This window comes from Steroidobacter sp. (assembly GCF_036406195.1).
In the GTDB taxonomy this organism is placed as follows: Bacteria; Pseudomonadota; Gammaproteobacteria; order Steroidobacterales; family Steroidobacteraceae; genus Steroidobacter.
In genome coordinates, this window is sequence record NZ_DASWVW010000016.1 from 1 (window position 1) to 229,281 (window position 229,281).

At 62.3% G+C, this 229,281-nt stretch carries 207 protein-coding genes, 1 tRNA gene and 5 pseudogenes (1 of these 213 only partly in view); 121 read left to right on the forward strand and 92 right to left on the reverse strand.

From position 1 onward, the window contains the following. Both VGE08_RS05405 and VGE08_RS05410 read right to left on the reverse strand, forming a co-directional pair. Positions 1-819 (reverse strand): annotated as a pseudogene (locus tag VGE08_RS05405) (DNA mismatch repair protein MutS); the annotation flags it as partial. A gap of 740 nt (positions 820-1,559) precedes the next feature. After that, positions 1,560-4,241 carry a protein kinase domain-containing protein gene (locus tag VGE08_RS05410; RefSeq protein ID WP_027490118.1) on the reverse strand — a complete coding sequence of 894 codons (2,682 nt, stop codon included), beginning with the start codon at positions 4,239-4,241 and terminating at the stop codon, positions 1,560-1,562. Between the two features lie 164 nt (positions 4,242-4,405). Between VGE08_RS05410 and VGE08_RS05415 the strand changes: the two genes are divergently transcribed. The 6 genes from VGE08_RS05415 (at position 4,406) to VGE08_RS05440 (ending at position 8,846) form a co-directional block, all read left to right on the forward strand. Beyond that, positions 4,406-5,173 carry a hypothetical protein gene (locus VGE08_RS05415; protein WP_007507985.1) on the forward strand — a complete coding sequence of 256 codons (768 nt, stop codon included), beginning with the start codon at positions 4,406-4,408 and terminating at the stop codon, positions 5,171-5,173. A gap of 80 nt (positions 5,174-5,253) precedes the next feature. Further along, positions 5,254-6,015, forward strand: a complete 762-nt coding sequence (locus tag VGE08_RS05420; protein ID WP_007507987.1) for a DUF4852 domain-containing protein — start codon at positions 5,254-5,256, stop codon at positions 6,013-6,015. Positions 6,016-6,105: 90 nt separating this feature from the next. Further along, entirely contained in the window at positions 6,106-6,492 is a 387-nt protein-coding gene (locus VGE08_RS05425; protein ID WP_155950217.1) for a hypothetical protein, read from the forward strand. A gap of 88 nt (positions 6,493-6,580) precedes the next feature. Further along, the gene (locus VGE08_RS05430; RefSeq protein ID WP_043292049.1) at positions 6,581-7,618 is read left to right on the forward strand and encodes a hypothetical protein; all 1,038 of its coding nucleotides are present in this window, start codon (positions 6,581-6,583) and stop codon (positions 7,616-7,618) included. 151 nt (positions 7,619-7,769) lie between these two features. Next, positions 7,770-8,156: a hypothetical protein gene (locus VGE08_RS05435; RefSeq protein ID WP_007507990.1), complete on the forward strand. Its 387-nt coding sequence runs from the start codon at positions 7,770-7,772 to the stop codon at positions 8,154-8,156. Positions 8,157-8,363: 207 nt separating this feature from the next. Further along, positions 8,364-8,846 carry a hypothetical protein gene (locus VGE08_RS05440; protein ID WP_007507992.1) on the forward strand — a complete coding sequence of 161 codons (483 nt, stop codon included), beginning with the start codon at positions 8,364-8,366 and terminating at the stop codon, positions 8,844-8,846. A 658-nt stretch (positions 8,847-9,504) separates the two neighbouring features. Here the strand turns inward: VGE08_RS05440 and VGE08_RS05445 are convergent. Continuing rightward, a complete protein-coding gene (locus VGE08_RS05445) occupies positions 9,505-9,717 on the reverse strand; it encodes a hypothetical protein (RefSeq protein ID WP_331066837.1) in 213 nt (70 codons plus the stop codon). 158 nt (positions 9,718-9,875) lie between these two features. Here VGE08_RS05445 and VGE08_RS05450 point away from each other — a divergent pair, with 158 nt between their 5' ends. The 4 genes and pseudogenes from VGE08_RS05450 to VGE08_RS05465 form a co-directional block, all read left to right on the forward strand. After that, entirely contained in the window at positions 9,876-10,229 is a 354-nt protein-coding gene (locus VGE08_RS05450; protein ID WP_331066838.1) for a type II toxin-antitoxin system RelE/ParE family toxin, read from the forward strand. 4 nt (positions 10,230-10,233) lie between these two features. Further along, positions 10,234-10,575, forward strand: coding sequence for a helix-turn-helix transcriptional regulator (locus VGE08_RS05455; protein WP_331066839.1), 342 nt, complete (start codon positions 10,234-10,236; stop codon positions 10,573-10,575). Between the two features lie 386 nt (positions 10,576-10,961). Beyond that, entirely contained in the window at positions 10,962-15,503 is a 4,542-nt protein-coding gene (locus VGE08_RS05460) for an AAA domain-containing protein (RefSeq protein WP_331067227.1), read from the forward strand. Positions 15,504-15,629: 126 nt separating this feature from the next. Next, positions 15,630-15,758 (forward strand): annotated as a pseudogene (locus VGE08_RS05465) (GIY-YIG nuclease family protein); the annotation flags it as partial. A 14-nt stretch (positions 15,759-15,772) separates the two neighbouring features. Here the strand turns inward: VGE08_RS05465 and VGE08_RS05470 are convergent. From VGE08_RS05470 to VGE08_RS05490, 5 genes are all read right to left on the reverse strand, one after another. Next, complete coding sequence (locus VGE08_RS05470) at positions 15,773-16,663, reverse strand: hypothetical protein (protein ID WP_331066841.1); 891 nt, start codon at positions 16,661-16,663, stop codon at positions 15,773-15,775. 271 nt (positions 16,664-16,934) lie between these two features. Then, positions 16,935-18,091 (reverse strand): IS3 family transposase gene (locus tag VGE08_RS05475; protein ID WP_331066842.1). Its coding sequence is split into 2 segments (ribosomal slippage): positions 16,935-17,830 and positions 17,830-18,091, totalling 1,158 coding nucleotides; the frame shifts between segments, so codons are not numbered across the junction. Further along, a complete protein-coding gene (locus VGE08_RS05480; protein WP_331066843.1) occupies positions 18,037-19,362 on the reverse strand; it encodes a hypothetical protein in 1,326 nt (441 codons plus the stop codon). The genes VGE08_RS05475 and VGE08_RS05480 overlap by 55 nt, the downstream gene beginning before the upstream one ends. 137 nt (positions 19,363-19,499) lie before the next feature. Beyond that, a complete protein-coding gene (locus VGE08_RS05485; RefSeq protein WP_331066844.1) occupies positions 19,500-20,582 on the reverse strand; it encodes a helix-turn-helix domain-containing protein in 1,083 nt (360 codons plus the stop codon). Beyond that, the gene (locus VGE08_RS05490; protein ID WP_331066845.1) at positions 20,582-21,193 is read right to left on the reverse strand and encodes a hypothetical protein; all 612 of its coding nucleotides are present in this window, start codon (positions 21,191-21,193) and stop codon (positions 20,582-20,584) included. The genes VGE08_RS05485 and VGE08_RS05490 overlap by 1 nt, the downstream gene beginning before the upstream one ends. Positions 21,194-21,448: 255 nt before the next feature. On the opposite strand from VGE08_RS05490, the gene VGE08_RS05495 reads away from it, so the two are divergent. From VGE08_RS05495 to VGE08_RS05525, 7 genes are all read left to right on the forward strand, one after another. Continuing rightward, positions 21,449-21,931, forward strand: coding sequence for a hypothetical protein (locus VGE08_RS05495; protein WP_331066846.1), 483 nt, complete (start codon positions 21,449-21,451; stop codon positions 21,929-21,931). A 722-nt stretch (positions 21,932-22,653) separates the two neighbouring features. Continuing rightward, positions 22,654-23,163: a CinA family protein gene (locus VGE08_RS05500; RefSeq protein WP_015448235.1), complete on the forward strand. Its 510-nt coding sequence runs from the start codon at positions 22,654-22,656 to the stop codon at positions 23,161-23,163. 137 nt (positions 23,164-23,300) lie between these two features. Beyond that, positions 23,301-24,326, forward strand: coding sequence for a recombinase RecA (recA, locus tag VGE08_RS05505; protein ID WP_331066847.1), 1,026 nt, complete (start codon positions 23,301-23,303; stop codon positions 24,324-24,326). After that, on the forward strand, positions 24,313-24,885 hold the full coding sequence (locus VGE08_RS05510; RefSeq protein ID WP_331066848.1) for a regulatory protein RecX: 573 nt from the start codon (positions 24,313-24,315) through the stop codon (positions 24,883-24,885). The genes recA and VGE08_RS05510 overlap by 14 nt, the downstream gene beginning before the upstream one ends. A 62-nt stretch (positions 24,886-24,947) precedes the next feature. Next, on the forward strand, positions 24,948-27,599 hold the full coding sequence (gene alaS / locus VGE08_RS05515) for an alanine--tRNA ligase (protein ID WP_331066849.1): 2,652 nt from the start codon (positions 24,948-24,950) through the stop codon (positions 27,597-27,599). A 344-nt stretch (positions 27,600-27,943) separates the two neighbouring features. After that, the gene (gene csrA, locus VGE08_RS05520) at positions 27,944-28,162 is read left to right on the forward strand and encodes a carbon storage regulator CsrA (RefSeq protein ID WP_331066850.1); all 219 of its coding nucleotides are present in this window, start codon (positions 27,944-27,946) and stop codon (positions 28,160-28,162) included. Positions 28,163-28,353: 191 nt separating this feature from the next. Then, a tRNA-Ser gene (locus VGE08_RS05525) sits at positions 28,354-28,444 on the forward strand. Between the two features lie 260 nt (positions 28,445-28,704). Here VGE08_RS05525 and VGE08_RS05530 read toward each other — a convergent pair. The 6 genes from VGE08_RS05530 to VGE08_RS05550 form a co-directional block, all read right to left on the reverse strand. Further along, on the reverse strand, positions 28,705-29,961 hold the full coding sequence (locus tag VGE08_RS05530; protein WP_414717457.1) for a cytochrome b: 1,257 nt from the start codon (positions 29,959-29,961) through the stop codon (positions 28,705-28,707). Positions 29,962-29,969: 8 nt separating this feature from the next. Beyond that, on the reverse strand, positions 29,970-30,608 hold the full coding sequence (locus VGE08_RS05535; RefSeq protein WP_331066851.1) for a glutathione S-transferase family protein: 639 nt from the start codon (positions 30,606-30,608) through the stop codon (positions 29,970-29,972). 126 nt (positions 30,609-30,734) lie between these two features. Further along, a complete protein-coding gene (locus VGE08_RS05540; protein ID WP_331066852.1) occupies positions 30,735-31,508 on the reverse strand; it encodes an SDR family oxidoreductase in 774 nt (257 codons plus the stop codon). A gap of 140 nt (positions 31,509-31,648) precedes the next feature. Beyond that, entirely contained in the window at positions 31,649-31,936 is a 288-nt protein-coding gene (locus VGE08_RS26295) for a UBP-type zinc finger domain-containing protein (RefSeq protein WP_349258635.1), read from the reverse strand. After that, positions 31,933-32,637, reverse strand: coding sequence for a HAMP domain-containing sensor histidine kinase (locus VGE08_RS05545; RefSeq protein ID WP_331066853.1), 705 nt, complete (start codon positions 32,635-32,637; stop codon positions 31,933-31,935). Before VGE08_RS05545 ends, VGE08_RS26295 begins: the two co-directional genes overlap by 4 nt. Before the next feature lie 205 nt (positions 32,638-32,842). Further along, on the reverse strand, positions 32,843-33,715 hold the full coding sequence (locus VGE08_RS05550) for an SDR family oxidoreductase (protein ID WP_331066854.1): 873 nt from the start codon (positions 33,713-33,715) through the stop codon (positions 32,843-32,845). A gap of 365 nt (positions 33,716-34,080) precedes the next feature. Between VGE08_RS05550 and VGE08_RS05555 the strand changes: the two genes are divergently transcribed. After that, positions 34,081-35,688: an MFS transporter gene (locus tag VGE08_RS05555; RefSeq protein WP_331066855.1), complete on the forward strand. Its 1,608-nt coding sequence runs from the start codon at positions 34,081-34,083 to the stop codon at positions 35,686-35,688. After that, positions 35,685-36,857 (forward strand): HlyD family secretion protein, encoded by a 1,173-nt coding sequence (locus tag VGE08_RS05560; protein WP_331066856.1) that lies wholly within the window; start codon positions 35,685-35,687, stop codon positions 36,855-36,857. The genes VGE08_RS05555 and VGE08_RS05560 overlap by 4 nt, the downstream gene beginning before the upstream one ends. A gap of 153 nt (positions 36,858-37,010) precedes the next feature. On the opposite strand, the gene VGE08_RS05565 is transcribed toward VGE08_RS05560, so the two are convergent. From VGE08_RS05565 to VGE08_RS05580, 4 genes are all read right to left on the reverse strand, one after another. Further along, positions 37,011-37,970, reverse strand: coding sequence for an alpha/beta hydrolase (locus tag VGE08_RS05565; RefSeq protein WP_331066857.1), 960 nt, complete (start codon positions 37,968-37,970; stop codon positions 37,011-37,013). Between the two features lie 185 nt (positions 37,971-38,155). Further along, positions 38,156-38,926, reverse strand: a complete 771-nt coding sequence (locus VGE08_RS05570) for an alpha/beta hydrolase (protein ID WP_331066858.1) — start codon at positions 38,924-38,926, stop codon at positions 38,156-38,158. A 114-nt stretch (positions 38,927-39,040) separates the two neighbouring features. Continuing rightward, positions 39,041-41,947 (reverse strand): ATP-binding protein, encoded by a 2,907-nt coding sequence (locus VGE08_RS05575; protein WP_331066859.1) that lies wholly within the window; start codon positions 41,945-41,947, stop codon positions 39,041-39,043. Next, on the reverse strand, positions 41,944-44,901 hold the full coding sequence (locus VGE08_RS05580; RefSeq protein ID WP_331066860.1) for an ATP-binding protein: 2,958 nt from the start codon (positions 44,899-44,901) through the stop codon (positions 41,944-41,946). The genes VGE08_RS05575 and VGE08_RS05580 overlap by 4 nt, the downstream gene beginning before the upstream one ends. A 266-nt stretch (positions 44,902-45,167) precedes the next feature. On the opposite strand from VGE08_RS05580, the gene VGE08_RS05585 reads away from it, so the two are divergent. From VGE08_RS05585 to VGE08_RS05600, 4 genes are read left to right on the forward strand one after another with little or no spacing between them, the layout of a single operon-like run. Beyond that, positions 45,168-46,145, forward strand: coding sequence for an alpha/beta fold hydrolase (locus VGE08_RS05585; protein ID WP_414717462.1), 978 nt, complete (start codon positions 45,168-45,170; stop codon positions 46,143-46,145). A gap of 52 nt (positions 46,146-46,197) precedes the next feature. After that, positions 46,198-46,893 carry an AraC family transcriptional regulator gene (locus tag VGE08_RS05590; RefSeq protein WP_331066862.1) on the forward strand — a complete coding sequence of 232 codons (696 nt, stop codon included), beginning with the start codon at positions 46,198-46,200 and terminating at the stop codon, positions 46,891-46,893. Positions 46,894-46,915: 22 nt separating this feature from the next. Beyond that, positions 46,916-47,431, forward strand: a complete 516-nt coding sequence (locus tag VGE08_RS05595) for a lecithin retinol acyltransferase family protein (protein ID WP_331066863.1) — start codon at positions 46,916-46,918, stop codon at positions 47,429-47,431. Beyond that, positions 47,428-48,177 (forward strand): SDR family oxidoreductase, encoded by a 750-nt coding sequence (locus tag VGE08_RS05600; RefSeq protein WP_331066864.1) that lies wholly within the window; start codon positions 47,428-47,430, stop codon positions 48,175-48,177. The genes VGE08_RS05595 and VGE08_RS05600 overlap by 4 nt, the downstream gene beginning before the upstream one ends. Before the next feature lie 378 nt (positions 48,178-48,555). On the opposite strand, the gene VGE08_RS05605 is transcribed toward VGE08_RS05600, so the two are convergent. Further along, the gene (locus VGE08_RS05605; RefSeq protein ID WP_331066865.1) at positions 48,556-48,960 is read right to left on the reverse strand and encodes a cupin domain-containing protein; all 405 of its coding nucleotides are present in this window, start codon (positions 48,958-48,960) and stop codon (positions 48,556-48,558) included. Between the two features lie 24 nt (positions 48,961-48,984). Next, positions 48,985-49,335: a hypothetical protein gene (locus VGE08_RS05610; RefSeq protein WP_331066866.1), complete on the reverse strand. Its 351-nt coding sequence runs from the start codon at positions 49,333-49,335 to the stop codon at positions 48,985-48,987. Between the two features lie 192 nt (positions 49,336-49,527). Here VGE08_RS05610 and VGE08_RS05615 point away from each other — a divergent pair, with 192 nt between their 5' ends. Then, positions 49,528-50,100, forward strand: a complete 573-nt coding sequence (locus VGE08_RS05615; protein ID WP_331066867.1) for a TIGR00730 family Rossman fold protein — start codon at positions 49,528-49,530, stop codon at positions 50,098-50,100. A 12-nt stretch (positions 50,101-50,112) separates the two neighbouring features. Here the strand turns inward: VGE08_RS05615 and VGE08_RS05620 are convergent, their stop codons facing one another. Both VGE08_RS05620 and VGE08_RS05625 read right to left on the reverse strand, forming a co-directional pair. After that, entirely contained in the window at positions 50,113-50,985 is an 873-nt protein-coding gene (locus VGE08_RS05620) for a hypothetical protein (protein WP_331066868.1), read from the reverse strand. Further along, on the reverse strand, positions 50,982-51,173 hold the full coding sequence (locus VGE08_RS05625; RefSeq protein ID WP_331066869.1) for a hypothetical protein: 192 nt from the start codon (positions 51,171-51,173) through the stop codon (positions 50,982-50,984). Before VGE08_RS05625 ends, VGE08_RS05620 begins: the two co-directional genes overlap by 4 nt. Before the next feature lie 247 nt (positions 51,174-51,420). On the opposite strand from VGE08_RS05625, the gene VGE08_RS05630 reads away from it, so the two are divergent. Beyond that, positions 51,421-52,092, forward strand: coding sequence for an HD domain-containing protein (locus VGE08_RS05630; RefSeq protein WP_331066870.1), 672 nt, complete (start codon positions 51,421-51,423; stop codon positions 52,090-52,092). Positions 52,093-52,248: 156 nt separating this feature from the next. After that, a complete protein-coding gene (locus VGE08_RS05635) occupies positions 52,249-53,238 on the forward strand; it encodes an oxidoreductase (RefSeq protein ID WP_331066871.1) in 990 nt (329 codons plus the stop codon). A 224-nt stretch (positions 53,239-53,462) separates the two neighbouring features. Here the strand turns inward: VGE08_RS05635 and VGE08_RS05640 are convergent, their stop codons facing one another. Continuing rightward, positions 53,463-54,803, reverse strand: a complete 1,341-nt coding sequence (locus tag VGE08_RS05640; protein ID WP_331066872.1) for a tyrosine-type recombinase/integrase — start codon at positions 54,801-54,803, stop codon at positions 53,463-53,465. A 729-nt stretch (positions 54,804-55,532) separates the two neighbouring features. Next, positions 55,533-56,009, reverse strand: a complete 477-nt coding sequence (locus tag VGE08_RS05645) for a GAF domain-containing protein (protein WP_331066873.1) — start codon at positions 56,007-56,009, stop codon at positions 55,533-55,535. Between the two features lie 173 nt (positions 56,010-56,182). Between VGE08_RS05645 and VGE08_RS05650 the strand changes: the two genes are divergently transcribed. Continuing rightward, a complete protein-coding gene (locus VGE08_RS05650; RefSeq protein ID WP_331066874.1) occupies positions 56,183-58,777 on the forward strand; it encodes a serine/threonine-protein kinase in 2,595 nt (864 codons plus the stop codon). Between the two features lie 46 nt (positions 58,778-58,823). Here VGE08_RS05650 and epmA read toward each other — a convergent pair whose 3' ends face one another. Genes epmA through VGE08_RS05665 form a run of 3 tightly spaced genes read right to left on the reverse strand, consistent with a single transcriptional unit; the run spans position 58,824 to position 61,307 of the window. Further along, entirely contained in the window at positions 58,824-59,780 is a 957-nt protein-coding gene (gene epmA, locus VGE08_RS05655; RefSeq protein ID WP_331066875.1) for an EF-P lysine aminoacylase EpmA, read from the reverse strand. Then, the gene (gene asd, locus VGE08_RS05660; protein ID WP_331066876.1) at positions 59,777-60,658 is read right to left on the reverse strand and encodes an archaetidylserine decarboxylase; all 882 of its coding nucleotides are present in this window, start codon (positions 60,656-60,658) and stop codon (positions 59,777-59,779) included. Before asd ends, epmA begins: the two co-directional genes overlap by 4 nt. A 10-nt stretch (positions 60,659-60,668) precedes the next feature. Continuing rightward, positions 60,669-61,307, reverse strand: coding sequence for an SCO family protein (locus VGE08_RS05665; protein ID WP_331066877.1), 639 nt, complete (start codon positions 61,305-61,307; stop codon positions 60,669-60,671). Between the two features lie 27 nt (positions 61,308-61,334). Between VGE08_RS05665 and prmB the strand changes: the two genes are divergently transcribed. The 12 genes from prmB to VGE08_RS05725 all read left to right on the forward strand — a co-directional run bounded on the left by prmB (position 61,335) and on the right by VGE08_RS05725 (position 76,419). Then, positions 61,335-62,258: a 50S ribosomal protein L3 N(5)-glutamine methyltransferase gene (gene prmB, locus VGE08_RS05670; protein WP_331066878.1), complete on the forward strand. Its 924-nt coding sequence runs from the start codon at positions 61,335-61,337 to the stop codon at positions 62,256-62,258. Between the two features lie 97 nt (positions 62,259-62,355). After that, positions 62,356-63,429 (forward strand): chorismate synthase, encoded by a 1,074-nt coding sequence (aroC, locus tag VGE08_RS05675; protein WP_331066879.1) that lies wholly within the window; start codon positions 62,356-62,358, stop codon positions 63,427-63,429. A gap of 120 nt (positions 63,430-63,549) precedes the next feature. After that, the gene (locus VGE08_RS05680; protein ID WP_331066880.1) at positions 63,550-64,572 is read left to right on the forward strand and encodes an aspartate-semialdehyde dehydrogenase; all 1,023 of its coding nucleotides are present in this window, start codon (positions 63,550-63,552) and stop codon (positions 64,570-64,572) included. A 186-nt stretch (positions 64,573-64,758) separates the two neighbouring features. Beyond that, entirely contained in the window at positions 64,759-67,743 is a 2,985-nt protein-coding gene (locus VGE08_RS05685) for a FimV/HubP family polar landmark protein (protein ID WP_331066881.1), read from the forward strand. Between the two features lie 313 nt (positions 67,744-68,056). Next, positions 68,057-68,869, forward strand: a complete 813-nt coding sequence (truA, locus tag VGE08_RS05690) for a tRNA pseudouridine(38-40) synthase TruA (RefSeq protein ID WP_331066882.1) — start codon at positions 68,057-68,059, stop codon at positions 68,867-68,869. Between the two features lie 242 nt (positions 68,870-69,111). Next, positions 69,112-69,990: an acetyl-CoA carboxylase, carboxyltransferase subunit beta gene (accD, locus tag VGE08_RS05695; RefSeq protein ID WP_331066883.1), complete on the forward strand. Its 879-nt coding sequence runs from the start codon at positions 69,112-69,114 to the stop codon at positions 69,988-69,990. Between the two features lie 124 nt (positions 69,991-70,114). After that, complete coding sequence (gene folC, locus VGE08_RS05700) at positions 70,115-71,401, forward strand: bifunctional tetrahydrofolate synthase/dihydrofolate synthase (protein ID WP_331066884.1); 1,287 nt, start codon at positions 70,115-70,117, stop codon at positions 71,399-71,401. A 42-nt stretch (positions 71,402-71,443) separates the two neighbouring features. Beyond that, positions 71,444-72,205 (forward strand): SPOR domain-containing protein, encoded by a 762-nt coding sequence (locus VGE08_RS05705; protein WP_331066885.1) that lies wholly within the window; start codon positions 71,444-71,446, stop codon positions 72,203-72,205. Positions 72,206-72,311: 106 nt separating this feature from the next. Then, on the forward strand, positions 72,312-72,944 hold the full coding sequence (locus VGE08_RS05710; RefSeq protein ID WP_331066886.1) for a CvpA family protein: 633 nt from the start codon (positions 72,312-72,314) through the stop codon (positions 72,942-72,944). A 2-nt stretch (positions 72,945-72,946) separates the two neighbouring features. Continuing rightward, entirely contained in the window at positions 72,947-74,452 is a 1,506-nt protein-coding gene (gene purF / locus VGE08_RS05715) for an amidophosphoribosyltransferase (protein ID WP_331066887.1), read from the forward strand. A 33-nt stretch (positions 74,453-74,485) separates the two neighbouring features. Further along, positions 74,486-75,784 carry a serine/threonine-protein kinase gene (locus tag VGE08_RS05720; RefSeq protein ID WP_331066888.1) on the forward strand — a complete coding sequence of 433 codons (1,299 nt, stop codon included), beginning with the start codon at positions 74,486-74,488 and terminating at the stop codon, positions 75,782-75,784. Next, the gene (locus VGE08_RS05725; protein WP_331066889.1) at positions 75,781-76,419 is read left to right on the forward strand and encodes a tRNA-(ms[2]io[6]A)-hydroxylase; all 639 of its coding nucleotides are present in this window, start codon (positions 75,781-75,783) and stop codon (positions 76,417-76,419) included. The genes VGE08_RS05720 and VGE08_RS05725 overlap by 4 nt, the downstream gene beginning before the upstream one ends. On the opposite strand, the gene VGE08_RS05730 is transcribed toward VGE08_RS05725, so the two are convergent. Then, positions 76,416-77,207 carry a UDP-2,3-diacylglucosamine diphosphatase gene (locus VGE08_RS05730; protein ID WP_331066890.1) on the reverse strand — a complete coding sequence of 264 codons (792 nt, stop codon included), beginning with the start codon at positions 77,205-77,207 and terminating at the stop codon, positions 76,416-76,418. The two genes, VGE08_RS05725 and VGE08_RS05730, sit on opposite strands and share 4 nt — an antisense overlap. Then, positions 77,204-77,770, reverse strand: a complete 567-nt coding sequence (locus tag VGE08_RS05735; RefSeq protein ID WP_331066891.1) for a peptidylprolyl isomerase — start codon at positions 77,768-77,770, stop codon at positions 77,204-77,206. Before VGE08_RS05735 ends, VGE08_RS05730 begins: the two co-directional genes overlap by 4 nt. Before the next feature lie 167 nt (positions 77,771-77,937). Here VGE08_RS05735 and gltX point away from each other — a divergent pair, with 167 nt between their 5' ends. From gltX to VGE08_RS05755, 4 genes are all read left to right on the forward strand, one after another. Further along, positions 77,938-79,365: a glutamate--tRNA ligase gene (gltX, locus tag VGE08_RS05740; protein ID WP_331066892.1), complete on the forward strand. Its 1,428-nt coding sequence runs from the start codon at positions 77,938-77,940 to the stop codon at positions 79,363-79,365. A gap of 12 nt (positions 79,366-79,377) precedes the next feature. Beyond that, positions 79,378-80,772, forward strand: coding sequence for a cysteine--tRNA ligase (gene cysS, locus VGE08_RS05745; RefSeq protein ID WP_331066893.1), 1,395 nt, complete (start codon positions 79,378-79,380; stop codon positions 80,770-80,772). Positions 80,773-80,922: 150 nt separating this feature from the next. Continuing rightward, complete coding sequence (locus VGE08_RS05750) at positions 80,923-81,411, forward strand: Hsp20 family protein (RefSeq protein ID WP_349258636.1); 489 nt, start codon at positions 80,923-80,925, stop codon at positions 81,409-81,411. Positions 81,412-81,533: 122 nt separating this feature from the next. After that, positions 81,534-82,040: an Hsp20/alpha crystallin family protein gene (locus VGE08_RS05755; RefSeq protein WP_331066894.1), complete on the forward strand. Its 507-nt coding sequence runs from the start codon at positions 81,534-81,536 to the stop codon at positions 82,038-82,040. Positions 82,041-82,115: 75 nt separating this feature from the next. Here the strand turns inward: VGE08_RS05755 and VGE08_RS05760 are convergent, their stop codons facing one another. Further along, entirely contained in the window at positions 82,116-82,916 is an 801-nt protein-coding gene (locus VGE08_RS05760; protein WP_414717463.1) for a TenA family transcriptional regulator, read from the reverse strand. A 428-nt stretch (positions 82,917-83,344) separates the two neighbouring features. On the opposite strand from VGE08_RS05760, the gene VGE08_RS05765 reads away from it, so the two are divergent. Further along, positions 83,345-84,880: an FAD-dependent oxidoreductase gene (locus VGE08_RS05765; protein ID WP_331066896.1), complete on the forward strand. Its 1,536-nt coding sequence runs from the start codon at positions 83,345-83,347 to the stop codon at positions 84,878-84,880. A gap of 11 nt (positions 84,881-84,891) precedes the next feature. On the opposite strand, the gene VGE08_RS05770 is transcribed toward VGE08_RS05765, so the two are convergent. The 6 genes from VGE08_RS05770 to VGE08_RS05795 all read right to left on the reverse strand — a co-directional run bounded on the left by VGE08_RS05770 (position 84,892) and on the right by VGE08_RS05795 (position 90,354). Continuing rightward, positions 84,892-86,007 (reverse strand): hypothetical protein, encoded by a 1,116-nt coding sequence (locus VGE08_RS05770; protein ID WP_331066897.1) that lies wholly within the window; start codon positions 86,005-86,007, stop codon positions 84,892-84,894. 49 nt (positions 86,008-86,056) lie between these two features. Further along, the gene (locus VGE08_RS05775) at positions 86,057-86,512 is read right to left on the reverse strand and encodes a DUF421 domain-containing protein (protein WP_331066898.1); all 456 of its coding nucleotides are present in this window, start codon (positions 86,510-86,512) and stop codon (positions 86,057-86,059) included. Positions 86,513-86,590: 78 nt separating this feature from the next. Then, positions 86,591-87,100, reverse strand: a complete 510-nt coding sequence (locus VGE08_RS05780) for a hypothetical protein (RefSeq protein ID WP_331066899.1) — start codon at positions 87,098-87,100, stop codon at positions 86,591-86,593. Positions 87,101-87,164: 64 nt separating this feature from the next. Beyond that, complete coding sequence (locus VGE08_RS05785) at positions 87,165-88,298, reverse strand: CaiB/BaiF CoA-transferase family protein (RefSeq protein ID WP_331066900.1); 1,134 nt, start codon at positions 88,296-88,298, stop codon at positions 87,165-87,167. An 11-nt stretch (positions 88,299-88,309) separates the two neighbouring features. After that, positions 88,310-89,113 carry an enoyl-CoA hydratase/isomerase family protein gene (locus VGE08_RS05790; RefSeq protein ID WP_331066901.1) on the reverse strand — a complete coding sequence of 268 codons (804 nt, stop codon included), beginning with the start codon at positions 89,111-89,113 and terminating at the stop codon, positions 88,310-88,312. A 113-nt stretch (positions 89,114-89,226) separates the two neighbouring features. Continuing rightward, positions 89,227-90,354, reverse strand: a complete 1,128-nt coding sequence (locus VGE08_RS05795; RefSeq protein WP_331066902.1) for an acyl-CoA dehydrogenase family protein — start codon at positions 90,352-90,354, stop codon at positions 89,227-89,229. 371 nt (positions 90,355-90,725) lie between these two features. On the opposite strand from VGE08_RS05795, the gene VGE08_RS05800 reads away from it, so the two are divergent. Next, positions 90,726-92,954 (forward strand): sensor histidine kinase, encoded by a 2,229-nt coding sequence (locus VGE08_RS05800; RefSeq protein WP_331066903.1) that lies wholly within the window; start codon positions 90,726-90,728, stop codon positions 92,952-92,954. Between the two features lie 12 nt (positions 92,955-92,966). On the opposite strand, the gene VGE08_RS05805 is transcribed toward VGE08_RS05800, so the two are convergent. The 6 genes from VGE08_RS05805 to VGE08_RS05830 form a co-directional block, all read right to left on the reverse strand. Continuing rightward, positions 92,967-94,340: a putative oxidoreductase C-terminal domain-containing protein gene (locus tag VGE08_RS05805; RefSeq protein ID WP_331066904.1), complete on the reverse strand. Its 1,374-nt coding sequence runs from the start codon at positions 94,338-94,340 to the stop codon at positions 92,967-92,969. Positions 94,341-94,408: 68 nt separating this feature from the next. Beyond that, positions 94,409-95,782, reverse strand: a complete 1,374-nt coding sequence (locus tag VGE08_RS05810; RefSeq protein ID WP_331066905.1) for a Gfo/Idh/MocA family oxidoreductase — start codon at positions 95,780-95,782, stop codon at positions 94,409-94,411. Positions 95,783-95,801: 19 nt separating this feature from the next. Then, a complete protein-coding gene (locus VGE08_RS05815) occupies positions 95,802-98,642 on the reverse strand; it encodes a TonB-dependent receptor (protein ID WP_331066906.1) in 2,841 nt (946 codons plus the stop codon). A 228-nt stretch (positions 98,643-98,870) separates the two neighbouring features. Continuing rightward, on the reverse strand, positions 98,871-100,028 hold the full coding sequence (locus tag VGE08_RS05820) for a Gfo/Idh/MocA family oxidoreductase (protein ID WP_331066907.1): 1,158 nt from the start codon (positions 100,026-100,028) through the stop codon (positions 98,871-98,873). Positions 100,029-100,060: 32 nt separating this feature from the next. Continuing rightward, positions 100,061-101,401, reverse strand: coding sequence for a DUF1080 domain-containing protein (locus VGE08_RS05825; RefSeq protein ID WP_331066908.1), 1,341 nt, complete (start codon positions 101,399-101,401; stop codon positions 100,061-100,063). 92 nt (positions 101,402-101,493) lie between these two features. Next, positions 101,494-102,009, reverse strand: coding sequence for a DUF3280 domain-containing protein (locus VGE08_RS05830; RefSeq protein ID WP_331066909.1), 516 nt, complete (start codon positions 102,007-102,009; stop codon positions 101,494-101,496). A gap of 121 nt (positions 102,010-102,130) precedes the next feature. Between VGE08_RS05830 and VGE08_RS05835 the strand changes: the two genes are divergently transcribed. Then, positions 102,131-102,589: a hypothetical protein gene (locus tag VGE08_RS05835; protein WP_331066910.1), complete on the forward strand. Its 459-nt coding sequence runs from the start codon at positions 102,131-102,133 to the stop codon at positions 102,587-102,589. Between the two features lie 119 nt (positions 102,590-102,708). On the opposite strand, the gene VGE08_RS05840 is transcribed toward VGE08_RS05835, so the two are convergent. The 5 genes and pseudogenes from VGE08_RS05840 to VGE08_RS05855 all read right to left on the reverse strand — a co-directional run bounded on the left by VGE08_RS05840 (position 102,709) and on the right by VGE08_RS05855 (position 106,345). Beyond that, positions 102,709-103,065, reverse strand: a complete 357-nt coding sequence (locus tag VGE08_RS05840; RefSeq protein WP_331066911.1) for a phage holin family protein — start codon at positions 103,063-103,065, stop codon at positions 102,709-102,711. Between the two features lie 173 nt (positions 103,066-103,238). Beyond that, complete coding sequence (locus VGE08_RS05845; RefSeq protein WP_331066912.1) at positions 103,239-103,652, reverse strand: YciI family protein; 414 nt, start codon at positions 103,650-103,652, stop codon at positions 103,239-103,241. Between the two features lie 243 nt (positions 103,653-103,895). Further along, positions 103,896-104,954 carry a 3-deoxy-7-phosphoheptulonate synthase gene (locus tag VGE08_RS05850; RefSeq protein WP_331066913.1) on the reverse strand — a complete coding sequence of 353 codons (1,059 nt, stop codon included), beginning with the start codon at positions 104,952-104,954 and terminating at the stop codon, positions 103,896-103,898. Between the two features lie 310 nt (positions 104,955-105,264). Further along, positions 105,265-105,372: pseudogene (locus tag VGE08_RS26300) on the reverse strand (short-chain dehydrogenase/reductase); the annotation flags it as partial. A 13-nt stretch (positions 105,373-105,385) separates the two neighbouring features. Beyond that, on the reverse strand, positions 105,386-106,345 hold the full coding sequence (locus VGE08_RS05855) for a LysR family transcriptional regulator (RefSeq protein ID WP_331066914.1): 960 nt from the start codon (positions 106,343-106,345) through the stop codon (positions 105,386-105,388). A gap of 173 nt (positions 106,346-106,518) precedes the next feature. Here VGE08_RS05855 and VGE08_RS05860 point away from each other — a divergent pair, with 173 nt between their 5' ends. The 8 genes from VGE08_RS05860 (at position 106,519) to fba (ending at position 115,363) form a co-directional block, all read left to right on the forward strand. Next, positions 106,519-107,979 carry a form I ribulose bisphosphate carboxylase large subunit gene (locus tag VGE08_RS05860; protein ID WP_349258644.1) on the forward strand — a complete coding sequence of 487 codons (1,461 nt, stop codon included), beginning with the start codon at positions 106,519-106,521 and terminating at the stop codon, positions 107,977-107,979. 23 nt (positions 107,980-108,002) lie between these two features. After that, positions 108,003-108,419, forward strand: a complete 417-nt coding sequence (locus VGE08_RS05865; RefSeq protein ID WP_331066916.1) for a ribulose bisphosphate carboxylase small subunit — start codon at positions 108,003-108,005, stop codon at positions 108,417-108,419. A gap of 108 nt (positions 108,420-108,527) precedes the next feature. Then, entirely contained in the window at positions 108,528-109,481 is a 954-nt protein-coding gene (cbbX, locus tag VGE08_RS05870; RefSeq protein ID WP_331066917.1) for a CbbX protein, read from the forward strand. A 5-nt stretch (positions 109,482-109,486) separates the two neighbouring features. Further along, positions 109,487-110,557 carry a class 1 fructose-bisphosphatase gene (locus tag VGE08_RS05875; RefSeq protein ID WP_331066918.1) on the forward strand — a complete coding sequence of 357 codons (1,071 nt, stop codon included), beginning with the start codon at positions 109,487-109,489 and terminating at the stop codon, positions 110,555-110,557. 21 nt (positions 110,558-110,578) lie between these two features. Next, complete coding sequence (locus tag VGE08_RS05880; protein ID WP_331066919.1) at positions 110,579-111,496, forward strand: phosphoribulokinase; 918 nt, start codon at positions 110,579-110,581, stop codon at positions 111,494-111,496. A 1-nt stretch (position 111,497) separates the two neighbouring features. Beyond that, positions 111,498-112,202: a phosphoglycolate phosphatase gene (gene gph, locus VGE08_RS05885; RefSeq protein WP_331066920.1), complete on the forward strand. Its 705-nt coding sequence runs from the start codon at positions 111,498-111,500 to the stop codon at positions 112,200-112,202. Next, entirely contained in the window at positions 112,199-114,265 is a 2,067-nt protein-coding gene (tkt, locus tag VGE08_RS05890; RefSeq protein WP_331066921.1) for a transketolase, read from the forward strand. The genes gph and tkt overlap by 4 nt, the downstream gene beginning before the upstream one ends. Before the next feature lie 33 nt (positions 114,266-114,298). Next, complete coding sequence (fba, locus tag VGE08_RS05895; protein ID WP_331066922.1) at positions 114,299-115,363, forward strand: class II fructose-bisphosphate aldolase; 1,065 nt, start codon at positions 114,299-114,301, stop codon at positions 115,361-115,363. Positions 115,364-115,406: 43 nt separating this feature from the next. On the opposite strand, the gene VGE08_RS05900 is transcribed toward fba, so the two are convergent. Then, positions 115,407-115,604, reverse strand: a complete 198-nt coding sequence (locus VGE08_RS05900; RefSeq protein WP_331066923.1) for a hypothetical protein — start codon at positions 115,602-115,604, stop codon at positions 115,407-115,409. Positions 115,605-115,739: 135 nt separating this feature from the next. Between VGE08_RS05900 and VGE08_RS05905 the strand changes: the two genes are divergently transcribed. Together VGE08_RS05905 and VGE08_RS05910 are read left to right on the forward strand one after the other, a co-directional pair. After that, positions 115,740-116,744 carry an SDR family oxidoreductase gene (locus VGE08_RS05905; protein ID WP_331066924.1) on the forward strand — a complete coding sequence of 335 codons (1,005 nt, stop codon included), beginning with the start codon at positions 115,740-115,742 and terminating at the stop codon, positions 116,742-116,744. Between the two features lie 133 nt (positions 116,745-116,877). Next, positions 116,878-117,297: pseudogene (locus VGE08_RS05910) on the forward strand (SDR family oxidoreductase); the annotation flags it as partial. A 362-nt stretch (positions 117,298-117,659) separates the two neighbouring features. Here the strand turns inward: VGE08_RS05910 and VGE08_RS05915 are convergent. After that, on the reverse strand, positions 117,660-117,815 hold the full coding sequence (locus tag VGE08_RS05915; protein WP_331066926.1) for a hypothetical protein: 156 nt from the start codon (positions 117,813-117,815) through the stop codon (positions 117,660-117,662). A 239-nt stretch (positions 117,816-118,054) separates the two neighbouring features. Between VGE08_RS05915 and VGE08_RS05920 the strand changes: the two genes are divergently transcribed. Together VGE08_RS05920 and VGE08_RS05925 are read left to right on the forward strand one after the other, a co-directional pair. After that, complete coding sequence (locus tag VGE08_RS05920; protein WP_331066927.1) at positions 118,055-118,582, forward strand: N-acetyltransferase; 528 nt, start codon at positions 118,055-118,057, stop codon at positions 118,580-118,582. Positions 118,583-118,664: 82 nt separating this feature from the next. Further along, positions 118,665-120,362 carry a dipeptidyl-peptidase 3 family protein gene (locus VGE08_RS05925; protein ID WP_331066928.1) on the forward strand — a complete coding sequence of 566 codons (1,698 nt, stop codon included), beginning with the start codon at positions 118,665-118,667 and terminating at the stop codon, positions 120,360-120,362. Positions 120,363-120,392: 30 nt separating this feature from the next. Here VGE08_RS05925 and VGE08_RS05930 read toward each other — a convergent pair whose 3' ends face one another. Further along, on the reverse strand, positions 120,393-120,566 hold the full coding sequence (locus VGE08_RS05930; RefSeq protein ID WP_331066929.1) for a hypothetical protein: 174 nt from the start codon (positions 120,564-120,566) through the stop codon (positions 120,393-120,395). Positions 120,567-120,835: 269 nt separating this feature from the next. Between VGE08_RS05930 and VGE08_RS05935 the strand changes: the two genes are divergently transcribed. Then, the gene (locus VGE08_RS05935; protein WP_331066930.1) at positions 120,836-122,254 is read left to right on the forward strand and encodes a hypothetical protein; all 1,419 of its coding nucleotides are present in this window, start codon (positions 120,836-120,838) and stop codon (positions 122,252-122,254) included. 90 nt (positions 122,255-122,344) lie between these two features. Here VGE08_RS05935 and VGE08_RS05940 read toward each other — a convergent pair whose 3' ends face one another. Beyond that, on the reverse strand, positions 122,345-124,684 hold the full coding sequence (locus VGE08_RS05940) for a PQQ-dependent sugar dehydrogenase (RefSeq protein WP_331066931.1): 2,340 nt from the start codon (positions 124,682-124,684) through the stop codon (positions 122,345-122,347). Positions 124,685-124,972: 288 nt separating this feature from the next. Here VGE08_RS05940 and VGE08_RS05945 point away from each other — a divergent pair, with 288 nt between their 5' ends. Next, positions 124,973-125,155, forward strand: coding sequence for a hypothetical protein (locus VGE08_RS05945; RefSeq protein ID WP_331066932.1), 183 nt, complete (start codon positions 124,973-124,975; stop codon positions 125,153-125,155). A gap of 47 nt (positions 125,156-125,202) precedes the next feature. Here VGE08_RS05945 and sugE read toward each other — a convergent pair whose 3' ends face one another. The 4 genes from sugE to VGE08_RS05965 all read right to left on the reverse strand — a co-directional run bounded on the left by sugE (position 125,203) and on the right by VGE08_RS05965 (position 128,125). After that, the gene (sugE, locus tag VGE08_RS05950; protein WP_331066933.1) at positions 125,203-125,526 is read right to left on the reverse strand and encodes a quaternary ammonium compound efflux SMR transporter SugE; all 324 of its coding nucleotides are present in this window, start codon (positions 125,524-125,526) and stop codon (positions 125,203-125,205) included. Positions 125,527-125,543: 17 nt separating this feature from the next. Continuing rightward, positions 125,544-126,182, reverse strand: a complete 639-nt coding sequence (locus tag VGE08_RS05955) for a glutathione S-transferase family protein (protein ID WP_331066934.1) — start codon at positions 126,180-126,182, stop codon at positions 125,544-125,546. 117 nt (positions 126,183-126,299) lie between these two features. After that, positions 126,300-127,661, reverse strand: a complete 1,362-nt coding sequence (locus VGE08_RS05960) for a hypothetical protein (protein ID WP_331066935.1) — start codon at positions 127,659-127,661, stop codon at positions 126,300-126,302. Between the two features lie 209 nt (positions 127,662-127,870). After that, positions 127,871-128,125, reverse strand: coding sequence for a DUF4351 domain-containing protein (locus VGE08_RS05965; protein WP_331066936.1), 255 nt, complete (start codon positions 128,123-128,125; stop codon positions 127,871-127,873). On the opposite strand from VGE08_RS05965, the gene VGE08_RS05970 reads away from it, so the two are divergent. Together VGE08_RS05970 and VGE08_RS26515 are read left to right on the forward strand one after the other, a co-directional pair. Next, the gene (locus VGE08_RS05970; protein ID WP_331067232.1) at positions 128,109-128,357 is read left to right on the forward strand and encodes a hypothetical protein; all 249 of its coding nucleotides are present in this window, start codon (positions 128,109-128,111) and stop codon (positions 128,355-128,357) included. The genes VGE08_RS05965 and VGE08_RS05970 overlap by 17 nt on opposite strands. Then, the gene (locus VGE08_RS26515; RefSeq protein ID WP_414717459.1) at positions 128,267-128,530 is read left to right on the forward strand and encodes an HNH endonuclease signature motif containing protein; all 264 of its coding nucleotides are present in this window, start codon (positions 128,267-128,269) and stop codon (positions 128,528-128,530) included. Before VGE08_RS05970 ends, VGE08_RS26515 begins: the two co-directional genes overlap by 91 nt. Here the strand turns inward: VGE08_RS26515 and VGE08_RS05975 are convergent. Then, a complete protein-coding gene (locus VGE08_RS05975; RefSeq protein ID WP_331066937.1) occupies positions 128,525-129,400 on the reverse strand; it encodes a class I SAM-dependent methyltransferase in 876 nt (291 codons plus the stop codon). The two genes, VGE08_RS26515 and VGE08_RS05975, sit on opposite strands and share 6 nt — an antisense overlap. A 120-nt stretch (positions 129,401-129,520) precedes the next feature. On the opposite strand from VGE08_RS05975, the gene VGE08_RS05980 reads away from it, so the two are divergent. The 5 genes from VGE08_RS05980 (at position 129,521) to VGE08_RS06000 (ending at position 134,015) form a co-directional block, all read left to right on the forward strand. Further along, a complete protein-coding gene (locus VGE08_RS05980; protein WP_331066938.1) occupies positions 129,521-130,519 on the forward strand; it encodes an AraC family transcriptional regulator in 999 nt (332 codons plus the stop codon). Between the two features lie 50 nt (positions 130,520-130,569). Continuing rightward, positions 130,570-131,286 (forward strand): DUF1223 domain-containing protein, encoded by a 717-nt coding sequence (locus VGE08_RS05985; protein WP_331066939.1) that lies wholly within the window; start codon positions 130,570-130,572, stop codon positions 131,284-131,286. A 109-nt stretch (positions 131,287-131,395) separates the two neighbouring features. Continuing rightward, the gene (locus tag VGE08_RS05990; protein WP_331066940.1) at positions 131,396-132,469 is read left to right on the forward strand and encodes a DUF2157 domain-containing protein; all 1,074 of its coding nucleotides are present in this window, start codon (positions 131,396-131,398) and stop codon (positions 132,467-132,469) included. Continuing rightward, positions 132,466-133,320 carry a DUF4824 family protein gene (locus VGE08_RS05995; protein ID WP_331066941.1) on the forward strand — a complete coding sequence of 285 codons (855 nt, stop codon included), beginning with the start codon at positions 132,466-132,468 and terminating at the stop codon, positions 133,318-133,320. The genes VGE08_RS05990 and VGE08_RS05995 overlap by 4 nt, the downstream gene beginning before the upstream one ends. Before the next feature lie 182 nt (positions 133,321-133,502). After that, the gene (locus VGE08_RS06000) at positions 133,503-134,015 is read left to right on the forward strand and encodes a hypothetical protein (protein ID WP_331066942.1); all 513 of its coding nucleotides are present in this window, start codon (positions 133,503-133,505) and stop codon (positions 134,013-134,015) included. A gap of 18 nt (positions 134,016-134,033) precedes the next feature. Here the strand turns inward: VGE08_RS06000 and VGE08_RS06005 are convergent, their stop codons facing one another. After that, positions 134,034-134,852 (reverse strand): IclR family transcriptional regulator domain-containing protein, encoded by an 819-nt coding sequence (locus VGE08_RS06005; RefSeq protein WP_331066943.1) that lies wholly within the window; start codon positions 134,850-134,852, stop codon positions 134,034-134,036. A gap of 152 nt (positions 134,853-135,004) precedes the next feature. Here VGE08_RS06005 and VGE08_RS06010 point away from each other — a divergent pair, with 152 nt between their 5' ends. From VGE08_RS06010 to VGE08_RS06045, 8 genes are all read left to right on the forward strand, one after another. Continuing rightward, on the forward strand, positions 135,005-135,829 hold the full coding sequence (locus tag VGE08_RS06010) for a citryl-CoA lyase (RefSeq protein ID WP_331066944.1): 825 nt from the start codon (positions 135,005-135,007) through the stop codon (positions 135,827-135,829). 9 nt (positions 135,830-135,838) lie between these two features. Beyond that, positions 135,839-137,008: a CoA transferase gene (locus VGE08_RS06015; RefSeq protein ID WP_331066945.1), complete on the forward strand. Its 1,170-nt coding sequence runs from the start codon at positions 135,839-135,841 to the stop codon at positions 137,006-137,008. Positions 137,009-137,089: 81 nt separating this feature from the next. Further along, positions 137,090-139,315 (forward strand): TonB-dependent receptor, encoded by a 2,226-nt coding sequence (locus tag VGE08_RS06020; protein WP_331066946.1) that lies wholly within the window; start codon positions 137,090-137,092, stop codon positions 139,313-139,315. Between the two features lie 48 nt (positions 139,316-139,363). Next, positions 139,364-139,900 (forward strand): VOC family protein, encoded by a 537-nt coding sequence (locus VGE08_RS06025; protein WP_331066947.1) that lies wholly within the window; start codon positions 139,364-139,366, stop codon positions 139,898-139,900. Positions 139,901-139,915: 15 nt separating this feature from the next. Then, the gene (locus VGE08_RS06030; RefSeq protein WP_331066948.1) at positions 139,916-141,067 is read left to right on the forward strand and encodes a cobalamin-independent methionine synthase II family protein; all 1,152 of its coding nucleotides are present in this window, start codon (positions 139,916-139,918) and stop codon (positions 141,065-141,067) included. Continuing rightward, positions 141,052-141,882 (forward strand): alpha/beta hydrolase, encoded by an 831-nt coding sequence (locus tag VGE08_RS06035; protein ID WP_331066949.1) that lies wholly within the window; start codon positions 141,052-141,054, stop codon positions 141,880-141,882. The genes VGE08_RS06030 and VGE08_RS06035 overlap by 16 nt, the downstream gene beginning before the upstream one ends. Positions 141,883-141,894: 12 nt before the next feature. Next, a complete protein-coding gene (locus tag VGE08_RS06040; protein ID WP_331066950.1) occupies positions 141,895-142,461 on the forward strand; it encodes an NADPH-dependent FMN reductase in 567 nt (188 codons plus the stop codon). Positions 142,462-142,641: 180 nt separating this feature from the next. Further along, positions 142,642-142,971, forward strand: coding sequence for a hypothetical protein (locus VGE08_RS06045; RefSeq protein WP_331066951.1), 330 nt, complete (start codon positions 142,642-142,644; stop codon positions 142,969-142,971). Positions 142,972-142,990: 19 nt separating this feature from the next. On the opposite strand, the gene VGE08_RS06050 is transcribed toward VGE08_RS06045, so the two are convergent. Further along, positions 142,991-143,590, reverse strand: a complete 600-nt coding sequence (locus VGE08_RS06050; RefSeq protein ID WP_331066952.1) for a YfaZ family outer membrane protein — start codon at positions 143,588-143,590, stop codon at positions 142,991-142,993. Positions 143,591-143,827: 237 nt separating this feature from the next. Between VGE08_RS06050 and VGE08_RS06055 the strand changes: the two genes are divergently transcribed. Next, positions 143,828-145,345, forward strand: coding sequence for an FAD-binding oxidoreductase (locus VGE08_RS06055; RefSeq protein ID WP_331066953.1), 1,518 nt, complete (start codon positions 143,828-143,830; stop codon positions 145,343-145,345). Between the two features lie 108 nt (positions 145,346-145,453). On the opposite strand, the gene fadB is transcribed toward VGE08_RS06055, so the two are convergent. The 3 genes from fadB to VGE08_RS06070 form a co-directional block, all read right to left on the reverse strand. Then, a complete protein-coding gene (gene fadB / locus VGE08_RS06060) occupies positions 145,454-147,604 on the reverse strand; it encodes a fatty acid oxidation complex subunit alpha FadB (protein WP_331066954.1) in 2,151 nt (716 codons plus the stop codon). A gap of 155 nt (positions 147,605-147,759) precedes the next feature. Beyond that, the gene (locus VGE08_RS06065) at positions 147,760-148,713 is read right to left on the reverse strand and encodes a DUF5996 family protein (RefSeq protein ID WP_331066955.1); all 954 of its coding nucleotides are present in this window, start codon (positions 148,711-148,713) and stop codon (positions 147,760-147,762) included. A gap of 199 nt (positions 148,714-148,912) precedes the next feature. Beyond that, positions 148,913-150,490, reverse strand: coding sequence for an AAA family ATPase (locus VGE08_RS06070; protein WP_331066956.1), 1,578 nt, complete (start codon positions 150,488-150,490; stop codon positions 148,913-148,915). Between the two features lie 153 nt (positions 150,491-150,643). On the opposite strand from VGE08_RS06070, the gene VGE08_RS06075 reads away from it, so the two are divergent. Beyond that, entirely contained in the window at positions 150,644-151,051 is a 408-nt protein-coding gene (locus VGE08_RS06075) for a c-type cytochrome (protein WP_331066957.1), read from the forward strand. 11 nt (positions 151,052-151,062) lie between these two features. On the opposite strand, the gene VGE08_RS06080 is transcribed toward VGE08_RS06075, so the two are convergent. Together VGE08_RS06080 and VGE08_RS06085 are read right to left on the reverse strand one after the other, a co-directional pair. Continuing rightward, on the reverse strand, positions 151,063-152,628 hold the full coding sequence (locus tag VGE08_RS06080) for a CoA-acylating methylmalonate-semialdehyde dehydrogenase (protein WP_331066958.1): 1,566 nt from the start codon (positions 152,626-152,628) through the stop codon (positions 151,063-151,065). A 104-nt stretch (positions 152,629-152,732) separates the two neighbouring features. Then, positions 152,733-153,428: a FadR/GntR family transcriptional regulator gene (locus tag VGE08_RS06085; protein ID WP_331066959.1), complete on the reverse strand. Its 696-nt coding sequence runs from the start codon at positions 153,426-153,428 to the stop codon at positions 152,733-152,735. A 78-nt stretch (positions 153,429-153,506) separates the two neighbouring features. On the opposite strand from VGE08_RS06085, the gene VGE08_RS06090 reads away from it, so the two are divergent. The 5 genes from VGE08_RS06090 (at position 153,507) to VGE08_RS06110 (ending at position 159,007) form a co-directional block, all read left to right on the forward strand. Continuing rightward, positions 153,507-154,262 carry a (Fe-S)-binding protein gene (locus VGE08_RS06090; protein ID WP_331066960.1) on the forward strand — a complete coding sequence of 252 codons (756 nt, stop codon included), beginning with the start codon at positions 153,507-153,509 and terminating at the stop codon, positions 154,260-154,262. Between the two features lie 137 nt (positions 154,263-154,399). Continuing rightward, positions 154,400-154,933 carry a LutC/YkgG family protein gene (locus tag VGE08_RS06095; protein WP_331066961.1) on the forward strand — a complete coding sequence of 178 codons (534 nt, stop codon included), beginning with the start codon at positions 154,400-154,402 and terminating at the stop codon, positions 154,931-154,933. Further along, entirely contained in the window at positions 154,930-156,360 is a 1,431-nt protein-coding gene (locus VGE08_RS06100) for a LutB/LldF family L-lactate oxidation iron-sulfur protein (RefSeq protein ID WP_331066962.1), read from the forward strand. The genes VGE08_RS06095 and VGE08_RS06100 overlap by 4 nt, the downstream gene beginning before the upstream one ends. A gap of 236 nt (positions 156,361-156,596) precedes the next feature. Next, positions 156,597-157,907 carry a gluconate:H+ symporter gene (locus VGE08_RS06105; protein ID WP_331066963.1) on the forward strand — a complete coding sequence of 437 codons (1,311 nt, stop codon included), beginning with the start codon at positions 156,597-156,599 and terminating at the stop codon, positions 157,905-157,907. Between the two features lie 83 nt (positions 157,908-157,990). Next, positions 157,991-159,007 (forward strand): SMP-30/gluconolactonase/LRE family protein, encoded by a 1,017-nt coding sequence (locus tag VGE08_RS06110; RefSeq protein ID WP_331066964.1) that lies wholly within the window; start codon positions 157,991-157,993, stop codon positions 159,005-159,007. Between the two features lie 60 nt (positions 159,008-159,067). Here VGE08_RS06110 and VGE08_RS06115 read toward each other — a convergent pair whose 3' ends face one another. Together VGE08_RS06115 and VGE08_RS06120 are read right to left on the reverse strand one after the other, a co-directional pair. Continuing rightward, entirely contained in the window at positions 159,068-160,171 is a 1,104-nt protein-coding gene (locus VGE08_RS06115; RefSeq protein ID WP_331066965.1) for a cytochrome D1 domain-containing protein, read from the reverse strand. 18 nt (positions 160,172-160,189) lie between these two features. Continuing rightward, on the reverse strand, positions 160,190-162,571 hold the full coding sequence (locus VGE08_RS06120) for a TonB-dependent receptor (protein WP_331066966.1): 2,382 nt from the start codon (positions 162,569-162,571) through the stop codon (positions 160,190-160,192). 196 nt (positions 162,572-162,767) lie between these two features. Here VGE08_RS06120 and VGE08_RS06125 point away from each other — a divergent pair, with 196 nt between their 5' ends. From VGE08_RS06125 to VGE08_RS06160, 8 genes are all read left to right on the forward strand, one after another. Continuing rightward, positions 162,768-163,754, forward strand: a complete 987-nt coding sequence (locus tag VGE08_RS06125) for a sensor histidine kinase (protein ID WP_331066967.1) — start codon at positions 162,768-162,770, stop codon at positions 163,752-163,754. Continuing rightward, positions 163,751-164,395: a response regulator transcription factor gene (locus VGE08_RS06130; protein ID WP_331066968.1), complete on the forward strand. Its 645-nt coding sequence runs from the start codon at positions 163,751-163,753 to the stop codon at positions 164,393-164,395. Before VGE08_RS06125 ends, VGE08_RS06130 begins: the two co-directional genes overlap by 4 nt. A 713-nt stretch (positions 164,396-165,108) precedes the next feature. After that, positions 165,109-166,452 carry a sugar ABC transporter substrate-binding protein gene (locus VGE08_RS06135; protein WP_331066969.1) on the forward strand — a complete coding sequence of 448 codons (1,344 nt, stop codon included), beginning with the start codon at positions 165,109-165,111 and terminating at the stop codon, positions 166,450-166,452. A 41-nt stretch (positions 166,453-166,493) separates the two neighbouring features. Beyond that, positions 166,494-167,366 carry a sugar ABC transporter permease gene (locus VGE08_RS06140; RefSeq protein ID WP_331066970.1) on the forward strand — a complete coding sequence of 291 codons (873 nt, stop codon included), beginning with the start codon at positions 166,494-166,496 and terminating at the stop codon, positions 167,364-167,366. Positions 167,367-167,368: 2 nt separating this feature from the next. Further along, complete coding sequence (locus tag VGE08_RS06145) at positions 167,369-168,199, forward strand: carbohydrate ABC transporter permease (protein WP_331066971.1); 831 nt, start codon at positions 167,369-167,371, stop codon at positions 168,197-168,199. 10 nt (positions 168,200-168,209) lie between these two features. Beyond that, positions 168,210-169,223, forward strand: coding sequence for a sn-glycerol-3-phosphate ABC transporter ATP-binding protein UgpC (locus VGE08_RS06150; RefSeq protein WP_331066972.1), 1,014 nt, complete (start codon positions 168,210-168,212; stop codon positions 169,221-169,223). Between the two features lie 59 nt (positions 169,224-169,282). Continuing rightward, positions 169,283-171,493, forward strand: coding sequence for a bifunctional mannitol-1-phosphate dehydrogenase/phosphatase (mtlD, locus tag VGE08_RS06155; RefSeq protein ID WP_331066973.1), 2,211 nt, complete (start codon positions 169,283-169,285; stop codon positions 171,491-171,493). A gap of 103 nt (positions 171,494-171,596) precedes the next feature. After that, positions 171,597-172,067: a nuclear transport factor 2 family protein gene (locus VGE08_RS06160; RefSeq protein WP_331066974.1), complete on the forward strand. Its 471-nt coding sequence runs from the start codon at positions 171,597-171,599 to the stop codon at positions 172,065-172,067. On the opposite strand, the gene VGE08_RS06165 is transcribed toward VGE08_RS06160, so the two are convergent. Then, positions 172,068-173,750 carry a sulfatase-like hydrolase/transferase gene (locus VGE08_RS06165; RefSeq protein WP_331066975.1) on the reverse strand — a complete coding sequence of 561 codons (1,683 nt, stop codon included), beginning with the start codon at positions 173,748-173,750 and terminating at the stop codon, positions 172,068-172,070. It lies immediately after the preceding gene. Continuing rightward, positions 173,747-174,502: a CDP-alcohol phosphatidyltransferase family protein gene (locus VGE08_RS06170; protein WP_331066976.1), complete on the reverse strand. Its 756-nt coding sequence runs from the start codon at positions 174,500-174,502 to the stop codon at positions 173,747-173,749. Before VGE08_RS06170 ends, VGE08_RS06165 begins: the two co-directional genes overlap by 4 nt. Between VGE08_RS06170 and VGE08_RS06175 the strand changes: the two genes are divergently transcribed. From VGE08_RS06175 to VGE08_RS06190, 4 genes are read left to right on the forward strand one after another with little or no spacing between them, the layout of a single operon-like run. Beyond that, positions 174,501-175,475 (forward strand): zinc-binding alcohol dehydrogenase, encoded by a 975-nt coding sequence (locus VGE08_RS06175; RefSeq protein ID WP_331066977.1) that lies wholly within the window; start codon positions 174,501-174,503, stop codon positions 175,473-175,475. The two genes, VGE08_RS06170 and VGE08_RS06175, sit on opposite strands and share 2 nt — an antisense overlap. Beyond that, positions 175,475-175,882, forward strand: a complete 408-nt coding sequence (locus VGE08_RS06180; RefSeq protein WP_331066978.1) for a 6-carboxytetrahydropterin synthase — start codon at positions 175,475-175,477, stop codon at positions 175,880-175,882. Before VGE08_RS06175 ends, VGE08_RS06180 begins: the two co-directional genes overlap by 1 nt. Positions 175,883-175,884: 2 nt before the next feature. Next, positions 175,885-177,042 (forward strand): glycosyltransferase family 4 protein, encoded by a 1,158-nt coding sequence (locus tag VGE08_RS06185; RefSeq protein WP_331066979.1) that lies wholly within the window; start codon positions 175,885-175,887, stop codon positions 177,040-177,042. Then, positions 177,039-177,854 carry a hypothetical protein gene (locus VGE08_RS06190; protein WP_331066980.1) on the forward strand — a complete coding sequence of 272 codons (816 nt, stop codon included), beginning with the start codon at positions 177,039-177,041 and terminating at the stop codon, positions 177,852-177,854. The genes VGE08_RS06185 and VGE08_RS06190 overlap by 4 nt, the downstream gene beginning before the upstream one ends. Here VGE08_RS06190 and VGE08_RS06195 read toward each other — a convergent pair. Continuing rightward, the gene (locus VGE08_RS06195) at positions 177,835-178,761 is read right to left on the reverse strand and encodes a RibD family protein (RefSeq protein ID WP_331066981.1); all 927 of its coding nucleotides are present in this window, start codon (positions 178,759-178,761) and stop codon (positions 177,835-177,837) included. The two genes, VGE08_RS06190 and VGE08_RS06195, sit on opposite strands and share 20 nt — an antisense overlap. A gap of 83 nt (positions 178,762-178,844) precedes the next feature. Between VGE08_RS06195 and VGE08_RS06200 the strand changes: the two genes are divergently transcribed. Continuing rightward, positions 178,845-179,999 (forward strand): GTP cyclohydrolase II, encoded by a 1,155-nt coding sequence (locus VGE08_RS06200; protein WP_331066982.1) that lies wholly within the window; start codon positions 178,845-178,847, stop codon positions 179,997-179,999. 31 nt (positions 180,000-180,030) lie between these two features. Here VGE08_RS06200 and VGE08_RS06205 read toward each other — a convergent pair whose 3' ends face one another. The 4 genes from VGE08_RS06205 to VGE08_RS06220 all read right to left on the reverse strand — a co-directional run bounded on the left by VGE08_RS06205 (position 180,031) and on the right by VGE08_RS06220 (position 182,893). Continuing rightward, a complete protein-coding gene (locus VGE08_RS06205) occupies positions 180,031-180,840 on the reverse strand; it encodes a creatininase family protein (RefSeq protein WP_331066983.1) in 810 nt (269 codons plus the stop codon). A 153-nt stretch (positions 180,841-180,993) separates the two neighbouring features. Then, complete coding sequence (locus VGE08_RS06210; protein ID WP_331066984.1) at positions 180,994-182,067, reverse strand: AbrB family transcriptional regulator; 1,074 nt, start codon at positions 182,065-182,067, stop codon at positions 180,994-180,996. An 8-nt stretch (positions 182,068-182,075) separates the two neighbouring features. Next, the gene (locus tag VGE08_RS06215) at positions 182,076-182,357 is read right to left on the reverse strand and encodes a hypothetical protein (protein ID WP_331066985.1); all 282 of its coding nucleotides are present in this window, start codon (positions 182,355-182,357) and stop codon (positions 182,076-182,078) included. Continuing rightward, a complete protein-coding gene (locus VGE08_RS06220; RefSeq protein ID WP_331066986.1) occupies positions 182,336-182,893 on the reverse strand; it encodes a thioredoxin family protein in 558 nt (185 codons plus the stop codon). Before VGE08_RS06220 ends, VGE08_RS06215 begins: the two co-directional genes overlap by 22 nt. 158 nt (positions 182,894-183,051) lie before the next feature. Here VGE08_RS06220 and VGE08_RS06225 point away from each other — a divergent pair, with 158 nt between their 5' ends. Then, the gene (locus VGE08_RS06225) at positions 183,052-184,530 is read left to right on the forward strand and encodes a hypothetical protein (RefSeq protein WP_331066987.1); all 1,479 of its coding nucleotides are present in this window, start codon (positions 183,052-183,054) and stop codon (positions 184,528-184,530) included. A gap of 7 nt (positions 184,531-184,537) precedes the next feature. Here the strand turns inward: VGE08_RS06225 and VGE08_RS06230 are convergent, their stop codons facing one another. Together VGE08_RS06230 and VGE08_RS06235 are read right to left on the reverse strand one after the other, a co-directional pair. Then, the gene (locus tag VGE08_RS06230) at positions 184,538-185,194 is read right to left on the reverse strand and encodes a CoA transferase subunit B (protein ID WP_331066988.1); all 657 of its coding nucleotides are present in this window, start codon (positions 185,192-185,194) and stop codon (positions 184,538-184,540) included. Positions 185,195-185,206: 12 nt separating this feature from the next. Next, a complete protein-coding gene (locus VGE08_RS06235; RefSeq protein ID WP_331067229.1) occupies positions 185,207-185,908 on the reverse strand; it encodes a CoA transferase subunit A in 702 nt (233 codons plus the stop codon). Between the two features lie 188 nt (positions 185,909-186,096). Here VGE08_RS06235 and VGE08_RS06240 point away from each other — a divergent pair, with 188 nt between their 5' ends. Continuing rightward, positions 186,097-187,014: a LysR family transcriptional regulator gene (locus tag VGE08_RS06240; protein WP_331066989.1), complete on the forward strand. Its 918-nt coding sequence runs from the start codon at positions 186,097-186,099 to the stop codon at positions 187,012-187,014. Between the two features lie 10 nt (positions 187,015-187,024). On the opposite strand, the gene VGE08_RS06245 is transcribed toward VGE08_RS06240, so the two are convergent. Beyond that, complete coding sequence (locus tag VGE08_RS06245) at positions 187,025-188,848, reverse strand: acyl-CoA dehydrogenase (protein ID WP_331066990.1); 1,824 nt, start codon at positions 188,846-188,848, stop codon at positions 187,025-187,027. 128 nt (positions 188,849-188,976) lie between these two features. On the opposite strand from VGE08_RS06245, the gene VGE08_RS06250 reads away from it, so the two are divergent. From VGE08_RS06250 to VGE08_RS06270, 5 genes are all read left to right on the forward strand, one after another. Beyond that, entirely contained in the window at positions 188,977-191,253 is a 2,277-nt protein-coding gene (locus VGE08_RS06250; RefSeq protein WP_331066991.1) for a TonB-dependent receptor, read from the forward strand. 9 nt (positions 191,254-191,262) lie between these two features. Beyond that, a complete protein-coding gene (locus tag VGE08_RS06255) occupies positions 191,263-192,963 on the forward strand; it encodes a carboxylesterase/lipase family protein (RefSeq protein WP_331066992.1) in 1,701 nt (566 codons plus the stop codon). Next, positions 192,960-193,700 (forward strand): TetR/AcrR family transcriptional regulator, encoded by a 741-nt coding sequence (locus VGE08_RS06260; protein WP_331066993.1) that lies wholly within the window; start codon positions 192,960-192,962, stop codon positions 193,698-193,700. Before VGE08_RS06255 ends, VGE08_RS06260 begins: the two co-directional genes overlap by 4 nt. Before the next feature lie 40 nt (positions 193,701-193,740). Then, a complete protein-coding gene (locus tag VGE08_RS06265) occupies positions 193,741-195,354 on the forward strand; it encodes an AMP-binding protein (RefSeq protein ID WP_331066994.1) in 1,614 nt (537 codons plus the stop codon). Positions 195,355-195,580: 226 nt separating this feature from the next. Continuing rightward, a complete protein-coding gene (locus VGE08_RS06270) occupies positions 195,581-195,793 on the forward strand; it encodes a hypothetical protein (RefSeq protein WP_331066995.1) in 213 nt (70 codons plus the stop codon). A 201-nt stretch (positions 195,794-195,994) separates the two neighbouring features. Here VGE08_RS06270 and VGE08_RS06275 read toward each other — a convergent pair whose 3' ends face one another. Continuing rightward, a complete protein-coding gene (locus tag VGE08_RS06275; RefSeq protein ID WP_331066996.1) occupies positions 195,995-196,342 on the reverse strand; it encodes a zinc ribbon domain-containing protein YjdM in 348 nt (115 codons plus the stop codon). A 150-nt stretch (positions 196,343-196,492) separates the two neighbouring features. On the opposite strand from VGE08_RS06275, the gene VGE08_RS06280 reads away from it, so the two are divergent. Genes VGE08_RS06280 through VGE08_RS06310 form a run of 7 tightly spaced genes read left to right on the forward strand, consistent with a single transcriptional unit; the run spans position 196,493 to position 201,933 of the window. Continuing rightward, positions 196,493-197,515, forward strand: a complete 1,023-nt coding sequence (locus VGE08_RS06280; RefSeq protein WP_331066997.1) for a MoxR family ATPase — start codon at positions 196,493-196,495, stop codon at positions 197,513-197,515. After that, on the forward strand, positions 197,515-198,369 hold the full coding sequence (locus VGE08_RS06285; protein ID WP_414717464.1) for a DUF58 domain-containing protein: 855 nt from the start codon (positions 197,515-197,517) through the stop codon (positions 198,367-198,369). Before VGE08_RS06280 ends, VGE08_RS06285 begins: the two co-directional genes overlap by 1 nt. A gap of 52 nt (positions 198,370-198,421) precedes the next feature. Continuing rightward, the gene (locus VGE08_RS06290) at positions 198,422-199,279 is read left to right on the forward strand and encodes a hypothetical protein (RefSeq protein ID WP_331066999.1); all 858 of its coding nucleotides are present in this window, start codon (positions 198,422-198,424) and stop codon (positions 199,277-199,279) included. Further along, a complete protein-coding gene (locus VGE08_RS06295) occupies positions 199,276-200,289 on the forward strand; it encodes a vWA domain-containing protein (protein WP_331067000.1) in 1,014 nt (337 codons plus the stop codon). The genes VGE08_RS06290 and VGE08_RS06295 overlap by 4 nt, the downstream gene beginning before the upstream one ends. Continuing rightward, positions 200,286-200,813 (forward strand): hypothetical protein, encoded by a 528-nt coding sequence (locus VGE08_RS06300; RefSeq protein WP_331067001.1) that lies wholly within the window; start codon positions 200,286-200,288, stop codon positions 200,811-200,813. Before VGE08_RS06295 ends, VGE08_RS06300 begins: the two co-directional genes overlap by 4 nt. Further along, positions 200,810-201,724 (forward strand): vWA domain-containing protein, encoded by a 915-nt coding sequence (locus VGE08_RS06305; protein WP_331067002.1) that lies wholly within the window; start codon positions 200,810-200,812, stop codon positions 201,722-201,724. Before VGE08_RS06300 ends, VGE08_RS06305 begins: the two co-directional genes overlap by 4 nt. A gap of 35 nt (positions 201,725-201,759) precedes the next feature. Next, a complete protein-coding gene (locus tag VGE08_RS06310) occupies positions 201,760-201,933 on the forward strand; it encodes a hypothetical protein (protein ID WP_331067003.1) in 174 nt (57 codons plus the stop codon). Between the two features lie 96 nt (positions 201,934-202,029). Here VGE08_RS06310 and VGE08_RS06315 read toward each other — a convergent pair whose 3' ends face one another. Then, a complete protein-coding gene (locus VGE08_RS06315) occupies positions 202,030-203,004 on the reverse strand; it encodes a universal stress protein (RefSeq protein WP_331067004.1) in 975 nt (324 codons plus the stop codon). A 359-nt stretch (positions 203,005-203,363) separates the two neighbouring features. On the opposite strand from VGE08_RS06315, the gene VGE08_RS06320 reads away from it, so the two are divergent. After that, complete coding sequence (locus VGE08_RS06320; protein ID WP_331067005.1) at positions 203,364-203,885, forward strand: hypothetical protein; 522 nt, start codon at positions 203,364-203,366, stop codon at positions 203,883-203,885. 16 nt (positions 203,886-203,901) lie between these two features. On the opposite strand, the gene nhaR is transcribed toward VGE08_RS06320, so the two are convergent. Beyond that, a complete protein-coding gene (gene nhaR, locus VGE08_RS06325) occupies positions 203,902-204,813 on the reverse strand; it encodes a transcriptional activator NhaR (RefSeq protein WP_331067006.1) in 912 nt (303 codons plus the stop codon). 176 nt (positions 204,814-204,989) lie between these two features. On the opposite strand from nhaR, the gene VGE08_RS06330 reads away from it, so the two are divergent. Next, on the forward strand, positions 204,990-205,886 hold the full coding sequence (locus VGE08_RS06330; protein WP_331067007.1) for a universal stress protein: 897 nt from the start codon (positions 204,990-204,992) through the stop codon (positions 205,884-205,886). Between the two features lie 16 nt (positions 205,887-205,902). Here VGE08_RS06330 and VGE08_RS06335 read toward each other — a convergent pair whose 3' ends face one another. The 3 genes from VGE08_RS06335 to VGE08_RS06345 all read right to left on the reverse strand — a co-directional run bounded on the left by VGE08_RS06335 (position 205,903) and on the right by VGE08_RS06345 (position 207,706). Beyond that, the gene (locus tag VGE08_RS06335; RefSeq protein WP_331067008.1) at positions 205,903-206,757 is read right to left on the reverse strand and encodes a LysR family transcriptional regulator; all 855 of its coding nucleotides are present in this window, start codon (positions 206,755-206,757) and stop codon (positions 205,903-205,905) included. A gap of 101 nt (positions 206,758-206,858) precedes the next feature. Then, the gene (locus VGE08_RS06340) at positions 206,859-207,107 is read right to left on the reverse strand and encodes a hypothetical protein (protein WP_331067009.1); all 249 of its coding nucleotides are present in this window, start codon (positions 207,105-207,107) and stop codon (positions 206,859-206,861) included. Between the two features lie 158 nt (positions 207,108-207,265). Beyond that, positions 207,266-207,706, reverse strand: a complete 441-nt coding sequence (locus tag VGE08_RS06345) for a MarR family winged helix-turn-helix transcriptional regulator (RefSeq protein WP_331067010.1) — start codon at positions 207,704-207,706, stop codon at positions 207,266-207,268. A gap of 179 nt (positions 207,707-207,885) precedes the next feature. Here VGE08_RS06345 and VGE08_RS06350 point away from each other — a divergent pair, with 179 nt between their 5' ends. From VGE08_RS06350 to speE, 6 genes are all read left to right on the forward strand, one after another. Further along, entirely contained in the window at positions 207,886-208,518 is a 633-nt protein-coding gene (locus VGE08_RS06350) for a peroxiredoxin (protein ID WP_331067011.1), read from the forward strand. Positions 208,519-208,531: 13 nt separating this feature from the next. Next, positions 208,532-210,349, forward strand: a complete 1,818-nt coding sequence (locus tag VGE08_RS06355; RefSeq protein ID WP_331067012.1) for an assimilatory sulfite reductase (NADPH) flavoprotein subunit — start codon at positions 208,532-208,534, stop codon at positions 210,347-210,349. Then, the gene (locus VGE08_RS06360) at positions 210,349-212,061 is read left to right on the forward strand and encodes an NADPH-dependent assimilatory sulfite reductase hemoprotein subunit (RefSeq protein ID WP_331067013.1); all 1,713 of its coding nucleotides are present in this window, start codon (positions 210,349-210,351) and stop codon (positions 212,059-212,061) included. The genes VGE08_RS06355 and VGE08_RS06360 overlap by 1 nt, the downstream gene beginning before the upstream one ends. A 146-nt stretch (positions 212,062-212,207) precedes the next feature. After that, complete coding sequence (locus VGE08_RS06365) at positions 212,208-213,203, forward strand: universal stress protein (RefSeq protein ID WP_331067014.1); 996 nt, start codon at positions 212,208-212,210, stop codon at positions 213,201-213,203. 86 nt (positions 213,204-213,289) lie between these two features. After that, positions 213,290-213,766: an adenosylmethionine decarboxylase gene (speD, locus tag VGE08_RS06370; protein ID WP_331067015.1), complete on the forward strand. Its 477-nt coding sequence runs from the start codon at positions 213,290-213,292 to the stop codon at positions 213,764-213,766. Further along, entirely contained in the window at positions 213,750-214,649 is a 900-nt protein-coding gene (gene speE, locus VGE08_RS06375) for a polyamine aminopropyltransferase (RefSeq protein WP_331067016.1), read from the forward strand. Before speD ends, speE begins: the two co-directional genes overlap by 17 nt. On the opposite strand, the gene VGE08_RS06380 is transcribed toward speE, so the two are convergent. From VGE08_RS06380 to VGE08_RS06400, 5 genes are all read right to left on the reverse strand, one after another. Next, positions 214,622-215,899 carry an O-acetylhomoserine aminocarboxypropyltransferase/cysteine synthase family protein gene (locus tag VGE08_RS06380; protein WP_331067017.1) on the reverse strand — a complete coding sequence of 426 codons (1,278 nt, stop codon included), beginning with the start codon at positions 215,897-215,899 and terminating at the stop codon, positions 214,622-214,624. The two genes, speE and VGE08_RS06380, sit on opposite strands and share 28 nt — an antisense overlap. A 110-nt stretch (positions 215,900-216,009) precedes the next feature. Further along, positions 216,010-216,429, reverse strand: coding sequence for a nucleoside diphosphate kinase regulator (gene rnk / locus VGE08_RS06385; RefSeq protein ID WP_331067018.1), 420 nt, complete (start codon positions 216,427-216,429; stop codon positions 216,010-216,012). A 349-nt stretch (positions 216,430-216,778) separates the two neighbouring features. Continuing rightward, positions 216,779-217,987, reverse strand: coding sequence for a beta-ketoacyl-ACP synthase I (fabB, locus tag VGE08_RS06390; RefSeq protein ID WP_331067019.1), 1,209 nt, complete (start codon positions 217,985-217,987; stop codon positions 216,779-216,781). After that, entirely contained in the window at positions 217,987-218,577 is a 591-nt protein-coding gene (gene fabA / locus VGE08_RS06395; RefSeq protein ID WP_331067020.1) for a bifunctional 3-hydroxydecanoyl-ACP dehydratase/trans-2-decenoyl-ACP isomerase, read from the reverse strand. Before fabA ends, fabB begins: the two co-directional genes overlap by 1 nt. Before the next feature lie 56 nt (positions 218,578-218,633). Next, positions 218,634-220,121: a UbiD family decarboxylase gene (locus tag VGE08_RS06400; RefSeq protein WP_331067021.1), complete on the reverse strand. Its 1,488-nt coding sequence runs from the start codon at positions 220,119-220,121 to the stop codon at positions 218,634-218,636. Positions 220,122-220,201: 80 nt separating this feature from the next. Between VGE08_RS06400 and ubiT the strand changes: the two are divergent. Then, a pseudogene (gene ubiT / locus VGE08_RS06405) lies at positions 220,202-220,525 on the forward strand (ubiquinone anaerobic biosynthesis accessory factor UbiT); the annotation flags it as partial. 61 nt (positions 220,526-220,586) lie between these two features. On the opposite strand, the gene VGE08_RS06410 reads toward ubiT, so the two are convergent. From VGE08_RS06410 to VGE08_RS06420, 3 genes are read right to left on the reverse strand one after another with little or no spacing between them, the layout of a single operon-like run. Next, positions 220,587-221,531 (reverse strand): U32 family peptidase, encoded by a 945-nt coding sequence (locus VGE08_RS06410; protein ID WP_331067022.1) that lies wholly within the window; start codon positions 221,529-221,531, stop codon positions 220,587-220,589. 10 nt (positions 221,532-221,541) lie between these two features. After that, a complete protein-coding gene (gene ubiU / locus VGE08_RS06415) occupies positions 221,542-222,558 on the reverse strand; it encodes a ubiquinone anaerobic biosynthesis protein UbiU (RefSeq protein ID WP_331067023.1) in 1,017 nt (338 codons plus the stop codon). A 44-nt stretch (positions 222,559-222,602) separates the two neighbouring features. Beyond that, positions 222,603-223,328, reverse strand: a complete 726-nt coding sequence (locus VGE08_RS06420; RefSeq protein WP_331067024.1) for a Crp/Fnr family transcriptional regulator — start codon at positions 223,326-223,328, stop codon at positions 222,603-222,605. 154 nt (positions 223,329-223,482) lie between these two features. Here VGE08_RS06420 and nadA point away from each other — a divergent pair, with 154 nt between their 5' ends. From nadA to VGE08_RS06435, 3 genes are read left to right on the forward strand one after another with little or no spacing between them, the layout of a single operon-like run. Continuing rightward, positions 223,483-224,502, forward strand: coding sequence for a quinolinate synthase NadA (gene nadA, locus VGE08_RS06425; RefSeq protein ID WP_331067025.1), 1,020 nt, complete (start codon positions 223,483-223,485; stop codon positions 224,500-224,502). Further along, positions 224,499-226,019: an L-aspartate oxidase gene (locus VGE08_RS06430; RefSeq protein WP_331067026.1), complete on the forward strand. Its 1,521-nt coding sequence runs from the start codon at positions 224,499-224,501 to the stop codon at positions 226,017-226,019. The genes nadA and VGE08_RS06430 overlap by 4 nt, the downstream gene beginning before the upstream one ends. A gap of 9 nt (positions 226,020-226,028) precedes the next feature. Next, positions 226,029-226,478 (forward strand): hypothetical protein, encoded by a 450-nt coding sequence (locus VGE08_RS06435; RefSeq protein WP_331067027.1) that lies wholly within the window; start codon positions 226,029-226,031, stop codon positions 226,476-226,478. Here the strand turns inward: VGE08_RS06435 and VGE08_RS06440 are convergent. The 3 genes in view from VGE08_RS06440 to nirK are tightly spaced (at most 24 nt apart) and all read right to left on the reverse strand, a layout consistent with a single transcriptional unit that may run on beyond the window. Further along, positions 226,454-227,026 carry an SCO family protein gene (locus VGE08_RS06440; RefSeq protein ID WP_331067028.1) on the reverse strand — a complete coding sequence of 191 codons (573 nt, stop codon included), beginning with the start codon at positions 227,024-227,026 and terminating at the stop codon, positions 226,454-226,456. The genes VGE08_RS06435 and VGE08_RS06440 overlap by 25 nt on opposite strands. A gap of 12 nt (positions 227,027-227,038) precedes the next feature. Then, the gene (locus tag VGE08_RS06445) at positions 227,039-227,893 is read right to left on the reverse strand and encodes a formylglycine-generating enzyme family protein (RefSeq protein WP_331067029.1); all 855 of its coding nucleotides are present in this window, start codon (positions 227,891-227,893) and stop codon (positions 227,039-227,041) included. Between the two features lie 24 nt (positions 227,894-227,917). Further along, on the reverse strand, positions 227,918-229,281 hold the 3' portion of the coding sequence (gene nirK / locus VGE08_RS06450; protein ID WP_331067030.1) for a copper-containing nitrite reductase. The gene runs 139 nt beyond the window's last position; only the last 1,364 of its 1,503 coding nucleotides appear in the window; its start codon lies beyond the right edge, outside the window; it ends in the stop codon at positions 227,918-227,920.

Genomic DNA, 229,281 nt, shown 5'->3' on the forward strand with positions numbered 1-229,281 from the left:
GCCGCTGGGGTGGGTGTCCAGTTCCAGGTTGCGGCGCGTGGCCGCGTCCAGCGCGATCGTCTCGCTGGCGCTTTCCACCGCCATGCCGGTGAGGTGCGGCAGCGCGCTTTTCTGGGTTTCCTCGACGTAGCCGAGCAGGCAACCGGCGGCAGCGACCGCCAGCGGCAGCTTGTCCACGCCGAAGCCGCCGAGGTCGCGGGTGCCGAAGAAGCGGTTCAACCCGCGTTTTGCGGCATCGCCGTCGAAGTGCCACGGCGGGCGCTTGCGCAGGCCGGGCAGGGCACTGACCAGTTTCGGCCACGCCACGTCCTCGCCGACCAGGGTCTCGGCCGGCTGCAGCCGCGCCAGCTCGGCGGCCAGCGCCTCGGCGTTGGGCACTTCGCTGAGCAGGAAACGGCCGCTGGACAGGTCGACCCAGGCCAGCCCGTAGGCGCCGTGCGCACCGGTGGCGATCGCCAGCAGCAGGTTGTCGCGGCGTTCCTCCAGCAGCGCGGCGTCGGTCACCGTGCCGGGCGTGACCACGCGCACCACCTTGCGCTCGACGATGCCCTTGGCCAGTGCCGGATCGCCCATCTGTTCGCAGATCGCCACCGATTCGCCGAGCCGCACCAGCCGTGCCAGATAATTTTCCGCCGCGTGATACGGCACGCCGGCCATCGGGATCGGCGCGCCGCCCGACTGCCCGCGCTGGGTCAGCGTGATGTCGAGCAGCCGCGCTGCCTTGCGCGCGTCGTCGTAGAACAGCTCGTAGAAATCGCCCATGCGGAAGAACAGCAGCACGTCCGGGTGCGCGGCCTTGGCCGACAGGTACTGGCGCATGGCGGGAGAGTGGGTGGCTAACCGATCAGCGTGCGCCTCTTTGTCATTTTTGTCAATCATTTCAAGATTTTGGCTCTTGCTATTTATGTACTGTTTTGGCGGATTTACATGCTAATAGCATGCTGGGGGCCTGATGGGGTGCGAAATGACGTCCAAGTACCGTCCAAGTCCTCGATTCAAAACCTACTAGACGTCCAAGTTCTTTCCTACGAGAAATCAATGAGATACCTTGAATCATCCGAATTTTCGGAATCGCGCTCAATCTGGGGACATTGAACCATGGAAAAGTTGGGCAACATGGGATGATCAGAGTGGTTGGCTCCGTGCACATCGGATTTCGATCGACCTGGCGGGGCGCTCCATCCCACCTGCCCACCATACGGCGCCACCGACGCGCCCAACCACCGCCCAACCCCGGCGCAAACAGCCATTAGCCCCGTGCGATATCCAAGCAGGGGATAAATCGGCATAGATTGGCGGCGTGAAGAACCCACGTCCTCAGTGTCTCAACACGGCCTGCGCGGCCCACCACGACCCGCTGCCGAACTCCTATCGGAAGAAAGGCTACCGGCGCCCCAAGCACACCCCTCGCGTCGCAGGTCATGCTCAGGTCGTGGTGGCTTGACGGTCTCGATTGACACGCACTGCGAACTCCGGTGACGGCTGCCCCTTCGATTTGGACCGTCGTCCGCGGACTCTGATATAGCGCTTGGGCGAGCTGGCTTCAGCCCTGATGTGGTCTACTGCATTGCGACGGCGCACGTAGTGCGCTGAACGGCGTCCGATTGCGTCAGGCCGGAGAGGCGTTGCATCGCTGCATCATCGGTGTTGATGACTGAAGCGTCCATGGCTTTTGCGAGGGTCCGCGCTTGGCTGCCATGCCCTTGATCGACCAGCACGCAGCCGCGCACCAGGGCGACTTTATCTTGAAGCGGAGTGCGCGTTTCGGTAGGTAGCGGTTTGATCTTAGCGTCGAAGACGTCCAGCAGATGCACGGCTTGGTTCCTGTCGCCCGTGATGCGTGCGATGTCTGCGTACTGCATACCAATCATTATTGTTTCCGGATCGGTACTACGCTCATGCGAGCTCATGCTGGTATAGGCTTTGGCGTAGAACGGAAGCGCTTTGTTGTTGAGGTTCTGGTTCAAATAGATCCAGCCTTGGTAATAGTCGAGATGATTGCTCATGGGGTTGTCCGTTCCCAACACGCGAGCGGAGTCGCGGCGCAGGGAGTCGAGATCACTCTGAGCATCGGCATAATGGTTTGCGGCTATTTCGGCACCAATCAGTGAGTCGCGCACATTCAGGTTCGCCGGATACGCATCGCCGTACTGAGTAGCGACCTGTTTGCGCAGGTTGTTCAGCGCGGTCACGGCCTCGTTGTGTCGACCGGCCAGACTGAGAGCTTGCCCAAGTTCCGCATCAACCTGAATCTTCATGCCCAATTCGGCCTTGGGTTGTCCGGGCAAGTGAAGCTTTTGAACTGCATCATGGGCCTTATTCAGCAGATGAATTGAGTGGGTATATTCGCCCGCCATCATTGCTCGCTCTGCGGCATAGTAATAAGTGCGTGTCTGTAGACCGGGTTCGGATAATTGACCATCGTCTGCCTGCTTGAGCAGCGGCGTTATCACAGCGTCAAATTCCTTCAATCGGCCGAGATAGAGCAGGCCCTGCGATTTCATGATGAGTGCTCGTGTTTTCTCAAACGCAAGCGTGGTGTCGTGTGGATGAGCATCAACCAGTGCGATGATTTTGTCGTTCTGATCGAGGGCATGTTTCCAATTACCTCGTGCTCCATCCACATTGATCAAGGTATTGCGTACGTCGATTTCAAGATCCGGATGTTGAACAAAACTTGAGTGGATCTTCGGTTCGGCTTGGTCCAATGCCTGTTGCAGAGTCAGGGTTTGACTACCGCTTTGCATGGGGTTGCTGGCACCGAGAATGTTGTGCACCAGGAATGCGTTGATGGCTGTGGCTTTGGCGTCCGCTTTTTGAGCCTTGGCCGCCTCGATCTTGGCCTCGTTGGTCGCGGCCAAGGCATGTTTCGTTTCTTGACGCGACCGATGTGCATAGAACAGCGAAACCGCCGTACCAGCGACCAGTACCAGCATGGCGGCGGCGATCCACGGCCGCCGGGCACGCGCCAGTGCGGCGCGTCGCTCGGCCACGGCAATGCGATCCCGCACGCTGGCTTCGAGCGCCGCCTTCTGCCGGCGTTGCTCCAGATGGCGGATGCCTTCAGCCAGCATCGCCACCGACTCCGGACGCCGCGCGGGATCTCCATTGGCCGCCGCCGCGATGTCGGCGCGCAGCAAGGGGTCGGGGATGTCGCTCTCCCATCCGGCGGCGAGTGGTCGGCGGAAGTCGCCCACAATGAGTTGGTACAAGGTGACGCCGAGTGCGTAGATGTCGCTCCTGATGGTGGGCACCTGTCCCGCCATGACTTCCGGTGCCAGGTACAGCGGAGTACCGGTGTCCGACGACAATGCCTGGGTCTGCGTGAGCCCCAGTCGGGTAATGCCCAGATTATCCAGCAGTCCTGGATCGAATACTCGGCTGCTGCCGAAGTCCGCCACGCGCAGGTGCCAATCGCTCGGCTCACCGTAGACCAACAGGTTGGCCGGCTTCAGATCCTTGTGCAACACGCCGACGCCATGCGCGGCCGCCACGGTGTTGGCAGCCTCCACGAAGAGCGCCAGGCGCGTTTCCAGCGGCAGGGCTTCGATCCCACTCCCGCCTTCTTGCCAAGTATCCAGGCTGACGCCGCCATATTCGAATTCAATGAAGTACGGTGCCTGCTCGAAATCCCAGTCGATGACATGGACGAGATCCGGGCGTTTGCCCAACGCCTGCTCCAGCAGCCGCCCAACCGTGACCTCGCGTTTGAGACCGGTCAGGCGAAACCCGTCCAGACTGAACTTGAAGACGCGGGTTTGTCCGGTCTTGGTATGCCGGGCCAGCCACACCTCGCCGTCGCCGCGGCGGGCCAGCGCTTGCTCCAGACGCCAGTTGCCCCGACGGGGAACAAGATCGCCCACCGACAGCCGGCTCGCCTCCGGCACATGCTCGACCACGCGGCGGCTGACCTTGGCGTCCAGGCGATAACCAACCTTGGGCAAGGTGAGTATGAGTTCCTGTTCTTCGTCCCGCAGCGCCTTGCGCAGCTTGCCGATGGCGTTGGTCAACACGGCCTCGACCACGATCCGGCCTTCCCACACCGTGGCCAGCAGTTCCTCCTTGGTCACTGCCTCGCCGGCGTGGCGCAGCAAGTACTGGAGTACATCGAGCGGCTTGCGCTCCAGCTCGACAACCACCCCCTCCATGCTCAGCTGCCAGCGCCCCTCGTCAAATTCCGTCTTGCCGAACGACCACCGGTAAAGCGACGGTGCTTCCGGAACCGCGTGACTCAATGTCATTCCCAACCCCTGTTTCGACAGCACCAACAAAAAACAATTTACAAATCAGCTAGATAAATTTCATTTGAACTTCGTTTGAAAGGCGTGAGGACGTCCGGCGAACAGTCCACGGACTATCGGCGCCACCAGAGACTGCTGGTGCCAACCGACCAAGAGGATTCCCCATGCGAGGAAAGATCATCCACTACAACGGCAACGATGGCAAAGGCCTGATCCTGGCTGGCGAACGCCAGTTCGCCTTCGACATCAGTCAGTGGCGCAGCGACAGCGCCCCCACCGTGAACCAGACCGTGGAGCTTGGGATAGGGGGTGACCAACTTCAGTCCGTGACGCGCGTTACCGATGACGTACTGCTGAAAGAGAAGGCCAGCGTGCTGGCTGGCAAACTGGGCAGCGCGGGTGGCGCAGCCCTGCAGTCGTTGAAGGAAGGCACCCCTGCGGTAGGAGCCAGCGCTTGGCTGACCCGACTGGGCAAACCACTGTTGATCGCACAGGGTCTGTTCGCCATCGGTGCGCTGTTCCTGTCGTATCTGGAAATCAAACTCCCAGGCACAGGCATTAGCAGGGGCTTTTCGCTGACCAGTCTGGCCGGGGCAACTGAAAGCCTGGGTGGGTCAGCCGGCAGCAGCTTCTGGCCCTGGCTGGGCATCCTGTCGATCGGGTTGCCGCTGTTCTGGCGCAACCGCTGGGCCTGGCTGGCGCTGCTGCTGCCACTACTGGCCACGCTCAAGCCGTTGTTCGACATCCGTAGCGCGATAAGCCAGGCCGGCAGCGCGGGGGGCAGCTTGTTGGGCAGCGGCTATGCCCAACAGATGAGCGACCAGATCAGCAACATGCTCAGCCCCGGTGCCGGAGCGGTGCTGTGCCTGCTGGCCGCACTGTTTATCGCCGCCATCGGCCTCAAGCGCGCGCTGTTGTCACCGGCGGGCTAAAGCCCCTGGCGAATGAGAATGAGCGGATCAATTTTGGCCCGAATGGCCAGATCGTTTTTACCATGCTAATGAGGATGGCAATGAACAAGACAACGATCCAAAGCACAGCCCTCGTGGCCGCCATGTTTGTGCTGGCTGCATGTTCGGGCAAGCAGAATGACAGCGCAGCACCGGCCACCAAACCCGCCGTCAGCGATTTGCTGTCACCCGCGGTGCTCCAGAAGGCGGCGGCTCAGGCCAAGCAGAACAGCTTGCCCAAACCGGACTACATCACTCCGGACAGCGCCTACGTGGAAATCACCAAGGGCAACCAGCTGATGTTCCTGTATGCGGCGTTCTCCGGGTTGCCACCCGATTACGACAAAATGGCCAGTGCATTCTCGAGTGAATTCCGCAATACATCGGATGAATTCAAGAAACACGACCTGATGGCGGCCATCAAACCGAAGCTGGATGCCGAAATTGCCAACGCGAAAGCACATCCTTACGTTCTGCTGACCGACGACAACCCCGGCCTGTCCCATTACGACTTCGACAAGAAATCGTTCCAGATAGGCACGGCGGAGTTTCAAAGCGGAGGGTATTTCAGATATTACGACAACGGCAACTATGTCATCACACTGACCAACGGCGAAGCGTTCCAGCAATTGCCCGTTGCAGACGAAGCAAAAGCCAAGACCATTGAATCACTGGTCAGCAAATACCAGTCGATCCACATGAAGATCTTTGCTTTCGTCCAGTCGACGGACGACAGCGGTACGCCAACCGTCCAAGCCACGATCACCAAAATCCAACTTCTCGATTCGCACGGGCAAGTGCTGCTCGAAGTGGCGGGAAAGTAGGGCGAGAGAGTGGTGTGGATGCGCGCAGGCGCGTACACGTTCAGTGGGATCAAACGTATCGGCGATAGCCGATTCATCAAGGGGAATACCATGAAAACCAAGGGCATGATATTGGCCGTCGCCGTGGCGATGCTTGCGGGCTGCTCCAACGCGCCGCCGAGCAACATCGAGATAGGACAAGCGATCTATGAGCAGTATAGCTCTACGCTGACCAATCTCTCGTGCTCCGAGAATACTGATGGAACCAAAGTTTTGAGGAAGTTTTTGAGTATGCCAACAGAAGCGCAGTCACGTGAATACGGCATCAGTGGAATCAAAGCGTTTTTGGGTGGCGGCACTATAGATCAGATTTGGGTGATGACCTGTAGCGACGGTTACAACAAAGACGAATGGGGGTTTTTAGGTGTAGGCAGGGGATCCGACGGAAAGATACACGTATGGCAAGTGCCGCATGCCAAAGGGCGAGTTCAATTCTGAAGTGCACCACCCCAAGCGGTAGAGCGACACGGACGTGTGCACTTCGTAGTTGAATCCGCCAGGCCAAACCATCACAGGGAACAACACCATGAGCACCGCTTTTCAACTGCGGGTGGGGGTACTTGCCCTCGCTTTCACTCTCGCCGGAACCGCCACCGCACAAGATCAACCAGCTCACGCCGGCACCGCCGCCCAACCGTCCACTGGCAGCAAGATTGGCGGTTTCTTCAAGCAGTTCGGACACAGCGTAGGACGGGCAGCCACTCAGATCGGTGGGTCGACGATTCAGTCGATCACGCACACAAATGGCAGGATGCCCCTCTTTGGTAGCGGTGCCGCCAGCACTGCTGCCCGAGGTAATGATGGAATCCATGGAGATGAGCTGGACGGTGGCATGGGCTGGAATCACTTGGTCTTCGACCCGCCGGAGATCGACGGGTACACCCACATCCGCTGGGGCTCAAGCGCCCAGTCGCGCTACAACGTCCGGGGCACATCCGGGGAGGCTACCTGCGATCCCGAGTACATCGGGCTGGCCGTGACGGGCCGCACCATGCCCACCACGCCTAAATCGCTCACCTACTGCCTGGGGCAGGAGCAGATGCTGGATTCATCCGCGACCGAGGACACAGTGCGTAAGCGCATCGCCCAATTGGGAGCCACTCGCAAATATTATTATCGCGGACAAATAGTCGGAATGTTCTGGAACACGCCCGGTCAGCCTCGCCTGACGCCCACCGACCAGGACATCGTCATCCAGCTGCTGGGAGGGACGGTGACGGGAATGGTGCAGGGTGACTTTGGACTGAGCTTCAACATTTTTGGTCCCCACTGGTCTTCGGGCGACATGAGGTCGGGACTCTACCCCCATTTACCCGCCCCGACACCTCCAAACGTGATTCCTGAAGCAGCTACTTACAAGCTGGTGGTTGACATTGATCACACCAAGGTCGCCCCTTACCAACTGACCTCGCTGAGTTACATCTTCTTTTCCGTTGGAACCCCGCGGCTACGCTTCAAAGATCGAACGGAAACGATTTACGACCTGCCGGTGCGTATCGACAAGATCGTGTTTGTGGGTGATGGATTCAAGTCAGAGTACGACGAGAAGGAACCCATGCCATGACGTGGATACGCGAAAGCAGAAATAAGGTGTGAAGACAGTGGCGGAGTGAACTTTAATTTGGTGCGGGTCATAGAAAATCGACCCAGGTTTTGGACTTGGATTCGGCTGTCTGACTTTCATCACCTAAACATACATAAAGGAGTGACGAGCCGTGGGATTCTTCATTTTGTTGATCGTGGTCGTGGTGATCATCGTAGTCGTGAAAAAGGGCAAGGGCTGGAGGGACTCCATGCCTGCGCCGCCGGGGTTCAACCCGACTTTCCAATACAAAAACATCATTGCCATCGACGTGAACCAAGAAGTGCTCATGGCCAAGGACGCGTTATCAGGCCGGGTCACTTATACGAAGAAGGCCGACATCCTGCGCTGGAACTCCGTGACTGGGGGCGGGGGTACGGATCAAGCTGCCTTGCAAATCCACGTACGCGACTTGCACAACCCTATGATCCACGTCAGCTTCGGCAGCTTCAGCCCTAAGCAGGGCGAAATTCAGAGGCAGTGGGCTTCCCGCTTGTCCACGTGGGTCAACAACTCCTGACCACCCAGCGTTGGGCGCGTCTCGTCCAAACCAGCCCTGTTCCCGGTGTGGTTGGGGCGGCTTGCAAGTGGACTCGGCCCTGCCTACTCGCCTCCGCTCCTTTCGCCGATGGCCTAACCAGGTGAGGCCATCGTTTCACGGGGCATACTGACAACATCGCCGTCCGTCGTTACTTCCAATCACCGCCCAATGACACCGGGGCCCAGCATGGCCGATCTTCTCTTTCTCGACACCGAGTGGAACAACGATGCCGTGCGTGAGCTGGTCAGCTTGGCCCTGGTCAACGCGGATGCCACCCAATGCTTCTACGCCGAGCGGGCTCCACGCCCCGGAGCGCCGTCATCCTTCGTCAGCAAGGTGGTCTATCCGCTCCTGGACGGTGGCGATGCAGCGCTTTCGGATGAGAGCTTCGGTGAGCAACTGCGGGTGTTCGTGGCATCCTTCGACCATCCACGCATTCACTTCGACGGGGCGATCGACAAGAGGCAGTTGGCGAGGGCGCTGACGGGGTTTGGTGCGTGGAGCGGTGAGGTGCCGGCGTGGGAGCCGGTGCTCGTCACACGCCAAGACGTCCTGGGTGAACTGGAGATCTATTTCGGCTGCAGACCCGAGAGGGCGGCGCGCCGACATCACGCCGCCGTGGACGCTGAGGCATTGCGCGCCGCTTACATCACGATATTTGGTTTGTGAGGTCTTTCCTCTCACGACCAGCGTGAAACCCGGGCTTGGGCGACGCCCAGGTTCTGATTAGCCCGAACTTGGCCCAGCGATCCACCAGCCAACCAACCTTTTCTGGTCAATTCGCACCGCACCGTGGGCCTTGTTCCCGGTGTGGTGGTACGCCATCAGCGCTCCAGCTGTTCTGGATTGCTTGCCCGTCTCAGGTGCAGGCGGCCACGTCGACCCCTAACGCGCCCGTGGACCACTTCACTCCGTTCTCGTCGCGACCAGCGCTGGTCGTCATCTCGGTCCGTTTGTCCGGGACCTTTTGGCTGGTTAATTCCAAGCACCCAGACTTGCTTGAGGAGTCGGCCAAGTGGTGGGCGCTATCCACGCGTTGAGAAGGTTCTGTCGCTGAACTGTGGGTGCATTCGGGCGTTGGCATTTAGACGGCTAAACGGAGTCGAGGTTTGGACGGCGTCCAACCCCGTTTCGGGGGTTGTACCCGGGTCAAAACACCGGTTTTTGACGTCCAAGTTCCGTCCAAGTGGGCTATCCGATGGGTCTGTGTGCCCCGGAACCCGCGCCCCGCTTGGGGTTGTTCACCATACGGACATTCTGCTGCATGGAAGGGGAGTGGGAAGCCAACCAAGCAGCATGTGCCTCTTTATCATTTTTGTCAATCATTTCAAGGTTTTGGCTCTTGATATTTTTGTACTGTTTGGGTGGGTTTATATGCTAATAGCGTGCCAAGGGCCTGAAGGGGTACGAATTGACGTCCAAGTACCGTCCAAGTGCTCGATTTCAAACCTTCTAGACGTCCAAGTTTTTCTGCATGAAAAATCAATGGGATACCTTGAATCAGGCGAATTTTCGGGTTCGGCGCCCAAGCTTGAGTCATTGAACCATGGAAATGTTGGGCAGCAAGGGATGATCCTACGTGTGTCAGGGGATTCCCGTGTTGGTCTGCCACTCCCATAGCAACGCGCCAGCCCGTCGAGCTGGGCGCTTACGTCGGCGAGTAGGCGATATCATTCCCATTTGGGTATAATCGGTGTCATGCCATCACCCTTGAAAACACTGCATTGGGTTGGGTCGGCCAAGAAAGATCTCAGTGCGATGCCGGGCGATGTGCAGGACACTTTCGGCTACGCGCTGCACCTGGCCCAGGCCGGTGAGAAGCACCTGCAAGCCAAGCCGCTGAAAGGTTTCAACGGAGCGGGCGTGTTGGAGGTGGTGGAAGATGATCGAGGCGGCACATACCGAGCGGTCTACACAGTGCGGTATGCCGGCGCGGTCTATGTCCTGCACTGTTTCCAGAAGAAGTCCACCCACGGCATTGCGACGCCCAAGCCCGATATGGAACTGATCGAGGCTCGACTGAAGGTTGTAGCGGCACGGGAAAAAGAGTGAACGCATGAACACGAAAACAAGCATTGAGAACATCGCCATCGAGCAAAGCAGCGACAATCCGTATGCCGATCTCGGCGTTCCTGACGCCGATGACATGCTCGTCAAGGCAGGGCTGGCGCGTGAGATCGCGCAGATCATCAAGGCGCGGCGCCTCACTCAACAACGTGCGGCGGAACTGCTTGGCATGACTCAGCCCAAACTCTCCGAGATGCTGCGTGGCCGATTCCGCGGGATCAGCCAAACCAAGATGATTGAGTGCCTGAACCGCCTGGGTCGTGATGTGAGCATCGTAGTGAGTAAAGTCACCCGTCGCGCCGCTGGTCATACTCAGGTCGTAGTGGCTTGATGGTCTGCAGGATGACGAGACAGCCTTGACGGCCTGCGCCCGCCGAGTTTCAGATGCAAACGATCCGGCGACCTCTAATTTAGCGTGGTGCTGATTTATGGGGCGTCGACAGCACCAAGGAAACCACATGACCACCTTGCCACGCGGCATAGCCCAGCGGAGCTGGCCGTAGTCGAGGCTTGGCAGCAGGAGCGGTTGAGTCGGGAGATCCGCGATATGCAGGATGGCAAGCGCAGCGGTTGATGCGTCCTGGGATCCGTTGCGTGCATTACTCGTCGGAGCGAGTAACGATTGGTGCAGGCTTAGCCGCCAATTTCCTTGGCGACGCTTGGATCTTGCGATGCACGAAGCGTAAGCTGGCATAAGACATGCTTGGCTCATTGAACGTGCAAGTGAAGGGAAAGCCGATGCTGGATGCAAAAGATTTGCTGGTCGGACTTCTCGACTACATCCAGGAGCAAGCCAAAATCGTTAAGCCCGAAGGGTTCAGGCTCTCGGCGCACAAAGGTCTGCGGTATTTCCCGGCGGATCTGTCTTCATTGCCTGGGCTCTCCTTCAATGTTGAGGCCCAGGGTGATCACATCTGGCTTCGGGTTGAGCGACTAGAACCCCAGGATGCACCAGTCGTTCCAGCGGAAATCCATCCATTCGTTTCGGCGGCCGCCGATCCATATGGACGACCGCCCGAGCTCAACGTCACGGAGATAGAAGCGCACCTCGACCAGGATCCGAAAACCGATCCGGAAAACTTTCGGCAAAGTAGTGGCCGGGCGTTCGACGAATATTGCTCTGATTGGGCGCGGTGGGCCGAGCGCGAAAAACCCCGCCGACAGTCCATCGAGGTCTACGGCAACTTTTTCACGCTCAAGCACCAGATCGAAGCCGAAGAAACCGCCAAGCCACAAGAGCTGGTGTGGGGCGTGGGCGTCGCTTCGTGGCAAATTCCATCAGGTGGAAGCACGTCAGCCTTTGAATACCCGCTGCTGACGCAAGCGGTTGAAATCAGCATTGATGAGCTGACCATGGCCATCGAGCTTCGCCCGCGCGAAACTGATGTGCGGTTGGAACTCGATGCGTTTGTGCTTGCCCAGATCCCAGGGACCGCCGAAACCGAACTGGCCGCCAAGGCACAGCTCGCGCGACCGGGGGGCGGTGGGTTCTCGCCATTCGACGTTTCGTCATACAGCCCGGTGATGAGGCTGGTTGCGGGAAATCTCGATTCAAATGGCAGCTATCGAGAGGTGCTTTCCCAGGGCCAGGCGTGTCCCACACCCGGGGAGGATCTGGTCGTTACGGACGGCTGGGTGCTCCTGGCGCGTCCCAGGCAGAACAATTTTCTGCTGGAAGATTTGAAGCGGCTCAAAGCGAAGGTCGCCGCGGCGGAAACTATCCCGCTCGGGCCGCTAGCTTTGGTGACCCCGCCATCCAATGAGGTGATCGAACACATCTCGGGCGGTTTCCGTGGATTGTCCAGCGGTGGCCGAGGCAGCAGCGGGGGAGGTCCCATTCAGGAGCTCTACTTCCCGTTGCCGCACAACGACGAACAAGTCACTATCATCGAGCGGCTTGAACGTGCACCTGGTGTGACCGTCCAAGGTCCTCCCGGAACTGGAAAGACCCACACGATCGCCAACGTGATCTGCCATTACTTGGCAACCGGCCGGAGGGTGTTGGTGACCTCCCGTGGTGAACCCGCGTTGGAGGTGCTGCAGGCCAAACTTCCCGATGAAGTTCGTCCACTGACCGTCGCCCTCCTGGCTACGGATCGAGAGGGTGTGCGGCAGTTCCAAGCTTCGATCGAAGCGATCCAGCATCAAGTTTCCCAGCTCAACGTGCACGCCACGGAGCAGGCGATCGCAGCGCTGCATACCGCCATAGATCGTATCCATCACGAGCTTGCCCAGCTCGATGCCCGAGTTGACGTGATCGCCATGGCGCAGCTTGGCCAGATCAACCTGGATGGCGAAAATCTGCGCGCACAAAAGGCTGCCGAGCTTCTGCTGCAAGGTGCGGATGAGCATGGGTGGTTCGATGATGAAATCACCATCGGCCCAGAGCATCAGCCACCGCTGACGGAAGAAGAGGTGGCCAACCTTCGCCAATCCCGTCGGCAAGTCGGCGACGACCTCGCGTATCTCGGCACGAAACTTCCACAGGCCGATCAGCTGCCCGGCGCCGCGCATGTTGCCGAGCTGCACCGGACGATCACAAGCCTCAGACACCTCGATGAGGACATGGCGACTGCACCGAACCTTGCCCTGCTCGGAAACACGCAGGAGGTCCACGAGGCCGCGGCGACGCTTCTCAAAACCGTTCAGCTGGCCCAAACGGATGTGTCTGCGCTGGAAAGTGGCGCGCCCGCGTGGGGACAGGCTGCCCGTGAGAAATGTCGTTCTTCTTCCTTTGTTGCCGAGCGCCATGCCTTCGAGGCAATGTTTGGTGACATCGAGGATCTTGGCGCTGCGAGAGCAGATTTTCTCAAACGGCCCGTAGTCTTTCCGGTCGCTGGTTTCGCTTCGCCGAAAACACTGGAGGCGGTCAATCGAGCGGCTGATTCAGGGAAACCGTTCGGCGCCATTTCAATTGGTGCGGGTGAGGCGAAAAAGCACATCTCGGGCGTGCGCGTCTCAGGTCTCCCGCCGCAGGACGCCGATGCTTGGAGGCACGTCCAGCGGCACGTGCACATGCGCGCCCAGCTTTCGTCATTTGTCGCACGGTGGAACACATTCGCCGAGACACTTTCTTTTCCGACGATGGCTGAGGGTGAGAGCGACTTGCGGAAGGTGGAAAAGCAGGCGGTGCTTGCTCGAAGCGCTCACCGCATCGGCACCTTCCTCGACAAGCAGCTGATCAACCAATCAGCCAGCGTCTTCAGGACCGTGCCGACCGAGCAGTTGCATGGTGGCTCTGCGGGCCTGGCAGGGATTGAAAGCGCACTGCGCAAATTCCTGAGCCGCATAGCCATGGCGCGTGCGGCCGAAGGTCTCACTGCATTCCAAGAACAATTGGCAGGGACCGAAGGCGTTATTTCTAAACGTCTGGGCGATTTTGCGCTGCAGATGTTGGGCAAGCCGTTGTTCGAGGCGGAGCAAGTGACCGCGGAATATGTCCAGCTGATGGCTGAACTGCGGCGGGTGCACGCGCTGCAATCGCATTTACATGTCATCCAGGACAGCGCACATCGCTTGCGCGATGCCGGTGCTGTGCGGTGGGCGGACAGGATTGTGAGCGTGCCGACGAAAAACTCTGGCGACGACGAAACGGTTCCTGCGCGTTGGCGCAAAAGCTGGACGTGGGCCCGCGTTCGCGGTCATCTGGATGCCATCGAGGGCAGGGAAGAACTGAGGGCGCTTGCCGAAAAGCGAAGCAGCCTTGGCGTTGGGCTGCAAAAGCATTATTGCGAGCTGGTGGGTAAGGCGGCATGGCTCAGAGCCAAGCGAAATGCGACCCCCAAAATTCTTTCCGCGCTGAATGGCTACGCCACGGCGATCCGCCGGATCGGGCAGGGCACAGGTCCGAATGCCACGCGCTACCGTCGCGATGCGCGTGATGCCATGACGGATGCGGCCGGAGCCGTACCCTGCTGGATCATGAGCCACGCACGCATCTCTGAGTCGATGCCTGCGGAAATCGGTGAATTTGACTTGGTGATCGTTGACGAGGCGAGTCAGTCTGATTTGTGGGCACTTCCTGCGATCCTGCGCGGCAAAAAGATCCTGGTTGTCGGCGATGACAAGCAGGTGTCGCCAGATGGGGGCTTCATCAATTCCGAGCACATCACCTCGCTGCGCGCGCGATTCCTGGTGGATCAGCCCTACGGGGCCGACATGACGCCAGAAAAATCGCTCTATGATCTTGCCGCGCGCGTTTTCGCGGGGCATCAGGTGATGTTGCGCGAGCACTTCCGGTGCGTCGCACCGATCATCGCCTACTCGAACCACACCTTCTACAAAGACGCGATTCAACCGCTGCGCATCCCGCTGGCTTCGGAGAGACTCGATCCGCCCCTGATTGATGTGTATATCCCATCTGGCCTGCGGGACCGCAAGGATCAAAACCACCACGAGGCGTTAGCCATCGCTGATGAGATCGAAGCGATCCTTGCAGATCCCGCCATGGTGGGTCGGACATTGGGGGTCGTTTCACTGCTTGGCCTGGAACAAGCAAGGCACGTTGATGAAGTCGTGCGCGAACGGTGTCCGGCAGGCGAGCTGATACGGCGCAAGTTCGAGTGCGGTGACGCACGGACATTTCAGGGAAGCGAGCGAGACATCATGTTTTTGTCCGTAGTGGCCGATCGCGAACGGCACCACGCGCTGTCCGGCACGGGTTATGAGCAGCGCTTCAACGTCGCGGCAAGCCGTGCGCGCGATCGCATGTATCTGGTGCGCTCGGTTCAGCTGTCCGACTTGTCAGAAGTAGACCTCCGCAAGACCCTGCTCAACCACTTCGATAAGCCCATGCTTCAAGGGCAACGATCCAGCGAAGATCTCTTGGCCTTGTGCGAATCAGGATTTGAGAAGCAGGTGTATCTCAAACTGGTGGACAAGGGCTATCGGGTCATCCCTCAGGTCAAGGTCGGTGCCTATCGCATCGACATGGTGGTGGAAGGCGCTGAGGACCGACGGTTGGCCATCGAACTCGACGGTGACGAATTTCATGGTCCCGATCGCTGGGCGCATGACATGAACCGGCAGCGAATTTTGGAACGCGCTGGTTGGTCGTTCTGGCGCTGCTTCGCTTCGACGTGGTCGCTGCACACAGAAGAAGTGTTTGACGAACTCTTGTCGAAGTTGAGCTCCATGCACATTGAGCCAATCGGCGCGCTCGCTCAAATTCCGATGCTGGTTGAACATCGAGTGTGGCAGCCACCAGAAGAACCGGCGCAGGACGAGGCAGTTGAGGGCATTGAGTCAGCCGAAGGTTAATCTCATCTGCTTGTTGCAAATTTGAGCAGGGGTTCCACCCCGTGAATACTGACACTTCCAAGAAGACCGATGATCGGCAACACGTCGTGGCAAGTAAGTCTCCAACGTCTGCTATCGAGCAAATCGGTGCATCCCAGAGAGTGGTTCCTGGTGCCGTTCCCGGTGATCGACGAGGCGGTGGCGCGCATCCGGGACGGAAGCATCACTGGCATGGTATACGACCCAACGAAAGCGCGCCTCGTCGCGGTGCGTTGAGCGGCACCCGTAATTTAGGTACCCAGGTCGAGATCGGGCTGGTCGAGTGCGGTTTTATGGTCATGCACCTTCACAATCACGCGCTGAAGCTTGAGGGCGGTCCCTGACTTCGTCTGTGTCACACGCACATCGCAGGTGAGGATATCGCCCTTACGGAATGCTTCCCCGTTGTTCACGCGACCGATGAAATCATCGTCTTCCATCGCGTAGCCCAGTGTCTCGGAGCCATTCCACATTTTCCACTTGTGGCCGTCTTTGAAACTGAGACTCTCGATAACAAGCCCCATGCGGCTGGTGCTTTCGGTCAGGGTCTCCTCATTGCCGATGGGGTGGTAGAACAGGGCGTCATCCGTGGTGGCTTGCACGAGCTGTGCGCCATCGGAGGAAATCTCAATCTGATTCACACCGGGCTTGGATAGGGCCGCGCCGATGAATTGGGCGGCGGCCTCGCCGGCCTTTTTGTCCAGCGTCAAATGCAACGATGGTGTGTTCACAACGATGATGTTTCCCGAGTTGTTCGTCACATTGATCGAGTGATCGTTGATGTGCTGAACCTTCGCCGGTTCCTCCCCCTTGAGGAACCGATAGAGCTCGATGGATTCCTTGACCGTTGTGGCCACGCTGATCAGGTTGGGCAACATCGGCAAGGTGGCCGCCGTGGCCTGCACGACCTGGAACATGAGGTCTGTGCCGAACGACGCGTGCTTGAATGCTGTGATATCGGCGGTTACCTGCACATCCTCGCCGTACAACTTGTGGGCCGCCGTGACCACAAAATTGGAGAACGCCACCATGTTGGCGGCGGCGTCGTAGACGTTCATAGTGCCGTCGTCGACGGCGGGCCCTTGATAGCGCAGCAGGATGCTCACACCACGCTCCTCTTCGCGCTGAAGTTCGTCAGTCATCCTTCCCTGTCCCCGTCTCACTCGCCGCGACAAGCGCCCCTAGTGCCTATGTAGCACGTCGCAATGGATCCAACCAAACTTGGTCCCTGACTGAGTCATGCAGACATTGGTGCCCGATGTGTTTGGGTGCCACTCCCTAAATCGGGAGCATTGGGCTTCGCGAACAAACCACGATGCGGTGCGATGCACGTGTCATAGCCACATACAGGTTGCGAGCGTCCATCTCTTCAGGGTGGAGAATTGGACTGCTGCCGGTTCCGTGGACGCCATCCTAAGCTAACTGCATCTGTTGCTCGAACTGCACGGGGCTGAGGTAGCCCAGCGTCGAGTGCCGGCGTCGGGCGTTGTAGAAGCGCTCGATGTAATCGAACACGTCGGCCTTGGCCTCGGCACGGCTGCGGTAGACCTTCCGGTCGATGCGCTCGGTCTTGAGCGACTTGAAGAAGCTCTCCATCGCCGAGTTGTCCCAGCAGTTGCCCGATCGGCTCATGCTGCAGGTGATGCCCAGTTCGCCCAGCAAGCGCTGGAACCGATCACTGGTGTACTGGCTGCCCCGGTCGGAATGGTGCAACAGGGCGTCCGGTTGGCCACGACGCCAGATCGCCATCATCAAGGCATCGGTGACCAACTGGGTCGTCATCTGCGATTGCATCGACCATCCCACGGCACGCCGCGAATACAGGTCCAGCACCACGGCTACGTAGAGCCAGCCTTCGGCCGTCCACAGGTAAGTGAAGTCGGCCGCCCACTTCTGATTTGGCGCCGCCGCCTGAAACTGGCGATCGAGCAGGTTGGGCGCAACGGCGGCGCTGGAACGCTCGCCTCGGTCGACCGGCAAGCCGCGCCGCCGCGGCCGCGCCCGCAAGGCCTGAGTGCGCATCAGGCGCTCGATGCGGTGCAAGCCACACGGGTGGCCCGCTTCCAGCACGTCGCGCCAGATGCGGCGAGCGCCATAGGTACGATCACTGTCGAGGAAGCTCTGGCGAACCTGCTGGCCGATCGCCTCATCGCTCAAGCTGTGCCAGCTCCGCGGACGCACCAGCCATGCGTAGAACCCACTGCGGGAGACACCGAGCGCTCCGCACATCATCCCTACCGGCCAGGCCCCTCGGTGCTTCGCCACGAAGCCGAACTTCACGTCGACTCCTTGGCGAAATAGGCCGCGGCTTTTTTCAGGATGTCACGCTCCATCCTGAGCTTGGCCACTTCCTTCTTCAGGCGGGCAATCTCCGCCTGCTCGGGCTTCATCTGCCCTTGCCCCGGGAACGCGTGCTCCGGGTCACCCGACAGCTCACGCACCCATTTGCGCAGCACGTTCTCGTGCAGATCCAGATCGCGCGCTGCCTGTGCCACCGATACGCCGCGCTCCTTGATCAGCCGCACGGCCTCGCGCTTGAACTCACTGCTAAACGTCCGTCTCGTCGCCATGAACCACCTCCGGCTTCATCATCACACCTAAACTCGGTGTCCGTGAAACCGGCAGCAGTCCACTCGGTAACGGGCGCCCACCAAGTGGGTTCTACTTGGGTGTAGCTGTTCCCGGTGAACCAACTCGATAGCTGCACCTCCAATGAGAACAGGGCTTCATTGTCGGAGTGGACTGGATCCAACAGATCTGCCTGGTTCCGCGCCCAGGCAAGCCACTTGACTGTGCCAGCGCCTAATTCTTCGCAAGCATTGGTCTTGGTGATTTCCAGCCGATCACATAGTGAGCGGATTTGCTCCGCTCGCGATGCTCGTGTGATGAGGGTTTGAAGCCTTAGGCGCTGTTTGCGCTCAATTTCGACACGGCGCGCACTCTCCAAACGCAGACGTTCCGCTTCCTCTCGTTCCAGCCGCCAACGTTCTCGCTCGGCCTCCAGGAGCTTGACGCCATCGGCGACCGTGGGTAGCCCTTGGACGATGTCGGCAATTCGGCACTCAAGCTTGCTGTTGCGTGTGTCCGCCCAGCGTCGCTGGGGAGATCCATTTGCCGCAGTCGTAACTTCAAAAGTCAGCTCGTTCGTGCTGACCCATTCAAAGGAGGGAAACGACGGCGAGTAGTTGGGTTCCCAGCGAGACCGTTTACCACGCCTCTCGGGGAGTGACTCCAGCTTTACTTCCTGTTTGGTGAGGCGTTCGCGCAGGATGACGTTGAGCTCGACGCCAGCGGCCTGAATGAATGTGCCTTTGTCCGTGATGGACCACGGCATTCCCTGGGCGCGGCAGGTTTTGATCAGCGTATCGAGCAGGAGCAACGCTCGATCGAGGACGTTGGGCGAAATATGCACGGCCAGGGCGCCGGCGGTTTTTCGGATCCGTCCGTCGTCAACTTTCGCTGCGCGCAATGCTTTCAGTGAGATCCGAACCAATCGGTCCGGATCTTCCAATGTGGCGGGCACCAAGACAGCATCTGGACGAGCTGTCTTCTTGGGGCGGGGTAGAAGATTTTCGGGCTCCGCCAAAACCTGGAAGGAAATGGTCGCATGTGTCTTTGCCGTGGCTTTCGGAAGCTTCGGCGGAACAGAGCGGCGCTCACTGGATTTCGCCCAGTAGCCGCGTCCCGGAAGGGGAATGTCGGCGCGCCGGCAGGCCTTGGCCAAGCCGACATCGGAAACGCCGATGTCAGCGGCCAGTTTCAACACAGGTTCGGCCCACACCCGCTGGAACAGTTCCTCACGGGTGAACGTGACGGTGCGATAGTGCATGGACGGGTTCATGGTCTCCCCTGAAAGTCATCGTTACTGGTGCGCATCCAGAGCCTGCGTGTTTCTGTGGGCGCGCCGCAAGAACACGGCAAAAATCACTACCCACACGCTTTGGGTTCCCGGTGTGGTGGTGTTCACACCATAGGCAACTACACCGCTTTCAAATGGCGACCTGGTTTCTCGGCTTTCACCGCGTAGAGCGCGTTGAGCTCGCCCGGGTAGACATGAAGCATTTTGGCCAAGTCCGAAACGCTGTAGTCCAGATCACGGAGATGGAGGCCAACGATCTCCGAAAGAACACGTGCGGGCTCACGCGCCACAGCAATGTTTTCAGGCTCGGCACGACGCAGTCCCATAGCACTCATCTGCCGCCACAGATATTGAGCTTGAACATCCGTGACCGCGCCCATGGATTGGCAGCACATCAGCAGCGACGCCATAGAGACACGCCAGATGGGTTTAAGCGACGCCAATTTCTGGATGGTGATCTTGCCCAGAAGGTACGGACGAATATCCCGCCGCGGCATCAGCAGCGCGCTCGCAAAGAGATTGGCTTCGTCCTCCATAGTTGAGGATGGCACGCTGTGCATCACCAGATGCCCTAGTTCATGGGCCAGCGTGAAGCGCTGTCGATCGCCGGGTGCCGTTTGATCGATGAAGATACAGGGAGGGGCACCAAGGCTACGAATCGTCAGGCCATCTACACCGATGGTCGATAGATCGCACTCGACTACGATGATGCCGGCTCGCTCAATATACGAAGTGAGATCGTGGAGCGGTCCATTGGGGATGAACCAGGTCCGGCGGACCATTTCTGCGATCAGCTCAACATTGCCATCGTATTCGTCAACGTCGAGCGCGGGCAACGGAAGCTGCGCTTCCAGATCCGCAGCGGCCAGCAGCCGACGAATGTGCATGAGGCGGATGTTGAGATCCGCTTCCAACTTCTCCAGCGCACGATTGCCCGTGCTCGCCTTGCGGCGATACATGGCATTTCCGTGCAGGCTGATAGGCAGACCGAAAGAACGATCGGGTTCAAAAAAAATGCTGCGCGGAAAACCGACGGCTGCTGCCAGCTTGTCGACGACATCCTCGGCCGGTTCGCTGATCAGGCCGGCCTCAATTTTCGAGATGGCCCCCTGCGAGACACCCGCTTCCTGAGCAAGTTGTGATTGGCTCTTACCCCGGGCCTGCCGGACCGTACGAAGGATATCTTTGTTGAACGAGGACATTACTGCTCACCGGTATCACCGGCCTTATCTGAAGTGTTCTTTTTGCCTTTCGGGCGTACCAACCCCGTCGGGGTAGAGTGGTCGCTGATTGGCGGCGGAGTGTTCTTCGACCTGACCGGCAGGGAGGCTACAGAATCGGAGTCCAGTAGGGAATAAGTCCAGGCGATGAGTTCTCCCGCTCGGGCAACCACCGCGATGTCGTAAATGTCTGTTGCCGTCTTGTTCAACGTATAAGTAACTTCCACCCGATGTTCGGCCGGAATGCCGGTCAGCGGAAGCTGAGGGTCATGGAACGCCAAGGCTTCTTGAGTAGGGTAGTTCTGGGTGAACCCAGAACTGTCGGCCTTCTTTAGTCGGAAGGAAATCGTGTCGTTGACGAGGAAGTGATACGACTCGTTCTTCAGGATGACCGTTACGCCTGGAAGTTGCTCAACATCGATCGCCGTGTAGTGGGCGGCCTGCTCCCAAATGAAGTTGGCTCGACCGCGTGGGCGCCAATGCGTGAACCCTGCTGCCTGCCAATCTTGCCAGGCGCGCCGAAATGCGCGAGTTACGACCGGCCCAATCGGCATGAGGGCAGACTGCACAGTTTCGAGATCGGGCGTGGCCATGGGTGCGGACATCCTAAAGAAGACGGGCGATGGCTGAAGTGTAGCAACTACAAAAGTGCATGTAAAATATAACCAAAATTATAACTGACGTTGGGAAGATGGCTTTGTACCGCGATTCGGGAGGGTGTCTAACCACACCGGACCGCATCGAATCGGGGCGCCTGACCAGGTGGGAAAGTCGTTTCGCGGGGCATACTGACGACATCGCCGTCCGTCGTTACTCCCAATCACCGCCCAATGGCACCGGGGCCCTGCATGGCCGATCTTCTCTTTCTCGACACCGAGTGGAACAACGATGCCGTGCGCGAGCTGGTCAGCTTGGCCTTGGTCAACGTGGATGCCACCCAATGCTTCTACGCCGAGCGGTCTCCACGACCCGGAGCGCCGTCATCCTTCGTCAGCAAGGTGGTCTATCCGCTCCTGGATGGCGGTGATGCAGCGCTCTCGGATGAGAGTTTCGGTGAACAACTACGGGTGTTCGTGGCGTCCTTCGATCACCCCCGCATCCACTTCGACGGGGCGATCGACAAGAGACAGTTGGCGAGGGCGCTGACGGGGTTTGGAACGTGGAGCGGTGAGGTGCCGGCGTGGGAGCCGGTGCTCGTCACACGCCAAGACGTCCTGGGTGAACTGGAGATCTATTTCGGCTGCAGGCCTGAGAGGGCGGCGCGCCGACATCACGCCGCAGTGGACGCCGAGGCATTGCGCGCTGCTTACATCACGATATTGGGTTTGTGAGGTCTTCCTCACACGACCAGCGTGAAACCCGGGCCTGGACGACGCCCGGGTCCTGATTAGCCCGAACTTGGCCCAGCGATCCACCGGCCGGTCAACCTTTTCTGGTCAATTCGTGCCGCACCACGGGCCTTGTTCCCGGTGTGGTGGTGCGCCATCAGCGCTCCAGCTGTTCTGGATTGCTTACCCGTCTCTGGTGCAGGCGAGCACGTCGCCCCTTAACGCATCCGCGGGCCACTTCACTCCATTTTCGTCGCGGCCAGCACTGGTCGTCATCACGGTCCGCTTGTCCTGGACCTTTTGGCTGGGTAATTCCAAGCACCCCAGGCTCGCTTGAGGAGTCGGCCAAGTGGTGGGCGCTATCCACGCGTTGAGAAGGTCCTGTCGCCGGACTGTGGGTGCATTCGTGGCGGGCGTTTGGACGTCCAAACGGGGTCGAGCTTTGGGCGGCGTCCAACCCCTTTTTGGGGGTTGTACCCGGGTCAAAACCCCGGTTTTTGACGTCCAAGTTCCGTCCAAGTGGGCTATCCGATGGGTCGGTGTGCCCCGGAACCCGCGCCCCGCTTGGGGTTGTTCAGCATACGGATATTCTGGCGCATGAACGGGGTGTGCTTGGTGAGATCGTCTTGGCTCATGCAATGCAAGTCTTGGCGTGGTCGCGCGGAACGGGTAGAACGGTGCCTCTGCGCGTGGCGCACAGTTTCGTCCAAGTCCGGGAGTCTCGCATGGAGTCGTCGTCTGTTCCTACCGATGCCGAGTTGCTGGCACTGGCCGGCGAGGTGGCCAGCGAGGTGCAACGTTGTCGGCTGATGCTGGTGACGGCCGAATCCTGCAGCGGCGGCTGGATTGCCAAGACGCTGACCGACCTGCCGGGCAGCTCGGCCTGGTTCGACGCCGGCGTGGTGACCTACAGCTACGAGGCAAAGGAGGCGCTGCTCGGGGTCAACCCGCGTACGCTGGAGCACACCGGCGCGGTCAGCGAGGAAACCGTGCTGGAGATGGTATCCGGCGCGCTGGCGCGCTTCGGCGCCGGCGTGGCGGTGGCGGTCACCGGCATCGCCGGGCCATCGGGCGGTACCCCGGACAAGCCAGTCGGCACGGTGTGGATCGGCTGGAAACGCCGCGGCGGCTACGGCCACGCACAACTGTTCCACTTTCCCGGCGACCGCGAGGCGGTGCGGCGGCAGACCGTGGCGGCGGCGCTCATCGGCTTGCGCAAAACGCTGACGGAGTGACGCGCAATCGGCTGCCAGACCGGCTTGACCGATGTGGGATACTGGCCCGGCCGCCGGCGATCCGACCTGATCGCAGCCCGTGAGATCCGATCCGGGCATCATGCATCCCAACCACAGCCCAACCGGAACACAAGACGATGGATGACAACAAGCGCAAGGCGCTCACTTCCGCCCTCGGCCAGATCGAAAAGCAGTTCGGCAAGGGTGCCGTCATGCGCATGGGCGACCGCGTCAACGAGGCGATCGAGACGATCTCCACCGGCTCGCTGGGGCTGGACATCGCGCTCGGCGTCGGCGGCCTGCCGCGCGGCCGCGTGGTCGAGATCTACGGCCCGGAATCGTCCGGCAAGACCACCATGACGCTGCAGGCGATCGCCAGCTGCCAGCGCGCCGGCGGCACCGCCGCATTCATCGACGCCGAGCATGCGCTCGATCCCACTTACGCCGAAAAGCTCGGCGTCAAGGTCGACGACCTGCTGGTATCGCAGCCGGATACCGGCGAGCAGGCGCTGGAAATCGCCGACATGCTGGTGCGCTCGGGCGCGGTGGACATGGTGGTGGTCGACTCGGTGGCCGCGCTGACTCCGAAGGCCGAGATCGAGGGCGAGATGGGCGACTCCCACGTCGGCCTGCACGCCCGCCTGATGAGCCAGGCGCTGCGCAAGCTCACCGCCAACATCAAGAAATCCGGCTGCCTGGTGATCTTCATCAACCAGATCCGCATGAAGATCGGCGTGATGTTCGGCAATCCCGAGACCACCACCGGCGGCAACGCGCTCAAGTTCTATTCCTCGGTGCGCCTGGACATCCGCCGCATCGGCGCCATCAAGAGTGGCGAGGAAGTGGTCGGCAACCAGACGCGCGTCAAAGTGGTGAAGAACAAGGTGGCGCCGCCGTTCCGCGAAGCCGAGTTCGAGATCATGTACGGCCAGGGCATCTCGCGTAACGGCGAGATCATCGATATCGGCGTGGCGCAGGGCCTGGTGGAGAAATCCGGCTCCTGGTACAGCTACAACGGCGAGCGCATCGGCCAGGGCAAGGAGAATGCCCGCAGCTTCCTGGCGCAGAACCCGGAGATCGCCCGCGAGATCGAGACCAAGATCCGCGAGAAGCTGCTGCCGGCGACCAAGCAGGGCGAGGCGGAGAAGGGTGAGACGGCCTAAAGCCAGCCGCACGCGCGAATTGTTCGAGGCCTCCAGCCCGGCCATCGATCCGGCGGAGGCGGACGAAGCGCTCACTCCGGAGGAGCGGGCGCTTCGTACCAAACAGCGGGACCAGGTAGTCGAGGTTGCCGCGGTGCGCCTGCTGTCCCGGCGTGAGCATTCCACCGAGGAGCTGAGGCGCAAGCTGGCGGCAAAGGGTCATCCGGAGTCGAGCATCGCGGTGGTGCTCGACAAGCTCGGCAAGAAAAAGCTGCTCTCGGACGAGCGCTTCGCTGCCAATTATGTCCATCACCATGCCCGTCGCGGCCAGGGACCGGTGCGAATCCGCGCGGAACTGCGGCAGCAGGGCATCGCCGATCCCCAGATCCAACAAGAAGTTGGCTCCGCCGAGTGCGACTGGAATGCGCTCGCCGCCGAGGTCCGCCGGCGCAAGTTCGGGGCGGAGCTGCCGCAAACCGCGAGCGAACGTGCAAAGCAGGCGCGATTCCTTCAATATCGCGGTTTTAACAGCGATCAGATCCGCGCCGCCCTGAAGTTCGATCCTCATACGGACGACTAGCCGGAAAAAGGACAGCGATCCGGGCGGAGGATTCGATCCCGGATCATTCCTGACGGTTTCTCATGACTGCCAAGCGCTTGTCGAGCGCCGACCTTCGCGCGCTGTTCCTCGACTTTTTCCATGAGCGGGGCCACCAGATCGTACCCTCCAGCTCATTGGTGCCGGGCAATGACCCGACGCTGCTGTTCACCAATGCCGGCATGGTGCAGTTCAAGGACGTGTTCCTTGGCAAGGAGAAGCGCAGTTACAGCCGCGCGGCCACGTCGCAGCGCTGTGTGCGCGCCGGCGGCAAGCACAACGATCTCGAGAACGTCGGCTATACGGCGCGGCATCACACGTTCTTCGAGATGCTGGGCAACTTCAGCTTCGGCGATTACTTCAAGCGCGAGGCGATCCGCTATGCCTGGGACTTCGTGACCGGCAAGCAGTATCTCGGCATCGATCCGCAGCGCCTGATGGTTACCGTCTATCACACCGACGACGAGGCTTATGACATCTGGCACAAGGATGTCGGCGTGCCTGCGGATCGCATCGTGCGCATCGGCGACAAGCCGGGCGGCGGCTCGGACAACTTCTGGCAGATGGGTGAAACGGGACCGTGCGGACCGTGCTCGGAGATCTTCTACGATCACGGTGCGGACATTCCCGGCGGCCCGCCGGGCTCGCCGGATGCGGACGGCGATCGCTGGATCGAGATCTGGAACCTGGTGTTCATGCAGTTCGAGCGCTCGGCGGAAGGCACGCTCACGCCGTTGCCCAAGCCCTCGGTCGATACCGGCATGGGTCTCGAGCGAACCGCCGCCGTCATGCAGGGCGTGCACTCGAACTATGAGATCGACCTGTTCGTGAACCTGATCCGCGCCGCTGCGAGCGCGACCAATACCAAAGATCTCACTTCCAGCTCACTGCGTGTCATCGCCGACCATATCCGCGCATGTTCGTTCCTCGTGGCCGATGGCGTGTTTCCATCGAACGAGGGGCGCGGTTATGTGCTCCGTCGCATCATCCGGCGCGCGATTCGTCACGGCTACAAGCTCGGCCAGACGCAGCCGTTCTTTTATACGCTGGTCGGCGCGCTCGAACAGGAGATGGGCGCGGCTTATCCGGAATTGCGCACGCAGCGAGCGCAGATCGAGCGCGTCCTGAAGCAGGAAGAAGAGCGCTTCGCGGAAACGCTCTCGCAGGGCATGGCCTTGCTGGATCAGGCAATCGGCTCGCTCCAGGGAACCAAGCAGATCCCCGGCGAGACCGTGTTCCGCCTCTACGACACGTTCGGTTTCCCTGTCGATCTCACCGCGGATATCGCGCGTGAGCGGGGGCTCACTATCGACGAAGCCGGCTTCGAAGCGGCGATGGAAGCGCAACGCGAGCGCGGCCGTGCTGCCAGCAAGTTCGGTGTCGATCTGCGCGCGGGCGTTTCGCTCGACGACAAGACCCTCTTCAGCGGCTACGACAGCTTGAGTGGTAGCGGCACCATCGTCGCCTTACTCCGAGGCAAGGAGCGCGTCGATGCGCTTCGGGCCGGCGAGGAAGGGCAGGTCGTTCTCGACCACACTCCTTTCTATGCGGAGAGTGGCGGACAAGTGGGCGATGCGGGCGAGCTGGTCGGCTCGGGCGTCAGGTTCGAAGTCCTGGACACCCAGAAGATTGGTAGCGCATTCGCTCACATCGGTCGCGTGGCAGAAGGCGAACTGCGCGTAGGCTCTCGCATTGAGGCTCGCGTGGATGGAGAGCGCCGCCGCGCCATCATGGCCAATCACTCGGCCACCCATCTGCTGCACGCGGCTTTGCGCAAAGTGCTCGGCACTCACGTCACGCAGAAGGGCTCGTTGGTTGCGCCCGATCGGCTGCGTTTCGACTTCGCACACTTTTCCCCGGTCACTCCGGCGGAGTTGCGGGAAATCGAGCAGCTGGTGAACGCGGAAATTCGCGCAAACGCCCCTGCGGAAACCAAGCTCATGCCTTACGAAGCGGCTGTCGCTTCGGGGGCCATGGCCTTGTTCGGTGAGAAGTATGACGACGAGGTGCGCGTGCTCCGCTTCGGTGATTTCTCAACGGAGCTGTGCGGCGGCACCCATGTAAGCCGTGCAGGCGACATCGGGCTGTTCAAGATCATCAGCGAGGGCGGCGTGGCCGCGGGCATTCGCCGCATCGAAGCCGTCACCGGGCAGGGCGCCTATGAGTGGGTTTCGCAGACGGAGCGCCTGCTGCGCGATGTCGCGTCGATGGTCAAGGCGGGGCGCGATGACGTGGAGGATAAAGTCCGACAACTGCTCGACCGCAGCCGTAAGCTCGAAAAAGAAGTGGCCACCCTCAAGTCCAAGCTGGCCAGTGGACAAGGCAACGACCTGTCGAGCTCCGCGGTGGATGTGGGTGGGCTGAAAGTCGTCGCCACGCGAGTCGACGGTGCGGACGCGCCCGCATTGCGCGATGCCGTGGACCAGCTGAAAAACAAGCTGCGCTCGGCGGCTATCGTGCTCGCCTCCGTGCAGGAGGCCGACAAAGTCGTGTTGATCGCGGGCGTGACGCCAGATCAGACGGCGCGGGTAAAAGCGGGAGACCTGGTGAACTTCGTTGCCCAGCAAGTCGGGGGGCGAGGCGGCGGGCGGGCGGATCTGGCACAAGCCGGCGGCAACGATCCCGCCAAGCTGGATGCTGCGCTGGCGGGTGTGGCCTCGTGGATTGAGTCCAAAGTCACGGCAAAATCAGCCTGAAACTGGCATCAGTGATTGCGCGAACTGCAGAGCCGCATGGAAGCTGCTCTACTCCCCCGCCAATCTGCCGCATTATGTCGGCCCGATACCCATGAAGTAGATTTTTTCGATACTGGGGAAAATTCGGGTCGCAGTCAGAATTGATTGGTGCGAACATACCCAAAAATATATTGTCTTTCCTGTGAGGGTAATTTTCGATATTCAGGGAAATCCCGATCCCCATTACCCGAGCAGCTGACCTACTCTCGATTTCGAATGACAAAGTGCGTGCGCTGTGGGAGGGCGGTGATTTCCACCGCCGGCAATCGCAACTTGATCATTCGGCTGACAGCAAGGAGCGAACCATGTTGATTCTGACAAGGCGCGTCGGTGAGACCGTGATGATAGGTAACGACATCACAGTGACCGTTCTAGGCGTCAAGGGCAACCAGGTGCGTGTGGGTGTAAACGCGCCGAAAGAGGTTGCAGTACATCGCGAAGAGATCTACGAGCGAATCAAGCGTGAGGAACAAGCGGCGGGTAGCGGCGCGGCAAAGCGTCCGATCACCGGCGCTGGCTCCTGACTTCGAGCGCTCGCCTCACCTGCGCGGGGTGACGTGATCCGCCACTCCCGCGTACCGCTATGAGCGTAGGTGCAATTCCCGCTCCGACCCTTTACCTAACGGGCCCTGGCCAGTATTCTTGCCGGCCTTCACGGCTCCGGGGCAAGTCGTCCCCGCTGTGATTCCTGGGGCACTACGCCCTGGCAGGCGCCGGAGAGTTGGCCGAGTGGTCGAAGGCGCACCCCTGCTAAGGGTGTATGGGTCAAAAGCCCATCGAGGGTTCGAATCCCTCACTCTCCGCCACTCCCCGCCGAAGTCGCCGACCGACTCCAGGAGTCAGCTCGCGCAAAAATTCCTGCAGCGAGATGGGCTTAGGAAGTCGCGATACCTGACAGTCGGAGGGGTTCGACCGAATCTTGTTCCGCCATCCCGTCCACCATCTCTCAAATCCAAGTAAAAAAGCGCAGGGGCTGGTCACCGAGTTTTCAAGCACGAGTCGCGCTTGGGCGTTGCCACGTACGTTTTCGCATTCAGGTGCTACTCAGGCCAGCAACGAGCAACCGTTAGCTGATGCGTTCCGGCACTGGCTTCGTCCGGCCCGTGTTTGAATACCACGGCATAAGGACAAAAAACGCGAAGTAGATGGCCGCAAAGAAGCGTGCCGCCAGGGTGTAGCCCGGGGTCGCCGGCATCAGGCCCAGGTAACCCAGCGCGATGAAGCTGACCGCGAACGCGCCGAGGAAGGCCTTGAACAGCCAGCCACGATAGCGGACCGACTTCACCTTCGAACGGTCCAGCCACGGCAGGAACACGAAGGCGATCACGGCCGCCCCCATCAGAACCACACCGAACAGCTTGTTCGGCACCGCGCGCAGGATTGCGTAGAACGGCGTGAAGTACCACACCGGCGCAATGTGCTCCGGGGTGCGCAGAGGATCGGCCGGGTCGAAGTTGGCGTGCTCGAGGAAGTAGCCGCCCATTTCCGGCGCGAAGAACAGCACCAGCGCGAACACCATCGCGAACACGATGAAGCCCACCAGGTCCTTCACGGTGTAGTACGGATGGAAGGGAATGCCGTCCACCGGATGGCCGTCCGGGCCCTTGAGCTTCTTGATCTCGATGCCGTCGGGATTGTTCGAGCCCACCTCGTGCAGCGCGAAGATGTGCGCGATCACCAGGAACACCAGCGCCAGCGGCAACGCGATGACGTGCAGCGCGAAGAAGCGGTTCAGCGTGATGTCGGAGATGTAGTAGTCGCCGCGGATCCATTCCACCAGCGACTCGCCGATGCCGGGGATCGCGCCGAACAGCGACACGATCACCTGCGCGCCCCAATAGGACATGTTGCCCCAGGGCAGCAGATAGCCGAAGAACGCCTCGGCCATCAGGCACAGATAGATCAGCATGCCGAAGATCCACACCAGCTCGCGCGGATTCTTGTACGAGCCGTACATCAGGCCGCGAAACATGTGCAGATAGACAACGATGAAGAACGCCGACGCGCCGGTGGAATGCATGTAGCGGATCAGCCAGCCCCACTCCACGTCGCGCATGATGTACTCGACCGACGCGAACGCGTGCTCGGCCGAAGGCTTGTAGTTCATCGTCAGGAAGATGCCGGTGACGATCTGCAGCACCAGCACCACCAGCGCCAGCGAGCCGAAGTAGTACCAGAAGTTGAAGTTCTTCGGCGCGTAGTACTCGCTGGCATGCTCCTTCATGAAGCGAGTCATCGGGAAGCGCGCGTCGATCCACTCCGCGATTCGTTCGAGACTCGGCACCAAGTGGCCCGGCGAGCTGTTCTTTCTGAAGCTCAGCATGGCGCTTGTCACATCGCCGCCCGAGCATACTCGGCTGTCTCACCTTCCTCCTCGAGAATCGACTTGCGTACACCGGGATCGGCATACATTCGCTCGAGGAAACGAGTCAGGTGCGCGAATTCTTTCAAATCGATATTGAAGCGGACTGCCCATCGCAACATCACGAACAGGTACGGATCGGCGATCGAACGCTGATCCGCGAGCCATTCTCTTCCATCGAGGCGCTCATTCAGGATTGCAAGATACTTCCGAACTGCAAGACGGGCAGTGTCGGCGATCTCCGGTTCGCGGCTGGCACCCGAAAGGAATCGGCTGGGTGAGAAGATCGGCTTGAACGCCGGATGAAGATCTGAGTTGAGAAGCGACAGCCAACGCATCACTTCAGCTCGTCCCCGCGGCGTTGGTTCGCCGAGCAACTGCGAAGCCGAGTAGCGATCCGCCAGGTACCAGAGGATCGCTGCGTTCTGCGTCAGATGGTAGTCGCCATCTACGAGGAGTGGCACCGCCCCTGTCGGATTGAGTGCCAGATACTCAGGGGAATTGATGCTGTCGCGATCCATCCTGATGATTTCGTACGGCACGCCGATCCATTCGAGAACGACGTGATCTGCGAGCGAACACGCCCCTGGAAAGTAGTAGAGCTGCATGGATTTCTCCGCATGTGGGCTCGGGAAGGACGAGGCGAGGCCAGCACAGGTTTCTCCCCGTGCAACAACGCGGCCTCGCCCTTCATGGACAGTGCAGGTAGGCAGAGCAAACTCGGCGGATGATGCCTAGGCGACCTTCCCACGCGGTTGTGTGGCGCTCGATTCCTGCAGCCACTGTTCGAATCGCTTCGATCCGACGCGAGCGCCGGGGCCTGCTACGAGGCTCTGGTCGTTGAGCTCCGCGCCAAAGTACCGGGTACGGGGATCTGCGATCACTTCGCGCTTGTCGCCGTTGGCCTGCAGGACGCGTCGAACCAACTCATCCATGCGAAAGCGCTCGGGGCCGCCAACCTCGACTGTGCCGTTGAGGGGCTCTCCCAGTGTGACATCGGCGAGTTCGGCGACAACGTCTGCCGAGAGGATGGGCTGGAAGTGGGCGCTCGAAATGCGAACGGACTTACCGTCATCTCCCGACTGTGCAATCCGGCCAATGAACTCGAAGAACTGCGTCGAGCGCAGGATCGAATAAGGGATTCCAGACTTTTTGATCAGGTTCTCCTGAGCTACCTTCGCACGCAGGTAGCCGCTGTCCGGCAGGCGATCAGCCCCGACGATCGACAGCGCGACATGATGCTTGACGCCCGCGCGAGCTTCGGCGGCCAGCAGATTGGTTCCTGAAGTCACGAAGAACTTTAGAACCGCTGCATCCTCAAAGGATGGCGAGTTGGCGACGTCGACGACAACCTGCGCGCCAGAGAGCGCTGCATCCAGACCTTCGCCTGTGATTGTGTTGACTCCCGAATTCGGAGACGCGGCGAGAACTTCATGACCCTTGTCGCGAAGCATGCTCACCAACCTGGATCCGATGAGGCCGCTGCCACCGATTACGACAATCTTCATTTCGTGCTCCTACTCTGTGACGATGGAAACAAAGCGGCATTGCGCGCTTCGTGTGGAAGCTTCCACCGGAACACAGGCGCGGGTCTTGGCATGAGAGGACGCGAATTGGATGCGTGATGCGACCAAGGATGAGCAACGTCTTATTTGAAAGGTGCAAGCCGAGTCAGACCTTTCACGAGGGTCCTGTCGAGAAAACACCAGCTCCAGGTTTCACCAGGTTCCATCGATGTGATGATTGGGTGCGACATCGCGTCGAAGTGCTTTCGAGCGTGCCGATTCTTCGAGTCGTCGCAGCAGCCCACGTGCCCGCAAGTCCGGCATACACGCAGATGAATCCAGGTATTGCCGAGTCGTAGGCACTCCTCGCAAACCCGCGAGGTGGGTGCATTGGTTTGTACGAAGTCAAGGTGCGTGCACAGTGTGCTCATGGGTGCCTCGGCAGTCGAACTGTGAACGTACTTCCCAGATCCGGCCCTGCACTGAAGGCATGTACGGTTCCTCTGTGCATTTCGACGATATGCTTGACGACATTAAGGCCGATGCCTATGCCGCGACTGGATCGCGTTCGTGCCGTGTCGCCCTGTACGAACGGATCGAAGATGCACGGTAATAAGTGGGCAGGAATGCCGATGCCATGATCGACGACTCGCAGGCCAACGATGCTGGGCATGTCCTCGATGGCGACGACGATCATCCCGTAGGGCTCGCTGAACTTCGCGGCATTGTCGAGTAGGTTGATGAGCACCTGAGTGATCCGCAACGGATCGGCTTCGATCATTACGGGCTGTGGGGGCAGCAGTACGGCCATCGCGAAATGCCCTGCCTCCAACTGCGGGCCACAGGTTTCGATTGCAGAGTTGACGAGATCCCTGAGGTCGATAAGTTCCTTTCTTAGTTCAGGTTTGCCGGAAGCCAGGTAGCCTGCATCGAGCAGGTCGTCGGATATTCGGGCGATTCGCAGTACCTGAAGATCAATCGATGCGCGCGCTTCTTTTCTTCGTGCAGACGCAGGCTCATGGCTGTCGATTATCCGAACGGCTGCTTGGATCGCCGCCAGCGGGTTGCGCAACTCGTGGGCGACAGTGGCCAGAAGCTCGAGGCGTGTTGGCTCGTGAGAAATCGTTTCCATGGGCTATGGGTCTCGCTGAGGAATGCTGTTGTGAACGTCTCGTGTGCAGGATTGCCCGCCCTGCGCATCGTCGTGTGACCGTCCGGCTCAGGAGGCAATGAGGCCTCATCGACCCCGCGCATGAACGGGCGGAAAATGCGCGCTTCCGGATCAGCCCCTCGACGAACTGAAATCCCGTCTTCTTCGTTGCGAGGGCGGGCAGTGATCATCTGTTCAAGGAAAGAATATTCCGGGTGCCGGGTGCACGCTGGGCTCGTGTACGAAAATTCGGCCCGCGCGCGTCACCCTCAAGAAGCGAGGACGTTGGACTGAGGCCCTCAGCACGCAGTCTCGATGCATGCTGCTTGAGCCATTCGTCGAAGCGCGTCACGCCGATGATCGCGCCCTCATCTGGCGTCAATGAGTCATTACTCAGTTCTGCGCCAAAGTAACGTGCACGCGAGTCCGCGATGACGGCGCGCTGGTCTCCCGCGGCTGTCATGACCTGCCGCACGATTTGGTCCAGGTGGAAGATCTCCGGTCCAGCGTGCTCGATCATGCCATTGCGAGGCCCAGCCTGCGCGAGATCGGCAATGGCCGCAGCCACTTCATCCGCAGCGACGGGCTGGACGAATGCAGGCGAGACGCGCACAACCGTTCCATCCAGATGCGGCTCCGGGATGCGTGGCAGGAAATCGAAGAACTGCGTCGATCGCAGAATGGTGTGGGGGATGGGGGAGCGCCGCACCAGATCCTCCTGCAGCATCTTCGCTCTGAAATAAGCACTATTGAGTAAGCGATCGGTTCCCACGATAGACAGCACGATGTGGTGCTTGACGCGTTCGGCTTGCTCGGTTGCCAGAAGGTTGCGGCTCGACGTTCCAAAGAAGTCCATCACCGATCTACCATCCAGCGTCGGCGAGTTCGTGACGTCGATGACGACCCGCGAGCCCGCAATCGCCTGGCTCAAGCCTTCGCCCGTCAGTGTGTTGACGCCACGCTGGCGCGATGCCACTACGACCTCGTGACCACGATGTCGCAGGGTGGTCACCAGTTTTGCACCAACGAGTCCAGTACCGCCAATCACTGCAATTCTCATCGTTTCCGATCTCCGTCACTGCGAGCGAGCAAGTTACGACCTCGGGCAGGGACCTCAGAAGCCGTCGTGACGCATGTTCAGCCCAGACATCTCTCACCTGATTGAGCGAGCTGTTGGCTGTTTGGACGCGAGTGGCATCGCAGTGGAGTGCACAAGGCCGGGGCGCATTCGCCATGAGTTCGGATTGCGGCGGCGCCTTCAAGTCACCTCAGATGCATGCAAGAAGATGTGAGCCACAGGCTGCAGAGTTGGGCCGACAAGTCCCCACGTGCGCAATTCCCCCCTAAACCCCAGGTGCAGCACGTGATTTCAGCCGGCGGCAGAGAGCCGCCGGCTGCTTCTTCTACAGTGGGAGTGAGAAGCACATGCCTGCGGCAGTCGACTCAGTTTCGAATCCGGCCACATCTGATCGAGCATCGTCACCACCGTTCGGCGCGATCGCGGTCAGTACGTTCGGGGCAGTGGTGGCGGCCACCATGCCGCTTGCCGTCATCCTGTCCATGCCGGATATCGCTGGCGGGCTTTCCGTGAGTGCCGATGAGGCGAGCTGGGTCACCACGCTCTACAACGTCGGTACGCTGGCCGGTATCCCGGCGGCCGTCGGTGTTGCGGGCGTCACTGGACGCGGCCGTACGATGTGGATCTTCGGGCTTGGGTTCGCGCTATCGAGCCTGGTGGTCGCAGTGGGCCACAGCTTGTCCTGGGTCTTCATTGCGAGATTCCTGGAAGGATTTTTTGGCGGCGCGCTGCCCCTGCTCATGATGCTCATCGTGCTGACGAGTCTGCCGCCAGGTAGAGGGCAACTCGAAGGCCTCACGTTGTTCGCCATTGCGACCTCACTAGGTGGAGGTGTCGCGGCGTGGGCCGCGGATGCATTGATCGCTCTCGGCGGCTGGCGTGCGCTGTTCACATCTCAGGCCGTTGCGGGTGGGCTCTATGCGCTGCTTGCGCTCTTCGTACTTCGTGCCGACCGCGGCAATCGCGCTCTGCTGAAAGCCTTCGACTGGCCGAGCTTCTTGTTGCTGTCAATGGGCCTAGGGCTCGTTCTTGTGTTCCTGGCCGAAGGAGAACGGCGCTTCTGGTTCGAAAAATGGTGGATCGCGGCGAGCCTGGTGTGCGGGCTGCTGTGCATCGCATTCGCAATCCAGAGCATGCGCCACGCGAAGCGGCCGCTGCTTATCCTCTCGATCTTCCGCCGCCCGACGCTTTCCTGGAGTCTGATTCTGCAGGTAGCTTTCCGATTCGGCACGCTGCTTGCGGTGTTCATTGCACCTCAGTATCTCGCACGTATTCAGGGGTTCCGCACCGAGCAGATCGGGGGTGTCATGCTGGTTATGTCTGCGGCGACACTCCTTACCACGCCTGTGGCGTACTGGCTGGCGGCGAAATCGGACCCGCGGATCGCACTGTCGGTCGGGTTGGCTGCGATGGCGCTTGCGGCCGCAATGTGTGTGCAGATCACTTCCGAGTGGGCGAGCCAAGAGTTCATCGTGCCGCTGCTCCTCGCTGGAATGGGTCAGGCGCTGTTCGCGGTCGCCACGATGCGCTATGCAGTCTTCGGCGCGAATTTTCATGATGGTCCATCACACGGTATCGCCTTCAATATCGCGCGAACGTTCGGACTCGTCGGTGGCCTCGCACTAGTCGCTCACACAGTGGTTGAACGCGAGAAGTTTCATTCCGCGATGCTGGCGGAATCGATCACGAACCTCCAGCCCGCAACCGGCGAAGGGATCGCAGCGATGATGCGCGCTCTGATCTCATGGTTGCCTGACGCCGCGGGAGTGCAGCGAGGCGCATTCTCCCGGCTGTCCCATGAAACGGCCAGACAGGCGTTCTCCCTTGCATATCAGGATGCATTCTTCATCACGGCCGTCGTGCTCACGGTCGCGGCCGTTCTAGTTTGGGCGCTGCCGGCGCTGCCGCGCCCGAGCACTCTGCGGCTGTTGCCTTCACAGGGTCCCAATCGATGAACGCAGAAGCCCGAGATACCGCGCTGCCCGCGGCGACCGCCGCTCAACGCGCGGCCGACTCATCGGCGCCACTGCCGACGACCAAGCGGTTGATCACGGCGGGTGTCGTGGTGACAGGCGCTGGATGGCTGATTTATGGCGGTTACGCTCTTTGGCATGGCATGACACCGTTCGAGAAGACCGACAACGCCTATATCAAGGGCGACCTCACGTTCGTGTCGACGAAAGTGCCCGGGTTCATCAGCGAGGTACTGACGGAGAATCATCAGCGCGTTGCGCCGGGGCAGGTGATCGTGCGCATCGATCCGCAGGACTTCGAGGCTGCCGAGCGCGACGCGCGGGCCAGCGTAGCCCGCGAGCGCGCAGCACTGATGCAGATCGATGCGCAGGAACGGCTGCAGCAGTCGCAGATCCGAGTCGCCGATGCAGCAGTCAAGAATGCAACGGCACAGCTGGAACGTGCGGATGCGGAGTTGAAACGGGCGACCGCTCTGGTAAAGGAGCGCGCAGTCAGCCGGTCTGCCTACGAGACCAGCATAGCCGAAGGCGTTGGCGCACGCGCTGGCGTCGAACAGGCGACCGCGCAGGCGCAGTTCGCGCGCAGGCAGCTCGACGTGCTCGCCGCACAAAAGCAGTCCGTGTCGGCCGCGCTCCTCGGGGCCGAAGCCAAACTGCTGCGGGCCCAGAACGATCTCGAAGCGACCACCATACGCGCGCCACGCGAAGGGCTGATCGCAGGCCGCAACGTTCGTGTTGGTGAATACGTCACGGCCAGTACGCGGCTGATGGCGGTGGCGCCGACCCAGGATCTATGGGTGGAGGCGAATCTTCGTGAGACGCAGCTTTCGCGCATACGTCCCGGCGATCGTGTGCGCGTTGACGTCGATGCTGTTCGCGAGCACACCTATTGCGGTTCGGTGGAGAGTGTCTCGGGTGCAAGCGGATCCGAGTTCGCGCTACTGCCACCTGACAATGCCACCGGCAATTTCACCAAGATCGTCCGGCGCTTCACAGTTCGGATACTGCTCGATCCGGCACAGCCAGGGCTCGAACGGCTCGCAGGAGGGATGTCCGTGCAGCCCATGATTGCGATAGGTTCGCACGAGGACCGACGCGCTCATCGCGGTGCATTGGGATGGCTGTCCGGGCCGTTCGGGTGCGACCAGTAGACGACTGCGCAACGACGATGCACACATGGGTCAAAATGCGGTCGAAAACGCAAATGATTGCGCTAAGTTGGTTGGTGAGTGCAGTCGGGCGCGCGGGAACGCTCACGCCGCCCAGATGGGTAGGATCGAATCGCCAGCATTCGTAGAGGGATGCTAAACGCGCCCACCCGCGAGATCGAGGACGGCATCTGCGAATGCCTGCGGTGCTTCCTGTGGGAGGTTATGACCGATGCCGCCCTTGATCGGCCGGTGCTCATACTCGCCGGTGAATTTCCGTGCGTAAGAGGTGCGTTCGGGATGTGGTGCGCGGTTTGCGTCGCCTTCGAGGGTAATGGTTGGAACAGAGATGGAAGGACTCGTCGCGAGCTGCGCTTCAAGGGCGTCGTACCGCGTTTCGCCGGGCGCCGCCCTGATTCTCCATCGATAGTTATGGATGACGACGTCGACGTGATCTGGATTGTCCAGCGCGGAGGCGGAGAGATCGAACGTGGGCTCGTCGAAGTCCCATTCTGGCGATGCTAGTTCCCAGATCAGCTTCGCGAACTCGCGTCTATTGGCTGCGTAGCCCGCACGGCCACGCTCGGTGGCGAAGTAGAACTGGTACCACCAGGTGAGCTCTGCTTTCGGTAGCAGTGGTTTCGCTCCGGCTTCGCGGTTGCCAATCAGGTAACCGCTCACGGAGACCATCGCGCTGCAGCGCTCAGGCCATAGCGCCGCGACGCAGTTGGCGGCGCGGGCACCCCAGTCGAATCCACCGAGTACAGCTTGCTTAAGACCCAATGCATCCATCAGTGCAATGACGTCGACCGCGAGTGCAGCCTGCTGGCCGTTGCGCAAAGCGCGGCTGGATCGAAAGCATGTCGTGCCGAAGCCGCGCAGATAAGGAACGATGACCCGGCACCCTTTCGCGGCGAGCAGCGGCGCCACGTCGGCATAGCTGTGGATGTCGTACGGCCAGCCATGCAAAAGGATCACTGGCTGTCCATCACGCGGCCCGACATCAACGTAGCCGATGTTGAGATCGCCTGCGTCGATCTGGCGGCGAGGGCCGAAAGCGGCGGGTGAACCGCGTGAAGTCGCGGCACGGATCGTCATCGCAGTCATCGGGATCATTGCAAGGGCTGTGGATGCGACATGCAGTAGGCGACGTCGGATGGGGTCGACTGCCTTGCCTGAAGCGCGTGTGAGCATAGTGAATGAAGTCAGATTTCAGTGAGGAAACGTACATCAGCGCGATCACCCCTCTGCCTCCCCGCGTTGGCGACGTTGCCGGAGGGGAGGAGTTTGGAAAGCGAGAACTAGCGGCCGTCGGCTGCGCGTTCAATCAACTTCGCTACCGCTTCGGGATGGGAAACCATCACGACATGCGAAGCGCCATTCACCACTACAGTCTTCCTGGACTTGGCGCGCTCGGCCATGAACGCAATGGCCTTGGGCGGGATGTTCTTGTCCTCATTGCCGTAGACGAACCACGACGGAACGGACTTCCAGGTCGGTTCGCTCGCGGCCTCATTGAGTGCTGCTTCGGTGATGGGTCGCTGGCCGACTGCCATGGTTGCTGCTACGGATGCAGGAACGTCCGCCGCGAATTGGTCGTGGAACCGAGCCTGCTGAATGTACAGGTCGTTTCCTCCGCCAGATAAGACAACAGGTGTGGCGAGGGCGGGCCCCAAGGTGCTGCCAGGAAACTTCCCTGAAAGTCCAGCGGCCGTTTCGCCAGCATCAGGTGCGAAGGCAGCGACATACACCAGTGCAGTCACGTTGTTCGCCGCGAGCTCCACAGAGCTGATGACAGAGCCTCCATACGAGTGACCGACAAGCACGACCGGCGTGTTCAGTCCTTTGACGATATCCGCGACATATCGTGCATCGCTGGCGACACCGCGCAAGGGATTCGCGACCGCGACGACTGGAAAGCCATCCTTCTCCAGGATCTCGATTACGCCATTCCAACTCGACGAATCGGCGAAGGCGCCGTGGACCAGGACGATGGTCGGCTTCGCCGGTTCTGCTGTAGCGCCTGTTGCTGCGAGTAACCCGAGCAAGGTGGCGGCAAATGAACTCTTCATGCGATGTCTCCTCGTGATCGGACTGTCTGCGGCGCAGTGTTCCGCTTCGGGAGGGGGAAAGCTTGAAGGCGAGCGATGTGGGTTGAACGATCTGCGCCGCCGCCGCGAAGGGAGCTACGGGAGAGATGGGTCTGCTCGGCGTTGCAGGTCAGCAGAGCGCGCAGCGCTTGCAGCCAACGCCGACCCGAATTGATTCAGCAACTCACGGGCAGTCCGCAGATCGCGGGTGTCGAATCCCTCCGTGAACTGAGCGTAGACCGTGGCCAAAATGTCGCATGCCTCCTCAACAAGTCCTTGGCGCGATTTGAGCTGGGCCAGGGTTGTGGCGGCTCGAAGCTCCCAGCCTCTGGCCTTCTGCTGACGGGACAGCTCGAGTGAACGCGTGAGGCACCGCTCGGCCTCAATTTCCTCTGGTTGAGTAGTTGCCATCAAGAGGCTGGCGCGAACGCGTAGCAGTTCCGGCGCCTCCCAGGTTTCTGCGTTGCCTGGCGCGTGTGTGAGTACGTCGGTGATGACGGCCAGCCCTTCTTCGACCTGACCGGCGGCACCCAGACCCTCGGCGAGTGCGCAGGCGGTGACCGTGAGCATGAGGTTTTTCTGATTCTTGGTCTTCATGTCGGCGAGGGCGCTGCTGATCAGCTCGATGCCTTCCGCCAGGTTGCCGCGACGAATCAGGACTTCGCCCTTCAGTGCCAATGCTTCTGTGTGGAACCACACGAGACGGCCCTGCCAGTGTGGCTGGGCCAACACTCGTCCAATCACTTCCAGTGCAGTATCCAGATCGCCGCGCCATAGGAAGACATGGCATACGACGAGCAACGCATAGCTGCGATTGGCTGCAGAAGTTGCCGCCGACTCTTCAAGGGCCTGTTTGGCCGTCTGCAGAGCCTGATCAGGGTAACCGCACAGCCATCGCACACGGGCGAGGCCGATCAGGCCGCGCGAACGATAGTAGATGCCGAGCTGCTGAGCATCCGCCGCGTAGTGATCGCCGCCATGCGTGAAGCCGCGCTCGAAGAGTTGCAAGGCGGTCTGTTGATTGCCCAGGCAATACTGAGAAGATCCACGCAGCCAGTCCGCGATGGCCCACGCGATTACATCGTCGGTCGATCTCGCGACTGTTTCGATCTCTTCGCTGATCGCCAAGGAGGCGCGGAAGTCCGTCACACGATGTGAGTAGAAATGCAGCGAGGCAAGCAGCCGCAATAGAACAGCTGTTTCGGCAAGTTCCCGCGCCATCTCGATGCCACGCACGATTACAGCGTGTAGACCTGGAGCGCCGGTGTACATCGAAGCGATGGCGAGCGCCTCCTGCAGCACGAGTTCCTTTTTATCGATGTGCGATGCCTGGGTCAAACGCGCCAGCGCGGCTTTGCTCCAGGAATGGCACTCATTCCACAACGAGAAGTGCAGGAGAGTGGCGACCGAGGCAGCGGCCAGATCGATCCCCGTCTCGATTCTTGCTGGAATCGATGCCCCCGGGCGATCGCTGAAGCACCAGTCAAGCGCCGCGCGCAAGTTGCCGAGGTGTTCATGGTTGAACTGCGGCGGCCGCGAGCCCAGCAGTTCCGCGAAGTAGCGTGCATGTCGCTCCGCGACTGCATCGATATCGTTCATCTGCTCCAGCCGCTCCGACGCATGGATACGCGTCGTTTCCAGGAGCCGGTAGTGTGTGGTCCCCTCAGGTGCCCGGTATGTGGCGACCAGCGATTTCGCGATCAGAGAGTCGAGCGCAATCGCAATGGCGGCTATGTCCTGGTCAGCTTCAGGCAGCGTCGCCTGCGCTGCTTCGAGAGTGAACGGACCAACAAAGATCGACAGCCCACGAAGAACGCGTTGCTCGAAAGGCGGCAACAGGCCGTAGCTCCAATCGAGCAGTGCGTATAGTGTCTTGTGGCGTGGTAAGGCTGTTCTGCGGCCTTGCCAGTGCAGGCCGAGTCTTTTGTCCAGAAGATCGACTGTTCCTTCGAGCCCATACGTGGCAATTCGTCCCGCGACCAACTCGAGCGCGAGGGCGATGCCATCCAGTCTGCGGCAAATATCGGCGACCATCGAAGCATTCTCGTCCGTGAGTCTGAAGCGACTGTCCGACGCAGTTGCGCGCTCGACAAACAATTTGATCGCGGGGAACTCGAGCGCAGCCTCCGCACTGAGAGATATCTCGGGGGGTGGGCTCTCGAGAGGACGCAGCCAGTGCGCGTGTTCCCCCTCGACGCGTAGCGCTTCGCGGCTGGTGGTCAGGATATGCACCTGTGGTGCCTGACTGCAGATCACTTCGGCCAAAGAGGCAGCTGCGTCGATGACGTGCTCGCAATTGTCCAGGACCAGCAGCAGCCGTGCGTTTTGCAGGAACGCCATCAGGGTGGTCAGCGCGTCGACGCTCTGACTCGCAAGGCCCAGGGTCGAGGCTACCGTTGTCGGCAGCAGCGATGCATCCGTGATGGCTCCGAAGTCGACGAAGCATACGCTTCCGCCGAACTCATCTTTCATTGCATGGGCCACTGATACAGCAACGGTCGTCTTGCCCATACCTCCCGCACCGACGATCGTCACGAAACGATCTGTGCGAAGGTCGGCAGCGATCGTGCGGACGGTTTCATCGCGACCGACCATTCGGTTGAGCGCCAATGGCAGAGGTCGCGGCACAACTGAGGGGAAGGCCCGTGGGACCTCGAGCACGATTGCTGGTGTGCCCACCCGGGTGACTGGCGCGACGAAACAGTAGCCCTGACCGACGACGTTCTCGATGTAGGACGCGCCACTGTCGGCGGCGTCGAGCGCCTTGCGTAGCGCTGCCATATGCACACGCAAATTGCCGGGGCTCACTACGAGATCGCGCCATACACGCGACATCAATTCCTTCTGGCTGACGATCTGACCAGCGTGTTCCACGAGCGCGATCAGGATGTCGAGCGCACGATCTCCCAATGCGATCGCAATGCCGTCACGTTCGAGCGTGCGCGTCGCTGGCGACAGTCGGAAAGGTCCAAACGATACGATCCCTCGGTCCGAGCCGCTCATGGCGAAGAACCCGAGAAGGACGTGCCGTGGACCCCGGAAGGTGAGTCGTCGACTCCGCGACTTTCGTAGTCGACTAACGGGTCGAATTCGCAAGTGCCATCAAGGGCTCGCAACATCTCCGCGGCTGCTTTGAGGTCTCGAGTTTCGAAACCTTCGGTGAACTGATCATAGATCGTCGCAAGCAATTGCCGCGCCTGCTCGCAGTCGCCACTTTGGATTCTAATGCGTGCCAGGGTCATGGCTGATCGCAACTCCCACGACCGAGCGGATTGCCGACGTGCGACTCGGCAGGAGCGAACCAGAAGGCGCACCGCGCGCGCTTCGTTTTCCCGGGAGATTGAAAGGAGAACTTGCGCTTGCATGCGCAACAGCTCCGGCAGGAGCGCGCCCTCTCCGTTGCGCACGCAATCGCGTCGGGCGGTACGTATGATAGAGAGCGCGTCCTCGGCGCTTCCCATGGTTCGCAAGCCTTCCGTCATCCAGCACGCGGCGAGCGACCGGACCACGTTCAGTCGTTCGTCTTTCATCTTACGTAGCGCTGCTTGAACCATGGAAGTCCCTTGCTCCGTCTCTTCGCGTCCGATCAGCAATGCCCCTTGCATCGCAGCTGCGCTCGAGTGGAACGGCTTCAGCATGGGCCAATGAGTGTGGTTGACGAGTTGCTCCAGGCCGTCCTGTGCCGCGTCCCAATGGCCGCACCACAAGTACACAGGCGTCGTGTAAAGCAGCGCGAAGCAAGTTTCGAGAGGCTTGCCGGATCTCATTGCCGTTGCGACGGCCTGCTGGGCAGTCTGCATCGCGCGCTCGGGAAGGCCGGAGAGCCACAAGGTGCGGGATAGCACAATCAATCCGCGCACGCGATGGTCATTGCCGCACAACTGGAGATTGCGTTCGCCCGCGCGTGCGAACCCCGCGTCGAAAAGCCGTCTCGCCACTGCCTGATCCCCTCGCCAGTGTTGAGCAACGCCTTGGAGCAGGTCGGATATCGCAAGGCAAGTCACATCGCCGGCCTGCTTCGCGGCAGCATCCCATTCCTCCGCAGCTGAGAGCGCGCCGCGAAAGTCGCCGAGACGGGTCAGAAAGAGGTGCCGTGTCACTAGCATGCGCAGGCGCTGCGTCGGCTCATCGAGCGGAGACGCGAGCTGCAGTCCACGCGCGATGGCGGCCAGCACGTCATCGCTGCTGTCTCCGGTCCACATAGCTGAGATCGCCCAGGTGCTTTGAAGCAGCATCTCGCGCCTACCGCCGCGCATGGACTCATCGAGCGCGGCGAGGCCTGCAGCGCTCCACTTGTAGGATTCGCTCAACAAGGACAGCTCGAAGAACACCGGGGCGGCGGCAGCGGCAAGGTCGATGGCAAGCGGTGGAGTTGCAACCTTCTCACCCTGAGAGAAGCACCACTCGAGCGCAGCGCGTACGTTGCCAAGATGCTCACGCAACGCGTGCGCGCGGCCCGTGTACTCCAGGTCGATCAGTCCGCCATGGTGTAAATCGAGCAGCTTCGAGAAATACTCTGCATGGCGTCGCCCAGTAATGGAACCATCGTCGCTCTGTTGCAGCTTCTCCCGAGCGTAGATTCGAGTGGTTTCGAGAAGCCTATAGCGTTCCGAACCGGATCCGCCGGCCAGCGCGGACACGAGAGATTTGGCGACCAAGGCGTCCAAGGCATTGAAGATTGCCTCATCTGCCTGTACGCCGTGGACGACGGCGCAGGCGGCCTCGACGGTGAATGCACCAATGAATACCGATAGCCGGCGCAGCGCAAGTTGCTCCACGTCTGGAAGTAGGCCGTAGCTCCAGTCGAGCAAGGCGCGCAGTGTCTGATGACGGGGAAGAGCGGTGCGTCGTCCGTGCCAGTCGAGGCCGAGATTCCTGTTCAGGAGATCCGCCGTTACTTCGATGCCGTGACTGCCCGCACGCCCTCCGGCGAGCTCGATCGCGAGCGGGATTCCTTCGAGCCTGCCGCAGATGGCGGCCACGATCGGCGCATTCTCGTCGTCCAGGCCCAAACGATAGCCGCTGGCGGCTGCACGCTCCATGAACAGCTGCACCGCAGGGAAGGCGAGCACGTTCGTGGCTTTCAGGCTGGACTGCGGCGAGGGGCTCGCGAGGGGGGGCAGCCAGTAGATGTGCTCGCCTTCGACCCGCAACGCTTCGCGACTCGTGGCGAGAATGTGAACCTCGGGAGCTCCCTTGAAGATCGTTTCGGCCAACGTGGCGATCGTATCGATGACGTGCTCGCAATTGTCGATCACGAGCAGGAACCGCAACGTTCGCAGGTATTCCAGCAGAGTGGGGACTGCGTCTGCGGTCTGGAGCGATAGACCCAGCGAAGCGGCAATCGTCGCGGCGACCAGGTTTGCATCTACAACCGCACCGATGTCGACGAAGCACACCCCGCCTGAGAACGCTTCGAGAAGGGCGTGGGCGACGGCGATAGCGACCGTCGTCTTACCCATGCCTCCGGGACCGATGATGGTCACGAATCGCTCGGCAATGAGATCGTCACTGATCGAGCGCACGACCTGTTCACGGCCGACCATCCGTGCGAGTCTCGACGGCAGGACGAGCCGCTTGCTGGCAATATCGGGGAACGCCGCACGACGCGGTAACAAGACAGCAGCACTCTCGCGAGTGATCTGCGCGACAAAACAATAGCCCTGACCGGTCACGTTCTCGATATAGCGATCACCGCCTTCGCCGTCACCAAGCGCCTTGCGCAGGGCGCTCATGTGAACTCGAAGGTTTCCCGGAGTGACGACGAGATCCCGCCACACACGCGACATCAGCTCACGCTGACTGACGATCTCGCCTGCGCGTTCGACCAGTACGATCAGAATGTCGAGCGCACGGTCGCCTAACGCGAGTGGTACGCCGTCGCGTTCGATTTGACGCGTTGCCGGCGACAACCGGAAGCGTCCGAACGATGCGATCCCGCTGTCCGAGCCATGCATCGCTAATGACCTTGGGAAGCTGAGGGTCGGGATGTGCGTCGCAGCTGAGAGTGAGAGTAACGAATTCCCGGCGTGTTGGTAAGCGTTCACTGAAACTCGTGCGCTGAGACGATCGACCCGATGCACCAGTGTCAATCATGCACGCGTGAATGGAGGGAAGTGCGGTCCTTTGCGCGGATTAACACCGCTGAACTTGGGTCCGCCGCGACTTGATGGGAAAGTCGCTCCACACATCGATACCGGATCCCCACCCAAGGAGAAGCTTGATGAACACACCTTTCTCTTCCGGCACCGCAAGTCGGCGTGATGTGCTCGCGGCCGGTGTTATGGGTGCGGCCACGGCCGGGTTATCTGCTGCCGCCGTGGCCGGCACGTCGCAGCAGAAGCCCGCACCTTCTTCCCACTCCAAAGGAAACCATCCCGTGAACATGATCACCGCCAAAGACGGCACCCAGATCTACTACAAGGACTGGGGCCGCGGTCCCGTCGTCACCTTCTCGCATGGCTGGCCGCTCAACGCAGACGCTTGGGACGGACAGATGCAGTTTCTCGCACAGAACGGCTTTCGTGTCGTCGCACACGACCGTCGCGGCCACGGCCGTTCTGAACAAGCCTCATCGAATAACGACATGAACGGCTACGCCGACGATCTGGCGGCTGTCATTGAAACGCTCGATCTCAAGAACATCACGCTGGTCGGCCACTCAACGGGCGGCGGTGAGGTGGTGCGCTATCTGGCGCGTCACGGCACCAAGCGAGCAGCCAAGGCGGTGCTCATCGGAGCTGTGCCGCCGATCATGCTCAAGACCGCCGCGAATCCGGAAGGTTTGCCGATCGACCTGTTCGATGGATTGCGCGCGTCGCTGATCAAAGATCGCTCCCAGTTCTACAAGGATTTCGCTGTTCCATTCTTCGGGGTGAACCGCGACGGCGCCAACCTATCGCAGGGAACGCTGGATCAGTTCTGGCTCTGGAGCATGCAGGCGGGACTGAAGAATGCGTACGAGTGCATCAAGGCATTCTCGGAGACGGACTTCACCGATGACCTAAAGAAGATCGACATCCCGACACTGCTCATGCACGGCGAGGATGATCAGATCGTTCCGGTCCACGACTCCGCGAAGAAGGCGGAGAAGCTTCTCAGGAGCGTCAAGGCGATCTACTACCCGCGCGCACCGCACGGGCTGACCGTGACGCATCAGGATCAAATCAACGCCGATCTGCTGGCCTTCCTTCGCGGCTGAGGCTGCGTTTGCGGCGAGCGGTCACAGATGTCGACATTCCTCGGAGTGACTCATGGACAACTCATCCATTCCAATCGCGCTTGTGGGCCTCGTTCCTGCTGCATGCGACGCAGAGGCAGGCCGGCGCTATGCCGGCCCGTCCAAGGCCGCCGTGGATGCGGTACCGCCGGACGATCCAAGCCAATTATTGCAGGTGTCAGCACGAGCCACCAAGGACGCTGATCCGCTCGCAAAACATGGCTTCTCGTTCGTAAGAACGGCGATAGCGGAGTTGTGCAGTGCTATCCGCAGCGCACTGGATGACGAACGCGGTACCGCCGAAGACAGCTTGCGGCGCGCGGCCGACATTCTGCGACAGATGGGAGAGACGAGATCTCTTGCTGGCAGTGAACAACCTCGAGGCGGCTTGGCGCCGTGGCAGATCCGGAAGGTAACAAGCTATATCGATGCCAATCTCGATCGATCGATCCGCAACGAAGAGCTCGCCGCGATCGCGCGATTGAATGCATCACATTTCGGCCGGGCCTTTCGCAACAGCTTCGGTGAGCCGCCTCATGAATATGTGATTCGGCGGCGCGTGGAGCGCGCTCAGGGACTGATGCTGTCGACCAGCGCTCCGCTGAGTGCCATTGCACTGGACTGCGGGTTGGCCGATCAGGCGCACCTTTGCAGGCTGTTTCGGCGAGTTGTCGGAGAAAGCCCGAGTGCCTGGCGGCGAGCGCGCCTGGGTGAGCCGGTGAGTGTGTGACTCTGCACGCAGGAATAGATCCGTGAACAGTGGCAAGCATAGTGAAGTACGCGATCCGGATGGCCATCGTTGGCCGGTAACGGCGCTTCGTCCCGGCGCTCACGTTGTGAGCCCGCGGGCGTGCTACACGCATCACGGTATCTATGTCGGCGGCGGTCGCGTCGTGCACTACCGCGGACTTGAGCGTGGTTTGCGTGTCGGGTCCGTGGAAGCCGTTTCGATCGAGCGCTTTGCGCGAGGACGTCCACTGCGGATTCTCGCCGAAGCCGCGCCCCATTTCGACCCGACAGAGATCGTCCAACGTGCGATGTCTCGCATTGGCGAAGATAGTTATCACGTTCTCACGAACAACTGCGAGCACTTCTGCCAGTGGTGTGTGCATGCGGAACAGAGAAGCTATCAAGTCGATAGCCTGCTGCACTGTATGAGTTCGCCGCTGCGCCTCGTGCGCGGCATTCAAGATCGCGCGACGCATGTGCGAGCGTTGCTCACCACCGGTTTGTCGTATCTATTCTCATCGAGAGGATTCAATCCATGAGCCGCAAAGACGAAGTGGTGATTATTACCGGCGGTGCTGCGGGCATTGGACTTGCGGCAGCCAGAGCATTTGCCGTCGAAGGGGCGCACGTTCTCATTACGGGGCGCCGTGCATCTCGGCTCGAGGAAATCTCCCGAGTCGAGGGCCGCATCGAGCACCTGGTTGCGGATGTCGCCGATCCTGACGATGCGCAACGCACGATAGCGAAAGCCGCCGAGTTGTGGGGGCGGGTGGACGTGCTGGTCAACAATGCAGGTGCGGGACTGCCGAAGCCTCTCGTGGAGACGACCGCGGAGTATGCAAATGGTGTTTACGCGGTGAATACCGTCGGACCGACGCTCCTGGCTGCCGCAGCCGTGCCCTACCTGATCGAATCCAGTGGATCGATCATCAACATTTCGAGCTCGCTCGCCACCAAGCCGGTGGCCGGCTTTGCCAACTACTGCGCCAGCAAAGCTGCTCTTGAACAACTGACTCGATGCTGGGCATTGGAGCTTGCGCCACAGCGCGTGAGAGTGAACGCTATCGCCTCGGGGCCGGTAGAGAGCGATTTCCTGGAGGCGCGCATGGGCCTCTCGCGTGAACAAGCCGAGGCAGTCATGGCTCAGGAGCGCGCTGTCATTCCGATGGGTCGCAGAGGAGTGCCCGAGGACATCGCGCGCTGGATCGTAGCGCTGGCCAGCCGAGATGCCGACTGGGTCACAGGCCAGGTGTTCCACATCGACGGTGGTTTCACGTTGGTGTGATTGATTCTTCGTCAGAACACGACATCACGGACTCACCGCGAGGGCTCAATTGGATTGCCAGAACACAACAGGTTGACAGATTTTCGGCACGCTCGAGCCTCGGGCGCGCCGGCAAGGGCACAGGGCCAGTTCAATCGTCGTCGACGCGCATCGAGCCGCTATGTCTGTACGAGGACTCACCGCTCCGATGCGCCATCTCGGGCTTTTTATGAAACGAAGGTATCGGATCGCTGGCAGGAAATGTGTCGCGTAGCGCTTCGTCGAGCCACTCGTTGTCCTTATCCAGTTGTAGGTGCGGCTCCGTTCGTCTTTCGCTATGCATGGCCTGCCCCATTTCAGATCGACTGCTTTGACTGTGTGGCGAGCATCGAACGATAGTCATTCGACGGTGAAAACAGGTGCGCCCACATTCTTCACCAGGACGACGAGGAATTTCGCTGGGACCGCGTTGCTTGCGTTCCTGCCTACGATATGCAGGTCGCTGGGGCCCTCGTAGAAGGTCTCGCCGGGATTCAGAGTCACTTCCTTACCGCCCTTGACCTGCATGACGATCGATCCTTCCAAGACGTAGATGAAACCGTGGGCATCGTGACGATGAATGGGATCAGCGGCACCTGGAGCGTAGGTCACCGTGATCATCAGTACCTCCTTGCCCGGAAACTCCTGCAGCGATTTCGTGACGAGTTCGTGGACTGCAATGTCACCTGCAGTGTGTCCGGGAGGTGAGATCAGGGTGCTCGAAGCGAGCGCAATGACGGCGGCGATGCGTTTCGGGCTGAGCATGGTGTAATCCTCGCTAAAAGAAAGTTAGGAGAAGCTCCAGGATTCCCGCCAGTTCACGTCTGCAATGACCGCGGCATTGCCGCTGAGGCATGAAGGTGAGAGAACGTCGGCGGCTGCGAATCTCAGTTCAATCTCACGTGGGAGCATGGATGCAAGGTCGCTGCTCCATTCGTGTTTCATGGCGAGCCACACGGGCAGGGCGTCATCTCCATCGGAGCTCGGTTCGAGAGAAACATACACTGTGAGCACCGAGCCCTCCTCGATCGCCCACAAACGCCGTACAGATGCGTGAGCGTCGTACCACTTGGTCAGGGAGGTGCAGATCACGGTGACGTCTCGGTCCGCAAAGCAGGATCGATCAGCAGCGAGACTCATGCGGCGGTCCTTGGTCGGGATGGCGCAAGGATTGTTCGATGAAACGGCGTCAAAGGCTTGATGAATACGTTCGCGACTTGAATAGCGATTGCCCGCTCTCTGCGTCACTTCGGTTCCTGTGGTGCGCGAGATCATCAAGCATCAGTCACAGAGCTCCTGAAGAATTGGTGCAGCACATCTGAGGGCAGCGAAATGCGTGCAAAATCCATCTGTGTCTTTGCAGGCTCGAGTCTTGGTTTCGATCCGGCGTTTGCTCATGCCGCTCGAAGTCTAGGTACCATGCTGGCAATGCGTGGCTACACGTTGGTGTACGGCGGAGCGAGCGTGGGGCTCATGGGTGCGGTAGCAGATGCCGCGTTACACTGCGGGGGCACAGTAGTCGGCGTGATGCCTCAGTTCCTGATCGCAAAGGAAGTGGCGCATCCGGGCTTGACGCGCCTGACAGTCACTGCATCGATGCATGAACGAAAGCAGACCATGGCAGAGCTATCCGACGGCTTCATTGCGATGCCCGGCAGCCTGGGGACAATCGATGAGTTCTTTGAGGCATTGACCTGGGCCCAGTTGGGACTGCACTCCAAACCCTGCGGTCTACTGAACGTGAATGGCTACTATGACGCTCTGCTTGAATTTCTGGAGGTAGCCGTGTATCGAGGTTTACTGAGCGCCAACAATCGATCGCTATTCCTGACGGACTCAGACGTGGGTTCGCTGCTTCAGCGGATGGAGATCCACCGTCCGTCCATCGAGCCCAAATGGATGTGATCGTGCCGGTGGCTACAGGCGGCCGGCCAGCCAGGATGCGAGGTTGCGAACATAGCAATGGACGGAAGCCACTGCTTCGGGCGTGGCCGGAAGATTGCCTCCTGGCGTCTCGGTGACAAAATCCGGACTGCCGCGATTTGGATCCCAGTTGTAGTCGGCGAAGTGGTGAAAGGTCGACTGCGTCAAGGCTGGGCCGTGATCTTGCGAGCCCTCGAAAGCCACTGCGATGTTGAATCGCAGTCCGCTCATGCGACTTCTGCCTGTCGCGATGACGCGTGCGCCCGCTTCCAACGGTGGGGGCATCACAGCTCCTTCGTGCGGATGGGCGGGCAGATACATCACCGTGCCGCTCTCGGCGTTGGGATCGAGCATGATGGGATGCACCGGGAGTTCCGCCCGGATGCGCTGGAAATCTCCGTTGGCGCCGGAGTGGAAGTTTGGCCAAAGAATGTGCCCGGTTCCGCGGTCGTCGGGCGGAGGAACAGGGCTGATTGCATTGTGCGAGTGGAAGATATTTGCGGCACCGATCAAACCGAGTTCACAGATGGAACAGCCAAGATCCATGTGATCGCGGGCAATCATGAGGCCGCCGCCTCGTTGCCAGAATCGCTGGATTCCCATCAGATCGTCAACGTGGAGGCCGTCGCCCGTATCGACGGCGAACAGCCAGAGTTGATCGAAGCTCGACCGATCGAGCGCCGATAGCACCGAGTCCGCGGTTCCGATGGGATCGCGGTCTCGCGCCGTAACGTTGAACAGGGATTGGCCGTCTTCGCCTTGCAGCGACATCAGGTACTCGCGCAGCATCGAAAAGCGACCGATGTGCCAATCGTTCGCGGTGTACTCGATAGTGGTTTGCAGCAGGATGTGTATGGGTCTGCTCATGACGCCGGCTCGCTCGGCTCCTTCCATGTGGCGCAGTAGTCGTAGCACGCATGCAGTTCGTTGATGACGGCGACTATCTGAGCGGCGGAAACAAGCACGATTGAACCCTGAGGCTGCTCGATGACAGCGCGGCCGTTGCTGGTTGTGTAGACCCTGGTCGGAACTGGATGGCCGGTCTCATCACTCATGGTGTCTACCTGAGAGAACGGGAATATGCCAACGCTACTGGAAAGTCGCTGCAATCCCTTGACGGTCTAGTGCGTGCGTTGAACGAAAATGGCCTTCGGCCCGGGGCTGCCTGGCGATGCAACGAGCGTGGGTTCGCTGTACTCCAGGCGCGCGCATTCAAGAGCTGCTCGAAACCGCCAAGATATTGGTACTCGCGGGCTCGACGATACACATCAGCTAACACATTGGATTGTCAGGAGAGCACGAATGAGCGCCATTCCCGTGACAGGTCAGGTTGCCATTGATACTCGCGTACTCGCTGGCGTAACCGTACCGGATACGCCGCTGGTCGCAAGAGCCATCGACTTTGCGCGAGAGAGTTCGACGCCTTACCTGTTCAACCACTCAATGAGGTCCTGGCTCTTCGCGGAAGCAATGGCGCAAGCGAATAATGAGGCGCATGACACAGAGGTGCTCGCGGTCGCAATCTTGCTGCATGATTTGGGGTTGATGCCGGCCTTCAGCGGGCCTCTCAGATTCGAAGTCGAAGGCGCCAATGCGGCGCGGGATTTCGCCCGTAGGCAAGGCATGTCCGAGTCGCGAGCGCAGTTGATCTGGGATGGCGTCGCTTTGAATTCCACTCCGTCGATCGGTCTTCACAAGGAGCCGGAGGTCGCACTCTGCACGACTGGTATCGGATTGGACTGGGGCGGATGGGGCTATGAGACCTTGCTGAAGTCGCAGATCGAAGAGATCGTAGATACCTTTCCTCGCCTGCAGATGAAGAAGCAGTTTGCGCGCGATGTATGCAGCATCGTGCAAGAACGGTGCGCCACGACCTATGACAATTTCGCGCACGATTTTGGTGAACGTTTCGTGCCCGGATACAGACGCCCCTCGGCTGTCGACTTGCTATTCGACGCCCCGTTCGCGGAATAGAGCGGAGGAGTCCGCGGCTGTGGCCACGTTCTGGTGCGCTCGACAAGCACAGCGAAGCGGTTCAAGAGGCGGTGCCAGCAGCGCAATGTGAAGCAGGCTGCGCGCCGGTGCGGTGGAGTGTCCCCGATCCTACGGTTCAGATAAGCGAGCCAGTGCATGACGAGTCAGCAGCAACCTATTCAGTCCGGGTTCTCGGCCACATCGACAGCTGCGGAAGTTGTATGCGGCATCGATCTCCGCGAGCGGACCGCGATCGTCACCGGTGGCTACGGGGGATTGGGGCTGGAGGTGGTCCGCGCGCTCGCGAGCGCCGGTGCTGCCGTGATCGTCCCTGCGCGCAACGCGGCCAGAGCGCGGAAATCGGTTGCGACGATACCGCGCGTGCAGGTTGACGATCTCGATCTGATGAATCCAGGGTCGATTGACGGATTCGCCGACCGCTTCGCGGAGAGGCATGGGGCTCTTCACATGCTGGTCAACTGCGCCGGCATCATGGCGAATCCCTTAAGTCGTGATGCGCGCGGGTACGAAAGCCAGTTCTCAACGAATCATCTCGGTCATTTCCAGCTCACCGTACGCCTGTGGTCACTGCTCGGGGCAGCGGGTAATGCCAGGATTGTCGCGCTCTCCTCGCGAGGGCACCGATTCTCGCCGGTCGAGTTCGAAGATCCCAACTTCAACCTGCGCCCATACGATCGCTGGAGGGCATATGGACAATCAAAGACGGCCAACGTCTTGTTTGCCGTTGAAGCTGACCGTAGAGGAGAATCGTGCGGCATCCGTGCATTCGCGGTTCATCCCGGCACGATCCTCACGGAGCTCTCAAGATACCTCACGGATGAGGATCTCGCAGGCTACGGATTGACGCGAGATACACCTCGAGGATTCGTGCCGGAAGGACAATCTGCCGCGGAAGGTGGCGTGTTCAAGACGGCAGAACAAGGTGCTGCGACTGCTGTGTGGTGTGCGGCCAGCCCTCAACTGGTCGGCTATGGTGGTGTGTACTGCGAGGATGTTGACATCGCTAGGGTGTCAGAGGCGGACGATGCCAAAGAGCCGGGCGTCAAACCTTGGGCAATCGATTCAGGTGCGGCACAGAAGCTGTGGAAGTTGAGCGAGCAGGTGACCGGGGTGCGGATCGAGTGAGAGGCCGATCCGTGTGGGGGAGAATTATCAAGTACCGCACGTAGTGGATTGATGGCGCGACCATCGGTTGAGTGTTCACCGCGATCCTTATCCAAGCGGTTAAACGTAGTCTGGAGTTCGTTAAGGACGAAACAAGCGCTTCTACCTCGGATCGACCGTCGTCTGGGTGGTGTTCCCGAACCCAGATCGCCGCATGCACGATCCGGATTCGGTTGTGACGACCCTTATGCGGCCGTGCGTTCAGAGATGTCTCTGAGCGAAGGCAGCTGGGGGCAGAGTTCACTGCAGAACGCCGCCCATTGCTCCATCAGCGCCGCCCGTTTCGCTAATAGCACGCCGCGCTGGTAAGCGGCCTCTGCCGCATCCTTGAGTTTGTGGGCGAGCGCATGCTCGATCACCTCGCGCGGGAAGAACGCGACCTCCGCCGCCCAGTCGCGAAAGGTGGAGCGAAATCCGTGCGGCGTGGCAACTCGATCCTGCACCGGGTCGAGATAGCCGATACCACCGCGATTGAGGTCCCTCTCATGCATGCCATCGATGAGTTCGCTAAGGGCGGCGTCGGTCAGTTCGCCGCCGCTCTCGGGCGCGGGGAACAGCAGGTCGCAGCCTGGTCTGACCGGCAGGCACTCGTATAGCGAGATTGCTGCGTCGGACAACGGGACGACATGGTCCTTCTCCAGCTTCATGCGGTCCTTTGGGATCGTCCATCGCTTGAGCTGCAGGTTGATCTCGCTATGCCGGGCGCCACGGATTTCCTGACTACGAGTGGCGGTCAGAATGCCCCATTCGAGCGCCCGGATAGAGACGCCTCGCCGGGACCTCAGATCAGCCATGAAGGCGCCGACTCGGAGGTAGGGTAGTGCGGGATGGTGCCGCTTCTTGCGCTTCTTGAGCTTGGTCGGGGAGGGCAGCTCATACTCCAGGTTACCGTTCCAGGCGGCGGGATTCTTGCCGCTGCGATAGCCGCGGTGCTCGGCCCAGTCGAGGATGGACTCGATGCGACCGCGAACACGGGTTGCCGTTTCGGTCTTGTTCGCCCAGATCGGCTGGAGGATGCGCAGGAGGTGGGCCAGGGTGATCTCGCGCGGGTGGAGATACCCAATCACCGGGTGGGCGTATTCCTCCAGTGTCGAGGACCACTGCTTGGAGTGTTTGGGTGATTTCCAGCCCGCCTGTTGGGCCGCGATATAGGTTCGCGCGCATAACCGGAACGTCACCGGCGGTTCGTCTTTGGCGGTGCTCGGCGTCGGCGGGTTCGGTTGGGCCGACAGGACGAGAACGCGCGGTTGAGGCGTTGTCGCGGGTAATTGCGGGCTGGCCGACCCGGACGGCCGGGTTCGGCGCCTCTCCCAGGCTCGATCGCGCGCCTGCGCGAGCGTGACCTGGGGAAAGCCGCCGAGCCCGAACTCCTGTCGTTTTCCGTTGACTTGGTGACGCAGGACCCAGCACCGGTATCCATCCTCGATGCGCAGGTACAATCCAGGGACACCGCCGACGGCATATCGACCTTCTTCTCGCAGGGACATGACGGCGCGGGCGGAAAGCTCGCGAGCGCGCTTTGGCATGATCAACTCCTTCAGCCATCTCCGTCCCCCATCAGAAACCGGATCTCGGTGGCTCTAAATGACCAATATGGAATCCGAGCGAACCGGTTTTCTTCAAGAAGTCAGGGACTTAGCTGTACTGATCAGCCCTCGTTGAACCGTGGTGGATGTCGGTGGAAAGTACCGTCGTCTCCGCCTTTAGGACTCACTCTCCGCCATACAGGAAAGCCCTCGATAGAGGGCTTTGTTGTATGGCAAGGAGGGAGGGATGAGGAGTTCGACAAAACGGCAGGACCGCCGTTTTGCGCAGCCTTCAGGCTGCCCGAAGGGCGAAGTACAGGGACGTGCTTCGTGCAATCCCTCGCTCTCCGCCATTCTCTCTATCCCGTCAGCGGATTGGGCGCGTCCCGTTGGCGCTGTCCACCATTACGTCCACCATCGATGCTGCCGGCTGCGGCTGGGAAATGCGGCGGCAGCCATCGCATCCTAAGGGCAATGGCACTTAGTTAGCGCCCTGCAGTGGTTGGCGGTTAGCGGTTAGGGCAGAACGGAGGCCAGGATTTGGCTCATTTCTGGCTAACCGCTATCCGCGAACCGCTGCGACAAAGACAGTTAACTAAGCACCATTGGGCTTAAGAAGGATTTGTTTCGCAGCACCGTGGCTTGCGCGCCTCGACGGCGCGCTGAAACGTCAGTGTGTGAGCCGGCGATGAAACGTCGGCTTTGTACCAGGCAAAACTTCGTGGCGGCTTAGTTGATCAGCGTCGCCACGAACGCTTCCAATCCCTTCCTGTCTTCCTCATCAAATCTGGCGATCTTCGGGCTGTCCAGATCCAGCACGCCGATGACTTCGCCATTGCGAATCATCGGCACCACGATCTCCGAATTCGATGCGGTGTCACAGGCGATGTGACCTGGAAACTGGTGCACGTCGCGGACGACTTGCGTCGTGCGCTGGGCCGCGGCGGTTCCGCACACGCCTTTGCCCATCGCGATACGCACGCACGCGGGTTTTCCCTGGAAGGGGCCGACGACCAGCTCACCGTCCTTGAGCAAATAGAACCCCGCCCAATTCAAGTCCGGCAGCGAGTGATAGAGCAGCGCCGCGCTGTTGGCCAGGTTCGCGATGAGGTCGCGCTCGCCGGCGATCAAGCCAGTCAGCTCCTGAAGCAGTTGCCGATACAGGACGGGCTTGGGCTGGGTGGTATCGATGTGGCTCTCGTGCATGGCTCGGCTCGCTCGATTGCCTTCAGCAAGGCAATTCAGCAAATTCATTAAGGGCCTGGGGCAGCATTCTACTCCCCGGCGCCAGGTGTGATCGCCGTGCTTCCAGCGTGACCAGCCGCGCGTGTACGCTCCGCACGCGTTGATACATGCACTGCAAGGTCAGCGGACGAATCATGGAGCCAGGAGCAAGCTCGACAGCCGGTGACGGCAAACCCCTCGGCGAGGCCGCGGAACAGCCGGCCCCTGCGCTGCTGCGGCGCGAGTTGCCGCCGGGAGAGATTGTCGGGCGTTATCGTATCGTGCGACTGCTCGGCCGTGGCGGCATGGGCTCGGTGTACTTTGCCGAGCGTGCGGACGACGAATATCAACAATCGGTGGCGTTGAAGGTCGTCGAGTGGTGTCCCACCGTCACCGATCTTGCCGGCCGTTTCCGCGCCGAACGTCAGATCCTCGCGCGGCTCGCGCACGAAAACATCGCGCGCATGCTGGATGGCGGGCAGATGCACGATGGCACGCCCTATCTGGTGATGGAGCACATTGCCGGCATGCGCATCGATCAGTACTGCAAGCTCCGTCACCTCGGCATTGAAGCCAAGCTCAGGTTGATGCAGCAAGTGTGCAGCGCCGTGCAGTACGCGCACCAGAACCTGGTCATCCATCGCGACCTGAAGCCGTCGAACATTCTGGTAACGGCTCAAGGGGTGGTGAAGCTGCTGGACTTCGGCGTCGCCAAGCTGCTGAACGCCGAGACCGCGCTCGCCAACTCGATGACACAGCAGATCGATCGCGTGCTGACGCCGGATCATGCCAGCCCGGAGCAACTCCTGGGGCAGCCGGTCGGCACGCAATCGGATATCTATGCGCTCGGTGTGCTGCTCTACGAGCTTTTGAGCGGCAAGCGGCCCTATGAATTCGCGAACCTGTCGCTTTGTGAGATCACGCGCATCGTGGGTCTCACCAATCCTCCAGCGCCAAGCGCGCGAATTCCAGACGAACCCGGCAAGCGCGGCCTTGCGGTCGAGCTGCGCGGCGATCTGGATAACATCGTGCTCAAAGCCATGCACTGCGATTCGAGCCAACGTTACCAGACGGCGGCGGGGCTTGCGGCCGACATCCAGAACTATCTCGATGGCCGTCCGGTACACGCGCGGCCGGATACGTGGGCTTATCGCGCCCGCAAGTTCGTGCGACGAAATGTATGGGCCGTGGCCGGCTCGGTCGCTTCGATGCTGATGATCTCGACCGTTGTCGCGTTCTATACGGCCGAGCTGTCCCGAGAGCGTGACAGTGCGCAACGCGAACGCAAGGCGGCCGACTCCGTCGCCGAATTCATGCTCGACGTGTTCCGTCGAGCCAACCCGAACGAGACGCGCGGTGCTGAAGTCACTGCGCGCGATCTGCTCGACGTGGCGGCGGCGCGTATCGACCGCGATCTGGTCAACGAACCCCGGTTGCGCTTGTCGCTGATGCGCAAGATGGGCCAGTCGTACAGCGGCCTGGGCCTGATGCCCGAGGCGTTGGGTTTGATGGAGCGCCAGGTGAGCGTGGCGCGCGGGGAGTTCGGCGAGACCGACGTCGAGTTGGCACGCGCACTGGAGGCGCTTGGTCATGTGCATTTTTCGATGTCGCGTTTTCCGCTCGCCGAACAAGCGTTCGGCGAGGCCGAATTGATCCGCGTGCGCCTGGGATTGGAGCAGGACGAGGAATGGGCGCAGCTGTTGCATTCGATCGCCCAGAATCTGCGTGCCCAGCAGCGCTTCGAGGACGCGATCAAATATCACCGCCGGGCCGAAACGGCCGCACGAGAATTGCCGGAGTCCCAGCGGGCGACCTTGGGCAACGTGCTGCAAGGGTTCGCTTTCACGTTGGGCGAGTCCGGCCAATATGCGCCGGCCGAAAGCTACGCGCGCGAGGCGCTGCCACTGTTGGAAGGCGCGGTTCACGAAGGCCAGGACCTGTATGCCACCGGCCTCAATACGCTGGCCCATATCCTGCGCCGTCAGTTCAAGCTCGATGAAGCGGAGCCGCTGTTTCGCAAGTTTGTCACCCGCCAGAGCGACATTCTCGGCAAGAATCATTTCCTGGTGGCACGCGCACACAACAATCTGGCGACCGTGTTGCGGGCGAGGGCCGATTATCACGGTGCGCAACAGGCACTGCTGGAGGCGCTGAAGATCTATCAGTCCGGTCGCGAGCCCGATCAGCTGGATCTGGCCATCGCGCATCACAATCTGGCAGGTGTGTATCGTGAAGCGCGCGATTTCACTCGCGCGCTGGAGCACGCCGATCAGGCAATCGCCCTCAAGCGCAATGCCGTGGGGCCCGGCAGTCCGCAGTTGGTCAGCTCGTTGCTGGAACGGGCTGGGGCGCTGCGAGAGTTAGGTGAGCTCTCCACTGCAAGAACGGCACTGACTGAAGCCGAAGTTATCGCGGCGGAGCGCTTCGATCCCAGCGACCGGCGCCACGTGCTGGTGACATTGGAACGCGGGCGCTTGAATCTCGCGACCGGCCAATCCACCGCCGCGAGCAAAGACATTGAAGATGCTGTGGCCAGTCTGCGCAAACAGGATGAGCCAGTAAAACTTGCCGAGGCGCTGTGCACGCTGGCTGAACTGCGTGCCGATTCCGGCGACGTTGCTGGCGCCGCGACTCTTCTTGAAGAAGCGACGGAGCTGCAACGGAAGGTCATGCCTGCGACTCACCCGTCCATAGCAGCTGTCCGACAACAGCTGAGCGCTCTGACCCAGGATCCGAGGCGCGCGCCGTAGGCCATCAGAACCGCATGAAGCTGATCAAGCGATAAAAGAGGGCGCCTCAGGTCCGATCGAAGGGAAACGCAAGCACCTCATCGATGTGTTTCGCCCCGGTCGCGCACATCACCAGGCGATCGAAGCCCAGCGCCACGCCGGAGCAGTCGGGAAGGCCGTGATCGAGCGCGGCGAGGAAACGTTCATCGATAGGCATCGGCGGCAGTCCTCGCCTGGCGCGTTCTTCCAGGTCGCGTTCGAACCTCGCTCTCTGTTCGGCCGCATTGCCCAATTCGTGAAAGCCGTTCGCCAGCTCCAACCCATCCATGTACGCCTCGAAGCGCGAGGCGACCGGACCCCGAATCTGCGCGAGCGCCGCTTGCGACGCCGGATAGTCATAGACGAATGTCAGCCGGTCGTGGCCAAGCTGCGGTCCTACCAGGATGCCCATGATCAGATCGAGGCAAGCATCACGATCGCTGCGCACGTCGCGCGGTACTTCGATGCCCGAGCTTTCCAAACGCGCGATCAATACCGGCACCGGATCATCGAACGGATCGACGCCCGCATGGAGTTGGACCGCTTCCCGGTAAGTCAGCCGCTCCGACCGATCGAACGCGCGCGCCGGCGGCAGCACCGTGGTGATCAACCGCTCCACGTCCGACATCAGCGCGTGATGATCCATGCCGAGCCGATACCACTCGATCATCGTGAATTCAGGGTTGTGATGGCGACCACTCTCGCCGTCGCGATAGACCTTGCAGATTTGCCAGATGTCACCGCAGCCGGCCGCGAGCAGACGTTTCATCGCATACTCGGGCGAGGTGTGCAGGAAAGTGCGTCGCCCGAGCGTCGTTGCGGCCACGCTCGCCAGATGAACATCCGTCACCGCCGCGGAGCTGAGCGTCGGCGTATCGACCTCCAGCGCCCGAGTGGCCGTGAAATATTCACGCGCTGCTCGCAGCATGGACGCTCGAATTTCGAGCGTCGCAATGGGCGCGGTGGGACGCCAATCGTTCTTCATTGCACGACCCGGGCAATGGGGCGGCCGAGTTGCACGGTCGCATTAGCTCGCATCGACGCGTCCCAGTGAACGCGGTTGCGCTCGAACAGCAACACCACGGTCGAGCCCATGTTGAAGCGGCCGAGCTCCTCACCCTTGTCGAGCTCGCGGCCGACACCCTTGGCGATGATCTCGGGACGCTTGTTCCGTCGTGGCGGCGGATTCACTTCGCCGCAGTGGACGGTCTCGATGCTGCCGACGTGCAGCGCGCCCACCAGGATCACCGCGACCCTGCCAATCGCTGTATCGAACTCGCAAATCAACCTTTCATTGCGAGCAAACACCCTGGGCACCGCGCGAGCCGTCGATGCGTTCACGCTGAACAAATCGCCTGGCACATAGATGTTCTTGAGCGCCTTGCCCGCATACGGCATGTGAATGCGGTGATAGTTGTACGGTGCCAGATAGATGCACGCGAAGCTGCCGTTGCGATAGGCGGCGATCGATTCCTCATCGCCCGCCAGCAGTTCCTGCAACGTGTAGTGCTGACCCTTGGCTTGCAGCATGGACTCATTCAGCAGCTCGCCGACCTGGCTTACGGTGCCGTCGACCGGGCTGACCACCCATTCGGATTCGATGGCAATGGGGCGAGCGCCGGGCTGCAGCGCGCGCGTGAAAAAATCATTGAAGGTGCGATAGGCGAACGGGTCCGGCTGCGCCGCCTCGGCCATGTTGATGTCGAACAGATTGAGAAAGATGCGCAGGAACGTGTTCTTGACGAACCGCGACTCGCTGCGCGCGATGGCGTAGATCACGCGCGACATCAGGTGCTTGGGCAGAACGTACTGGAGCGCGGCGAACAGCCGGTCGCCGGTGCTGACGGAAGGAACGTCTGTCATGAGCGCGCGATCACGAGTGGGGCGAGGCGGCGACGATGCTGCGATAGTCTGCCGCGATGATGGCAACATTGTGCGGCGTCGAGGACAGGGCGCGCAGCGCGCCGCTCGGGTCGATGATGAAGATCGCAGCGGAGTGATCGACGGTGTAGTTGTCGCCCGGCAGGGGCGAGATCGCCACGGGCACGCCCAGCTTCGTCGCAAACTCTTCGACAGCCGCTTGCTCGCCGGCGGTGATGCCGGTGAACGTAGGGCTGAACGACTTCACGTATTGAGCCAGCCGTTCCGGCGTGTCGCGCCTGGCATCGACCGAGACCAGGACGATGTGCGGGCGCTGTTCGGGCGGCAGGTCGGCGAGCTGCTTCTCGACCTGCGCCAGCAGCGCCAGCGTGGTCGGGCAGATGTCGGGACAGGAGGTGAAGCCAAAGAACAGAATGCTCCAGTGGCCACGCAGTTGCTCCACGCCGAAGGGCTGACCTTGCTGATCGACGAAGGCCAGCGGCGGCAGCGGCCGGGCCGGATCGAGCAGCGTGGCCTTGGCCAGGACCGGCGTGCTGGAGCGATCCAGCAGGGCACGTGACAGCAGCAGGCCGGCCGCAATCGCTACAATAGCGACCAGCACCGCGAGTCCAATCGATTTTGCTCGGCTCATTTGTCTCCTCGTGGCGCGAAGTATCGCATGCCCGCCAAGAAATCCGCCTCCAGGAAGTCCGCCGCCCCGCCCGAGCGTGCGACCGTTGCACAGCTGATCAGCTTCGCGGCTGAACAGTTCGCCATCGCCGGGCTGTGGTTCGGCCATGGCACTGACAACGCCGTCGACGAGGCCGCCGAGCTGGTGTTTTTCGCGGCGGGTCTACGGCACGACGATGCGGATGAAGTGTACGGCCAGGTGCTCAAAGCCCCGCAACGCGCCAAGGCGCTCGAGCTCATCGAACGGCGCATTCGCGAGCGCGTGCCGGCGGCCTATCTCACGCATCGCATGTGGTTCGCGGGGCATGAGTTCTACGTCGATGAGCGCGTGCTGGTGCCCCGTTCGCCGATTGCCGAGTTGATCGAAGCGCAGTTCCGGCCCTGGATCGATCCTGGCAAAGTGCAGCGAATCCTCGACATCGGCACCGGCTCGGGCTGCATTGCCATCGCCGCGGCATTGGCCTTTCCAGAGGCGAAGGTCGATGCCGCGGATCTCTCTCCCGACGCGCTCGCAGTCACGCGCAAAAACATCGAGCGCCACGCTGTTGAACAGCGCGTGCGCGCCGTTCAGTCGGACGTGTTCGACGGCTTGAAGGGCGAGCGCTACGACGTAATCGTCTCCAACCCGCCGTATGTCGGCGACGAGGAACTGGCCGGCCTCCCCGAGGAATATCGCCGCGAGCCGGTGATGGGCTTGCACGGCGGCCGCGATGGTCTCGACATCGTCCATCGAATCCTCGACCAGGCTGCCGCGCACCTGCAGCCGCACGGAATATTGATCGTCGAAGTGGGCAACTCGGAAGAAGCGTTGGTGGAGGCACTGCCCCGCATGCCTTTCACCTGGCTGGACTTCGAGCGCGGTGGGGGCGGCGTGTTTCTGCTTACCAGAGATCAGCTGGTCGCAAAGTCATAATAGCTGGCGGAATCCGCGCGAATGGCACAGAGCGTCGCGGGCGCTGTGTGGGTAGAATCAGTCAGTACATACATACGAGTCGCTACGCCCCTCGCTCATGTCCGGCAACACCCTAGGCAAGCTCTTTACCGTCACCACCTTCGGCGAAAGCCATGGCCCCGCGCTCGGCTGCATCGTCGATGGCTGCCCGCCGGGGCTGGAGCTGTCGGAGGCGGACATTCAGCCGGAGCTCGAGCGCCGGCGCACCGGGACCTCGCGACATACCAGCCAGCGCAAGGAGCCGGATCAGGTGAAAATCCTGTCGGGGGTGTTCGAGGGCCGCACCACCGGCACGCCCATCGGCATGGTGATCGAGAACACCGATCAGCGCTCCTACGACTACGAGAAGATCAAGGATCGCTTCCGCCCCGGGCACGCCGACTACACCTATCAGCAGAAATATGGCTTCCGCGACTATCGCGGCGGCGGCCGGTCGTCGGCCCGCGAGACGGTAATGCGCGTCGCGGCGGGCGCGATTGCTCGCAAATATCTGCGTGAACGCCTCGGCGTCAGCATTCGAGGATATCTGGCGCAGCTCGGGCCCTTGGTGCTCGAACCCAAATCACTGGCGACGGTATACGACAACCCGTTTTTCAGCCCCGATCCATCGCGGCTCGAAGAACTGGAGAACTACATGATCGACCTGCGTCGCGAGGGCGATTCCGTGGGCGCGCGCGTCAACGTGATTGCCAGCGGCGTGCCTGCCGGGCTGGGCGAGCCAGTATTCGACCGGCTCGATGCGGACATCGCGTTCGCCATGATGAGCATCAACGCCGTGAAAGGCGTGGAGATCGGCGCCGGCTTCGCCAGTGTCAGCCAGAAGGGCAGCGAACATCGCGACGAAATGACGCCGCAGGGATTCCTCTCGAACAACGCCGGCGGAGTCCTCGGCGGCATCTCCTCCGGTCAGGACATCCTGGTCAGCATCGCCCTCAAGCCCACCTCCAGCATCACCATTCCGGGGCGCACCGTCGATGTGAATGGCAACAGCGTGGAGGTGGTCACCACGGGACGGCACGACCCCTGTGTGGGACTGCGTGCCACGCCCATCGCCGAGGCGATGCTGGCGCTGGTATTGATCGATCACTACCTCCGGCACCGAGCGCAGAACGCGGACCATCTGCCGAGGTGAACCCCGGATTCACCGCGAGTCATCGCGGGAATCATCGATTACCCCGCTGCTTCCGGGCGGCGATTGAGGTAGTGTGCGCGACCCGAATTTAACATCTGGCGAGCAACCGAGTCTGGAGTCATGAGCAAGCGGTGGAATGTGGCGGTTTTGGGTGCGACTGGCCTGGTCGGCGGCAACATGCTGTCGATCCTGGAACAGCGCAACTTCCCGGTGGGCGAGATCTATCCCCTGGCGAGCGCCAAATCCGTCGGCAAAACCATTCGCTTCAAAGGAAAGGACGTGCCGGTGCTGGATGTCGAAACGTTCGACTTCAGCAAGGCCCAGGTCGGCCTGTTCTCGGCCGGCGCCAGCGTTTCCAAGGTGCATGCGGTGCGTGCCGGCCAGGCCGGCTGCGTGGTGGTCGACAACACCTCGCAGTTCCGCTACCAGGACGACATCCCGCTGGTGGTCAGCGAGGTCAATCCGCACGCCATCGCCGGCTACAAGAAGCACAACATCATCGCCAACCCGAACTGCTCGACCATGCAGATGTTGGTGGCGCTGAAGCCGCTGCACGATGCGGCCGGCATCGAGCGTATCAACGTGGCGACCTACCAGTCCGTGTCCGGCGGTGGCCAGAAGGCCATCGACGAGCTGCAGTCGCAGACCGAGACCCTGCTCAAGGGCGGCACCGTGACCCCCAAGGTCATCGCCAAGCAGATCGCGTTCAACTGCGTGCCGCAGATCGACGTGTTCCTGGACAACGGCTACACCAAGGAAGAAATGAAGATGTACTGGGAGACCCAGAAGATCTTCGAGGACCAGAGCATCAAGGTGAATGCCACCGCGGTGCGGGTCGGCGTGTTCGTGGGCCATTCCGAGGCGGTCAACATCGAAACCCGGCGCAAGCTGGGCGAGGCCGAAGCCAGGGAATTGCTCAGCAAGGCGCCTGGGGTGGTGCTGATGGACGAACGCAAGCCGGGCGGGTATCCCACCCCGGCGACCGAGGCGGCCGGGACCGATCCGGTGTTCGTGGGACGCATCCGGGAAGATCTCAGTCACGACCGGGGTCTAAATTTGTGGATTGTGTCCGATAACGTTCGCAAGGGAGCAGCGTTAAATAGCGTTCAAATCGCCGAGATTTTGGTGAAAGAGTATTTGTAAGCTATAGTTGCGCGCCTAAAGTCATGAAGCACATGAGCTTTTTGGGGGCTTTTCATGTCTTCATGACGCCAGGCGCGCTGGTCATCTGTAGCACGGGCACTTTCCATAAGGTCGTTGCATAAGACCTTGAGCAGGCTGCCCCACATCGCCTAGAGGATGGCTTCGGGACACGTACCGGGAGAGCTGATGAGAAGACACCTGCCGCGCCTGCTGCTGACGGGCGCACTGCTGTCCCCTGTGACGCTGTATGCGCTGGGTCTGGGGGAGATCCGCCTCAATTCCGCCCTGAACCAGCCTTTCGACGCGGAAATCGAGCTGCTGTCGCCGACTCCGGAGGAGTTGGGTAGCCTCAAGGTCACGCTCGCCAGTCAGGACGTGTTCTCACGCTATGGCATCGACCGGCCGCAGTACCTGACCAACTTCGATTTCGCAGTCAGCCGCAGCCGCGACGGCAAAGCCACCATCAAGGTGACTTCCAACCGTTCGGTCACCGAGCCGTACGTGACGCTGCTGGTCGAGGCGAGCTGGGCGCGTGGCCGCCTGGTCCGCGAGTACACCGTGCTGCTCGATCCGCCGGTGTTCATGCCGTCGCAGGAAACGCCTGCTCCGGTCACGACGCCGCAGTCGGCAACGACGGCGGAAGGCCGCATCGAGCGTGCTCCGGCGCCCGCGCCGGTGCCGGCTCCGGCTGCCACGCCGCGTCCGACGCCCGTGCCCGAGCCCGCTCCCACGCAGGCTCGCAGCGAACAGCCCGAGGATCAGCAGATCATCGCGGCGCCGGGTACCGAATACATCGTCCAGCGCAACGACACGCTGTCTAAGATCGCCGCCGCGACCAATCCCGGTCCGCGTCGTGTGAACAACCAGACGATGATCGCGTTGTTCCGCGCCAACCCGCAGGCGTTCAGCGGCAACAACATCAATCGGCTGCGCGCCGGCAGCGTGCTGCGCATTCCTGAATTGTCCGAGATCGAAGCGATTTCGACGGATGAGGCTTCCGCCGAAGTGGCGCGGCAGACGGCGGAGTGGGCCGGCGGCATGGTGGCCGATACTGCGCCGACGAGCGATCGCCTGCGATTGGTGACGCCGCAAGAAACGCCGACGCCGCCGACGCCCGCTCCCGTTCAGCAACAGGCCGCGCAGCCCTCGCAGTCCGCCCCGGCCCCGGCCGCGTCGACTTCGCAGGATCGCCGCCTGGAAGTTGAAAGCTCGTCTCTGGCACAGGCACAGCAGAACGTCGACTCGACGCCGGCTCAGCCGGTCGGGGAGACGCTGCCGACCGAAGCTCAGGCGCCGATCGAGCAGACGCCGAGCGAGCCGGTTGCGGCAGCCGAAGAACCTGTCGCCGCCGAGCCGGCTCCGCAGGAGCGGCCGACGCCTGCAACTCCGCCGCCGGCTCCCGAGCCGACGCTGATGGAGCGGCTGAACGAGTACTGGTGGCTGGTGATCGCGCTTGGCCTGGCGGTCGTGATCGGTGCGATGGCTGTGTTCATCCGCCGCCGTCGCGAGAGCGAGGAAGATGCGCTCGACGATCTGTCGACGCTGAACTTCGAGCCGCCCTCGGCGCGGCCGGCCCGCGCGCTCGCGCCGTCCAGCAAGGGTGGTCGTGCCGATGCGTTCCTCGTCGAAGGCGAGGACGACGCGGGCCTGGTGAAGACCAACCTCGACGAAGACCTGGACTTCGAGCCGACCGCGCGTCGCGAACCGGCTCAGCCGAGTGGCTTCGATGCTGGTGTCGCAGCAGCAGCGGCGGCGCCTGCTGTGGACCACGGGGCCGACGATACGTTGAGCAGCGAATCCGCGGTTCGCTTCGACCAGCAGGACGCGCTGGCCGAGGCCGATTTCCACATGGCCTATGGCCTGTACGACCAGGCGGCGGACCTGGTGAAGATCGCCATCGATCGCGAGCCGGGTCGCCGCGACCTGAAACTCAAACTGCTGGAGATCTACTTTGTCTGGGGCAACAAGGATCTGTTCCTCGACACCGCGCGCGATCTGTACGAGACGCGCGACGATGCCCCGCAGGGCGAGTGGGACAAGGTCCTGATCATGGGCAAGCAGATCGCCCCCGAGAACGACATGTTCAAGGGCGAGGGCGGTCACGTCGACCTGGTGGATGTGAACCTCGAAGGCGGCGAGAACCGCGTCGACGTCGACTTGTTCGCCGAGCCTTCGGAAGATGGGCGGCAGGGGCTCGATCTGGAATTCGCCAGCGGCGAGCGTCCGGGACCGAACGACGCGACGCAGGTCGCGAGCGGTCTCGACTTCCTGCTCGACGAGCCGAACGATGACGATACGCAGGAACAGCGCACGCGCGAAGTCGACGCGCTGTCCCGCACGCAGGAAACGCCCACGATCGAATCGCCGATGATCGACCGCACCTCGCAGACCGTGCGCGAGAAGGTCGATAGTGCCCTGTTCAGCAAGAACGGCAGCACGGGCGACACGGCGGAACTGTCCATCGACGATCTGGGCCTGGACGAGCAGTCGCTCGACGAAGGCCGCGCGCTGGAAGACACGACGTCGCTCGACAAGGACACGATCGAAGACGTGCGGCCGCTGCGTGACGACGAAATGACGCAGCTGGCGCCGTCGCTCAGCAGTTTCGATCGCACCATGGAGGCGCCGCGAGTCGCGCAGCGCTTCGACGGTGACATCGAGAGCACCGGCACGATCTATATCGATCAGGTGGATCTCACTGGCGGCGGCGACACGGCCGAGCATCCGCGTCCGGACGTGGACGCGACGGCGTCGATGAAGAAGCCGCTGGCCATGACGGACATCGATCTCGACCTGGATCAACTGAGCAGCGGACCGGTCAACTCGGAAACCATCAGCAGGCCGCGCGAGTCTGACGACATCTTCTCGAGCGATGTCTTCGGCGACAGCACGCAGGAAGTGGCACGCGGCGTCGACCTCGACGTTGGCGATCCGTTGTCCTCGGCCGATGACAACGAGCCCACGCAGCGCCAGTCGCTGGTCACCGAAATGGAGTTGTCGGAGCTGGAGCCGGTCACCATGAGCGAGGTGGGCACCAAGCTCGACCTGGCTCGCGCCTACATGGACATGGGTGATCCGGACGGCGCCCGCAGCATCCTCGATGAGGTGCTGTCGGAAGGTAATCCGAGCCAGAAGCAGGAAGCGCAGCGGTTGATGGATTCGATTCGCTAAGTTACTTGCGCTTCGCGCTGGTGCGCTTCGCGTTGCCGCGCTTCGCGCGGTTTTGGGAGGGCGTCGGTGGCTCGCGCCTGCCGGAAAGGGGGTGCCTCCTCCCGGCACCGCGCACCCGCCGCGCCTGCGCTGTCGCGTTGCTTGTACGTACGTGTAGCGCTTGCTGAAAAACGTCCCTGTTTTTCAACATGCCGGGAGGAGGCACCCCCTTCCCGGCAGGCGCCGATAACACAGTGGGCTTTGATGGCGTGGCGATAATCGCGCGGCAGCGCCAGACTCGGAATCCGTTTTCTTCCTTGCCAAACCTCTCTGAATGCCCCGAATCGCCCTAGGCCTCGAATACGACGGTAGCTGCTTCGCCGGGTGGCAGTCGCAAGACCACGCGCGCGGTGTGCAGAGCGTGGTGGAAGAGGGGCTCTCTGTCGTAGCTAATGAAAAGATCGAAGTCGTCGCGGCGGGTCGAACCGACGCGGGAGTGCACGCGGCCATGCAGGTCGTCCACTTCGACACGACGGCGAATCGCACGGAGCGTTCATGGATGCTCGGCGCCGTGGCGAACATGCCGAATCAAGTGAGCGTACTTTGGGCTCGAGAAGTCCCGGAAGGCTTCCACGCGCGTTACTCAGCGCTCGCGCGACGTTATAGATACGTCATCCTGAATCGCATCGCGCGTCCGGCGCTCAATGCGGATCGCGTGGCGTGGGTGCGGTTTCCTTTGGACGAAAATCGGATGCACGAGGCCGCGCAGCACTTGGTCGGAGAGCACGACTTCTCGTCATTTCGCGCCGCTCAGTGCCAGTCACGCACGCCGATGCGCAAGATGTACGAGATCGCAGTGAAGAGGCACGGTGAGTTGGTGGAGCTGACGGTCTGCGCCAATGCGTTCTTGCATCACATGGTGCGGAATATCGCGGGTGTGCTGATTGCCATTGGCACCGGCGAGCGGCCGGTGGATTGGGCGGCGCAGGTGCTGGCGTACAAGGATCGGAGGCTGGGAGGAGTGACGGCGGTGCCGGGCGGCTTGTACCTGGCGGGCATCCGCTACGCGCCGGCCTTGAACCTGCCCAGCGAGCCGGAATTCACCGTGCTGGCCCCAACGGAACCCATGAATGCCCGATCTCCCTGAATCCGGCCTGTTATCGGCAACTTGCCGGCCGGTTCGGGACCAAGTATAGATGCCCTCCCAATAAGCTCAGGATCGGGCATCCTGCCACGACCTTCGCGCTGCTCAGGAAAAAACGCGGTTTTTTCCTCGCAGCCGCTGCCTGTGGCGGCGGGGCACATCCCTGTGCCCAAGGGTGGTCGATTCATGCCTCGTGGTTGGGTGCAGACCGATGGAAAACTCTTAAGGAAATTCAGGCTGTCGTTATGACCTGGTTCGAAAAAATCATGCCTTCGCGGATCAAGACCGAGCGCCGCACGCGTTCGGTGCCCGAAGGCCTGTGGATGAAGTGTTCGGCGTGCGACGCGGTGCTGTACCGCGCCGAGCTGGAGCGCAATCTGCACGTCTGCCCGAAGTGCGGCCATCACATGCGCATCCAGGCGCGCGACCGGCTGGAGGCGTTCCTCGATCCGGAAGGGCAGGTGGAGCTGGCGGACAACATCGGGCCGGAAGATCCGCTGAAGTTTCGCGACACCAAGAAATATCGCGACCGCCTGCAGGCCGCGCAGAAGACCACCCAGGAGAAGGACGCGCTCATCGTCATGGCCGGCACGGTGCTGGGCGAGCCCGTGGTTGCGTGCGCGTTCGAGTTCACGTTCCTCGGCGGCTCGATGGGTTCGGCCGTAGGCGAGCGTTTCGTGCGTGCGGTTGAGCATTGCCTGGAGCATCGCATGCCGCTCGTTTGTTTCTCCGCGAGCGGAGGCGCGCGCATGCAGGAAGCGTTGTTGTCGCTGCTGCAAATGGCGAAGACCAGCGCGGCGCTGGCGCGGATGGCGAAGGCGCGGCTGCCGTACATTTCGGTGCTGACCGATCCGACCACCGGTGGCGTGTCCGCGAGTCTCGCGATGCTGGGCGATGTGAACATCGGTGAGCCCAAGGCGTTGATCGGCTTTGCCGGTGCACGCGTCATTCAGCAAACCGTGCGCGAAACCCTGCCTGAGGGGTTCCAGCGCAGCGAGTTCCTGCTGGAGAAGGGCGCGCTGGACATGATCGTCGATCGCCGCGATATGCGCGAGCGCATCGCAGGTTTGATCTCCATCTTCATGCACAAGCCGGCGCCGCAGCCGAAAGTCGCGGCGGCGTAATCACGAAGCGGTTGGCGGTTAGCGGTTGGTCAAGAGCGCGACAGATTGCTGAACTGATCACTAACCGCTAACCGCCAACCGCCAACCGCTGCCCCCCATCCTCCGCAACCGCTGACCTCTCTCGATGAGACCCCTGGCCGATTGGCTGCGCTGGCAGGAAACCCTGCATCCGAGCACGATTGACCTCGGCCTCGAACGCATGCGCCGCACGCTCGAGCGTCTTGAATGGCGGCAGCCTGCGTGTCCTGTCATCACGGTCGCGGGGACCAATGGCAAGGGGTCGACTGTCGCGCTCACATCGCGGATCCTGCGCGCGGCCGGTTATCGCGTCGGCACGTTCACCTCGCCACACCTGGTCCGATACAACGAGCGCATCATCATCGACGGGCGCGAAGTCTCCGACGCGTCACTGGTTGCTGCCTTCGAGCGCATCGATGAGGCGCGGGGCGACGACACGCTGACATTCTTCGAGTTCAACACGCTGGCCGCGCTGCTGGTGTTCGATACCGCATGCCTCGATGCCATCGTGCTCGAAGTAGGTCTCGGCGGCCGGCTCGATAGCGTCAATGCCGTGGATGCCGACGTGGCCGTGGTTACGTCGATTGCACTCGATCATTGCGATTGGCTGGGATCGGACCTGGAAAGCATCGGCCGCGAGAAGGCGGGTATCTTCCGCGCGGGCAAGCCTGCAATTTTCGGCGCGCGCGAGATGCCGGCCTCGATTGCGGCGGCGGCACAGGATTTGGGCGCGCCGCTGTATCGTCTCGGCCAGGACTTTGATTGGCAGCGCGACGGCGAACGTTGGTCCTGGCAAGGCCGCGCGACGAAGTACGAGAACCTGCCGCGGCCCGCGCTTCACGGCGAGCTGCAATTCGACAACGCGTCGTCCGTACTGTGCGCGTTGGAATGCTTGGCCGAGCGACTGCCGATTACGCGCGCGACTATCGAGCAAGGGCTGGAGAATGTGACATTGCCGGGACGCTTCCAGGTGATCCGGCGAGCGCAGCCCGATGTCGAATGGATTCTCGATGTGGCACACAACCCCGCCGCGGCGGGCGCGCTCGCAGGACAACTTGCGGCGCGTCCCACGAACGGACGCACCATCGCCGTATGCGGCATTCTTGGCGACAAGGACATCGACGGCATCGCGAGCGCGCTGCGTGGCTCGTTCGATTCGTGGATCATCGTCGGACTTCAGAGCGCGCGTGCCGTGCCGGTCGACGCGTTGGCGCCGCGGCTTGCCAACTTGGACGCGACTGTCGCCACGACTGCGCTCGACGTCAGTGCCGGCTGCGACATAGCGCAGAAGATGGCGCGCGCAGGCGATCGCATCGTCGTGTTCGGCTCGTTCCTTACGGTGGGTCCCGCGCTGGAGTGGTTGCAAGCGGGAAGTTGCGCGATTCAGGGTTAAGTTCCGTGTCCCTGCGCGCCCGCGCCTCTTATACTTCGCGCCGTGGAACGCCCTGTCAAAGAACGCCTGATCGGTGCAGCTGTGCTGATGGCTGCGGCCATCATCCTGATTCCCGAGATGCTCTCGGGACCCAGCCGCGACTCCGATGAACAGCAGGCCAGAACTGCCGCAAGCGGCGAGGGTGCGGGCGAGAGCTCGATCAAGACCTACACCATCGATTTGAGCCAGGCGTCGGGCACCCAGCCACCGAAGGCGACTCCGATCGAATCCCTCGCCGACAATCGCGCGCCGCCGCCGGAAGCGGTACCGCCGGTGGAAACGCCCGAGCCGGCTGAACAGCCGCCCGCTCAGGCTTTCCCTGAATCGCAGCCGACCACGCCGTCGGTTATGGCGGCAACGCCGAAGCCCGAGCCGCGCGCCGAAACGCCGAGCCAGGCGGCGACTCAGTCCGAGCGCGCGGAGACGCCACCGCCGGCCAAACCGCCGACCCAGGTTCAGCCGGAACCGAAGAAACCGGAGCCGCGCGCCGTTGCTTCCGCGCAGACCGCCCCCACATCGCAGGTCCCGGCAGGTAAGGGTTGGGTGGTCCAATTGGGCAGCTATTCCAGCCAGGCGACCGCGCAGCGGCTCGCGAACGAATGGCGCGCGAAAGGGCAGAGCGCCTTCGTCATGCCGGTGTCCACGGGGGGTAAAACCCTGTACCGAGTACGCATCGGCCCCAGCAAGGATCGCGCCGGTGCCGAGGCGGCGCTCAAGGTGGTGAAGGCCAGCGTGCCGAATGCGGCAGTGGTAACGCATCCGTGAGGCATTCGGGTCGCACGAGTGTGCACCGTCCGTTGTTTCCAGATGGCGCGGCGCTGCTAGAATCCGCGCGCCCCAACCCCCGAGGCCGTAAATCCTTGCTGCGCTTATGAATGGTGCTGACTACCTGATTCTCGGCGTACTGCTTCTTTCGATGCTTCTGGGGGTAGCCCGCGGGTTCGTCCGCGAGGCCATTGGCGTGCTTTCCTGGTTGGGCGGTTTGTGGCTCGCCTGGCGTTATGCTCATGTGCTGGAGCCGCTGCTGGCCGGCAGGGTCGGCGATCCGCCGGTGAGCACGTGGGCGGCCCGCACGCTGATCGTGCTGGCGGTGCTGGTGACCGGCTGGATACTCGCCGGCATTCTCGGTTATGTGCTGCGGCATTCGGGCCTCAGCATCATGGTCGACCGCCTGCTCGGGCTGGTGATTGGATTCGTGCGCGGCGCGGTGGTGGTCGCGGTGTTCGTACTGTTGGGCGAGTTCGTGCAGCTCACCCAGACCAGCTGGTGGAAGGGCTCGCGGCTGATGCCGTATGCCTCCGAAGCGGCGGGCTGGCTGCAGTCATTTGCGGAGACGGGCATGAATGAGCTGGAGAAGCAGGCTCGGCCCAATTCACTTTCGAATCGTTCAGCGTTGAACTTGCAGCCCGCGCCGGCATTCATATCGGCATCCATGGTTCACACCATGCGGGCTCACACCACGCGCGGGGCGGTTGCGGCCCGAGCGTCTTTTGCGGGAGTCTGAGCATGTGCGGCATCGTTGGCATCGTCGGGCACAGCCCGGTCAATCAACAGCTCTACGACGCGCTCACGGTCTTGCAACACCGTGGTCAGGATGCCGCGGGCATCATGACCTACGAGAACGGCGAGCTGTTCATGCGCAAGAAGACTGGCCTGGTGCGCGATGTCTTCCAGGCACAGCACATGCTGCAACTGAAAGGCAATGTCGGCATCGGTCACGTGCGGTATCCCACCGCGGGTTGTGACAGCGCCTCCGAAGCGCAGCCCTTCTTCGTCAATTCTCCCTACGGCATCTGCCTCGGCCACAACGGCAACCTCACCAACACCGCCGAGCTCGCTGAAGTCCTCACGCGTGAGGACCTGCGTCATCTCAACACCTCTTCGGATTCCGAGGTGCTGCTGAATGTGCTGGCGAGCGAGCTGTCCCGAGTGAAGACGCCGCGCGCGTCGGCCGCAGACATTTTCTCGGCGCTAAGCACCGTCTATCGCCGTATCCGTGGTGGGTTCGCCGTCGTTTCGATGATCGTGGGCCACGGTCTGCTTGGCTTCCGCGATCCGCACGGCATTCGTCCGCTCGTACTCGGCAAGCGTGAATCGCCGCAGGGCCCCGAGTACATGCTGGCGTCCGAGAGCGTTGCCCTCGACATGCTGGGCTTTACGCTCGAACGTGACGTGGGCCCGGGCGAGGCGGTGTTCATCGACGAGCACGGCCGCTTCTATTCGCAGCAGTGCGCGCCAGCCGCCAAACACACGCCGTGTATTTTCGAGTACGTTTATTTCGCGCGGCCCGACTCGAAGATGGACAACATCTCCGTGCACAAGGCGCGGTTGCGCATGGGCGATCTGCTCGCGGAAAAGATCAGGCGAGTCTGGCCGGATCACGACATCGACGTGGTCATTCCGATTCCCGACACGAGCCGCACCGCTGCCGTACAGGTCGCGCAGTTGCTTGGCGTTAAATACCGCGAAGGGTTCGTGAAGAATCGCTACATCGGCCGTACTTTCATCATGCCGGGGCAGGAGCAGCGTAAGAAGTCCGTGCGTTCCAAGCTCAATGTCATCGATCTGGAATTCCGCGGCAAGAACGTGCTGCTGATCGATGACTCCATCGTGCGTGGCACGACCTCCGCGCAGATCATCGATCTGGCGCGCGAGGCCGGTGCTCGCCGCGTCTACTTCGCATCGGCTGCGCCGCCGGTGCGCTTCGCCAACGTTTACGGTATCGACATGCCGACGGCTTCGGAGCTGGTCGCCAGCAACAAGACCGAAGAGGAAGTCGCCAAGGCCATCGGCGCGGACCGGCTCATCTATCAGGATCTGGACGACCTGGTGCGCGCATGCCTACACCACGATTCGCAGATCGAGCAGTTCGATACGTCCTGCTTCTCGGGCGAGTACGTCACTGGCGACATCACGCCTGCATACCTCGCGCGCCTGGAAGAAGAGCGTTCCGATCAGGCCAAGGCCAATCGGCGCTTGCGTGGCTCGCTGAAAGCCATTCGCGCGGTGTGATTGCGGGCTCGACCGGCACGATGAGCTGACGTCATGGCTCTGCCTGCCGGTCCCGCAACTCGACCTCTTGCCGCGGCGTCTACCAGCCTCGCGCCGCGGCTCCTGATCATCACGGATCACACCGAGCTGGCTCGCGCGCTCGAGCATCACATCTCCATTGTCTGGCCCGATGCTGAGTGCCGCGTCCATGCGCCTTTGATTTCCGGCCGGCTGCATTCTGCTTTCACTGCCGTGGGCTACGACGCGGTGTTGCTCGATGATCGCGGCGAGCGTGGCCGCGGCGAGGAATGGCTGGAGAACTTTCAACATCGCAGCGGCTTTCCGCCGGTGATCTATCTGGCGCCCGGCGACGATCCCGCACTGGCGGTGCGTGTCGTGGAGCGTGGTGCTGTGGACTGCGTAATTCGCGAGCGGATCGATCACCGCCGTCTGGCGAGCGCGCTGCGCGATGCCGTTCAGCGTCGCCGTCAGGAGCTGGCGCTGTGGCGTACCAGCTCACAGGCGGAGCAGCTGTCGCGCTTCGGGCCGGTGAAGATTCTCGGGCATCGCTTCGTGCGTGAGCTTGCCATCGGCGGCACGTCGATGGTGTATCTCGCGGAGAGCGAGCGGGCTGGCGAGATGGTGGTATTGAAAGTGCTCAGGGATGCGCCCGAAACTGGCGACCAGTACACGCAGTTCTCGCGCTTCCTGCAGGAGTACGAGCTGATCTCGAAGATTCGTCATCCCAACGTGGTTCGCATCTTCGATCTGGGCATCGCGGACGATCACGCATACATCGCCATGGAATATTTCCCGCGCGGCGATTTGCGCGGCCGGATTGCGAAGGGCATCGAGCCGCGGCTGGCATTGCAATATCTGTCGCAGATGGCGGCGGCGCTGCAAGTCGTCCACGAAGTGGGCGTGCTGCATCGGGACCTGAAGCCGGGCAACATCATGGAACGCAGCGACGGCTCTTTGGCCTTGATCGACTTCGGCCTGGCCAAGCACACCGAGGTCAATGCGGACATGACCGCCGCGGGCGAAATCTTCGGCACGCCCTACTACATGAGTCCCGAGCAGGGACATGGTCAGGAGCTGGACGAGCGCAGCGATCTATACAGTCTTGGAGTGATATTCCACGAGATGCTCACAGGCAAGAAACCGTTCCTGGCACCGACGCCCATGGGCGTCATCTATCTGCACGGCAATGCGCCGCGCCCGGCGTTGAGTGCGGAGTTGAGCGAGTATCAGCCGTTGTTGGATAAGTTGATCGCCATCGAACCCGCGGAACGTTGTGCGTCTGCTCGTGAGTTGCTGAGCGAGGTTGCACAGATGGAAGCGGTGTCCGCATGAACGCTGTCACTTCCGAGCGTAAGACCGCGTCCGCGGGCGGCGATGTGCTGCTCGCCGCGACGCCGATGCGTTGGTACGAAGTCGCTCGCGAGCGCTGGCGCGAGCTGCTGGTCGATCACGCCAATTGTGAAAAGAAGGCGGCGTCTACCGCGCTGAGCCTGATCTTCTCCTATCCGGAAGACATGGCGCTGACCGACAAGCTTTCGCGACTGGCGCGCGAAGAGCTGCGTCATTTCGAGCAAGTGCAGAAGCTGATGCAGGAGCTGGGCGTGTCGTTCGTTCGTATGCAGCCGTCGCGTTACGCGGAAGGGCTGCGGTCGGCCATCAATCGCTCCGAGCCGGCGAGGCTGCTGGACCTGTTGCTCTGTGGCGCGCTCATAGAAGCGCGTTCATGTGAGCGATTCGAGGGGCTGGTGCCGCTGCTGTCGGAGCCGCTGCGCGGTTTCTACAGCGGCCTGGCGGTGTCGGAAGCGAGGCATCAAGGATTGTATCTGCGCCTGGCCGAGCAGCGAGCAGGTGACATCGATTGGCGCGCACGTTTCCACCAACTCGCCGAGATCGAAGCCGATCTCGCCACGTCACCCGACCCGCAGTTCCGCTTTCATTCCGGTCTGCCGGCGTCGAGTGAAGCCTAGCTACGGCGCATTCCGGCCAACTCGAAGCCGCGCTCGTTCCACCTCAACACGCTTCCTTGCTCGTACCAATCGCCTAGTACGATCCTCGTCGCTACGCGATCAGCGCCGACCGGCACTTGATGGACCGCGGGCCTATGCGTGTGCCCGTGCACGATCACGTCCGCGTGTTCGGCTTCGAACGTCTTGCGAACCGCATCCTGGTTCACATCCATGATCTGCGGCTTGTGACGATCCATGGACTCGATGTGCGCTTTGCTCCCCGCGCGCATGCGGGCGGCGATGTGCTGGCGCCGCGCCAGCGATAGCCGTCTCAGAATGAACTGCACGAACGGATTGCGCACGATCTTCCGCAGGCGCTGATAGTCGGGATCGTCGATACACAAAGTATCGCCGTGCATGAGCAGCACTCGCTTGCCGTACAACTCGATCGGCGTGCCGTCGGCCAGCAGTTGCACGCCGGTGTCGGCTGCGAAACGGCGACCGATCAGAAAGTCACGATTGCCGTGAATGAAATAAACCGGCACGCCGCCGCGGGTCAGCGAGCGCAGCGCGTCGATGACTCGCCGCTTGTCCGGATCGGGATCGTCGTCCCCGATCCATGCCTCGAACAGATCGCCGAGGATGTAGAGCGCCCGCGCGTGCCGGGCCTCGCCCGCGAGGAAGTCCAGGAACTGCGCCGTGATGTCGGGCCGCTCGCCGTCGAGATGCAGGTCGGAAATGAACAGCGTCGTCCCAGACATCCCGCCAGGGCTGCCGCTCGAGGACGGGCTCGCGGCCCCACCGCTCATTGCAGTACTTCGACTCGCTTGATGATGATGGGCTGCAGCGGCGCGTCGCGATCGAAAGGCCCGACGTTGCCGGTGGCCACCGCGCCGATGTCATCGACCACATTCATGCCTTCGACGACCTGGCCGAACACCGTATATCCCCAGCGGCTGGGCTGCGGATCGAGCGCGGCGTTGTCGACCAGATTCACGTAGAACTGGGCCGTACCGCTGTGCGCCTCGCCAGTGCGCGCCAGGCCCACGGTCCCGCGGCGGTTCGAGAGGCCGTTGCCGGACTCGTTCGGGATGCCGCTGCGGGTCGGTTTCTCGACATAGCTGGTGTCATAACCGCCGCCCTGGACCACGAAATTGCCGATCACGCGATGGAACACGGTGTTGGTGTAGTGGCCGGCTTTCACATATTCGAGGAACGAGGCCACTGTCAGCGGCGCGCGTTGGGGATTGAGCTCGATGACGAAGCTGCCCAGAGTGGTCTCGACCCGGACGCGAGGCTCCGCGGAGGCGAGCGCCGAGAAACCGAGCATCAGGGCCGCCGACAGGGCGAGAAAGCGGAAAAGTCCGTGCATGCGCATGAATGACCCCGTGGAGTGAGGCCAGCGATCTTAGCAAAGCGAGCAGGCGCTGGCCGACGCGGGGGCTGCAGGGCTGGCGAGGGGCCGATTCTTCAGGGCGCGCGTACAGCGCCGGCAACGGCAGCCGTATAGAATGCGCGGCCACCAGGAAGCAACGATAGATGCCTTCAGATTCGCAAGACTTGCTCGTTACGCGCTTCGCCCCCAGCCCCACCGGGCTGCTGCACCTGGGCAATGCCCGCACCGCGCTGCTGAACTACCTGGCGGCTCGCAAAGCCGGCGGGCGCTTCATCCTGCGCATCGAGGACACCGACGAGGCGCGTTCCAGCGAAGATTTCATGACCGCGCTGTTCGCCGACCTGCACTGGCTGGGGCTGGAGTGGGACGAGGGGCCCGATATCGGTGGCCCGCACGCCAGTTACCGCCAGCAGGAACGCCGCGCCATCTACGACGAATGGCTGTCGCGTTTGGACGCGGCCGGTCTGACCTATCCCTGCTTCTGCACGCCCGCCGAGCTGAATATCTCGCGCAAACGGCAGCTCGCGGCGGGCCAGCCGCCACGTTATGCGGGCACGTGCCGCAATTTGACGCAGGAAGAGCGCGCTGAGCGCCTGGCCCGAGGATTGCCGTCGGCATTGCGTTTTCGGGTGCCGCAGGGACAGACCGTGTCGTTTGTCGACCTCGTGCACGGCGAGCAGCGCTTCAACAGCGATGACATCGGGGACTTCATCATCCGCCGCACCGATGGCAGCACTGCGTTCTTCTTCTCGAACGCGGTCGATGATGCGCTGATGGGCGTGACCCTGGTTTTGCGTGGCGACGATCATATGACCAACACGCCTCGCCAGATCCTCCTTCTCCAGGCGCTGGCCCTGCCGATCCCGCAGTACGCGCACGTCGCGTTGCTGCTGGGCATGGACGGCGCGCCGCTATCGAAACGTCATGGCGATACCAGCCTGCGCGAGTTGCGTGAGCGCGGCTATCTGCCGGGCGCGTTGCGTAATCACCTGGCTCGCCTGGGGCACTCCTGCGTGACCGACGGCTGGCTGGACGAGAAGGCGCTGATCGCCGAATTCGATTTGACGCGCCTGGGCCGCGCCGCGGCCAAGTTCGATTACGCGCAGTTGCGTCATTGGCAGAAAGAGGCCGTCGCGCATCTATCGACCGAGGAGTTCGTGAAGTGGATCGCGCCGGAGTTGCCGCCTGGCCTCGACGCCCAGAAGCAGGTGGAGTTCGTCACCGTCGTGCGCGGCAATATCGAGCTGCCTGCGGATGCGAGGGCCTGGGTCAAGGTAGTGTTCGGCAAGCTGGACGAATTCGAACCGGCCGCGCTCGCGGCGATTCGCGAGGCAGGCGAGGGCTTTTTCACCGAGGCACTGCAGGTGATTGGCCAGCCTGGCGCCGAGTTCAAGCCAGCGGTGAAAGCGCTGGGGCAGGCGACGGGCAAGAAGGGGCCCGGGCTGTTCATGCCCTTGCGTGCGGCTTTGACGGGCTTTACTCACGGTCCCGAGCTGGCACCCATGCTCGCGCTGCTGCCGGCCGCCGAAATCCAGGCGCGCCTGGAGCATGCTCGCAGGCTCGCGGTCTGACACAATCCGGCTATGCAAATCTTCAATTCACTGACGGGTCGCAAGGAAGAGCTCCGCACCCACGAGCCGGGTGTCGTGCGCATGTATGTGTGCGGCGATACCGTTTACGACTTCTGCCACATCGGCCATGCGCGCTCCAAGGTCGCGTTCGACATCGTGCGCCGCTATCTGGAGTATCGCGGCTATCGCGTGACGTTCGTTCGAAACATCACCGACATCGACGACAAGATCATCAAGCGCGCCGCCGAGAACGGCGAGAGCATCCAGTCGCTGACCGATCGTTTCACCAGGTACATGCACGAGGACTACGACCGCCTCGGCATTCTTCGGCCCACGCACGAGCCCAAGGCCACGGAACACATCCCCGGCATCATCGCAATGACGCAACAGCTCATCGACAAGGGCTATGCCTACGTCGCGAGCAATGGCGACGTGTTGTATTCGGTGTCGAAGTTCGAGGGCTACGGCAAGCTGTCGGGACGCAGCCTGGAGGATCTGCGCGCCGGTGCTCGTGTCGCCGTCGACGAGGCCAAGCATGATCCGGCCGATTTCGTGCTGTGGAAGCGCGCCAAGCCCGGCGAGCCGTTCTGGCCCTCGCCGTGGGGCGATGGCCGGCCCGGCTGGCACATCGAATGCTCGGCGATGTCGCTCGATCTGCTCGGCTCGCACTTCGATATTCACGGCGGCGGCATGGATTTGAAGTTCCCGCATCACGAGAACGAGATCGCGCAATCGTGCGCGGCCACCGGCGATACGTTCGCGACGGTGTGGATGCACAACGGCTTCGTGAATGTCGATGACGAGAAGATGTCCAAGTCGCTGGGCAATTTCTTCCGGATTCGCGACGTGCTCGATTCGGGTCACTTGCGCGATCCGGAGGTGCTGCGCTTCTTCCTCGTTTCCAGCCATTATCGCGGGCCGATCAACTATTCGCTGGTGCAGATCGAGCAGGCCGACGCGGCGTTGGGCAGGTTGTACACCGCGCTGCGCGATGTCACGCCCGCAGCCACCGTGCAACCGAGCGACGCGACGCGACGCTTCGAAGCCGCCATGGACGACGATTTCAATACGCCCGAAGCCATCGCGGTGTTACAAACCCTGGCCACGGATCTCAATCGAGCCAAGAGCGCCGGTGACACGGCGACCGCCGCCGCGCTCGCGGCCGAACTGAAGTCGCTGGGCGGCGTGCTCGGGTTGTTGCAGTTGGCTCCGGAAGAATTCCTGCGCAAGAGCGCGGGGGCTTCCACCCTGAGCGATGCCGACATCGAACGTTTGATCGCCGAGCGCAAAGCCGCCCGCGCCGCCCGCAATTTCAAAGAAGCGGATCGGGTCCGTCAGCAACTTTCGGATGCCGGCGTGATACTGGAAGACAAGCCCGACGGGACCACCGCCTGGCGCCGCAGCTGAGCCCCGGTCGATCCCCGCTCGACGCTGATTTTCCGGCCGCGGAGCCCGGCCGGAATCCTCTTGAAGCCCTCCTGACCAGCCCTATATAGCCCTCGCGGTTGCCGCATCCGGGGCCGCGACATCGCATATTGCTCATCGGAGGATATGGTCATGAGAACTGCATTCGATTTTTCCCCCCTGTTTCGTTCCACCGTCGGCTTCGATCGCGTTTTCGACCTGCTCGACAACGCCAGCCGGGTATCGAGCGTCGATAACTGGCCGCCCTACGACATCATCAAGACGGGCGAGGACACCTACCGCGTCACGCTCGCGGTCGCCGGCTTCAGCGAGAACGAGCTGAGCGTCACCCAGGAGCGCAACCTGCTGGTGGTGAGCGGCGAGAAGGCTGCGAACGAGAATACTCAGTATTTGCATCGTGGCATCGCCGGCCGTTCGTTCCAGCGCCGCTTCGAGCTGGCGGATCACGTGCGCGTGGTCGGCGCCAACCTCACGAACGGTTTGCTGACTGTCGAGCTGAAGCGTGAGATCCCCGAGGCGATGAAGCCCCGCCGGATCGACATCAAGTCCGACATCAGCCTGCCCCAGGCCGAACCGAAGGCCGAGACGGTGCAGATCGAGTCGGGCGCCAAGGCTGCCTGATTCGATCCGGTCGCTACGATCGAGCCGCGGCGCCGGTGATTCCGGCGCCGGCGGTGTAGTCACTGCATAGGAGTAACTTCGCGCTTGGTACATCCGGGTGAGAACCTATTTGGGAGAGAACAATGAGTGTCCGTGATTTGATCCCGTGGCGTCGGGGCAATGAACAGACGCCGACCGTGTATCGCGATGCAGACCGCAATCCGTTTCTCGCGCTACACCGTGAAATGAATCGCTTGTTCGATGACGCCTTCCGCGGTTTCGATTCACGTTGGCCCGCTCTCGGATCGGTCTTCTCCGACCGTGGTGGCTGGCCCAGCATGGAGATCGCCGAGACCGACAAGGAATGGAAGATCAGCGCTGAAATGCCGGGCATGGACGAGAAGGACATCGAAATCCTGGTGGACGATGACACGCTCACCGTGCGCGGCGAGAAGCGCTCGGAGGTCGACGACAGGGACAAGCAGTTTTCCGAACGCTATTACGGCCGCTTCGAGCGCCGCGTGGCGCTGCCGCCCGATGTGGAAACGGACCGGGCCCAGGCCAGGTTCAGCAAGGGCGTGCTGACCGTGACTCTGCCCAAGACAGAGACGGCCAGATCACGCGTCAAGCGCATCGCGATCAGCAACTGATCGTTTCAGTCGAGCCGCGGCGCTGGAGAGTCCAGCGCCGTCGGCATTCCATTCCATCCCTGCGGCTCTTGTCGCTCATGCCGCCGCTACGGCTTTCTCAGCCGCAGCGTCTCTTGATCCGAAAGGCATGTGGATCTGTGTGGCGAGGCATTCGTCGAACGCGGCGCGCAGGTACTCGTAGCTCTTGTTGATCGCCGACTCGATCTTGGCGATCTCTCGTCGTTGTGCGCGATGACCAATGAGCATCGCGATAATCTCCAATGCTTCCCACGGGTGCGTGTCGTCGTAGTGCGCGTGAACGCGTAGCCACTTCATCGCCGGCTTGCGCACATCCTCGGGAAAACCGCGCTCGTAAACAGGCGAGCTGCAGACGAAAGCTGCCCATTCGCCAGTGGCGCCTTCGATTGCAAAATTCGTGGCCGCCATGGCGACTGCCAGGGGATCACGCTCGCAGGTGTGCCAACACCAGTGACTGAGTGCATCGGCGGAGCTGCAGCGCCAGCCGAACAGCAGATCGTCGCGCTGCATGCCGTGGCCGTGCGACCAATCGATCCAGTACTCGACGTGGTTCTGCTCCACGCGAATGTTCCGGATCAGGTATTTCCTGGCCATCGCGTGGGCCGTACCCAACTCGTACTGCACCTTGAGCAGGTTCATCGCCATGTACTGCGGAAACTGCTCGATCACTGGCCAGGAGCTGGCGAGGAACTTGCGCATGGCCGCTGGCGGTAACACGCCTGCGTGCATCTGCTGAAAGATTTCGTGCCCCACGACCGCGTGTTTCGCATCGCTGCACGCGGCGACGACGTCCTGCAGCCAGTGAGGGTAGCTCGCCAGCTCCATCAGTGCCCCGGTCCTGACAAACGGCCTGTCCATCTCGACACTGTCCATGTCGATGCCCTCCATGGTGGCATTGCCCTTGATCGAATCATGCTGGCGATTCATCCCCCGTGCATGCCGCGACATCGAGGAATCGCCGTCCCGGCACGCGTTGCGCTTTGTTTTATCTCGCAGTTGCATCGGGTCACGCAACGCCCGCTGCAGCAGTGACAGAGTTGTGATGTTGCGCCGGAGAATGGGGATCGCGCGTGAGGCGTTCAACGGACCTTCGGCAGGCAGTCGGCCGCATGCCGGTGGCTACCCATCTGATCGGCGTCGCGCGGCCTGGCGGGCGCGTTGCGTTCGCCCAGAATTCGTAACTCTACCTACGTACGACTATCCCAGGTACGATCTCGGCTGCCAGCCGGAGGCTGCTGGAACTCGCGCGAAAAAACGTACGTTCACGTAGAGGACCGAACAGCCCTATGTCGCAAGCACCCACCACCGCCTCGCTTTGGACGAATGCATCGCTGCCGGATTTTCCGGCATTGGCGCGAGACATCGATGTGGACGTGCTGGTGGTTGGCGCGGGCATCACCGGCATCACCACCGCCTATCTGCTGCTCCAGGAAGGTGTGCAGGTTGCTTTGATCGACCGGGAGAAAATTGCATGCGGGGACTCGGCCCGGACGACCGCGCACCTCACCTATGTCACCGACGAGCGCTTGCACCAACTGGTCAGTCGATTCGGTACTGACGCGGCGCGTAAATTCTGGGAAGCGGGCGCGATCGCGATCGATACCATCGAACGCATCGTCGAGGAGCATGGCCACGACGCCGAGTTCGTGCGGGTGCCGGGAACGTTGCATGCCCGCATCGGCCAGGAGCCGAGCCGCAAGGAGATCGAAGCGCTGGGCAAGGATGCGGAGCTGGCGCAATCGTTTGGATTCGACGCGACCTTCGTCGAGAGCACAGTCTACGGCCGCATGCCCGGTGTGCGTTTCGCTCAACAGGCCAAGTTCCATCCGCGCAAATATCTCGATTGTCTGTTGACCGAGATCCAGCAGCGCGGCGGACTGGTGTTCGAGAACACGGTGATGAAGTCGGTCGAGGACGGCGGTCCGAACCTCATGACCGTGCGCGCCAACAAAAGCAGGATTCGTTGCAAGTACCTGGTCATCGCCACTCACAATCCGCTGATGGGCAAGAAGGGCCCGCTGACCGCCAGCTTGTTTCAGACCAAGCTGGCGCTGTACACCAGCTACGTGCTGGGCGCGCGCCTGCCGCTCGGAACGGTGCCGGAAGGCTTGTATTGGGATACCCATGATCCCTACGAGTACCTGCGCATCGAGGAGCGTGACAATCATCAGTACGCGGTGTTCGGCGGCGAGGACGTGAAAACCGGTCAGGAACGCGACGCCGAAGCAGTGTTCGAAAGGTTGAGTCAGCGACTGAAAGAGTTGCTGCCGCAGGCGGAGATACAACGGCGCTGGTTGGGGCAAGTAGTCGAGACCGACGACGGCATGCCTTATATCGGCGAGAACGAGGACCGCGAGTTCATCGCCACCGGTTTCGCCGGCAATGGCTATACGCTCGGCACGCTGGGTGCGCTCATGGCCCGGGACAAGTTTCTGGGCCGCGGCAATCCCTGGTGCAGCCTGTTGGCGGTCAACCGTTCTCCGTTCCACGGCGGAACCTGGCGCTACGTGCAAGAGAACATCGACTACCCTTATTACTTCCTGCGCGATCGTCTGCGCCGCGCGGAAGCCGACTCGGTGGATCGAGTCGGGCAGAACGAGGGCAGGATCGTCAGCCACGCAGGCAAGAAAGTCGCCGCGTATCGCGATGACGCCGGTCAACTGACGTTGTTGGCGCCTCAATGCACTCATCTGAAGTGTCTGGTCAAATGGAACAGCGCCGATCGCACTTGGGATTGTCCTTGCCATGGCTCTCGCTTTCGTCCCACCGGCGAGGTGCTGAGCGGACCCGCGGAACAGCCGTTGCAGCGGCTGCATGAGTAGCGCGGGCGGTGCTACTCGTCGTCGTCTGATTCCTCGCCATCCTCATCTTCTTCGTCTTCTTTGCGCCGGTTGGTGAACCTCGCATTTCCCAGCCCCGTGCCAATCGTCAGCACGCCCCAGTGCTCATACTCACGCATGCTCGGCACTTCGCTCAGCCCCTGCACGACGGCGTCGTTGTGCATCACGATCACGGTCTCGTGATCGCCGATCCTGGGAATGGCCTCGCGCAGTCGTTCCGGGAGGTTGAAGCTCTTGTGCTCCCAATTGCCGGGCAGGTTCTGGCCGCCGCGCTCGATGGAACCGTCCGGAAGAATCACGCCAGGGCAGCCGATGCCGATGAAGGGCGCGAGATTGGCGCGGTCCTTCTCGGCGCGCTTGATCAATCCCGTCAACATATCGATGAGCCGCTGCACCGCGTGTTCGCGCTCGGGCTCGTCCTCCCGGTGACGCCACAGCTCGAAATGTCCGACCGCCGCCTGGTCGAAGTCCGGGCTGCGCTTGCGTCGCAGCTCGACGATGCCGGCGCGGATGTTGCTGCCGCCGATATCGACGGCCAGGATGCTGTCGTGTCCCGAAAGAATCCAGGAGGGCACCAGCTGAATGCAGCCAATCAGTCCGGCATGGTCGGCATGATGCCGGATCGGTTTGATATCCAAGTCGATGCCGTCGGCCTTGAGCAGCACCGAGGTGCGCCCGATGGCGAGCTCGCCGATGCGGCTGGTGCGCATGCCGCCGCCGACCACGATTGCCTCGGTGTGTTTCCAATCCTTCAGTTTCAGGAAGCGCCGGATCACCTGCGCGAACTCTTGCGCGAATTCCTCGATGGCGCCGTGAATCACGCCCGCCGCTTCGCCGTCGCCTTCGGTGAGCAGCTTGTCGAGTTGTTTCTTCCCCAGCTCCTCGCTGGGCTGCTCGCCCAGCGGATCGTCGCCGGCGCGGCTGACGCGATCGCGCCAGTCGTCCAGGATCGCCTGAAACGCACGGCGGCTGGCGCGGTCGCCGAGGAAGCCTTCGGGGCTGCGCATTTCGGCGTTGTAGGCATCCACGACCACCAGGCTCAGTACCTTGCCACCATGCGCCAGCGGCGACGCTGGCATGTCGGATTTCCTGGTTCTCTTGCTGCTCATGGGGGAGGGCTCGATCGCACGATGTCCATAGCAAACACGCGGCGTTGGATTACGTTCCGGAGGAGCTTGCCGGCACGATGGAAATGCCGCCGCTGCGTTCCAGCACCGCGTATTTGATTTGTTCCAGGCGTTCCAGGCCGTGCAGTTCGCGCGCCGCAATCAGGATCTCCTGCTCGTCGATACGCGCGCGATCCATGCGATCGCGCAGTAGCTTGCCGTGATCGACGATGACCACCGGCGTGTCGTCGATGATGCGATCCAGTGTCCTGGAACGCAGCTTGAGCAGCGACAGGCCGATGTCGAGCAGCACCAGCGTGCCGATCACGATGGCGGCGTTGATGATGGAAAAGTCCTCGGCCAGCAGCGCCTGCTGGGTCGCCTCGCCAATGATCAGCAACAGGATGAAATCGAACACGGTCACCTGGGCGAGAGTGCGCTTGCCGGCGACACGCATGATGACCAGGAGGATCAGATAGACGGCGGTGGCGCGCAGTACGGAGTCCATGTCGAGGCTCCTTTGCTGAAAGAAGTGACTGGTGACTGGTGATGACTGGTCAGAGGGGCGCTCGCATGGCTGGCGCGGTTACGGATAGACGATCTGCCTGAAACTCACCTCCTTGGGCCTGCCGGGCGGTCCCACCTGGAGGCGGGCGTCGAGCAAGCCGGCCTCTAGTGCTCGCAGATGCACGCGCACCGACATCGATTTGCTGTTTCCCTCGGTGCGGAAGCGCAGCTTGCCGGCCGATTGTCCTTGACTGGATTCGACCGGCTGCGGGAACGTTTCGGTGATCTGCACGCCGTGCAGATACTCGTCGTTGATGGCCAGCTCGATCGAGTCCGCGCCAGCCGGCACTGGAAAAGTGATATCCAGCAGCTGCGGCGTCACGCGACGACAGAACCGTTGATAGTCGATGCGCACCTGGCCATCCGCGCTGGTCGCGGTCGTGTGGCTGAGCGGGCCGTCGCCGAACAGGCCCAGCAGCGCGCCGGCAATGAACAGCACCAGCAGGCCGAAGGCGAGTCTCTCGATACGAGAATGACCTCGATACTCGGGCAGTCCCAGCTGTGCTTCGGCGCTGCGTTTGGCGGGCATAGGTGTTCCGTACCCATGCAAATGCCAGGAACCGGAGGATTGTTCCTACAGGCGCGGTGAGGCTTCAGGCTTGCGACAGGACCTGGTCGATGAGATGTTCGGGCAACTGCCACGCCCGCAAAGTCTGCTCGTCGATCCCGACATTCGGCTGGATCGCCGAGGGCGTAAGAGAGAAGCGGGGTGCCGGTGCGGGTTGAACGACACCGCCGGGAGCGACAAATGTTCCTCGCGCGACGTTGTGCGGATGCTCGACAGCTTCGCTCATCGACAGCACTGGCGCGAAGCACGCGTCGGCGTTCCCCAGCAGCTCGCACCATTCGGCCTGCGACTTGCTGGCAAACACCTGTTCGAAGCGTGCGCGCATCGCCGGCCAGCAATTGCGATCTGTATGGTCGGGAAACTCGCTGGTGGAGATTTGCAGCTTGCCGATCAATGCAGCGAAGAATTGCGGCTCGAGCGCACCTATACAAATCCACTTGTCGTCAGCGCAGCGATAGGTGTCGTAATAAGGTGCGCCACCGTCGAGCAGGTTGTCTCGTCGGTGCTGGTCGCGCCATTGGCCGAGCGAGCGCAAACCGAACATCATGCTCATCAGCGAGGCGGTGCCATCGGTCATGGCGCAGTCGATGACCTGGCCGGCTCCGGTGCTGCGCGCATTCAACAAAGCTGCGAGCACACCCATCGCCAGATACAGCGCGCCGCCGCCGAAGTCTCCGACCAGGTTGAGCGGTGGAACCGGCTTCGTGGCAGTGCCAATTGAATGCAGCGCGCCGGCCAGCGCGATGTAGTTGATGTCGTGGCCAGCCGTGTGCGCGTTCGGACCGTGCTGACCCCAACCGGTCATGCGTCCGTACACCAGCTTTGGATTGTCCGCGAGCAGCGTGTCCGGTCCGAGGCCGAGCTTTTCCATGACGCCGGGCCGAAAGCCTTCGATGAGCGCGTCGGCACCACGGCTCAAGGCACGACACACTTCGATGCTGGAGCGCTGTTTCAAGTCCAGGGTCAACGTAATCCTGCCGCGGTCGAGCACTGCCTCGAACGATTGCATCGGATTGTTCGGACGCGCGATCCGTAACACCTCCGCTCCCAGATCGGAGAGCAGCATGCAACAGAACGGCGCCGGTCCCAGGCCTGCGAATTCCAGCACTCGCACGCCGCGCAGCGGACCTGTCGCGGCGGGTCGATTCGATGTTTCCATTAGCCAGCTTGTTACCAGACTTTGCCCACGTCCCGGCAGAACACCGGCCGGCGCTTTTCCTGAATGGCTTTGACGGCTTCGCGGTGATCGGCGGAGCGCGCGGTGACCGACTCGTAGCCGATGCCCGCATCCATCACGGCGTGCGCGACGCGCTTGAGCTCGAGATTGAGCAGAACCTTGGTCCAGCGGATGGCGTTCATCGAGCCGTGCTGCAGGCGATTGCAGAAGCCGACCACCGCATCGTCGAGCTGGCTGGGCGCGACGCAATGATTGACCAGGCCGATCTGCTCCGCCTTGCTGGCGCTCATGGGCTCGCCCGTCAGCAGGAATTCCTTGGCCCGGCCCAAGCCGATGCGCTGGGCCCAGAGGGCCGCGCCGCCATCGCCCGCCACCAGGCCCATGCAGACGTGCGGATCGCCGATCTTGGCGCCGTCGGCCGCGTAGATCACGTCGCACAGCAGGGCGAGCGTGGCGCCCAGGCCGATGGCCGGACCATTCATTTTGCAGATGAGCGGCTTGTCCAGGTCCAGCATGGCGAACACCACTCGCTTGGCGATGCGCGCCTCGTGATCGAAGCGTTCCGGTGCCGCCGCGACATGCGCCAGGTGTTCGATATCGGCGCCGACGCAGAATGCCCGTCCAGCGCCGGTCAGCACCACGATGTCGGACTGCTCGTCGCTGGCGATGAAGTTGAGCGCGTCGGCCAGTTCGTCATGCATTTCGAGATTGATGGCGTTCAACACGTCGGGGCGGTTGAGCGTGATCGTCAGGACTCGATCTCTTCTTGTCAGTGCCAGGGTGCTGTAGGTCCGCACTTTGGGTCACTCCCCCTTTGAATTTTGAACACCCGGGCCAGAGCGTGGCCCGATAGCAATCATCTGATAATCTCCCCGGAGACCACGTTATCACCCTCCGCCACGAAGGTGAATCACAGCGAGCGGGCGATCACCATCCGCTGGATGTCGGAGGTTCCCTCGTAGATCTGGCACACGCGCACGTCGCGGTAGATCTTGGCGAGGCCGAACTCCTCGAGATAGCCGTAGCCGCCCAGCGTCTGAATGGCGCCCGAGCACACGGCTTCAGCGGTTTCCGAGGCGACCAGCTTGGCCATCGACGCTTCCTTCAAGCACGGCGCACCGGAGTCCTTGACGCTGGCCGCATGCAGGACGAGTTGGCGCGCGGCTTCGAGGCGGGCGGCCAGATCCGCCAGCCGGAAACCCACGGCCTGGTGCTCGATGATGGGCTTGCCCATCGAGCGGCGCTCCTTGGCGTAGGCGGCGGCAATTTCCAGCGCCGCGCGCGCCATGCCAACAGACTGCGCAGCGATGCCGATTCGCCCCGCTTCGAGGTTCGACAAGGCGATGCGATAGCCCTGGCCTTCGGCGCCCAGCCGTAATTCCTCCTCGATGCGCAAGTCATCGAAGCGCAGCCCGCAGGTGTCCGAGGCCTGCTGACCGAGCTTGTGCTCGACCTTGTCGACGACATAACCCTGGCGATCGGTCGGTACCAGGAACGCCGAGATGCCTTTCTTGCCGGCCTCCGGATCGGTCACCGCGAACACCAGTGCCAGCCCGGCGATCTTGCCCGAGCTGATGAACTGCTTGCTGCCGTTGATCACATAACCGCCAGCCACTTTGCTGGCACGCGTGCGCAGCGCGGAGGCGTCCGAACCTGCGTCGCTCTCGGTCAGCGCGAATGCGCCGATCATGCGGCCGCTGATGAGCTCGCCGAGGAAGCGCTGCTGTTGTCGATCGTTGCCATCCTTGAGCAGCGCCGACACCATCAGGCTGTTCTGAATGGAGAGAATGGTGGAGAGCGCGCCGTCGGCCGCGGCGATCTCCATCAATGCCAGTGCGTAAGAAACGTAATCCGCACCCGCGCCGCCTTTGTCCTCCGGCGCCGTCATGCCCATCAGGCCCAGCTCGGCGAGCTCCTGGAACAGCCCCGGCGGATAGCCTCGCTCCGCTTCGAAGCGCTGCGAATTGGGACGAATGCGTTCCTGGGCGAATTCGCGGACGGAATCGGCGATGGCTTGCTGTTCGGCGCTGAGTAACATCGGTGCATCTTCGGGTGAACGGGAAAGCGCAAGAATGACGACGGAAGTCGCCCGGCGCAACGTTCGGGAGAAACCGGGTCGACGGGTGCGAAAAACGGTCGCGTACGCTCAATAGTGCGCATTCATGTTGCACGGATCGTGGCGGCGGGTGAGCCGCGGCTGGATGTTGCTGTCGCGCATCAACACTCGCAGTGACGCTTTTTGCGGTTCCGCCAGGGAACCGCGTTAGCGCGCCGCGACTATTGGGATGACATAGGCTCAACGCAGACCTGGCAGCGATGGTGGCCATCCGGCCCAAGTCTCTAGAGGCGCCCGACGCGCCTCGTGGTTCAGCGGATCGCGACAGCAGCTCAAGGGGTCCAAGGCCGCTCGTGAAAGTATGGGCGGCTGTGCTCTTGCTTCACCTGTTGATGATCTGTACTGGCCAGATCAGCTACCACATCGCGGTCATCATCAATGATATTGCGTGGACGATTGCCGCCGCCCTGGCGGCGATCAGCAGCATTCGCGCCGCTGCTTCAGTGCACGGCTGCGAGCGAGCGGCGTGGCTGCTGTTCGCGGCTGGCGCGATCGCGTGGGCCGCCGGCCAGATCATATGGAATGTCTACGAGATCTATCTCGGCGTCCGGGCTCCGTTTCCGAGCTACGCTGACATGGCCTATCTCGCGTTCAGTCTGCTCATGATCGCAGGCCTGTTCGTGCTGCGTGCCACGCAGGGGGAGCGCCGCCTGACGTGTTTGCGCGCGGCCAACCTCGCCCTGCTCTTGTGCAGCCTCGCGTCGGTCCTCATCACCTCGTTTGCTCAGCCGATTGGCGAGATTCGGCGTCCGTTCGACGCCGCAGCGATCCTCGTGACCGAGAACGCATCCATCGCGCTGGCATTCATCATCGCGGTGTACTTCCTCTGGTCGTATCGCTGGGGCGATCGGCTGCTGCCCTACGGATTGATCACGCTCTCGCTCGGCGTGCACATGATCACCGGCTTGCTGTACACGCGAGAGCTCATCGCCGCCGAGTACGGCGCCACGAGCTTTTTCAATGCCGGCTGGCTGCTGGCGTTCGCGCTCCATCAATGGGCGGCGGAGGCGCAGGTCAGCAACAAAGTCAGCGGGCAGGCAAGTTCATTGTCGCTGCAGCAGAGCCAGGGGTGGGTGGAGGCGATCGTGCCCTCGTTTCTGCTGCTGTGTGTGGCCATCTCCGCCATCGCGCTGGCGGAGGAGGCCACCCCGACCACGATCTATCTACGATCCTCCGTGCTGGTGGCTTTCGCGGCCATCCTGGCTTCTCGTGAAGCATGGCTCTATTGGCGCAAGCAACAGCTGCGAGAAGCGCTCGACATTTCGGAACAAACACTAGCGAGAGCGCGCGAGCGGCTGCAAGAGCTGGATGCCGAGCGCAGCGACCTGGAACGCGTGATCGAAACCACGGCGCGGGCGGGCAGGGTTGGCCTGTGGGAGTGGAATGTCGCGACCAACGTCGTTCGCTTCTCCCCCGAATACAAGCGGCATCTGGGCTACACGGAGCACGAGCTGAACGATGATTTCGAGGAATGGCAGAGCCGGCTGCACCCGCAGGATTACCCCAGAGTGATGCGCGAGCTGGAGTCCTTTCTACGCGACCCACACCGGGAATTCGTCAGTGAGCAGCGGCTGCGGCACCGGGACGGCTCCTATAGATGGATGCTCGTGCAGGGCACCATGTCGTTCGATACGGCCGGCCGGCCGGTGCGCATGATGGGCTCGTTGGTGGACATCACGCAGTTCAAACAATTGGAGCAGTCGCTGCGCGAGAGCGAGGGCCGCTATCGCGATCTGGCCGATGCGCTCGAATCCCGGGTGATGCAGCGAACGCGTGAGTTGTCCAATGCATATCGCGAGTCGCAGAACTTCGCGTATGCGGTGGCGCATGACTTGAAGGCGCCGTTGCGGGCCATCAATGGCTTCTGCGCCATGCTCGAACAAAGCGCGGGCGACCGACTGACGCATGCCGAGCGCAGCTACGTGGAGCGGGCCCGGGAAGGCGCGATACGCATGGCGGGCCTGATCGACGATCTGCTCGACTACTCGCGGGTCGAGCATCGCGAGCAGCGTCTGGGCCCGATCGACTGCCGGGAGTTCGTACACGAGTTGCTCGAATCCATGACGGAACGGATTGCGGAGTCGCGCGCGGAAATTTCGGTCGATCTGGATGACACGCCGGTCCTGGCGGATAGCGAAGGGCTGCGCATCGTGTTGCGCAACTTGCTCGACAACGCCTTGAAATTCTCGCGTGCCGCGGACCAACCACGCATCGTCATCAATTCGCACGTGGACGGCGGACGTTACATCCTCACGGTCAGAGACAATGGCATCGGCTTCGAGCCAGCCTACGGCGAAAGGATCTTTGACATCTTCAATCGCCTGCACGCGTCGGGCTACGAGGGGACGGGCATTGGCCTGGCGCTGGTGCGCAAGGCCGTGCAGAGAATGGGAGGTGAGGTCTGGGCGGAGTCCACGCCGGGCCGGGGCGCGACGTTCTATGTCAGCTTGGAGGTGGCGAGCGAGAAGGACGGGCCGATCGACGAGGAGCGCACATCGTTCGATGCGGCTCCCCAGAAGTGAGCTCGAAGCCCCTCAGGGAGCGCGGCTGAGCTGGTACGCCTGCATGATGGTGGCGTACTTGGTCAGCATGTTCGGGACTTCCCAGGCCGGCAGTTGTCCCGAACGCAGGTACTTCAGGAAGTTCTCCGTGACCTGCGCGAAATGCGCTTCGTGCCCGACGTTGTATTTGTCCGGCACAGTGACCGCCCACCGGTCGCCGTCTGGGCGCACGCCCACTCCAGGGTAGTCGCTCTGCAACGATGCAATCGCCGCTGTCACGGCAGCTTCGTGGGCGGCAGCGCTCACGTTGCTGGCGCGCTCGATGTACAGCACCGGCTTGAATTGCTGGGCGGCGCCTTGCTGGATGGTCAGGGTGGCCTTCGAGCCGCGCATGACCGAGAAGTGCGTGTCACCGCCGCCCGGCGGAGCTTCGAAGGCCCACTTCACCGACACCAGCGCATGCACATCGCGCAGCCGATAGGTAAATTCGCCATTCGCGTAGACGTTGAGCACGCCGTTCTGGACGTCCGGCTGCAAGAAATCCGGGAACGCCGTTGCCCCTGTAACTTTGGTGAATTGTTCGAGCGTCAGCGGTGTGCGCGTGCGCCGTGCGCTCAACACCTTTGCGTCGCTGGGCTGCAATGTTTGTTCGGGAAATGCCTGCCACTGCACCAGGTCCACCAGATGCGTAGTGACATCGACCAGTCCCTCGCCCTGCTGGCGAACATCGAAGAACCACTGCGGCCGTTTCAGAGGCGAGCCGGCCACGACCTTGGAGAAGTGATGCACGCTTTCCTTGCGAATCGCCGGATCGGCGGGCGTGCCCTCGAGCAGCGTGCCGAACAAGTCCGGCTGCCGTGACAACTCACGCTGCAGGATCGAGGTGATCTCGAAACGTTCGGTCATGATGTCGTAAAGCAGTGTGCCGTTCTTCTCGGCGATGGCGAATGCCTGCTCGATCTCGTCCAGGTCCGCCGGCGTGATCGCCATCGGCTTGTCGGCGAGCACGTTCAAGCCCGCCTGCATGGATTTCAGGATGTACTGCGCCTTCTGGGCATTGTTGCCGGAGATGACGACGACGTTGCCGTCCCCCTCCCTGAGCATGCGTTGCAGATAGTCCGGGCCGGTGTAAAGCTCGGTGCGCCAGTGCGTTGGTTGCTCCTTGCGAGTGTTGAAGCCTTCGATGCGCTTCATGTGCTCGATGACGTCGTCTCCCTGCGGGGCATAGACGTGCACCAGCGGATCGACGCCCTGGTACATGAGCTTCTGCACCAGGGCGGCATGGAAGTGACCGGGATCGAGCGTCATGAGGCGCACCGAACCGGTCACGCCTTCGGCATGGGCACTCGAGAACACACCGAACATCAGCGTCGCGCCGATGAAGCTCTGCAACCGAATTCGCATCATTCAATCTTTGGGTAATCGAAGCGGGGCTATTGAATCGGGAGCAATCACGCTAGTGAACGACCGGGCGCTCAAGTAGCGGCCAGGCCCGATACGCCGTAGGGCTCCCGTTCCGGACGCGACAGCAGGGCATTCGCCTCGGCATCGTCGACGAAACGTTCGGCTTGCGCGTCCCAGGTGAGCGGGCGCTTCAGTTTCATTGCGATCCAGCTCACGATGCACGCGCTGCCGCTGCGATGTGCGACACGCGCGGGCGCGAGCGGGTCCTTGCGGGAGATGACGCTCTCCAGCCAGTTCTTGTGATGATTGTCGCTGCGAGGCAGCTCGACTTTCAGTCCTTTGGGGTCCAGCAAGCGCGGGTCGCTGGCATCGAGCGGCGGCAACGTGTTGCCGGATTTGGGATCGCTGGCGGTCGCCTGGCCGTCGCGTGTCACCCAGATCCAGCCGTCGTCGCCGAGGAATTTCAGACCGTTGTTGTGCTGGTCGGAAACATGCACACGGATGTCGCCGGGATAGGTGAGCTTGACGTCGTATGCGCCGTGAACGTTCCAGATCCTGTTGGTAGGAAACTCCGCGGTGCCTTCGACGCGCGACGGTCCGGTCGATTCCAGATTCAAAGCCCAGTGCATGGTGTCGTAGTGGTGCGAGCCCCAGCCGGTGATCATGCCCAGGCAGAACGACTCGTTGCGCAGCCAACCCGGTCGTGAGAAGCCTTGGCGCGGATGCACGCGCTGCTGCGTGTAATAAGCGAACCCGGCAGGCCCCAGCCACTTCGTGTAGTCGAGCTCTTCCGGCACCGGCTGCACCGGATCGTCCGGGGCGGTGGGATCGATGGGCAAACCGATCTCGACGCGCCGGACCTGGCCGATGCGCCCCGAGCGAATCAGCTCGGCCGCCTGCCTGAATTGTTTCCATGAGCGCTGCTGGCTGCCGACCTGCAGGATGCGCTTGGTGCGGGCCACTGCATCTCTGAGCACGATGCCTTCGGCGATGGTCATGGTGAATGGCTTCTGCAGATAGACATCCTTGCCGGCGAGCACCGCCGCCAGCGCAGGCTCGGCATGCCAATGGTCCGGCGTGCTGATGACCACGGCATCGATGTCCTTGCGCTGGATGATCTCGCGATAGTCGCCATGCACGCTGATCGGCGGCACGGTGAGGTTGGCATCGCGATAGAGTTTTTCCAGATGGACCTTGCCGCCGGCGGCACGATTGGCATCCACGTCGCACACCGCGACGATGTCGGCGAGCCCGGATTTGAGAACGCCGGGCATGTCATGGTCGCGTGCGATGCGGCCACAACCGATCTGGCCCACTCGAATGCGGCTGTTCGGACCGGCTGCTGCCAGCAGCCGGTCCGGCAGGATCAACGGCAACGACACACCCAGCAACGTCTTGCCAAAGCTACGGCGGGAGATGGCGCTGGCGGGGTGTCGTGATCTCATGTCGACCTCTCGATAGTCCCTAGAATTGGCCGCGAATGCCCAGAATGAACTGGCGCCCCGGCTTGTTCAACGTATTCGTGCGGTTCTCGTAACCGTAGAACGAATACTCCTCCTCATCGGTCAGATTGAGCGCTTCGAAGCTCAGCGTCAGTTCCTGGCCGAGCGCATCGAAGTTCACACTGCTGGACAGATCCAGGTAACCAGCCTCGCGGCGATAGCTGGTTTCCAGTGACGTCGAGCCGCAGTTCACCTCGCACTCGACGTAGTCGTCGCGATAGTTGTACGACAGGCGCACCGCGAAGCGCGGGGTCTCGTAGTACGCCACGGCGTTGTAGTTGGTTTCGGCAAGGCCGAGGATGGTCTGGCTGCCAGAGTCCAGGCGCGTGTAATTCAGCGTCACGCCCAGGCCCGGCAGCAGCTGATCGAGGCGTTGCTGGTAGAGCAGCTCGAGGCCCTTCAGATAGGTCGTCTCCTCGATGTTCACGGGCGTGTTGAACAACAGGATGCTGTCGAGCCCGTCGGGCAGCAGTGCCAGGATGGTCGGGTCGGTGATGGTGTCGATCGAGATGCCGGCGTTGCGGAACGGCTGCGGCACGTTCTGTCGCTCCACGAAGCCGGTGATCTCCTTGTAGAACAAGTTGCCGCCCAGCACCGCGCCTTCGGCGAAATACCATTCCAGGCCGCCGTCGAGCTGGTCGGCGAGATACGGCTCCAGGGCGGGATTGCCTTGCTGCACGCGGCCATCGGTGGTGATGAACGTGAACGGCTGCAGGTCGCCCGGATTGGGGCGCGTCATGGCCTGGGAGGCGGAGAACCTTGCCAGCAAGCGATCGGTCACGTCATAGGAGAGATTCAGCGACGGCAGCGTTTCGGAATATTCGCCATCCGTGAACCTGGGACCGTAATCGCTCTGATCCAGCCCGAACAGGTTGGCGGACGCCGCCGGCGTGGTCGGCGTGATTACGAAGCCGAACATTTCGTGCTTGGTCTTGACGTAGCGCAGGCCGGCATTGACGCGCAGGGTGCGGCCCCACAGATCGAACGCAGCATTGCCTTCCACATACGCCGACAGGCTGTCTTCGTCGAAGGTGCCGGAGTTCTGGTAGTCCAGGTTGGCGGCAGCGTCCAGCGCATCGGGATTCATCATGCCGCTGAACGCGCGCAGGTCGCTGACGATCCAGCGGTTGTAGCCGGATGGGCCGTCGAAATGCTCGCCGTAGTTCACCGGCACGACGCGGGCGAAATTGGCGATGTTGAATTCGTTGAGATTGGCGCTGCCGGTGTATCCGAAGGGCGTCAACGCAGCTCCCTGGGCCACACCGACGGAAGACGAGTAGGCGATGCGCTCGCGCGTGAAGTTGCTGGCGAGCGCGCCAACTCGAATGTTTCTTTCGTCGTCGCCGAAAGTGAGATTCAACGAAAAGTTTTCGGTCTCTTCATCGCGCGTCCGCGGTTGCACGCGCACGGTGTCGAACCGCCAGTTGCTCACATCGGCCAGATCCAATTGCGGAGTGATCACCGGAATGCCGCCGTTCACGGCAATGTCGACCTGGCCGGGCTGCGACAGGAACAGGTACGTGGTCATGCGCCAGCGGAAATCCGACTCCGCCTTGGATGCCTTCACATCCAGGGCGATGTTGTCGGTGATCTGCCATGCGGCGCCGATACCGAGGTGCTTGAAATCCGATTCCTGCTGGAACAAGCGGTTTTCCGACCAGAACTTGGCGCCTAGCAGGGTGCCGCGCGTCAGCGTGTTGTTCTGGTCGATCTGGAAGTTGCTGGGTGTGAGATAGCCGAACCCGGTCGCTCCTGCGGTGTTCGGCGTGGTGTTACGTACCAGCAGATTGTTGGTGTAGCGATCGAAGTCGGACTCCAGCTTGGCGTAGATCACATCGAGGTTGAGCAGCAGGTCGTCGTTGGGCGCCCACTGCAACGCCAGCGTGCCGCCGACGCGATCGCGATCGCCGACCTGCACTTCCGGTCGGCCCAGCCGCGGCACTTGCGCATTGGCCAGCGCCGCGTTGCTCAGGCCGGATTCGTTGATGAAATCCGGCGCCTGGTTGGCCGCCGAAGCTTCCACGCTCGGCAGGTTCCATGTAAAACCGGCCGCATACCCTGTCGCAGGCGGGTTGCCAGTGACTCGGCCCGAGGTCCAACCTTGCGAAGACCAGCCGTCGGTGCGGAACGTGCGCTGTGACATCGAGAAACTCAGCAGCGCACCGAATTTGCCATCCCAGTTGTTGCTGATGAGGAAACTGGCGCGAGGATCGATCTCTTCGGACGACGATTGATACGCGCCTTGCAGCTGATAGCTGCCCTGAAAACCGTTGTAGTCGAACGGGCGCGGCGTGCGCAGGTCCACGGTGCCGGACAGACCGCCTTCGACGAGGCTGGCGCGCGGTGTCTTGGACACCTGCAGCATGCTGAAGATTTCCGAGGGCAGCAGGTCGAAATCGAATTCGCGATTGCGCGCCTGCTGATCCACGCTGCCTTCGGAGGCCGCCGAAATCGGCATGCCATCGAGCAGCACGCGAGCGAAACTCGGCCCCATGCCACGCAGCGAGATTTGCTGGCCTTCGCCGTTGGTGCGGGAGATTTGCACGCCGGGCACGCGCTGCAGGGCTTCGGCCAGGTTGTTGTCCGGCAGCTTGCCGACGTCCTCGGCCGAGATGGAATCCGTGAAGTTGACCGATTGGCGCTTGGCTTCCAGCGCCACTTCGAGACTTTCGCGAAAACCGGTAACCACCACTTCTTCGAGTTGGCCACCAGCCGGTGTTGTTGTTGTTTCCTGTGCAGCTGCCAGGGTCCCCAGACACAGCGACAGTAAACCTGCGCCAGTCGTAGCAATGCCTCGACTCATCTTCAGCTCCTCCGCTCTCGTTGGCCACTGCAGGGTCGAATCGACGGGAGGAATGTTTGATCTGTCGCGGACGAGCGCGACCGCGCCGCTGGCAGCGGCGTTCTGACCTGGTAGTTCCCCCTGACCGGCCACGTTCGGCGTTGGAAAGTGGCCTGACCAGTGGATTGTTAGACGGCTAGGGCAAGGCTGTCAATGCTGAATTGTGATCGCTAACATGGCCTGACCAATTTAACTCAGGATTGGTCGGGTCGCATGCTTCTGCGCCAGCAGCACCAGCTCGGCCGCGAGCAGCGCCTGCTGCTGATCCTGCGCAACCTGGGTGCGCTCGACGATGTCGGTGACGAACTGCGGGCCGAACGGCAGCTCGACGGCGCTGCAGTCGATGTAGCGCGCCTGTTTGTTGTCGACGATGTAGAGGTGATTGCCGCCCGACAGATTCGAGGCCACATTGATGTACTTGCGCAACTCGAGGTAGCCCTCGGTGCCGAGCACGAACAGGCGACCGTCGCCCCAGGTACCGAGCCCGTCGGGCGTGTACCAGTCGACGCGCACGTAGCCGGTGCCGCCGTCACCCTGGATCAGCATGTCGCCAAAATCCTCGAAGCGAGGATGTTCGGGATGAGCGAGATTGCCGGTCTGGGAGGCGATCACGCGCGCCCTGGTGCTGTTGGTGTAGTACAGAAATTGATCGGCCTGATGCGAGCCGATGTCGGTGAGAATGCCGCCGAAGCGGGCCTTGTCCCAGAACCAGTCCGGACGCGACGGCGCGTTCACCCGATGCGGCCCCAGATTGATGGTCTGGATGACCTTGCCGATGGCGCCTCGCTTGATCAACTCACCTGCGTACACGGCCGCGCGCACTTCGAGGCGTTCCGAATACATGATGGCGAACTTGCGGCCGGTTTCCGCGACCGCGCGGCGCACTTCCTCCAATTGTTCGAGCGTGACGATGCCCGGCTTGTCGGCGAGATAGTCCTTGCCGGCTCGCATTGCCCTGACGCCAAGAGGCGCGCGCTGGTCGGGGACAGGCGCGCCGAGAATCAATTGAATCGACTTGTCCTCGAGGATTTCGTGCTCGCTGCGCGCGACCTTCACGTCGCCGAATCTGGCGAGAAAATCAGCTATTTGTTGCTTGTCGGTGCCATACACGGCCACTACCTTGCCGCCACCACGTTGCACCGCCTGTGTCATGCCATAGATGTGCGCATGATCCAGGCCGATGACGCCGAAGCGAATGGAATGTTTGGCTTCGGGCGCGGCGCTTTGCGCCTTCTCGTGTATGGCCGAGCCTGCAGCGGTCTGCCCGAATGCCGACGAAGACAGGGCCGAGAATGCTCCGGCGAGGCCGGTGGCTTGCAGAAAGGCGCGTCGATCTGTGCTGGTCATGAAGCTGTTTCCTCGAAGAACCGCGGATTTGTCTAGAGCGGACGGATCTTGATGCTGCGGAAGCGGACCTCGTCGCCATGGTCCTGCAGCAGGATATGGCCCCGTTCCAGTCCACCAAAATTTTCGACGTCCTTGAACTTGCTCGCGGCCACGCGGGCGCGGAAGTCCTCGGAGTTGCGATTGAAGCTCAGGACCCTGACGCCATTGAGCCAATGCTCGATGTTTCCATCGGCGGTCGCGACGATGCGCGCATGCTGCCACTTGCCGATCTGGGGTGCGATGCCGACGTTGGTCATGAGACGGCCGCGCGGTTGGATATCGTACAAGGACGCCAAGGTGCGATTGCCGTCTTTGCCTAGCCTGGCATCGTCGTGCCGCTCGTCGTCGAGCAGCTGATATTCGAGTCCCAGCAGGCGGTCGGTGCCGTAGTCGCCGACGAAATACAAAATGCCGCTGTTGGCGCCAGGCGTGAGCTGGAAATCGAGCTGCAGCTCGAACGCGCCAAAGGTATGGTCGGTGACGATGTCGCCGCCGCCAGCGCCGGTGACGATCAACTCGCCGTCCTTTATTCGCCAGCCGCGCGTCGGAAACGCATTGTCCTTGACGCTGCGCCAGCCCGACGTGGAAGTTCCGTCCCACAGCAGCTGCCAGCCTTGCTTGCGTTCCACTTCGCTCAGGTCATTGGCAATGGTGTTGCGGACGAAGATGCCGGTCCCGACCGGCGAGGCGGCCGGGTGTTGTTTGATCCGCAGATTGCGCCAGTGGATCTTGCGGCCGGCCTCGTCGGGCTTGTCGATCGAATGCACCTGCAGCGCGATGAAGCCGTCTTGGTAAGTGGCGTCCAGCACATGTGCGGACAACTTGCCGTTGACCCAGGTGCGCATCGATGGGCCGATGGCCTCGATGCGGATCTGGTTCCATTCGTTGAATTTATACAGGCCCGGCTGCGGATTCAGCGTGCCCGGATACCACCAGCCGCTCATGGCTTCATCGTACAGACCGCCGCTCCACTGGCGCTCCGAAGGGTCGAGATCCATCTGCGGGCCGTGCACACGGCCGGCCATCACATCGGGCTTGCTCTGGCTGCGAAACTGCACGCCGCTGTTGGTCGGGCCAACCGTCTGCTTGACTTCGAATTCCAGGATGAAATCGTCGAAGGTGCGTTCGGTGGCCAGGAAACTGTTGGGCGTGCCCGCCTTGGTGGTGCCGACGATGGCGCCGTCGATCACTTCGTAACTGGCCGCGCCGTTGACCAGGCGCCAGCCGCTGAGCGATTTGCCGTCGAACAGCGATTGCCATTCAGCTTCATCCGCCGCCTGTGCCACGCCGGCCAACAGCGGCAGCATCGCGATCCATCTCAGGACGAGCTTCATTGTCGAGTCCCTCGCGTTGAAATATCGTCCGCCGAATCGGCGTGGCGCCGAGCATAGCGGACCGGGACGCAGCGAGGTACTGAGGGCCGATATCAGTTTTGCGAGCGGGATTCTTTCAGGTCGCGCACCATGTAGTCGATCGCACGCATCCAAGCGGTGTCGTTGTCGCCTCTGAATGCGAAGGACTTGCGCGCCAGCACCTGTTCCGATGCCACGTCGTGAATTTCGTAATGAAGCGACAAGACCAGCGCGCTGACGCGATAGACCCAGGAGACGAGCACCTGGTCGGCGCCGAGCTGCCGGCCGATGTCGAGATCGCAGCCGTTGCAGTCGTGCAGATAGCGATGGCGGGATTTGAGCTGATCGATCGCGTCCTGCGCCGGCGCTGTGTCAACCAACTGATACATGCCGGTGCTGGCAAGACTGTCCCGGAGCTTGGCGCTGGCTGCTTGCAGTCGCGCTTCGTGTTCCTTGGCGAATTCAGGCCCGCCGAGATCTCCGATGATCTCCATATCGAGGACCACGAGGGTGGGACGTTCGGCCGCGGCTGCGACTGAACCGGCGACGCAGGCGAGCAGAGCCAGGGCGAAGCGGAATGATTGCGTCATGCGGCGATGGTAGGACTGCCATTGTCTGGCGGTCCAGCCGGTAAATCGGACGTGGCGCCTGGCGCGTAATTCATGCACGATTGTGGCCGATCGAGTGTCCATTCGGGTCAAGAACATCACCATGCGATTCATCTCCGTGCTTGCCGTCCCGGTCGTGCTTGGCTCCCTGGCCGGCTGCGAGCAGCGCGCGCCGACCGTGTATGTACTCGAAGGGGAACAAACAGTCGAGTTGAACGCATCCGCGTCGCCGACCACCGTCAAGCTGGGCGAAAATGTCGTGCTGCACGTCGAGCAGCGCACCACCGGCAATTGGAAACAAATCCCGCGCAACGAGCTCAAGCCCGGCCAGTGCTGGGTCTATCGGCCGCCGGTGGAAGTGGAGCCGGAAGTGGCGCACAGCGTGCAGTGGGAAGTGATCCCCGAAGGCGCCGTGCAGTTCCCGCAGGAATATCAGCTGAACAAGAGCCGGGTTGCCACCATGATGGTCAAGGGCACCGTGAAGTTGACGCCCATCGGCAAGGTCAAATGCGAAGAAGGCCGCACCGTGGTCGGCTCCACGGTGGAGATCGAAGTGACCTGACGGACCCGCCGTCATGGGGGCGGGCGGAAGGAGCTGCTCGAGTTTCTGGGGCCGTCCTCGCCGATCGCGAATATGCGCGAATATGCGCTGAGCAAGCCGCGCGGCCGGCGGGCAACGGGTCAGAACACCGAGCGCACCACCCATTCGCCGGCCGTGCCGACCAAGGACATCACCAGCGCGCCGCCCAGCGCCCAGCCGAAGCTGTCGATCTTCAAGTGATCGGTGAGCTTATCGGTCAGGACCAGCAGGATCGCATTGATGATCCAGCGCGTGATGAAGGCGAGCAGCCAGGCGATGCCGAGCGTCGCGACGGTGAACAGCGCGAACAGCAGCCAGCCCAGGAGAAAATTCAGCACGCCAAAAATGGCGGCCACCAGCACGGCGCTCTTGGGCCCTTTGACATGGAAGCCAGGCAGAACGGCATCCGTGACCCAGACCGCCAGGGACAGGATCAGCCAGGAGAGGATCAGGCTCATGAGTCATGCTCCTTCGACCGGCTCGTGCCGCAAGGGCACGTAACAATGCGTGCACGTAACAATCGCAAGACTAACACCAGAATGCCCGGCTGCGATGCACTGCTGGCATTAGCCCATGACCCGATTGACAAACGTTCAATCTGGCTGGAATGGACGCGACGCCGCTCCTGTCCTCAGGCTTCGATCCGGCGGCTCGCCGGAGTTTCGCTGGTCTGGCCGTAGGCGGAGCAACGTTCGGGATCCGTGGGCCGGACTTCGTAACTCAGCCCGCAGGCGAGGCAAGGATTCTGCGCGGCGAGTGCGGCCGCTTCTTCAAGGCTGCCGGCCCTGAAAAACCAATAGCCGCCGATTACTTCCTTGGTTTCCGCGAACGGACCGTCGGTAATGCCGTGCTTGGAGACCACCCTCTTCTCGCGCGACAGCCGCTGACCGGAATGCATCTTGCCCGCCGCGACCAGCTGGTCACGCCAGAGATAGAAAGCATCGATGGCTTGCTGGATCTGCTCGGGAGATTTGTCCTCGTCCCACTGGCCCTTGGAAATGATCATGTAATCGGACAGCGCCTGGTTGTCGCTCGTCGGGCTCATGGCTTCCCACCTGTGTCTGATCGACTGTATGGATAACCAGAATAGCAAACGTCGGAGGGCGTTGTCTGGAGTGGCAGCGCATGCAACCGCGAGCGGCGCAATCATTGCGACGTCACGCGTATTCATTCATATCGCAATGCCTGGACGGGATTGGCGCGCGCCACCAGCAGCACATGGCCCCAGATCGTGGCCAATGCGACACCAGCGCCCCCATCCCGAGGGCGCATTGCTTATGACGATCGTTTACGAAGCTCTTCTGCGCGTAGCCACGGCGTCCGCCAGTTGCTCGAGGACTTGCACTGAGGTTGGCCAGTCGATGCAGCCGTCCGTAATGCTCTTGCCGTATTCCAATGTTTGTCCAGGCACCAGGTCCTGGCGGCCGGCTTGCAGATGGCTTTCCACCATCACGCCGCTGATGCGTTGCTCGCCGGCAGCGATGCGCTCGGCAAGGTTGGCCACCACGACGGGTTGGTTCTCGGGCCGCTTGGAACTATTCCCATGACTCACATCGATCATGATGCGCGTTGGCAGTTTCGCAGCTTCGAGCTGACGGCATACCGCATCGACGCTGGCAGCGTCGTAGTTGGGCTCCTTGCCGCCGCGCAGGATCACGTGGCAATCCTGGTTGCCGGTGGTGGTCGCGATGCCGCTGTGGCCTTCCTTTGTGACAGCGAGAAAATGATGCGGATTGGACGCCGCCTGGACGGCGTCGATGGCGATCTTCACATTGCCGTCGGTGCCGTTCTTGAAGCCGACCGGACAGGACAGGCCCGAGGTCATCTCGCGATGCACCTGGCTTTCGGTGGTGCGTGCTCCGATCGCGCCCCACGCCACCAGATCACCGATGTACTGGGGGGTGATGATGTCGAGGAATTCGCAGCCGGCCGGCAAGCCGAGACTGTTCACGTCCCGAAGCAGCTGCCGCGCGATGCGCAGCCCGCGATTGATATTGAAGCTGCCGTCGAGGTCGGGATCGTTGATGAGCCCCTTCCAGCCGATGGTGGTGCGCGGTTTCTCGAAATACACGCGCATGACGATTTCCAGCTCGCTCTTGAAGCGCTCGCGCTGTTCGCGCAGCCGGCGCGCATAGTCCAGCGCCGCTTCGGGATCGTGAATCGAGCAGGGGCCGATGACCACGGCCAGGCGGTCGTCGCGACCGTGCACGATGCTCTGTAGAGCCCGGCGGCTTTGCTCCACCGTGGCTGTGGCGGTTTCGGAGCAGGCGTATTCGCGCATGACTTGGTAAGGAGGGACCAGCTCCCTGATTTCGCGAATGCGCAGATCATCGGTACGGGCGTTCACAGTGACTCCAGTTGAGGGCCAGTCATGGCGGCAAAAAAAAACCGCCAGGGGACTGGCGGTTTTTTCGTCGATTCTCGTTCGGGGTTTCAGCAAATCGAGCTCGATCCTTCCGCCAGCGGGTTCGGATACCGGAAATAGTAAAAATAGCGCCAGAAGCGGGCGGGTGAGCGATTCATGTGCCGTTTGATAGCACAAGTCCACGGGATTCGGCAACTAATCCTGTGCAAGACCGGTCCGTCGGAGCGGCAACGCTTGGGCCGGGGAGCGTTCGTCGGATGAAATCCGGCAGATAGGGCGACGCTCGAGCCCGAGTAGCGGCAAGCGCCAAGGCATCCGCACCCGCAGGGAAGCGCAGCCGCCCCGAAGTATCGTTTGCGGCACGCCATGCGGCATCAGCTATATCCGCTTCCGTGGTCACCGGAAGCCGCAAGCTAACGCTGGGCAGACGCGATACGCCGCACCAGTTCGCTTTCCTCGACAGTCTTGCGAATGATGGCCGTGCCGTTCTCCAGCAGAAAGCTGCGAAACGCCGCGGTGATCGGTGACAGGTGCTTGTCGCGCAGGTGAATCACGAACCAATCGCGGAGCAACGGCAAGCCGGCGACATTCAATATGGTGAGCTTGCCGGCGGCCAGCTCCAGCGCCACCGTGTGGATGGAGATGAAACTGATGCCCATCCCGGCCATCACCGCTTGCTTGATGGTTTCGTTGCTGCTGACTTCCATCGATGCACGGATCTGCACGCCATGCTCCTTGAACACATGCTCCATCGACGCGCGCGTTCCGGAACCGGCCTCGCGAATGATGAAGTTCTCGCTGCTCAACCGCTGCAATGGAATGCGCCGCTTGTTTGCTAACGGATGATTGGGCGCGGCGATGATGACGAGCGGATGCTTGGCGAACGGCTCGGCCACCGTCACCAACTCGCGCGGCGGCCGGCCCATGATCACCAGGTCGATCTCGTTGGACGCCAGCTGATGGATGATTTCTTCCCGGTTGCCTACCGTGAAGCGGATGGTCACCTCCGGATACTTCGGAGCGAATTCCGACAGCAAGGAAGGGGCGAAATACTTGGCCGTGCTCACGGCGCCAAGTTTCAGGACACCCCGTTTGAGCCCGCGCATGGCGGAGAGCGATTCACCCGCTTCGCGTAGCAGTTCCGTTACTTGGGACGCATAGCGCAATAACTCATCACCGGCTGCCGTGAGATGGATCTGCCGGCCGAGGTGCTCGAGCAGCGGCATGCCCACTTCGGTCTCCAGCAGTTTGATCTGCTGGGAGATGGCGGGTTGGGTCAGATGCAGCTCGCGGGCGGCCCGCGTGAACGAGCGAGACCGCGCCACCGCGGCGAAAACTCGCATTTGTCTCAACGTGACGTTGCGCATCGGCATGGACAGCTCCGGATCACGCAGCAGAAGCCCGCGGGCGACACCATAGCCCGCCGCGCTGGATAAGGAAAGCTTATGTTGGGACCAACTAAATCGAATTGGACCTAATGGGTCGAGACAGGCGACGCTGTGCCCCAAGTGGTGGCAGTGACGAGGCAACGACGACCATGAAGAAAATGGGCAATCGCGCCGCACCGGAAGGGGCAGCGGAACGTTATCGGGCCGGCGTCCTGAAGTATGCGCAAATGGGCTACTGGGACAGCGGCTATCGACCCAAGGACACCGACGTGCTGGCGCTGTTCCGCATCACGCCCCAGGAAGGCGTCGATCCGAGCGAAGCCGCCGCGGCCGTCGCGGGTGAGTCTTCAACGGCGACCTGGACAGTGGTGTGGACCGACCGGCTCACGGCTTGCGATCGCTATCGCGCCAAGGCGTACAAGGTCGAGCCCGTGCCCGGCTCGCCCGGACAGTACTTCGCGTACATCGCTTACGACCTTGACCTGTTCGAGCCCGGCTCGGTCGCCAATCTGACCGCGTCGATCATCGGCAACGTGTTCGGCTTCAAGCCCATCAAGGCGCTGCGGCTCGAAGACATGCGCTTCCCGGTGGCCTACGTGAAGACGTTCGCCGGGCCGGCCACCGGCATCGTCGTCGAGCGCGAGCGGCTCGATAAGTTCGGCCGCCCGCTGCTCGGTGCCACCGTCAAGCCGAAGCTCGGCCTGTCCGGCAAGAACTATGGCCGCGTGGTCTACGAGGCGCTCAAGGGCGGGCTCGACTTCACCAAGGACGACGAGAACATCAATTCGCAGCCGTTCATGCATTGGCGCGATCGTTTCTTGAACTGCATGGAGGCCGTGAACCGCGCCGAAGCCGCGACCGGTGAGATCAAGGGCCACTATCTGAATGTCACCGCGGCCACCATGGAGGATGTGTACGAGCGCGCCGAATTCGCCAAGGAGCTGGGCTCGGTGATCGTGATGATCGATCTGATCATCGGCTACACCGCGATCCAGTCGATGTCACGATGGGCGCGTAAGAACGACATGATCCTGCACCTGCATCGCGCCGGTCACAGTACATATACGCGCCAGAAGAATCACGGCATATCCTTCCGTGTCATTTCCAAGTGGATGCGGCTGGCGGGCGTGGACCATGTGCACGCCGGCACCATCGTCGGCAAGCTCGAAGGTGATCCGAACTCGGTGCAGGGTTTCTACAACGTGCTGCGCGAGCCGCACAACCCGCTGGATCTGCAGCGCGGCATCTTCTTCGAGCAGGACTGGGCTGGTTTGCCGGGCGTGATGCCGGTTGCTTCCGGCGGCATCCATGCGGGGCAGATGCATCAGCTGCTGTCCTATCTCGGCGACGACGTGGTGCTGCAGTTCGGCGGTGGAACGATCGGTCATCCCATGGGCATCGCCGCCGGCGCGACCGCCAATCGAGTGGCGCTGGAAGCGATTGTGCTGGCTCGCAATGAAGGTCGCGACATCTGGCGGGAAGGGCCGACCATCCTCGCCGATGCCGCCAAGCATTGCACGCCGCTGCGAGCAGCGCTGGATACGTGGGGCGAAGTCACGTTCGACTACGCAAGCACGGACACGCCCGACTTCGTTCCGACGCCGACCGCCGCCGCCTGAAGTAACTACGCGAGACAACAGCTATGCGACTCACTCAAGGCACCTTCTCGTTCCTTCCCGATCTCAGCGACGCGCAGATCACCGCACAGATCGAATACTGCCTGGAGCGCGGCTGGGCGGTGTCGGTCGAGTACACCGAGGATCCGCATCCGCGCAACACGTACTGGGAAATGTTCGGCATTCCCATGTTCGACCTGAAGGACGCCGCCGGGATCATGCGAGAAGTCGAGGCGTGCCGACGCACGTTCCCGAACTGTTACATCAAGGTCAATGCTTTCGATGCCACGCGCGGCATCGAGTCGGTGCGCTTGTCGTTCATCGTCGCGCGCCCGGCGGAAGAACCTGGTTTCGAGCTGCTGCGCGAAGAGGGCCCGGGTCGTCAGGTGCGATATTCGTTGCGTTCGTACGCAACGCGGCGGCCGGAGGGGCATCGCTACTGAGCAGCGGTTGGCGGTTAGCGGTTGGTGGCTAGCCGGAACCGCACTAACCACCAACCGCCAACCACCAACCGCCAACCGCTGGCTTCGGTTGCAGGGGATATTCGTTGCATGAACTCTGTGCTCAGACAATCCGTTGGCGATGAGGCACTCGGCGTGGGCCTCGATCTTGGTGCGGCCTTTCGCGATTCGAATGTCGCGGAGGTGCTCGACAAGCTCGACTCCGAGCTGATCGGCCTCGCTCCGGTGAAGTCGCGCATTCGTGATATTTGCGCCTTGCTGCTGGTGGACACTCTGCGTCGCCAGGCCGGGCTGAGTACCGAGGCGCTGTCTCTGCACATGAGCTTTACCGGTAATCCGGGCACCGGCAAGACGACTGTCGCGCTGCGTATGGCGGAGATCCTGCATCGGCTGGGCTATGTGCGCAAAGGCCACATGGTGGCCGTGACTCGCGATGATCTCGTTGGTCAGTACATCGGTCACACCGCGCCGAAGACGCGCGAGGTGCTGAAGCGCGCCATGGGCGGTGTGCTGTTCATCGACGAGGCGTATTACTTGTATCGGCCGGAGAACGAGCGCGACTACGGCCAGGAGGCCATCGAGATCCTGCTGCAGGAAATGGAGAACCATCGCGACGACCTGGTGGTGATTCTGGCCGGCTATGAAGACCGCATGGAGCGCTTCTTCCGCAGCAATCCGGGCCTGTCGTCCCGCATCGCGCATCACATCACGTTCCCGGACTATACGTCGGAAGAGCTGCTGGAGATCGCGGCGCTGATGCTCGATCAGATGCAGTACGTCTTGAGCGCCGACGCAGAGGTCGCGTTACGGGAATACATCGAGCTGCGACAGCACCAGCCGCACTTCGCGAACGCGCGATCCGTTCGCAATGCGCTCGATCGCGCGCGCCTGCGTCAAGCCAGTCGCTTGTTTGCACACCGCGGCGGCACGCTCGAAAGGAGCGATCTCATGACTATCGAAGCTGCCGACATCCGGGCCAGCCGGGTGTTCTCGGAAGCCGCCGGCAGACCGACAACCGATACGCACGACAATCACCGGGAGTAGCCACCATGACGCTCGCACCAGCTACGTTGACTCGATTTCTGATCGAAGAGCAACGCCGCCACGAGGATGCCACCGGCAATTTCACCGCGCTGGTGAACGATGTCCGGCTGGCGTGCAAGCGCATCGCGACGCTGATCGGCAAAGGTGCACTGTCGGGTGCGGTGGGCTACGCCGACTCGGTGAATGTGCAGGGCGAAACGCAGACCAAGCTGGATGTGCTGGCCAACGAGATTTTCATCCGCACCAACGAGTGGGGTGGCCAGCTCGCCGGCATGGTGTCGGAAGAGATGGAAAAGCCCTATGCGATTCCGGCGGAGTATCCCTGCGGCAAGTATCTGTTGCTGTTCGATCCGCTGGATGGCTCGGCCAATGTCGATGTAAACGTCGCGGCCGGCAGCATCTTCTCGGTGCTGCGTTGTCCGGAAGGCGTGACCGATCCGACCGAGCAGGACTTTCTGCAGCCAGGCACGGAGCAGGTGTGCGCCGGCTACGCGATCTACGGTCCATCCACCATGCTCGTGCTCAGCACCGGGCGGGGCGTGCACGGCTTCACGCTCGATCGCGAGATCGGCGAGTTCATGTTGACGCATCCAGACCTGCGTATCCCGGAGACCACGTCCGAGTTTGCGATCAACGCGTCGAACTCGCGCTATTGGGAGGCGCCCATCAAGCGCTACGTCCGCGAATGCCAGGAAGGCGCCAGCGGTCCCCGCGGTCGCGACTTCAATATGCGCTGGGTGGCAGCCGTGGTGGCCGAAGCACATCGCATCCTCATGCGCGGCGGCGTTTATATGTATCCGCGCGATCGCAAGGATCTCGCCAAGCCTGGTCGCCTGCGCCTGCTGTACGAGGCGAATCCGCTCGGGTTTCTGATCGAGCAAGCCGGCGGCCGCGCCAGCACCGGACGCGAGCCCGTGCTGACCGTCAAGCCCGACAGCCTGCACCAGCGCATCGGTTTCATCTTCGGGGCCAAGGCGGAGGTCGAACGCATCGAGCGCTATCACCGCGAGTGCAACGATTTTGAATTCAAGGCGCCGTTGTTCGGCTCCCGCAGCGTTCTCAGAAGTCCCGCATAACGAGCAGGTGAGCAAACACACATGTCAGCCACGCATCCCATCATTGCCGTGACGGGTTCCTCGGGGGCCGGTACGACATCGGTCATGCGGACCTTCGAGCAGATCTTTCGTCGTGAATCGATCACCGCCGCCTTCATCGAAGGCGACAGCTTTCATCGCTATGACCGCGAAGGAATGAAACAGAAAATGGCCGAGGCGGTCGCGCAGGGCGACACGTACTTCAGCCATTTCGGGCCGGACGCGAACCTGTTCGAGGAGCTCGATGGCCTGTTTCGCACTTATGGAGAGTGCGGCCGCGGCAAGCGACGCCGTTACCTGCACGATGAGCAGGAGGCGGCGCCCTATGGTCAGAAGCCCGGAACATTCACCGAGTGGGAGGACCTGCCGGAGCCGACCGACGTATTGTTCTACGAAGGGTTGCACGGCGCCGCGGCTCACGGCGATATCAACATCTGGAAGCATGTGGACCTGCTGATCGGCGTCGTGCCGGTCATCAATCTCGAGTGGATTCAGAAGCTGCATCGTGACCGTGCTACGCGTGGCTATTCGACGGAGGCGGTGGCCGACACCATCCTGCGGCGAATGCATGACTACGTTCATTACATCTGCCCGCAGTTTTCCCGCACGCACATCAACTTCCAGCGCGTGCCCGTGGTCGACACGTCCGATCCGTTCATCGCGAGGTTCATCCCCACGCCGGAGGAATCGTTCCTGGTGATCCGGTTCGCGAACCCGCAGGGCATCGACTTCCCATACCTGCTGTCGATGCTGCACGACTCGTTCATGTCCCGTTCCAATACCATCGTGTGTCCGGGCGGCAAGATGGACCTGGCCATGCAGCTGATCTTTACGCCGATGATCCTGCGGCTGATCGAACGCCGTAAGGAATCGCTGGCGCGCCGCTCGACTCGCTCCAGCCTGAAGCTTGCGGAGGTTTGACGTGCCGAAGCTCATGGATTCCATCGAAGCGGTGGCGTTCGATCTGGACGGCACGCTCGTCGACACCGCGCCGGACCTTGGCGCGGCGGCCAACATGATGCTGATCATGCTGGGGGGCCGGCCGCTGCCGGATGACCAGATCCCTTCGATGATCGGCGCCGGCATCGATGCTCTGGTCATGAGAGTGCTCGCGCGCAATGGCATCACGCCGGACCCGGCACTGCATGCAATGGCAGGCACGCTGTTCCGCAATCTGTATGGCCAGCGCGTGTTCGAGCGCAGCAGCCTCTATCCCGGTGTGGTGACGACCTTGCACCGGCTCCGTGCCGACGGTCGCACGCTCTACTGCGTGACCAACAAGGAACGCAAGTTCGCGTTGCCCTTGCTGGAATCCGCTGGGCTCAAGGGATTCTTTGCGTCGGTGTACTGCTCCGATCGCCCGGAGGATCGCAAGCCCAGCGCGAATATGCTGCGAGCGGCCTGCACTCATGCCTGTGTCGAACCAGAGAGGATGCTGTGCGTGGGTGATTCACTTGCCGATATCTCCGCGGCGCGCAGTGCTGGATGCCGCGTTGTGGCTGTCGACTACGGATATCACCACGATCAACCGCTCGCGGAGCTGCGACCCGACGGCGTCGTCAGCAACATTCAGGAAATCCTGGAGCTGAGGGTGCCTCGCTCACCAACATTGAGGGCCATAGCATGAGTGCTGAAATCCAGGAGCGGACGTCAAAGTCTGCGGGTTTCGACCGGCGCTCCGAGGCCGCAAGGGATGCAGTCAATGTTCTGCGCGCGCTCGCCATGGACGCCGTGCAGACAGCCAACTCGGGCCATCCAGGCATGCCCATGGGCATGGCGGAGATCGCCGAAGTGCTGTGGCGGCGGCATCTGCGTCACAACCCGGCGAACCCGCAGTGGTTCAATCGCGACCGCTTCGTGCTGTCGAACGGTCACGGCTCGATGTTGCTATACGCGCTGTTGCATCTGACCGGCTACGACTTGCCGATGCAACAGCTGCAGCGGTTCCGGCAGCTGCATTCGAGGACGCCGGGCCATCCCGAGTACGGCATCACTCCGGGCGTGGAAACCACCACGGGCCCATTGGGACAGGGCATCACCAACGCCGTCGGCATGGCCATCGCGGAGAAGGTGCTTGCCGCGCAGTTCAACCGTCCTGGCCTGGATATCGTCGATCACTACACGTATGTGTTTCTCGGCGACGGCTGCTTGATGGAAGGCATTTCGCATGAGGCCTGCTCGCTGGCAGGCACGTTGGGCCTGGGACGGCTCATCGCCTTCTACGACGACAACGGCATTTCCATCGATGGTCACGTTTCCGGCTGGTTCACCGACGACACGCCGCGTCGTTTCGCGAGCTACGGTTGGCATGTGCTGCCGAATATCGATGGCCACGACAGCGATGCGATCGACAACGCCATTCGCGCCGCCAAGGTAATAGTCGATAAGCCCACGCTGATCTGCTGCAAGACCGTCATCGCCAATGGCGCGCCCAACAAGGCGGGCACACACGATGCGCACGGTGCGCCGCTGGGCGAACAGGAGATCGCTGCGACTCGCGCGGTCCTTGGCTGGAACTATGAGCCGTTCGAAGTTCCACCGCACGTGTACGAACAGTGGGACGCGCGACAAGCCGGCGCCGAGGCGGAAGAGGCTTGGCTGCGGAAGATGGCGGACTACGCAAAGTCGTATCCGGAGCTGAGCAAAGAATTCGAGCGGCGCATGCTGGGCGAGCTGCCGGCAGAGCTTTCCGAGCATGTGCGGCAGCTGATGACGCGAACGCATGCCAAGGCCGCCACCATGGCGACGCGCAAGGCTTCACAGGAGGCCATCGAGGGGCTCGCACCTTTGTTGCCGGAGCTGATCGGTGGCTCCGCCGACCTGGCCGGTTCGAACTTGACGCTGTGGTCGGGAGCGCGCGCTGTTGCCAATGCCAGCGGTGGAAACTACATCTACTACGGTGTGCGGGAGTTCGGCATGGCGGCAATCATGAACGGATTGGCGCTGCATGGAGGTTTCATTCCATACGGCGGGACGTTTCTTACCTTCTCCGACTATTGTCGAAACGCGCTGCGCATGGCGGCGCTGATGCGAGTCCGGTCCATCTTTGTTTTCACGCACGACTCGATCGGGCTCGGCGAAGACGGGCCTACACATCAGCCCATCGAGCACGTCGCCACGCTACGGCTGATTCCGAATATGGACGTCTGGCGACCGTGCGACACGGTGGAAACGTTAGCGGCGTGGGCGGCAGCGATCGAGCGCGACACCGGCCCCACCAGCCTGGTGTTGAGCCGCCAGAACTTGCCGTTCCAGGTCCGGCAGTCAGATGCGATCGACAACATTCGCCGCGGTGGCTACGTGCTGGTGGAGCCTGAAGGAAACGCACCTCGAGCTGTGATCATCGCGACGGGTTCGGAAGTCGCCCTCGCGGTGGATGCGCAGAAGGCGCTCGCCGCCGAAGGTATCCCGGTCCGAGTCGTCTCGATGCCATCGACCACGGTATTCGATCGTCAAGATGCGGACTATCGCGGGCAAGTGTTGCCAGCGACGCTGCCGTGCGTCGCTGTCGAAGCAGGCGTGTCGGATATCTGGCGCAAGTATGTGGGCCGCTCCGGCGCGGTGCTCGGTATCGATCGCTTCGGCGAGTCGGCGCCAGCCGCCGACCTGATGCGTTACTTCGAGCTCGAGCCACCGCGAGTCGTCGCGGCGGTCAAGTCAGTGCTGGGGAGCGACCGCGTGCGCGACTGATTCAGCAAGCTGCTCATACAGATCGGGGGGCATATGAGTTTGGTGTCGCTACGTCAATTGCTTGATCACGCGGCGGAGCATGGCTATGGCATGCCGGCCTTCAACGTCAACAACATGGAACAGGTGCAGGCGATCATGCAGGCGGCGGACGAGACTGATAGTCCCGCGATACTGCAAGTCTCCGCGGGTGCACGTAAGTACGCAGGCGAAGCGTTCCTGCGTCACATCGTGCTGGCTGCCGCAGAGACATGGCCGCACATTCCCATCGTTCTGCACCAGGATCATGGTGCCAGCCCGGCGGTATGTCAGGCATCGATTCGCTCGGGGTTCACGAGCGTGATGATGGATGGCTCGCTGCGCGAGGACATGAAAACGCCAGCGTCCTACGAGTACAACACACGCGTCACTGCAAAGGTCGTCGAGATGGCGCATGCCGTGGGCGTGTCGGTGGAAGGCGAGCTCGGCTGCCTGGGTTCGCTCGAGTCAGGGCTGGCGGGAGAGGAGGACGGCGTCGGTGCGGAAGGGCAGCTGACTCATGAGCAGATGCTCACTGACCCCGAGCAGTGCGTGGACTTTGTCGAGCAGACCGGCGTCGATGCGTTGGCCATCGCCATTGGCACGTCGCATGGCGCGTACAAGTTCTCACGAAAACCGACGGGAGACATCCTGGCAATCGATCGCATCCGGGAGATTCATGCGCGCATCCCGAATACGCATCTGGTGATGCACGGATCATCGTCGGTGCCGCAGGAATGGCTCGCGATCATTCGCGAGCATGGCGGCGAGATCAAGGAAACCTACGGCGTTCCGGTGGAGCAGATCCAGGAGGGAATACGAAACGGCGTGCGCAAGGTCAACATCGACACGGACATTCGCCTGGCGATGTCCGGAGCCATGCGGCGCTTGATGAACATGGATCGCGGCGAGCTCGATCCTCGGAAGTTCCTTGCACAAGCTACCACGGCTGCGCGAGACATCTGCCGCGCGCGCTTCGAAGCATTCGGCTCTGCCGGGCAGGCAAGCAAGATCAAGCCACTGTCGCTCGACAAGATGGCGGACACCCATCGCAAGAAACAGCCGACTCTGAAGATCGCATGAAGTGACCTACAGAACGCCAAGCCAGCGGGCCTGACTGGCCCGACTAGCGCTGCCGTCGCTCGCGTCGCGCTGCCCGCCACTTCCGGCGCAGCGCGATCCAGCGATCTTCGAACCACAACATGCCACGCGCCACGGGTTTCTTGAGGAACGGCACGTCCTGCGCGATCAGCAGGCCGATCGGGAAGAACTCGACGCCGATGACCGGCAGGAACCAGAAGAAGCTCGCGAGGATGCACAGCAATAAGCGGGCGAGTAATAACTACGTGGCGCAAGCCGGCCTCCGCGGTACCTGAACGGGACCAAGGAACAACGCGACCGTGACGACGTTCGTGCCTTGTTCATCCAGATTCTACAGTAGCAGTAGGTCAGCAATTACGTGTCCCCTCCAACTGCAACTCAAACCTATGAAGTGATTGTCATCACGGGCGCATCCGGCGGCATCGGCCGCGCCACCGCGCGGGCGTTCGCGCGTCCTGGCGCCCGCATTGCCTTGTTGGCGCGGGGCGAGCGAGGGCTGGCGGCGGCGCAAGCAGAAGTAGAAAGTGCCGGTGCGATCGCGCTGGCCATTCCAACGGATATTTCCAACGAGGCCCGGGTCGAAGCGGCGGCAGCGCAGGTCGAGCGAGAGTGGGGCCACATCGATGTCTGGGTGAACAATGCGATGGCGACGATCTTCGGCCCCGTCAGCGCGCTGCGAGGCGATCAGATCAAACGCGCAACGGAAGTAACGTATCTTGGCGCCGTCTATGGAACATTGAGTGCCTTGAAGCGCATGCGGGCACGCAATCGCGGCGTGATCGTGCAAGTCGGTTCCGCGTTGGCGTATCGAGCGATTCCGCTGCAAGCGCCGTACTGCGCGGCCAAGCATGCGCTGCGTGGCTTCACCGATTCATTGCGTTCGGAATTGCTCCATGACCGGAGCAATGTTCAGCTCACGATGGTTCACTTGTCGGCGTTCAATACGCCGCAGTTCGATTGGGCGCTGAATCTGGTTGGCAAGCGTCCCACGCCAGTACCGCCCATCTTCCAGCCGGAGCTGGCTGCCGAAGCCATCGTCTGGGCCGCTCGCAATCCGCGTCGCGAAGTGTTTGTAGGATGGCCGGCGGTAAAGGCGGTCGTCGCCAACAAGATAGTTCCCGGGTTGCTGGATGGCCTGCTCGCCAAGCAGGGCTATTCGGGCCAGATCACTTCCGAACCCTTGCCGCCGCACGCCTGCACCAATTTATATGATCCGTGCGACACCAACCCCGGTGCTCACGGCCGCTTCGATAGCGAAGCCAAGAGCAGCAGCATGCAATGGTGGCTCACCACGCACCGGCCGCTGGCCGTTGGCTGCGCCGTGGTCGTCCTGGCCGCGCTCGTCGCATTCATTGATATGTGACGAGCGCGGCCGGTGATGCGACCCAGCGCGCGGCCCATCGCACGCGCATGTACGTCGCAGGGACCAACACGTCACTTGCATGTGACATGCTTGTCACCGGGCGATGGGTTTGGCCACGGCGGTTACGTGCATTAGCATGACAGGCATGTTCCTGTGCACGCAGGAAGCCTTCAAGATCATGAAGGCGCAGGATCCTCGCGGCGGCCGCATCATCAACAACGGCTCCATCTCTGCGCATGCGCCGCGACCCAACTCGGCTCCGTATACCGCCACCAAACATGCCGTGACCGGACTCACCAAGTCGACGTCGTTGGACGGCCGCAAGTACGACATCGCGTGCGGGCAGATCGACATCGGCAACGCTGCCACTGACCTGGCTGCGCCAATGGCGCGAGGCGTGCCGCAAGCCAACGGCGCCATCGCGGTCGAGCCATTGATGTACGTGGAACACGTGGGCACGTCGATTCTTTATATGGCCAACCTGCCGCTGGATGCCAACGTGCAATTCATGACCATCATGGCCACCAAGATGCCGTTCATAGGGCGCGGTTAGCGAGCCGCGCGCAGGGCGATCCTGGCCAGTATTAGGAGCAATGGCACTTAGTTAGCGCCCTGCAGTGGTTGGCGGTTAGCGGTTGGGGCAGAACGGAGGCCAGGATTTAGCTCATTTCTGGCTAACCGCTATCCGCGAACCGCTGCGACAAAGACGGTTAACCAAGCACCATTGGTATTAGGAGCGCGCCAACTGTCGGCGTAGGATGTCTTTTTCGCAGCTTGGCTACGGGATTGAGCAACAGCTGGGAGGGCGTGCCGTGAATGCCGAATGTATGTTTCCGTGCGGACGGGCAGTCGCGTTTGCGAGCGACGCTGCGGCGCTCTGCGTGTATCCAGCCAGGTGAGTTTCCTGCGACGAGCCTACAGGCCGTGAAATCCCCGAAGGGCCAGCCATGAGGCACCCAACCAGACAGCGCCTTTTATGAAGACCAGCAGGAACGCGATGCGCGCGGTGTTCTTCAACCAGGCGGGGCGCGTCTGGACGGAGGTGGCGAGAGCGGCGAACGAGGTTGACATAGCGAGGCTCCTCTGCGGCTGTCGTTGCGTTCAGCGATTGCTTGCAAGGGACAATAAGGGCAGCTCCGCGCTGTCAATATCGGAGAACCCGACCGATCACGGATGCGCCCGTGCCTGAGTCTTGCCTTACGGCATCGCCTCAACGGCCTCCCCGACATTGGCCGCGCGCCTGTGCTGGATTTCAGGCGCCAGGCGAATCCGCTGTAGAATGACGCATCTCCCGCTGTTCTTGCGCAACCATGGCTACTACTCCAGATTCGGTGACGATTCGTCGTGCCACTCCCGCGGATGCCGCGGCCTTGGCCGAGTTGGGTGCCGCTACGTTCACTGAAACGTTCGGACATTTGTATCCCCCCGAGGATCTACAAACATTTCTGGCCAAGAGCCACTCGCCGGAATGGTGGTCTGGCGCGCTGGCGGACCACAATCGCGCCGTGTGGGTGATCGATCACGAAAGTGGCCGCAAGATCGGTTTCATCGTGGTGGGTAAGTGCAAGCTGCCGGTACAGAATCTGGAACCCGATGCAGGCGAAGTGCAGCAGCTCTATGTGCTTGCGGAATTTCACAACCTGCGACTCGGCACGCGCCTGATGGAGGCCGGGCTCGAATGGCTGGCATCGCAGCGCCGTTCGCCGCTCTACATCGGCGTCTGGTCGGAGAACTACGGCGCGCAGCGTTTCTATGGGCGCTATGGATTCAACAAGGTCGGCGAATACGGCTTCCCGGTGGGCAAGACGGTCGACCACGAGTTCATTCTCAAGCGCTGATTCGCGCTGTTCGGCAGTGCGGCTCGAACACCGAACAGCTCATCCCTCGTGACCGACTGCTTCGTGCCCTGGAGGCCATGACATGCGCATCGCGCGACGTTCGATTCCCGCGGTTCTCGCGACCGTCTTGTTCAGCCTGATGTCTGGAGCTGTCATGGCCGAGAATGGCGCCAAAGATCTTCCTGACGAAGGCCAGCTGGCCTCGCTGGCGGCGCGCTTCGCGCCAGTCGACGTCACGGTCGATCTGTCATCCTTGCCGAAGCAGGAGCGGGCGGCGCTGGCGAAGCTCGTCGAAGCCTCGCGCTATGTCGACGCGTTGTTCATGCGCCAGCGCTTCGCCGGCAACGACGCGCTGCTCTTGCGGTTGGCTTCGGATCAAAGCTCGCTGGGGCGCGCGCGCCTCGGCTATTTCCTGCTCAACAAAGGCCCTTGGTCGGAATTGGACGAGGACCGTCCGTTCCTCCCCGGCATCGGCGCCAAGCCGCAGGGCGCCAACTTCTATCCGGCCGACGCGACACGTGAGCAGATCGATGGCTGGCTGCAAGGTTTACCGGAACGAGAAAAAGCCGCAGCCACCGGATTCTTCACCGCCATTCGGCGGGGTCCCGACGGCAGCTTCATCGCTGTGCCTTACTCGCTCGAATATCAAGGCGAGCTGATGGAAATGTCGCGCCTGTTACGCGAAGCGGCGGCACTCACATCGCAACCGACCTTGAAAGACTTCCTGGCCAGGCGCGCCAATGCCTTCATCTCCAACGACTACTACGACAGCGACGTGGCCTGGATGGAGCTCGATGCCTCGATCGAGCCCACCATCGGCCCCTACGAGGTCTACCAAGACGAGTGGTTCAACTTCAAGGCCGCGTTCGAATCGTTCATCACCCTGACCGATGCCGCTGAAACCGACAAGCTCGCTCGTTTCAGCCAGCAACTGCAGGATCTCGAGGATCATCTGCCGATCGACAAGAAATTCCGCAAAGCCAAGATCGGCGGCTATTCGCCGATCCGCGTCGTCAATGTGGTGTTCGCGGCGGGTGATGCCAACCACGGCGTCCAGACCGCAGCCTTCAACCTGCCGAACGACGAGCGCGTCGTCGCCGAGAAGGGCTCCAAGCGCGTGCTGTTGAAGAATTTCCAGCAGGCCAAGTTCGACAAGGTGCTCACGCCGATTGCGGATATCGCATTGGCGCCGGCGGATCGTGCGCTGGTCTCGTTCGATGCGTTCTTCACGCACATTCTCATGCACGAGTTGATGCATGGTCTGGGGCCGCAGACCATCACGGTGGATGGCCGCGCAACCACGGTGAGACAAGAGCTCAAAGAACTGAACGGGCCGTTGGAAGAGGCCAAGGCCGACGTGTCCGGATTGTGGGCACTCCAGTACTTGATGGACCAAGGGTTCCTGGACAAGAAACAGGAACGCAGCATGTATGTAACATTCCTGGCGTCCACGTTCCGCACGCTGCGCTTCGGCTTGAACGCGGCCCACGCCAAGGGCATGGCGCTGCAGGTGAACAGCTTGCTGGACGCGAAGGCGATTCGCATCGATGCCGAGGGCCGGTTCTCGCTCGACGTGCCCAAGGCGAAACGGGCCATCACCGCGCTGACACGCCAGATCATGACGCTGCAGGCGCAAGGCGACTATGACGGCGTCAAGAGCCTCATGGAACGCATGGTCGTGATCCGGCCCGAGGTACAGCGCGTCATCGATCAGCTCGGAGAAGTCCCTGTCGATATCGCCCCGCGATTCGTCACCGCAGATACGTTGATGCAGCCGTGATGGCTACGTCGTGATCGTAGGCTCGGGGCGTCAGTGATGCTTGCGCCCCGGGATCATGTGCAACACGGCGACGATCACGCCGCCAATGACGAGTTCGACCACCGCTGATAGCGCAGCGAACGTCAACCATCCCGCGGCACCGCCGATCGCCGGCACGCGCTCCACGTTGTTGTCGGGGCGCCCACTGTACCCGTTTGCAGTCACAGTCGCCTACCGCCGACGGTTTGCTGCTCCATGCGATGCGCTATACAACGAATGCCTTAGAAAACAGGCCCGGCGCCAGCTTCGTGCAGGTAATCGAACTACTCAGCAGCGGGTCGTCTGCATGCTGGTTCAGGGCTTCTCCGATGTGATCGATGCCAGTGCGCTTGTAACTTGCTGGCACGCTCGCGGGTGCCCCCAACCTGGCCGCATGGCTGGGAACACTTCACATGACAGGCCCGATGATGGACCGGACGACGAGGAAACCATTGATGATCGAACCGCCGACGAATGCTTCGAATCGCATCTCCGCAGCCGGCGCCGTGCGGCGTTGCCTGCTGGCCGCGACCGCGGTCGCGTCTGGAATGGCATCGTTGGCGGCTAGCAGCGCGGTCCCGGTCATTCCGGGCGCGTCGACTCACGGCATCACCACTGCGGCGGGCCGTGGCGGCACGGTTTACCGCGTGACCAATCTCAACGATTCCGGAACGGGCTCTCTCAGAGCCTGTGTCAGTGCCAGCGGACCGCGCGTCTGCGTGTTCGAAGTGTCCGGCACGATCAAGATGAGCCGCGATCTGTCGTTCAACAACCCCAACATCACCGTCGCGGGCCAGACGGCGCCTTCGCCGGGCATCATGCTGCGCGGTGGCGGCCTGGACGTGAAGACTTCGAACGTGCTGATCCAGCACCTGCGCGTGCGTCCCGGCGACGATCCGGATGGCGCGGCCCCCGGCAACCGTGACGGCGTGAAGATTTCCGGCCCGGCGGACAAGCCGACCATCACCAACATCGTCATCGACCACTGCTCCTTCAGCTGGTCCGTCGACGAAATCGCCAGCGTCTGGGCGAACTGGAACAACGTCAGCCTGACGAACAATATTTTCGCCGAGCCGCTGCACGATTCCATTCATCCCGAAGGGCCGCACGGCTACGGCGTGATCTTCGGACCGGTCGATGGCAGCGTCACGCTTGCCGGCAATCTCATCAGCGGCGCGCGCTCGCGCAATCCGCTCACCAACGCGACGCGCGCGGTGATCGTGAACAACGTGGTCTATAACTGGGCCAACCTTGCGACCGAGCTGCAGAGCCAGCAGGGCGCCAAGACCAACAACTCGGTGGTCGGCAACGTCTATCTCCGAGGACCTGACACCACCGGGCGCTCCCCGATCCTGATCCGGGCCGACAAGACCAAGTTGCCGTCCGGCAGCAAGGTGTTCCTGGCCGACAACCTGGCCGATGGCGTGAGCGCCGATCCATGGTCGCTCGCCGAGCCGGTGTTCGGCACCATCAGCCTCACGGACTTCAAGTCGACGGCCCCTGTTGCCTGGCCGGCCGGCTTCACGACGATGCCCACCCAGGGCGACGTGGTGAAGAATCATGTGCTCAAGTATGCGGGGGCACGGCCGGCGGATCGCGATTCGGTCGACAAGCGCGTCGTGGAGAATGTGCGTAAGGGCGGTGGCGGCACGATCAACTGCGTGGCGTCCAACGGCACTTCTCGTTGCAACAAGAACGCCGGCGGCTGGCCGAGCCTTGCGCAGAACAAGCGCACGCTGCAATTGCCGGCCAACCCGAACACGGTGACGGCCAGCGGCTACACCAACCTCGAGCTGTGGCTGCACGACATGGCGGCCCAGGTCGAAGGTCGTTCGACCCGGGCGCCGGAAGCGCCGGTGCTCAGTCAGCGCTGACTGTCGCCTTCGTAGTAACTTCCCAGCGCCTGCGTTCCTCGCGATTGCGAGAAGCGCAGGCGCTTTCTTCTTTGGTGACCCGCCTGCTGTTCAATTGCAGCTCGTGAGCGAGCTGATCCAATCGCGGATCAATGTCACACCTGCTGTGTCGACACGCGCGCCGAGGCCGTTTGGCGGCATGGCATCGGGATGGTCACGCAAGTTCATGCGGGCCGGTATCACAGAACGATCCGCCGCCCCCGGTGCAATGAGTCGAGCGTCTGCGATGCCGAGATCGCCCACCGTGGGTACGGCGTCGCAGGCATTGGTACTCGCGAGCGGAGTCGAGTAACGAAGATCCATGTTGGATGTCGTCGGCCCGTCGGGTCGATGACACTGCGAGCAGTTGGTGTGCAGGTACGAGCGAGCACGTTCCGTCAGCGTGCCGGTTGTTGCGGCCGGGTCGGGATACGGAGTTTCGGCGAGCGGATCGGCCAGCGGCGGCGACAGTGTGTTGATCGCATCCAGCGTGAATAGCTGGTGCGCCGTGCGTCCCGTCTGCGGATAAGTGATGTTGGTCGCCAGCTGCCTGGTTTCGAGTCCCAGCGAGCGGCCCGCGGCTTGGGTGTGACATTGCATGCACTGCGACTCGCTCGGATAGATCCACTCCTGGGTGCCGATGGTCACTCGCTTGCCGCCGCGTACCAGCGTGGCGTCAGTCCCTTGCGCATTCCATTCGTAGGTATAGCCGGCCCAGATGCCATCGGGGTGTCGCATGAACAGGCGCGTCTCGATCAGCTGATCCGCGATACTGAAGTTCTTCATCAGCACCGTGCCGTTGGGGAAGTCCCAATCGCCGTCGGCGCCGACGGTGATGCTCTGTCCGTCCGGCAATCCGATCCAGCGCGCCTTGGCGACGCCGTCCGACCAGAAGGGCGCGCTCGGCGTGTACGGGATGAGCCCGCTTGCGGGATTCTTGGGATTCGCAGGATCCACGCAGCCCGTTTGGGACAGGGTCGTGGCAACACCCGAGTCGGCGCCCGTATCTCCAGTTGCGACGATTCGATACAGCGGGCCGCGCATGTGCACCACGTAGAGCTCGCCATCCGGGTCCTCGGCGAAGGAAGAAATATTCAATCCGGAATCGAAGCCCTCATCCATGTTCAACGTAGGCTGGGCGTCGCTCGGTATGTGCCAGATCCGTCCGCTCACGAAGTCCGCGAACAAGTAACGGCCAACGAGGTTTGGAATGGCGGTGCCGCGGTACACGTATCCGCCGGTGACGGCTTGGCCCAGCGTGTGTGTGTATTGAGCAATCGGTGGCAGCAACGGGCCGACCGGTGTGCCGCAGGTGTCGTCGAACTCCTCCGTGCCTTCGAAGCAACGCCAGCCGTAATTGCCACCGCGCACGACGCGGTTCACTTCCTCGATGTTCGATTCGCCCACGTCGCCCAGCCAGAGATCGCCGGTCTCGCGGTCGAAGCTCCAGCGCCACGGGTTACGCAGGCCCCAGGCCCAGATCTCGGGGCAGTTCGCGGGCCCTGAGGCATCCGCGTGACACGTCTGCGTGCTGTCGGCAAACGGATTGTCGGCCGGGATGCCATACAACGCCGATCCCCTCGTGGTGTCGACGTCGATGCGCAGAACTTTGCCGAGCAGCGTGCTCAAGTTCTGCGAGTGGTTCAGGCTCGGAGAGTTGCCGTCACCGGTCGCGAAATACAAATAGCCATCGCGACCGAAGATCATGCCGCCGCCGTGATGATGCACCGATCGCTTCGGAATCGTGATCATGACGCGTTCCGATGCCGGGTCCAGAGTGAGACCGCCGTCGGCCGTGGTGAATTCAGACAGATGCGTATCCGGCCCGCCGGAAATGGTTTGAGTGACACTGGTGTAAGCCAGATAGACACGCGGCGTCGCCGGGAAGTCGGGATGGAATGCCATGCTGAGCAGGCCGCATTCGGAACACGTTGAATTGACGAGCGAGGCAATGTCGAGAAACGTCGAGTACGTCGTGACCGCCGGATCGTTCGCGAAGACTCTCACTGCACCGAAGCGCTCCACTACGAACCAACGGCTTCGGTCACCTGGTGCCTGAAGCAGCTGCAGCGGATTTCTACTCTCGCCGCCATCGCTGAAGCTGAGGTTTGGAAATACGCGCTCTGTGGCGATGGTGGCGCTGCCCGTCGCGCGCGGGGGCGCGAGACAAGTGGTATTGCTGGGCCTCGCGTCCAGGCCGGCAATTGCCGCGGGCGGATCGGTATCCGGCGGATCGGTATCCGGCGGATCCGAGTCCGGTGGATCAGGATCGGGAGGATTCGGGTCCGGCGGGCCGGGCGCCGTCGGCGGCGGCTCTTGTGCCGATGCACCGCTGCCACCGCCGCCACCGCAGCCGGCGATCAGAACAGCCAAACACAACAGCATCCCCGCAGCGGCTCTAGCCCAGGACATGGAGCCTTCCTCGTTATGTGTCGCCCTGAAACCAGTAGTGCTACGCCCGGCCTGTCGGGTTCGTTCCAGGGCATCGAGCGGAATGTTTGCAATCGTTGTTGCGCTGGCGTTTGTTGCGCTGGCCAGGCGATGTCGACGGTCTTTACAAGAATCGACCGGAAGCCAACCAATGTTTGCTCTTGCAAGCGGCGCTGCCAGGAACTGAATGGTCCCCGCCGCGTTGGGTGCGTGGAGATTGCAAGTTTTGCGCGCGAAGGGAAGGCGGAGTACCTACGTGAGGCAGGCACTATGGAACGACTTTATCCAGTGACAGAACTGCGCAGGTGGGGTTTCGACGGCTTCAGTATCGAGGACGAAGCGAAGCACTTCGTGGTTTGCGCCGTGTGCCTGCAAGCGTTCGACGAGCGCAACTTCGAGGAGCTGTTGCATCATTCGATGCCGGAACACGATCCCATCCCGCTCGACTCGTGAAGCTCGCCCGCGGACGAGCATTGCCATCCGTGGCAATCAGCTTGCGGTCACGCTGTGGGGGTCGCGAGCTTGAGGCCGATGATGCCCGCGACGATGAGTGCCAGGCTGGCGATGCGCCCGATGCTGGCGGACTCGCCCAGAAATACAATGCCCATCGCCGCCGTTCCGACGGCGCCGATGCCGACCCAGACTGCGTAGGACGTTCCCACCGGCAACGATTTCATTGCGATGCCGAGGAGCACCACGCTGACGATCATGGCGGTGAGCGTGATGACGGTCGGCCAGAACCGGCTGAGTCCGTCCGTCTGCTTGAGCCCCACCGCCCAGACGACCTCCAGCAGCCCCGCGAGCACGAGCAGCAACCAGGCCATGTCAAGCTCCGAAGAATCTAGTTCTGCCAGTCCGTGAGGCCTTCGCGGCGGTTGACCTCGATGAACGAGGACATGCTTCGCATCCTGCGAATGTACGGGGCGAGGTGTTTCCACGTGTCGGCGGGCCGGGGCATGTTTCTCGACCACCGCATCAGCATGGTCGCCAGGAAATCCGCCGTGCTCAACTCGCTGCCCATCATGTGGGTGCGGCCGTCGGACAGATGAGCGTCCAGGCGATCCCACGTGCTCTCGATTCGTCGTCTTGCCAGTGCCTTGACGGCGTCCGCATCTTGCGGCTCGCCATCCGACGCTGCGTAGAACCAATCGCGCATCGCGGGCAGCGGTGTGTTTGCAAGGTAGATCATCATCTCCAGCCACGCAGCGCGCTGCGCAGAGTCCGGCGGCGGTGCCAGCTTCTTCTCGGGATGCCGTTCCGCCAGCAGCATGAGCAGAGCAGCTGACTCTGTTCGCGCAACTCCATCGATGGTCAACGCCGGCAGGCGGCCGGATGGATTGATGCGCAGATACTCGGGTGATCGATTCGCGCCCGCGTCAATGGGGACCAGCTTGGCCTCGAATGGGACGCCCATCTCGATCAACATCCAATGGACTGCCAGACTCGCCGCGCCCGGCGAGTAATAGAGTGTGTACGCCAAGGGACAATTCCTTCTGTGGGAAGCAATTGCGAGAGTATGGCAGGCGTATCCTCTGGCGCAAAGCGAACCGGTGCGCGCCGCGGCGCGCACGGCATGATGCTCGTGGCGATGGCGCGCTCAGAGCGACTTCAGATACTGCACCAGGTCGGCTTTCTCCATGGACGATAGTCCCAGCGCGAAGTGTCGATTGTAGTGATCGACTACGTCTTCGAGCGTGGCGAACCGGCCATCGTGGTAGTAGCCGCCTTTGCCGTGAGTCCACAAGCCTTTGAGCGGCGCCGTACGATAGTGCTCGTCCGGCGAACGTTCGGCTTGGAAGCCGTCGATGCCAATCTCATCGGGTCGATGCATGTTCCAGCCGGGTTCTGTGAACAGCGGCGGTACATGGCAACGCGCGCAGTTCGCTCGATCTTCGAACACCTCCTTGCCGCGCTTCGCCGCCGCAACGTTGAAGCTGCCGCGCGGCGCGCGTGGTGCTGGCAAGCTGAGCTGATAGAGATGGAGCGGCGCGAGTTTTTCGGTGACCAGATCCGGTGTACGTCGAACATCACCGAAACCGGCCCGCGCCGCGATGGGGAACTTGATCGAATCGTTCAACCGCGGATCGAAAAAGGTGCCCTGGCCCTGCATCTCCAGATTGGCCACGAAACCATTCCAGTGGGTCACCGAGCCCCAGCCGGTCCAGGTATGCAGATTGACGCCGGCCAGACCGAACGCCGGTGGCAGCAAGGTCGCGGCCGGCTTGCCGTCCGGGCGAAACGCCTTGCCATCCATCAACAGCTCGGCGTCGAACTTGCCCGGGCCCCAGCTTCTAAGCACCGTTCGCACGGTCGCCGCGTCAATGGTTGGATCGACTATGCTCAGCAAGTCGACCAGCGGCTGCACGTTTGGAGCGAGCGCGATGATCTCGCCTACATTCAAATCGCGCGCGGCCCAGCCATCGAGGCGCCGACCGATTCCCGGCGCAAAGGCGTTGTCCACTGTCGAATGACACAGTGCGCAGGTAATTCCAATCGAGCGTAGACGCCGGCCGGAATCATCGAAGAAGCCACGGACGCCGACCACAGCATCGAGTTTCAGCAACGCCAAGGTCGTGGCAGGGGAGTCCAGATCGACCTTGCCTCCTTGCAAGTCATTGCGCAGCCTGGAAGGCAGCGCTGCCACATCCACTTTGAGTCCCAGCGCGAGCGCGGCCTTGGGGCTCAATCCCGGGCCGACGCCGCCGTTGGCGCGTCCAGCAATTGCTTCGTGCAATCGCAAGGTCTCGCCCCAGAAGGCTTCGTCGCCGAACGTGTCACGACGGAAGATTTCCTGGCCTTGTTGTATTTGTTTTACCGCGTCGTTGAGATTACGCAGGTCGATGCGGGAGGCCGGATGGGCAATGTCATCGCGCTGTAGGGTTTGTTCCGCGCCAGCGGCGGCGACCAGTCCTATCAGGCCTGCGGAGACGATGGCCGATCGAGCGATCGAACGTTTCATTTGAGTCTCCCTGCGGTGCGCACGAATGCGTGCACACATTAGATGCAGCGAAACTCGCAAACGTGCCCGATTTGTTTTCCGCGCTGCGCTCGCTCGGATTTTCTAGCAGTACGCAGGCCTGTACTGTCGATCTCGGGCGTGGTTGAAGATCTCGATTGCCTTCACACATGCACGATGTAGCGGCGTGCTCGCTGCGAGCAGGCGCTGCGTCATCGTGCCTCGGACAGCGCGGCATCGAGTGTGGGTGCGTTCAACAAACGTTCGGCAACCTTCTCCAACTCGGCGGTGGAGGCGGCTTCAATCCGCGAGAGGGTTGCTTCATCGAGCGGGCCGAAGCACAGACTCAGCTGCCTGGTAATGAGGCTAATCAGCGTCACACGACTTCCTTCGGCTCGACCTTCAGTTTTTCCCTGGCCATAGAATTTTCGAGCAAGGCCACAGCAGCAGGTGGATCGGAAGCTCACCTGGTTTCAGGATGAAGATGGCATGCTCGTGATCAAGGCGCGCGTGCCGGCCGAGGCGGGGCGGATGTTTATCAAGGCGATCGAGGCCGCCTGCGAAGAACTTCCAGAGGCGGAAACGCCGATGGACGTTGAAGCTGTCGCGTGCCTGGCTGCCCCAACACGAAGTACCTCGATGGCCATCACATCAAACATTGGGCACATGGCGGCGAGACGAAGCTCTCCAACCTGGTGAGCCTCTGTCGACACCACCACCGTCAAGTTCACGAAGGCAATATCGTGGTCCAAGTGCTCGACGATGGCGCGATCCGGTTCACAACGCCGAACGGAAAATCATTCGATAGCACGCTGTGTATGGCCGCTTCCGACCCAAGCGGGCGATTGGCAGGCGACACGCGTCCCCTATAGGGCACCTGCATCGGGCTTTATGCCGACACCGACGTTGACCGGATTGGAAAGCGTCGTGATCGCATCACGGCTTGCGCGCGCTCTCACGAGTTCCTCGATCGCACGCGCAAGCGTCTCGCGTTCGGTTGCCGACAGTCTCAGCTCCGCGAGGATCTCGGCAACGATCGGATTGCTCGAGATGAGCCAGTCCCAGAATGCGGCCCCGCTGGCGAACTGTGTCGACTCCCCGATCGTCTCGACGTGCACGTTCTTCAGTGCTGCGCCGAGGAGCTCGGTGCGAAGGCGGCGCGGATCCTGAAGCTGAAATGGCAGTGGTGGCGGATCGACCGGAGGTCCTGAGAACTCGGGGCGTATCCTGCGAACGGCATGGACGAAGAGCGTGAGGAAGTCGATAGAGTGCGGGTCGCCGTAAGCGATGACGAGCACTCGACCGCCGGGCCTGGTGACGCGAACCATCTCACGAATCCCAGTCGGCATGTCAGGGAACAGCATGACGCCAAATTGGGAACCGGCTGCGTCGAAGCTGTCGGCGGCGAAACCGAGCGCTTGACCGTCCATGACGCGGCACTCGATCTGCAGTTTTTCAGCGTGCGCTCGCTTCGCAAGCAGCTCGAGCATCACCGACGATTGGTCCACGGCAGTAACACTTGCTCCGAGGCGCGCGGCGGGTATCGCGAGGGCGCCGCTGCCGGCGGCGACGTCCAGGAAGGACATACCGGCGCGCAGCCCCATTCGTCTCAATCCTTCTGCACCGAGCCGCATCTGGGTCGGTGTATTTGTCCTGTCATATCCGGGCGCAATGCGGTCCCACGCGTGGCGCGACGTTTCATATTGCGCTAGCGTTGCAGAGCTGATCGTGGTTCGATTCATGGGAGTCTCCGATCCTTGCACTATGTGCGGACCACTGTGCGCGCTCGGAATTCGCGGATCTTTGCGGCAACGCCGGGATTTTTTGCAGCGCGCATTGGCGCACCACAGACGGGTGAACCGATGGATGCTCTCTCGCTCGCCCTGAACGCAGTCCACATGAGCAGTGCGATTTTCTACTACGCCGAGTGCACGGCGCCCTGGGGGTTCGCAGTGCCCTCGCTGCAGCAGGTCGCCCCTATGCTCGCGCCGGGTGTGGAGCGTCTCGTTCCGTATCACCTCGTAACCGAAGGCCGGGCGCTCGTGACCTTCGAGGACGGGACCGAGGTGGAGCTCGAGGCTGGAGATGTCGTGATTATCCCGCTGGGCGAGGCTCACTCGGTGTCGAATGGTCGTCCGACAGAATTGGTGGACAGCGGAAAATCTCTGGGGAAATTCCTGTCCGGCGACCTGCGCACCATGTGCATGGGGGGCGGTGGCGAGCGAACTGGATTCATCTGCGGCTACTTCGGCTGCGAACGACGTGCCGATCGCCTGTTCCTGGCGGGTCTACCGCACATGATCAAGATCAACGCCCGCGGAGACGCAACCGGAAAATGGCTCGAGGATTCCATCCACTATCTGGTCGCCGAGGCGGATCGATCGCGGCCAGGACAATCCGTTCTGCTGTCGAGGATGGCGGAGGCGCTGTTCGTGGAAACGTTGCGGCGTTACATGGAACGTCTGCCGTCGGAACACATCGGCTGGCTAGCTGGCGCGAGGGACTCCATCGTTGGCGGCGCGCTCGCACTCCTACATCAGCAGCCCTCGGCCTCATGGACTGTCGACGAGCTTGCAATGAAAGTCGGAGCATCGCGCTCGGTTCTGACCGATCGATTCTCACGTTTCATGGGGGAACCGCCGCTCACGTATCTCGCGCGCTGGAGGTTGCAGCTCGCTGCGCGACTCCTCACGCAGGGCGCGAAACCCATCGCACAGATCGCATTCGATGTCGGCTACGAATCGCAGGCCGCCTTCAAGCGCGCCTTCAATCGCGAGTTCGGCGTGGCGCCGGGGCGGTATCGGAAAGCTCGAAGCTCTGCATTTTCCTCGCGCGCTCGGATTGATGGCGCCAGAGACTGATCGCGGCCGTGAGGAGTTGAGAGAGTAGCCAAAACAACCCGGATCAAGTCATGAGTCGTCTCGTATCGCTCACATTAGCCGCCCTGGTGTTCTCGGCGGGCCTGTTCTCAACAGGCGCCGTGGCGCAACCGGTGGTCGTCGAACTGTTTACTTCGCAGGGCTGCAGCTCGTGTCCGCCAGCCGATGCTTTGTTGGGCGAGTTGGCTCGCAGGCCGGGCATTGTCGCGCTGGCTTATCATGTGGACTATTGGGACGATCTGGGTTGGAAGGATCGATATTCCATTCCGGCGGCTACGCAGCGTCAGCAGGGCTATGTCAAACGATTGTCACGAGCGGGTGCCTTCACGCCTCAAGTGGTCGTGAGCGGGGACACCAGCCTGGTGGGGTCCAACCGCACGGAAGTGGAGCGCGCGATCAAGGGTGATCGCGATGCGCTCGGAATCAAGCTGTCGAGGGCGGGCGGCAATATTCAGGTTCAGTTCACGGAAGCATGGGCGGGCGCGTCGCGTGAGCCCATGGATGTGTATCTCGTTTCTTATCTGGCCGAAGCCACCGACAAGATTGCCAGCGGCGAAAACGCACGACGCACGCTGAAACATTTCAATGTGGTTCGATCGTTCAAGCGGCTCGGCGCATGGAACGGCAAACCGCAGCAAATGACCACTCCGATGGCCGGAGTGCCGGGGGATGCCACTGGTGTTGCGGTAATCTTGCAGCGGAAGAATCAAGGCGCGATCGCCGGGGCGGCGACCTTGGGGCTGCGTTGAAGGCCACAAGAGAAAGCTATTCTGCACGCATTGCCATCAAGCCTGGAAGGATTGCAGCCGTGCTCGCCCCAGATTAGTCTGCGCGCACGCAACCCTCGAATGGAGCTCAATGAGCAACCTCTCCAAGGCGGAAGCGCAGCTGCGGGCTGACCACATCCGCGTTTTTCGTGAAGAGCTTGCAAGGCTCGAAGGTTCGGGCGTCCTCGAGCTGTCGGCCACGCAACGGGACGCGATCAACCAACATCACGACGATCTGCTCGCGAGCTACGCGCAAGCGTTCGACATCGATCGCAACCGGCATGCGAAGCAGCTCTCGCTCGGCATGCGAATCGCTTCGTTCCTCGGCGCGCTGGCATTGGCGGCCAGTGTGTTCTTCCTGTTCAACCAGTATTGGGGGCTGTTCCCTACGGCGGCCCAGCTGGCTCTGATGATCGTCGCATCCTTGGGCTCGCTGGGCGCGACGTTCTGGGTGGGTCGTCGTGATGGCAGCGGCTACTTCGCCAGGCTCGTGGCGATGGTGTCGTTCGCGTGCTTCGTGTTGAACGTGTCGCTGCTGGGCGGGATGTTCAATATCACGCCTTCGGACAAGGCGTTCGTGGTATGGGGCGCGTTTGGATTGCTGCTCGCGTACAGGTTCGATCTGCGGCTGCTGCTGGCAGCGGCCATTGTTTGTCTCATCGCTTTTGTCGCCGCGCGTGTCGGAACGTGGAGCGGCATGTATTGGATACATTTCGGCGAGCGGCCGGAGAATTTCTTCCCCGCCGGAATATTGCTGTTCCTGGTGCCGCTGCTGATTCGCCACGATCGCTTCACGGGGTTCGCGAGCATCTATCGGGTGTTCGGCTTGCTCACGTTGCTCCTGCCGATTCTGGTGCTCGCCAACTGGGGGCGAAGCAGTTATCTGCCTTTCTCGTTTGCCACCATCGAATATCTTTATCAAGTCCTGGGCTTCGTGCTCAGTGCGGCAGCCATCTGGTGGGGAGCGCGGCATGAGCACTCCGAGGTGGTCAATACCGGCACGACGTTCTTTGTCATCTTTCTGTACACCAAGTTCTATGACTGGTGGTGGGAGATCGTGCCGAAGTTCGTGTTCTTCCTGATCATCGCGCTCACGGCCATCCTGTTCATCCTGGTCATGAAACGGCTGCGGGCGGGCGCACTCGCCTCCGGAGGTGGGCAATGAAGCTCGTTTTCTCGCGTGCGCGTGCTTTGCTCGCCGGAGTGGCGTTGATCGTCCTGACGAACGCGGTGGTGCTAGCGGGCGTTGCGTACAACCGCAGCGGCGAGCCAGAAAGTGTGTTGAAGCTCACCGAGCGCGAGCTGCGCGTGTACAACTGGAGTTGGCCGGAGAACGAAAACAGCAGTATCGACCTGCATCTGACCTGGCGCGTCGCTCGCGCCGTGTCGGCTGACGTGGAGTATCCGACCTGGTATCACGGTCTCGTCTGGCTGGAGCCGGCGCAGGTGAGGGAATTGGGATTCGAAGTGCCGGGCGATCTCGAATCCCAGGAGGGTGCACAGCGTGTGCATAGACAGCCGTCAAGACGTGCGTGGGTAGTATTGGAGTATGACGGTCAGGCGTATCAAGCGTCCGTTGAGCACGCGCGCAATGAATTGGAGCGTGCCACGGCGCTGGCTAACGCCAACCCTGGCGATCGAGAGTTCGAGGGACGGCTGGACACTGCCCGCCACGCAATGGAGCGTGAAGAGAAGTTCGAGACGCGCTTGTTTGTTGTCGATGTGGGGCGTGATGAAGCGGCATTACGTGCCAAGTATCCGAATCGGCAGCAGTACGCCATCGTCAATGGTCGACTGAGGGCAATGGTCGATGGCAGGTCCGGCCAGCAGCGCGTGATCGTAGGCATTGACGATCTCGACGTGGACGCGATTCGTGTGCCGCACACGTACCGAGCACTCGTCGAGCCCATCACACGGTTCCGCGAGGGCTACTACGATCGTGAGCCGCACTTCTCGGCTACTGTCAATTTCGGCCGACGCTTCGAGCCCTGGATCGCGGAGCTGGCGCTATTGTGATCCCGCTGCCTGCGGTGGTAGCAGGCCGAAAAAATCGCTCGAGCTCTGACGGCCGTCCGCGAACTCCTCGTAACGGCAAGGAAAAGTAACGGCAAGGAAGAAACAAGAAACACCAGCAGCCCGGTGGTCGCGCGCTCCGTTCATAGAGTGCAGAATCCCGTGCTGGGAATGGGAGAGCTCTGATGCATACAACGATGCAAGCCAAACTCGTGGCTGGAGCGATTGTTGCGATGTCGCTCGCCGCAGATGCTGCCGACACAGTGGCCGGTCCTTGCGATTCAAACGAGCATCGCCAATTCGACTTTTGGATGGGCGATTGGAACGTTTACACACCGGGTGGCAAGCTCGCAGGCGTCAACAGCATCAGCCGCGAGTACGGCGGATGCGTGCTGCACGAGCGCTATTCAACCGAGCGTGGTTATGCCGGCGAAAGCTTGAATGCATATGACGCCGGCCGGAAAGTCTGGCATCAAACGTGGGTGGATACCGATGGCACGCTGCTGCTCCTGGAGGGAGGGCTGCGTCGCGAAAACATGGTGCTGGAGGGGCAAGTGGTCGGGCCCAAAGGTGAAGTGACCAAGCATCGCATCACCTGGACGCCGAATGCCGACGGCACCGTGCGTCAGCATTGGGAGACGAGCGAGAAGCAAGGCGCTTGGACCACCGCCTTCGACGGCACTTACAAACGCAAGTGACGAATCGTCGAGGCTCGATCAAGTTTGCGCGCTGAGCGACAACCCCGGCACCCGCTGCAGCTCGCGGGACATCTGCGCACTGATGGTTTGCAGTAGCGGCACTCGTTCCTTCACCAGCTTGGCGCGAGTCATTTTCTTCGAGTGGCTGGAACTGTTGAGCGCGGCGACGACGCGGCGGGTCTTATCGAACACCGGCACCGCGACGGCGACGACGCCGTAGGCGAGCTCGTCTTCGACGGCCGAGTAGCCGGCGCGACGACACTCATCGATCAATGCACGCAGCTTGGCACGGTCGGTCGTGGTGCGTTCGGTGAGCGCGTTGATCTCCGCCTCGTCGAAATAGCGGTCCAGTCGCTGCGGCGACAAGCCGGCGAGCAACACGCGGCCCATTGAAGTGGGGTAAGCGGGAAAGCGGCTGCCGACGTGCGCCTCCAAGCGCAGCAGTGTACGCACCGACGCACGCGCCACGTACACGATGTCAGTACGATCCAGCACCGTCAGCGCAGCCGAATCGCCGGTCTGGCTGGCGAGATCTTCCAGATACGTCTTGGTGAGTACCTCGATGTTCATCGAATCCAGATATGCCGCGCCCAGCTCGAGCACCTTGGGCCGCAGCAAGAAATTTCTGCCCGACTGCATGACATAGCCGCATTCGGCGAGTGTCAGCAAACATCGCCGTGCCGTCGCCGCCGGCAGACCCGCGCGGCTCGCGATTTCGCTGAGCGTCAACGAAGGCGAGTCGTGCGTGAAGGCGCGAATGACTTCCAACCCTTTGGCGAGCCCGCCCATCGCTTCGCGCCGCGATGCGGTCTGCGCCATGAAATTGTTTTTCCTCATCTCCGCGGGCTCTTTTCGGTTAGCGAAAAACGACGGCAATCGTGATTGACAGTCCTGGCGCTGGCGGCCAGCATGATTCGTATGACGAATACTTATTCGATATGCGAAAAAATGTCCAGCCGCCCGGCAGCCGATCGTAGCGAGGCGCGGGCATGAAGATCGGCGCGCAAACTCACCGCACGTCGTCGATCTCTACGTCGAACGAGGAAACCATCCTCGTGCGCGGTCAGGATTTGTGCGAGGACCTCATCGGACGAATCTCTTTTACGGATCATGTATGGCTACTGGTTACTGGAGCGTTACCCGACCAGGCGCAGGCTCGAGTGCTGGACGCGGCGCTGGTCGCCATTGCCGAGCACGGTCTGGTGCCGAGCGTGCAAGTCAGCCGCATGACGCTTGCAGCCGCGCCCGAAGCACTGCAGGGGGCCGTGGCCGCGGGATTGTTGGGCTGTGGATCGGTGATACTCGGTGCCGCCGAAGATGCCGGGCGCCTGCTGCACGAAGTTGTTACGCGCGCCGCCGGCCCCAGCTCGACCGACTCCAGGTCAATTAAAGACGCCGCGGTCGAAATCATCCGTCAGTATCGCAGCGAGCGACGCGCCATTCCCGGCTACGGCCATCCGCTGCATAAAGGTTATGACCCGCGCGCGCGGCGCTTGCTCGAAGTGGCGGCAGAAGCGGGAACGAGCGGCCGTCACATCGAAGCCGCACGGGTCATCGATGCCGTGTTGCCCGAGATCACCGGCAAGCCGCTGGCCCTGAATATCAGCGGCGCGATTCCGGCGATTCTGCTGGACGCCGGCTATCCATTGCTTGCGATGCGAGGGGTGCCGCTGCTCGCGCGCACCGCCAGTCTCATTGCGCATCTGTTGGAAGAGCGCTCGCGTCCGATCGGCTTCGTGATGTCGCACGCGGCGGCATCGGCCATTGAATACGACGGGCCGAAGCCGGACGGCTTCGTGGCCACCGATCAGTAGAGAATCATCATGCAGTCCGTGCTCTCCGGCATCCGTATCGTCGAGCAAGGCACCTTCATCACCGGGCCGTGCGCCGGGATGATGCTGGCGGACCTTGGCGCCGATGTGATCAAGATCGAGAGTCCCACGGGCGATCCCTATCGCAGCTACCAGGGTGGCCAGTTCTCGCCGCACTTCCAGGCGTACAACCGCAACAAGCGCAGCCTGGTGCTGGATCTGCATCAGACATCCGACCGCGACTCGTTCGACGCGCTGATTGGCAAGGCGGATGTTTATATTCAGAACTTCAGGCCCGGCACCGCTGAGCGGCTCGGCGCGGGCGTGCAACGATTGCATGAGTTGAATCCACGCCTGGTGTACTGCTCCATCAGCGGCTTCGGGTCGAGCGGGCCCTACAAGGACCGGCCGAGTTACGACTCGGTGGCGCAGGCGCTCAGCGGCTTTCTCAGCGTGGTGGTCGATCGCGATCGCCCGCGGTTTCTCGGGCCAGCACTGGCCGACGCCATCACCGGCATTTACGCGGCGTTCGGTGTGCTGGGTGCGTTGCTGGAAAGATCGCGCACGGGGCGTGGCCGGCATGTCGAAATTTCCATGCTCGAAGCCATGGCGCATTTCGCGATCGAGCCGTTCGCGGCATTCTTCGCCTTGAATGAAGTGCCGACATCCAGCGATCGGCCGCGGCTCGCGCAGGCATACATCCTGCGCACCAAGGGCGAGGAGTTGATCGCGATTCATCTGTCGTCCATCGAGAAATTCTGGCAGGGCCTGGTCACCGCGCTGGACAGCGAACGGTTGAGCAACGACGAACGGTTTCGCACGCGGCAAGGGCGCATCGATCACTACGAGGCGCTGGGCGCCGAGCTCGATGCATTGTTTTCGCGGCATCCCTTACAGCACTGGGCCGAAGCGCTCGAACGCAACGATGTGCCGTTCGCGCCGATCAATCGCATCGATCAAGTCGTCGAGGATCCGCAGGTGCGGCACCTCGGCCTCATCGTGCCAGTGGCCTCGGCCAATGGCGGCAAGCATGCGGTGCGGCCGGCCGTGCAGTTCGACGGCGTGAAATGGCAAGAAGTGAGATCCGCGCCGCTGCTGAACGAGCACGGCGCGGCAATTCGTAAGGCCCTCGCCGCGAGCGAGGGTTGGCCCGATGCCGCGGAGGTATCGGCGTTGGCTTGAGGTGACTGGTCCAAAGTCGATTACGACGCTGCCGGCTAGCTTCGCGAACAAGAGGCGGCCGGGGAGTCAGGGGGAGCTGTGATGACTACCATGCGACGGGGGCGGGTGCTGGTGCTGGCTGGCGCGTCGACGGCATTTTTCATGGTGCCGTTCGACGTTCCAGCTCAGGATCAGACCCAGAATCAGGCAAGAGTGCAGGGCACCGAATCGAGTCTCGAGGAAGTGATCGTATCGGCACGCAAACGTGAGGAGTCGGTGCTCGACGTACCGGTGGCCATCAACGTGTTCACGGCCGCCGACATTGAAGCGGCCGGCATCGAGCGGCCGCAGGACTTCATCGATCTGACGCCCAACATGAGCCTGGTGCAGACCCAGAATCAGGGCACGTCGTTCGTGACGGTGCGTGGCATCTCCCAGGCGCGCAACAGCGAGCCTTCGGTGGCCGTGCTCATCGACGGCGTGTTGATGGTGAATCCCTCGCAGTTCAACCAGGAACTGGTGGACATCGAGAGTATTCAAGTCCTGAAAGGGCCGCAGGGCGCGCTCTACGGCCGCAATGCCATCGGTGGCGCGATCATCGTCAATACGCGTCGGCCCACCGACACGTTCGAAAGCAGCATCACTGCGGGCTACGAATCCGGCCCGGGGCAGCGCCTGCGCGGCAATATCAGCGGCCCGATCACCGACACGCTCAGATATCGCGTGTCGGCTTCTTATTTCGAAACGGACGGCTACATCGACAATGCCTTTCTGGGCGAGGAAGCCGATCCGTTCCGGGATGTATCGACGCGTGCTCGGTTGCTGTGGGAACCTTCGGACAAGTTCACCGCGGACTTGCGGTTCAGCTCGTCACAGGTCGATACCCAGGCGCTGTACTTCAACATCACCGAAAGCGTCAATGACACCAGCCTGCCGGTGCGTGTGAACAATCCCGGCGTGAATACTCGAGACATGTACGGCGTATCGCTGAAGATGGACTACGAGACCGATGCCGGCACGATCACCTCCGTGACTTCCTACGACACGTTGAAGGAGTTGCTGACCGGCGATCAGTTCAACTTCCTGCCGATTCCCGAGTCGGTACTGTTCCAGTTCTTCGGTGCGGACCAGGCGCAGCATCAGTTTCTGGACGTCGAGGCGGTCAGCCAGGAGTTGCGCTTTACCTCGCCAGCGGATCGAGCGGTGCGCTGGATCGCGGGCGTGTACGGCATCACCACCGATCGATTTATTTCGACGGGTAACGTGTTCGACCTGGGGACCGGCGTGGTGCCGCAAGTGCGCCGCCAGCCGTTGCCACTGTTCGCTCCGCAGTTCACGTATCTCGCGGACTCGCAAGACAACTTCGCGTGGGCCGTGTTCGGCAACGTCGATATCGACCTCACGCCGCGCTTGGAAATGTCGCTGGCGTTGCGCTACGACCGCGACGAACGTGAGAACACCACCGAAACGCCGGCGGAGTTCATTCCCGCGGGGCTGGCCGGCGTTGCCTTCCCTGGACAGGTGCGCAAGGAGACCTGGGACGAGTGGCAGCCGAAGATCACGCTGCGTTACAAGCCTACGGACGACTCGATGGTCTACGCTGGTTATAGCGTCGGTTTCCGCAGCGGCGGTTTCAACCAGACCGGCGTGGGCGCGGCCGGCATCGCAGGCATTGATGACCTGTTCGATGCGGAGACGGCGGACACCTATGAAATCGGCGCCAAGGCCGAATTCTTCGATCGCCGCTTGAGCGCGAACCTGAACCTTTACTACACGCGTGCCGAGGGCTCGTACTTCTTTGTGTTCGATCCCAACACCAGCACGCAGAATCTGGGCAACCTGGAGCGGGTGGACTACCAGGGCGTGGAGCTGGAGTTCAAGGCGCGGCTCGGCGCGGGATTCGATGCTTATCTGGGTCTCGGATACACCGACAGCGAGATCAAGGAGTCCAGCCGGGCGCCGACCGACGTGGGCAATCAGGCGCCGTTGGTGTCCGAGTACAGCGCGAACCTTGGCCTGCAGTATCGGCGGCCGCTCAGCGATGCGCTGAGCGTGTTCGTGCGCACGGATCTCGAAGCCATCGGGCCGACCTGGTTCTATCCGGACAACTTCACCGAGCGAGATCCGGTGGAACTGGTCAATGCGCGCATCGGACTGGAGGGCGGCGCGTGGTCGGCAACGGTGTGGGCGAAGAACCTCACCGACGAGGAGTACAACGCCGAATGGTCGCCGGGCCCGCAGTTCTTCCCGAATCCCGGTTACACCAACAACTTCGTTTTCAAGGCGCTGCCCAGGCGCTGGGGTATCGATTTAACCTACCGATTCTAGTCGAACGTGCCTCAGCCCCATTTGACCGGAATCATCAGGAGCACGACCATGGCCACCACTCACAAGTTGCCTTCGCGATTGCACCACACGGCTTACGTATCCAAGAACCTCGAAGCGACCCGCCAGTTCTATGAGGACGTGATCGGACTGCCGCTGATGGCGGCCTGGTGCGAGTCGGACGAGTTGTTCGGCGCCGAGCGCACCTACTGTCACCTGTTCTTCGGGCTCGGCGATGGCAGCGCGCTGGCGTTCTTCCAGTTCGCGCGGCCTGAAGACCAGGCACTGTTCGGGCCGAAGATGCCCGAGACTCCCTTCCATCACGTGGCACTGAAAGTCGATGCGGACGTGCAGAAGGGCATCGAGCAGCGGCTGCGTGCCGCCGGTTACGTCGAGCCGAAGATGTATGTGCTCGAACATGGCTACTGTCGCTCGCTGTACGCGGTCGATCCCGACGGCATGATCGTCGAGTTCACTGTCGATCATCCCGAGGTGGAGCAGATCAACGCCGCGCGCCGGGCCGACGCGCATGCCGAGCTGAAGCGCTGGCTGGCCGGCGATCACCGCTCCAACAATATGTTCCGCTGAGCCGGAGACCGGGCATTGAAAACCAGTCGCGATCGGATCCTGGTGACGCTCGTTGGCAGCTTGCCACGTTCGCAAGCAGTCACGGATGTGCTGTTTGCGCGCGAACGTGGCGAATCCCTCGACGAGTCTGCCGCCAGCGCAACGATTGCCGACGCCGTGAAGGACGCTGTTGCCCGGCAGGTGGCGAGCGGCGTGGACGTCGTCAGCGATGGCGAGATGAGCAAGATCAGTTACGCCACCTACATCAAGAACCGGCTGACAGGATTCGCGGGTGATACGCCGCGCGAGCCGGGTCAGGATCTGGTGGAGTTTCCGCGCATCTTGCAGCGTCTCGCCGCGACCGGTGCGACGGCGAAGTACACACGGCCGCGCTGCGTGTCCGAGATTCGAGTCAGCGACCTGCGGCCGGCTTACACCGACGTGGCCAATCTCAACGCGGCGCTGGCTGCGTCCAAGCCCGTGGAAGGTTTTCTGAACGCGGCTTCGCCCGGCGTGATCGCGCTGTTTCAGCCCAACGACTTCTACAGCTCGCAGGATGCCTATCTCGAAGCCGTCGCCGAAGCGATGCGCGCCGAATACGAGCTGATCACCAGCTCCGGGTTGCTGGTGCAGATCGATGCGCCGGACCTGGCAATGGGCCGCCATACCATGTATCGCAACGATACGGTTCAGGACTTCCTGAGCAGCGCTGCGCGCCACATCGAAGTGTTGAACCACGCGCTTCGCAATGTTTCCGCCGATCGTGTCCGCATGCACGTGTGCTGGGGCAACTATGAGGGACCGCATCACCACGACGTGCCGCTCGAGCAGCTGCTGCCCATCGTCGTGAAGGCGAAAGTGCAGGCGCTGTTGATCGAAGGCGCCAACCCGCGCCACGAGCACGAGTGGGCGGTGTTTCGCGATCAGCTGCTGCCCGATGACAAGGTGCTCATCCCTGGTGTGATCAGCTCCACGACCAACTACATCGAGCATCCGCTGCTGGTCGCCGAGCGCTTGTGCCGCTATGCCGATGTGGTCGGGCGTGAACGGGTCATGGCGGGCACCGATTGTGGTTTTGGCACGTTTGCAGGCTTTGGCCCGGTCGATCCCGACGTGGCTTATCTGAAGCTGAAGTCGCTGGCCGACGGGGCCGCCATGGCATCGGAGCGGTTGTGGGGGCGGCGCTGAGCGAGGATCGATTCATCGACGTCGATGGAGCGACATTGCGCGTGCGCAGTGCAGGTGAGGGGTCTGCGGTCGTGCTGGTACACGGTTGGGCGCTCGATCTCGATATGTGGCGCGCGCAGATTGAGCGTCTTTCGCATTGGTACCGCGTCATCGCCTTCGACCGGCGGGGCTTCGGACAATCCACGGGCGAACCGGGAATCGAGCGAGACGTGCTCGACATCGATCGCGTGTTGGAGCGGTTCGATATCGAGCATGCGGCCATGGTCGGCATGTCGCAGGGAGCGCGCGTGGCGCTGCGTTGGGCGCTGAGACATCCGCAGCGGACGTCGTGCCTGGTGCTCGATGCGCCGCCTGCGGAAGGCTTGCCTCGCCCGCCCGGAGGCGAGGAGATTCCTATCGACGACTATCGCGAGCTGCTTCGCCGCGAGGGCATCGATGCGTTTCGACGACTGTGGCTACAGCATCCTTACATGCAATTGCATTCGGACGATGTGAGTGCGCGACAGCTGTTGCGGGAGATCGTGGATCGTTACCCGGCGAAGGATCTGCTGATGCAGCAGCGGCCGTTCTCATCGCCCGTCGAAGCGCGTGATCTGCGGCGTCTGCCGGTTCCGACCCTGGTCCTCAGTGGAGAATACGACTCGCCGCAGCGGCGTTCGATTGCGAAGCTGCTGGCGGAGACGATTCAGAATGCTCGGTTGCACACAATCGCCGGGGCCGGGCACCTCGCGGCCCTGGATGCGCCGGATTTGTACACACGGACCTTGCACGGATTCTTTTCCAGCCAGGCGGCCCGGGCCGCTGGCATCGGTTGACGGGAGACGCAAATGGCCAGAGTGGGTGTGATCGTCGGAAGCCTGCGCAAGGGTGCTTACACCCGGCAGATGGCGGGTGCGCTGAAGGAGCTCGCGCCGGAGGGCATGGAGCTGTTCGATATCGAGATCGGCGACCTGCCGCTCTATAACGAGGACCTCGAAACGGACGACCCGCCGGCACAGTGGACGCGGTTCAGGCAGCAGGTGCAAGGGGCGGACGGCATCGTGTTCGTCACCCCGGAATACAATCGCAGCATCCCCGGCGCGCTGAAGAATGCGCTGGATGTCGGCTCCCGCCCGTGGGGCAAGAGCTCATGGGACGGCAAGCCCGCGGCGGTGGTGGGCCAGAGTCCCGGCGCGCTCGGTGGCATGGCTGCGGCCCATCACCTGCGCCAGGTGATGCTGGCCGTGAACCTCGCCGCCATGCCTCATCCCGAAGCCTACATTCCCCTGGTGGCGGGTTTGTTCGACCAGAATGGCCGGCTGCAGGACCCGCAGGCCCGGGAGTTCATCGGCGGATTCCTGCGCGCCTTCCAGGCGTGGCTGGCGCGGTTTGCGCCAACACCGCCCCCGCGTTGATGCATGTTGATGCGTCATTATGACGCGCATCACAGTTATGGGCCCCTGCCGGGCCCGCTGGTTCCACAGTGTGAGAGAGGTAGCAGGCGCAGCGTGCAACGCGTACCATCCTTAGGCGGGTATTCTCGGTAATAAACAAGCTGTCTCATTTGCGCGCGCGCGCAGAAGAAGGACTGCACCATGAAAACAGCCTCGGGGGGCGGCCGGCTATTGGCCGCGGTGTTTGCTTTTGGGTTGACTTGGGCCGGCCTGTGCTCGTCGCAGGACGCTCAGGAGCCGGCGGTCACGAGCTTCATCAAGCCTTCGCCGGACCGGCAGTGCGACGAGCACAACCGTTCCTGGAAAGTGACCAGCGAGCACACTTATCGCAGCATCAAAGTGGTGGTGCGCTGGAACGCCGTGGGCGCCAAGGAAATGCAGGAGGAGTTCATCCTCGCGCCTGGCGCGACCCGCGCGTTGGGCTGCGCCGCGCAGCTCGAGGTCGTTTCGGCCGAGATCATGGAGTTCTAGCCCAGCCCGCCGACTCCTTTCAGAACCGGTAACCGAGCCCGACGAACAGCTCTTCCTGCAGGGTGCGTTCTCCCATCCCCTCGGTCAGGTCGAACTCGAACCAACGCATGCCGCCGAACACTGTGACCTGATCCGCCAGGGCGAGCTCCACGCGCGCGCCCAGGTCGGTGAGGTTGTCGGCGGAGCCGAAGGTGAGAATGTCGGGTGCGTAGTACGCATGTCCGGCAATGGCCAGCCCCATGCGTTCGATCAACACATAGCGCAACTGCGCACCGATGCTTACCGACATCACGTCGTTGTTCTCGTCCTCCAGCAAGGCCGCGTACACCTGCGGACCCAGCAGCAGCGACAGCCGTCCGATGTTCAGGTCGGCGGGAAATGACAGGCCGGCGCTGATCACGATGTCTCGCTCCTCGCTCAGGAAGAACGCGCCGAACAGTCGACCGTCATCCACGCCCACGGGGTTGGCGCCGGTCTCATAGCGCAATTGGAAGGTGTCGTTGCTGAGCGCGACCTCGGCGCTGGAGGTGTCGCCCTCGCTCTGCGCTGCCGCAACATCGGTCATCAGTGCGCACAACATACCGAGGGCAATCGTAGAAGCGGTAAGTGTTTTGATCATAGGAACCCCTTGCCGGCTGGAGGTGACATTGCACGCGCATAAGGCAATGACTTGCGAATGGAAATGTTCCGTTTCGCGACACCCGGCGGTCAGCTTGTAACTTCGGGAGTGACCTTCCGATCATTGCATTCGCGCGCACAGGGGCATCTACTGTCATTTATTCGCGGCCGCCGAGCGGCGCGTCGCGAAACATTCCAATGTGCTGCGCATCAACGCACTGAATCCGGGGAGAAGTCCATGCAACGCCGTGAGTTCATGAGTTCGGCGCTGGCCGCTGGTTCGCTGGCCGCGTTCAAGTTCACCTCTGCGCTGTCACGTTCCGGGCCGATTCCCGACATCGTGGCGATTACTTCCGACGGCGCTGATATCACGCTGCGCGGTGCTGAGGTTCTGGACCTTGCCAAGCGATTGCAGGGACAACTGCTGTTGGCCGGCGATCCCGGATACGACGAAGCCCGGTACTTGTGGAATCCATCGTTCAACAAACATCCCGCCCTCGTCGTGCAACCCGTCGATGTCCCGGACATCCAGGCCGCAGTGAGCTTCGCGCGCGAGCACAACTTGCTGCTCGCGGTGAAATGCGGTGGCCATAGTCACTCCGGTCAATCGACCTGCGATCGCGGCATGCAGATACACCTCAGCAAATTCCGCGGTGCGCACGTGGACGCGGCGGCACGGCGCGTTTCGGTGAAGGGCGGTACATTGTTGGGCCAGGTCGATCGAGCGACGATGGCACACGGACTGGTGACGCCTTTGGGTACCGTTTCTCATACCGGCGTGGGCGGTCTGACGCTCGGCGGCGGTTTTGGCCGCCTCGCGCGGCGCTTCGGCATGTCGATCGACAATCTCGAATCGATGGACGTGGTGACGGCCGATGGAGAGCTGCGGCACGCGAGCAACCGGGAAAATCAGGATCTCTTCTGGGGATTGCGCGGTGGCGGCGGCAACTTCGGCATCGTCACCCAGTTCGAGTTCAAGCTGCATCCCATGCAACGGCAGGTAATCGCCGGCTGGTTGCGCTTCCCGATCACCAAAGCCCGCGATGTGCTCACAGTGTTTGCGGACTATGCGGCCACGGCACCCGACGACTTGTACATCCAGCCCATCATCACGTTGCCACCCGGAGGCGCTCCTGGCATGGCCGAGATGGAGGTCGGCTACTGCGGGCCGGTGAAAGATGCAGAACGTGCGCTCGCGCCTGTTCGCAAGATTGGCACGCCGCTCAGCGATTCCATCAAAGCGATGGACTATGTCGAGTTGCAGCGCTCCGGCGATACTTCCGACCCGCGCGCGGTGGCAACCTATCTCAAAGGCGGATTCGTTACCTCGCTGCCGGATGATCTCATCGCCGCATTGGTGGATGGGCTGGAAGGCGACCCGCGTCGAGCCACTGCGGTGTTCTTCCAGCAGTGCGGCGGGGCCTGCTCGCGAGCGCCGGAGGATGCGACTGCTTTCGCAAATCGAGATGCGCTGGCCAACATGATGACCCTGAGTGGTTGGTCCTCGGGTGCATCCGACAGCGCCGAGCACATCGCGGCGACGCGGCGCTATTGGTCGACGCTCGAGAAATTCACTCGCGGCTTCTATGTCAACGACATCGCACGAGAAGCGACCGCGCGTGACGTCAACTCCAACTATCGCGGCAACTATGCTCGCCTGGTGGCGCTCAAGACCAAATACGATCCGTCCAACCTGTTTCGTCTGAACGCGAATGTGCAGCCCGACCGGGCGAAGAGAGTCACGAGCCGCGTGTGAAACCGCAGCGCTCGGACGATTGAAGCAGGCCGAGGTGGTTGACTTGGCGAGCGAGTGACCAGCAACCCATGCGAGGCGCGCTCGGCAGCGAGCGCGCCTCGCTGATCGTCACGAGTAGTAACGTTCGCCCTTGGCCGCCTTGGCGCGCAGGCTCTCGGGAACGGAATAATGGCCGCCGAGTCGTGCGTAGCGGTCGCTCAGTTCCACGACCTTCTGCAGGCCCAGCCAGTCCGCATACTTGAGCGCGCCACCGAGATAGCGCGGCAAGCCGAGTCCGAGCAGCAGCGCCATGTCCAGTTCTTCCGGCGTGCCCACGACACCGTCTTCGAGACACCAGGCCGACTCGGCAATCATCGCGAGCATCATGCGCTCGACGATCTCGTTCGCCGGCAGCTCGCGTTTACCCGAAGGCTGCGCGGCGGCAATCAACTCGTAAGTGTCATCGGCGCGCTGCTTGATCGGCTTGCCGGCCGGATCGGACTCGTACTTGTAGAAGCCCATGCCGGTCTTCTGGCCGAGGCGGCCGCGCTCCGCCAGCAAACGCACCGCATCCGGCGTCTGGCTGCGCTGCAGACGCTGCGGAAAGCCAGTGGAAATGATGTCGAACACGTGCGTGCCGGTATCCATGCCGATGACATCGTTGAGATATGCCGGGCCCATGGGCCAGCCGAACTGTTCCATCACCTGATCGATGACGGCGAAATCCACGCCTTCGCCGACCAGCTGCAGGAATGCGAGCATGTAGGGAGTGAGCACGCGGTTTACCAGGAAGCCCGGCCCGTCCTTCACGACGATAGGCGTCTTGCCCATGGCGGTGGCGTAACCCACCACCGCGGCGATGGCGGTTTCGCCAGTCTTCGTGCCGCGCACGACTTCCACCAGCGGCATGATCGGCGCGGGGTTGAAGAAGTGCATGCCGATGAAATTTTCCGGTCGCGCCAGCGGCTTCGCCAGATCGTCGATGCGCAGGCTGGAAGTGTTGGATGCGATGATCGCATCCGGTCGCGCTTTCGATTCCACCTCGCGCAACACGGCGTGCTTGATCTCGATCTTTTCGACCACGGCTTCGATGATCACATCGGGCCGGTCGAAGTTCTCGTAGCCGAGCTGCGGCGTGATGGCAGCGAGCACGCCGTCGGCCTTCTCCTGTTTCATTCGCCCGGCCGATACCTGCTTGCCGAGCAGCTTTTTCGCTTCGCTCATGCCCAGGTCGAGCTGCTTCTGATTGATATCTTTCATCAGCACCGGAATGCCGCGGGCCGCGCTGGCATAGCAGATGCCGCCGCCCATGATGCCCGCGCCGAGCACGGCGGCGCTCTTCACCGGGCGAGCGCGTTTGCTGATTTCCTTGGCCTGGCGCTTCAGTTGCTGTTCGCTGAGGAAGATCTGGATCAACGAGGCCGCCGCTTGCGTCTTCGCCATGCGCACGAACTCGGCGGTTTCCAGCTGCAGCGCACCGGCTCGCGACTCGCTGATGCTCTTGGATACCAGCTGCGCGCCTGCCGAGATGGCGGGTTGATGTTGCTGCTTGGCACGAGCCGACAATTTGTCGATGGCCGATTGCAGTTGCGTGCTCGCTGCAGCGGCGCCTGGCACGGGTGCAAGCTTCACAGCGCGACGCTCGCGCCAGTTCAAGGCTCCATTCGCAGCCTTCTCCAACAAAGCCAGCGCCGCTTTGCGCAGATCGGCGGCCGGCGCGATTTCATCGATCGCTTTCGCCGCCAAGGCAGCTTGCGATGCCGAAGGTTTGCCGCTCGACAGCCACTCGATGGCGGTTTGCGGCGAAGTCAAACGGGGCAGGCGCACCGTGCCGCCGAATCCCGGAATCAAGCCGAGATTGACTTCGGGCAAGCCGACCTGCGCCGTGTCAGCCGCCACCCGGAAGTCCGCCGCAAGCGCCGCTTCGAACCCACCGCCCAAGGCGAAGCCATTGATCGCCGCCACGGTCGGGCAGGGCAGGTCTTCGATGGCGTTCATCGACTCGTTGGCCCGCGAGAACATCTGGATTACCTCGGCCTCGGGCTTGGAGAACAGCTCGATGAACTCGGTGATGTCGGCGCCGACGATGAAGAATTCCTTGGCGCTGGTCATGAGCACGCCGCGCACGTCCGTTTGTGCGGCGATTGCCTGCGCCGCTTCGCCCAGCTCGCGCATGGCGAGTTGATCCAACTTGTTGATCGAGGATGCCTCGCGGTCGAAGCACAATTCAACGAAGCCGTCCGCGATGCGCGCGGCGCGGACCGTTTTCCCTTGGTACATGATGGCCCTTCGATTGCTGCAAAAACGCTCACGCTCACGCCCGGGAGGGCGCGGCGCCTTATCTTACCTGTCGGTAAATTAGCAGCCTCGGGCGTTTCGCGCCAGGGACGGCGAGCCTGGCAAATGACAGCGCTTGATAGTGGTCAAATGCTCGATCAGGCGTTCAGTGCGCGAGGCACGCCGGGCGCTCCGAGTGGACATTCGAGTGCCGCGCGGTCCCAGTTCGCCGATATTGCCGCCGCCTCGTAAGTTGTTTGAAAGAACGACAGCAGCGTCGCGGCCGGATCGGCTGCGCTCCGGACCGTATCGTAAGGAAGCAGGTATTCGCCCAACGTGTCGCTGAACACTGCGCCCGCGGGTTGCACAGAGAACGTCTTGAACCGGTCCGAGGTTGGATAAACGTAAGAATAGAAAGAGGGATGATCCACGCCGTTGCCGCCCGGCCAGAAGCCCGCGCTGCTGACTTCGTGCGAATAGGCTTCCTGCATGACCTCCTGCGCCAAACCCGGCGCCTGGCCCGTGAACAGGGGCGCCGTTCGGCCGGAGAAGCGCGTGACGGCCAGGTCGAAACTCCCCCAGAAAAAATGCACGGGGCTGACCTTGCCGAGGAAGGCGCTGCGAAATTGTTTCATGACGTCGTCGATCTGCACCAGGGCGCGCCAGAAACGCTGTACATGCTCGGCGTCGTAGGCATTGTGAGAATGATCCTGAGAGAAGGGCACCGCGTCGGCGATTTCGCTGGGCCGCTCGTTGATCGAAACCTCCAGGTCCAACCGCCGCAGTTCCTCCATCACCGCAGCGTAGAAGTCCGCGACGGATTGTGGACGCAGAGCGATACGGCCGGTGTGGCCATCGCTCACCTCGATGCGCAGCTCATGCGCGATGAAATCGAAGGTGATATCGGCGGTGCGCTCGCCAAAGGGGACGGGGCTTGTAGTCAATCCACGGGCGGTTACATACAGCGTGACGTGCCAGCCGTGATTCACCCAAGGCGTGCGTGCGAGGCGAATCTTGCCAATGATCTGAGTCCACAGGTGCAAGGTCGCGCACGTGTCCTTCCATGCTTCGTAGGGAAGGGCCGGCCAGGCGTTGTGCTGTTGGGCGACCATGCCCGGATGTTCCTCGCGCGGTGCTGTCTCGTCAACTGCGCTTGTTTTCAAGGCCGAATCAGGAACTGTATGCGTTTGAGCCACCGAAGCGTAGTGCTGCTCGAAGGCGTCTGCATGCAGGGCATGCATTGCCGTGCAGCGTGCAAAAAGGGAATGTGTTTGCGATCGGCGCCAGGGGGCGTGAGCGACTTTCGGCGGCTCACGCAGCTGTCATGGCCTCGATTGCAGCGACGACGGTGCGAGTTACGTCAGGATCGCGAGTATCGGCGTGGATCACACGGCGATCGGGGCGAGACTGCAGTGGCTCGAAGGTGCGCAGTTGAGCCGTGACCACGTCGCGATCCGCTTCGGAAACGTCGCGGCCTTGCGCCGCGCGTGCCGAGACACGCTCCAGTAACGTGGCCTCGTCGGCATGGCATGAAATAAATGCACAGTTGACGCCGGCACGGCTTGCCAGGCTTTCAAACAACTCACGATCGGACTCGTTCAAGAAAGCGGCGTCGATGATGACGTTGCAGCCGCCCTGCAGGCAGCTGTCGGCGCACTCGACCATGCGCGAGTAGATCCGGCGGCTCATCTCGGGAGCATAGCGACCCGTCTTGAATCCTTTGTCTTCGCCGTCGCGCGCTTCGCCCAGCAGTCGCCTGCGTTCCAGATCGGAACGGATTCGCAGCGCCGGCACTCTTGGCACCAACTGCTCGCTGAGCCACGACTTGCCCGAGCCGGAAGGGCCATGCATCAGCAGCAGCGTGGGCGAGGGCTCGTTCATCAATTGCAGGGCAGTGCGGATGCGGCGCTGAAAGCGCTCGGTGAGTTGGCTCACCCGCTCGGGCGATTGGTTCGCGGCGATCGCATCGACCTTCGCTCGTACCAAGGCTCGATACACGGCATAGAACGGCAGAAGCTGCACGCCTTCGTAGTCGCCAGTGACCTCGAGGTAGCGGTTCAATAGCGCCGTCGCTAGATCCTGCCGGTCGCGGCTGCGCAGGTCCATGACCAGGAAGGCCAGGTCGTTCATGACATCGATGTGACGCAAGCGCGGATCGAAGTCGATGCAGTCGAACGGCACCAGACGGCCGTCGATGCGAACGATGTTGGCCGCATGCAGATCGCCATGACAGTCGCGAATGTGCCCGGTGCGCTCCCGCTTCTCGAATGCCGGTCGCTGGGCATCCAGCGACGCGCGAGTCCAATCGCGTAGTTGCCGCAGAAGCGCAACATCGAGCATGTCCGGTGCATGCGCACTGAGTTGCTCCAGATTGCCGAGCACGTTCTCGAACATGCTGCGGGTGTGCGTGAGGTCCTGGCTCGGTGTGGGCGAGGGAATCTGCTGATGAAACTGCCCCAGCAGCTCGGCGAGCTGTTCGATCTCCTGCAATGAAACGTCCCCTCGATCGAGTAGCGCGTCCAGCTCGTTCCCGGTCGGGAACTGTTTCATGCGGACGGCATACTCGATGACGTCACCTTGCCCGCCTGCGCGAACGCGGCTGTGCTCGCGCGTGATCGGAACGACATCCAGATACAGCTCGGGCGCCAGCCGGCGGTTCAGCCGGACCTCCTCGTTGCAATAGTGCTGACGCAGCTCGAGCGTGGAGGTGTCGATGAAGCCAAGCTTGACCGGCTTCTTGATCTTGTACGCGAACGAGCCGGTGAGCACGACCCACGAAATGTGCGTTTCCACCAGACGTAGCTGGCTGACGGGATGAGGAAAGGCATCCGCGCGCAGCAGTTCCTCTATGTTCAGAGGCGGATGCCGCTCGCTTTGAACCTCACTCATATGGGGCTTCTCCTGGGGCGCATTGTCGACACAGGGCCAGATTACCGAGGGCCGAGCCGAAATCCGAGACTCGCGGCGCAGGTTGGATATACTCGCCGCCCGCGCCGGAACCGCTTGCGCGGCGCGCGACCTCGGGCAATGGTAGGTGTCTGAATGTATTGGGCGAAGTTGAATCGATCGTTGTTGTTGATGGGTGTCTTACCGCTCGGCCTGGCGGCTTGCAGCTCCGGGGGCGGCGATCCAGCCCGCGGCGCAGAGCTGTACGCCAAGGAATGCGCGGCCTGCCACTCGCTCTCGGCCAGCACCGACAATGCCCCGATGCACTGTGGGCTGGTCGGTCGCAAGGCCGGCAGCGTGCCCGGTTTTCCCTACTCCGAGGCGATGCGCTCGTCGGGCCTGGTCTGGGACGAGCAGACGCTCGATGAGTTCCTGGGCGCGCCCTACATCGTCATGCCCGGGACCATCATGGGATTCCCCGGCTTCAGTCAGGAAGCGGATCGCGCCGACGTGATCGCCTACTTGAAGCAGGTCAGCGTCGATCCGCAGCAGTGCGCGAAGTGACCGTCACGCGGTCACTTTGAGGTCGGCATCGCGAACTCGGCGCCCTTGCTGGTCGACTCCGGCCAGCGTTGCATGATGGATTTCTGGCGCGTGTAGAAGCGCACGCCTTCCTCGCCGTACACGTGCATGTCGCCGAACAGGCTGCTCTTCCATCCGCCGAAGCCGTGCCATGCCATCGGCACCGGGATCGGCACATTGATGCCGACCATGCCCACTTCGATACGGCGGGCGAACTCGCGAGCGATGTGACCGTCACGCGTGTAACAGGAGACGCCGTTGGCGAATTCGTGCCGATTCACCAGATCGACCGCGGCGGCAAAGTCGGGCACTCGCACGCACGACAGCACCGGTCCGAAAATCTCTTCCTTGTAGATGCGCATGTCCGGCGTGACGTGATCGAACAACGTGCCGCCCAGCCAGAATCCCTGTTCGCGCCCTGGCACCGTGAAGGGCTGGCCGGATTGTGGATCGACGCGGCCGTCGACCAGCAAGTGGGCGCCGCTCGTCACGCCATCAGCGATGTAGCCGCAAATCCGATCGCGCGCTTGTGAAGTAACGATGGGGCCCATCTCCGCCTCACGCTGCATGCCATCGACGATTCTCAGCGCCTTGGTGCGTTCCACCAGACGCGGCATGATCTTGTCGGCGACTTCGCCCACCAGCACGGCAACCGAAATCGCCATGCAGCGCTCGCCGGCCGAGCCGTACGCGGCGCCAATCAAGGCGTCGACGGCCTGCTCCAGATCCGCGTCGGGCATGATGACCATGTGATTCTTGGCGCCGCCGAGCGCCTGCACGCGCTTGCCGAGCTGCGCGCCGCGTTCATATATATATTTGGCAATGGGCGTGGAGCCGACAAAGCTCACGGCCTTCACGTCGCGATGCTCGAGCAACGCATCTACGGCGACCTTGTCGCCCTGCACGACGTTGAATACGCCGTCCGGCAATCCTGCTTGCTTCAACAGCTGCGCCAGCAACAATGACGCCGAAGGATCGCGCTCGCTGGGCTTGAGCACGAACGTGTTGCCGCAGGCGATGGCGATAGGAAACATCCAGCACGGCACCATACAAGGGAAATTGAACGGCGTGATTCCCGCGACCACGCCGAGCGGTTGCCGCAGCGTCCAGTTGTCCATGCCGGTGGACACCTGGTCGGTGAAGTCGCCTTTCAGCAGTTGGGGAACGCCGCAAGCGAACTCGACGATCTCGATGCCGCGCGTGACTTCACCTTGTGCGTCGGTGAACACCTTGCCGTGCTCGCGGGTAATGGCCGCCGCGATCTCGTCTCGATGCTCGTTCATCAAGGCGAGGAATTTGTTGAGGATGCGCGCACGTCGCAGCGGCGAAGTGTCGGACCAGCCGGGCAGGGCGCGCCTTGCGCTCGCAACAGCGGCTTCGACATCCTGCAACGTGGCCAAGAGCACCTGGCGAGTGACCGCGCCGGTCGCCGGGTTGAAAACGTCCTGGGTGCGATCACTCGCGCCCGGCGTCAGCACACCTGCGATCCAATGTTGCACCTGGCCTTCTGTGGCGAGGGCGTTAGCGGGGCGGGAATCCGTGTCGGTACGCGCGTTCATGGCATAGGCTGGTCGGCGAAAACGATCCCGGGATACTGCGCCGGGCCACGCCGGCACGCAATTCCTGTGAAGTGATCACATTGTTCAATGATTTGAACGGTGGTTTATGGCGGACTCGAGGCATTCAGCCGCAGGGCGACGAAGTCCATATGTTCGCTGGCAACTCGGCGAGCACGATCGGAATCGCGCGCCAGGATGGCATCGAGCAGGGCGCGATGCTGTACGCGGAGACGCTGCGCGGTCGCGGAACGCGGCTCCAATCCTGCAAGGCTCAATTGCACGTGCTCGTGCAACAGCTTCAGCAACGAGGACATCAGATAAGAAAACAGCGGGTTGTGGGTCGCATCGGCGATAGCGCAGTGAAAAGCCACATCGCTGCCGATCTGCGCGCGTCGCTGATTTCCCGCATAGGCCTCGTCAACGGCAGCAAGCGCGGCTTCCAGTCGTGCGCGATCGTTCCGGTCATGACGCTTGGCGGCCAGCTCGGCGGCGCGGGTTTCGATCATGCCGCGGAACTCCAGCAAGTCTCCCTGCAACGCCGGATGCTTTTGTGACATGTCCAGCCAGATCTCGGCCATGCGCCGTTCGGACTGATCGACGGGATAGGTGCCGTCGCCGCGGCGGCGTTCCAACATGCCACGCGACGCCAGGATCGTAATCGCCTCTCGCACCGTGGTACGCGAGAGCTTCAATTCTTCCGCAAGCAGCCGCTCCGAAGGCAGCCGCCGGTTCAGCGGAAAGCTGCCGTCGAGCACTGCCTTTTCGATATGTTGAAGGGCGCGCTGGACTTGGGTTCTCACGGCCGGCCCGGTGGTAAGTTGGCGGAAATTGGTCCAACCAATATACCGAAGCCGCGGCGCTGGCTCAAAATCGCGGTCATGAGCGAGCCCGATATCGACGGCGGCCGGCGGCCCCGCGTGTACCTGTTTGCCACTTGCCTGGTCGATTTGTTCTGGCCGGAGGCAGGGATGGACGCCGTCGCGGTGCTGGAATACGCCGGCTTCGAAGTGTGCTTGCCACGTGACCAGACTTGTTGCGGCCAGCCGGCCTACACGAGCGGCTTCCCGGATGAGGCCCGCACGGTGATCGAGTCGCAACTCGGGTTGTTTCCCGAGCCTGTTCCAATCGTCGTGCCTTCGGGATCGTGCGCAGGGATGATTCAACATCATTGGCCTCGCATCTTCGCCGATGATCCCGACACGCTGGCGCGCATAGCTGCGATCTCATCACGAGTGGTCGAGCTGACGGACTTCATCGCCGACAAGATCGACTTCGGTTCGTTGCAAGCTCGGCCAGCCAGAGTGTGTTTGCATACGTCCTGTAGCGCACGCCGCGAGACAGGCGCACTTGGCAGCGGGCGCAAGGTGCTCGCGGCACTTCCTGGCGTCGATGTGCTGACGCAGGAGCACGAAGCCGAATGCTGTGGGTTCGGCGGAACGTTCTCCATCAAACATCCGGAGATTTCAGCGGCGATGACCTCGGACAAGGTCGATGCTCTGCTGGCGACCGGCTGTGACGCATTCGTCAGCGCCGACTGTGGCTGTTTGCTCAACTTGAATACGACGCTGCAAAAGCGCGGCGTATCGCTGCGGGGCCGGCATCTGGCGAGTCTGTTGCGGGAGCGGTTGCCATGACGATCTCGTCGCCTGGCGCGCGTCGCGCCATCCTCTCACGCTTGCGTGCGGCAGGACCTGTCGAGCCGGTGGAATCTCCTCGACTTGACGCGTATTACTCGAGAAGCGTGCCACCCTCCGATCGAGTGACCAGATTCGTGGCTGCTGCGCGAAGCTGGCGAGCCGAGGTGATTGAAACAACCGATGATGCCTGGTCGACGGCGCTGCTGGATGTGCTCGACTCCAAGTCGGTTCGTTATTTGCTCGCAGGCCGCGACACTCCACTGAGCGCACGTCTGGAATCCACAGTCGGAGACGGCCGCTTGCATTGGTACGACAGCGATCTCGTCGAGCTCAAAGCAACGCTGTTCGATACTGTCGACGCGGGCATCACGACGACGCTCGGCGGCATCGTCGAAACGGGCAGTCTCATCCTCTGGCCGGACGTCAACGAGCCGCGAACCTTGTCGCTGGTGCCGCCGTTGCATATCGCGGTACTTCATGAAGATCAGCTGCACGACACTCTGTATGCCGCGATCCACGCTCAGCGTTGGGCCGACGCGTTGCCCACCAATGCTTTGCTGATCACCGGACCATCGAAGACGGCCGACATTCAACGCTTGCTGGTCTATGGTGCGCACGGTCCGCGTCAGTTGGTCATTCTTCTGATCAGAAGCCAGCGGACACCATGACTCGTCCAGTGGCCGATCCGCGAGCCTTCAAGGAAAATGCGCGGCATGCGTTGGGCAATCCAGCGCAACGGCGCAGCTTTCGCGAGGCGATGGATTTCCTCACCGAGAAGCGAGCGGGGCAGTTCCCCGACGCCGCGGAATTTCAGCGGCTGCGCGCCATTGGCGAGAACATTCGCAAGCAGGCGCTGGCTCGACTGCCGGACCTGCTGGAGCAATTGGAAACCCGCCTCACAGCCAACGGCATCGTGGTGCATTGGGCGGAGGACGCGGCGCAGGCCAACCAGATCTTCCTCGATATCGCCAATCGCCATGGCGCCCGGCGCATGGTGAAAGGCAAATCGATGGTCAGCGAGGAAATCGAGCTGAACCATCGCATGGCCGAGCACGGCATCAGCTGCGTCGAAAGCGACATGGGCGAATACATCCTGCAGCTCGATGGCGACCGGCCCAGTCACATCATCATGCCGGCCATCCACAAGACCAAGGCCGACGTCGCCAGGATCTTTGCCCAGCACATCGCGCACGAGCCCTACACGGAGGACGTGAACGAGCTGATCGCCATTGGCCGGCGCGCGCTGCGCGGCGAATGGCGGAACGCGAAGATCGGCGTGAGCGGCGTCAATTTCATGGTGGCCGAGACCGGCTCGCTGGTGCTGGTCGAAAACGAAGGCAACGGCCGCTTTACCACCACCGTTCCCGACGTGCACATCGCCATTACCGGCATCGAGAAGGTCATCGAGCGGCTCGATCAGGTCGCGCCGCTATTTTCGCTGCTGACCCGCTCGGCCACCGGGCAGGCTGTCACCACGTACTTGAACGTGATCAGCGGCCCTCGGCGCGCCGGTGAAAAGGACGGTCCCAAGGAAGTGCACCTGATCCTGCTCGACAACGGCCGGAGCCAGGCTTACCGGGAAGCCAACTTTCGCGCGACTCTGCAGTGCATTCGCTGTGGAGCTTGCATGAACCACTGTCCGGTCTACGCGCGCGTGGGAGGATTGTCGTATGGCACTGCCTATCCCGGGCCCATCGGCGCGATCATTTCACCGCACCTGATGAATCTCGAATCGACCAAAGATCTACCGACGGCTTCGAGTCTCTGCGGCGCGTGTGGCGAGGTGTGTCCCGTCGGCATTCCAATTCCGGACTTGCTCATGCGCCTGCGCGAAGCTGCGCGCCGAGCTGAACCAGTGGCGGGACAGGGCGAGCCGCTGAAGGGGCAGGGGACGGCACGCAGCTTGGTCGAGGTCATCTCGTGGAAGCTGTGGGGCGCGCTCTATTCGCATCCTTCCTGGTATCGAATGTTTGTGTGGCTTGCGTCTCGACTGCGATGGCTGGCGCCTTCGCGCCAGGCGGGCTGGACGCAATCGCGTGTCCCGCTGCGCCCGGCGCGCCGTTCCTTACGTGAACAGCTGTCGTCGCGACGATAGACGAGACAGTCATTACGAATTCCCGGCGCATTCGCACCTTGCCAGGGCGGTTGGCTAAAGTTCTGGCGAAAACCGGCTCGGACTGGTAGCGTTAACAGAAAATTGCCTGCGGCCACCGCCCGGGCACCTGCCTGTGCCTTGGGGGAATCGGATCTGATGAATCAGCCGGATCTCATGAATCGATGGTTGCGAGCCGACCTGCGGGCGCCGTCCGCTTGCCGGGGCGTCGCGGCCGCATGACCATTTTCGGCGTCGTCCTCGCGGTCGGACTATTGATCGCACTCATCGCCGTACTGCGCGTCCAACCGTTCATCGCCTTCATCATCTCGGCGCTGGTCGCGGCATTGCTGCTGGGACTGCCGCTGGAGCGAATTCCCGGTGCCATCGAACGCGGCATCGGCGACATGCTCGGCCAGTTGGCGATCGTCATCTGTCTCGGTGCGATGTTCGGCAAGTTGATCGCGGACAGCGGCGCCGCTCAGCGCATAGCGCAGTCGCTGATGCATCTGTTCGGGCCGCAACGCGTGCCGCTGGCCATGGCCCTGACCGGTTTCGTGGTCGGCATTCCGCTGTTCTACAACGTCGGCTTCGTGATCATGGTGCCGCTGGTGTTCTCGGTGGTGTATCGGGCCAAGCTGCCGCCCATGCTGGTGGGCATTCCGATGTTGTCCGGCCTGTCGATCGCGCATGGTTTCTTGCCGCCACATCCCTCGCCCACCGCGCTGGTGGCGCAGTTCGGCGCGGACATGGGAGTGACCTTGCTCTACGGCTGCGTGATCAGCCTGCCGACGCTGCTGATCGCCGGTCCCTTGTTTTCGCGCAGCCTGAAAGGCATCACTGCCCGCCCCTCGGAACTGTTCAAGCCGACCGAGCTGACTGAAGATCAGTTGCCTGGCACTTTCAACAGCTTCGCCTGCGCCTTGCTGCCCGTGGTGTTGATCGGCGGCGCGACTGCGATCGCATACACGAATATCGATCCCTCGGCCCGCCCGCTCATCGAGTTCATCGGCAATCCCACCATCGTCATGTTGGTCTCGCTGTTGGTCGGCTCGATCACGCTGGGCGTGGCCCGCGGCACGCAGCTCGGCCGGCTGATGAATGGCTACGGCCAGGCGATTCGTGACATCGCCGGCATCCTGCTGATCATCGCCGGCGCCGGCGCATTGAAGCAGGTATTCGTGGACAGCGGCGTGAATACCGAGCTGGGCAGTCTGCTGGCCGATATTCCGCTGCATCCTTTGATTCTGGGATGGCTCGTGGCTTTCGCCATTCGCGTCGCGCTGGGTTCGGCCACGGTCGCAGGATTGACGGCCGCGGGCATCGTGGCGCCGCTCATCGAGATCACTGGCGTCGATGCGAATTTGATGGTGCTCGCCGTGGGCGCGGGCAGCTTGATGTGCTCGCACGTGAACGACTCTGCGTTCTGGATGTTCAAGGAATATTTCCAGGTCAGTCTAGGCGAGACCTTTCGCTCCTGGACCATGATGGAAACATTGGTGGGCAGCCTGGGCCTGGTGTTCGTGCTGGTGCTGAACGCGTGCCTGTAGCAAGCCGCGTTTCGAATGTCCCGCGCCGTCGTCATGATGGCGCGATTCCATATGACCGATGTTGCAGAGGGGGGAGGGATTCCATGATCCGTCGCAGACTGTTCTGGCTGCCGTTGGTGGTAGGCTTGTCGGCCCTGTCCTGGGGGACCGTGATGGCAAAAGAAGTGCCGGTGCTCGGCAAGATCGTGCGACTCGACCCGGCGTTCGACGGGCTGGTGCCGCCGGACGCGGTCATCGAGCTGCTGGAGGAGAAGAAATTCGAGTGGTCGGAGGGTCCGGTGTGGGACGCCAGGCATGGCCGACTGCTGTTCTCGGATATTCCCCGCAACATGATCTGGGAATGGTCCGAAGCCGGCGGGCTGAAGCAGTTTCTCCAGCCCTCGGGCTACACGGGCGCTGAGCCTTTCACTGGCCGCGAGCCCGGTTCCAACGGGCTGACGTTCAACAAAGCGGGCGAGCTGCTGCTGTGTCACCACGGCGATCGCCGCATCGCCAAGCTGAGCGGCGGCGAGTTCGTCACGTTGGCCGATAACTACCAGGGCAAGCGCCTCAGCAGTCCGAATGACCTGGTGGTCAAGTCGAATGGCGATGTTTATTTCACCGATCCGCCGTATGGCTTGCCCAAGGGTGCGGATGACCCAGGGAAGGAGCTGGATTTTCAGGGCGTGTATCGGCTCAGTCTCAGCGGCGAGCTCACGCTGCTGACGCGTGAGTTGAGCCGGCCCAATGGGCTCGCGTTCTCGCCTGACGAGCAAACGCTATACGTGGCGAGCTCCGATTCGAACGAGGCGATCGTGATGGCGTATCCCGTCAAGAGCGACGGCACGCTCGGCGCGGGCAAAATCTTCTTCGATGCCACTCAGGCCGCGAAGGAGAAACAACCGGGTCTGCCGGACGGCCTCAAAGTCAGTCGCGATGGCACGGTATGGGCCACCGCGCCGGGCGGCGTGCGAGTCTATTCGTCGACGGGTAAGCACCTCGGCACGCTCGCGACAGGTGTGCCCACGTCGAACGTCGCTTTCGGCGACGACGGCAGCACGCTTTATATAACCGCGGACAAAAACCTGGCGCGTGTAAAGACCAAGGTGAAGGGCTGGTAACAGCGCCGGGGCCGGTGTGACTTCCGGCTTCGCTTCGTGGGAAGCGAAGCCGTACCAGCGTCATCGAGCCTGGTCGCTGGCGATGCCTTGCGATCCCGGGCCAACCACTACGCCCCATGGCCGCGTTCCTGCAGGCACGGTCGCGACGACTTTGAACGACGCCGCGTCGACGATCGAGACATCGTTCGATGGCCCGTTCGCCGTGTACAGCCACTTGCCATCGGGACTGAGGGCCAGACCCCATGGCCGGTCGCCGACAGACACTGTACGCACCGGTTCATGCGTCCTGGTATCGATGGCGACCACGGTGCGGCCGCGTCCGGTCGTGACATACGCCCAGCGGCCGTCGGGCGAAACATCGACTTCCATGGGGCGCACCAGCTCGCCGGTCAATTTGACGGTCTTGATCACCGTGTGCTTGCGAGCGTCGATGATCGAGACCGTGCCGTCGTTCTCGCCGGTGACAAAGGCGAGCGCGCCATCGGGTGAGAAAGCCGCCTGCCGCGGCCGCTTACCTACACTGAACTGCTTGATCACTTTGTTTTGCGCGGTATCGATCACCGAGACCTGATGGTCTTCTTCGGAGGTCATGTAGACGAAGCGCCCGTCGGGACTGATGCCGACACCTTCCGGCTCGCCGCCGACCGGAAGGGTCGCGATGGTCTTGCCGCTGGCAACATCGACCACGACCGCGGTGCCGGTGTCTTCGCTCGCGATGTACAAGGATTTGCCATCGCGACTGATGACGAGCTGCTCCGGGTCGGAGACGCCGCGGATGATGCGCAACAGTTTCAGGCTGGCGATGTCGACCACACCGATACCGTCGGCGCTCGGATCGGCGGGGGGCAGCCTGCTTGCGTCGACACCCGGTCCGGCGATGGGCGAGCCGCTCAGCGCGACGAACAGCTGCTTGCCGTCGGGACTCAGCTGAATGCCGCGCGGCCGCTTGCCCAGCGGCACCGTAGCGACCACCTGGCGCGTCTGGCCGTCGATGACGGTCATGTCGCCCGACATCTCGTTGGTCACATAGATGCGATGACTCACCGAAGGTGGCCTGGCATCCGGCGCGGGTGATCGAGCTTCGCGCTCGCTCGCGCCGCAAGCGGCAAAGGCCGTGAGCAACAGACAAAACGCAAGGCGCGTCGACAGTGTTCGCTGGTGCATATCTTCTGGATCCATCCTTTACAGCTTGACCTTCACACCCACCCAAGCACCCAGCGGCGGGCCGGCTCCGAAGAAGCGCGGATCCACGAAGTCCTCAAAGACTTCATCCGGCTCGCCCAGCAAACCGAAGGTTTCGTAGTCCTCGTCGAAGACGTTCTCGATGCGGGCGAACAACGTGACGTGATCGCTGAACCGGTACTCGCCTCGCAGGTTCAGGATCGTGTAGCTGTCGGTCTTGCTCAGCAGGTTGGCCTCGTCGCCGCGCAAGTACACGCCCGAGCGCATTGTCACGTCGGCGCCGATGCGGAAGCGGTCGGCGAATAGCAGCTCGAGACCCACATTGCCCTGATGTTCCGGGATTGCAGGGATCTTGGAGCCGCTGACGACCAGCAGCTTGTCGTCGCCAACGATTTGCGCCGCGTCCGGAGCGGTGTCGAAGATCGGATGATTCGGACTATTGACGATGAAGCTGTCTTCGAATGTGGCCTTGACCAGGCTGTAATCCACATACCAACGCAGGCGCGAGGTCTGCTGGGAAATGTTCAGCTCCAATCCCGTGCGCCGAGTGTCGCCCACGTTGTCGAAGAAGCCCACGTTGGCCTGGGCGCCGCCGGTCGTCTGGAACAGGATGTCGTCGTGATTGACGGTGCGGAAGCCACCAAGATGCCAACGCACATTTTCAAGCAGCGTGCCGCGCGCACCGGCTTCGAAGCTCTTGGCCACGACTTGATCGAGCGGCGGATCGGCAAGGAACGCGTTCGGCAGATTGCACGGTGCGTCCTCGCTCGCGCACGCAAGCTCGACCGGCGAGGGGGCTCGCGCCGACTCGCCGTAGCTCGCGTAGAGCGTCAGTGCGGAGGTGGGTCGGAAAGTGATGCCGCCAGCGGGATTGAAGCGCTGAAACTTGTGGCGGCCGTTCAACTCGGGGCTCTCGCCAGTACGGTCGGCAAGCTCGATGCGCGTATGGTCGTAGCGGCCGGAGAGTGTCACGGCAACTTGATCGGACACGCTCAACGTGTCGGCGAAATACACGCTGGCGTTGGTCACTTCGCTTCTCACATCCGTGATGAATTCCTCGACGAAGATGCCCGTTCGCGAGGTGGCTCGATTGGCGAGCAGCTGTGCGACTTCCACCATGGAGTCGAACGACGCGCGCCCCTCGGTGTAAGCAAAACCGAGCGTCAGGTCATTCGCGCCGCCAAACAACGTGGACTGCAGGCCGAGCTGGCCGGAGGCGCCATAGCTTTCCTGCTTGCGGCGGCCGATGTTGTTGACGGCATTGAGCTCCTCTCCGTCCATCTCGGCCTCGATCGGCTGGCCGTTCAGATCCAGCGCCAGCTCGATATCGTCGTCATCGGCGGAGGAGCATTCGCCATCGCCGTTCAAATCGGCGAACTCGTCCTCGACCAGGAACTCCTCGCCGTCGATGTCGCATTCCTCGAAGATGGTGCCGTCGCCGTTGAAGGTGTCGGTATCGATCTCCCTATAGAACACGTTGCCGGCGAACTGCAGGCCATTGGAAATCTTGCGGGAGCCTTCCAGGATGAGCTGCTTCTGGGTGTTCTCGGTCAGGTCCGGGTGGGTGAATACCTGCTTGCGATCCAGCGCCAGCAACTCGACCGGGGAAGCGCCGTTGCCGCGCAATTCGGTTTCACCGTAGGCGCCGCTCAGGTCCAAGCTCCAGTCTTCGCCGCGGCCGCTCACGGTCGTGAACACGCGCATCGCATCCGACTTGGAATAGTCACGCCAGCCGTCTTCCTCGAAGTAGTCGACATTGGCGTAGTAACCCCAGCGTCCGTTGTTGCCGCCGGATTGAACGTTGCCGGCGCGACGGGAGAATGAGCCGCCGGACAGCTCGGCCTGCGTGCCCTGATAGGTGAAGCCGTTCTTCATCCGCACCGACAGCGCGCCACCGAGCGTATTCAAGCCGAACACCGGCTGCGTGCCCGCCATCAATTGCACCGAATCGATCGCCGAGAAGGGCACCAGGTCCCAATTGATCGTATCGCCGAACGGCTCGTTGATGCGCACGCCGTTCTGATACACGGCCAGTCCCTGCGGCAGTCCGAGCAGCGGCGACGCCGTGAAGCCGCGAAAGTTGAAATCCGGCTGCAGTGGATTGTTCTGCGCGTGATTGATGTTCACGCTGGAAAAGCCGCGATTGAGAAAGTCGGTCAGGTCCAGCGACTGCGAGCGTTCGAGGGCCTCGGCGGTCGCGCGCTGCACGTTCGCGGGCACGAGCGACGGGTCGATGCCGATGCCATAAGGGGCGGTGACCACGACCTCTTCGAGGGGGCGGCCACGTTCAGCATCTGCCGCCAGTGCCAGGCCACCGGGCAGTCCCACCAGGCAGGTCGCGACCAGCGACAGACCTGCCGTGTCACAATGAGTTGTCGACATCTTCTTTAATCCCCCATTCTCGTGCAGTAATTTCCTACCGAAGCAACTATAGATACGGTGACAGTAAGGGTTGGCAGGTGCCTCCTGTCTTAGAATTTCACATAGCGCAGTGCACTGGGGACAGGGAGTTTTTCCCGATCTGCTCGGGAAGAATTCCTGACTTGAGGTGACACAGTGACACGCCGGAGGGGCGGCAATGGATTCCAGGGGAAATGAGGGCTCGGCGGACCCGCTCGACCCGGGGGACGGCCGGGGAGCGCTCCACCGCGACCTCGTGATCGTCGCGTTGCTGGTGCTCGCGGCGGCCATGCTGTTCACGCATATCGAGTTGAACGAATGGCTGTTCATGCGCACCCGCCAGTGGGAGTCGATGCAGGTCGACGAGGTGCTGCCCACCCTGGTGGTGCTGGCCACGTGCCTGAGCTGGTTCGCCTGGCGCAGATATCGGGAAGCGCGCGCCGAGATCATGAAGCGGCAAGCCGCCGAACAGCGTCTCGCCGCGCTGCTGCTCGAGAACCGCCGCCTCGCTCAACAATATCTGCAGGCTCAGGAGGCCGAACGCAAGTCACTGGCACGCGAACTGCACGACGAGCTCGGCCAGTATTTGAACGCGATCAAGACCGATGCGGTCTCGATCCAGGAGCAGGTGACCGATCAGCAGGCGGTGGCGGTGTCCGCCATCATCCGTCACGTGGATCATCTGCACGCGGTGGTGCGCGATCTGATTCGCGAACTGCGGCCGGTGGCGCTCGATGATCTAGGCTTGCAGGCAGCCTTGGAGCACTATCTGGACTACTGCCAGCGCAGAATGCCGCGGGTGGGGTTCAGCGTGGCGCTGGAAGGCGATCTCGACAGCGTCGGTGAACCGCTCAACCTGGCGATCTATCGGCTGGCGCAGGAGGCGATGACGAACGTGTCCCGACATGCACAAGCGTCGAACGTTGCGATCCGCGTGGCGCGGACCGGCTCGGCGACGGATGCTTCGGATGCGATTACGTTCAGCGTCATCGACGACGGGTGCGGCGCCGATCTGGATCACGCCCACTCGGGCCTCGGTCTGGTGGGCATGCGCGAGCGTGTCGAGATGCTCGGTGGCGAATGGAAGATCACGACGGCGCGCGGCCAGGGATTCAATCTCATCGCCCGCATCCCCGTCGGCGAGCAGAGAGGGCAGGCGTCATGAGCGCGCGAATAACAGTGCTGCTGGTGGATGATCACGCCGTCGTGCGCGAGGGCTATCGACGCTTGCTGGAGGTGAGCGGCGGCATCACGGTGGCTGGCGAAGCAACCAGCGCCGCCGACGCCTATCAGCAATTCTGCATCTTGACTCCCGATGTCGTAGTCATGGACATCGCGCTGCCAGGCGTGAGCGGCATCGAGGCCCTGCGTCGAATTCTGGTGCACGAACCCAAAGCACGCGTGTTGATGTTCAGCATGTACGAGGATGCCATCTTTGTACGACGCGCGCTCGAAGCCGGCGCCGCCGGTTATCTGACGAAAGCGGCCGCACCTCGCGTGCTGGTAGAGGCGGTTGCGAGCGTTGCGGCGGGCCGTAGATTTCTCAGCCCCGACGTGGCGCAGACGCTGGCGCTGCAGCCCCTCAAATCCGAGCGGACCAATCGCGACGTGCTCTCGGCCAGAGAGTTCGAGGTGCTCAAGCTGCTGGTCGAAGGCTGCTCGCTCAACGACATCGCTCAGCAGTTGGGGCTGAATCCAAAGACGGTCTCGAATCATCAGTCCGCGATCAGGCAGAAACTGGGCGCGGAGACGGCGACGCAGTTGCTGCGTGCAGCGATGCGGCTCGGGCTCATTCCTGAACTCTGATCGACGCCAGTTTACGAATACATACAAATTACGCGCGTGCTTGTCATAAGAAAGTTTCGTTTGTTTCTTATTACATTCGGCTCCATCGCGGCGCGGGCTCGTGGGGCAAGTCCTGACGAGAAGTAGAGCCCGGGCGGCGCCTGAAGCGCCTGATCGCGCTGGCGCCGGCTGAAAAGCAGCGACAACTGCGTCACTGCTCAGTGTGGAGAAAATTTCAATTTCGGGTTGGCGCAGTGGGCGATCCCTACTATACTGTCGGCCGATTGCTACAAAGCAGTCCTGAATAGTAGTTCTGAATAAGACAGGGCGCCCTCGAGTGCACTCAGAGTGCAACTCGCGCGGTCGTCCGGGCTCGCGACTCACCAATGCGCACTCTTGTCGCGAGCGCACTGCCAGGAGCTTGAGATACAGCTGCCTGTGCCCAGCGGCCCATCGATCCTGTTCTGGGATGGTACGCCCCTGCGGCGGCCACTAATCGAAGGTGTTATCAGAGCCCGCGGGCATTTTTTGTCCACGGGAATAGAGGAGTCTTGACGCCAGACTGACGGTTTTTTTTTTGCGGCGAACACCCAAGCCTCCGTGCAGGCAAGACGCGGTGGCTGTTCGTTGACAACTCCAAGGCTCGCGCGGCCGCGTTACACGCGCGCTCGAAGCGAGCCTTGCCGAGCGGGCCTCACAGGGGAGGTCCGAATCCTGAAAAAGGAGGTTTGTTGATGACAATCAGAATATGCCTGCTCGCGCTCGCCGCGGGCATTGCCACGGTCTTTGCGGCATCAGCGGAAGCCGTGACGCTGACCGTCGCCACCGTTAATAACGGTGACATGATCCGCATGCAGAGGCTGGCCGCGGACTTCACACGGCGGTACCCGGATATCGAGCTGCGCTGGGTGACGCTGGAAGAAAATCTTCTGCGCCAGCGCGTCACCATCGACGTCGCCACGCAAGGCGGCCAGTACGACGTGGTCACTGTCGGCAACTATGAAGTGCCGATCTGGGCCCAGCACGACTGGCTGGTGCCGCTCGACGATCTGGGCAGCGACTTCGCCAGGGACGATCTGTTGCCCGCCATCGACGATTCTCTCTCCTACGATGGCAAGCTGTATGCGGCGCCTTTCTATGCCGAAAGCGCGCTGACCATGTATCGCACCGATCTGTTCGAGCAAGCCGGCCTCACCATGCCGGAGTCGCCGAGCTGGGAGCTCATTCGCGAGGCGGCCGAGAAGATCACCGATCGCGACCAGGGCATCTATGGCATCTGCCTGCGAGGCAAAGCCGGTTGGGGCGAGAACATGGCCTTCGTCTCGACGCTCGCGCATTCGTGGGGCGCTCGCTGGTTCGACATGCAATGGCGTCCGCAGCTGCAGTCGCAAGCGTGGCAGGAAGCCGTTTCGTTCTACGTGGACCTGCTACGCAACTATGGTCCGCCGGGCGCTTCGACCAACGGTTTCAACGAAAACCTCGCGCTGTTTCAGGCGGGCAAGTGCGGCATCTGGATCGATGCTTCGGTCGCCGCGTCGTTCGTGTCCGATCCTCGCCAATCGAAGGTCTCGAACGATGTGAGCTTCGCTTTGTTTCCATCGCGCGGCGCGACGCAGAATCACGGCAACTGGCTGTGGGCGTGGAGCTTCGTGATTCCTGCCGCCTCGGAGAACATTGCAGCGGCCAAGACATTCGTCGAGTGGGCGACGGGCAAATCATATATGCAACTGGTCGCCAGCGAATCCGGCTGGGCGGATGCACCGCCCGGCACGCGGCAGTCGCTTTACGCAAGCTCGGAATATCAACAGGCCGCGCCTTTCGCCGGCATCGTGTTGCGAGCCATCGAAGCGGCCAACGCTCGCAGTCCCTCAGTGCAGCAGGTGCCGTATGTCGGTGGAAATTTTGTTTCCATCGCTCCGTACCAGGGCATCGGCACCGTGGTGGGGCAACAGATTTCGGCCGCCGTCGCAGGCCAGATATCCGCTGAACGAGCGTTGATCGCCGCGCAGAAGGTGGCCACTCGTGAGATGACGCGCGCCCGCTATATCGACGCGCATCTCGATCGGCATATCGATTAGGCGTTCGCGCTCGAACGCCTCGCATCCTCTTGGGGAGATTAATGGCACGTACCCACGCCGGAGCCACGGCCCGTCTCATGCTTTCGCCAGCGGTGATCCTGCTGCTGGCGTGGATGGCCGTGCCCCTGGCCATGACGCTGTGGTATTCGTTTCACGACTATCAGTTGCTCATGCCCCGCGGCAACGAGCTCGTCGGCTTCGAGAACTATGTTTACTTCCTGACCGATCCGGCGTTCCTGGAATCGCTGGTGAACACCTTCGGTCTGGTGGTCGGCGTGCTGGTCATTACCGTGCTCGGCGGCGTCGGGCTGGCTTTGCTGCTCGATCAGCCGATGCATGGCCGCGGCATCGTGCGGGTGCTGGTGGTGTCGCCGTTCTTCGTCATGCCCACCGTCTCGGCGCTGGTGTGGAAGAACATGTTCATGAACCCGGTGAACGGCCTGTTCGCGTGGCTCGCACAGGTGTTCGGCGTGTCCGCCATCGACTGGCTGGCGCAGGTACCTCTGTTGTCGTTGACGTTGATAGTCGCGTGGGGCTGGCTGCCATTCGCGACGCTGATCCTGCTCACGGCCCTGCAGTCGCTGGACACGGAACAGCAAGAGGCGGCCGAAATGGATGGCGCTGGTGCGGTGGCGCGCTTCATTCACATCACGCTGCCGCACCTGGGCAGGGCGATCAGCGTGGTCATCCTGATTCAAACCATTTTTCTGCTGTCGTTGTTCGCCGAGATCCTGGTGACCACCAACGGCGGGCCCGGCAACGAAAGCACCAATCTCGCGTACCTGGTGTATTCCCAGGCGCTGCTGCGCTTCGACGTGGGCAGTGCGTCGGCGGGCGGTGTGGTCGCGGTCGTGCTCGCCAATATCCTGGCGATCTTCCTCATGCGCCTCGTGGGCAAGAACCTGGAGGCCTGAGCATGGCGCGAGCGCAAAGCAATCGACGCATGTGGATCGTCACTCTGGTGGCCTGGAGCCTGGCGCTGCTGATCTTCTTTCCGATCCTGTGGACGTTCCTCACGTCGTTCAAGACCGAGGCCGATGCGGTGTCGATTCCGCCGCAGTTCCTGTTCTTCGACTGGACCACGGAGAACTACGTGGAGGTTTGGGAGCGGACGGATTATCTGCGCCACTTCAGCAACTCGGTGATCATTTCGCTGGGCTCGTCTCTCATCGGCTTGCTCATTGCGATTCCCGCGGCCTGGGCCATGGCCTTCACGCCCACGCCGCGCACGCGTGGCGTGCTGATGTGGATGCTATCGACGAAGATGCTGCCGGCGGTGGGCGTGCTCGTGCCGATCTATCTGCTGTTCAAGCGCTTTGGCCTGCTCGACACGCGCACCGGCCTGGTCATCGTGCTGTTGCTCAGCAACCTACCGATCATGGTCTGGATGCTGTTCACCTACTTCAAGGAGATTCCACGGGACATTCTCGAGGCGGCCCGCATGGATGGCGCGACCACTCGCAACGAGCTGCTCTACATCCTCGCGCCGATGGCGTTGCCCGGCATCGCGTCCACGCTGCTGCTCAACGTCATCCTCGCCTGGAACGAATCGTTCTGGACCCTGAATCTCACGGCGGCGAGCACCGGCCCGTTGACGGCCTTCATCGCTTCCTTCTCGGCGCCGGAGGGATTGTTCTACGCCAAGCTGTCGGCGGCCTCGACCCTGGCGATCGCACCGATCGTGGTGCTGGGCTGGTTGTCGCAGAAACAACTGGTGCGCGGCCTGACCTTCGGCGCGGTGAAGTAGAGGAGAATTCATGGCCAGCATTGCACTGAAGAATGTTTCCAAGAGCTTCGGCGGGAGCGCGGTCATTCCCGGGCTCGACCTGGAGATCGAGCGCGGCGAGCTGATCGTCTTCGTCGGTCCCTCAGGCTGCGGCAAGTCGACGCTGCTGCGACTGATCGCCGGGTTGGAAGACGTGACGGGCGGCGAGCTGCTGATCGATGGCCGCGATGTGACGCGCCTGCCACCGGCATGGCGCGGGCTGTCGATGGTGTTCCAGTCCTATGCGCTCTATCCGCACATGAGCGTGCGCGACAACATCGCATTTCCGCTGAAGATGGCGGGCCGCGACAAGGAAACCATCCAGCGCAAGGTTGAAGACGCCGCTCGCGTCCTCAATCTTCAGGACTATTTGGATCGCAAGCCCCGAGAGCTGTCCGGTGGCCAGCGCCAGCGCGTGGCAATCGGTCGAGCCATCGTCCGCGAGCCCGTGGCCTTTTTGTTCGACGAGCCGCTGTCGAATCTCGATGCCGCCTTGCGCGTCAACATGCGCATGGAGATCGCGCAGCTGCATCGTCAGCTCGGCGCGACCATGATCTATGTCACTCACGATCAGGTGGAAGCGATGACGCTGGCCGACCGGATCGTGGTGCTGAATGCCGGCAGGGTGGAGCAGGTGGGCTCGCCGCTGCAGCTGTATCGCAAGCCGGCGACGCTGTTCGTCGCGGGCTTCATCGGTTCGCCGCGTATGAATCTGCTCGGCGGCGCCGAGGCATCGAAATACGGCGCCACTACGATCGGCATTCGGCCCGAGAATCTGTCGCTGTCCACGACGCAGGGAACGTGGCGAGGCAACGTGAGTCTCGCCGAGCATCTCGGCTCGGACACTTTTGTTTATGTCGATGTCGACGGCATCGGAACCATCACGGCGCGGAGCGCGGGTGAGCTGAACGTCAGTCCCGGCGACGCGCTGTGGCTGACGCCCGACGAGACCTGTCTGCACCGCTTCGACGCGCATGGCAGGGCTATCAATCCACAGGACTCGTAAAACGTTTGTAACAGGTTGTCGGTGGCAACGGTCGCCGGCGCCGGAGGTGAGTACGTCTGATGATCAATTTTCTCGGCAAGCACATCGAGAGCGCCATCTTCGATATGGATGGCACCATGTTCGACACGGAGCGGCTGCGCTTCCAGACGATCCGCCAGGCTTCGCTGGAACTGGCGCGCCGGCAGATCGAAGACCGCACGCTGATCGGCTCGCTCGGGCTGAGCGCCACTCGCGCCGAAGCCCTGGCGAAGGAGCACTACGGCGAAGATTATCCGTATCGCGAGATCAGACGACGCGCGGATGAGCTGGAGCTGCAGCACGTTCGAACGCACGGTGTGCCGGTCAAGGCCGGTCTGGTCCAGGTGCTCGAGCGCCTGCGACGCAGCGGTTTGACCATGGCGGTGGCTACGTCCAGCCGTCGCGCCATCGCCGAGGAATATTTGATCAACGCAAATGTCCTGAAGTACTTCGACATCACCGTCTGCGGTGACGAAGTGCAGCGGGGCAAGCCGAATCCGGAGATCTTCCTGCGTGCCGCCGCGGAATTGAACCGCGCGCCGGAACACTGCCTGATGGTGGAGGACTCCGAGAACGGTCTGCTGTCGGCCAGCGACGCGGGCGGGCAACCGATCCTGATCCATGACATCAAGCCGCCGCGGGCGGAGATCGAGGCGCGTGCCTTCCGCGGCTATCGGAGCATGCTCGATTTCCTGTCCGATCTGGCGGACTGCGTGCCCAAGCTCGACGTGCCGGCCCTTGCCGAGCCTTTTCCGCAGGCCGTGAATGAAGTGCGCGTCGGCATTCACGGCTTCGGCGCCATGGGCGGCGGATACTTGACGCAGGTGTTCTCGCACTGGGACGGCTACACGCGGCCGTGCGAGATCGTCGGCGTCACCGGCGATCGTTTGCTGCGCGACGCGGTCAATTCGTTCGGCAAGTTCAGCGTTCGCTACGGCAAGCATGCTTTCGATCAGACCATCGAGAACGTTCGATTGGTCGACATGGCCGATGAAGACGCGGTGGTCGCGATGTACTGCGATTCGCGGATCGTGGGATTGGCGTTGCCCGAGCAGGCGATCCGGCAACAGGCGCCGATCATCGCGCGTGGCCTGCTGCGCAGATACGAGCAGGGTGGGCGCGAGCTCACCATCCTGGTCGTGCTCAATAAAGTCGGTGGCGCCAGTTTCGTCCGCCGGCACGTCGAGACGGCCCTGACTGAGCTGACCAATCGCTTCGACTGCGCAAAGATCCTGGCCACGACACACTTTTCCGAGACGGTGGTGAGTCGCATCGTCACGCGCCTGGGGCGCGAGGCACTGCTGCGCCAGCTGCGAATCAAGTGCGAGCTGTACGAAAAGAATCTGGCCGCGGTGCATAGCGAACAGCAGCAATCGGAGGAGCCCGAAGGCGAGGAACTGCAGGAAGTGAACGACCGTGTGAGCTTGCTGCGCAACGCTTCCGGCCCGGCCAGGGCGCTCGGTCAGCTGCATCTGATCCTGTTCAACAGCGAGCCCGACATGCGCCTGTATGCGCAGGGCGGTTGTGCCGTGCTGCGCCGTCTGCGGCAAGTGAAGGTGGTCGATGACATCGCGCAGATCCAGACGATCAAGAACCGACTGTGGAACGGCACGCACGCGATTGTCGCGTGGTATTCCAGTTTGCTAGGTCATCCGACGATCGGGCGAGGCATGGGGGACGAGCGCGTAACGGCGCTGGTCCAGCAGTTGATCGAGAACGAGATCCGGCCGTCGCTGCTACTGGAAAGCCCGGAGCTGGAAGGGGTGATCAGGATGATGATGCGGCCGTTCATCGAGCGCTGCCGGGCCTCCTTCAAGGATCCCTGCAAGCGAGTGGGCCGCGATCCGTTGCGCAAGCTGCGCCGGCGCGAACGCATTCTCGGCAGCATCACGCTGGCCAGGAAACATGGCATTCCCACGCCGGGCCTGGAGTTCGCCATCGCGCTGGCGATTCGCTATGCGTTGAGCGATGCCGGCCAGGGAGATCAGGAATGCGAGCTGATCCGCAGCATCTACGCACGCACGCCAAACGTGTCGGCGGTGCTGACCTATCGCGGCAACTACAACGGTCAGCCCTACCAGGGGCTCGACCCGGTGAGCGATGCCACGTTGATCGCGGCCGTCAGCGACCACTTTGAGAAGCTGGCCGATCCGAATAGCCCGCATTGGCAGTGGCCGCTCGATCTGGCCGGAAGCAACGACGCAGCCGCGAACGACGTGGAGATTTCTTCACAGGTGCTGTGCGCCTCGTGATTTCGCCGCACAGCGGTTCTCGATCGCGAACACCGGCGCCGTGCCGACAGGGTGGTATCTTCGCGGGGCGAGCCAGCGTTCATACATTTCTGGAGACCGCCCCATGAGCGAAGAACGTCCGCCGTTGCCGCCTTTCACCCGCGAAACGGCCATTCAAAAGGTGCGATTGGCCGAAGATGCCTGGAACAGCCGCGATCCGCAGCGAGTCGCGCTGGCCTATACCGTCGATAGTCAGTGGCGCAATCGCGCCGAATTTCCGGTCGGCCGGCAGCAGATCATCGAGTTCCTGACGCGCAAGTGGCGTCGCGAGCTGGATTATCGTTTGATCAAGGAGCTCTGGACGTTCGGCGACAACCGCATCGCGGTGCGCTTCGCCTACGAATGGCACGATGATGCCGGAAACTGGTATCGCTCCTACGGCAACGAGAATTGGCAGTTCGATGCGCACGGGCTCATGCAGCGCCGTTTCGCCAGCATCAACGATCTGCCCATCGCGGAGTCCGAGCGCAAATACCATTGGCCGCAGGGCCGCCGGCCCGACGATCATCCGGGGCTCAGCGACCTGGGCTTGTGATCAGGAGCGATCGGCTGTGTGGCCCGGCGCCGTGTCGCCGGGCTGCAGCGGGCATTTCGTTGGCACCTCCGTCGACTCGAACGCGCGCAGCAAAGCGGGCCCGAGCTGATGCATGCGGCCGACCGCATGCGGCGCCGGAATGAGGCCGGCAACGAAGCCGCATTCTGCCAGCGACTTTAGAACCGCTGTCTTGCTGGCAATCACGTGCACCGGCACGTCCCAAGGGGCATTGGGTCCACTCACCACCGCGGGTGGCTGATGGTCGCCAATGACGATCAGAATCAAATCGTCGCGCGCCTGAGTCCGCAAATAACCCGCGAGCGTTTGCAGCGAGTAGCTCAACGCGCTTTTGTAACTCTCGGCCAGGTTGCCCCAGTCGGGCAGTTGCGCCAACGAATGCTGTAGCGGTGCAGCGTCGAATGGCTGCGTGCTCAGCATCCGTGACCAGTCGCTTTGATAGGGCGGCGTGGGGCGGAAAGGCGTGTGCGTACTCACGGTGGGAAAGAATATGAATAGCGGCGTGCCAGCATCGCTGCGCTCCAGTACGTCCAGCCTGGCGAGCGAGAATTGATCGGGAATGCGCCACCAGCCGAATGCGGGGCCGTCATAGCCGAGCGCCGCGTCGTCGTAGATTCGATCGAAGTCGTAGAACACACCTTCGGGCCAGTCGAGCTTGAGGCCCGGCATGAGCCCGACTCGCCGATAGCCATGCTCGGCCAGCGCGTGGCCGAAGTTGCGGCGGGTTTGCGTCATCAGCAATTGAGCGCGGCTGTACTCGCTCACCTCGACGCCCGTAAGAAAATTCAGATGCGACAGCCAGGAGCCGCCGCCGAAAGTGGGCGACTCGACGTATCCAGAAATGACGCTGCGACCGGTATCGCGCACGGCGTCGGCCAGTTCGGCACGGCTCGGCGCGAGCGCGGCGAAGAATTCGCGATTGTCGTAGGCGACCCGGCCATACGATTCGACGAACACCACCATTACATCACTGCCGTCGATCAGCGATAGCGTCGAGGAAAGCGCAGGCGAGGGCGGCAGCCGGCGCGTCGTGCCACGCTCCAGCATGGCTGTGCCGACCTTTGCGAACTGCTCCCCATAGGTCTTGGCGATCGGCATGGAGAATCGCGGGATGCGCGGACGCTCCTCGGCGATGTTCTCCAATGTGAAGCCGATGATGACCGCGATCGCCACGACGCTGGCTCCAATACTCACGGATGGCGATTGCAGCTCGTTGGCGATGCGTTGCCATGAGCAGAGCGCGGCGTAGTAGAGCAACGCGAATCCTGCCAGCACGCCGATGGTCCCGAGGATGAGCAGCCACGGCGAGGCAACGCGGGCGAGCATTCCCGTCAGCGCGCCCACGTGTGGCAGATCCCAGTAGAGATTGACCTCACGACCGTAGAGCGCTGGCGCCGTCACCTCCGCGTAACGGCCGATTGCGCCAAGCACGAACAGCGCCGCCAGGACGATCAGCAATCGTCTTGGCAATGCGCCTCGCAGGCGCTGCCACGCCGCCAGTATCAGCAGAAGGATCGCAAGCTCGATCGACAGCTCGCCCGAGGGACGTATGAAAACGGTCGGCCAGACGTTGTGGAACGTCAGCAGCGCGTTCAACAGCCACAGCGAGGCGATGAGAGCACTGGCGCGCCACAGGCCGGACCTCGTGCCCGCCCCCGAATTCATGTCAGCTTGCATCGGGTGGCCGCCATCATTTCCAAAGTGCGCCGCCTCAGCCAGGCAATGTCGATCAGGAAGGACCATGTGAGCACGACGAGAGCCAAGGCGCACAGCGGACCACTGAGGCTGCGTGAAACGAACGGCGCCACTGCGATTACCAGAGACACCGCCTGCAGGACGGCGGCGGCCTTGCGTCGGAGGCTCGGTGACAATGGTCGCTGGAGCCAGCGCAGCAGCAGGCCAGCGGCAAGAAACGCATAGCGCATCAAACCCGAGACAAGGACCCAAGCACCGGCTTTATCGAACTGCCACACCAGCACGCTCAGCGTGAAGATCAGGAGCGCATCGGTCTCCATATCGAATCGCGCGCCATATGCGCTGCTCATTTGCGTTCTCCGCGCCGCCCAGCCGTCCACTGCATCCAACGCAGCGCTGATTATCGCGACGCATAGGGCGGCAATCTGTAGTCGGGGCGTCGTTCCCATGCCGACAAAGCCCAGCAGCAGCAACACCAGCACGCCGCGAATCATGGTGATGAGATTGGCGGCGCCGAGGCGATCGAATGGATGATGGGCTGGCAGCGGCAGCAGCACGAGCAGTGCGCCGATGCAAAGAAGCACGGCGGTCCTCGCTAGGAAAGCTCCGCCCAGATCGACGATTGTGTCCATCAGCCAGGCAAAGCCCACCCCGAGCACCATAGCCGTTAGAATGCTTCGCAGCGCATTCTTCAGCAGCAGCCGGGGGGCGTCTTCCACCATGTCCGATCACGCGCTCTCGTTCTGGGTCACCGCACCGGGATGCGGCGAGATCCGGCGCAAGCCGCTCGCTCCGCCGGGAGCCGATGAGCTCATCGTACAGGCGCTGTACAGTGGTGTCAGTCGCGGCACCGAATCTCTCGTGTTCAATGGCCGGGTTCCGCCGTCGGAATACACGCGCATGCGCGCTCCCTTTCAAGAGGGTGACTTTCCGACACCTGTGAAGTACGGCTATTGCATGGTGGGCCGTGTAATTCAGGGACCTGCCGAATACCAGGGGCGCGAAGTGTTTTGCCTGCATCCTCACCAGGATCGCTTCGTCGTTCCGGCCACTGCCGTTCATCCATTGCCGTCCGCTGTGCCAGCGGGCCGTGCCGTGCTGGCGGCGAACATGGAAACCGCGTTGAACGGTTTGTGGGACGCTGGCGTCCTGCCAGGCGATCGCATTTGTATCGTGGGCGCCGGCAGCGTCGGTTGCCTGGCCGCTTTTCTGGCAGCGCGCATTCCGGGTTGCGAGGTCGAATTGATCGACATCAATCCTCGGCGCGCAGCCGTCGCATCCTTTCTGGGAGCGCGATTTGCATTGCCCGATGCGGCTCGCGGCGAAGCTGACGTCGTCATCCACACCAGCGGTACCGAAGCGGGCATTGCACTTGCCTTGCGCCTCGCCGCGTTCGAGGGCACGGTCGTGGAGATGAGCTGGTATGGTGATCGCGCGGTGAACTTGCCTCTCGGCGAAGCGTTTCATTCGCGACGACTGGTGCTGAAGTCATCGCAAGTCGGCGCGGTGGCCGGAGCTCGCCGCGCGCGTCGCACGTTGCAATCGCGACTGCAGCTGGCCTTATCGCTGTTGAACGATTCGACGCTCGATGGTCTCATCAATTCGGAGAGCCGTTTCGCGGACCTGCCGAACACCATGCAGCGCCTGTCCTCCAGTCCGGGGGACGTGATCATGCACCGAGTGAGGTATGACTGATGTACAGCGTTTGCGTTCGCGAGCACATGATGATTGCGCACAGCTTCAAGGGCGACGTGTTCGGACCAGCGCAGCGCGTGCACGGTGCTACATACGTGATCGACGTGGAGTTCCGGCGCCGTGAGCTGGACCCTGACTCGATCGTGGTCGATATCGGCCGCGCCGGCACCGAGCTGAAATCGATCGTGTCGGCGCTGAACTATCGCAATCTCGATGACGTGCCGGAGTTTCGCGGCCGGAACACGACGACTGAATTCCTGGCGAAGGTGATCTTCGATCGGGTGGCTGCGAGCGTGCAGGCGGGAAAACTTGGAGAAAGCGCGCGCGGTATAGAAGCCATGCGAGTGACGTTGCACGAGTCACACGTCGCCTCGGCTGCTTACGAAGGTAACCTTCAGGGAACCTAGCGGTGCGCACGCTCACGCTGGTACTGCCGGGCGATCCACTCACCGCGACCGGTGGCTACGAGTATGACCGGCGCATGTTGGAAGGACTGCGTGACCTCGGCTGGAGCACGCAAGTCGTCGCGCTCGACAGCAGTTTTCCCGTGCCCACCGCGGAGGCACTGCGAGATGCGGAGCGGCAGCTTGCGGCGTTTCCGGCCGGCAGCCTGGTGATGATCGATGGACTCGCCCTCGGGGCGATGCCCGATCTCGTGCATGCCCACAAGGATCGCTTGTGTCTGGTGGGGCTCGTGCATCACCCGCTGGCGGCCGAGACGGGCTTGGCGCCGCAGCTGGCATCGCGGTTGTTTGAATCGGAGCGTCACGCATTGCGTGCCATGCGCCACGTTGTCGTGACAAGCCGGACGACTCGTCGTGCACTGGCTGCCTATGAAATCGCCTCGGATCGCATCGCCGTCGCCGAGCCCGGCGTCGATCAGCCCCGCATCAATCAACCCCGCATCGATCAACCCCCAGTCGATCAACCTTGCCTCGAGCAGACAGTGCAGCAAATTGCCGGGTCCAAAGGTCAAATCGAGGGTGCATCGACTCCCGTGCGTATGCTGTGCGTTGCTACCCTCACTCCACGCAAGGGTCATGATTTGCTGATGGACGCGCTTGCACCTTTGAGCGATGTGAATTGGACGCTCACGTGCGTCGGCGATATAACGCGTAGCCCGGCAACAGCAGATGCATTGAAAATGCGGATTCACGCGGCGGGTTGGGAGGATCGTGTCAAAGTGACAGGCGAGATTGGCGAAACAGAGCTGCTGCACGCGTTTCGCAATGCCGACCTGTTCGTATTGGCGACGCGCTTGGAAGGCTACGGCATGGCAGTCGCGCAGGCGCTCGCACATGGATTGCCTATCATCAGCACACGAACGGGCGCCATCTCCGAGCTGGTGCCTCCCGATGCGGGCTTGCTGGTCGAACCGGATGATCAAGCTGCCTTTAGCGACGCATTGTCGCGCTCGCTATCTGACGCGGATTTTCGGCGACGCCTCACTGAGGGAGCTCGTGCGGCGGGCGCGAGATTGCCGAGTTGGAGCGCCGCTGCCCGGCAGCTTTCGGATATCCTGGGTGGCATGACATCAGCGCATTCCAATTCAGGGTCTTTGCAATGAGTGGCTTCAGCGCCGAATGGCTCCAATTGCGCGAGCCCTGCGACGCACGATCGCGTTGCGAGGAACTGGTGCTCGCTGTGCGCTCGCGGTTGCCCTCGCGGCCGCTGCAAGCGCTGGATCTGGGTTCAGGGACGGGGGCGAATATTCGCTATATGGCGCCGCGGCTGGCAGGCGAGCAGCGCTGGCTGGCGGTTGATGACGAGCCGGCGTTGCTCGGCCATCAGCCCGCGACGCTGCAAGGAACGAACTTTCGTTGCAGCGTGTCGACGCGGCGGCTCGATCTCGCGACAGAGCTGGACTCATTGTCGCTGTCCGAATTCCACCTCGTGACTGCTTCGGCGCTGCTCGATCTGGTATCTGCGTCATGGCTGCAGTTGCTCGCGTCGCGTTGTGCGGATGCTCGCGTGAACGTGATGTTTGCGCTGACTTACGACGGCCGCGTGCAGTGCATGCCGCATGAACCTGACGATCAGTGGGTGTTCGGTCTGGTCAATCGGCACCAGCGAGGTAACAAGGGTTTCGGTCCCGCGCTCGGGCCGGACGCTACCAGCTATGCTCGCGACGTATTTGGAATGTTTGGTTTCCAGTCGCGCGTCATGGCGAGTGACTGGGTGATCGAACCGGAAGAGCAATCGTTGCAACGGGAGTTGATCGCAGGATGGATCACCGCAGCACACGAAATTGCACCTTCCGAGGCGGAGCGCATCGAGCTGTGGGTCAGACGGCGTCTCACGCATCTATTGGCCGGAACATCGCGCATTCGGGTGGGGCATCAGGATTTCATTGCCTGGCCTAAAGCACCCGGCGGATGACGCTGGACCCGCTCTCGCTCTGGGAATGGCTGCGCATGTCGCAGTCGAACAGCACATCACTGCCTAGCGCGTAGACCCGCGGCGGCGGTCTCACGCAATCCTCGAGTTTTGCGGCGGAAGGGACACGGAGCCCTGGCCGTCCCTCGCCAATAACGAACGGCGCGACCACGATGTGCATGCGGTCGACCAACCCCGCGGCCAGGAAGGCCGAGACTGTCACACCGCCACCTTCCACCAGGATGGTTTGCATGCCTCGCGACCACAGTTCGTTGACCAGCTCGTGCAGGTCCAGTTTGCCGGAAGGTGCGCCGATTTCGAGGTCCTCGATGTCGGCGGAACCACGCGCCCCAGGGAGCGTTACGTTACGAGCGCGCACGCGCAGTGTCGGTGCCTGACCGTCGCTGAAAACTCCGCAAGAAATGGGAAGCCGCAGTTGCGGATCGAGCACTACGCGAACCGGATTCGGGCCGTCGACCAGTCTCGTCGTGAGGCGAGGATTGTCGGCGGCGACTGTGCCCGCGCCTACGATGACGCAATCGCTCAGCGCACGCAGGATATGCAAATGCACGATGCTGGTCGGGCCGGTCACGAAATGAGACTGGCCACCCGCGGTGGCAATGAAGCCATCGAGGCTCTGGCCGAGCTGGGCCAGCACCAGCGGTGTATTCGCTCGAGGGCCGGCCAGTGGCAGGTAGAGATCCAGGCAGGCCTGGCGTGGGTCCGAGGGTGGCAGCAGAGATCGCCAGCCATTCTCGAACGCCAGAACGGGATGGTCTCCGGCAGCCGCGGCAGTCAGCGTTTCTCCGTCGAAAACGTATCGGGCACCGTTCTTCAATACAGTGCTGTCGCGGGCGGTCCGGGCCGCGGCGCGGATCAGAGGCCAGGCCTGGCTGTGTTGATGGGTCATGGACGTTGCTTCACGCGTCGGCCGCTGGCTCATTCTGACTCTTCATCAGTCGCCAGTCATTAGTCACTTGTTTGGAAACATCCGTGCACGACATCAATGGTGATCCCGCGCTGGTTGCGATCGAACGAGCTATCAATGAGCTGCGTTGCGGGCGAGCGCTGTATTGTTCCGGAGCAGAGCCTCTCGACGGGGCTCAATCCGGCTTGCTGGTGGCGTCGGCGGAGACGGCATCGCCCGCGTTGATCGCACGCTTGAAGAAGGCGGCGGGAAAAACGGGTCTGGCGTTGGCCATCACCAAGGAACGCGCGGATACGTTGGGACTTCGTCTTTCCGGCGCACCGCTTGCCGCCGAGCGTGAATCGGTGCTGTTGCGATTTCGGCGACCGGTTTCATTGTCGATGGTGAATTGGCTGGCTGGGGTAGATCCAGGCAGCGCCGCGGTGCCCGCGCGGAGCCGTGAGCTCATCGTGGAAGCAGGCGATGCTTTGACTACAGCTGTGCTGAGAGTTGCCAAGCATGCGCGTTTGTTGCCGGCCGTCTTGGTGATTTCATCGTCGCCGCCTGCTTCGAGTGACGTGCTCGCGCTGTCGATAGCTGAGATCGATCGGTTGGTGCAGCCGCGACGTTTCGAGCTGGAGCGCGTGAGCGAGGCTCGTGTGCCGCTCGCCGGTCACGAAGATTGCAGGCTGGTGTTGTTTCGCGATGGTCGCGATGCTTCCGAGCATGTCGCCGTCCTGATCGGTTCACCCAAGGGCCCGGCGGTTTCGGTGCGTCTGCATTCCGCTTGCCTCACTGGCGACCTGCTGGGCAGTCTGCGTTGTGATTGCGGAGATCAGTTGCGGCGGGCGGTAGATCAGCTGGCGGCCGTGGGTGGCGGCGTGTTGCTCTATCTTGCGCAGGAAGGACGAGGGATCGGACTGGCAAACAAGCTACGTGCCTATGAGTTGCAGGACGCGGGGCTGGATACCATCGAGGCCGATCGACATTTGGGCTTCAGTGCGGACGAGCGCAGTTACGCCGTGGCCGCCAGCATGCTGCAGCAGTTGGGCAGGACGCGCATTCAACTGCTGACCAACAATCTGGAGAAGATCGAGGCATTGCGCCAGGCAGGCATCGAAGTCGTCGGCGGCCAGCGCCTGATCGGTGCAGTCAACCGTCACAATGCGCGGTACGTGCACGCCAAGCGCGAGCGTGCCGGGCATCTGATGCCGCAGATCAACATGGACGAGATTCTCTAGCCGAGTCTCACTGGTCGTCTTGCTGGCCGTCTCACTGGTCCGGTTCAGCCGGCCTGTTGCGCAATGTCGCCAGTGGCGTCGATTGGCATTCCTGGAGCAAGGTCGCGAGCTTGTCGGCCAGATGGGAAAGCAGCGTTGCTCCACGCCGCGCATCGGCGTTGGCGGCGTTGCCGCAGACACCGTGCTCGTTGAGATCCTGGCTCATCCAGCCGAATCCAATCGGTTTCTCCGGCCCAAGCAGCTCGTTGCGCTCGGCCATTTCATGAGTGAGCGCGCCAAAATTCGCCATAGACTCACGACGAACCAGCGTCGGTGCCAGATGCAACATCAAGGATGTTTCCATCTCGCCGCCGTGAATGCCATGCCGCAGTTCCTCTGCGGCAAATAGTCCCGGTGGACTGCCGAAAGCAAAGTAATTTGCACGCACCACCAGCATTGCCAATTCCTGGCGCAGTCGCAAAGCGGCCAACTGCACGAGCGGAGTATTGCCGCCATGGGTGTTCAACAGCACCAGCTTGCGCAATCCCGTTCGCGCCACGCTGCGCCCGATGTCCAGCCAGGTGGCAAGCAACGCCTCCACTGCAACGCTCAGAGTGCCTGGATAGTCGATGTGCTCGAGGCTGTGACCGATGGTCATCGCCGGCAACACCAACACTCCTTGCCGCACGCGCTGCATCGCCAGACGTACCAACCCGTCGCCAATGATCGCGTCCGTCGCCAGCGGCAGGTGCGGGCCATGCTGTTCAATCGCGCTTACCGGCAACACCACCACCGTGCGCTCGGGATCCAGCCCGGCCAGCTCGGTCGTCGTGAGATTCTGCCAATAGCCCGTGGCAACCATGCACCGAGTGTAACTCGCACCCCCGCACCGGTCACGGTGGAGCAGGGCGAATGATCGGCTTCAGACCGGGTCAGCCGGCGCTATTTCTTTGCGCGCCCGGATGGTTTCTGCGACATCCTCGACGATGCGACAGGCGATCAATAAATCAACCGATCATGGGGTGCTTCGCTGCGCCAGCCACCTGGCCAGCGAGGGCGCGGCGGCGATGACGAGCAGCAAGCGGAGGAATTGGGCAGCAAGGATCAAGGGTAGGGAAACATGGGTGTTGGCGGCGATGACCACGGCGGCGTCGATGCCGCCGGGGCTCAAGGCCAGGTAGGCGGTCAAAGGGTCGGTGCCCGGCAACAGCATGCAGAAGGCGAATGAGAGCAGGCCGCACAGCGCGATCATCGCCACTACCGCGAGCAGCATTCTCGGCAGTACCGACAGCGAATGGATCAGGATTTCGCGATTGAAGCCCAAGCCGACGTAGATGCCGACGGTGCCGAAGGCGAGCATGGCAAACAGCGGCGGTGCGCTGATGCTGATCAGTCCCATTCCCTGCAGGGCGGCGCCAGCGAAGGCGGGAACGAATAGCGCCAGCACCCCCTTGCGAAAAACGACCGCCATGGCCACTGCCACTGCGGCGAGAATGAGAGTAGCGGCGAGCGATGACGCTGCTGGAAAAGCCAGCAACTGCGAAGTCACATTGCCGGATGCTGTGTGCGTCGGCGCGAGACTCGGATCACCGAGGAACTTCGCAACCAGGATCGCAGCCAGCGCCACGAGAGCGATGCGAGAGTATTGCATCAGTGCGACCATGCGGCGGTCCGCGCCAGCATCATCGGCCAGCAGCACCATGGCCGTGGCCGCGCCTGGGGACAGGCCCCAGATAGCAACCGTGCCGGGTAGCCAAGCGGCGCGACTCAACGACCAGCCCAAGCCAGCCGCGATCAGCAGGGTGGCCACACTGAATCCCACCAGCAGTAGCCAATGCTCGCGGATGATGGCGAGGAGCTCGGCGTTGATCGCCTGTGCGATGAGGCAACCAAGGATGGCCTGCGCACCGATGGTGAAGCCAGGGGCCAACCGGATGTTGGATCCGCTCACCGCAAAGATGATGGCGGCAAGCATTGGTCCGAGCAGCAGCGCGGCTGGAACATGAGCGGCGCTCAGCGCAATTGCGAGCGCTACAGTCAATGCGATCAACGCCAGCCACTGCGCCGCTGAACGCAAATGAGCGCTCATCCGACGGGTCACTTGCTCGGCAGCGCCACAGCCACGCCGTCACCGGACAGCGGGAAGGCGCCAATCAGTAGCACGGCGGCGGTTGCAATCAAGCTGGTGGCCACCGCCCATTTTAAGCCGAAGCGCTGCGCATCGGCCACGTCCACGCGAAGCAATCCGCAGACCAGATAGATCGACGCTAGCAGCGGGCTTGGTGGGCCCGTCGACTGGATGAAATCGATGAACGCCCGCAATGGTGCGGGCGGATGGCGGTCCTCGATCGAAACACTCAGGCTGCCGATTTCTTCCACTTGATGCTGCAACCGATGCTCGGCTGCTGTTCGCTCGGGATGCTCGTGCCGCTGAGCAGAGCATCGCAGGCTGCGCGCAGATCGGCGCCCGTGGGCGTTCCCTTGCCGGGCCGGCTGTCATCGAACTGGCCGCGATAGACCAGCTTGCGCTGCTGATCGAATAGATAGAAATCAGGAGTGCAGGCGGCCTTGTAGGCCCGGGCGATGTCCTGAGTCGAGTCGAGCAGGTAGGGGAAGGTGTAGCCGGCGCTGCGTGCCTCCGCTGCCATGCCTTCCGGACCGTCCTGCGGATACGTCTCGATGTCGTTGGAGTTGATCGCCACGACTGCGATGCCTTTGGCCTGATACTCGCGTGCGAAGCGGCTCAGCTCATCGCGCAGGTGCTTTACGAATGGGCAGTGACTGCAGATGAATGCGACCACCAATCCTCTGGCATCGCTGAAGTCATCGAGCGAGTAGGTCTTGCCGTCGAAACTGGTCAGGCGAAAGTGCGGCGCGGGCGTGCCAAGCTCGAGCATCGTCGATTGAGTGGCCATAGCGAGCTTCCCTGATGGTGGTTAACCGCAAGCCTAGCAGATCCTCTGCGCGCTGAAAGTCAGCTAGGCAAGAACTGCGCTGTCTGGAAAATCTGCCCTGTCGAGGAACATGCAGCGCGACGTCCGGGTTCTACCACAGACTCAATGGGGAGAATCCGATGTCGATGCGATCAGCGGCCGCTACTGTTGTCCTCGCACTGTTTGCTGTCGCCAGCGAGGCGGGCGCCCTGGCAGCGAGTCCGTCGGGCTCGCCGGCCGAAGCATCGAGAAAAAACGCGCCAGTGCCCGTCTCCACAAACGCGTTGCGGTTCCAGCCGTGGGACGCGACCTTCACGAACGTCGTCACGTCCGAGTACGAGTATCACGAGCCGACCAATCAATCCCGCAATCAGCAGTTTGGCAGCCAGGTTTCGTTGAGCGGCGACGGCCGCACCATGGCCGTGTCGGATGTGTGGTACTTCGGCGGCAGCGAATGGCCGTGGTATGGCTCGGGGGCGGTGTATGTATATCGGCTCGTCAGCAACACGTGGCGACTCGAAGCCAAGCTCGAACCGCCTGCCGCACGCGGCTATGACTTCTTCGGGACGGATGTGGCGCTCGATATCGATGGCGACACGCTCGCGGTCGGAGCTCAGTACGAAGGCTACGAAGCTCCCAGCCAGGACCCGGGGCCGGGCTCGGTCTTCGTCTACAAGCGCCGCAACGGCACCTGGTCGCAAGAAGCGAGGTTGCGGGCCAGCCGGCCGCAGGACAATGCATCGTTCGGCAGAGTCGTAGAGATCAGCGCGTCAGGCGATGTGATCGCGGTAGGTGCGCCCTATGAGGCCATCGACGTAGATGGCATCACGCAGGCCGACGCCGGAGCCGTGTATGTTTTCGCGAAACGCGCGGCGGAGTGGACCGAGCAACAGGCACTGACCGCGCCCAACCCGCAGGCCAACGATTGGTTCGGCTGGGGTGTGCGCCTGAGCGAAGACGGCCGCACGCTGGCGATATTGGCGGCCGAGCAGAACTACGATACGGAAGATTTCGACACGGGCGGCTGGTCAGGTCGCAACAACACGCTGTATGTCTTCGAAAGGCGCCACCGCTCGTGGGCTCAGGCCGCGGAATTGGAAGGCACGCAGGACGCAACTCACTTCGGCGGCAGCATGTATACCGGAGAGAATCAGACCGAAGGCTTCGATCTGAGCGCGGATGGTCGGATCCTTGCGGTTGCATCTCCCATCGCGCTTGCGCCCGACAGCGGCGTTGGCATGGTGCAGATATATCGACGCCACGGGCAGCATTGGGCTGCCGCGGAAACAACGCTAACGCCAACGCTCCCTCAGCGGCGCTCGTTCGGTGTGCGAATTACGCTGAGCGCTGATGGCCGCTCGCTGGTCGCATTCGCGGATCAAGACGATGGCGCCTATGGGAAGCCCTATGTGGTGGCGTTCGACTACCAGCGCAACAGCTGGCAACAAACCGCCATCATCGAACCTTCAGACTTCCCCATGTCGAGCGGTTGGGGGAACTCGCTGGCGCTCTCGTGGAGCGGGCGGCGCCTCGCGGTCGGCACTCGCCTGTTCTCCAGCGAGAATTCCCATTGGGGCGCCGTGCTTGTCTACGGCCGCCAGCAATCCCGCAGCAATTGATCGGCGATCAGAAGCTCATTTCGACGACGGGCTCGCGAACGACCAGCTTGCCGGCGGTGCGCGCGCGGATCTCGTCGACGCTCACGCCGGGTGCGCGTTCCTTCAACACGAACGCGCCGTCCTCGATTTCGAGATAAGCCAGATCGGTCAGCACGCGGCGAATGCAACCGCGGCCGGTCAGCGGCAGGGTGCATTGCTGGAGCAGCTTCGAGCTGCCGTCCTTCGACGCGTGCATCATGGTGGCGATGATGTTGGGGGCACCGGCGACCAGGTCCATGGCGCCGCCCATGCCTTTCACCATCTTGCCGGGCACCATCCAGGACGCAATGTTTCCTTCCACGTCGACTTCCAGCGCGCCGAGCACCGTCAAGTCCACGTGACCGCCGCGGATCATGGCGAACGAATCCACCGACGAAAAGATGGACGCGCCGACGCGCGCCGTCACCGTTTGTTTGCCGGCGTTGATCATGTCCGCATCGACCTCGGCATCGGTGGGGAAGGGCCCCATGCCGAGCAGGCCGTTCTCCGACTGCAGCATCACCTCGATGCCGGGCGGCACGTAATTGGCGACCAGCGTCGGGATGCCGATGCCCAGGTTCACGTAGTAGCCGTCTTTCAATTCGCGCGCGACGCGCTGGGCCATCTGTTCGCGAGTGAGTGCCATGTTTCGATCTCCTCAAGCCGCTCGCGTGGTGCGCTTTTCGATGCGCTTCTCGAACGTGCCTTGAATCAGGCGGTCCACATAGATGCCGGGCGTATGGATCTGGCTGGGTTCCAGTGCGCCGGGCTCGACGATCTCTTCGACCTCCACCACGGTGATGCGCCCGGCGGTGGCCGCAGCCGGATTGAAGTTCTGGGCGGTGTGCCGATAGACGACGTTGCCGTACCAGTCGGCTTTCCAGCCCTTCACGATGGCGAAGTCGGCGGTAATTGCTTCTTCGAGGATGTACTTGCGCCCGTTGAACTCGCGCACCTCTTTACCTTCGCCTACTGGAGTGCCGTAACCCGTCGCGGTGAAGAAGGCCGGGATACCGGCGCCGCCGGCGCGGATTTTTTCGGCGAGCGTGCCCTGCGGAGTCAGCTCCACTTCGATCTCGCCCGCCAGCAGCTGGCGCTCGAACTCGGCGTTCTCGCCGACATAGGAGGCGATCACTTTCTTGATCTGCCGGTCCTGCAACAGCACGCCCAGGCCGAAGTCGTCCACGCCGCAGTTGTTGGAGATGACCGTCAAGCCCTTCACGCCCATGGCGCGGATCTGGGCGATGAGATTCTCGGGAATGCCGCACAGGCCGAATCCGCCGGCGATGATGCTCATGCCGTCGGTCAGCCCGGCAAGTGCCTCCTGATAACTGCCGACGCGTTTGTCGAAGCCTGCCATGCCGTCCCCCAAGGTAGTCGTGGCCAATCGAACCTGCCGAGCTTGGCGCGCCATGGCATCATTGTTAAGTTTGAAAAATGTGTCGATTCTTTTACCCGGCAAATGAATCCGCCTGCCTCGATGGGGCGGCCGTCCGAACCCCGAACCCCGAACCCCGAACCCCGAACCCCGAACCCACAGCGACTCTCATGACGCCACGCCAGCTCAAGGCCTTCACCTCGGTCGCTCAAACCCTGAGCTTTGCCCGCGCCTGCGAGCGGCTGCACATGTCGCAGCCGGCGCTCAGCCTGGCCATTCGCAGCCTGGAGCAGTCACTCGGCGGGCCGCTGCTCACTCGCACCACCCGCCAGGTGCGGCTGACACCGGAAGGGGCCGCATTCCTGCCGCAGGCGCTGCAGCTGCTGGCGGACTGGGACAACGTGCGCGAGCGGATCAAACAGCGATTCACGCTGCAAACGGGCCATGTGACCGTCGCCGCCATGCCGTCGTTCGCGGGCAATGTCCTGCCGCGCATTCTTCGTGATTATCGTCAGCGCCATCCCAACGTCGAAGTGGCCGTGCACGATGTGGTGCAGGAGCAGGTGGTGGAGATGGTCGCGACCGGTCGCGTGGAGATCGGATTCGGGTTCGAGCCCGAAGGGGAGTCGGTGCTGGCCTTCGAGCCGCTGTTCATCGATCCCTTCGTCGCCATCGTGCCGGCTGGTTCGCCACTGCTGGCGGCCCCGAGCGTTTCCTGGGCGCAGCTGCTGAATCACAACTTCATCGCACTACAGCGGCCATCCTCGACACGTCGCTTGATCGAGGAGTCGCTGGCGGCCAAGGGCATGGAATTGCGCCTGGCGCTCGAATGCCACCAGCTGGCGACGGTGATTCAATTCGTCGCCGCTGGATTGGGTGTGAGCGTGGCGCCGTCGCTATGTCAGCAGCAGGTGGCAGCGTTGGGCGCGCGCTCTCTCAAGCTGTCGCGCCCATCGATACGCAAACCGGTGGGATTGATCACACGTGCGGATCAACAACTCTCCACCGCGGCGGAAGCGATTCGAGAAGTGGCGCGTGATAGCGTCGATCACGCCGAGGGTTCGCGTCGCCCCCGGCCGGGCGTGTAGTCGCTGTCGCTTACGCAAACCATTCGTCGGCGGTGTCGAGTGGCGTGCGTTCCACGGGATCGAGCAGTCCGAGCCATCGGTCCACTCTCGGCAGTTCCCACCGATAGAAATAGCGGCAAGCGGCGAGCTTGCCGCGATAGAAAGCAGCGTCCGTGCCTTCGATCCGGCGCGTGGCAATCACCGCCTGGTCGAGCCATAGCCACGCGACCACGACGTGACCGAATGCGTCGAGATAGCACGAAGCATTCGCGAGTCGCAGCGTGGCGTCGGGAATGGCTTGCAGACTCCTGGTCGTCTTGAGCACGCGCGACCAGGCATCGCGGAGTGCCGCTGCCTCTTCCGCCAGTTCGGGCACGGCAGATGCTTGCGTCACCGTGTGTCCGATCCGATCTGCGAGATCGGCCATGGCATCGGCAGCACCGACCTTGCGGCCGAGTAGATCGATGGCCTGGATGCCGAACGTTCCCTCGTGAATCGGGTTGAGGCGATTGTCCCGATAGAACTGCTCGACGTTGTAGTCCTGGGTGTATCCATAGCCGCCGTGAACCTGGATCGCGAGATCGTTCGCCGCCAGGCCCCATTTGGAAGGCCAGCTCTTGGTGATCGGCGTCAGCAGCTCGAGAAGTTGTCGGGCACGCTGAGCCTCTGCATCGGATGCGGTGTGGACTTCATCGACAAGCATCGCGGAGAACAGGACGAGCGCCAGTGCGCCCTCGACGAATGACTTCTGCGCGAGCAGCATTCGCCGGACGTCGGCATGATCGATGAGGCGCACCGGCGGCGATTCCGGATTCCGCTGTCCTGGGAGCCGTCCTTGCTTTCGATTGCGCGCGTAGTCGACCGCGTGCAGGTAGCCGGTGTAACCAATCGCCGCCGCGCCCAAACCGACGGTGATTCGAGCCTCGTTCATCATTTGAAACATATAGGCGAGTCCGCGACCTTCTTCACCGATCAGCTCGCCGATGGCTCCGGCCTGGCCCCCGGGTCGATATCGTCCTTCGCCAAAGTTCAGCAAGCAGTTCGAGGTGCCGCGATAGCCCATCTTGTGATTCAGGCCGGCAACGACAACGTCGTTGCGCTCGCCGCGTTGGCCGTCCGTTCCGGGCGTGTACTTCGGAACGATGAATAGAGAAATCCCGCCGACGCCAGGCCGCAGCGCGCCGCGCTCGTCAGGCACTTTGGCCAGCACGAGGTGAACGATGTTGTCGGCGAGGTCGTGGTCGCCTCCCGAGATCCACATCTTGTTTCCAGTGAGACGGTAGCTGCCATCCGATTGTCGTTCCGCGCGTGAGGTGATATCGGCGAGCGATGAGCCCGCATGCGGCTCCGACAAGCACATGGTGCCGGTCCATTTGCCTTCGAGCATCGGCCGCGCGAAGCGCTCGATCTGCGACGGCGTTCCGTAAGTCAGCAACAGATTGGCGTTCGCAATCGTGAGGAAAGCGTAAGCGGCGGTAGTGGGGCAGGCGGCGAGCACGAACGCGAGCCCGGCACGCTCGACCACGTATGGCAGGGACATGCCGCCCAATGTTTCTTTCTGGCAGGCGGCGAGCAATCCCGCTTCAGCGAAGGACCGCAGCGCCGCGCGCTGTTCGGGAATCGACTCGACGTTCTCGCCGACCAGTTGTGGCGGCTGCCGGTCGACCTTCTTGTTGTGTGGCGCGAACTCGGCGTGCGCGATCTCGAAATAAATATCCAGCGCCGCATCGAAGGTCTGGCGCGAGTGCTCGGCGAACTCGGCACGCTCGCTCAGGCGCGCGACATCGAGCCATTCGAACAACAGGAACTCGACATCCCGGCGGGAGAGCAGCAGTGAATTCAGCGCGTCTGGCATGGGTTTCGAACCTTAATATTGACTGACGAGTCAGCCAATGTTACTCCTAAGGCACGGCGAGCAAGGCTCGTCGAGAGCCGGAACAACATTGTCAGAACGCGGCGTCAGGGCCAAAAAAAGGGGGAAAAATGAAGCAGTTGGATTATACGACGGCGCTGGTAGCGCTGGCGCTCGCGGCGTCATCGGCCGCTGCGCAGAACACTGGGACCGCCGGCGGCGCCGACAGGGTCGAGGTCGAAGAAATCGTGGTCACTGCCACGCGCCGTAGCGAACGACTGCAGGACGTGCCGCTCAGCATCTCGGTCCTGTCGCAGGCCGAGCTGACCGAGAAAGGCATCGTCGGCTTCGAAGGCATCGCACGCGAAACACCGGGCGCGGTACTCAACGTTGCCAGCGACAACAACGCTCGCCTGACTGCGCGCGGCATTTCGACCAATGGTTGGGGCGCCGGACTGCAGACCACCACGACCATCTATCTCGACGAATTGCCACTGACCACCATCGGCAACTCGGTGACGCTCAATCCCAATCTCTATGACATCGAACGCGTCGAGTTCCTGCGTGGTCCGCAGGGCACGCTGTTCGGCTCGGGTTCGCTGTCGGGCGCGCTGCGCATCCTGACCAAGAGCCCCAATCTGCAGAATTACGCCGCATCCGCGCTGGTGGACTTCGGTCATACGCCCGACGGCGGCGGTATGCGACAGCGCTACAACGCGATGGTCAACATTCCGTTGGTCGAGGACTCGCTGGCGTTGCGCCTGGTCGGGTTCCATCGCGACGAAGAGGGATATATCGACAATCTCGGCACCGGCGTGAAGAACTCCAATTCGCTCGAGGATTCGGGCGGACGCGCGATCCTGCTGTGGAAGCCGAGCGAGCGTTTGAGCGTGCGCCTGCTGGCCTCGTACGAGGACAGCGATCCCGAGGATGCATCGCTGACCAATCCCGCGCTGGGCGAGCGCAAGCGTTTCTCCAGCAAGCCGGATCTCTACACGTCCGAGACCCAGATCTACAACGCGACGCTCGACTACCAGTTCGACAGCGCGGCGCTCACCAGCTCGTCGACCTATTCGATTGCCGAAGGCTTCTTCACCGTCGACCTGGCCGGCACCTTCGGCGGCGCCATTCCGTTCTTCCTCGACGACATCTACGAGGTGGACACCTTCGTGCAGGAGCTGCGGCTGGTCTCCGAGCCGGGCGAGAAGCTCGACTGGGTGGCGGGCGCCTTCTACCTGCAGCGCGACCAGGACCTGATCGGCGAGCAGCGCTCGGCGCCGGAATTCCTGGCCACGTACGCCCTCACCGGCTTGCCGGAGGACGCCACTTTCAACAGCTTCGGCAGCGACACGCACAGCTACGAGCTGGCGGGTTTCGGTGAGCTCACCTATCACCTCACCGACAAGCTCTCGCTCACCGGCGGTATGCGCTATGGCAAGTACGGCGGAGAGCTGGACACCTATGCGGGCTTCAATTCGCTGTACTTCGCTTATGCGTTGGCCCGTGTCGCGGGGCCGCCGCCGCTGTTTCCGCTGGAGATACCGGTAGGTCCGGTCGATGCGGCCTCGCGGAAATTCCAGTCCGCGGAGCGGACGTCGTGGAAAGCGAGCCTGTCCTACGAGGCTTCCAACGACTTGATGACCTATCTCACCGTGTCCACGGGCTATCGCACGCCGGTCTACAACGCGCGCGCGGGCAGCGTCAGCACCATCGAACCGGACATCGTCATTCCCGCCGGGGCCCGCTCTGACGATCTCACCAATTACGAAATCGGTATGAAGGGCCTGTGGCTCGACGGCAAGCTGACCACGAACCTGGCGGCGTACTACATCGATTGGCGGGACATCCAGGTGCAGTCCAACCGCCGCTCCGATTCGGTCCAGTTCGCGACCAACGTCGGTCGTGCCGCAAGCATGGGCCTGGAGGCCGAGCTCACGCTCACGCCGGTACGCGGCTTGACGTTCGGCTTGAACCTGTCGCTGAATGACGCGGAGGTGAAAGAGCTCACCGAGCAGGAAGCGAAGATCTCGGGCGCGGAGAAAGGCTCGCGGCTGGCTTCGCCGCGTGTGCAGGGATCGTTCTTCGGCAGCTATCGCTACAACCTGAGCAGCAGCATCGACGGCTTCAGCAGCTTCCAGGTGGCGCACGTCGGTTCGTTCCCCAACGGCTTCCCGAACACGCCGGGTGCGCTGGGCGTGCGCAGCGCACTCTATGACCACACCGACGCCTATACTTACATCAACCTGCAGACCGGCATCGGGATCGACAAGATGACTGCGACCTTGTACGTGGAGAACCTGGGCAACAGCGATGGCTTCGTCTACATCCATCCCGAAGCCTTCATCGACAGCCGCTACGCGACGCTGCGGCCGAGGACCTATGGCCTGCGTCTCGGATATCAGTTCTGAGCGGCGCTGATGACGCGGACAATGTTTGTCTGTCGGCGAGGACGCGAGCGGTTGATGCTCGCGTTCTTGTTACTCGCCTTCGTGATGGCGGGGCCTGCGTTCGGTGCGAGTGAAGCGCGACCGCAGGTGCGCATCCAGGCGGGGACTCTGCAAGGCAGCTTCGACGCCAGCTCGAAAGTAACCGCCTATAAAGGCATTCCCTATGCCAAAGCGCCGATCGGCGAATTGCGCTGGCGTCCGCCGGTGCCGGCACCCGCGTGGCAGGGTGTGAAGAATGCTCGCAAGTTCGGGCACTCGTGCCTGCAACCTCCGTATCCGCCCAACAGCGTGTACGCGGGTGAGATGGCATCGCCCAGTGAAGATTGTCTGACCCTCAACGTCTGGGCGCCGAGCGGCGCGCGCAATCTGCCTGTAATGGTGTGGATTCACGGCGGCGCGTTGCTGAGGGGAGGCAGTTCCGAACCCATGTACGACGGCACCAAGCTCGCGCAGCAGGGCATCGTCGTGGTCTCGATCAACTATCGACTGGGGCTGCTCGGATTCTTCGCGCATCCGGCGTTGAGCGCCGAGTCGCCGCAAGGTGTCTCCGGCAACTACGGGTTGTTGGATCAGATCGAAGCGCTGCGCTGGGTTCGTGACAACATCGCCGACCTCGGTGGCGATCCCGCGCAGGTCACGATCGCAGGCGAATCGGCCGGTGGCCTCAGCGTCGTCGCGCTGCTCGCCAGTCCGTTGGCCCATGGCTTGTACACCAAGGCGATCGTGCAAAGCGCGTACATACAATCCCAACGCGCGCTTAGCGATGACGTGCTCGGTCTTCGTTCCGCCGAGGCCGAAGGAGCCGCATTGGCCCAGGCCGCTCGCGCGCTGACTGCTGAAGACTTGCGCAAAGCCGATCCTGTGACCTTGTTCAAGGCCGGTGTGGCGAGCAGCTGGCGCCCCGAGCCGGTGATCGATGGCATGGTCCTGAAGCGGCAGCTTGCCGAAACGTTTGCTCGCGGCGAGCAGGCAAAGGTAGCTGTGATCGCGGGCTTCAACGAAGGAGAGATTCGATCGCTGCCGTACTTCATGCCGCCATGGCCGGAGACTCGGGCTGCGTATGAAGCGGATGTGCGACGCCGGTTCGGCGACCAAGCACCTGCGTTTCTCGCCGTGTACCCCGGCACCGATCCGAAGGCCGACGTGATGGCGTCCATCCGCGACGGCAGTTGTGGCTGGACCGCCCAGTCATTGGCGCTGCGGCAAGCGCAGGCGGGGCAGCTGGCCTATCTCTATTATTTTCGGCACAGCACGCCGGCGCAGCGCGAGCGCGACCTGGCGGCGTTCCATGCCAGCGAGTTGCCGTACTTCTTCGGCCAGGTCGGGCCGTCCGCCGTGCTCGGTCCGAACTGGCCACGGCCACCGCTCACCCGTGCGGAATCGCAGTTGTCGGAAGCCATGATGAGTTATTGGGTCACATTCGTTCGAAGCGGCACGCCCACCGCGCCGGGAGCACCGGACTGGCCCCGCTATACTGCCGAGGACCGCGGCTATCTCGACATCGACGAGCAGCCGTCCGCGGCGCGGGATCTGCAAACCGAGGAGTTCGCCTTGGCGGACAAGCTGATCGAAACGCGGCGACGGCAGGGGCGGGGCTGGCGGCTCGACATCGGCTTCTCGGCGTTCAGCGTTGACGCGCCCGCTTCAGGTGGGCAGCCTCTCACTCCATGAGCACCACCGACAAAGTAAATACCAGTATTCAGAGCCCGCGAGCTCCCGGCCGCCGCACCCGTGTTCCGAATCACAAGGCGCGCGTGCGTGAAGCGTCCATTGCCCGCATTCTCGATGCGGCCGAACAGTTGTTCTCCGAGTTTGGCTATCACGGCGTCACCTTGAAAGATGTGGCGAAGCGCGTCGGGATCAGCTCGACGTTGATCCACTACCACTTCAAGGGCAAGGAAGCGATTTTCGAAGCCGTCTGGGCGCGACGTGCTCCCATTTCGGCGCGCAACCGACTCGAAGCGATGCGGCGCTATGCCGAAGCGGCGGGCGACAACATCACGGTCGAAGGCGCGCTGCATGCCTGGATCGACACCGATCTGAACGTGCAGTTGGAAGATCCGGAGCAATGGATGGCGTTCGGCAAGATTGCCGCGCAAGCCAACAGCGCGGCGGGCTGGGGTGCCGAGAAGATGACCAAGTACTTCAACCCCGTGGTGCTGGCGCTGCTCGACCTGCTCAAGAAAGCCATGCCGGATTGCGACGAAGAAACCATTTTCTGGGGATATCACTTCGTTTCCGGCGCAATGACCCACAACATGGCGCGCACCGGACGATTGGATGAGTTGTCGAACGGACTGTGCTCGTCCTCGGATTTCGATTCCATCAGGAAGCACATGGCGAAGTTCATGGCCGCCGGTTTCCATGCCATCTGCCAGGCGTCGCAGGCCGAGAAAAAGAAGAAGTAGAGGAATGGATGTCTGAACCTTCTCGGAGCGTCGCCGCTCCATGACCACTACTGGGAGCACCGTTGCCATGGCCGGCGCGATGCAAGCCTATGCGCTCACGCTGGACCGCTTCATCGATCATGCTGCCAAGTGGCACGGTGCAGTTGAAGTCGTCACCGGCGGTGTTGGCGGCGCGCGGGCTCGCATCGGCTATGCAGCGTTGCGTGAACGTAGTCAGCGGCTGTCTGGCGCGCTTCGTTCGCTCGGGCTCGCGCAAGGAGATCATCTTGGTTTGCTGGCCTGGAACAGCCAGGCGCACATGGAGTGCTGGTACGGTGCCATGGGAATTGGGATCGTGTGCCACACGCTCAATCCAAGAATGTCGCCTGCGCATCTGGCCGGCATCATCCGGCGAGCCGCCAATCGCGTGTTGGCAGTCAGTCCGGATCTCGTTCCGCTCCTCGAGACATTGGTTCCGATGTGTCCGACGCTCGAGCACGTGGTGATGCTCGATGAGCCCGGCGCCGAAGTGTCGCTGCCGACTTTGAGTCGCGCCAGCGCGTGGCGCTACGAGGACTTGCTTTGCGAACGTGGCGAGATCGTTGCGTGGGGTGGATTCGAGGAGAACGCGCCCGCTGGATTGTGCTTCACGTCCGGCACGACCGGCGCGCCGAAGGGTGTCACTTACACTCACCGCTCGAACTATCTGCATACCATTCATCAGCTGCAAGCGGATGCGAGCGGGCTCACCTCACGCGACTGTGCGCTGATCGCCGTGCCGATGTTTCATGCAAACGGCTGGGGATTTCCTTTTTCCGGGCCGGCGGCGGGAGCAAAGCTGGTGTTCCCAGGGCGTCATCAGGACGGCGCGAGCCTGGCGAATCTCATCAATTCGGAAGGCGTCACCGTGGCGGCGGGCGTCGCGACCGTATGGCTCGGGCTCGCGGACCATCTCGACAGGACAGGCGAGGACCTGCCGTCGCTGCGGCGGATCATGCTTGGAGGAGCGTCGGTGCCGCAGGCATTGATGGATCGCCTGGAGCAGCGGCTCGGTGCCACCGTTCAGACCAGCTGGGGCATGACGGAGTTGTCGCCGCTCGGCACCGTGACACCGGCGACGGCCAGTGTGCGTCGCGCCAGCCAGTCTGGGCGGCCGCCACTCGGTGTCGATCTGCTGCTCACGGACTCAAACGGCGCGCCCTTGCCTGAACAGCGCGGACACGAAGGAAGATTGCATGTGAAAGGCGCGAGCGTGATTCAACGTTACTTCGGCGAAGACGAGCCTGCTGTCGACTCGTCTGGATGGTTCGACACCGGCGACCTCGCCGTCATCGACGAACGAGGCAATGTCAGTATCACCGGACGCGCCAAGGATCTCATCAAGTCCGGTGGCGAATGGATCAATCCCGGTGAGATCGAGGCCATCGTCGGCGCCTTGCCCGAAGTGGCGCTGGTTGCCGTGGTTGGCCGCGCGCACGAGAAATGGGGCGAGCGTCCGGTGCTCGTCGTCGAATCGCGCCAGGGGGCTCACATCAGCGACGAAGCGCTGCTCGACGCGCTACGAACGCGAGTGGCCAGTTGGTGGTTGCCCGATGCCATCGTGCGAGTGTCCTCCATGCCGCTGGCGATGACGGGAAAGATCGACAAGCAGCGGCTCAGGGCGATGGTGGCTTAGCGGTTGGCGGTTGGCGGTTGGTGGCTAGTCAGAAGGCGGATCGGCTCTTTTGACTGACCACTAACGCCAACCGCTAACCACTTGCCAGCGGCGATGCGCGCCGCTCGATGCGATTTAATGATGCGATTTAATTTGGGAAACCAGAGTGGAAGTGCGAGAGTTGTGTCGCGAACAGGGAACGTTCGGGGAGCGACTGTCGTCCATCGCACTACTCGAGGAGTCTCCCATGAAACACTCCAGCCTGTCGCCCGATCACGCCCGTGTCGTGCCTTCGGTGTGCGACGCCGAAGCCGGTGAAACACCTCACGATGTGGAGGCCGCCATCGATCTGGCGTCGGCGCGCGAGAAGGCCTCGCCCCCCGCGGCGGACTCGCCAGAAGTGAAAACCCGTTGGTACACCTTCTGGAGGCGCACGGCTCGGACGAAAAGCGTCCAGTAAAACCCGCCGCTGAAAAGAGATTAAGATCAATGCTGCTTAGTTAGCCGTCTTTGTCGCGGCGGTTCGCGGATAGCGGATAGCGGTTAGCCGCGGATGAGCTGACTCCAGCGCACGAGTAGCGGCCGTCGGCGAGCGTTACATCCGGCGCCAGCATCGCTCTCTGCCACAACTGGCAGAGAGCGGCCGGCCCGGGCCGTGCGCTCAGGCCTTCTTGACGAACTCCGACTTCAACTGCATGGCGCCGATGCCGTCGATCTTGCAGTCGATGTCGTGGTCGCCCTCGACCAGGCGGATGTTCTTGACCTTCGTGCCCATTTTCACCACGAGCGACGAGCCCTTCACCTTCAAGTCCTTGATCACGGTGACCGAGTCGCCGTCCTGCAACTCGTTGCCGACCGCGTCACGAACCTTGCGCGGCTGATCGTCCGGGTCGGGCTGTTCGGCGGCCTGGCGGGACCATTCGTGGCCGCATTCCGGGCAGACGAACAGGGCGGCATCCTCGTAGGTGAGGCTGGAATTGCACTGGGGGCAGGGTGGTAGGTTGCTCATGACGGTGGATTATACGCAATAACGGCAGGCGAGCCGCACAGGGCAGTGCCCCACGAGCGAGCGCGGTGAGCTATGCTGCACCGGCGCGTCAGTACGGATACGGCGTGCGCAGGTCGGGACATAGACTCACGACTTACGAAGGGGGACCCCATGACCGGCGATGAACAATTGCAGGACTGGCGGGAGCGGGCGCTGCGAGTCGAGGCGGAAGTCGGCAAGGCCGTCATCGGGCAGTCCGACACCATCCGCCTGATCAACGTTGCCTTGTTCGCGCGTGGACACGTCCTTTTGGAAGGCGACGTGGGTGTCGGCAAGACGACCATCCTGCGCGCCTTCTCCCGAACCATCGGCGGCGGCTTCGAGCGAGTCGAGGGCACCATCGACCTGATGCCCGGCGATCTCATCTACCACACTTATGTGGACGCCGAGGGCAAACCGCGCATCGAGCCTGGACCGTTGCTCCGGCACGGCGAACAGCTCGTGACCTTCTTCTTCAACGAGATCAATCGCGCGCGCCCGCAGGTGCAATCACTGCTGCTGCGAGCGATGGCCGAGCGCAGCGTGTCCGCGTTCAACCAGGAACACTCGTTTCCGCAGATGCTGGTGTTCGCGGATCGCAATCGTGTGGAGAAAGAAGAAACATTCGAGCTTGCATCCGCGGCGCGCGACCGCTTCATGTTCGAGCTGCGCATGCCGACGCCGGCGGAAACCGACGTTCGGCGGGCGCTGGTGTTCGATCCCGATTTCCACGACGTGGACCGGCTGCTCGAACGCGTGGCGCCGGCCGTTCTGGAGTGGCGTGAGCTGAATCGGATCGGCGCCGCGATCCAGCGCAGTGTTCAGGCGAGTCCGGCGCTGGAGCGGTATGTGCTCGATCTGTGGGAAGCAACGCGTGCGCCCAAACGGTTCGATGTGCGCATCGAAGGCGTCGAAATGGACCGGCTCATTCTAGCCGGCGCGAGCCCCCGCGGAATGATGGCCTTGACGCGCGCTGCTCGCGTGGTCGCCTGGCTCGCAGGCCGAACACACATGCTGCCGTCGGATATCCAAGCTGTGGCTCCCTGGACGCTCGGGCACCGCATCTTCTTCACCCCCATTTATGAGCTGCGCCGCGCACAGATCGCCGACGAGCTGATTGCCCAGCTCATCCAGAACGTGCCCACGCCGCGCTGATCACGATGGTGGAGGAGTTTCACTACCGGTTGCCGCGCCGTTTCTCGGGCCACCGGCCCGGGTCGCATCCTGGATCGAGCCTGGGTGCGGGCCAGGAGTTCGTGTCGCATGCGAACCTGCACGACAGGCCCGACCCGCGCCGGCTCGACTTGCGCGCGAGCCTCCGCGATCTGCGCGGCGATTGGCTGGTGCGAGTGCATCGCCAACGAGTCAGCACGCCGGTTTATGCAGTCGTGGATGTTTCGGGGTCGATGCACTTCGGCGCTCCTCGAACGAAGTTGCAGGTCGCCGCGGATTTCATCGAAGCGCTCGGTCAGAGCGCATTTCGTGCTGGCGATCCGGTCGGCATGCTGGCCTTCGATTCGCAGGAACGCACCGATTTGTTCGTGCCCGCCGTGCTCAGTCGAGGTGCCGCGGGGTTGATGGCTGCGGCGCTGACCAGCAGCCAGGGGGCGGCCGGCACCATCGCCGGGCTCGAGCAGGCCATGCAACGGCTGGCCGGGCGTTCCTGTTTGATCTTCCTGATCTCCGATTTTCACTGGCCGCTCGACGGGCTGGCGCAGGTGCTCGATCTGCTGGCGAAAGCCTACGTGGTTCCCATGGTCGTGTGGGATCCCGCCGAGGTCCAAGCGCCGTCGAGCAATGGCATCATGATCCTGAACGACGCCGAGTCCGGTGGCGAACGCACCTTCTGGGTGAGGCCGTCGCTGCGTGAACGTTGGCGAAGCGCTGTGGAGCAGCGTCGCGCCGAGCTGGACGCGGTGTTCAACTCACGAGCGATTCGTCCGTTCCACGTGTGCGGCCGCTTCGAAAGCGACGCGCTGTCGCAGTACTTCTTCGAAGCGGCCGGATGAGGTGAGCATGCGAAGCGGGTGCAGGGCTCTGCTCGGAACCTTTTCATGGCTGATGGCATCGCTATGGTTGGCCATCGGCGCGAGCGCCGTGCACGCCGCGACTGACACTTCGAACGCCGAGGCCGCCACCGTTCGTCAGCCTCGTCCGTTCGGTCACGTGCTGGGCGATGTGATCACTCAACGTGTGTTGCTGGAGCGCGGCGGTGCACGCTTCACGCCGGAAAACCTGCCCGGGGCGCAGCGAATCAACGTCTGGTTCGATCGACGCACGCCGAGGATCGAAACCGCGCCGGATGGCAAGCGTTGGCTGGCGGTCGATTATCAAATCATCAACACGCCGCAGATTCTGGAAACGGTCACTCTGCCCGCATGGACCTTGAAGTCGAGCGCCGGGGCCACGTTGGAGGTTCCCGCGTGGCAGATCAGCATAGCCGCGCTCACGCCCGTTGCTACGGCGCCCCGCGTCACCGGTGAGCTCAGGCCCGATCGTCCGGCGCCTACCATCGATACGGGACCGATCATTCGACAGCTCATCGTCTGGACGGTTGCTTTCCTGCTGGCCGTGGCGGCCTGGTTCGGCTGGGTACAGCAGCGCAACCTTCGTGATCGGGCGAACAAGCCGTTCGCACGTGCCTGGCACGAGATAAAACAACTGGACGAGAACGAGCCCGAAGCCTGGCAGGCGCTGCATCGTGCATTCGACCGAGTCGCCGGGCGCGTGGTGCAACCCGAGACTCTGCCGCAGTTGTTCGCACAGGCTCCTTATCTCACCGATCTCCGCGCGCGCATCGAACAGTTCTTCGAGCAGTCGAGCGAACGTTTCTTCGGCGAGGTGACGCCGGAGCATCCGCTGTCGGTGCGGACGCTGTGCCGCGAGCTGCAACAGATCGAGAAGCGGTGTACGTCATGACCGGCTGGCTCGACTTCGAAGCGCCGTGGGCGCTGTTGCTGTTGCCCCTGGCGATCCTGCCGCTGCTGCGGGGGCGACGAGATTCGCTCACGTTCCCTTGGCTGTCGTGGCTGCCGAAGGACAGGGCGGGTCACGTCGTGCGCATGGTGTGGACTGCGCTCGCGGTCGTTGCATTGGCGGGCCTGGTGGTGACACTGGCGCGGCCGGGCCGTCCGGAAACGTATGTTCAGCGAGTGGGAGAGGGCGCGGAGATCCTGGTGTTGCTGGATCGAAGCCGCAGCATGGACGATCACATGCTGCCGGACGACTGGCGCTCGATCGATCCAAGCAAGCTGCTCTATCACGTCGGCCGTGGCCCTCAGAAATCCGCGGTGGCGCGGACCCTGCTGTCGAAGTTCGTGGCGCAACGCCCGGAGGATCGATTCTCGCTGATGTATTTCAGCAATCGTCCGCTGAGCGTCGTACCGTTCACCGAACATGGCGAGGTGATGCAGGCCGGCATTGCGGCGGGCGGGACGGGGCGTGGACTCGCGGAGACCGAAGTCGGCCGCGCGCTTACGGCGGCAATTGAAACTTTCGATGATCGCGCGTATTCCGGGAGCCGGATCATTCTGCTGGTCTCCGACGGTGGCGCGCATCTCGACGAGGAAACGCGCGACGCCATCAGGGCCGGGCTGGCGCGCAATCGCATCGCTTTGTATTGGCTCTATCTGCGCTCGTACAACAGTGCGACGCTGAGCTCCGAAGACGATCGCTGGGAGAATGCGCCCGAAATGGCCCTGCATCGGTTCTTCAAGACCTTGCACACGCCGTATCGCGCCTACGAGGCCGAAGTCCCGGAGGATCTGGCGAAAGCGGTCGCTGATGTCGGTCGCCAGCAGAACATGCCACTGGAGTTCAGCGAGAGAATTCCGCGCCAGGACTATTCTCACGCCTTCATCGGACTCGCCGCCGTCGCCTGTCTCGGTCTGCTGCTGCTTCGATCCCTGATGGTGAGGAGCTTCACTTGAAACGTCGCACCGTGCACGCCGTGTTCGCCGCCGCCGCTGTGATCTGCGGAAGCCTTGCCATCTATCAGGGCGTGCGCCTGCAACAAGGCAAGCGCATCAACGCAGCGATCCAGAGCGCCAGCGTGTCCGAGTTGGAGGCCGATGTGCCGGAATCCAGGTTCGCGCGAGCCTTGGCGCTGGAGCAAGCGGGCAAGTCGGAACTGGCGCTGAAGGAATATACGGCGCTGGCGAGCAGCGAACGCGACGAGGTGAGGCGGCGGGCGCTCTACAACCTCGGCAATCTGTATCTGCGCGATTCGTTGAGCGATGGCGAGGCGTTCAGGTCGCTGGCTTTGGTGGAGCTGGCAAAAAGGAACTATCGAGCGCTGCTGCGCGAAACCCCCGCCGACTGGGATGCGCGCTACAACCTCGAGCGCGCGCTGTGGCTTGCGCCCGAGAGTGAGCAGGAGTTCGTCGATGACGAACCGCCCGAGCGAGACCAGGCCGTCAGCACGCTGCAGGGAGCGAGGATGGATCTGCCATGAGCGCATGGAGAGCGCGCCTTGCTGAGATCGATCGCGAGTCGATCGGCATCGTGCTCGTTCTCGGGTTGCTCATGCTCGCTTTGTGGATGCCGCGTGTCGAGTTGCCGCGCGATTCGTACAGTTACATTGTCGTGTTCGACATCAGCCAGAGCATGAACGTCGAGGATTACGAGGTCGACGGTGTTCCCATCAGCAGATTGGAGTATGCGCGCGATGCCGTGCGTCGAGTGCTGCCGAGACTGCCGTGCGGCTCTCGCGTCGGCTGGGCGGCGTTCACCGGGTATCAAACATTGCTGCTGATGACCCCGGTGGAGGTTTGCGAAAACTACAACGATCTGCTCGCCTCGGTGGCTCGGATCGATGGCCGCATGCGCTGGTCGAATGCCAGCGAGATCACCAAAGGGGTCTACTGGTCGGTGGTAGCCGCGCAAGCAACGCAGAACAGGCCCGACATCGTGTTCATGACCGACGGCCACGAAGCGCCGCCGCTCGATCCTGTCTACGCGCCACGGATGTTCGAAGATCTCGAGGGGCCGGCGATTCGCGGCTGGCTCATCGGCGTGGGCAACTCCCTGCCCAGTCCGATTCCGAAGATCGATGAAGAAGGACGCCGTCAAGGCTTCTGGCGCGCGCACGAAGTCATGCAGCGTCCATCCACCGGTGAAGACCCCGGCTCGGGCGGCGAGCATTTATCCGCCATGCAAGAGGCGCATCTGGGTGCATTGGCCGAACAGATAGGATTCCGGTCCGCGCGCCTGGTGGACGCGGACTCTCTCTACACCGCGCTGACCGACCGAAGCTTCGCACGGCGTCGTTCCACGCCGACCGACGTGTCCTGGGTTCCCGTGGCGCTGGCTCTAGGTGTGCTGGCGTTTCGCTTCCTTCCCGGTCGGCAACGAAGAAATCGTTGAAAGCGGCAGGCTGGCCGCTCTCCCTCCATATCTGCGTGCTCTACGCCGTCCGATATGAGCGCGTGCGTGAGCAAAAGGCCACGCCGCCGAAGGCAGTCGCGACCGGTGCCGATGTGAAAATGGCGCTGGCCGGCGATCCCAAGGCCATCGGTTACATCGACAAGAGCGAGGTGGATGACTCGGTGAAGGTGGTCTTCACCGCGTCGTAATCGCTGAGCGATGCCAGTAGTGAGCGACCGCGGCGCAAACCGCGGTCGCTTCAATCATTTCACCGGTCCGAACTTCTTTCCATGCTCACATTCGTCTCATGCCGCGAGCCGCCATTGCTTCTCGGCCGCTGCCGGAGCGATCGCCAGCACATCGCAATTCGCGCTGCGGAAGACCTGGTCGGCAACGCTGCCGATCAGAATGCGCTTGAGTGCAAACCACCGGCTGACGCCGATGACGAGCAGCTCGGGTTGCACTAGATCCAGCGCACGCCGAATCGCATTCGGTGCGGATGCCTGTTCGGTCAGGATGTGAACACGCTCGAGATCGGCGCCTGCGTCGTCCAGATTGCGCAGCACGTCGCGCCTGGCGGCCTCATGCCACCGAGCCTGGCGCGCCAGGCCATCGACCAGGTTGAGCTGATCGACTTTGAAACTGTCGGACGTTGCGATGTCGTGATACGGCAGGCCGAAGGCATGCACGACCCACGTTTCGGCGCTCGTCAGAACTCCCATATCCACTGCCGTGCGCGTGACGTGCATCGACGTGGGAGAGAGATCGGTGGCGAGAACCACGCGCTCGTAGGGCCGCTCGGCATCGCCAGCGGTGAGCAGCACGGAACAACCGGTAGCGCGAATCACTCGTTCCGCCGTCGTGCCAATCATCGCATCGAGGCGCCGTCGTTTCGGCTGCGCCATTACGATGAGATCGGGGTTGAGCTCGCGGGCGGCTTCAATCAAGCCGTTGATCGGCTTGCCCAGTTGGATTGCCGCCGTGCAATCGTAAGGAGCATGCCTCATGAGACGATCGGACTGCTCGGTAAGCCGGGCATAGGCACGGTTGACTTTACTCCGCAAGACGCGGCCGGCGAGCAGGTCGCTCACCGTGTGCACGAAGTGAGCCTGCGCGTCCATCTGCTGGGCCAGCATTGCGGCGCGCTTCATCGCGCGCGCGGAGCGCGCGGTAAGATCAGTGGCGCAGAGAATGCGCCGCTTCGGCACATGGGTTGGAAGCGCGGCGCTCTGCAGGGATTCATTTTTCAATGGGGTCATCTGCATGGGGGTCATCTGCATGTCATAAGCTCCCAATCAGCCGCGACATCTCCTTTGTACCCAGGCCGCGTGCTTAGGTCTATTAGAATTACTTGTCCCGACTCTTAGAGAAGATCGAAACGGGAAGTCTGGCCGGCACTGCTACCGGTGGCTCATGGCTGAAGAGAGAAACGGTTAGATAAAGTCAAAGCCGCCGCGAGAATAATTCCAATTGATCGCACTCGTGTCGGGCGTTACAAGACTGGCTGCATCCTTCGCTTTGACAGGAGTGTTCAGTGCAGGCACCGCAGATCGCCCGGGTTCCGATGAGTTGCTTCGCCATGAAGTGGCCCCTGGCGATGCTTCCGCGCCTGGCTCGTGAGAGACAATAGGCAGCAACCGTGCTTCCGGATTTTCCGATCGAGCTTTGCTGTGCCCATCGCAGCGAACGGCTGCAGCTCGATTTCGCTCGCAAGGCGGTGGAGCTCTTGCCCAAGGATTCAAGCACCGCATTTGCTCCAGAAGCGCGCGGCCTGGTGATCGCGGCGGAGACGGAGATGGCGTTGGAGCGGCCGGTGCGCCGGCTCTCGGACGTGTACGGAGACATGGTGCGCATAGGTCCGCCCACGGTCCGCTATCGTCATGGCGAGCGTATCGAGCAGCCGATCATGGGACTGCGTGTGTTGTGCCCGCCGCAATGTTATGAGCCGATCAGGGAAGACCTGCAACGGCGCCGGGCGGCGATCATGGATGCCGAAGTGAATCGCCGGTTTGGCATCGTGCGCGCGAATGCACCGCTGGCAGATCTAATCGGCTATCCGCACCGCATGGCGGAGATGACGGGCGGGCGCGGCCAACTGGTGATGTGGTTGAGCCACTACGAAGAGCTCGACGATCCGCCGCCAGCCGGAGTGGCGGCATGACCTCGCATGATCGTTGTCAGCTTTGTTCGAACAACTGACGTGCACTGTCGGTCATTGCCATAACCGCAGGATGTCTGATCTTGCGCTCGGCGGAGATGGCGAAGAACTCCGCCTTCACGCCGCGCGCCATGCCGATACGCACGAAACCGTGCTCGCGACGGAATTGCGATTCCAGAACGGACGGCACAGGTGCAAAGCCGTGGCCCGCCCGCGCGAACTCGCGCAGCATGGCGTAATCCTCGAACTCGCCCAGCATCAGCGGGCGCACGTTCTGTCGGTCGAGCCATTGATCCAGCGCGCGTCGTATCGCTGTGTCGTCGGTGGGAAGCAGCACCGGCACGCCGTCCAGCGATTGAGGAAAGCCGCGACGCAGAGTCTTGGCGAGGGCAGGTGTGGCCATCCAATAGACTTTGCAGCTGCCAAGGGAATGGCTGTACACGCGCACATTGAGCGTCGGCGTGACCGGAGCATCCGACAGCACCACGTCGATGTCGTGCACGGCGAGATCCGCAATCAAACGCTCCAGCGTACCTTCACGGCAGACCACCCGCACCGGTTGTTTCAAATGCATACCGGGCTCGACAATGCGATAGGCGATTTCCTTGGGCACCACGTCGTCGATGCCCACCAGCAGGCGCAGTGGCCGGCTCGACGGCCGTTGTTCGAGGGCCTCCAGCAGTTCCTGACCCAGAGTGAAAATCTCGTTCGCGTAGCTGTAAACCATCTTGCCCACGTCGGTGGGCACCAGGTTGCGGCCGGACTTCAGCAGCAGCTTTTCACCCAACCGCTCTTCCAAAGTGCGCAGTTGCGAGCTGACGGTCGGCGCGGACAAGGCCAGTTCCTCGCACGCGCGCGTCAGGCTGCCGGTGCGGACGACCGACCAGAAATACAAGAGATGCTGGTAGTTGATGCGCGGGATCGCGGCCATGAAAAATATCCTCGGGCGAAGCCCAGATCGACGCCCCAAATGGAAGGCCAAATGGAAGGCCAAATGGAAGGCCAAATGGAAGGTTTGACGAGAGCGAAGCAAACCGCTGGAGAATTCTAATTGATCTAACCCGGCCCCGGCCACACGATAGTAGGGCTGGCTGCAGGAGTGGTGATGTGACGCGATTGCTGTGTGCGACCGATCTGCTTCCGAAGAGCGAGAATGCCGTCGAGCGCGCCGGCATGCTTGCCCAACGGCTCGGCGCCGAGCTGTCGCTGCTGCACGTCGTGTCGCCGGGTGCCTCGGACCGGGTTCTGGAAGAATCGCTGCAGATTGCGATCGATCAGCTGCGGGCGCGGGCACGGCCACCGCAGTGGGGTCATGGTCCGGTGCCAAGCGTCATGGTTCGTGCCGGCAATCCGGCACGACTGGTGTGCGACGCCATCGAGAAAGAGCGAGCCGATCTGTTGATTCTGGGGCCGCAGCAACGGCGCGACGTGCTTGGCGGGATATCTGGAACGTTCGTCGAGAAGGTGCTGAGCGCGCGCAAGTGTCCGTTGCTTCTGGTCCAAGGCAACGCAGATGCGAGCTATCGAAGAATCATGTTCGCGCTGGACGTGTCACCCGAAGCCGCGCTTGCCGTGCGTGCCGCCGAATCCCTCGTAGTGACTGCGGACACGCAGGCAACGGTAGTGCACGCGTGTGCCCCTCCGCTGAGAGGCATGGTGCCATCTGCCAACGCGGACATGGCTGCACGTGCAGCCGAGCAGGAAGCCGCCGCGTCCATCCATGAGCTCTTGCGTCGAGAAAGTGACGATGCCGACCGCTATGAGGTCCACGTCGAAGAGGGTCATCCGATCCCGGCGATCCTGCGTGCGGTCGAGATCCATCAGCCGCAACTTCTGGTAATGGGAACGCGGGCCGTGGGGCGGATGCGGCGGGCGCTGCTCGGCAGCGTCGCAAGTCAATTGTTGAAGGAGATAGCTGCGTGCGACATGCTGGTCGTGCCGCGCGACGCACTGGCCGCATCGAACGTGGCCCAGGATCAACGGGTCAACGCATCGAGCGCATGATCGCGTAAAGATCTCGTCAGTGTTCCTGCACTGCTGTCGCGGTTTGACGCATGCTGGCGAGCGCAAGCTCGAGCGCCTCGGATTCGATCCTGCTCGGGAAGCATAGATAGGCCGGAATGTGAAACTCGGGCGTGTTCGCAACGCGATGCAGGATGCCCTGGGATTCGGACTCGCGAATCAAGCGGGCAGGGAAATAGCCCGTGCCGCCGGAGGCCAGCATGTACTGCAGGCCGAGCCAGCCTACGTTCATTGCCGCGCGGGCGCCGGAGAAATTCGGGAACGCCAGGCTGTGATGACCGAAAAACTCGGCGCCCCAGTCGATGTAGATGTAATCGCTTTCGGGCTCGCTCGCGGCGTTACAGCGAGTGGACACCATGACGAGCTGTTCTTCCAGCAGCAGCTCGACCTTCAAGCCGGGGCGAGCTTGCGGCGTGTACATCACCGCGGCGTCGATGCGGCCCTCGATCAAGCCTTGCATCAAGTCCTCTTCGAAACCGACGACGGCGCGCACGGCAACCCCGGGCTGGGTCGCGATGAATGACGAGAGCCAGCGCAGCAGCAGGTCTTCCCACAGGCCGATGCGGCCGCCAATCGTCAGCGTCGCCTGGAAGCCGCTGACCACGCCGATCTCTTGCCGGGCTTGTTCGACGATGCGGATGAGAGACGCTGCGTGTCGTTGAAATTGCCTGCCGGCGGCTGTGAGCGTCGTGCCGGATTTGTTGCGCGTGAACAGCTCCGCGCCGAGGTGCTCTTCCAAACGTTGGATGCGTGCGCTCACCGTGGATTGGGTGATATGCAGCTTCTGGGCGGCGTCCACGAAACTACCGGTTGCGACGACGACCAGGAAGGTACGGGCAAGCTCGGTATCCATCGCGAGCCAATGTCGCCGGATACCGGGAGCTTGTCAATCGAGCGGATTCCGTTACCGCGCATCAGGTTCGCCGGGCGGTGTTCTCCAGCGCTCGTACACGTTTAGCTGAAGGACACCGCGGCGGCGAGAAAAATGAACAACAGGGCGGCGGCGCCGGTAATCATCCAGAGCGGATCGACCTGGCGAGCTTTGCCAGTGGTAGCCGCAGGTGCCTCCCTGGAAAGGATGAAACGATCCTCTGCGACGGGTGGGGACTGCGGGCCTGGTAACGCAGCGGAGGGGTCCCGCGCAGAGGATCGGGGGATCGAATCATCGAACAGGTCGTGATGTCGTTGCAGTTGTGCGTTCATGTCAGTTCTCTCCGGAGCTCATCAAGCCTGAAACCGGGGAGCTGACGAGCTCTACCTCACAAACTAGGGTTCGCAGCGCTGCTTCTCAAGCGAAGAATTTTCGTGGCTGTCATCGACAACTCCGATGGCTGAAACATTTCCTGCGCAACGCTGGCCGATCATTTCAGCGCTTCGGCATCCGGCACGAAGAAGCGGCCCTGCAGTTGCAGCAGTTCACGACGATGCAGATCGGCGAGCCGGGCGAGCTTTTGTTCCCCTTTCGCGGTCAGGTACACGTGCACCAGGCGACGGTCTGCCTCGCTCACGCGGCGCTCGACGAGTCCGGCGGCTTCCGATCGAGTCACCAGCCCCACCACGCCGTGGTGCTTGGCTTGCAGGCGCTCGGCCAGCTCGGTGACCGACGCATACTCCCGGCCAGGAAAGCCCTTCACGTGCAGGAGCAGTTGGTACTGCAGCGGTGTAATGCCGTGACGACGCGTCATCTCCTCGCTGTGCCGCAGGTATCGCCGCAGCTCGTAGCGAAAAGCCGCCAGTGTCTCGTACTGACGCTTGCCGATCGTCGCCGTAGCGCCCTTGCCCGTCCCGCTCTTACCAGCCATGCCGTCGCCTCGTAGTCGAATTCAGCAACGGTAACAGTCCACGGGGTGGCGCTCCAGCTCCGGCCCTTCATGCCCGCAGCGCATGGCCTCAAAACCAATCGTTAGGAATATATCACAGTGTGAGGGGTTATGCTTCGGCCAGCTCGGCTCGGGTGGCGGGCCCATAACGGAGAAATCCAATGACTCTACAGATTGGCGACACTGCGCCGGACTTTCAGGCGCATACCACGGTGGGGCGCATTCGCTTCCATGAATGGGTGGGCAAGCACTGGAGCGTGCTGTTTTCGCATCCCAAGGACTTCACGCCGGTGTGCACCACCGAGCTCGGCTACACCGAGAAGCTGCGGCCGGAGTTCGAGAAGCGCGGTGTGCGGGTGATCGGCCTGTCGGTGGATTCCATCGGCGATCACGAGCGCTGGGCGGATGACATCCAGGCGACGCAAGGCGCACGCCCGCTGTTTCCGATCATCGGCGACGCGGATCGCACGGTGGCCAATCTCTACGGCATGTTGCATCCCAAGGCGGACACCACTTTCACGGTGCGCTCGGTCTTCATCATTGATCCCGCCAAGAAAGTGCGCGCCATGATCACGTATCCGGCCAGCACCGGCCGCAATTTCGACGAGATCCTGCGCGTCATCGATTCGCTGCAGCTCACGGACAGGCACAAAGTGGCGACCCCGGTGAACTGGCAGCCCGGCGACGACGTGATCATCGTTCCGTCGCTGTCGAATGACGAGGCCCGCAAGCTGTTCCCGCAGGGCTGGCAGGAGCAGCGGCCGTATCTGCGCGTCACCAAGCAGCCTTCCTGAAGATCGGTCCATCATGAGTGAACCCGCCGTGGCCGGTCCAGCTGCCGAAGCGTTTCCGTTCGAACGAACGCTGGCCGAGGAGGTGCGACGCCTGGTCGGCCGCCTCGATGCCGGGCAGCGCGCGTGGCTGAGTGGTTATCTGCTCGGCTCGATCGGCATGGGCAGCGGCGCCGCCGCTGCCGCGGCACCCAGCGTTGCGCCGACAGCCACGATTGTCTACGGCTCCCAGAGTGGCAATTGCGAGACGTTGGCGAAGCGCCTCGAAGAGGCGCTCGCGGCTGTCGGCGTAACTCACGTCGTGCTCGACATGCTGGATTGCCGGAAGGCGGATCTGGATCGGGCCCGGCATCTGCTCGTGATCGTCAGCACTCATGGCGAAGGCGATCCACCGGATCGCGCTCGTCCGCTTTACGACCTGCTGCACGGTCGCAAGGCGCCGAAGCTGACGGATCTGAAGTATTCCGTGCTCGCGCTCGGCGATTCCAGCTACGAGCAGTTCTGTGAAACCGGACGGCGCTTCGACGCACAGTTGGCGGCCCTCGGCGCCAAGCGGTTGCACGAACGTGTCGAATGCGATGTGGACTTTCAGGACAATGCGACTCGTTGGATCGATGCCGTCGTGGCGCAGATGGTCGCTGCACAGGGCGAGGCTGTTCCTGCAGCTGCTTCGATCGCGACTCACATCCGCCCGAGCGCAACAGTAGCCACGGCCTATACGAGAAAGAATCCCTGGCAGGCGCCCGTGCTTGCCAACATTCGCCTGACCGCACGCGATTCGACCAAGGACGTTCGCCACATCGAATTGTCGTTGGAGGGTGCGGGCATTCACTACGAGGTAGGCGACGCCCTCGGGGTCGTACCCCGCAATCATGAGACGGAAGTGGCCGCGCTCCTCGAACATCTACCGTTCGATGCCGAATCCCCGGTGGAAGTCGGCGGCGCCAGCATGTCCCTGCGAGAGGCGCTCACCGAGCACTGGGACATCGGCCCGGTGAATCGTGCTCTGTTCGAGCGTTATGCCGCGCTCAGCAAGCATCAGGCGTTGTCAGACCTGACGCAGGACAATGCGAAGGCGCAGCTCGAAGCGTTTCTGCGCGGCACGCACCTGATCGACCTGGTTTCCGATCACCCCTTGGAAGGGATTGAAGCCGCGGAGTTCGTGCGGATTCTGCGTCCGCTGGCCCCCCGCCTGTACTCGATTGCCTCCAGTCCGCATGCGACGCCGGATGAGGTCCATCTTACCGTTCGCATTGTGACCTACGAATCCAGAGGCCGAACCCGCGGCGGTGTCGTTTCCACGTTGCTCGCCGGCGCCACGGATGCAAATGCTCGCGTCGCTGTGTATCCGCACCGGAACGCCGCGTTCCGTCTGCCGGCGGACCCGAACGCACCGATCATCATGATCGGTCCCGGCACGGGCGTTGCACCGTTTCGGGCGTTCATTGCCGAACGCGAGGCGCTCGAAGCTCGCGGCAAGAACTGGTTGCTGTTTGGCGACCGGACGCTACGCAGTGATTTCCTGTATCAGACCGAGTGGCTGGACTGGCGCAAGCGCGGTGCCTTGCATCGGCTCGACGTGGCGTTCTCTCGCGAGGGCAACGAGAAAGTGTATGTCCAGCATCGGATACGAGAGCACGGCGCAACCTTCTATGCGTGGTTGCAAGAGGGCGCTCATATCTATGTCTGCGGCGACGCGCAGCAGATGGCGCCGGATGTGGACGCGGCAATACGAGAAGTCGTTCGCACTCACGGCGCCATGAACGACGAACGAGTCGAGGAGCTCATGTTGAATCTACAGCGCGAGCGGCGCTACCAGCGGGACGTGTACTGATGGAGGGGGCGCGCAGGAACGACTTGTCCACGCCGGTCGAGCAATTGCATTCCAACGAGCAGCTGAAACAGCGCAGCCGCTTCCTGAGAGGCACGCTCGAACAGAGCCTGGTAGATCCGGTCACCGGCAGCATTGCGCACGACGATTCGCTGCTGACCAAGTTCTTTGGCGTCTATCAGCAGGACGATCGTGACCTGCGGGAGGAGCGCCGCCAGTCACGCCTCGAACCGCACTACCAGTTCATGGTTCGCGTTCGCCTGCCCGGCGGCGTATGTACTGCTCGACAATGGCTGGCATTGGATGCGCAGGCGCGCGCCACGGCTAATGGCCAGCTCAGGTTGACCACGCGGCAGACATTCCAGTTTCACGGCGTGCTGAAGCACAACCTGCCGAGACACATTCAAGGAATCGTGGCCGCCGGCCTCGACACCATTGCTGCCTGCGGCGATGACAATCGCAATGTCATTTGTACTTCGAATCCGCTGTTCTCACGAGCACATGCCGAGGCCACAGCAACGGCCGGCAGGCTGAGCGCTCGCCTGATGCCGCGCACCGGAGCGTATCGAGAGTTGCTATTGCAGCAGCCTGCGACACAGCCGCCTCCGCCCAACGAGGAGCCGCTGTACGGTTCGACTTACTTGCCCCGCAAGTTCAAGATCGCAATCGCGGTTCCTCCTAGCAACGACGTTGATATCTACGCGCACGATCTCGGGTTCGTCGCCATTGTCGAGAACGGCGACATCGTCGGTTACAACGTACTGGTCGGCGGCGGCATGGGTATGACCCACAAGGTGCCCACGACTTTCCCCAGGCTGAGCACGCTGGCAGGTTTCTGCAGTGCTGCCGACATCGAGCAAGTGGCCGAGCACACGATGTGCATCCAGCGCGACTATGGCGATCGGCTGGACCGCGCGCATGCCCGTTTCAAGTACACCATCGAAGATCGTGGCATCGAATGGTTCAGGGAAGCGTTGGCGCGTCGGCTCGGCAAGCCACTGGAACCGGCCCGTGAGTTCGAATTCTCGAGCAACGGCGACCGCTACGGCTGGCAGCAGGGCGAGGACGGTCGCTGGCATTGCACGCTGTTCATTCGCAACGGACGCATCGCGGACACGCCCGAGGCATCTCTCATGACAGGATTGAGAGAGATCGCAATGCAGGTGCCGTGTACGTTCGCGCTGACGACCAACCAGAACGTGACGATTGCTGGCGTCAGCGACGCGGATCGTCGTCGCGTTGACGAGTTGTTGCATGCGAATGGATTGGCCGGAGCGCTGGCGCCTGCGGTGCTGGAGCACCATGCGATGGCGTGCGTAGCGTTGCCGACTTGCGGTCTGGCGATGGCGGAAAGCGAGCGCTACTTGCCATCGCTGCTGCAGAAGCTCGCAGGCGTCGTGAATGAAGTCGGCTTGCGGGATGTGCCAATTACGATTCGCATGAGCGGTTGTCCCAACGGCTGCTCGAGGCCCTTTCTGGCCGAGATCGCCTTCGTCGGCAAAGGGCCCGGCAAATACAATCTGTATGTGGGTGGCAGTCCGCGAGGCGAGCGCTTGAACTGGCTGTATCGCGAGAATATCGACGAGCAGCAAATTCTCGATTCGCTGCGGCGCCTGTTGCAGGCCTACGCGAACGGCAGGAACGATGCCGAATCGTTTGGCGACTTCCTGGCTCGTACCGGCCTGACTCGCAGCGAAGCGCACGCCGCCGCTTAGAGATTCTCGAAGCCAATCCCACAAGAATTCTAATAGATCGAACCGCCCGCCTCGGGTACAAGACTCGGGGTGGGCTGGCCTGTTGCCGGCCTCGGCGACAGGAGGCAGCCCATCAGAACGGTCCTGGCTGGTGGAGGAACGAACAGATGATGCAAGGCGATTCGGCTCGATCCGACCAGGACCCGGCCGCGGCGGTGCCGGATGCGCAACAGATCGAGGGTCGACGAATCCTCTGTGTCACCGATCTGACGCCGCGCTCGGCGGAAGCGGAGCGCCGGGCCGCGTTGCTCGCCAAGCAGATGAATGCCGCCGTGCTGTTCGTCCATGCCATCGCCAGAGTGCAGGCACAGCGCGCCCGGCGCAAGATGTTCGCTCGCGCGCACATGCAATTGCTATCGCGGGCCGACAAGACCAAGGTGCATACCCAGCAGGGGGCCCGGGTGTCGGTGCGTCATGGCACGCCAATCCAAGCCATCATCGAGGCGGCCGGCGAGTGGCAGCCGGATTTGATCGTGATGGCGCGGCCGCGCCGGCACACGGTGGATCTGGTTCTTGGCACTACCGCGGAGCGAGTGATTCGCGCGACGCATTGCCCGGTGCTGGTGGTGAGCGGCAAAGCCGATCGCAGCTATCGAAGCTTGTTGCTGGCGACGGATATGTCCGACGTCTCGGTGCACGTGGCGAGAGCCGCGATGTCGATGGGTTTGCTCGAGCAAGCCTATACCTGGATCGTGCATGCGTTTCAGCCGTCCTATCACGGGCTGCTGGGCGGCTGTCGAGGGGAGGAGACGCCGCACCGACAGCAGTGGAAGAGCGCGCTGAGCAGCCAACTGCTGCAGAAAATGTCCGCTGAGGGCGTCGATCTGACGACGGTGAACGTGGTGGTCGAGCAGGCGCGTCCGCTCGATGCGATTCAGAAATGTCTGCAGGGTACGCAGCCCGAGTTGCTGGTCATCGGTACCAGCCGCTGGTTCATGCTCAAGCGTATGTTGTTTGGCAGCGTGGCAGACCAGTTGCTCCGGCGCGCGGATTGCGACGTGCTGGCGATCTCGCCGCCAGTGCGAGTGGCCAGAGAGCGCGTCGGGTCGGTCAGGCCTGCGGCGGCTGCCATGGCAATGACCGGCCGATCTGCTTCGGCTTGATTCAACTACAGCTTGGGTCGCTCATCGAGCGATACGGGAGGGTAAGACGAAAAATGACCGGATCGTGTGCTGAGAGAGCCGCGCGGATGCGCGCGGGCTCGGTGCTGGAGCTCAACCTGCTGCGGCAGGAAACTGCGGCCACTACGGCCCGGGCTGCCTCGGCAGAAGCAGTGAACAACAGCACTTGGATCACCGAACGCGCGGGGGTGCGCTGTGCGGGGGCCCACATGATCATCGATCTGTACGGTGCGAGCCGTTTGGATGAGATCGCTTTGATCGAGCAGACACTGCGCCGCTGCGTGGCAGCCGCGGGCGCGACGTTGCTGCACATACATTTGCATCACTTCGAACCGAATGGGGGCGTCAGTGGCGTGGCGGTGCTGGCCGAGAGCCACATTTCCATTCACTCGTGGCCGGAACGGAACTATGCGGCGCTGGATATCTTCATGTGCGGCAAGGCGCGGCCGGAGCGCTGTATCGAAGTTCTGCTGGAAACATTCACGCCGAAGCGGGCGGAAATCCAGGAATTGTTACGAGGACGGCTCAATGATCAAGTGGGCTGACGAGCAGATCGCACGCGGTATTCGATTGTCGTACGGCGTGAACCGCGTGCTGTCCCAGGCGAGCACGCCTCACCAGGAGCTGACGTTGATCGAGAACGATCAGTTCGGCCGCGTGCTGTTGCTCGACGGTGTTACCCAGGTCGCTACGGCCGACGAGTTCATCTATCACGAGATGCTCGCGCACGTACCATTGTTTGCTCATGGCGAGGCGCGCGATGTGCTGATCATCGGCGGCGGCGATTGCGGCCTGGCCGAGGAAGTACTGAGGCACGAGGGTGTGCGGCGAGTGTTTCAGGTGGAGCTGGACGCCGCAGTCGTGGACGCGGCGCGCCGCCACCTCGGTGCCATCAATGCTCCAGTATTCTCGGACCAGCGCTTTCATCTCAAGATCGACGACGGCGTTCGCTTCGTCGACGGTCTGGACGAGCGCTTCGATGTGGTGCTGGTCGATTCGACCGATCCGATCGGTCCGGGCGCGCGGCTCTTCAGCGCGGAGTTCTACAGGGCCATCCAGCGTTGTCTGCGACCCCGCGGCGTTCTGGCGGTGCAGGCGGGCATGCCATTCCTGCAGCGTACCGGGTTTGCGACGACCGTGGCGAATCTGTCGTCGGTCTTCCAGCGCAGCGGTTGCTACTTGCTGGCGTCCCCGAGCTACGTTGGCGGGCATCTTTCGCTGGGCTGGGGTAGCGACAGCCTGCGCATCGACAGCGTCGCGCTCGATGTGCTGGAGGGACGAATCGCACGCAGCGGTTTGAACCTACGTTACTACAGCGCCGCGATTCATAGGGCGGCATTCGTCCTGCCGCCCTATATTGCCCAGTTGCTGCCCAGCCGATCTGTTGACCAGTCGACTCCTCAGGCGCCGGCGACTGCCAGTGCCTGATCCAGGTCGGCCAGGATGTCCTCGATATCTTCGATGCCCACCGACAGGCGGATCGCCTCCGGCGCGACGCCGACCTTGCGCTGTTCCTCTTCGCTCAGCTGGCGATGCGTGGTGGAGGCGGGATGGCAGGCCAGCGACTTGGCGTCGCCGATGTTGACCAGGCGCTTGAACAGTTTGAGCGCGTCGTAGAACTTCACGCCGGCTGCGAATCCACCCTTCACGCCGAAGGTGAGGATGCCCGCGGCACGGCCCTTCATATATTTCTGGGCCAGGGCGTGATGCGGATGATCCTTCAGGCCCGCGTAGCGAACCCATTGGATGGCTTTGTGAGATTGCAGATGCTCGGCGACGCGTTGGGCATTCTCGCAATGACGCTGCATACGCAGCGGTAGCGTCTCCATGCCCTGCAACAGCTGGAACGCGTTGAACGGCGACAGCGCCGATCCCGTGTTACGCAGCGGCACCGTGCGCGCACGGCCTATGTAGGCGGCGGGCCCCAGTGCATCGACGTATACGACGCCGTGATAGGAAGGTTCCGGCTCGCTGAACATCGGATACCGGTCCTTGTGCTGACCCCAGGGAAACTGGCCAGAGTCGACGATCAGGCCGCCCAGCGTGGTGCCATGACCGCCAATGTACTTGGTGGCCGAGTGCACGACGATGTCGGCGCCGTGCTCGAACGGCTTGAGCAGCACCGGCGTCGCGACAGTGTTGTCGACGATGGTGGCGACACCATGACTGTGGGCCATCTGCGTCACTGCTGCGACGTCGACAATGTTTCCTGCCGGATTGCCGATGGTTTCGAAAAAGACCGCGCGCGTCTTCTTGTCGATCAGCTTTTCCAGGTCCTTGGCGGTGTCGCCTTCGGCGAAACGCACCTCGATGCCCAGCTTCGGCAGCATGTGCGCGAACAGGGTGTAGGTGCCGCCATACAGTTGCGGCGTGGTTACAATGTTGTCACCGGCCTGCGCCAGGTTCAGGATGGCGTAGTTGATCGCGGCGCTGCCCGCCGAGACGGCCAGCGCGCCCACGCCGCCTTCCAGCATCGCGATGCGCTTTTCCAGCACGTCGCAAGTCGGGTTCATGATGCGAGTGTAGATGTTGCCGGGCACCGCCAGATTGAACAGGTCGGCGCCGTGCTGGGCGTTATCGAATTCGAAGGCGACGTTCTGATAGATGGGCACCGCGACGGCGTGCGACGTGGGCTCGGTTTCATAGCCGCCATGGATGGCGATCGTCTGGTCTTTCATGAGTTCCTCTGGAAGCAGGCGCGGTGCGGAGGCACGCGGTGGACTTGCGGTTTTATCAGACCCGCTATTGGGAATCGACCCCCCATCTTCCACCGCGCGCGGCGGTGTTGTCACGCCGCCGGGGCAGGATCCGGCATGTCGGCGCCGTATACGGCCATGACCGTGAGCGTTCGCGGCTCGCCCACCGGGCGCGGCCAGGTGATGGATTGCCCGGGGCTCATGCCCAACAGGGCGGCGCCGACCGGCGAAAGAACGGAGATGCGATCGCGGGTGACATCGGCTTCCAGCGGCCAGACCACGCGCACGGTTCGATAGCGGCCGTTCACTCCGTCGCGATAGGAGACCAGGGAGCCGACTCGCACCACGTGCGCGGCACATTCGTCATCCGGCACGATTTCGGCGCGGCTCAGTTCCTGCGATAGAAAGTCCAGCACCGGTGCCGGCGCGCGCTCGGCGGCTTCCATCAACGCATTGAGCCGGCGGTAGTCGCCGGCCGGGATCAGGATGGGCGGCAGATCGGCCGTTTGCATGAGCTCCACCATATTGAATGTTCCACAGGATTGAACCAAAGCCAGCGCTCGACGTGACTACGCGCGAACGGGCATCGGCGATGAACGAAACTCGGAGTCGAACGAAAATCGGAGTCGAATCGAAACGAACGGTGATCGGCTGGCGATCGTAGCTGTGCCCGGCGGTCGCCCCGGGTACAGCGCGTGGGAATGCGCTACACCCGGGGCGACGTGCCCTGGATCAAACGCTCGCCACGCAGCTCGTGGGAGGACGGGAAGTACAAGAAGACGATCATGAGCCCAGGATAGGTTTTTGCCGCCCGGAGTCAAGGGGCGGCACGGCGCAGCGCGGGCTCAACCGCTGCTCGGATCAGATGCGCTGGAACACCAGGCTGGCGTTGGTACCGCCGAATCCAAAGCTGTTGGACATGACGGTGTTCGCGCGCAGCGGCTTGGATTCCCGCAGGATGGGGTAGGGCTCGCACGCCGGGTCGAGCCGCTCGATGTTCGCGGAGCCCGCCAGGAAGCCATCCCGCATCATCAGCAGGCAATAAATCGCCTCCTGGACGCCGGCGGCGCCGAGCGAATGTCCGGAAAGCGACTTGGTGGACGAAATGGCCGGCATGTCGTCGCCGAACACGTTGCGCACCGCCTCCAGCTCCAGCACGTCGCCGACCGGCGTCGAGGTGCCATGAGTGTTGACGTACTCAACGGGGACAGAAACGTTGGCAAGGGCTTGCTGCATGCAACGCACGGCGCCTTCACCTGAAGGTTGAACCATGTCGTGGCCATCGGCGGTGACGCCATAGCCCACCAGCTCGGCATAAATCTTCGCGCCTCGCGCCTGCGCATGTTCCAGCGATTCGAGCACGACCATGCCGCCGCCGCTGGCGATCACGAAGCCGTCGCGGTGCTCATCGTAAGCGCGCGATGCATGCTCGGGATCGTCGTTGCGCGCCGCTGAAAGAGCGCCCATGGCGTCGAACAAGGCCGTGAGCGACCAGTGTTCTTCTTCGCCGCCACCACAGAACATGATGTCCTGCAGGCCCCAGCGAATCTGCTCGGCCCCGGCGCCGATGCAGTGAGCGCTGGTCGCGCAGGCCGATGTAATCGAGTAGCTAACGCCTTTGATTCGGAACGTCGTCGCAAGACAGGCCGCCACGGTGCTGCACATCGTGCGCGGCACGCGGGTCGCGCCGATTTTTCGTACGCCACGCTGCCGCAACGTGTCTGCCGCTTCGACCAGGTTTGCAGGCGATCCGCCGCCGGTGCCCGCAATGAGACCGGTTCGGACATTGCTGACTTCGGCTTCGCTCAAACCGCTATCGGCGATCGCGTTGGTCAGCGACACGGCGGCGAAGGCCGCGGCGTCGCCCATGAAGCGCCGCGCACGCCGGTCCACCAGCGCATCCAGATCGATCTGCGGAATGCCGGCGACGTGGCTGCGCAGACCGAGCTGCGCATACTCCGGCATGAAGCGGATGCCCGATTTACCCTCGGCGAGCGAACGGCTCACCGTGTCGAGATCATTACCCAGGCACGACACGATGCCGATGCCGGTGACGACGACCCGGCGCATCAAGAAAGCCCGGTCCGGGCCGCATCAGACGTACCCGCGCGCATGACTCCGTCCTTGAACAGTCCGACGCGCAAGCCCTGCGCGGTATATATCTTTTCGCCGTCGCAGCTGAGCGAGCCATCGCCCGTGATCATGACCAGCTGGCGCGCGATGACACGTTTGATGTCGATTTGATAAGTGACCCGGCGGGCGGTCGGCAGCACCTGCCCGACGAATCGCACCTGGTCCACGCCGAGCGCCCGGCCGAGGCCGCGATGGCCGTCCCAGGCGAGATAGAAGCCGATGAGCTGCCACATCGCGTCGAGCCCGAGGCATCCCGGCATGACCGGATCGCCACGGAAGTGACATTCGAAAAACCACAGCGAGGGATCGATGTCCAGCTCGGCGCGTACTTCGCCCTGTCCGAATGCACCACCCTCTTGCGAGATGTGCGTGATGCGATCGACCATGCGCATCGGACCGACCGGCAGCCGCGGCGTGTTCGGCCCGAACAGATCGCCCTCGCCGCAGGCGAGCAGCTCCTCTCGAGTGAACGAGGACTGACGGAAGGGTGGGGCGATGCCGTGGCGTTCGAGAGTTTGGCGCTGCATGGGACGATTAGAGCTTGGCCGAGACGGCGACGTCTTGACCTGGGTCAACGCAAGCGCTAGCCGTGATTGCGCGACGGAGAGTCCATCTGCAGCAATTTCCACAAGTCATCGGCCCGCCGCGTCACTTCGGGACTCATGACCAACGGCCGTCCCCAGCGCCGCCGCGTCTCCGCCGGCCACTTGTTGGTGGCATCGATGCCGAGCTTGGAGCCCAGCCCGGCGATCGGGCTGGCAAAATCCAAATAGTCGATGGGCGTACGCCGAACCATATGCGAGTCGCGCGCCGGATCGACGCGGGTGGCGATGGCCCAGATCACCTCCTGCCAGTTGCGCACGTCGATGTCGTCGTCGGTCACGATCACGAACTTGATATAGAGGAACTGACGCAAGTAGGACCAGACGGCTTGCATGACCTGCCGGCCGTGTCCGGCATAGGCCTTGCGGATACTCACCACGGCCAGCCGATACGAGCAGGCCTCCGGCGGCAGATAGAAATCCACGATCTCCGGATAGCTGCGCTGGAGCATGGGCACGAACATTTCGTTCAGCGACATCGCGAGCACCGACGGCTCGTCCAACGGCGCGCGCCCCATGTAGCCGCCGTGATAGAACGCCATTCGCCGCAACGTCATGCGCTCGATGGTCAGCACCGGAAACTGCGCTTGATCGTTGTAGTAGCCGGTGTGATCGCCGAACGGACCTTCCATCGCCATGTCGCCGGGCGCTATGTGGCCTTCCATGACGATCTCCGCCGTGGCCGGCGCGTCGAGCCCGACACTGGTGCGAAAAACTTCGCTGCGGCTGTTGCGTAGCAATCCGGCGAACTGGAACTCGGATACGCTGTCCGGAATCGGCGCGGTCGCGGCGATCAGCAGCGCGGGATCCGCGCCGATGGCGACGACGATAGGAAACGGTTTGTTGGGATGCGTCTGTTGCCAGTCCCGGAAATCCAGGGCGCCGCCGCGATGCGTGAGCCAACGCATGATCACGCGGTTGCGGCCAATGACTTGCTGCCGGTAGAGCGCGACGTTCTGCCGGGGCTTGCGCGTGCCGCGAGTGATCACCAGCCCCCAGGTGATGAGGGGACCTGCGTCCTCGGGCCAACAGGTCCAGATGGGCAGACGCGCCAGGTCCACATCCGCGCCCGACAACACAGTGCCTCGACAGTCCAGGCCGTCGACCACGCGCGGTGTCGCCTTGAGCAGCGGCAGGAACGAGGGCAATTTCTCCAGCAGCATGCCCGGACGCTCGGGCCACTGCGGCTCTCGCAAGAAGCTGAGCACTTCGCCCAGCTCGCGCAGCTGGCGCACATCGTCGTAGCCGAGCGCGGCGGCGACTCGCGATGTCGTGCCGAACAGATTGCCGAGCACCGGCATTTCATGACCCTGCGGCCGCTCGAACCATAGTGCCGGGCCGTTCGCTTTCAAGCTCCGCTGGCACAGCTCCGTCATCTCCAGGCGCGGATCGACGGCGAACGGCACTCGTTTGAGCTCGCCGCGCCGTTCCAGAGAAGCGAGAAAGTCGCGCAGACTAGGATAAGTCATTGCGCGATCCGTTTGACTTGGATCAAAAGACCTCGCTGCCCGGCGTGGCACAAAGCGGCTTTCGCTCGTCGGAGATCCAAATGCTGCATCCTTCGCGGCTCGCCCGAGGCGTTCTGCGAGTCGTTCCTCCGCGATTGACGACACACGTCGTCACCACGGTCGTGAATCATTTGTTGCGAGGCCAGCCGATCGCCGAGCGTCTCGGCGAGCTGTCGGGGCGAAGTTTTCGCATGGACATCGACGATGTGCCGGTCGGCCTGACGTTCGAGATCGGCAGCTCCGGCCTGCGTGCTTCGAGCGTCGAGCCGCATGTCACGATGCGGGGTGCGCTCACGGACTTCGTGGCTCTGGCGCTGCGCCGGGAGGATCCGGACACACTGTTCTTCCAGCGCCGCCTGGTGGTGGAGGGCGAAACGGAAACCGGTCTTCATCTCAAGAATCTGCTGGATGGCTGGGAGTACGATCTCAGCGGGCACGTGAAAGCGACGCTGCCGGGGCCGCTGGCCGCACTGGCGCTGGATGCGGCATCCGCTGCTCGTTCTCTACGATCTCTAACCCAGCTGCGCCGTCCAGGTAGCCATCGCAGTAGCCGCCGGGAAGGAAAGACGCAGGGAGCGTAACGTCGTCGTTGCCGTCGAGCGCCGCGCGGAACGCATTCACGACGGCGGCGAAGTCGCGGGATTGCGGCGACAGTCTCAGCACGTCGACACCTGCATTGCGCAGCTTTCTAACGTGAGGCAGCAGGTTCTGCGTCGCGGCCGATTGGGTCTGGATGCCGTTCAAAGCCAGGAAAGGCTGTCCATCGCGCGAGTAGACGGTGCTGCCGTCGGGGTGTGCGGCACAAACAAACTGACAATCGTCCTTGGCCCGGCGCTGCGCACGCGCCGTGAAGCACCGCGCCGAGAAGGCGAGGGGCAACCGGCCGTAAGAAAACATTTCGACTTCGAGCTTCGGCGGCCGCAGCTCCGCGAGCGCCGCGACGATCGCAAGCGGCAGCTCGACCGGCGCGACCCATCGCCTCGCACCGTGCCGAGCGATCAGTCTCAGCGTCGCTTCGTTGTAGACATTCAAGTGCGGTCCGGCCACGAAGGGCCGGCCATCGAGGCATTCGATGCAGGCATAGTCGTTCGCTTCGACCAGCACGTCCGTGTTCTGCGCAATGCGAGCCAGCGAAGCGAGCTCCGATTCGGCTTCGATCAATGCCAGCGTCGAGATCACCACCTCCTTGCCGGCGGAGCGCAGCATCTCGGTGACGGCCAGCCAATCTTCTTTGCGCATGAAGCGCCGCTTGCTGCACACGACTTCGCCGAGATACACGATGTCCACCGGCGCATCGCACAGGGACTCGTAGAAGCTCAGCACCGTGCTGCGTTCCCAGAGATACAGGATGGGGCCCACGGACAATTTCATGATGTCGCTCTCATTGCCAGGTACGGTGATAGGCACCGAGGGTGTGCGTGCGGCCTTCCGCCAGGTGATCGAGCGCATCGTTCACGATTGCCGGCGCTGCGCCCGCTCCTTGGAGACATTGATCGAGGGCTCGCCGCATCAGCTTGGTCACTTGCGCGACGTAGGCCGGCGAACGTTGCCGTCCTTCTATCTTCACCCCGCGAATGCCCGCCGCGATGAGTCGTGGCAGGACGTCCAGCGCGTTCAGCGCGGTAGGTTCTTCCAGTGCGTGGAAGACTTCGTCATCGACACGGAAGCGGCCTTTGCACAGGGTCGGATAGCCGGCCGCCTCGCCGGGCGCATAACGATCGATGAGCACGCCGTTCAAACGGGACTGACGTCCTTCCGGTGTTTCTTCCCAGCGCACGGCATGGGCCGGCGAGCAGACGCCTTGCATGTTCGGCGAATGACCGGTGGCATAAGAAGAGAGCGCACAGCGTCCTTCGACCATCACGCACAGGCTGCCGAAGCCGAACACCTCGATCTCGACCGTGGTACGGCTGATCAAACGTTCGACCTGAGTGGCGGACAGCACACGCGGCAGCACCGCTCGCTGTATGCCGAACTCGCGCCGGTAGAACTCGATGGCGCGCCAGTTGGTGGCCGAGCCTTGCACGCTCAGATGCAGTCGCAAGTCGGGGTGGCGTTGGCGCGCGTACTCCATCAAGCCTGGGTCGGCCAGGATCAATGCATCCGCGCCCAGTGCAGCGGCGGCGTCGACAGCGGCCGTCGCGGCCGGCCATGACTTCGCCATGGGATAGACATTCAAAGCGATGAACACACGAGCGCCAGCACGGTGCGCATGCTCGATGCCGGTGGCGGCTTCATCGATGCTGAAGTTCAGGCCGGGGAAATTGCGTGCGTTGGTATCCCCGCGAAAACCGATGTAGACGGCATCCGCGCCATGATCGACCGCGGCGCGAAGTGCGGGCAGAGTGCCGGCCGGGCAGACCAGCTCGACACGCGGGATGGATTCGGATTGAGGCATCCCCGCACGTTACAGCGCGGGTCGGATTGGTCCTTTGACTCAGGTCAAGTCAAGTCTGCCGAGGGTTTGGAGCCCAGGGCAAGCAGCGTGACCAGGTTGCCTTTTATATGTATGACACGTTCCCGGTGCAGGCGCTGGATCTGGCGGCTGATGGTTTCGAGGCGGGCATCGAGCAGATTGGCGAGCTCCTGCCGGCTCAAGCCGAGCGAGAACTGATGACCGTCCAGGCCACGCTGGGTCAAGCGCTGCGCCAGATCGAGCAGGAAAGTGGTGACTCGTTGCCGCACTGGCCCACGTGCCGCGGGGACGCGCGGCTTGGCCGCGAGACTGAGCAGCCGCAACAGTGCGGCGCTGAGCTGACGAACACGAATACTCTGCTCGCCGAGCATCGGTAGCGGCAGCTCGCAGCATACGACGCGACCGAGCGCGATCGCGTCGCAGGAATAGGTTCCCGCGCCGAAGCCTTCGAGGCCGAGCACTTCACCCGGCGTGTGGATGTCCAACACTGCTTCATCGCCTTCAGCGGTGACGCGCACGGTTTTGACCATTCCTTGTCGAACCGCATAGATGCTATTCGCGGGCGTACCGGCACGGAACAGCGAGGCACCAGGCTCCACGCTGCGTAGCGCTCCGGTGGACTGTCTTGTCGCGCCGGTCTCGAGGGCGATCAGCCCGCACAGCCGGCAAACTTCGTTCAGATCACAGGAGCGACACGCGATCGGTCCGGTAGTCGCGCCCTCCATCGCGAGCCGTCGTTTGGAATTGGTCATGGCTTTGCTTCTTTGATATCCGTCAAGAATATAGGAGCTTTATACACAGCGCCGCGTCGGGCCGACCTTGACCTGGGTCAAGTGCGGCGTGCATCGGGAGACTTACACTCGATCGGGTTATTCGCCTGACCGCTTGTCGGAAGAGTGTCCCTCGATGCCCGCCACGTCGCTGAAACCACCCGCTCCTGATTATGGAATGGCGGAGCACGCGCACCGCTATAGCCGTGTGGCACGGCTGATGCCGCTCGCCGAATGGGACGCGCATTACGAACTGGTCGCCGCGATCGAGACGCTCAAGCGCCAGCGCAACGCGGTCGTGCTGGCTCATAACTATCAGCGGCCGGAAATATTCCATGGCGTGGCGGATGTGCAGGGCGACTCGTTGGCGCTGGCCCGCTGGGCAGCGCGCTCTGACGCGGATGTGATTGTAATGTGCGGCGTTCACTTCATGGCCGAAACCGCCAAGCTGCTCGCGCCCGACCGGATCGTCTTGCTTCCTCATGCGCAGGCAGGGTGCTCGCTGGCCGATTCGATCACTGCCCAGGATGTGCAGGCGCTGCGGGCTTGTCACCCTGGGGTTCCCGTGGTTTGTTACGTGAATACCAGTGCCGCCGTGAAAGCGGCGAGCGACGTTTGCTGTACCTCGGCCAACGCCGTGCAGGTGGTCGAGAGCCTCGGCTCGCCCGAGGTGATATTCGTGCCTGACGAGTATCTGGCTGCCCACGTGGCGGAGCGCACCAGCGTGCGCATCATCCCGTGGCGGGGACGATGCGAAGTCCATGAACGCTTCACGGGCGACGAGGTGCGTGATTACCAACGCGCCACCAAGGCGTTTGTATTGGCGCATCCCGAGTGCCCTCAGGACGTGCAACAAGCTGCCGATTATGTCGGTTCCACCTCGGGCATGATCGACGCTTTGCAACGGCACCGGCCGGCGCGCGCCGTGCTCATCACCGAGTGCTCGATGGCGGACAACGTCTGCAGCGCGTTCCCCGAAACAGAGTTTGTTCGTCCCTGCAACCTGTGCCCCCACATGCAGCGCATCACGCTGCGGAACATCCATGATTGCCTGGAGAATCTGACGCCGCAGATCGATGTGCCGCATGCGGTCGCCGTCGACGCACGCCGGAGCGTGCAACGCATGCTCGATCTGGATCCGACACGGCGCTCATGAGTGACGTCGACACAGACGTGTTGATCATAGGTGCCGGCATGGCCGGCCTGGTCACCGCGCTGAATGCGAGCGAGCGGCGGGTTTGCGTGCTCGCGCCGGCGGCCTTCGAGGGCGCTGAGACGGCAAGCGATCTTGCTCAAGGCGGAATTGCCGCCGCCCTGGGGGAGGAGGATTCTCCGGCGCTGCATTTGACCGATACGCTGCGGGCAGGCTCGCATCACAATCTCAGTGCTGCCGCATGGTATGTGTGCCGGGAAGCACCTGCAGCCGTGCACTATCTCGCCGCGCTCGGCGTCCCCTTCAGCCAGGAAGCGGGTGAGTGGTCGCTGCACAAGGAAGCGGCCCATTCTCGGGCGCGCGTGCTGCACGTGGGCGGCGATGCCACCGGAGCGGCGATCATGAATATCCTGCGGGAACGGGTCGTCGCAGCGCCTCACATCGAGGTGCTGTCAGATGCACGGGCGATTGCCTTGCTGCGAGATCCGATCGGTGTTTGCGGCGTGGCCGCCGTGACCGCAAAGGCTCAGCCCCTGGTCGTTCGCGCGCGAGATGTGGTCATCGCAACCGGCGGCATAGGCGGACTCTACAGCCGCAGCACGAATCCGCCCGAGGCGTGCGGCGATGGTCCGGCGATGGCCCTCAGCGCGGGCGCCCGGTGCGATGATCTCGAGTTCGTACAATTCCATCCGACGGCGCTCGACGTGGACGCGGCGCCGCTGCCTCTGATGACCGAGGCGCTACGCGGCGCCGGTGCACAACTGATCGATGACCTCGGCGACCGCTTCGTGAGCAAGGTGCATCCTCTGGGGGAGCTGGCGCCGCGCGATGTCGTGGCGCGTGCCATCTTTGATGCACAAGCCAGGGGACGGCGTGTCTGGCTCGATGCCACGCGACTTCCCGGGATGAAAGTTTCCGATGCGTTTCGCTCGGTGTATCGAATTTGCCGTGCATATGGAATCGATGCGGATCGCGCGCCCATTCCGGTGACACCTGCCACTCACTATCATATGGGAGGTATCGCCGTGGACCTGGACGGCCGCACGACCTTGCCCAGGCTGTGGGCGGTAGGAGAGGCTGCATGTACCGGGCTGCACGGAGCCAACCGGCTGGCGAGCAATTCGTTGCTCGAGGCGGTGGTGCTGGGCCGGCGTTTGGGGCAGGCTCTGAATATCGAGTTGCCCGAGGCCCAGCATCGAGAGGTGCAGCCGGTGGGCATCGGTTGGGATACGACAGCGGATTGGGCCGCTCCGCGCGAGCTACGTGAAATCATGTGGCGGCGCATGGGCCTGGTCCGCAACGCCAGGGGCATTGCCGAAGGACTTTCGCTGGTCACTCGCTTGCGCGAACAGACGCCGCTCACTGCTACGTTGCGACGGTCGAGGCTGCTGCTGGCGGAGCAAATGATGCTCGCTGCCGCCCGACGGCTCACGAGTTGCGGCGCGCACTATCGAAGCGACAGCTCGGACGCCGCAGACCTGGTGCCGCATTCCAGCGCATCGAGGGAGTACCAGTCCTGACGTGGACGCATGAGCTATCCGGTTCTTCTGACGTTGCATCTATTTGGTGCGCTGATTTTCATCGGCACCGTGTTCTTCGAAGTGTTGATGCTCGAGGCGGTCCGCAAGGACGTCGACCGGGCGGCCATGCGGGCGGTCGAGCAGGCGATTGGCCGGCGTGCCCGTCGCATCATGCCCTGGGTGCTGATGGTGATCTACGGTGCCGGTATCGGCATGGCCTGGCACTATCGGGCGGTGCTGGCCGATCCGTGGCAGAGCACGTTCGGCACGTTGCTGGCGCTCAAGATAGTGCTGGCGATCAGTGTGCTCGGCCATTTCGCCACGGCCATGACGTGGATGCTACGCGGGCGAATGAGCTTGCGCCGTTCGCGTTTCATCCACATCAGCGTGTTCGTTCACATGATCGGCATCGTGCTGCTGGCCAAGGGCATGTTTCATTGGGCCGCGGTCTTCGGCTGAGCCCCGCCAGAGACGCGCTTCAGCGCCGCCAGCATTTCCGGATCGGCCCGCCCCAGCATCGAGCTTTGATACTCGATTTCGCCGTCCGCGGTGAGCAGGGTCACGATGCTCGAATGATTGAATTGGCCGTCCGGCAATTCACGATATTGAATGCCCAGCACGGCGGCAGTCTTGCGGACGCTCGCTGCATCGGTTCGCGCCAGCGTCCAACGCGCCGGGTCGAGCTTGCGGCTCGTGCCCAGCGCCTGCAGGCTCTCTACCGTGTCGTGTTCCGGATCGATGGAGATCAATAGAAAACGCAGCTGCTCGCGCTCGGCCGGCGCAGCGGCTCGTTCGATGGCGCGCATCGTGTCGATCAGCAGCGGGCACGCCATGGGGCAGCGGGCATAGAACATGGTGACGAGCACGGGATGGCCACGATGCACATCCAGGTGGTGCTCGACACCGGCCTGGTTGGTCAGGTCGGCGTTGAGGTGATAGATGGATTCGGGCGCGTCCGCGCGCACCGCCGCAGCAACCATCAGCAAAGCAAACAACAGACGTTTCATGATCGTCTCCGCTTATTTCGAAGCACAGCGCAGGCCCATGGTCGCGCTGGTGTAGCTGGCCTTCATGCTGGAGAGCATGGCGATGCGCATCAGCGTCGCGTAGTTCTCCTTTTGTTCCATCGTGAGCGCGCCTTCGCCGCAGAAGCGCATCAGGTCCGGATCGCTCTGCTCCCGGTTGTCCGAGGAGACCAGCATGCTGCCGGCGTCATCGACCCATTCCCAGATCACACCATGCAGGTCCTGCACGCCGTAGACATTGGCGGGCGTGCCGCCGACCACCGGTAACGGTCCGCGGCCGGAGCGGGAATACCAGCTCAGGATCTGCTGGCGCCATGCCGGATCGTTGCGGGCATCGCGCTGAGTGCTGCTGGCGGCGGCCACATATTCCCATTCGTGCCATGTCGGCAGGCGGCCACCTTGGGATTCGCAATAGGCGCTGGCGGCGAACCAGCTGACATGCACGACGGGGCGTTGCAGATTCTCTTCGCCCGGTTCCAGGGCGGATTGCCAGTGGCTGAGGTATTGCTGGTCGGCGAACACTCGCGCGACTTTGTCTCTGCGCCACTCGGGATGCTGGCGCAGGAACGCGGCGAATCGAGCATTCGTGACCGGGGTGCGATCGAGACGAAAGCTCTCGATACGCACCTGCTTCACGTCCTTGGCCGGCGGCAGCACCGATTCGAAGCTGCCGCCGGGAATTGTCACCATGCTCGCTGCCGGGCTCTTTGCGGTCTTGGTCGGCTCGCTCGCCGCTGCCACAGGGCTGGTCAGCGAAGCGAGCAACAAGCCCAGCGCCGCCAGCCCGGCTGGCAATCGTCCAAGCCGTCCGTGGCTGCGAGGATGAAGATCTGTGTCGATCTCGAGCATGGCTTGCTCCTTGTCGTTCGTCCGTCAGTGCGCGGCGCCTTCGCTACGCTTGGTGGAGGCACGAACCTTGGCCACATCGCTGGCGGAGACCACACCGTCACTGTTGCCCCAGCTGTTGAGCGCATAGGTGAGGATGTTGGCGATCTCGTCGTCGTTGAGCTGGCTCATCGGCGGCATCACCGAGTTGTATTGCACGCCGTTCACGGTCACCGGTCCGCTCAAGCCGTTGAGCACCACGCCGATGGCGCGATTCCGGTCGCTCAACAGATAGTCGGACTCGGCGAGCGGCGGGAACACGTTCGGCAGGCCTGCGCCGTTGTCCTGGTGGCAGACGGAGCAGGTGCCCTTGAACAACACCTCGCCGGCCTGCATCTGCTGCGCCTTGGTCAGAGTTCCTGCGGCGCTGGCCTCCGATGCCGCGGCGACCGGCGCCAGGCTGGCCACTTTGTCGCCGATGTACATTTCATCGACCTGCTTGCCCGAATAGAGCTCGGGCCGCTGCTCGCCAGTGACTTCGAGGATGGCGAGCGCGCCCTTGTTGAAGGCGCGGAAGATGGAGTGATCGACCAGCACGTAGTTGCCCGGCACTTCGGTATGGAACTCGACCGTTGCCGCGCCGCCCGCCGGGATCAGCGTGGTCTGCACGTTCTCCTGGAAGCGGGTGCCGCCTTCGTACTGCACCTTGTCGAAGATCTCGCCGATCACGTGGAAGCTCGACACCAGGTTCGGGCCGCCGTTGCCGACATACATGCGGATCTTCTGGTTGGTCTCGGCCTTGAGGGCCTTCGGACCGGTGAGCGCCGTCTCCGAGCCGTTGAACAGCACGTAGGTGGCGTTCTCGTCGATGGCCTTCTGCATGTCGAAGGGCTGGTGGCCTTTTTCACGATACTTGCCGACGGTGTAGAAGTCGCCCTGCATCACGTAGAACTCGTGATCCACCGGCGGCAGCCCTTCGGGCGGCTCGACCAGGATCAGACCATACATGCCGTTGGCGACGTGCATGCCCACCGGCGCGGTGGCGCAGTGATAGACATACAAGCCCTGGTTGAGCGCCTTGAATGTGAACTGCGTGCGATGTCCGGGTGCGGTGAAGCTCGAGGCCGCGCCGCCGCCGGGACCGGTTACGCCGTGCAGGTCGATGTTGTGAGGCATCTTGCTGGACGGATGATTCTTCAGATGGAACTCCACGGTGTCGCCCTGGCGCACGCGAATGAAGCTGCCGGGCACCGTGCCGCCGAAGGTCCAGAACGTATAGGTCACGCCGTCGGCAATCGGCATGTCGACTTCAGTGACTTCCAGCTCGACGATGACTTTGGCCGGATGGTTGCGATTGGTCGCCGGCGGCACGTTCGGCGGGCTGGTGAGCACCGCCTCGATGGGCTCGCCTT

Excerpts from the sequence above, each read along its gene's own strand:
- VGE08_RS05410 (WP_027490118.1), bottom strand. The coding sequence starts at position 4,241 with ATGACATTGAGTCACGCGGTTCCGGAAGCACCGTCGCTTTACCGGTGG.
- VGE08_RS05415 (WP_007507985.1), top strand. The coding sequence starts at position 4,406 with ATGCGAGGAAAGATCATCCACTACAACGGCAACGATGGCAAAGGCCTG.
- VGE08_RS05420 (WP_007507987.1), top strand. The coding sequence starts at position 5,254 with ATGAACAAGACAACGATCCAAAGCACAGCCCTCGTGGCCGCCATGTTT.
- VGE08_RS05425 (WP_155950217.1), top strand. The coding sequence starts at position 6,106 with ATGAAAACCAAGGGCATGATATTGGCCGTCGCCGTGGCGATGCTTGCG.
- VGE08_RS05430 (WP_043292049.1), top strand. The coding sequence starts at position 6,581 with ATGAGCACCGCTTTTCAACTGCGGGTGGGGGTACTTGCCCTCGCTTTC.
- VGE08_RS05440 (WP_007507992.1), top strand. The coding sequence starts at position 8,364 with ATGGCCGATCTTCTCTTTCTCGACACCGAGTGGAACAACGATGCCGTG.
- VGE08_RS05445 (WP_331066837.1), bottom strand. The coding sequence starts at position 9,717 with ATGACTCAAGCTTGGGCGCCGAACCCGAAAATTCGCCTGATTCAAGGT.
- VGE08_RS05450 (WP_331066838.1), top strand. The coding sequence starts at position 9,876 with ATGCCATCACCCTTGAAAACACTGCATTGGGTTGGGTCGGCCAAGAAA.
- VGE08_RS05455 (WP_331066839.1), top strand. The coding sequence starts at position 10,234 with ATGAACACGAAAACAAGCATTGAGAACATCGCCATCGAGCAAAGCAGC.
- VGE08_RS05470 (WP_331066841.1), bottom strand. The coding sequence starts at position 16,663 with ATGACTGACGAACTTCAGCGCGAAGAGGAGCGTGGTGTGAGCATCCTG.
- VGE08_RS05480 (WP_331066843.1), bottom strand. The coding sequence starts at position 19,362 with ATGAACCCGTCCATGCACTATCGCACCGTCACGTTCACCCGTGAGGAA.
- VGE08_RS05485 (WP_331066844.1), bottom strand. The coding sequence starts at position 20,582 with ATGTCCTCGTTCAACAAAGATATCCTTCGTACGGTCCGGCAGGCCCGG.
- VGE08_RS05490 (WP_331066845.1), bottom strand. The coding sequence starts at position 21,193 with ATGGCCACGCCCGATCTCGAAACTGTGCAGTCTGCCCTCATGCCGATT.
- VGE08_RS05495 (WP_331066846.1), top strand. The coding sequence starts at position 21,449 with ATGGCCGATCTTCTCTTTCTCGACACCGAGTGGAACAACGATGCCGTG.
- VGE08_RS05500 (WP_015448235.1), top strand. The coding sequence starts at position 22,654 with ATGGAGTCGTCGTCTGTTCCTACCGATGCCGAGTTGCTGGCACTGGCC.
- recA (WP_331066847.1), top strand. The coding sequence starts at position 23,301 with ATGGATGACAACAAGCGCAAGGCGCTCACTTCCGCCCTCGGCCAGATC.
- alaS (WP_331066849.1), top strand. The coding sequence starts at position 24,948 with ATGACTGCCAAGCGCTTGTCGAGCGCCGACCTTCGCGCGCTGTTCCTC.
- csrA (WP_331066850.1), top strand. The coding sequence starts at position 27,944 with ATGTTGATTCTGACAAGGCGCGTCGGTGAGACCGTGATGATAGGTAAC.
- VGE08_RS05530 (WP_414717457.1), bottom strand. The coding sequence starts at position 29,961 with ATGCTGAGCTTCAGAAAGAACAGCTCGCCGGGCCACTTGGTGCCGAGT.
- VGE08_RS05535 (WP_331066851.1), bottom strand. The coding sequence starts at position 30,608 with ATGCAGCTCTACTACTTTCCAGGGGCGTGTTCGCTCGCAGATCACGTC.
- VGE08_RS05540 (WP_331066852.1), bottom strand. The coding sequence starts at position 31,508 with ATGAAGATTGTCGTAATCGGTGGCAGCGGCCTCATCGGATCCAGGTTG.
- VGE08_RS26295 (WP_349258635.1), bottom strand. The coding sequence starts at position 31,936 with ATGAGCACACTGTGCACGCACCTTGACTTCGTACAAACCAATGCACCC.
- VGE08_RS05545 (WP_331066853.1), bottom strand. The coding sequence starts at position 32,637 with ATGGAAACGATTTCTCACGAGCCAACACGCCTCGAGCTTCTGGCCACT.
- VGE08_RS05550 (WP_331066854.1), bottom strand. The coding sequence starts at position 33,715 with ATGAGAATTGCAGTGATTGGCGGTACTGGACTCGTTGGTGCAAAACTG.
- VGE08_RS05555 (WP_331066855.1), top strand. The coding sequence starts at position 34,081 with ATGCCTGCGGCAGTCGACTCAGTTTCGAATCCGGCCACATCTGATCGA.
- VGE08_RS05560 (WP_331066856.1), top strand. The coding sequence starts at position 35,685 with ATGAACGCAGAAGCCCGAGATACCGCGCTGCCCGCGGCGACCGCCGCT.
- VGE08_RS05565 (WP_331066857.1), bottom strand. The coding sequence starts at position 37,970 with ATGATCCCGATGACTGCGATGACGATCCGTGCCGCGACTTCACGCGGT.
- VGE08_RS05570 (WP_331066858.1), bottom strand. The coding sequence starts at position 38,926 with ATGAAGAGTTCATTTGCCGCCACCTTGCTCGGGTTACTCGCAGCAACA.
- VGE08_RS05575 (WP_331066859.1), bottom strand. The coding sequence starts at position 41,947 with ATGAGCGGCTCGGACCGAGGGATCGTATCGTTTGGACCTTTCCGACTG.
- VGE08_RS05580 (WP_331066860.1), bottom strand. The coding sequence starts at position 44,901 with ATGCATGGCTCGGACAGCGGGATCGCATCGTTCGGACGCTTCCGGTTG.
- VGE08_RS05585 (WP_414717462.1), top strand. The coding sequence starts at position 45,168 with ATGAACACACCTTTCTCTTCCGGCACCGCAAGTCGGCGTGATGTGCTC.
- VGE08_RS05590 (WP_331066862.1), top strand. The coding sequence starts at position 46,198 with ATGGACAACTCATCCATTCCAATCGCGCTTGTGGGCCTCGTTCCTGCT.
- VGE08_RS05600 (WP_331066864.1), top strand. The coding sequence starts at position 47,428 with ATGAGCCGCAAAGACGAAGTGGTGATTATTACCGGCGGTGCTGCGGGC.
- VGE08_RS05605 (WP_331066865.1), bottom strand. The coding sequence starts at position 48,960 with ATGCTCAGCCCGAAACGCATCGCCGCCGTCATTGCGCTCGCTTCGAGC.
- VGE08_RS05610 (WP_331066866.1), bottom strand. The coding sequence starts at position 49,335 with ATGAGTCTCGCTGCTGATCGATCCTGCTTTGCGGACCGAGACGTCACC.
- VGE08_RS05615 (WP_331066867.1), top strand. The coding sequence starts at position 49,528 with ATGCGTGCAAAATCCATCTGTGTCTTTGCAGGCTCGAGTCTTGGTTTC.
- VGE08_RS05620 (WP_331066868.1), bottom strand. The coding sequence starts at position 50,985 with ATGAGCAGACCCATACACATCCTGCTGCAAACCACTATCGAGTACACC.
- VGE08_RS05625 (WP_331066869.1), bottom strand. The coding sequence starts at position 51,173 with ATGAGTGATGAGACCGGCCATCCAGTTCCGACCAGGGTCTACACAACC.
- VGE08_RS05630 (WP_331066870.1), top strand. The coding sequence starts at position 51,421 with ATGAGCGCCATTCCCGTGACAGGTCAGGTTGCCATTGATACTCGCGTA.
- VGE08_RS05635 (WP_331066871.1), top strand. The coding sequence starts at position 52,249 with ATGACGAGTCAGCAGCAACCTATTCAGTCCGGGTTCTCGGCCACATCG.
- VGE08_RS05640 (WP_331066872.1), bottom strand. The coding sequence starts at position 54,803 with ATGCCAAAGCGCGCTCGCGAGCTTTCCGCCCGCGCCGTCATGTCCCTG.
- VGE08_RS05645 (WP_331066873.1), bottom strand. The coding sequence starts at position 56,009 with ATGCACGAGAGCCACATCGATACCACCCAGCCCAAGCCCGTCCTGTAT.
- VGE08_RS05650 (WP_331066874.1), top strand. The coding sequence starts at position 56,183 with ATGGAGCCAGGAGCAAGCTCGACAGCCGGTGACGGCAAACCCCTCGGC.
- epmA (WP_331066875.1), bottom strand. The coding sequence starts at position 59,780 with ATGAAGAACGATTGGCGTCCCACCGCGCCCATTGCGACGCTCGAAATT.
- asd (WP_331066876.1), bottom strand. The coding sequence starts at position 60,658 with ATGACAGACGTTCCTTCCGTCAGCACCGGCGACCGGCTGTTCGCCGCG.
- VGE08_RS05665 (WP_331066877.1), bottom strand. The coding sequence starts at position 61,307 with ATGAGCCGAGCAAAATCGATTGGACTCGCGGTGCTGGTCGCTATTGTA.
- prmB (WP_331066878.1), top strand. The coding sequence starts at position 61,335 with ATGCCCGCCAAGAAATCCGCCTCCAGGAAGTCCGCCGCCCCGCCCGAG.
- aroC (WP_331066879.1), top strand. The coding sequence starts at position 62,356 with ATGTCCGGCAACACCCTAGGCAAGCTCTTTACCGTCACCACCTTCGGC.
- VGE08_RS05680 (WP_331066880.1), top strand. The coding sequence starts at position 63,550 with ATGAGCAAGCGGTGGAATGTGGCGGTTTTGGGTGCGACTGGCCTGGTC.
- VGE08_RS05685 (WP_331066881.1), top strand. The coding sequence starts at position 64,759 with ATGAGAAGACACCTGCCGCGCCTGCTGCTGACGGGCGCACTGCTGTCC.
- truA (WP_331066882.1), top strand. The coding sequence starts at position 68,057 with ATGCCCCGAATCGCCCTAGGCCTCGAATACGACGGTAGCTGCTTCGCC.
- accD (WP_331066883.1), top strand. The coding sequence starts at position 69,112 with ATGACCTGGTTCGAAAAAATCATGCCTTCGCGGATCAAGACCGAGCGC.
- folC (WP_331066884.1), top strand. The coding sequence starts at position 70,115 with ATGAGACCCCTGGCCGATTGGCTGCGCTGGCAGGAAACCCTGCATCCG.
- VGE08_RS05710 (WP_331066886.1), top strand. The coding sequence starts at position 72,312 with ATGAATGGTGCTGACTACCTGATTCTCGGCGTACTGCTTCTTTCGATG.
- purF (WP_331066887.1), top strand. The coding sequence starts at position 72,947 with ATGTGCGGCATCGTTGGCATCGTCGGGCACAGCCCGGTCAATCAACAG.
- VGE08_RS05720 (WP_331066888.1), top strand. The coding sequence starts at position 74,486 with ATGGCTCTGCCTGCCGGTCCCGCAACTCGACCTCTTGCCGCGGCGTCT.
- VGE08_RS05725 (WP_331066889.1), top strand. The coding sequence starts at position 75,781 with ATGAACGCTGTCACTTCCGAGCGTAAGACCGCGTCCGCGGGCGGCGAT.
- VGE08_RS05730 (WP_331066890.1), bottom strand. The coding sequence starts at position 77,207 with ATGAGCGGTGGGGCCGCGAGCCCGTCCTCGAGCGGCAGCCCTGGCGGG.
- VGE08_RS05735 (WP_331066891.1), bottom strand. The coding sequence starts at position 77,770 with ATGCACGGACTTTTCCGCTTTCTCGCCCTGTCGGCGGCCCTGATGCTC.
- gltX (WP_331066892.1), top strand. The coding sequence starts at position 77,938 with ATGCCTTCAGATTCGCAAGACTTGCTCGTTACGCGCTTCGCCCCCAGC.
- cysS (WP_331066893.1), top strand. The coding sequence starts at position 79,378 with ATGCAAATCTTCAATTCACTGACGGGTCGCAAGGAAGAGCTCCGCACC.
- VGE08_RS05750 (WP_349258636.1), top strand. The coding sequence starts at position 80,923 with ATGAGAACTGCATTCGATTTTTCCCCCCTGTTTCGTTCCACCGTCGGC.
- VGE08_RS05755 (WP_331066894.1), top strand. The coding sequence starts at position 81,534 with ATGAGTGTCCGTGATTTGATCCCGTGGCGTCGGGGCAATGAACAGACG.
- VGE08_RS05760 (WP_414717463.1), bottom strand. The coding sequence starts at position 82,916 with ATGGACAGGCCGTTTGTCAGGACCGGGGCACTGATGGAGCTGGCGAGC.
- VGE08_RS05765 (WP_331066896.1), top strand. The coding sequence starts at position 83,345 with ATGTCGCAAGCACCCACCACCGCCTCGCTTTGGACGAATGCATCGCTG.
- VGE08_RS05770 (WP_331066897.1), bottom strand. The coding sequence starts at position 86,007 with ATGAGCAGCAAGAGAACCAGGAAATCCGACATGCCAGCGTCGCCGCTG.
- VGE08_RS05775 (WP_331066898.1), bottom strand. The coding sequence starts at position 86,512 with ATGGACTCCGTACTGCGCGCCACCGCCGTCTATCTGATCCTCCTGGTC.
- VGE08_RS05780 (WP_331066899.1), bottom strand. The coding sequence starts at position 87,100 with ATGCCCGCCAAACGCAGCGCCGAAGCACAGCTGGGACTGCCCGAGTAT.
- VGE08_RS05785 (WP_331066900.1), bottom strand. The coding sequence starts at position 88,298 with ATGGAAACATCGAATCGACCCGCCGCGACAGGTCCGCTGCGCGGCGTG.
- VGE08_RS05795 (WP_331066902.1), bottom strand. The coding sequence starts at position 90,354 with ATGTTACTCAGCGCCGAACAGCAAGCCATCGCCGATTCCGTCCGCGAA.
- VGE08_RS05805 (WP_331066904.1), bottom strand. The coding sequence starts at position 94,340 with ATGATGCGAATTCGGTTGCAGAGCTTCATCGGCGCGACGCTGATGTTC.
- VGE08_RS05810 (WP_331066905.1), bottom strand. The coding sequence starts at position 95,782 with ATGAGATCACGACACCCCGCCAGCGCCATCTCCCGCCGTAGCTTTGGC.
- VGE08_RS05815 (WP_331066906.1), bottom strand. The coding sequence starts at position 98,642 with ATGAGTCGAGGCATTGCTACGACTGGCGCAGGTTTACTGTCGCTGTGT.
- VGE08_RS05820 (WP_331066907.1), bottom strand. The coding sequence starts at position 100,028 with ATGACCAGCACAGATCGACGCGCCTTTCTGCAAGCCACCGGCCTCGCC.
- VGE08_RS05825 (WP_331066908.1), bottom strand. The coding sequence starts at position 101,401 with ATGAAGCTCGTCCTGAGATGGATCGCGATGCTGCCGCTGTTGGCCGGC.
- VGE08_RS05830 (WP_331066909.1), bottom strand. The coding sequence starts at position 102,009 with ATGACGCAATCATTCCGCTTCGCCCTGGCTCTGCTCGCCTGCGTCGCC.
- VGE08_RS05835 (WP_331066910.1), top strand. The coding sequence starts at position 102,131 with ATGCGATTCATCTCCGTGCTTGCCGTCCCGGTCGTGCTTGGCTCCCTG.
- VGE08_RS05840 (WP_331066911.1), bottom strand. The coding sequence starts at position 103,065 with ATGAGCCTGATCCTCTCCTGGCTGATCCTGTCCCTGGCGGTCTGGGTC.
- VGE08_RS05845 (WP_331066912.1), bottom strand. The coding sequence starts at position 103,652 with ATGAGCCCGACGAGCGACAACCAGGCGCTGTCCGATTACATGATCATT.
- VGE08_RS05855 (WP_331066914.1), bottom strand. The coding sequence starts at position 106,345 with ATGCCGATGCGCAACGTCACGTTGAGACAAATGCGAGTTTTCGCCGCG.
- VGE08_RS05860 (WP_349258644.1), top strand. The coding sequence starts at position 106,519 with ATGGGCAATCGCGCCGCACCGGAAGGGGCAGCGGAACGTTATCGGGCC.
- VGE08_RS05865 (WP_331066916.1), top strand. The coding sequence starts at position 108,003 with ATGCGACTCACTCAAGGCACCTTCTCGTTCCTTCCCGATCTCAGCGAC.
- cbbX (WP_331066917.1), top strand. The coding sequence starts at position 108,528 with ATGAACTCTGTGCTCAGACAATCCGTTGGCGATGAGGCACTCGGCGTG.
- VGE08_RS05875 (WP_331066918.1), top strand. The coding sequence starts at position 109,487 with ATGACGCTCGCACCAGCTACGTTGACTCGATTTCTGATCGAAGAGCAA.
- VGE08_RS05880 (WP_331066919.1), top strand. The coding sequence starts at position 110,579 with ATGTCAGCCACGCATCCCATCATTGCCGTGACGGGTTCCTCGGGGGCC.
- tkt (WP_331066921.1), top strand. The coding sequence starts at position 112,199 with ATGAGTGCTGAAATCCAGGAGCGGACGTCAAAGTCTGCGGGTTTCGAC.
- fba (WP_331066922.1), top strand. The coding sequence starts at position 114,299 with ATGAGTTTGGTGTCGCTACGTCAATTGCTTGATCACGCGGCGGAGCAT.
- VGE08_RS05915 (WP_331066926.1), bottom strand. The coding sequence starts at position 117,815 with ATGTCAACCTCGTTCGCCGCTCTCGCCACCTCCGTCCAGACGCGCCCC.
- VGE08_RS05920 (WP_331066927.1), top strand. The coding sequence starts at position 118,055 with ATGGCTACTACTCCAGATTCGGTGACGATTCGTCGTGCCACTCCCGCG.
- VGE08_RS05925 (WP_331066928.1), top strand. The coding sequence starts at position 118,665 with ATGCGCATCGCGCGACGTTCGATTCCCGCGGTTCTCGCGACCGTCTTG.
- VGE08_RS05935 (WP_331066930.1), top strand. The coding sequence starts at position 120,836 with ATGATCGAACCGCCGACGAATGCTTCGAATCGCATCTCCGCAGCCGGC.
- VGE08_RS05940 (WP_331066931.1), bottom strand. The coding sequence starts at position 124,684 with ATGTCCTGGGCTAGAGCCGCTGCGGGGATGCTGTTGTGTTTGGCTGTT.
- VGE08_RS05945 (WP_331066932.1), top strand. The coding sequence starts at position 124,973 with ATGGAACGACTTTATCCAGTGACAGAACTGCGCAGGTGGGGTTTCGAC.
- sugE (WP_331066933.1), bottom strand. The coding sequence starts at position 125,526 with ATGGCCTGGTTGCTGCTCGTGCTCGCGGGGCTGCTGGAGGTCGTCTGG.
- VGE08_RS05960 (WP_331066935.1), bottom strand. The coding sequence starts at position 127,661 with ATGAAACGTTCGATCGCTCGATCGGCCATCGTCTCCGCAGGCCTGATA.
- VGE08_RS05975 (WP_331066937.1), bottom strand. The coding sequence starts at position 129,400 with ATGAATCGAACCACGATCAGCTCTGCAACGCTAGCGCAATATGAAACG.
- VGE08_RS05980 (WP_331066938.1), top strand. The coding sequence starts at position 129,521 with ATGGATGCTCTCTCGCTCGCCCTGAACGCAGTCCACATGAGCAGTGCG.
- VGE08_RS05985 (WP_331066939.1), top strand. The coding sequence starts at position 130,570 with ATGAGTCGTCTCGTATCGCTCACATTAGCCGCCCTGGTGTTCTCGGCG.
- VGE08_RS05990 (WP_331066940.1), top strand. The coding sequence starts at position 131,396 with ATGAGCAACCTCTCCAAGGCGGAAGCGCAGCTGCGGGCTGACCACATC.
- VGE08_RS05995 (WP_331066941.1), top strand. The coding sequence starts at position 132,466 with ATGAAGCTCGTTTTCTCGCGTGCGCGTGCTTTGCTCGCCGGAGTGGCG.
- VGE08_RS06000 (WP_331066942.1), top strand. The coding sequence starts at position 133,503 with ATGCATACAACGATGCAAGCCAAACTCGTGGCTGGAGCGATTGTTGCG.
- VGE08_RS06005 (WP_331066943.1), bottom strand. The coding sequence starts at position 134,852 with ATGAGGAAAAACAATTTCATGGCGCAGACCGCATCGCGGCGCGAAGCG.
- VGE08_RS06010 (WP_331066944.1), top strand. The coding sequence starts at position 135,005 with ATGAAGATCGGCGCGCAAACTCACCGCACGTCGTCGATCTCTACGTCG.
- VGE08_RS06015 (WP_331066945.1), top strand. The coding sequence starts at position 135,839 with ATGCAGTCCGTGCTCTCCGGCATCCGTATCGTCGAGCAAGGCACCTTC.
- VGE08_RS06020 (WP_331066946.1), top strand. The coding sequence starts at position 137,090 with ATGACTACCATGCGACGGGGGCGGGTGCTGGTGCTGGCTGGCGCGTCG.
- VGE08_RS06025 (WP_331066947.1), top strand. The coding sequence starts at position 139,364 with ATGGCCACCACTCACAAGTTGCCTTCGCGATTGCACCACACGGCTTAC.
- VGE08_RS06040 (WP_331066950.1), top strand. The coding sequence starts at position 141,895 with ATGGCCAGAGTGGGTGTGATCGTCGGAAGCCTGCGCAAGGGTGCTTAC.
- VGE08_RS06045 (WP_331066951.1), top strand. The coding sequence starts at position 142,642 with ATGAAAACAGCCTCGGGGGGCGGCCGGCTATTGGCCGCGGTGTTTGCT.
- VGE08_RS06050 (WP_331066952.1), bottom strand. The coding sequence starts at position 143,590 with ATGATCAAAACACTTACCGCTTCTACGATTGCCCTCGGTATGTTGTGC.
- VGE08_RS06055 (WP_331066953.1), top strand. The coding sequence starts at position 143,828 with ATGCAACGCCGTGAGTTCATGAGTTCGGCGCTGGCCGCTGGTTCGCTG.
- fadB (WP_331066954.1), bottom strand. The coding sequence starts at position 147,604 with ATGTACCAAGGGAAAACGGTCCGCGCCGCGCGCATCGCGGACGGCTTC.
- VGE08_RS06065 (WP_331066955.1), bottom strand. The coding sequence starts at position 148,713 with ATGGTCGCCCAACAGCACAACGCCTGGCCGGCCCTTCCCTACGAAGCA.
- VGE08_RS06070 (WP_331066956.1), bottom strand. The coding sequence starts at position 150,490 with ATGAGTGAGGTTCAAAGCGAGCGGCATCCGCCTCTGAACATAGAGGAA.
- VGE08_RS06075 (WP_331066957.1), top strand. The coding sequence starts at position 150,644 with ATGTATTGGGCGAAGTTGAATCGATCGTTGTTGTTGATGGGTGTCTTA.
- VGE08_RS06080 (WP_331066958.1), bottom strand. The coding sequence starts at position 152,628 with ATGAACGCGCGTACCGACACGGATTCCCGCCCCGCTAACGCCCTCGCC.
- VGE08_RS06090 (WP_331066960.1), top strand. The coding sequence starts at position 153,507 with ATGAGCGAGCCCGATATCGACGGCGGCCGGCGGCCCCGCGTGTACCTG.
- VGE08_RS06100 (WP_331066962.1), top strand. The coding sequence starts at position 154,930 with ATGACTCGTCCAGTGGCCGATCCGCGAGCCTTCAAGGAAAATGCGCGG.
- VGE08_RS06105 (WP_331066963.1), top strand. The coding sequence starts at position 156,597 with ATGACCATTTTCGGCGTCGTCCTCGCGGTCGGACTATTGATCGCACTC.
- VGE08_RS06110 (WP_331066964.1), top strand. The coding sequence starts at position 157,991 with ATGATCCGTCGCAGACTGTTCTGGCTGCCGTTGGTGGTAGGCTTGTCG.
- VGE08_RS06115 (WP_331066965.1), bottom strand. The coding sequence starts at position 160,171 with ATGCACCAGCGAACACTGTCGACGCGCCTTGCGTTTTGTCTGTTGCTC.
- VGE08_RS06120 (WP_331066966.1), bottom strand. The coding sequence starts at position 162,571 with ATGTCGACAACTCATTGTGACACGGCAGGTCTGTCGCTGGTCGCGACC.
- VGE08_RS06125 (WP_331066967.1), top strand. The coding sequence starts at position 162,768 with ATGGATTCCAGGGGAAATGAGGGCTCGGCGGACCCGCTCGACCCGGGG.
- VGE08_RS06130 (WP_331066968.1), top strand. The coding sequence starts at position 163,751 with ATGAGCGCGCGAATAACAGTGCTGCTGGTGGATGATCACGCCGTCGTG.
- VGE08_RS06135 (WP_331066969.1), top strand. The coding sequence starts at position 165,109 with ATGACAATCAGAATATGCCTGCTCGCGCTCGCCGCGGGCATTGCCACG.
- VGE08_RS06140 (WP_331066970.1), top strand. The coding sequence starts at position 166,494 with ATGGCACGTACCCACGCCGGAGCCACGGCCCGTCTCATGCTTTCGCCA.
- VGE08_RS06145 (WP_331066971.1), top strand. The coding sequence starts at position 167,369 with ATGGCGCGAGCGCAAAGCAATCGACGCATGTGGATCGTCACTCTGGTG.
- VGE08_RS06150 (WP_331066972.1), top strand. The coding sequence starts at position 168,210 with ATGGCCAGCATTGCACTGAAGAATGTTTCCAAGAGCTTCGGCGGGAGC.
- mtlD (WP_331066973.1), top strand. The coding sequence starts at position 169,283 with ATGATCAATTTTCTCGGCAAGCACATCGAGAGCGCCATCTTCGATATG.
- VGE08_RS06160 (WP_331066974.1), top strand. The coding sequence starts at position 171,597 with ATGAGCGAAGAACGTCCGCCGTTGCCGCCTTTCACCCGCGAAACGGCC.
- VGE08_RS06165 (WP_331066975.1), bottom strand. The coding sequence starts at position 173,750 with ATGAATTCGGGGGCGGGCACGAGGTCCGGCCTGTGGCGCGCCAGTGCT.
- VGE08_RS06175 (WP_331066977.1), top strand. The coding sequence starts at position 174,501 with ATGTCCGATCACGCGCTCTCGTTCTGGGTCACCGCACCGGGATGCGGC.
- VGE08_RS06170 (WP_331066976.1), bottom strand. The coding sequence starts at position 174,502 with ATGGTGGAAGACGCCCCCCGGCTGCTGCTGAAGAATGCGCTGCGAAGC.
- VGE08_RS06180 (WP_331066978.1), top strand. The coding sequence starts at position 175,475 with ATGTACAGCGTTTGCGTTCGCGAGCACATGATGATTGCGCACAGCTTC.
- VGE08_RS06190 (WP_331066980.1), top strand. The coding sequence starts at position 177,039 with ATGAGTGGCTTCAGCGCCGAATGGCTCCAATTGCGCGAGCCCTGCGAC.
- VGE08_RS06195 (WP_331066981.1), bottom strand. The coding sequence starts at position 178,761 with ATGACCCATCAACACAGCCAGGCCTGGCCTCTGATCCGCGCCGCGGCC.
- VGE08_RS06205 (WP_331066983.1), bottom strand. The coding sequence starts at position 180,840 with ATGGTTGCCACGGGCTATTGGCAGAATCTCACGACGACCGAGCTGGCC.
- VGE08_RS06210 (WP_331066984.1), bottom strand. The coding sequence starts at position 182,067 with ATGAGCGCTCATTTGCGTTCAGCGGCGCAGTGGCTGGCGTTGATCGCA.
- VGE08_RS06220 (WP_331066986.1), bottom strand. The coding sequence starts at position 182,893 with ATGGCCACTCAATCGACGATGCTCGAGCTTGGCACGCCCGCGCCGCAC.
- VGE08_RS06225 (WP_331066987.1), top strand. The coding sequence starts at position 183,052 with ATGTCGATGCGATCAGCGGCCGCTACTGTTGTCCTCGCACTGTTTGCT.
- VGE08_RS06230 (WP_331066988.1), bottom strand. The coding sequence starts at position 185,194 with ATGGCACTCACTCGCGAACAGATGGCCCAGCGCGTCGCGCGCGAATTG.
- VGE08_RS06235 (WP_331067229.1), bottom strand. The coding sequence starts at position 185,908 with ATGGCAGGCTTCGACAAACGCGTCGGCAGTTATCAGGAGGCACTTGCC.
- VGE08_RS06240 (WP_331066989.1), top strand. The coding sequence starts at position 186,097 with ATGACGCCACGCCAGCTCAAGGCCTTCACCTCGGTCGCTCAAACCCTG.
- VGE08_RS06245 (WP_331066990.1), bottom strand. The coding sequence starts at position 188,848 with ATGCCAGACGCGCTGAATTCACTGCTGCTCTCCCGCCGGGATGTCGAG.
- VGE08_RS06250 (WP_331066991.1), top strand. The coding sequence starts at position 188,977 with ATGAAGCAGTTGGATTATACGACGGCGCTGGTAGCGCTGGCGCTCGCG.
- VGE08_RS06255 (WP_331066992.1), top strand. The coding sequence starts at position 191,263 with ATGACGCGGACAATGTTTGTCTGTCGGCGAGGACGCGAGCGGTTGATG.
- VGE08_RS06260 (WP_331066993.1), top strand. The coding sequence starts at position 192,960 with ATGAGCACCACCGACAAAGTAAATACCAGTATTCAGAGCCCGCGAGCT.
- VGE08_RS06265 (WP_331066994.1), top strand. The coding sequence starts at position 193,741 with ATGACCACTACTGGGAGCACCGTTGCCATGGCCGGCGCGATGCAAGCC.
- VGE08_RS06270 (WP_331066995.1), top strand. The coding sequence starts at position 195,581 with ATGAAACACTCCAGCCTGTCGCCCGATCACGCCCGTGTCGTGCCTTCG.
- VGE08_RS06275 (WP_331066996.1), bottom strand. The coding sequence starts at position 196,342 with ATGAGCAACCTACCACCCTGCCCCCAGTGCAATTCCAGCCTCACCTAC.
- VGE08_RS06280 (WP_331066997.1), top strand. The coding sequence starts at position 196,493 with ATGACCGGCGATGAACAATTGCAGGACTGGCGGGAGCGGGCGCTGCGA.
- VGE08_RS06290 (WP_331066999.1), top strand. The coding sequence starts at position 198,422 with ATGGCATCGCTATGGTTGGCCATCGGCGCGAGCGCCGTGCACGCCGCG.
- VGE08_RS06295 (WP_331067000.1), top strand. The coding sequence starts at position 199,276 with ATGACCGGCTGGCTCGACTTCGAAGCGCCGTGGGCGCTGTTGCTGTTG.
- VGE08_RS06305 (WP_331067002.1), top strand. The coding sequence starts at position 200,810 with ATGAGCGCATGGAGAGCGCGCCTTGCTGAGATCGATCGCGAGTCGATC.
- VGE08_RS06315 (WP_331067004.1), bottom strand. The coding sequence starts at position 203,004 with ATGCAGATGACCCCCATGCAGATGACCCCATTGAAAAATGAATCCCTG.
- nhaR (WP_331067006.1), bottom strand. The coding sequence starts at position 204,813 with ATGGCCGCGATCCCGCGCATCAACTACCAGCATCTCTTGTATTTCTGG.
- VGE08_RS06335 (WP_331067008.1), bottom strand. The coding sequence starts at position 206,757 with ATGGATACCGAGCTTGCCCGTACCTTCCTGGTCGTCGTCGCAACCGGT.
- VGE08_RS06340 (WP_331067009.1), bottom strand. The coding sequence starts at position 207,107 with ATGAACGCACAACTGCAACGACATCACGACCTGTTCGATGATTCGATC.
- VGE08_RS06345 (WP_331067010.1), bottom strand. The coding sequence starts at position 207,706 with ATGGCTGGTAAGAGCGGGACGGGCAAGGGCGCTACGGCGACGATCGGC.
- VGE08_RS06350 (WP_331067011.1), top strand. The coding sequence starts at position 207,886 with ATGACTCTACAGATTGGCGACACTGCGCCGGACTTTCAGGCGCATACC.
- VGE08_RS06355 (WP_331067012.1), top strand. The coding sequence starts at position 208,532 with ATGAGTGAACCCGCCGTGGCCGGTCCAGCTGCCGAAGCGTTTCCGTTC.
- VGE08_RS06360 (WP_331067013.1), top strand. The coding sequence starts at position 210,349 with ATGGAGGGGGCGCGCAGGAACGACTTGTCCACGCCGGTCGAGCAATTG.
- VGE08_RS06365 (WP_331067014.1), top strand. The coding sequence starts at position 212,208 with ATGATGCAAGGCGATTCGGCTCGATCCGACCAGGACCCGGCCGCGGCG.
- speD (WP_331067015.1), top strand. The coding sequence starts at position 213,290 with ATGCGCGCGGGCTCGGTGCTGGAGCTCAACCTGCTGCGGCAGGAAACT.
- speE (WP_331067016.1), top strand. The coding sequence starts at position 213,750 with ATGATCAAGTGGGCTGACGAGCAGATCGCACGCGGTATTCGATTGTCG.
- VGE08_RS06380 (WP_331067017.1), bottom strand. The coding sequence starts at position 215,899 with ATGAAAGACCAGACGATCGCCATCCATGGCGGCTATGAAACCGAGCCC.
- rnk (WP_331067018.1), bottom strand. The coding sequence starts at position 216,429 with ATGCAAACGGCCGATCTGCCGCCCATCCTGATCCCGGCCGGCGACTAC.
- fabB (WP_331067019.1), bottom strand. The coding sequence starts at position 217,987 with ATGCGCCGGGTCGTCGTCACCGGCATCGGCATCGTGTCGTGCCTGGGT.
- fabA (WP_331067020.1), bottom strand. The coding sequence starts at position 218,577 with ATGCAGCGCCAAACTCTCGAACGCCACGGCATCGCCCCACCCTTCCGT.
- VGE08_RS06400 (WP_331067021.1), bottom strand. The coding sequence starts at position 220,121 with ATGACTTATCCTAGTCTGCGCGACTTTCTCGCTTCTCTGGAACGGCGC.
- VGE08_RS06410 (WP_331067022.1), bottom strand. The coding sequence starts at position 221,531 with ATGAAATTGTCCGTGGGCCCCATCCTGTATCTCTGGGAACGCAGCACG.
- ubiU (WP_331067023.1), bottom strand. The coding sequence starts at position 222,558 with ATGCCTCAATCCGAATCCATCCCGCGTGTCGAGCTGGTCTGCCCGGCC.
- VGE08_RS06420 (WP_331067024.1), bottom strand. The coding sequence starts at position 223,328 with ATGACCAATTCCAAACGACGGCTCGCGATGGAGGGCGCGACTACCGGA.
- nadA (WP_331067025.1), top strand. The coding sequence starts at position 223,483 with ATGCCCGCCACGTCGCTGAAACCACCCGCTCCTGATTATGGAATGGCG.
- VGE08_RS06430 (WP_331067026.1), top strand. The coding sequence starts at position 224,499 with ATGAGTGACGTCGACACAGACGTGTTGATCATAGGTGCCGGCATGGCC.
- VGE08_RS06435 (WP_331067027.1), top strand. The coding sequence starts at position 226,029 with ATGAGCTATCCGGTTCTTCTGACGTTGCATCTATTTGGTGCGCTGATT.
- VGE08_RS06440 (WP_331067028.1), bottom strand. The coding sequence starts at position 227,026 with ATGAAACGTCTGTTGTTTGCTTTGCTGATGGTTGCTGCGGCGGTGCGC.
- VGE08_RS06445 (WP_331067029.1), bottom strand. The coding sequence starts at position 227,893 with ATGCTCGAGATCGACACAGATCTTCATCCTCGCAGCCACGGACGGCTT.